Raw genomic sequence first — 166,116 nt, forward strand, 5'->3', positions numbered from 1 at the left:
TCTCGCTAAATTTGCTGTTTTTCATTGTGACAGTTTGAATTTAAAGTTAGTAAATTCGAATTATAAACTGTCCTATTTTTAGGGAAGCCTACATAACCATGAAAAAGAATAACAGTTCCTTTAGAATTATTAGTTTTAATGCTCCAACATTCAATTTCGAAATCTAATCCTATGTTAATAGTTTCATAATTTTGAGTTGGGAAGGTTTTATTTGTTGGTTTTGGATTATTTACCCCAAACAAAAGAGTATTAGTTTTTTCAAAAGCCGTAAGCTCTTTTGGTTTTTTAGTTTTTTGAATAGAGTTGCTATCAAAATGAGTAAACTTATAAGCGTGAAAAAAAGCTATACTATTCATCCCGATGAAAATTAGAATAAGTAAGTAGAGGCTTTTCTTTAATGTTGGTTTTATTTTTTTCAATTAATTAGATTTTTTTAAATGTAGCTAGCGTTATATATAGGTTTAATTTTAGAACAAAATGTTACAATAAAAGAAATAAAACTTGAGTCGGCTAGCAGCTCTAAAAATCTATTTTGCTTTCTTCATTTTTTAAGGTAGCTATATATTCCTATAAGTAAGAGAGTGAATGAGAGGCCCTGTTGAAATCAAAAGACAGAAAGAAAGCCAATAACATTTCATTCTAATTTTACAATTTTCAGAAGTTCAGACGATTTAAATGTTGCAATCAATACTAAAATCTATCACCATAACTTAATATTTTAGTCATAAAGCTTCAACTCATCTTTAGTTGGAGATAAATTATGGAAGCCTATAAGGTATGCACAACTTATAGCGTATTTTATTAAAATTGTATCTCCCTCTTTAAGAGTTCTAATATCACTCTTTTTTTTCAAAGCTAATGTTGCCGTAAATTTTTGAGGAACTGTTTCAAACTTCAAAAATGTAGTAAACTGTTGATAATTAATATTTTTTATAATAGCCTTAGTGGTCTTATTTTCTTCTCTTAGTAACAACTCTTCATACTTTTTATCATATAAATGAGGGACGATAAAGAACGAGCCAAAGAATACGGTACCAACAAATATATATACCAAATCTTTGTCCATCTTCAGTATTTTTCCAGTTATTAAACTTACCAAAACTATAATTAGTATTGGAACTAAACTGGTTCTTCTTGCTTTGTAAAATTCGCAATCAGTATAGGTAGTATACCCACTAGCCAATGCAATCAAAAATGAAACACAGCCTACAAAACCAATTATTATTGTAAGTTTCAGATATTTATTCATTTCTTATTTTTTGTATATAGGTCTCTCAATAATCTTAAGAGATGTAGAGCGAAAGCTGATCATTTTGATCTGAGTACATAGCAAAACCCAAAAGATCTTGCGGACATTATAAATATACACAAACGCTACGATTGTGCTTGCAGGCAGGAGCGCCAGAAACCCGAATTGTTGATAGGTTATATAACAACATGTATTTTTTAAGAAATACCAGTAACTTCAATTTTGACTATTTGCCATTTTCCATCGATTTTGCGTATAAAAAATATTCCGCTCCATCCACAAAGTCTACCACAACCAAATCCACTAATTAATATTCCATAACTTTTAGTTTGGTCAAATTGTATTCTCGAAAATCCAGTTATTCCGGATAAATAAAAATCATACTTTTCATCCCAAACTTTACTCGATGTAGGTAATTCAGAGCGATATTTTAATATTATTTTTTCATTATGTTTTAAATCCGAAATATTAATTTTATATGGTGTATCATTATTAATTGTATCCAATTTTATTGAGTATTCTTTATAAAAGTTAATGAACTTTTTTTTTGTTTGTTCATCTATTCTGTAAGTACTATCCACAATTGCAATAACTAATTTAGTCGTGTCCTTTTCTAATTCGACTCTTCGTTTTTCATATTCAGCAATTAATTTTGTTTCGTCCCATTCTAAATTTGTAGAATCCTTGTTCTTAATGTTTACAGGTGGAGGTGGAGGTGGAGGGAAATTTGGAGGAATTCTTCTGTCGTAATGAACAGAATCGAGCAGAGCTGGGAAGATTTCATAAGCTACAGACTTTTCAAATTCCAAATTTGATAGCTTTTTACTACAACTCGTTAAAAGTAGAATTATTGAAATTACGACAGGTAATTGTTTTGCGGTCATCTGTGTTGTATGGTATGGGCTATGGCAAGTAGGGAAGGTGCATTAGTACTACCGTTTCGGTTTATTATTTAGCGGACTTAGTTAATATTCGCAGACTTTTCGGTTTAGCATAAATGCCTTATGTTTTTTATATCCTGTTGGCAGTAGTTATTTATTAATAAATTGCAAATTGGCCTCTATTGCCAAACATAGAAAATCCGCGAGGATTTTCAGAAATAGGCAAGAACAAGCAATTACTAATAGCCATTGTTAGTACAAGTATTTTATAATTCATAACTCCACTTATTTGTTTTTAAATCGTAATAAACCCAGATATGTCTTAAATACGGAACATTAATTCCTGTTTTCTCGTGTTTTTTTATTTCCCATTTTTTTACGTTACCAATTAATTCAATCGCATCTTTTTCAAATTCCGTAATTGGTTTTCTATTGGCATCTTCAATTTTTGTTGTTATATTAAAGATAGTATCTTTCTTTCTAATTAACTCCCTTTGCCTTGATACCGATTTTAAATTGCCATTTGAATCAATCGATACATTCAATAGAGTTGTTTGATTTTTATATTCCTTTATTTTACCTTTTTCGAGAATAGAATTTATATCAGTTACATTTATACAGTAATTAAATCCACTCTCATATTCAAAAATATAATTCTGAATTTTAAATGAATTACCGTTATCTAACATTTTTTGTTCTCTCAAACTAATTGGTCTATAATCAATAACTTTTGAGTTAGAACACATTCCACTAAAAGTTAGATTTCCTTTGTATTTATAGGCATAGACTAACCAAGTTTGATTTTTAATTGCTCTCCAGTCGCAAGAAGTCCATTGTCCAGTATACTCTTCTTCTGCTGTGACATCAAATTCAAGTGTTTTAGGGGAATCACCTTTTTTATAATGTTTTGAAATCTCAAAGGAAACTTTATAAGTCAAGCTATCATTAGCGTAAACTTTTGAAATAATTTTTCCTTCAAAAACATATTCTGACGAATAAAATTCCAAAATCGGATTAATATCATCACAATCACACGCAAAAGTAAGTGCTGAAATCAGAATAGATAATATTGTCAGAATTCGTTTTTTCATACCCAATTAAAGTTATATTAATTATATGGCAAGTGGGGTAGAAAACAAGCGATTATCTTGGTTTAACCACAAGCCAATTTTTAATTTTGTTTTAATTTTTCTTGTCAAATGCAAAATTCCAAAGATTTTGCGAGCTCATTAATATACACAGACCTTTCAAATATGCCCTAAACTTCGCATTACGTTTAGGCTTTGTTGTAAAACGTTTTTTTATTTCCGAAGGTATTCAGGTACTTTTATAGGGTTATTAAAATCTTTAAATTCTTGTATGAATGAAATTATTTGAGTAATTAAAATCAGTCCAAGTATTATAGTTCCCAAAATTTTTATGACTAACCAAAATAGAGATGAATCGTGAATGCTTTTCTCTATTTGGCTTATTTCATATTTTATATTAAGTGAATTTTTTTTCGGATTATCCTTTAAATAATGAACAGTAAATATTCTATCTAAAGCTTGGTTATCTTTTGGTAAATATTCTGTTAGAGTATATTTGTTTTTGTAGATTTCATTATTTTCCTCAAAATTATATTTAATAATTAAATGTGAATGATTATGAATTTCATAATCATTATTTACGTTTGCAGTTTTATAAATACCTTCTGAATAGATATGTTTTAATTCAGGTAGTCTTAATCTTTCTGCAATCCTATGGTAAGATTCAGAAATTAATAAATGAAAAAAAAAGTATACAAATAGTATTGAACCAATTCTTCTTAATATTTGGATCATTCTAATTCCTGAATCAATATTTTTTGTCATTTCTGTAAATTATTTACAACGGCTCAGTGTATGAAACGTAGCGTGTAAAAAGACACTAACTTTTCGGATTTACACAGAGCCGAATTTTTATATTTTGTTTTTAATTTTCTCTATTTAAACGCCAAATTTTATATTTAGCGTACTTTGTTAATATTCACAGACCTTTCGGTTTAGCACAAACGCCCTGTGTTTTTTATTTATTGTTACTTGCTGTTTTTTATTCCTCCAAGTATTCAATGTATTTTATAAATAAATAATTTTTGTCCTTAATTATTTCTGAGAATCTATCAAATGCTGATTCTGTTGTTTTATACAATTTTGACAAGTCAATAATCAACTCTTTTACTTTATTTTCTCCCAATTTTTCATTTCTAATAAACCCTAAAAATGAAGCACCTATTCCAAAAAGTTCAAAATTGTATTTTTCAAATAAGTGTTTTGATAGAGCGTAATTTTCAAAAGGATTTAAGTCACTTTCAAAGTATCCATTCGGAAATCCGGAAATTCCTTCGTATGGTTTTTTTACAGGAACAATTTTGAGAATTATCTGTTCGTCTAAATATTCAAATGGCGACAGATTAATTTTTTCTAAAATTGAAATTTCGTCTTCATCAATTGTTAAATCTCTTTCACAAACAGATTTGAAGTCAATGTCTTTTGTTTGTTTCAGGAAATTTCCTATCCTAATGAAAAATTCAGATGGTGTTGAAAGGTAGCCTAAATGCTCATTATTCTCAAAACACGCTTTGTCAAGCCCTGATAAATCATATCCTTCTGTTTCATCAATGTCGTTTGAGTGAATTGAATGTCCACTTGTATATTCAGCTTGTCCTAAATCATCAAGAGTTAGGATTATTGTCTTGTCAGAATTATTATGTTTATATTTTTCATAAATTTCAATAAATTCATCGAAGGAATTTAGATTTTCAATTAAAAAACTGTCAAATAAAATTTCATTTGTTGTTAAAGGTTCTATTTTCATTGTGTTTGTTTGGTAATAGCTGGTAATGTTGCAGCTGTGGGCAGTGCAGAATCAAGTAAGCGATTACTTTCGATTAAACACTAATCGCCCAATTTGCTATATATAGTGTTGTGCTTTCGTTATTTCTCCATCAATCTCATCCACTTTTGTATTTCGATTGTTGCGGGGAACTCAGTGTCTATTGGCGATATAGTTTCTCCATTGTGTTTTTCAATATCTGCTATTAACTTATCAAGTTCAAGACGTTTATTTAGGTTCTTTTCGTAAATATCATAACCATAATCACTTTTTAGTTTTTCAAAGTCAGCTTTACGCATTTTAAATAAGTCTTTAAAATCTAAAACGGTTTTTAGTTTTCTAATATGAATGTTAATGTATTCAACAATATTGTCACTATCAGTCAAAATCAAGTCTTCTCCGCAATCACATTTTACAGAACCAACTTGGCCATATCTAGAACCAGTATGTTCGTACATTTCGCTTAAATAGTTCCTGCAAGAAAGACAAAACAAAGGGAATTTCTTAACATCTAATTGTACACCCCATTCATTTCCTCTTACTATTAATTCAAAAGTCATTATTTGATGCTATTATTCGTTTCAATTTTGTTTTATCTAATGAAGCACAACGCCAAAGCTAAGATTAGTGCGAAACCAAGGAAACTGTAAAGTTTCCGTCTAAGCACAAAGCCAAAGCTTTTTGTTTGCGTTTATTTTTTTGTTTTTAAAATGTCAAATCAAACAGATTTGACGACCTTATAAAATTATGCAAACCATTTGATTAAACCCAAACCTCCGCATTAATTTTAGGTTCTGTTACCAGCTTTTTTTATTTCCCACAATTCATCTGTAAACCTCTCAATAAGTGTTAAAGTTTGGCTTTTTTCCTATTGATTAGGTATTCCTAGTGAATCCAAGAATTTTCCATTCGTCATATTAGAAATTAAGTTGTTTACTGCGGAGGTTTGTCCTTTCTCAATATTGCTCAATAGCTTATTTACTAATTCAATAAAGGGGTTGTCATCTTCTTTAATAATTAATTCTATTTTTTCAGAAACCGTCAATTTTTGAACTTCATATTTTTTTGAGTCATTTATCAACGAATCTATTTTCCATTCAGGTTGAGTAGAAAGTTTAGACCTTATTGTTTTCCTGTATTCAAACAAGAAATTATTCGTCTTTACTTTTAATTCACTCATAATTTAGCTTCATTATATCTTTTATATAATATGTTGGAAAAGTTAAGTTTTATTTTAACAAAAATAAGAAGTGTTAGTCGCTAAGTTCTGCCTTAGTTAGAACAACAAGGCTATGAAGAAGGTTTATGATTGTAGAACAGCAACAATCAAGTAGATTAGAAAACCTGCTAAAATAGCAGCAAATTGAAATGAGCCCGATTTGGTTTTGCTTTCAATTATAAATTCTTTTATTTTTTTGAATATCATACTTTAAATATAGTAATTTATTTTGAGTATGGAAACCTAGATGCTTATTTATGAGATCTCTAAATAGGTAAATCCGTTAGGGAATGTATCTGTTTCTGGTACGCCTAAAGTACTCTTGTTTGGCTATTTTATGTCTATCGGTTATTGCGCTGCACGCACTCAACTTTAAATGTAGTACAAGTTGCCTTGTTAATAACAATAGTGTTAAACTTCCTCTTAGCATGTGAAAAATATTTAATTTTGGAAATATTCCATAATAATGGAATTTGTCCTAATGAAAACAGAATCGATACTACATTTAGATTTAGACACATTTTTTGTGTCTTGTGAGCGCTTAACCGACTCCAAACTACTTAAGCGACCCTTACTCGTTGGGGGTATTGGGGACCGTGGAGTAGTGGCTGCCTGTAGTTATGAAACCAGGAAATTTGGTGTGCATTCAGGAATGTCAATGAAATTAGCTAGGCAGTTGTGTCCTGAAGCAACGGTTATTAAAGGAGATTCTAGTACCTACACCAAACACTCCCAATTAGTAACAGAGATTATAAAAGAACGTGTGCCTGTTTTTGAAAAAGCGAGTATTGATGAGTTCTATGCAGATTTAACAGGAATGGATCAGTTTTTTGGCACCTATAAATTTGCTACAGAGTTAAGAAATACGATTATCAAAGAAACCGGATTGCCTATTTCATTTGGGTTATCCTCTAATAAAATAGTATCAAAAGTAGCTACGGGCGAAGCAAAACCCAACAATCAAATGCGGGTAGATACAGGTCTAGAAAAACAATTTTTGGCGCCTTTGTCTATTCAGAAAATACCATCAGTAGGTACAAAAACCTATCAGACACTTCGCAACTTAGGCATTACTAAAGTACATATTGTTCAAGAAATGCCTTTAGAAATGATGGTGAGTGCCTTAGGAAAACATGGGCAAACCATTTGGAGACGTGCCAATGGTATTGATAGGCCTCCGCTAATTCCTTTTCACGAGCGTAAATCTATTTCAACAGAGCGCACCTTTACAAAAGACACCACCAATATGGTACAATTACGGACCACAATTACTGCTATGGCTGAGAATTTGGCGTATCAATTACGTAGGGCAGACAAGTTAACCGCCTGTATTGCGGTGAGAGTACGGTATTCAGATTTTCAGACGTACTCCAAACAAATTAAAATACCCTATACGAGTGCAGATCATATTTTAATTCCTAAAATAGTTGAATTGTTTGAGCGCCTGTATGAGCGTCGCTTATTAATCCGCTTGGTAGGCGTGAAGTTTAGTGATATTGTTACGGGGAATTATCAGATTAATCTTTTTGATGATACCGAAGAGATGCTCAGTTTATACCATGCGATGGATCATATCCGGAAGAAATATGGAGAGAAAAGCATTATGCGCGCTACTTCTATGGGAGCAAAAACCATTGGTAGGTTTCACAACCCATTTAGCGGAGAACCTCCTATCGTATTAGCACACCGAAAACAATAATATGTACCTCAATTGTCATTCATACTATTCCTTACGATTTGGCACCTTTTCAGAAGTAGAACTTTTGAGGATGGGGCAGGCAAATCATATAGCTACGCTAGCTTTAACAGATATTAATAATACCTCTGCCTGTATGAATTTCGTTAGAAAATCTAAGGAATATGGTATTAAACCTATTATTGGAATCGATTTTAGAAATGGTGCAGAGCAGCTATATGTGGGTATCGCTAAAAATAATGAAGGGTTTAGAGAACTCAATGAGTTTATGTCTCTTCACTCCCATAAAAGTATCAAACTACCTGCCATAGCCCCAATATTTGAACATGCATATATTATTTATCCTTTTGAAAATGTGTTACAATTAGAGAAAGTAGATTTTGAAGCGCATGAATACATCGGTATTTCCGTAGAAAATTTAAGGCGATTACCTTTTTCAAAATACAAATCCTATACCGATAAATTAGTCATCCAACAGCCAGTTACTTTCCGCAATAAGCGCGATTTTAATGCACACCGTTTGCTACGTGCTATTGCCAACAACACTTTATTAAGTAAATTACAACAAACAGAAGAGGGGCGTTTGTCTGAGCAAATGCTCCCCAAAGACAAACTCTTAGAAGCCTTTCAAGAGTTTCCGCATTTGGTAGTGAATACCAAGACTTTAATGGCGCAATGCGAGGTAAACTTTGGATTCGGAGAAAGTAGAGTCTCTCAAAACCAACAGGTATTTGGCAGCTCAAAAGAAGAAGATTTTAACCTCTTGCAACAACTCTGTGAAGATGGCTTGCCTAAACGATATCCTACCCGTACCGATGCTGTGAGTAAGCGTCTGGTGGTGGAGTTGGAGACCATTAAGAAAATGGATTTTGTGTCTTACTTTCTAATCAATCATGATATTGTTAAGTATGCCAATTCTAAAGGCTATTTGCATGTGGGGCGGGGTAGTGGTGCCAATAGTATTGTCGCTTATATTATAGGAATTACAGATGTAGACCCTATAGAATTGGATTTGTATTTTGAACGCTTCATCAACCCATACCGAGTTTCTCCACCAGATTTTGATATCGATTTTAGTTGGAAAGATCGGGAAGATGTCACTGCCTATATCTTCCGTCGGTTTAAAAATACCGCTTTATTAGCCACCTATAATACTTTTAAATATAGAGCGGTTGTTCGGGAATTAGGAAAAGTATTCGGCCTTCCAAAAGAAGAAATAGACAAGCTCTGTAAAGGTCATTTTTCTAAGAATGATTTGGATGATATGGCAAAACTGGTCTTAAAATATAGTGCACTGATTAAAGACTTTCCCAATTATTTAAGTGTGCATTCCGCCGGAATTCTAATACTAGACCAGCCTATTCATTATTATTCCGCTACAGATTTGCCCCCCAAAGGATTTCCAACGGTACAGTTTGATATGATTATAGCGGAAGATGCGGGTATTTTTAAGTTTGATATTCTAGGACAACGTGGTTTAGCAAAAATTAAAGAGGCTATGGAGATTATCAAAGAGAATAGGCCTGATGTGCCTGAGATAGATATCACCCAAATAGAAACATTTAAAAACGATGCTAATATCAATAACTTATTAAGCAGAGGAAAAGCTATTGGCGCGTATTATGTAGAATCTCCTGCCATGCGTGGTTTAATGTGTAAGTTAAAAGTCAATGATTATTTAGGCTTGGTGGCTGCCAGTTCTGTTATTCGCCCTGGAGTATCTAGTTCTGGAATGAAAAATGAATACATCCGCAGACATCGGGAGCCAGAGCGCAGAAAAGAGGCCGACGCTATTCTAGCGCAAATTATGCCCGAAACCTATGGCATTATGGTCTATCAAGAAGATGTGTTAAAAGTTGCCAATCAGTTTGCGGGTTTAGATTTAGGAGAAGCAGATGTGTTACGCCGTGGCATGAGTGGTAAGTTTAGATCTAGAGCAGAGTTTACCCGCGTAGAAGAGAAGTTTAGGAGTAATTGTAAGGCAAAAGGCTATCCTGATGCATTAACTACGGAGGTATGGGACCAAATTGCCAGTTTTGCAGGCTATGCATTTGCTAAAGGGCATTCTGCGTCTTATGCTGTTGAGAGTTACCAGAGCATGTATTTAAAATGCTACTATCCTTTAGAATTTATGGTGGCGGTCCTAAATAATGGCGGGGGTTTTTACAGCACAGAACATTATATTCACGAAGCACGGATGTGGGGGGCTCAGATACATGCGCCTTGTATTAATCTAAGTGATCATCATAATACGATTAGGGGAGTCGCTATTTACTTAGGTTTTGGCTATTTAAAAAATCTAGAAAGTTTGGTGGTACAACGGTTTTTAACAGAACGGCAATTGTACGGTGCTTTCAAATCTTTTGATGATTTTATAGACCGTGTGGTAATAGGCATTGAGCAATTAGCGATCCTAATTAGAATAGGAGCTTTTAAATTTACAGGGCTTGCAAAGAATGAACTGCATTGGCAAGGCATCTTTAAAATTAATGCCCTCAAGAAACGCTCTGGGAATCCGTCGTTATTCAAACCAAAACACAAACAGTTTGAGCTTCCTAAATTAGAGCATAGTTGGGTAGAAGAAGCCTATGACCAAATAGAACTCTTGGGTTTTCCGTTGTATAGTTATTTTGATTTGATATCAGAAGAAATTTTAAGCGACGCTAAAGCTAAAGACATGCAGCATCACCAGCATAAAGAACTACTGCTTTACGGCATTCTCGTAAACACTCGTTTTAATACCACTAAGAACAATAAAAATATGCGTCTGAGTACTTTTGTAGATCAAGAAGGCGATTATTTTGATGTGGTACATTTTACCAATGTGGTAGATAAATACCCTATTCATGGTATGGGTGTGTATGCGTGCTATGGAAAAGTAACTGAAGAATTTGGACACTGTAGTATGGCTGCCATTTGGACCAAAAAACTGGCATTTAAACAAGATCCTAGAGCTTCTGACAAACCTACGTTTAAGAGTTTAAAGAAATAGACGCTTCAAAATGAATGGCCAAACATTCATCGTACAAGCACTACTGCCAACGCAATTCTTTTAAGTTAAAATCGCTTTTGATTGAAATAATTTATTGTTTCCACAGCGGGTATCTTTAGGTTATCAATAACGGTACTATAGAAAGTACCACTTAAATTAAAAATTATGAATTCAGATATAAAAGAGATCGAAACTAAAATCAATTCAATAATCCAGAAGAACGAAGATGCTATAATGGGCTATGAAAAAGCAGCCGAAAATGCAAAGGGAATTGGACTCCAAAGCTATTTTAGTAATAAAGCATTGGAACGAAAAAATTTCCTTATCAGTTTAAAATCTGCGGCACCTGCTCTTAATTTAAGAGAGGATATAGATGGTAGCGTTACTGGAGCTTTGCACCGCACTTGGATGGATATTAAAGCGGCATTTTCTAGTGACGATGATGAAGCTATGCTCGAAGAAGCCATTAGGGGAGACAAAGCTGCCATTGAAGAATATAATGAAGTATTATCAGATGTGCATTTACCCGTAGCCATCGCGACGCTTATTAGACAGCAAATAACATGGATTAGAGAAGATTTAGAAAAAATTAAATCTTTAGAAGATGTGATGTAATACAAGTCAGAAACAAAGAAAGCTCCTAAATTAGGAGCTTTTTTATGTTTTTTTTTAGTCCGATTATTATTCCTGAATCCTATTACGAATTACTTCAAGTGTACCAATTAATTTGAATTTTTAAATCTTATTTTCTGCAGTTTCACGGATGATGATTCCAAAACTTCTTTTAGTTCTTGGTTAGATTCAAAATTTACTTGATTCAGAATTTTATACTCAAAATCGACTTCAAAACTGTCATCTTCAAAAATCCAAGGAGACACTTGGAAGGTGTTATCTTCATTCCGGTTGATGCTGTAAGTCTTGTTGTTAATTGACGTGTTGATCTCCAATTTCCGTCCCGTTTCAGGAACCTCTTCTCCACAAATTATGAGTGACAGCCTATCACAAAAAAGTAGGATGCTATACAAATCATCTTCAATTTTTTTATTGATCCCATACAGTTTTCGCAGTGTTTTACTTTTTTCAGCGCTATCTGCCAAGAATTGTTTCATTTCTTGGTTGGAATCATTTCCATACAGAAATTGTAAATGCCGAGCGATTAGTAAAACAATCCACCCAGATTTTTGCTTAGATGCCGCATATAACTTTTTGGCGTGTTTAATAGCGTCTCTCTCGTAACCACCATCCATCATAAAATCTCTAGGCGTCCCTACGTTGGTCAAGTAATTGGTCGCATCAAAATCTACCATATGATCGTCATGATCGGTGATGGCTGTTAGCGTTTCTACCCAATGAGAATACCGCAATTCTTGTTTTAATTGATAGGCAAATTTACCCGCCAATAACGCGTGCGTGTAATGCGAAATAATTTTCCATCCATCGGTATGGTGCCTAACGATCATAAGGGCTAAGTTTAAAGATAATTGTATTTATTCAAATATAAAGTTCCAATTATCCTACCTCTTTTATTGCGCTAATTCGCTAAAAATTTAATGCATTCAATAATCTATAGGTAATTTCAATTAGTCTATTTTTCGGAGTCTAAAAGTTTAATTTTATACGGATTACGCTTTCGATACGCTGAAATAATTTTAGCAGAATGGTATGAGTGTTCTTTGGCATCAATGACATGCAATAAGTCAGAAATTCCTTGTATCAATTCATTTTTGTCTACAAACCCAAAGCCTTGGTACACTCCGTGTAGTACCAAAACGACACCTTGTTCTTGGCTGTTCCGGCCTTTTTCAAATATCACGAAATTTTCATTCTCATTGTTTAGATGATCTAGCGCCTGTGTTACACGGACATTGTATGCTTCAAGAGCTTCCTCTTCCCTACAGATGCCTTTACAACTACTAAAACTCACGGTGCTACATTTTGTTTTTACACTGTGCACACCGGTATAGCTAGGGCACAATTCAAATTTTTCAGTAAGCTGGGCAAGTCGTTCAATAGCTAAAGATCGTTTCAAGAAAATTTCTGTAGGGGTGTGTTGAAATGGTCTTCTCTCTACTTTTAATTGGAGAATTCCCTTCTTATTTCGGATGGGAACAATCAAGTAAGTAATATGTTTTTTCTTCTGAATATAGTTATAATAGGGGTCTAGCTTGGCTATTAAATCTGCTTCTCGCAACAGGGCTAGTAACTCACTTCCCATAGGCTCAAAATCAATAAAATAAGTAGCAGTACATAACAGCAATTCTTTTTCTGTTGTAGCCGTAAAGTGACTTAAAACTCTCTTTTTTATGTCTTTAGCTTTTCCTACATAGATAACTTCTTTATGCTCATTTTGAAATTTATAAATTCCCGGGGTCTTAGGCAATCGATCCAATTGTACCTCGGTGATGTGCTTGGGAATCCGGTATTTTAATTTTGGCTTATTAGGCTGAAGTAGTGCTGTTATTATTTCTTCGTTTTCATCTAAGGCTAATAACCTCTGAAAAAGTGCACTCGTAGCTTCATTAGACTCCGCTAAAGAAGCTGCTGCATCATACGGAATCCCTAAGACACTAGACAGATAAGGCAATTCATAGGATGTCATATTCGGAATCAATTTCTTAGAGAGTCTCACGGTACATATTTGAGGCATCTCAAAAGCATACCCGATATGCCGAAATTGCGTTTTCAAATGATACTGTAAAAATGAAACATTGTGCCCTACTAAAATACAGCCTTGAAGTTCTTTCAGAAGGGTATCGGCAACTTCTGAAAAACTTGGTGCATTTAACAATGTTACATCTGTTAGGCCTGTTGCCTCTTGGAGGTATAAGGGGATACGCTCTTCTGGATTAATCCTAGTAGAAAGTACACACGTCCAATCTCCACCAATAAATTTATGGATTACGATACCTACGGTTCTGAAATAGATAGGTTTGCGGCCATAATTAATCATAGAAATGACCGCATAATTTTTATTAGACATAAGCTAGGGCATTAATTAAAGTCCATCCCAGACGATAAGTCAATGGTATTAGGTTGTGGCGCATCTTTGACGCTATTAAATTGATGCCCAACAGTCTCCTGTGTTACAAGTTCTTCCGGCAGGCCTGTTAAAAAATAGGTTTCCGCATCATCGGTATTTTTTCCATCCTGCGTAGGCGTAGACCTTGCATGAACTGCTGAAATAGATGCGGTATTTCGAGTAATGATCAATCTGTTTTTTGCACGCGTAAGCGCTACATACAACACCCGACGATCTTCTTCTATGGCATCAATATCGTCCAGAGAATAAGCAGATGGAAAAGATTTTGGAGATACATTCAGTACAATACACACATCTGCCTCTAAACCTTTTGCAGAGTGAATGGTAGAAATAATCACATGATCTTTTTGCTCGTCCGTACTTAATTTAGATTCCGTCAATACATTAGCACCATTCATTTTTTCGGCATTATCCAAAAGGCCTTCTCCTATAAATTCCCCTAAACTAGAATAGCTTTCGGCTAATAATTTAAGCACAGGAAAATCAGATTTACGCTTTTCGGTCCAATCTTTCCGGTATTTAAATGCTAAACCTAGAGACATAGCTTCATAGGAGATTTCTACCATTTTACCCACCTTTCCTTTTTCTTGAGTAACGGCCTGGTACAGTTCTGATATTCTTTGGCCGTCAGATCCCGAAATATTCGCAGCTAATAAGGTGGCAATGTCTGTTTTTCCTTCGTCTGCAATGATGGCAGCCATGATTCGTGAAGCTCTAACTTCACCGATACCTTCCCAAAAGGTCAGAAACCGAACCCATGCTATTTCATCATAGGGGTTGTTTACAATCCGTAGTAAGGACACTAAATCTTTGATATGAGCAGCCTGTAGAAATTTCCGACCTCCATAGGTAACATACGGTATTTTTCGCCTAATAAAAACGGCTTGTAAGGATTTAGTGTAATACTGTGACCGTGATAATATTAAGTGGTCTGAAAAGCTACGATCCTCGTCCGTATAGTTTTTCAAGATTTCATCCGCAATCCAATTCGCTTCCTGCCACTCATCATTTACATTAACAATAATTGGTATTTCGCCGCTACCACGCACTGCTGCTAGGCGTTTGTTATAATCAATAGTAGCATGGTCTAACAACCAATTAGAGAGATCTAAAATTTCTTGGGTAGACCTGTAGTTTTTTTCCAATTTATAAACTTCAGAGTTTTTTACCCGATCTTTAAATTGATGCACATTTTTAAAATCGGCTCCTCGAAAAGAATAAATAGATTGCGCGTCATCTCCAACACAGAATAGTTTGCATATTTCTACGAAAGGCGATAGTAGTTCCCACTGTAGCGGATTGGTATCTTGCATTTCATCAACAAGCAGGTATTCCAAGTTTTGAGCTAGTAGCTCCCGAGCCTCAGCATTTGTTTTTAACTGCGTAGCGACTACCAATAGGAGATCATCATAATCTAAATAGCGTTGTTCCATTTTCTTTTGCTGATAGGCGCGCAAAAGGACTTCCACATGGGGTTTCATTGCAGCAATCTCATAATCCGTATCCTTATCGGTCCTACTTTTAAAGAGAAGAATGCGTATAGATTCCGTTAAGTTCTTCTTGGTATTTCTAGCATACGAGTAGATATCTAACAGCTGCTGCGGTTTTATCCGCAATTTCCCATAAGTGTCGGCATGAGTGCCAGACATCATTTTCATAATTCCTAACTGATCGTCTGGATCAATAACTGTAAAGGCAGCAGCACCAAATAAATTGGGATATTTTAGTATTAATTGATTACACCAGGAGTGAAATGTAGCACCGTTAATAGCCTGGCTATTAGATTGTGGTAAACTAGCCTTTACCCGTTCTACTATTTCATTAGCAGCCTTTTTAGTGAAGGTTAGAATTTGTATTTTTGAAGGATCAACGCCAGAGGCAATAAGGTGCGCGGCACGTGCAATAATGGTACGTGTTTTTCCGGTACCTGCTCCGGCAAGTACCAGTAGATGTTGGCCCTCATAGGTAACCGCTTTTAGTTGTCCCTGATTAAGTTCTTCCGTTATATGCATTCCTTTAAGATTAAAATGAATGATTAATTTCCTTATGGATATAATCCATTTAAGTGGATAATTTCCAAAATTAAGGAATTTTTCTTACATAGTGTAATTTTGCAATTAGTATAGCGCATTCGTCATTTATTACTAGTGCTGTTTGGTAAAGCTTTTAGTTCAAAGGACGAATCAATCCAGAAATTACGAGAAATGACAGCGTATCAATTTAGAAAATACCATAAGTATTTGTGTTGTTTATTCTTGTACGACTTTATCGTTTCAAGATTAAGAGTAGCTTAATTCTGGTATGTAAACTATAATTTAAAAAGTTCTCATTATTTCACTGTTCATCGATACTAAAAATAAATTTAAAAGGTTATAGCATATGAACCTTGATAAAACGTAAGACACAACATCTTAATGGAAAAAATCAGTTTCTAGACCAAGACATTCATGCTACATAACCAACTTTTGAAATACGACATCCCGATGAAAAAAATAGCTTTTATTCTATTCTTATCCTTTTTATCCATCAATGTGTTTCCGAATACCAATATCAATACTGTTTCTAGTGGTGTTTTTGATGATTTTGCACTTACTATAACAGCAACGAATGGAGCTGTCTTAAAACTAATTGGGAATGAAGAAACAGATCAGAACTCTTTTCAAAGTGGTGAAGTAGTGCGCTTGGTTACGCGTCCGGCTGTGGGGTATAAGTTTTCTCATTGGACGGGAGATGTATCAGGGAATAGGCTTATTGCAGATGTTGTTATGACGGGAAACAAAACGGTAACTGCTGTTTTTGAAAAAGATTATTAAACAGTAGATTTTAAAGGATGAAGTAGCCTCTTTAAGAGTTTACTTCTCTTAAAAAGAGAAGTCACATTCATACTTAGAACATACGTTAAGAATGAATTATAACGCTTTAATATAAAAATAGAGTATGAATTTTTTTAGAAAATTACTTGGTTTAGGCCCCAAAGAACTTGTGAATGTAAGACCAAGAGCTAATTCTTCTCAAACAAAAAGAAAAGAAAGCATCGTTGACGTATCTGATATTGACCATAGAAAAATATATCCTACCTTACTATCACAAAAAACAAAATCGTTTGATTTGGTAAATGAACTTGTTGCTATGATGCATGATAGGGAAGGCCTTTTTGCTCCGATTGTAATTGGTCATGTTATGGTCGATGAAAAGGAGGTAGAAGATGGTGGACCCGCACTTTATCAAGTGCGGACTTCAAATAAAAATGAAGAGGATTATAAAAAGCTAAGATTGACTGGTGAAATAAATTTAGATGCTCTTGAAATCCCTTTTATTGATTGGAATTATTTAGATAGTAAACTAAATTTTCAGGTGCTATCTTGTACTATATCTCAATTCTCTTCTGAAAAAATACTAAGTAAAAAACACCTGCAAGAAGCTCATAAGAAGTTAGGTGCAGATGAATTACTGGTCTCTATTCCTAGAAAAGGGTTAATCTTTGTGTGTTCAAAAAATATTTCTGATGAAGATTATGGCGATTTTTTAAATATGCATGGCGCGATTGTACTCCAAGAAAATGAAGATTTAGAATTTCTTTGTGAAGATCTATTTGTGGTAAAAAATGGCGAAATAGAAAATATTATAGGCGTACCTCAATTATCAGAAATGCTTAAAGAAAAAAGGTGATTTTTCAGGTATACGTTGAGTACATTAAAGCATTGAAATGGTATCCTTTTAATTCCTGAATTAAATATAGCTTAGTGCTAGAATTCATTTTACAATGACAAGTCATACCACATGAAAATTTATGTGAATTAGCCACAAAATGGGTATTACTTAATCCAAATCCGATTGCTTTAGAGAAACCAAAGTATAAAAGGTAACAAAAAATTACAACCAAGATTACTCTTCCATACTACGGACTTTGAGATATTCTAAGAGATCTGATTGCTATAATTAATATAGATAAAACCTTGCATTAAGAAGCGTCGAGATTACTCGGATATAAAGAAAATTATTTTTTAAAAACTTATTAAATAATTGGAATCTACTATAAGCATCCTTTCCTAATCACTCAGATTTCAATCTGAAATACTAGGAGTTATATGGCTAAAATTCTTCAATAAATATCTCGACTTTTTATTTAAATTGCTCCACAAAAAAATCTCGTAATCATGATATTTACGAGGTTTTTTAATTAAAAATTATTATTTTTAATATAATCTGACTTAACTTTTGCTTGATAACTATTTGCTTCGCTGGTTTTTATACTACTAGGATATAAAGGAGCTAAAAAACCTTCATCACGCCTTCTATCAAAATCATTTTTCCGATAAGGATCAAAAGCTGTACCTGGAGGTAAAGGCCTGTTTTTATTTATATACCAAATATAAAAAGACATCACTTCATTTAATCGACTACCAAAAGGGTCATTTTTACGATCGTAAATATTTATAGTAGCCAAATTTAACTTTTTCTTATTGCTTGGATGTTTTAAATATAAAAACTGCGACCGGTCCCTATCACTATCCGTACTCTCAAATCTATCTAATTTCTCAAAAAACTGAACCTCAGAAAAAAGAACAGTATGAGGTGTTTTATAAAAAAACCGCTTAGGATAAGTAATTGTTCCGTTTAGACGATCTAATACAATTTCTTGAACAGGGTTTAAATAATTAAAGGCTACTTCCCATAATACAAAAACCAATAACGGTAAAGTGAATAGTGTTTCATACAAATCGAAAGTGATTAAATAGATCATCAATGTTAAAAAAAACCATATTAAAAAAAATGCTTTTAAGACTGAAAAATCATTTACGTTTACTACAAAAAACAAATCATTTGCTTCTTGGATTTCTAAATTTTTATTCGGTTTAACAGCTTCAATATTATAGTTAATACTATTTGGATAAAGCCTTATAATTTTCTTTAACAGTATTGGTTTAAATATATTTTGATCTTGTGATGTAATCCAAGCCATTCTGTACCTTATAATTTTCCATTAAAAATAACATTATTATCTACATTAATGTTTTATAACATAAAAAAAATCACCCTCTACTGCTCTATAATTAGATAACTGCTCGCTGCTCTTATTGTCAATTACTCCTACTTTCTAATTGTACGTAAACTAAATTGCTTTGAGACGTAAGCTCATGGGTACGTTAACACTAATTTTATAAATTTTGAACAAAATTCACAGCCAATAAAGCTAAAATACGGGAACATAATCCCTGAAAAACAGTGTATTTGAAGATTACAATCCCTGTGTAGGATTAAGCGAGATTTAGAAGAGCAGATTAGTAAGCGCTCTATTGAGTTATGGAGGTATTTGTAAACCTGAAATTTTAGAAAAATTATTACGTGCCTTAGCATTCCAAATTGGTAGTGAGGTAAGCTATGATGAATTAGCACAAGTGCTGTGTATAGATATGAAAACAGTGTCTAATTATATTAATTTACTGTACCAAGCTTATGTTATTTTCAAATTACCAAGTTTTAATAAAAACTTGAGAAACGAGATAAAAACGAATCAGAAAAAATATTTCTACGATACAGGAGTGAGAAATATGATTATTGGCGATCTAAAACCTTTAGAAGTTCGTCAAGATAAAGGCAACCTTTGGGGAAATTTTTTAATTGCAGAACGATTAAAACATAACGCTTATAAAAGTTCCTTAAGTAAAGGTTATTACTGGAGAACTACAAAGCAACAAGAAATTGATTATGCAGCGGAAGAAGCTACAATAATTACAGGATTTAAATAAGATGAAATCCAAAAAGTAAAGTGAAAATTCCTAAAACAGTTAGGATAAGAAATTCAGGCTAGGAAAGAGGTGTAAGCTTTTAAGATGGAAACACAAACCTAATTTTGAAATTTTGACCCATCATTTTGCATAAAATCCATTCTATATAGTTACGCTTTTTCTAAACAAATAAGCTGTTTAACATAGCACAACTTAGCGCTCTATTAGCATTACTTTTTTCAGCACTTAATTGTTATAAAAAAATAGCTCAGGTTCATGACCTAAGCTATTTTTTATAGACGTATTCCGTTAATGCGATTCAGCAATCTAATTAGTTCTTTCCCTTCTTTGTGGTAACGATTATAGCACCATTTGGGGCACCGTATTTTTCTATAGCCTTTTCATCTTTAAATATTTCTATCTTTTCAATAGCGTCAGGCGATAATTTATCAAGCATTTCTTTCGTAGCAACGTTACCGTTGATAAGAATCACAGGTTCTTCATTTTTAAAATTAATTCCTTCCTTAGATTGGTTTGCTTCCTTGTTTTTATGGGTGGTAACGAGTACAACTCCATTAGGGGCATTGTATTCTTTCAACGCTTTATCGCCTTTTACAACAGCAACGGAAGCAATCATCTCATTATTTATTAAGTCCATACTAAACTCAAACTTTTTGCCGTCTACATAAATATCGGGTTCAGCACCTTCTTTCACCTTTACATGCAGCTGTTTCTTAGGTTGATCATCCTTTTTTTCCATTTTAATTTCTTGTGCTGTTACTAATGAAATTGAACATAATAGGACACAAGCTGTTAGCATTAGTTTTCTCATAATTTTAAGTGTTTGATTAATAAAAAATTGATTTATTTTTCTTTCGTGGTGTAAATAATTACAATATCATTCTCATAAATAACGCGCTCTTCAATTTCAGCCAGGTCCGTATGGTGTACCATCTCTCGAGCGATGTTCAACAAAGCTTCTTTTTCAGAATAGTTTAATTCTTCTGGGGCCGGATGGGTGAAAAACAGCGCGATTAGTACGCTAACAGATGCTGCTACAGTTAGGGCTCCAATAAGTAGCTTGCGCTTTCTGTTTCTTTTAGTTTCAAAAGATGCCCATAAGTGCTCATTAAAATCTTTGGGGGTTTCCGTTTGGTTGTTTTTTACAAAAGTGGTCCATGCCTTCAAAGAAGGTTTTAAATTTTCAGTATTTTCAAACAAAAATTGTTCTTCAGACAGCGTACTTTGTCCTTCCTTATATTTTTTGATTAATCGTTCCGCTTTATTCTCTTCCATAATCATACGTTTTTTCCAATTGTACACTTACCACCTTTCTTGCTCGTGATAACAAAACCCTTACATGTTCAACTTTAAGTTGCATTGCGGAAGCTATTTCGGTAAACTCATAACCATCTAAGTCTCTCATCAGTATCACTTCTCTTTGTTGCTCCGGTAAACTAGCAACAATTTTTTTTATAATTACTGTTAGCTCTTTCCGCTCCAGTTCTTCGCTATCATTTTCTGATGTCAGAATCTCTAATTGAAAGGAAGCATCCTGACTCGTAAAGGTTTTCTTTCTAAGTATATCAATACAATGATTGCGCGCTGTTGAAAACACCAAACCTTGAATGTTAGGGTGGTCGGCGATACGCTTTCGCTTTTCCCAGAGTTTCAACATGATATCCTGGATGGCATCTTCGGCATTTGCGCTACTTCCAAGCATTCGTGAAACCATCGGAAACAAGCGTTCAGATAATGAAAATACAGTATGTCTAAAATCGGTTTTATTCATTATACTTTAATAACGTAAAACTAGAGGTAGCCATAACAGAAAAAAGCTGTTTTTTTAATTTATGCACATAAATGACTGGTAATCAGTGTGCTAATTTGTGTATATGTAGGATGAATTTAATTGGTAAGGGTTTGAGCTTCGCAAAATTCTTACGAAGTCATTCCAATCCTGAGCTTCAATCGTTGTTTGCTTTATATTCTTAAGTTACCTCATATTTCATCGTATTACTTTAATATGAATTAGGTTTTAGTACTCAGCCCGATTATAAGAATCATTAAAGGGTACTTACATACTAGTAAATACCTAGTTTAAGGTATAATCTCAAAATATAGTATTAATTTGTACCGTAAACAGCTAGAACTATGGAACGTGTAGACAAAAAAATAATTCAACTATTATCAAAAGGATATAGAACTCCAGAGATCTCAAACCATTTTATAGAAAAAGGGATAACACCTAGTTCTGTATCTTCTGTGGAAAAAAGAATCAAAGCGATAAAGAAAGTTTACGGAGCCAAAACCCTATTTCATTTGGCGGTGCTGGTAACTAAATCTAAATAAAGATCTTTTGCCAAAACAGTTTTGCAGCTAATTTCAACGATTATTATAAAAATAACACCGCACTGCGGTTTTCCTCAGTATTCGATGATTTCATTTTATGATATTTGATTATAAGTAATGATACTGTATGTGTTGTAAATTGATATTTTTAAATATTGATAGAATTTCCCCTCGAAAATCAATTATTAAAAGCGAAATATGATTACGATGCGAAGTATGCCCGTATTCATAAACGCTTAATGGAAAAAGACCCGTTAACCGATAGCAAACTCAAATTGATTGAAGCCTTAAAAGGATTAAAATCAGCGGTAGATAAAGAGATTCTGCAAAACACTAAGTTGTTAGAAAACGAGAGTTATGTAGAGAAAATGATGATGCTTTTAGTAGTTAGCCAATTTAAAAAAGAACAAAAGATAGACATTAATACTATCGATGTTAGGCGTACTAATAGTAGTATAGCTAAAGAATATAGGAACGAATACAAGGGTTACGTTGCTTAATTGAAGTGAAAAAATTAACTATTGAGAAATCCTTAATAGTTCAATAATAAAGTAATATGAGTGAAATAAAAATATTTCAAGCTAAAGGCAATCAAGTAGAAGTTTCTGTTCAATTTGATAACGAAACGGTATGGTTAAATAGAAACCAAATTGTTACCTTGTTCGATAGAGATGTCAAAACTATTGGTAAACATATAAAAATGTCTTTAAAGAAGGTGAGTTGAGTAAGGATTCAGTTGTCGCAAAATTTGCGACAACTGCTTTAGATGGTAAAACATATCAAACAGAGCATTATAATTTAGATGTAATAATATCCGTAGGTTATAGAGTAAAGTCAAAACAAGGCACACAATTCCGTATTTGGGCGACTCAAACCTTAAAAGACCATTTAGTTCAAGGTTATACTATCTTGTATTCTCTTCATAATATACTTACCATGAATAGGTTAAATTATGCATTATGAGTAAAATTATTAGCTACAAGGACTCGGAAGATTTAAAGCTTGAAGTTACACTACGAAATGATACTATTTGGTTGAGCTTAAATCAAATATCAAATTTGTTCGACAGGGATAAATAATTGATATATAGAAACTTAAGAAATATATTTAAAACTGAAGAGCTTCTTTAAAATTCAGTTGTTGCAAAATATGCGACAACTGCCTCAGATGGCAAAATCTATAATATTTCGTATTATAGTTTTGACCTAGTTCGGTATCTTCTGTGGAAAAAAGAATCAAAGCGATAAAGAAAGTTTACGGTGCCAAAACCTTATTTCATTTGGCGGTGCTCCTTAATAAAAGTAAATAAAACTTAATTCAAAAGAGAGCTTTTTAAAATTAGTATCTATAATTCTGTGTAAACGCAATTATGGATACTGTCAGCGGGTTTAACTTTTTCAAAGTAATTTTGATTTTTTTAATTCAAACGTTTGTTCTTTTTCATTTCGGAGGATTGTAATAGATAATGGGGCTGTGCTTTTATCAAAATCGTTCAATTTAATGCTAAAATTTTCCTCTTCCGTAATGTTCGTATAACTGGTATCATTTATCCGCTCTATTTTTTCATCTTACTTTAAAAATTTAGATAAATTTGAAGTCTCTATAATGCATTGTAATGGCAGAAATGCTGATATAATATAAATTCGAGCGTCCGCTTTCATGGCCAGCTTTTAAAACGTGGTAATTTCATAATCATTGAATTACAAACATAGACCAATACAAGGCGAATATGAATAACGTTTATGCTGTTTACTCTAGTGTCATGAAACTAATTGGGGCTGAAGTATTTGCATATCAATAGGATGGTGTCTGTGTAGGTATCTTTAATCAAGTTCTAATAGCACGTAAATTAGGGTTAATTGAAAAGACTGAGAATAAAACAGAGATTATAGTAAAATAAACAAAGATTGGGTTTAAATAAAAAATCATTGAAAAGAGAAATGATATATTTGTTGGGTAACACACTAATTTTATGACACATAAAAAAATAAAAGAATTTATTAATGAATATAAAGATTATCAAATTCTATTCATTTTCATTTTTACATTATTAGGAGGACTTACTCAGATTTTTGAATTAGCTTTAATTTCTACTTATTATATCAGGTTCTTTTCTATAACACAGGTAATTTCAGATGGTTTACTTTTTGTTTTTCTATTGTCTCTTATAAGTTTAGTTGCATATTTATTTTATCCATTTCTTATAATCATAGATAAAACTGAAATAAACAAAGGAGTAACACACATTCAAAGAATCAGAAATGTTACTATAAGTGGGCTGAGGAAGTTTTTTATTTTGTTTACATTAATATTATTAATTACAGCGGGAATATTAATTTTTAGCCAACCAGCAAAAGCTTTATTAAGTCATTTATGGATTTTAATAATTTCATGTGCAATACTGACTATATATTTTGTCCTATATTTTAGAATAGCTTCATATGTAAATGGAAAACTATCTAAATCAAAAGATTTGTCTCAAAATACGATATTCAAGAAAATAAAAGGAAATCGATTAATAGTTGTGCAATGCTCTTTTTTTATAGTTATTCTTTTTTATATGTATAAAGCTACCTTGACTCAGCCAAAGGCGTTTACAAACAATAAATATATTAAGTGCTTTATTCAGGAGAAATATCCAGATACTAAATATGAAATTCGTTATTTTAATGATAAATACATTTTCATTGTTATAAAAAATATAGATAAAAATGAACTCACTAATGAAGAAACCTTAGTTTTAAAGTTTGATAAATTATTTGATTATAACGCTTGTAATTAATTATATTTTCAATGAATACTTCAAATCAACTTCTAAAACTTTTGCTATTTGATACAATGAAGATATAGTAGCATTTACTAGGGCTTCACACTCAATTTCTCCATTACTTTATAAATTATTTGCAATACTGCGGGAAACCGCAGAACTATGTTGTGATAGTTTGTGATATTTGATTTTATTTAACTGTAGGAATTTTATGTTTAATAAGTATATTTAAACTTTAGTAAAGTTCCCCCTGAATTATAAATTAAGATTTAGAAATAAATGATCCATAACGAGGACTCAAGGGTTAAGATACCTTCTATATTACATTTAATACAATTGGGGTACACTTACCTATCTTTAAAGGAAAGTAATTGGGATGAAAACACCAATATTTTCACCTCAATTTTTAAAGATCAGCTACAAGTTATAAACCCGAAGTTATCCGAAAAGGACATTCAGAAAGTATATGATGATATTTCTATTTCCTTGGAAAATGAAGATTTAGGGCGTGCTTTTTACAATAAATTAATAGATCAATCTGGTATTAAACTAATTGATTTTGAAGATTTTGACAATAATTCGTTTCATGTTATTACAGAATTGCCATATAAAAAAGATGATGAAACTTTTAGGCCAGACATTATTCTTTTAATAAATGGGTTGCCACTTATTTTTATTGAGGTTAAAAAGCCAAACAACAGAAATGGAGTTCAAGACGAACATAATAGAATGCAACGTCGATTTAAAAATAAGAAATTTCGTAAGTTCATCAACTTAACACAGCTCATGGTGTTTTCTAACAACATGAAGTACAGAGAAGAAGATACGCAAATGTTAGAAGGGGCTTTCTATAGTACTACAAATTACAGAAAACCAATATTTAATTATTTTAGAGAAGAAGAAGACTTTGATTTAAATGCCTTGTTACAACCTTTATCAGAAGAGGGTGAGACTTTTGTATTAAAAGACACCAATCTTTTGAGTATTAAAAACTCGAAGGAATATCAATCTAATAAAGATCCAAATAAAGCAACCAATTCTATTTCTACATCCTTATTTCAACGTGACCGTTTAAAATTTATTTTGCGGTATGCTTTTGCTTATGTTGAGGAAGAAAAAGGCTTAGAAAAACACATCATGCGTTATCCACAACTATTTGCCACCAAAGCGATAGAGAATAAGTTGGAAAACGGCATTAAAAAAGGAATTATTTGGCATACACAAGGTTCTGGTAAAACGGCTTTGGCATATTTTAATGTAAAACACCTCACACATTATTTTCAGAAGAAAAATATTATTTCAAAATTTTACTTCATCGTAGACCGTTTAGATTTGTTAGTGCAAGCAGCAAAAGAATTTAATGCGCGTGGTTTAAAAGTACATACCATAGATAGTAGAGATGCTTTTAGTAGAGATATTAAATCGACACAGGTAATTCATAACGATTCAGGGAAAGCAGAAATTACCGTGGTAAATATCCAGAAGTTTAAAGATGATCCTGATGTTATAAAAAACAATGATTACAATTTAAGCATACAACGTGTTTTCTTTTTAGATGAAGTACATCGTAGTTATAATCCTAAAGGTAGTTTTTTAGCTAATTTGGAATTAGCGGATAAACATTCCATTAAAATAGGATTAACAGGAACACCATTATTAGGTTCAGAATATAATTCTAAAACGTTATTTGGTGATTATATTCATAAATACTACTATAATTTATCTATTAAAGATGGATATACCTTACGATTAATTCGTGAAGAAATAGAAACCAATTATAAGCTTGTATTACAAGAAGCACTGGAAAACATAAAAGTATTACAAGGTAATATTGATAAAAAGAAACTCTATTCAGACCATCGTTTTGTAGAACCTATGCTAGACTATATTGTAAAAGATATGGAGCAAGCAAGAATCTCTATGAATGATAATAGCATTGGAGGTATGGTAGTTTGTGATTCATCTGATCAAGCTAAAATGATGTATGACATTTTTCAAGAAACTTATGCAGACAAAACAGCCTCTTTGTTCAATCATGCAGCAGAAGAACCAGCCAGTTATGGTAACAAGAAGAAGGAGGAAAGTAAAGTAAATTCAGCACAGGTTATTTTACATGATATTGGCACCAAACAAGACCGAAGAGATTGGGTGTCCGATTTTAAAGCTGGCAAACTAGATTTGCTATTTGTTTACAATATGCTGTTGACTGGTTTTGATGCCAAGCGATTAAAGAAACTCTACATAGGTAGAAAGATAAAATCGCATAACCTACTGCAAACACTTACTCGTGTAAATAGAACGTATAAAACGCATAAGTATGGTTATGTTGTTGATTTTGCAGACATTCAAAAAGAGTTTGATAAAACCAATCAAGATTATTTTAACGAGTTGCAAAGTGAGCTGGGTGATGAAATGCAACATTATTCTAATCTGTTTAAAAAGCCTGAAGAAATAAAGGAAGAGATTGAAGAAATTAAAGATGTTTTGTTTAAATACGATACAACCAATGCTACTGTTTTTGGTGAACAAATTTCAGAAATAAATGAACGTTCCGAAATTCGTCAAATTGCTAAAGTCTTAAACAATTCAAAAGAATTATATAACCTCATTCGTTTGTCTGGTAATTTTGAATTACTCGAAAAATTAGATTTCAGAAAACTATCGGTGTTAGCACGATTAACTAACGATAGGTTAGCCTTAATAAATACAAGAATTGCCTTAGAAAATAATGTAGATACCGATAACATTTTAAACACCGCTTTAGAAGATGTCATTTTTGCTTTTACCAAAGTGAAAGAAGAGGAAATGGTATTGGCAGACGAACTGAAAAACACCTTAGGTAAAACAAGAGAAATGTTAGCAGGAAACTTCGACCAGAAAGATCCTATCTTTATCTCTTTACGTGAAGAACTAGAACGCTTATTTAAAAAGAAAAATTTAAGCGAGGTTACCAAGGAAGAAATGGAAGCCAACATAAAAGCCTTAAATGCTATTTATGATAAGGCTAAAAAACTAGAACGCGAAAACCAATTACTAAAAGCGAAATACGATTATGATGCTAAATATACACGTATACACAAACGCTTAATTGAAAAAGACCCATTAACCGATAGCGAACGCAAATTGTTTGACGCCTTAAAAGGATTAAAAACAGCAGTAGATAAAGAGATTTTGCAAAACGCTAAGTTATTAGAAAACGAGAGTTATGTGGAAAAAATGATGATGCGTTTAGTTGTTAGCCAATTTAAAAAAGAACAAAAGATTGATATCAATACTACAGATGTAAGACGGATTAATAGTCTTATTGTAAAAGAATATATGAACGAATACAACGGTTATGTTGCTTAATGAAAATAAAAAAAAGCAACTGTCGCAAAATATGCGATAGTTAACAAATGATGTCAATGAATGAAATAATTATATACGAATCTAATACCAACCAAATAGAAGTCAGTATTCAATTTGAAAAGGAAACAGTTTGGCTTACTCAGGCGCAATTGGCAGTTTTGTTTGAAAGGGACAGAACAGTTATTGGTAGACATATTCGTAATATATTTAAAGAGCAAGAACTAGATGAGGATGTGGTATGTGCAAATTTTGCACATACCACTCAACATGGCGCTATAGAAGGAAAGAGTCAGTCAAAAGATGTAAAATATTATAATCTAGATGTGATTATTTCTGTTGGTTACAGAGTGAAATCATTACAGGCTACTAAATTTAGGCAATGGGCTACACAGCGACTTAAAGACTATTTAGTACAAGGCTATGCAATTAACCAAAAACGTTTAGAGCAAAAAGAACAAGAAGTAAAGTTATTAAAAGATGGCATACATATTCTAACTAGAACGGTAAGCAAAGCTATTGAAGAAAAGGCTTCAGATAACATAATATTAGAAACTTTTGCTAAAGGATTAAGCCTGTTAGATGATTATGATCATGAAGAATTAGACGCTAAAGGATTAACTACAACAGAAGCTAATTACCCAAGTTTAGACGATTATCAAGAGATAATTAACCAAATGCTAACGGAGTTTGATTCTGATGTTTTTGGAAAAGAAAAAGATAAAAGTTTTCAGAGTTCTGTGGCGCAAATAGCAAAAGGATTTGGAGCCGATGATTTTTACCCGAGCATAGAAGAAAAAGCAACCATGCTTTTATATTTTGTAGTAAAAAATCACTCGTTTGTTGATGGTAATAAGCGTATTGCAGCAGCTTGTTTTTTAAAGTTTTTACAACAAAATAACATGCTTTTTAATAACCAAAAACAACCCATTATTAATAACGATACCTTAGCCAGTTTAACGCTGTTTATTGCTTCTAGCAAACCAGACGAAATGCAAACCGTAACACGTTTAGTAATTAGTGTCTTAAACCGAAATAAAACCAATTAAAAAAAATGCAGAATTAAATATAATGACGACAAACCAATTTGAAACCCAAACCAAAGCACTAATAGACGACCTTAAAAGCGTCTGTGCCAATTACGGTTTAGGGAATGACGGAAACGAATTTAAAATAATCACCCAAGTATTTCTATATAAGTTCTTAAACGATAAATACGTTTACGAGTTAAAACAGTTAGAAACCGATTTTGCAAAAGCCGATAACTTTGACGAAGCACTCAAAAAGTATTCCGATGATGATTTAGAAATGCTAACCATGCAAATAAGCGAAAACACCGCAACCATTGCACCTAAAAACTTATTATCGCGTTTATTTGAGCAACAAAACAAAGATAATTTTGCTGCTATTTTTGATGAAACTTTAGTAAGCGTAGCCAAAGATAACATAGATATTTTCTCGGTACTCACACAAGGTGGAGAAAAAGTGGTGTTGTTTGAAAACCTAAGTAAATACGTAACCGATAAAAAAGATGACTTCTGTAAAGCCTTAGTAAACAAACTCGTTGGTTTTAGTTTCGAACACATATTCACACAGAAATTCGATTTTTTTGCGACTATTTTCGAATATTTAATTAAAGACTACAATACCAATTCTGGGGGTAAATACGCGGAGTATTTTACACCACACGCTGTAGCCAAAATTATGGCAGCTTGTTTGGTAACTGGCGACGATGTAAACAACGTTACTTGTTACGACCCAAGTGCAGGATCGGGAACCTTGTTAATGAATATTGCACACGCCATTGGCGAAGATAAGTGTACCATTTACTCGCAAGACATCTCGCAAAAATCCTCTGCCTTATTGCGTTTAAATCTTATTTTAAACAATCTGGTGCATTCCATACAAAACATTATACAAGGTAATACCATTTTAAGTCCGTATCACAAACAAGACAACGGACAATTAGAACAGTTCGATTATATAGTTTCCAATCCACCTTTTAAGCTAGATTTTAGCGATTACAGCGCAGATTTAGACAGTAAAGCCAATAAGGAACGCTTTTTTGCAGGCATACCAAATATACCTAAAAGCAAGAAAGATTCTATGGCTATTTACTTGCTGTTTATACAACATATTATGCACAGCTTAACAGTCAAAGGGAAAGCAGCCATTGTAGTACCTACAGGTTTTATAACCGCACAATCTGGTATCGATAAAAAAATTAGACAGAAACTAGTAGAAAGTAAAATGCTAGCAGGTGTGGTAAGTATGCCATCTAATATTTTCGCCACCACAGGAACCAACGTAAGTATTTTGTTTTTAGATAAAACGAATACTAAAGATGTGGTGTTGGTAGATGCTTCTAATTTAGGAACCAAGGTAAAAGAAGGTAAAAACCAAAAAACCGTTTTAAGCGAAGCTGAAGAACAAGAAATTATAAATGTTTTTAATGCGAAAGAAGCCAAAGACGATTTATCTGTTGTGGTGTCTTACGACGATATTAAAGCGAAAAACTACAGCCTAAGTGCAGGACAATATTTTGAAGTTAAAATTGAATACATAGATATTACTGCGGAAGAGTTTACTACTAAAATGAATGACTTTGAAAATAATTTAGGGACGCTTTTCAAAGAGTCTAAAAATTTAGAAAAAGAGATTCAGAAGAACTTGAAAACCTTGCATTATGAATAGAAAGATGGTTTTAATGAAGGATTTGATTCAAGAAATTACAATGGGTCCTTTTGGTTCTGATATTAAAGTCGACAGCTTTATTGATGATGGTGTTCCAGTTTTGAATGGTTCTAATATTAATGGCGTAAAACTTACTGAAGAATCGTTTAGATATGTTTCAAAAGAAAAAGCGAAATTTTTAAAAAAAGCAAATACGAAAAGGGGAGATATTGTAATTACACATCGAGGAACATTAGGACAAATTTCATACATTCCTGAAAATTCAAAGTATGATAATTATATTATATCATAAAGCCAATTTAGAGTTACTTTAAAGAAAGATTTAGTTGATCCAATTTATTTTACTTATTATTTTCATACTATTGAAGGCCAGAAAAGATTATTATCTTTTAAAAGTCACGTTGGTGTTCCCGCTCTAGCGCAAGCAACAACTAATTTTAGGTTATTAGAATTTCCATATAGATCTTTAAAATTACAAAAACAAATAGCCAAAGTCCTTTCCGATTTAGACGCCAAAATAGAAGTCAACAACAAAATAAACCAAGAATTAGAAGCGATGGCAAAAACGCTTTACGATTATTGGTTTGTACAGTTCGATTTTCCTGATGCCAATGGTAAACCTTATAAATCGTCTGGTGGTAAAATGGTTTTTAATGCCGAGTTGAAACGTAAGATTCCAGAGGGTTGGGAGGTTGATTCTTTTTCAGCTTGGATCAAAAATGATAAAAGTGGTGATTGGGGGAAAGAAAAAAAACAAGGTAATTATGTAAATAAGGTTTCTTATATTCGCGGTGCAGATTTAAATGGTTTAAACGGAAAAGGAGAGGTAAAAAGTCCAACACGTTTTATTTTAGAAAAAAACAATCATAAATTATTAGAAATAGGTGATTTCATTATTGAAATTTCGGGAGGAAGTCCTACACAATCAACTGGTAGAATGGCTTTCATTACCAAAGAAACTTTAGAGCGATTTGAAAACCCCTTAATCTGTTCCAACTTTTGTAAAGCAGTAACTCTAAAAGAGGAAAAAGCACTTTATAATTTTGCTTACGAATGGAATAGGTTATATGATGAAGGTGTATTGTTTGGTTGGGAAGGAAAAACTAGCGGTATTAAAAACTTACTGTTCGAGTCGTTCGTTACGAATCATCAAGTTTCCAAACCTGATGGCCAAGTTATTGAGCTATTTTATAATAAGGCAAAGCCAATACATGCTCAAATTCAAACAAATTTAAAACAAAATCAAAAACTCTCAGAACTTAGAGATTGGTTATTACCTATGTTAATGAATGGGCAGGTTACCGTTGGAGAAGTAGAGCAAGAGTTGGGTATGGTTGCGGAGGATATTACTAAATATGGGAAATAACGACTAAGTCATAGAGTATATTAAATAAATCCAAGATCATAATCAATATGAAGATAATTCTACTTTCTCTATTTGTCACATTTTTTTCTTCAACAATGTTTGGTCAATCAGACCAAGTAATCGAACAAATTGAAGACGCTTTTGATGAATACGGATCTCCATTTAAAAAAACGCAACAAGGCATATATTATATTAATCAAGCTCTTTCTAAATCAACTATCTCAGATGCTCAATATGACGCTATTAGTGCTGAAAGTGAAATTTCTAGTGCTAAATCAAAAGCAGGGTATGCAGAAGACGAAGCCTCTGATGCCGAAAGTGCAGCCGAATCAATTGACTGTGAATATGTGGCAGATTATGCTGGTGATGCAGAAGATTATTTTTATAGTGCAAAAAGGGCTTTATCTAATGCATTAAATGAATTATCAAGTGCATCATACGAAGATGATCCCGATTCGTTGATTAATTATATGAATAATGCGAAAAATTATGCTAACGAAGCTTTGTCCAAATTAAATAAAGGGGTTGATGAATTAAATAGAGCAATGCAATCATTAAAGAATTGTGCTGGTGCTACTGTAGAATCTGGTGGAAGATCAATAAGCTATGACGATTTTGAAGAATTCATAATTGACAATGGTTATCGCAAAGATTACTTGAGTAGTTATACTTTAGATTCTGATTGGTTAACAGAAATCACTGCGTATGAATATGACAGTAAAATTTATATAATTGCAAAAATCAAAGTAAAAAATAGTTATACAAGTAAATCATATATTTTTTGTGATATACCATCCAGGAACTGGTCAAATTTCAAGTATGGAGGTTACGGAGAAAATAAAACATATGGCGAGCGTTTTCATGATTATATAATCAAGTTTGTTTGTAATTGTGAAGGAGAATTTAAGATTTGGAGGTACAATTAACATGGTAAGAAATAAAATTAATTAATAATATGAAGAGTTATAATACACGATTTCTTATCATTCTTACTGCAGTAATTGCCGTATTACTTCTTTTCAAAAATGCAATTATTAAGGTTTTATTGACAATTGGTAATATTATAGATTATCAATCACTAGCCTTTATAATAGGTTATAGTATTATTACAATCTTGCTTGTAGGATTATCAATTAAATCGTGTAAAAAAAAATATATTCCACATAAAAATATTACGTTTTTCGTAGGCATAATATTTTTTCTTTATCTCTATTTGAGATTCTTCGAAAAAGATAAAATACAATTTACTCAGATTACACGCTGGTTAAACCATGCAGATATTATCATTTTGGTAAGTATTATTTTTGCAATTAATATTTACCTGATTTATAAAACTATTAGGAATAATAGTCAAGAGCCTTCCTATTTTTTACAAGATAATTTATTTAATGCTGAAGAATTAGCCAATGAAAGAATTCTAACACAGCTCATGTCATCATTGACTAATTTCAAACCAGAGATTGCATTTACTATTGGAATAAATGCTGTTTGGGGTTATGGTAAAAGTAGTTTCTTGAATAAATTTAAAAAGGATTATACTTTAAACAATCCTGACACAATTGTATTTTGGTATAGGGTTTGGAAAAACAAAGGTGAAAATGCTATTATTGAAAACTTTTTTGAAGAATTAAGCAATATATTAAAACCATACTCTGGGGAAATTAATTCTGAGTTTAAGGGTTACGTAGATTCGATATTGCAGCTACCATCAAATGAATTAAGTAAGCTGATAGCAATGGGTAGAGATGCTATAAACGGCAATGAAACTCTTGAGGAATATTTTATCAGAATCAATCAATCTATTCTAAAAACAGATAAACAAATAATCGTTTTATTGGACGACTTGGATAGATTGGAAAAAGATGAAATTCTAACAACTCTTAAACTTATAAGAACATTATCTGATTTTAATAATTTAATATTTATTATTGGTTATGATAGGAAGTATCTTGTAGAAACTATCGAAAAACCAAAAGATAACTATCTTGATAAAGTATTTAATGTAGAAATTAATCTTCTTCCTTTTGATGAAAATTTAATCACACAAATGCTTTACAGAGAAATAGATAAGGCTTTTCCTCAAATAACTAAAGAAATCGATGTTGCTAACTTATCGCAAAGCTTTAAAAATTTATTTGAAAAGAATAGTTTCTTTTTTCCTTTTAATATGGATATTGGAGAAATGTTAGATGAAATTAAGCCGTGTTCAACTTATAAATTATCATATTTAGATTTTTTAGAAACCTTTAGAGACGTTAAACGTTTTGTTAACGAATTCAAATTCAATTTAAGCTTTATCGAAAATGTATCTGATGTAATTCAATCAGAGTATATTTTATTAAAACTATTAAGTTATAAGTATAGGTATATTCAAGACCTAATATTAAATAAACTAAATATAATCCTATCAGGAGGCAAAATAGTTTGGGATAAAAATGAAATAAATACAAATAAAGGCCTAAATCATGATATTTATATTTATGATGAATATTCAAAAAAAATAGTCCAAGATCTATTACGAGATAAGCCTAATCAAGATTTTGAAATTATTAACGCAGTTCTCTGCGAACTTTTCATTTCAAGAAATTTTGAATTTTATGAAGTTAATCAGACCAGTATTTCTAAAATTTATTACACTGATTTATATATTAGAAATAATATTGCTTCAGGTAATATATCTATTACTCAAATTCAAAAGGCCTTTGAAAAATTTAAGTTACATGTGTTAGTAAAAGATATTGGCGATGACCCTTTAAAGAAAGAATTTACTATTCAAAATGAATTGAAATATTTTGTTTTTAAAAATTCTGCAAAATCTATTGAACAATTTCAAGATGTAGTCTTATCATTAAACATGTTCATGTCAGAAGGTATTCATAGAGATGATGAAAAGGTATTAGAGATTCTGCATGATGGTTTAAAACAATTTTATTTAGGAAGGAGAACCGCATTTATTGATTTGATAAAAGAAGTTTTAGAGATTTGTAATATCGGTTATCTTGATAAAATATTATCTGATATAAATATAAATATAAAGAGAAAAGAGCACAAAGAGAAATATACTTCTGGCATATTAGAATATAAAAATAATTTTTTCACCTCTAAGGAATTGGAATATTTAATGTTAGCAAAACTAAATGCACTTATTAAACAAAAATATGATGTGTCAACAATTATAAATGGATATCATTTACTTGTAGATAAAATAACTGCTTCACAAAATGTTATTAGACCATTAGAAGCCAATAAAATTTTACGGGAAGAAATAGAAAAGAATTTCTTTTTATACTATAATACACATCTTTTTAATATGATATCTAATCAGGCTGATCATTCCGAAGGCGAATTTAGAGGATATCAACCTAATGATTTCTTAGTTCAGGTATTCAGCTCGGAAGAGGCTCATAATCACTTAATAAAGAACTTGAATGACAATGTTGCTTTAGAGAAGTATAAAATTGACGGCATTAAAAACCTCCTGTCATTCTTAAAATCTATGAACTTAAAGGAGAAGCAAGAACAAGATCAAGTAAATAGAACAATTAAAATTATAGAGAAATATATAGCAAAGGATTATAAGCCACTATCTAGAGTCGAGTATGATGAAATATGGAATAATAATTTTGATACTAATAAAATCTCTTAATGAAATTAATGCAATACTAAATGACCTTCCATGAAACTATTTTAAATCAACTTAAAAAGTATAGAGAAACACACCCTAACTTTAATTTTATCCCTAGGCAGCGCGGCGGCCCAGGAAAACGTTTTAAAAGCGGGTATTGGTTTCAAGGCAACGATAAATACGCATTTGTGACTCTTGTACATGCCAATGGCCGGGTTAATAAAACGAAGGGTGTAGGTTTGGTTTTTAGACCAAAAGAAGATGGTTTTGATTGTAACACGCAAGTGCGGTATGATGGGAATAGCGTAGCGAACTAGTTAAATGCTACAAAATCCTAGTAGCAGATTTAGGTGGTTTTAGAGAAAAAGATAGAGAACGCTTTGACAAGCCCCTTGGTACATATCTCCAACCTTCAATGAACTATTTACCTTTCAGGACCAGAACTATGATGCTATCATATCTATTTTTAAAGAAGGTGCTGTGAAGATATGTTTGTTTCAAATAAAAAATTTAAAGAATTAATGGAGAATCTAAATGAGAAGTTGAATTTAAAAAATGTAAAATATTGGGCATTAGGATTCAATTCTAATTTCGACAGATTATCATTTTTTAAGAAAGAGGAGTATTGGCAAGCAATAGACTATGCTATAGATGACCCACGACCTGCTGCAAAAAAGGCTAGAAGACTATTTAAGGAGATACAGGTTGGAGATTTTATTCTAATTAAGGGGTATGGAGGATCGCACGATTTAATAGTGCACTTTAAAGCTCAAGTTTTGTCTAAAGATAGTGAAAATGAAAGATTAGAATTACAAAAAGTAAACGGATTATTGTATAAAGGAAAGGCGCCTAGAGGTGCTGGAGCAGGTATTTGGCATGATACAATACTACAAGTTAAAAGAGAAAAAGATATTGAATTATTGTTTGGAGAAAATGTAAAAGATATGAAATCAGCGTTTATAGATTGGATGATAGAAAAATCCAAACCTAACTATTTTAATAATGATAAATTAAAATGGAGTAATTATTTAGACGATTCTTTAAATTACTTCAAGAAAGATATTTTTCAATGCACTGCTACAAATTACAAGGAAATAATAAGCCTAATTGAGCAAACAATGAATGCAAATAAGCCCTTGTTTTATAAAAATGACGGCGCAAAAGATTCAGGTAAATTAGCTGCTATCTTGGGAAAAGAAAACTATACTAAGTTTTTAGAAGGTTATTTCAACGATGAAGATATTTTAATAAACCAAAAGTCTAGCTATCGGAGACCCCTAAACCAAATACTTTTTGGGCCTCCGGGAACAGGAAAAACTTATAGAACTATAAGTAATGCCATTGCTATTGTAAACCCTGATTTTGATTTAAATCAAAAACGTTCTATTATAAAAAAAGAATACAATAGACTTTCTCAAGAAGGATCAATTATTTTTACCACCTTTCATCAATCTATGAGTTATGAAGATTTTGTAGAAGGGATTAAACCAAAAATAGGGAAAGAGGCTAATGTACAGTATGTTATTGAAGATGGTGTTTTTAAATGTATGATAAAAAATGCATTATCAGAATATCTACAGTTAAATTCGAGTGATAGTGAAGATTTTGAAACACTTTATCTTAAATATATTGAAACATTAAAGCCTTTTCAAAAAAGTAGAGAAGGATTATTTAAAACAAAAACAGGAGTAGAATTAATGTTAGCTAATGTTAACGAATCTTCAATTTTAGTAAAATATCTTTGGTCTAATAATAAAAAAGAAAAAGAGGGCCAGCATACGTTTAGTGTAACAAAAGAAAAATTAAAAAGAGTATTACTAGAAGAAGTTGTACCAAGTGAGGTGAGAAGTTTAAAGGCAGAACTTCATCCTTTGGTAGGGCATATTCATTGTGAGTTATTTGCGGTATACAAGAATTTTTATGATTTTGTAATCAGTCAAAATGGTTCTATCGAAACAGTTAAATACAATCCAAAAGATTTGATATTTGATGATGTGATGGAAGAGATTACAACGTTAACTAAGGAAGAAATTAAAAACAAACCTGTAAAAAATAGTGTTTTAATAATTGATGAAATTAATAGAGGCAATGTATCTGGTATTTTTGGAGAACTTATAACATTGCTAGAAAAAGATAAACGTATAGGGGAAGAAGAAGAGATTTTAGTGAAATTACCATATTCTAAAAAAGAGTTTGGAATACCATTAAATCTACATATAATTGGCACAATGAACACAGCAGATAGGTCTGTAGAGTCTTTAGATACTGCCTTACGGCGTAGGTTTGAGTTTAAAGAAATGATGCCAAACTATGATGTTATTAAGAGTGAAGAAGTAGATGGCATAAAGTTAGCAGATATTTTAAAAACAATTAATGAACGTATAGCTTTATTAATAGATAGAGACCATACCATAGGGCATTCATACTTTTTTGGAATAAATACAAAAGAAGAATTGGCCAATGCTTTCAATAACAAAATAGTACCATTGTTACAAGAATATTTTTATGGGGATTATGGTAAAATTGGTTTGGTTTTGGGGGAGGGTTTTGTAGAAGAGCAGAAAAATAAAGAACTCAAGTTTTCAAGTTTTAAATATGAAGGTAAAGAAGATTTTATTGCACCTACGTATCACTTAAAGAAAGTAACTTTTGAAAGCATAATAGAAGCTGTAAAAAACATTTTTAACACTGATAATAATTAATTTGAAAACTCTAAAGGCGATATCTGTTTTTGAACACCAACGCTTAACTATTGGTGAACAAGGCTTTAAACAAGCTCATTTAGATGCGCTTTTAAAATTAAATGAGTATCATAACGGCACTTATTTTCAGCCTATAGTAAAAGGTATAAAATTTAATCAGTTTGTGGGGGTCATTCAAGTAGATGGTTTAACCATCGAGATAAATCCAAAAGCAGATAAAGGTGATGCTGATCTTAAATGGAAAGGCGTATTACTTAAAATGCTTCAAGCATGTGGCAAGTTAAAAGCAAAATCTGCTGGCGCTGCGCATGTACGGAGGCAAAATCTAAATTTATTAGAAGTTTATTTTGAATTATACCTCCTTGAAGTAGAAAGTTTAGTTCGAAAAGGATTAATAAAGCAGTATAGAAAGCAAACAAAAAACACCACTGCTCTAAAAGGAAAACTAGAATTTGCAGGGCATATCGGCATAACTTAGTGCATAAGGAGTGTTTTTATACAACGCATCAAGTTTATGATAGCAATCATTTTTTGCATCAGATATTGAGTAAAGCATTAGCTATTGTGTCTCAGTTTACCAAAGGCTCTAGGCTACATGATCTTTCTAATAGAGTACTATTGAATTTTCCAGAAGTAGATCAGAAAACCATAATAGCAAAAGAACTAAATAAAATTCAACTCAATAGGAAATCGAGTAGTTACACTTATGCTTTAGAATTAGCTAGGTTAATCATTTTAAATTATTCTCCAGATATTGCTAGTGGTAAAGAAAAGATGTTATCCCTTCTGTTTGATATGAATGAGTTATGGGAGCAATTTATCATCAAACAAGTACAACAAGCTTGTGTTGGAACAGAGGTTAGCGTTTCAGGTCAAGAATCTAAATCGTTCTGGGGAAATAATAGTTTAAGGGCAGATATTGTTTTACGAATAGGGGATAGAACACTTATTATTGATACAAAATGGAAACGCCCTGATAAAAGTTCTGCTTCCGTTAGTGATCTGCGTCAAATGTACGCGTATTGCCGTTTTTGGGATGCAGAAAGCGCAATGTTATTGTATCCTGGGGATAATGCAGAAAATAAATTTAAACCCTATTTGACGGATGATTATTATAAAGTTTTGGATATTCATAATACTATAGAGCACCAATGTAAAATGGGATTTATTTCTGTGTTAAAAGATGGAGAGTTAAATGAAACTATTGGTTTGGAGATTCTCAGTTTATTGGAAATCCATTAAAATTAGTATTAACAACACCCAATTCAACACCTATAAAAACAAAGCCATGTAAGCATTACGTTTATGGGATTTTTTATTTCGTTTTTTCAAGTATCGGGATTCACTTCGTGCATCCCTTGATCTCCGCACCTGACAATAAAGCTCAAATTGCTAACGCAATTTATGGGCTTTTTTATTTTGTTTTTTAGAGTAGGGGATTCACTTCGTGCATCCCTTGTTTTCCGCACCTGACAATAAAGCTCAAATTGCTAACGCAATTTATGGGCTTTTTTGTTTTGTTTTTCAAGTATCGGGATTCACTTCGTGCATCCCTGGGTCTCAGCACCTGACAATAAAGCTCAAATTGCTAACGCAATTTATGGGCTTTTTTATTTTGTTTTTCAAGTATCGGGATTCACTTCGTGCATCCCTGGGTCTCAGCACCTGACAATAAAGCTCAAATTGCTAACGCAATTTACGGGCTTTTTTATTTTGTTTTTTAGAGTAGGGGATTCACTTCGTGCATCCCTCGGTCTCCACACCTGACAATAAAGCTCAAATTGCTAACGCAATTTATGGGCTTTTTTATTTTACTCTATTTACAAGAACTACGTTCTTGACATGTCTTAAAATAAAAAAGCCCAATATCTTTCGATATTGAGCTTTGCTTTAAGCGGAGAATGAGGGATTCGAACCCCCGGAGGTGTGACCCTCAACAGTTTTCAAGACTGCCGCATTCGACCACTCTGCCAATTCTCCTGAGTGCCTCATCAGGTATTCCCTGAATGCGGGTGCAAATATATAAACCTTTTTTAAATATCAACCCTGCTTTTGAAAAAAATTTCACATTTTTTTCCTTTTAAATGCGAATGCTGCTTTAGCAGTCTATTTTTTAGCGAATTACGAATGTGTATCATTTTAAAAAAGTAATTTTACAGCAAAGCAGGGTACTACTTACCAGGCATACATTTAAAATTATTGAATGAATTCGAGCATAGATTCTCTACATTGGCGTTACGCTGTTAAGAAATTTGATTCCACCAAGGTTTTAAGCGAAACGAAAATAGACCTTCTAAAAGAAGCTTTTAATCTTACCGCAACCTCTTACGGGTTACAGCCATTAAAGCTAATGGTAGTGCACAATAAAGAACTACAAGAGAATTTAGTAGCGCACTCGTACTACCAACAACAAGTAGCTCAAGCATCACATGTATTAATTCTCTGTATAGAAACCGATATATCTGAAGCCTACATCAGAAATTATTTCAACTTAATTAAAGACATCCGAAATACGAGTGATGAAATTCTGAATCCGTTTCGTGATACCCTCATTACTACATTTTCAAAAATGACTACCGAAGAGAAAAAAGCTTGGGCCACCAAACAAGCGTATTTGGCATTAGGGAATTTATTGACGGTTTGTGCTTTTGAAAACATTGATTCTTGTCCTATGGAAGGTTTTGTTCCGAGTACATATGATGAACTTTTAGGGCTAAAGGATACAAACTTAACTTCGGTCTTAGTACTGCCAGTAGGGTATAGGGCCGCAGACGATTTGTTTGCTACTTTGCCGAAAGTAAGAAAGCCGTTAAAAGATATGATTTTAGAACGATAATTAGTTGTCATTATGGTTTGATAAACGCTGTAAATCCTCTTAATTTGCAGGCGGAATTCTTTTTAACTTTTAATAGAAAAATATATGCCTGGATTTGAATTGTTCGGAGATGCGGAACGTAAAGAAGTCAATGATGTTTTAGATTCAGGAGTACTCATGCGTTATGGTTTTGATGGAGCCCGTAACGATTGGAAGGCTGTTAAATTAGAAAAGTTATTGGCTGAGCGTATGCAAACAAAATACGCGCAATTGGTAAGTAGCGGTACAGCCGCTTTAAGCGTAGCATTGGTCAGTGCGGGTGTTGGTGCTGGAGATGAAGTGATCATGCCTACATTCACCTTTGTAGCTACTTTTGAGGCTATTTTAGCGGTAGGGGCTATTCCTGTTCTGGTAGATGTTGATGAAACCCTTGGCTTAAACGCTAAAGCGGTAGAAAATGCCATTACAGAACGTACCAAAGCCATCATGCCTGTACATATGTGCGGTTCTATGGTAGATTTAAATCCGTTACTTAAGTTATGTGCAAAACATGATTTGGTGCTGGTAGAAGACGCCTGCCAAGCTATTGGTGGTTCTTATGATAACAAACCGCTAGGGAGTATTGGAGATATAGGATGTTTTTCGTTTGATTATGTAAAAACAATTACCTGCGGTGAAGGCGGCGGACTAATTACAAACAACAAAGAATTTTATACCCATGCTGATCATTATTCAGATCACGGGCATGACCACATTGGAAAAGATAGGGGAGCAGAAGGGCATCCATTTTTGGGGTATAACTACAGAATATCAGAACTACATGCGGCCGTAGGCGTGGCGCAAATACAACGTTTGGATGAGTTTTTAGCCACTCAGAAAAAATATTATACAATTTTAGAGGACGCATTAAAAACCATCCCTGAAATTACCTTTCGAAAAATACCAGAAGGTGGGGTTCAGAATTATTCGTTTATAAGTTTCTTTCTTCCTACAGAACAACTAGCAAAAACGGCACATACCTCTTTAGGGCAGCACGGTGTAGATGCTTCTTTTTATTGGTATGATAACAACTGGCATTACCACACAAAATGGGATCATTTAAAAGAACTAAAATCTTTAAATCAGTTTTCTGAAACCATAGAGCGCGCGGTATATACTTCTGAAGCGAAAGATTTTTCTGCTTCTGATCAAGTACTATCACGCACCATTTCTTGCTTAATTAAATTAAGTTGGACAGAAGAGCAGGTGCAGGCAAGAGCAAAAGCGATGATTGCCGCTATTAAAGCAGTATTAGTTTAGTATTTTACGTACTCGATAATTTCTAATCCATAACCTATAATACCTACACGTTTAGACTGTATGGTATTGGTTAGTAGTTTTACTTTAGAAATATTAAGGTCGTGTAATATCTGTGCACCAACGCCAAAATCTTTGGCATCCATCTCAATTTTAGGCGCTTTCATTTCTCCTTTGGCTTGTAGTGCTTTCAAGTCTGATAATCTATTTAAAAGATTTAAAGACTGACTTTCTTGATTGATGAACAAAAAGGCACCTTTACCTTCGGCATTAATCGCATTAAACATATCCTCAAGTTTCTTATCAGGATTGTTGGTGAGCGTACCAAGAATATCATTATTCACTAAAGTAGAATTAATTCTCGTAAGAATTTTTTCGTCTTTCTTCCAAGTGCCTTTGGTTAAAGCAATATGTACTTGATCGTTTGTAGTTTGTTGGTAAGCACGCAATCTAAAATCTCCAAAACGAGTGGTAATAGTGAAGTCTTCTTTTTTCTCTATTAAACTATCGTGTTCCATACGGTAGGCAATTAAAGCCTCGATAGAAACAATCTTTAAATCGTGTTTTTTAGCAACTTCCATTAGTTCTGGTAAGCGCGCCATAGAACCATCTTCGTTCATAATCTCCACGATAACACCAGCGGGTTGTAAGCCTGCCAATCGGGCAAAATCTATAGCTGCTTCGGTATGGCCGGTTCTACGTAAAACGCCACCTTCTTTCGCCACTAAAGGAAAAATATGCCCTGGTCTCGCCAAATCAAAAGGTTTGGTCTCAGGATCTGTTAAGGATAGTACGGTTTTGGCTCTATCTCCGGCAGAAATACCAGTGGTAACTCCTTTACCTCGTAAATCTACAGATACTGTAAAAGCGGTTTCCATATGGTCTGTGTTGTTGGTGACCATCATAGGCAAGCCTAACTCTTTACATCTGCTTTCAGTTAAAGGGGTACAAATAAGTCCACGACCTTGCGAAGCCATAAAATTGATTACTTCAGGAGTAACCAATTCTGCAGCGGCTAAAAAGTCGCCTTCATTTTCTCTATTTTCGTCATCAACAACTATAATAACTTTACCGTTTTTAATATCGATAATTGCGTCTTCTATAGCATCTAGATTCCTCATATTGTCCATATGTTTTATTTTGTACTAGGCATTAATTTTTTAAAACCATTTTTAAAGAAGTCTATAACGACTCCAAAACTTATCAATCCTTTATCTTCTGTAGCCCTTTTTGTTAAAAAGATTCCCAAGGGGAGCATAATTAAGGTAGATGCCCAAGCTCCGATAATAGGACTCATGTTTCCTTCCTTAGCATAGTTTTCAGAAAATACACCAATAAAGTAATAGGTTAGAAACAAGATAATGGCAACAACCATAGGTAACCCTAATCCGCCTTTTCTAATAATAGCCCCTAAAGGTGCCCCTACAAAGAATAACACAATACAGGATAAGGCCAAAGCAAACTTTTTATGCAACGATACAATGTGCATATTGTAGATCTTATAGCGTTTATCCATTTCATCTTTCTTACTGCTTACAGAAGCAATAATATTGGTAGTGGTATTCTTTGCCGCATTCAAAATCTGACTCTTTTGATATGCTGGATATAAATTCACGATAGTAAGCGTGTCAAAAACGGCTTTTTGTAAGCGTAAAGAATCTTTACTTACCGGTACAAAATTAGCCCGATCTACACTGTCTTTTTTTGATAATACAGCAAAGGCTCCTGCGCGGTTGTGAATACTCTTAGAAAAAGTTTCTATAATAGACAGGTTGTTCTTTTTAATAGAATCGGCATCCTTAATTAACCGAACTACATTTTTCATCTTATCTGTAGTTACCGCTCTATCTTCTTCAAGATTAACGTCTAATTTAGAGATATCTTGATTGATGGTATAAACTTCAAAACTCGATTTAGCAAAGGGGAATTTCTTATTTTCAGAAGTTTTCTTTTTTTCGATGTCCTCATAATAATGGCCATCTCTTAAAACCAATTTTAAAATATCAGATCCTTCACTACTGACCAATTCGCCAGTTTTGGCTTTAATAACCGTATTATTAATGCTGTTATTAGATTTTTTATGGATGATAACATTCTCTAGAAAACGATCATTATCGCCATATTTACGATCTACCTTCATATTCATGTTGGTACCTTCTAAATCGCTAAAAGCACCTTCGACAATGGCTGTAGAGGGTTTTACTTGTCCAATATTTTTTCTGAGGTTGTATATTTTCTGTTCGGAAGCAGGGATGACGCTATTGGCAAAATAAAATACCACAATCCCTAAAATGGAAACAAAAATAATTAAAGGTCGCATAGACCGTTGCAAAGAAATACCAGAGGCTTTCATTGCGGCAAATTCATAATTCTCGGCTATGGAACCAAAGGTTAAAATTGAGGCTAGAAGCACCGTCAACGGAAGTACCTTCTCCATAAGATTGGGCATAATATAGAAGAGAAACTTAAGGATAATCATAATATCCAAGCCTCTACCAGCCAAATCGTCTATAAACAGCCAAATCGTTTGAAATATGAAGATGAGCATCAATATTGCAAACGAGCTGAAGAAATTGTATAAGAATCTACTTAATAAATAACGGTCTAATATTCTCAATGCTTAATTCCTTATGATATAATAGCCTTCTTTTTTGTACTTAGCTTCATCAAATGTAAATAAGGTTTTTGATAAAGTTTGATTTGTTTTAAAAGAATTAACAGTGATGGTTGTTTTAGTTCCGTTTTTACCTGTTTCAATCAATTTATAGATGTGTTTTGTTTCTGCATCAATGCCTAAAAGGATAGATTTAATCTCAGAATTAGTATCTATAGGTGTCAATTTTACAAACTGAATTTTTCTACCCTGAATAGTTTGAAGAATGTCCATCTCGTAATTATGTCCTTTTTTGTAAAAAGTCAACATTTTGGAAGGAGTGATGGTATTTTCTTCCGTAGATTTCGCTTCAATAGTTACTTCTTCGTTTTCTGGAACAATAGTATACACTTTACTACCATCAAACAACTGCTGAGAGCCTAAGTAGTTAAATAAATACTTATCGCCCTTCATCGTAACATCACCGCGAGTTTCTTGGTTGATATTTGCTTCTTTATTATTTAAAGCATATTTAAAATCTACGTAAATATTGTCATAACTTTTTACCTTGTTGTACACATCATCCAACAAAGTTTTTGCTTTTGCGGAAGATTGCGCCATAGATAGGGCAGAGGTGAAAAGTGCTACTAAAACAATAATCTTTTTCATAATCAAATTTTATTTTTTTTCGTTGTTAAAAATTACTTCAAGAGCGGCCATGTCTGTGACATATACCTGTCTGGCTTTACTACCTTCAAACGGACCCACAATACCTGCTGCCTCTAATTGATCAATAATTCTACCGGCTCTATTATAACCTAATTTTAGTTTTCTTTGGATTAAAGATGCCGATCCTTGCTGTGCAATTACAATAACTTCTGCAGCTTCACGGAATAAAGCATCTCTATCTGTGATGTTATTATCAAGACTTGTGCCAGAATCTTCTCCAACATATTCTGGAAGCAAATGGGCATCTGGATATGCGCGCTGAGAGCCTATGAATTCTACAATCTTAGCAACTTCAGGTGTATCAACAAAAGCACACTGAATTCGTGTCACATCATTTCCTTGGGTGTATAACATGTCACCACGACCAATAAGTTGGTCTGCACCTTGTGCATCTAAAATAGTACGGGAATCTATCTTAGAGGTTACTCTAAAAGCGATACGTGCCGGGAAGTTGGCTTTGATAATACCGGTAATAACGTTTACAGAAGGACGCTGAGTGGCTATAATTAAGTGAATACCAATAGCACGGGCAAGTTGCGCCAAACGTGCAATTGGAGTTTCTACTTCTTTACCCGCAGTCATAATCAAATCTGCAAACTCATCAATAACTAATACTATATAAGGTAGAAACATATGCCCATCATTAGGGTTAAGTTTTCTAGCTTTAAACTTTACATTATACTCTTTTATATTACGTACCAATGCCATTTTAAGCAATTCATACCGATTGTCCATCTCTATACAAAGCGAGTTTAAGGTGTGTATTACCTTAGTATTGTCGGTTATAATAGCATCTTCAGAATCTGGTAATTTTGCTAAAAAGTGACGTTCTATTTTGTTGAACAGAGTTAATTCTACCTTTTTAGGATCAATCAATACAAATTTTACCTCCGCAGGGTGTTTCTTATAGAGTAATGAGGTTAATACCGCATTTAAACCAACAGACTTACCTTGTCCTGTTGCTCCTGCCATTAAGAGGTGAGGCATTTTAGCCAAATCGACAACGAATGTCTCGTTACTAATGGTTTTACCAAAAGCAATAGGCAATTGCATTTCTGCCTTCTGGAACTTACTAGACGTAATTACGGAGCGCATAGATACAATAGTGGCATTCTTGTTAGGAACCTCAATACCTATAGTTCCTTTCCCTGGAATAGGGGCGATAATACGAATTCCTAAAGCTGCAAGTGATAAAGCAATATCATCCTCTAAGTTTTTAATCTTAGAAATACGCACACCAGCTTCTGGAACAATCTCGTAAAGCGTTACCGTTGGTCCAATAGTAGCCTTAATTTGTGCGATACCTATCTTGTAGTTTTTTAAGGTTTCTACAATCTTATTTTTATTCTCTTCTAATTCTTCTTGGTTGATGGTAATACCACCCGTTACTCCGTGTTGGTCTAATAAATCTATCGTAGGGAACTTATAATTCCCTAATTCTAGCGTAGGATCAAATTCGCCATAATCTTCCACCAATTTACTGGCTAGATTATCGGTTTCTTCTCCTTCTTCTACTATTTTTTCTACCTCCATAGGAAGTTCTTCTTCCACAACATCTTCTTCAACAGGAATGGTAACCTCAAAATCCTTATCTATAATGGTCTTGGTTTCCGTCTTAGTTTCTGTCTTGGTTTCCATTACTGGAATATCTTTTTTGTGGGTGTAGGTATCTACCACTTTTTGCTTTTCTTCTTTTTGAATAAGTGCTTCTATTTCTTCTTCAGAATAGGTTTCTGCCGCATCTTTTTCATTAAACTCTTTAGAAATAGCGCTTTTCTTATTCTTGTAGTATTCAGAAATATGATCTGGAGTTAACTTAAATAAACGCACTAAGATCACTACAAGACCAAAAATCAATAGTAGTACTACGCCTAGTTTTCCGATATAATCTTGCATGAAATCATTCATCTCATAGCCTACTAATCCACCTAATAGCGGTCTTTTCTCAGCAAAGAAGCCTAAGCTTAGGGAGATCCATATGACAAAGACCAATCCCCAGATCCATTTTCTTAGGAGTCCTGTTTTGGTAAGACTTAAAAAGAGTCTTAAGCCACTAATAAAGAAAAGGAAAGTGAATATTAAAGCCGCAATACCGAAACCTTTATAGACAAAAAGGTGACTAATAGCCGCACCAAATTTATTGAGTAGATTTTTTGCTTCTTGATTCCGATTAGAAAATTCGGAAAGTAAACTTTGGTCGTCCTGCCAGGTAAAAAAGAACGATATGAAAGCAAAAAAAAGTGCTACACTAAAAAGCATGATTAAGCTTCCTAATATAATTTTATTTTGTTTTGATAATTTTAAAGACGCCTTTTTTTTAGGAGTCGTTGATTTTGAGCTTTTTGACTTTTTTGCCATTAAATCTTTTATTCTAGAGGGCTAAAATACAAATTTACCTTGTATGGGGAAGCTATAACGGATCTAAAAAATCTTTGGGAGGTATATAATCATTCCAATAATCGTAGATGCAATAGATACAAGCATTACAGCGCCTGCAGCAATATCTTTTATAAAACCAATTTTTTTGTCAAATTCTGGTTGTATGTAGTCCGATATTTTTTCTACAGCAGTATTCATTCCTTCTACGCCAAGAACTAATGCAATAGCGAATATTTGTAATATCCACTCTGTTTTGGTGATCTCAAAATAGAAACCAGCAATGGTCATAACAATAGCAATAAAAACCTGAATTTTTATACTTGCTTCCGTCCGAATTAAAAGAACGGCTCCACGCAAGGCGAAGCCGACACTCTTCATTCTATTTACTAAAAAAGATTCTTTTTTAGGCATTTACTAACGCTTCTAATGCTGCTTTGTAATTAGGCTCGTCTACAGTTTCTGCAACTTGCTCCGTATAAATTACATTGCCTTCTTCATTTAAAACCACTACAGATCTAGAAAGTAATGGCGCTAATGGTCCGTCTGCAAAAGATAAACCATAGTTAGTTCCAAAATTACCATCTTTAAAATCAGATAACATTTCTACATTACTTAAACCTTCTGCACCACAAAAACGTGCTTGTGCAAAGGGTAAATCTTTAGAGATACATAAAACAACCGTATCTTTTAATTCGGATGCTTCTGTGTTAAACTGACGAACAGATTGTGCACAAGTTCCTGTATCTACACTAGGGAAAATATTTAAAACTACTTTTTTTCCTTTGTATTGCGATAAATCAGCAGAAGATAAATCGTTTTTTGTAAGTGTAAAGCTTGGAGCAGAAGTACCTACTGCAGGCAAACTTCCTATGGTATTTAATTTATTTCCTTTTAATGTTACAACAGCCATAATTTTAATTGAATTTAATTCTTCGTGAAATTATAAAATATATCTTTTAAATGTTAAAATAGTTTTTGAAAATTTTAAATAAAAAAAGTCCATTCGGATTAGAAATGGACTTTAAACTTTAAAAAGGGGCTCTTATTTATCTATAGAACCCATTACGCGTTGCATAAAGCCATTTAGGGCTTCTTTTTGAGAAGCGCCACTCTTAACTGCTTTATGAACTTCTATGGCTCCGTACATATTAGAGATTAACTCTCCAATAACATCTAGTTCCTCATCTTTAAGAGAAGGTACTTCTGTTAGTGCTTCAAGTGTTTCTATCGTTTCTAATACGTAGTCTTCATCATTCTCTTGGATGAAGTTTGTGAGGTGCTTAATTACTGGTAACTTCACTGATCAATTCTTTTAATACATCATACTTATTAGTTTGTACTTGATTCTTCAATTTTCCGCCTGTAAAGGCGGCAAAAGTTGGAAGATTATCTACATTGGCTAATTTTCTAGATTCCGGAAATTTCTCAGCATCAGCAAGGACAAAAGTAATATGCTCGTATGTTGTAGCCTCTTTTTTAAATTTAGGCTTCATAATACGACAATTACCACACCAAGTAGCAGAATATTGAACCACTACATTTTCATTTTGGTTAATAATTTCCTGTAAATTATCTTGTTCTAATTCTAAAATCATACGTAATTAATTTAGAAATTAACCCCATCACCATAGGCAATGGGGACTATAAATTTAGTTAATGTGACTTGCTAAATATTCTTTAGTTCCTTTAGCATTTGCTTGCATAGCATCTTTACCTTCTTCCCAGTTTGCAGGACAAACTTCGCCATTTTTCTGTACATGAGAATAGGCATCAATTAAACGTAAAAATTCATTCACGTTTCTACCTACTGGCATATGGTTTACGCCTTCATGAAATACAGTACCTTCCTCATCTATTAAGTACGTAGCTCTGTATGTTACATTATCACCTTCTACAGTAACAACTCCCGTCTCGTCATTGTACTCTTCGTTCGTAATATCTAAGATTCCTAAAGTAGACGCTAAATTTCTATTGCTGTCTGCTAAGATAGGATACGTTACCCCTTCTATCCCTCCATTATCTTTTGCTGTACTTAACCATGCAAAATGAACCTCAGGAGTATCACAGGAAGCACCAATAACTATCGTGTTTCTTTTTTCAAATTCGCCTAATGCAGCTTGAAAAGCATGCAATTCTGTAGGGCAAACAAAAGTAAAATCTTTAGGATACCAGAAAAGAACAACTTTTTTATTATTCCTTTGAGCTTCTTCTAAAACGTTAATCTTAAAAGTATCTCCTAGATCATTCATTGCGTTTACGTTTAAACTTGGAAACTTTTTACCTACTATTGACATATTCTATTAATTTTTTAGTGTTTTTATCTACCGTAAAATTAAGATTAGAAAAGGAGAATAGGACGAATAAATATTTAAAAAATTGATAGGTCCATACTATTTATTGATGATAGAATCCATAACAGATAAATAGTATTAAATCTATAATTTTAGGGAAGATATTTTATGAGTTTGGCAATAGAATGATGCTTACGTAGTGATTATCGTAGCTTGTAATTTTTTAAGGTGAAAAACTATTTTTTAAACGGTTGCAGTTTCTTTTTTCTCTCCTTTAACCAGACGCTTGATTTTAATGTTTAATCCTGCGAATATTAAGGTCATTATAGGGCTTAGCCAATTGAATATGGCGAATACCAGATAATCTACCACAGGAACTCCAAGAACGCTACTGTGGTAAGCACCACAGGTATTCCAAGGAATTAATACAGACGTCACCGTTCCTGAATCTTCCAGAGTTCTACTTAAGTTTTCGGGAGCCAAGCCTTTGTCTTTATAAGCTTTAGCAAACATTTTTCCCGGAACTACTAAGGCTAAATATTGATCAGATGCCGTTACATTTAAGGCAATACAACTAGCTACAGTACTCGCAAATAAGCTAAAGGTAGATTGGGCTAAACTTAATAAAGATCTACTTATTCTAGCAAGCGCACCGATACCATCCATAATACCACCAAAAACCATGGCGCAAATAATTAACCAGATAGTGCCCAACATGCCCGCCATTCCTTTGGAAGCAAATAAATCACTCAAGGCAGCATTTTCGGTAGCAATAGCCGTCTTCACGGTAATTGCGTTTAAAATTCCTTTGTAGGCAGACTCAAAGGTGAGTGAGGCTGCACCCGTGATGTTCATTACTATTTCTGGTTGAAATAGTATCGCAAAAACACCACCCAATAAAGTACCTACTAATAAGGCTAAAAGGGGAGGAGCTTTCTTTAATATTAAGGCAATTACAACCAATGGAACAATAAATAACCATCCCGTAATATTAAAGGTATCATCAATAGAATTTAGAATAGATTGTGTATCAGCAGTACCAGTAGTATCAATATTAAAACCTAAAATTATAAAAACAATTAAGGTTACCGATATGGTTGGAATGGTGGTGTAGAACATATATTTAATATGCGTAAACAATTCTCCTCCTGCCATAGCTGGTGCTAAGTTTGTGGTATCACTCAATGGCGACATCTTATCTCCAAAGTAGGCGCCAGATAAAATAGCGCCTGCCGTCATCCCTAAAGGAATTCCTAAAGTATTACCAATACCAATTAAGGCAATACCTACGGTTGCAGAGGTAGTCCATGAGCTTCCTGTAGCTACCGAGATTACGGAACAAATAATGACACATGCCGCCAAAAATATTGTTGGATTTAATACTTGAAGTCCATAATAAATCATAGACGGAATTATACCACTTACCAACCAGGTTCCCGAAAGGGCACCTACCATTAGTAAAATAAGTAAAGCTCCGGAGGTCGATTTTAAATTTTCTGCAACTTCCGCCATCATTTGCTCGTAGCTTACTTTATTAAAGAAACCTACAATAGCGGCGACAGCGCCACCTAATAATAATATAAATTGGTTAGAACCACTTAATGCATCATCACCAAAAACAAATACGTTGTACGCCAACATGCCTACTAAAATGAATACTGGAATTAAAGCTTCCCAAATGCTCAGCTCTTTATTTTCTACAATGTGTTCATTTTCAGGTCCCGAAGGATTTAAGCTTTGATTTTGCATTAAAAATGTAATTTGTTATTCCGTAATAATACGATTTTGGCGCTATTCCTGCAAGTGTGGTATACGGTATTTTATGCGCTTACATTTTCTGTGCTTAGAATATTTAACTCTTGCATGCACGCTTTCATAATTTTATAGGTGCGGGCTATATCATCATCCAATCCAATAGAAAACCGAATTAAACCTTCGCCAAGTCCCATTTCTTTCTGTTCCTCCATAGGGATTTCAGAAGAGGTAGACGTTCCTGGTGCACTAAAGAGCGTTTTGTAAAAGCCTAGACTAACGGCTAAATACCCCAAATTCTTTTTTTGCATTAATTCCATCAAATTATTGGCGTTGTCTAAACTCCCTACATTTAAGGTAAGTAAACCACCATAGCCAAAATCTTTATTCATTTGTCTCGTCATGGTTTCATGACCAGGATGAGAAGCTAAACCTGGGTAAGAAACAGCCCATCCGTCTGCTTCAAATTTCTCCGCTAAATACTGTGCATTCTCAGCATGCTTTTTCATTCTAATAGGTAAGGTGCGCATGTTTTTTAAAATTGAAGAAGAACGTAAGCTGTCTAACGTGCTTCCTAGTAACATAGCGGCGCCACTGTTCACATCTTTTAAGCTAGCACAAAAATCTACGGTACCACATACGACGCCTGCAACGCAATCACTTGTGCCATTTATAAATTTGGTTAAGCTATGTATGATTACATCGGCACCTAATTTTCCAGGGCTAATAGCTAAAGGAGAAAATGTATTATCTACCACAAGGGGTAAATTATGTTTTTTTGCCAATTTTGATAATGCGGCGATGTCAGCTACTTCTAAAAGCGGATTACTCACTGCCTCGCAGTAAATCATTTTTGTATTCGGGGTGATTGCTTGTGCTACAGCGGCTAGGTTTGTAGTGTCTACAAAAGAGGTATTGATCGCGAATTTTTTAAGGAAGTTTTTCATAAAAGCATACGTACCTCCATAGATAGTTCTACTACTTACAATATGATCACCAGCATCACACATTTGTAAAATTACGGAGGTAATGGCCCCCATACCGCTGGCGTATACATTCGCAGTTTCGGTACCTTCTAAGGTGGCTAATGCTTCTCCTAAATATAGGTTAGAAGGTGTGGAGTGTCTACTATATAGGTAACAACCTTCGGTATTTCCTTCAAACGTATCAAACATGGTTTTGGCAGCCATAAATGTATAGGTAGAGGAGTCTGATATGGAAGGGTTTACTCCTCCAAATTCTCCAAAAAATTGTAAATCCTGTAAGCTATCTGCTGCTTTGTGATCCATGTCTCGTTATGTTTTAAGTTACTTAAAAAGGGTAATCCGCCAATCCAGATATCAACAAACAAATAAAAACTGAATCGGCGGATATATCAACACCTTAATCTTCTTGAAAATTACGTACATTGTTAAAATATATCAATGAATGATGGTATTTATAGATTATAAAACTAACAATAGTGTATATTGTAGTTTTATAGTTTGGTATACTACCGTTGGAGCTATAAATAGTGAAAATATATCAGAATGAAACTAGATGAAATTGATGCAAAACTGTTGAGCTTACTACAGGCCAATAGTAAAAGAACCACTAAAGAGTATGCTAACAGCTTAAACTTATCTGTGACAGCGGTTTATGAAAGAATTAAGCGCTTAGAAAAAAACGGAGCGATTGATAAATATGTAGCTTTAGTCAACAAGAAAAAAGTAAACAAGGAGTTTACGGTGTTGTGTCATGTAAAATTAGCACAGCATACTAAAGATTATGTTACGTTATTTGAAAAGGAGGTTGTAAAATTAAAAGAGGTAGTAGAATGCTATCATATTAGTGGTGACTATGATTATATTTTAAAGGTTCATGTTACGGATATGGAGGAGTATAGAAATTTTATGGTTTCAAAACTTACAGCCATTAGTCACATAGGAAGTACGCAAAGTTCATTTGTGATTACAGAAGTTAAGCATACCACAGCAATTACAATTTAGCACTTTATTATAACAGAAGTTTAGGCCTTTGAAGGCATTTAAACCAGAAAATAGTACTAATTTTGTTATGTTTATAAAAATTAATTCAAAATTATGAGTTTATACGATGTAGCCATTATTGGTTCAGGTCCAGGTGGATATGTTGCAGCTATTCGCTGTGCGCAATTAGGAATGAAAACTGCAATTATTGAAAAATATAGCACTTTGGGAGGAACTTGCTTAAATGTAGGGTGTATTCCTTCTAAGGCATTATTAGATTCTTCTCATCATTATGAAGATGCTATAAAACATTTTGAAGATCATGGAATTGAAATTTCTGGAGACATAAAACTGAATCTTGAAAAAATGATATCTCGTAAACAAAGTGTTGTTGATATGACAACAAAGGGGATTGAGTTTTTGATGGATAAAAATAAAATTGATGTATTTACGGGTACAGGGAGTTTTAAAGATGCTACGCACATTACGGTAGCTAAAGCAGATGGAACAACAGAAACTATAGAAGCAAAAAATACCATTATTGCAACAGGTTCTAAACCATCAACCTTACCTTTTATTAAATTAGATAAAGAGCGTGTAATTACCTCTACAGAAGCGCTGAAACTAAAAGAAGTACCTAAGCACATGATTGTTATCGGCGGTGGTGTTATTGGTTTAGAATTAGGGCAAGTTTATAAAAGACTAGGAGCAGAAGTTACGGTTGTTGAATTTATGGATCGTATTATTCCAGGAATGGATGGTGCGTTATCTAAAGAATTAATGAAAGTACTTAAAAAGCAAAAAATTAAATTCCAACTTTCTCACAAAGTAAAATCTGTAGAACGTAAGGGTGATGAAGTTATCGTGAAAGCGGATAATAAAAAAGGAGAAGAAATTACCTTCACTGGAGATTATTGTTTAGTAGCGGTAGGCCGTCATGCCTATACCGATGGGTTAAACCTTGAAGCTGCAGGTGTAAAACTAGAAGAAAGAGGACGAGTAGCGGTAAATGAGCATTTACAGACAAATGTTTCTAATATTTATGCTATTGGTGATGTTATTAAAGGAGCTATGCTTGCACACAAAGCGGAAGAAGAAGGTACTTTGGTTGCTGAAATTTTAGCAGGACAAAAACCTCATATTGATTATAACTTAATTCCAGGTGTTGTTTACACATGGCCAGAGGTTGCAGCAGTAGGACAGACAGAAGAGCAATTAAAAGAGGCGGGTATTGAATACAAATCTGGTTCTTTTCCTATGCGTGCTTTAGGACGTTCTAGAGCAAGTGGTGATACCGACGGATTTGTGAAGATTCTTGCGGATAAAAAAACAGATGAAGTTTTAGGAGTTCATATGATTGGGGCTCGTGTAGCAGATTTGATAGCAGAAGGCGTAACAGCAATGGAGTTTAGAGCTTCTGCTGAAGATATCGCCAGAATGAGTCATGCGCATCCAACCTATGCGGAAGCTGTGAAAGAAGCAGCTCTTGCAGCCACAGAAGATAGAGCGTTACACGTGTAATCTAAAATATAATTCATATAGGCCTATCGAAATTTATATACTCGTTTTATCAGTGTTTAAATTTAGATAGGCTTTTTTATTTTTAATAAAGTGCTTAATTTTTCTAAACACGTAGGGAGTTCATATAATTGAAAAATAAAGGTAAGGAATATTTAAAATCTCATCGATGCAGATAAATGACAAAACAGGAATAGCAAACTACCAAGCGCATTCTAATAGGTATACTTCCATGACGTATAATCGTGCAGGAAAAAGTGGAGTTTTGCTTCCAGCAATATCCTTAGGTTTATGGCATAATTTTGGTTTTATAGATAATATTCAAAATGGACGCGAAGTTTTAAGAACCGCTTTCGATTTGGGAATTACTCATTTTGATTTGGCTAATAACTATGGACCTCCTTACGGGTCTGCAGAAGAAAACTTTGGAACCATCTTTAAAAAAGATTTTCAATCGTATCGCGATGAGTTGTTTATAGCCTCCAAAGCGGGGTATGATATGTTGCCTGGTCCTTATGGTAATATGGGGTCTCGTAAATATTTGATTGCTAGCTTAGATCAAAGTCTAAAAAGAATGGGATTAGATTATGTAGATATTTTTTATCACCATAGACCTGATCCAGATACGCCACTAGAAGAAACAATGGGTGCGCTAGCAGATATTGTACGCCAAGGGAAAGCTCTATATGTAGGGATTTCTAACTACCAACCAGAAGAAACTAAAGAAGCCGCCAGATTATTAAAAGAAATGAACGTTCCTTTTATACTACACCAAGCACGGTATTCTATTTTTGATAAATGGGTAGAGAATGGTTTGTTAGATACTTTAGATGAAGCAGGAGTTGGTTGCATTGCTTTTTCTCCACTGGCGCAAGGAATGCTTACCAATAAATATGTACATGGAATTCCAGAAGATTCTAGAGCGGCGAAAAATTTTACGTATTTAGAAACGACACAAGTGCAAGAGAATCTTGAAAAAATAAAAGGATTGGCGAAAATAGCGGATGAACGTGGCCAAAAATTATCACAAATGGCGATTGCTTGGTTATTGAAAAGACCAACGGTATCATCGGTTCTTATTGGGGCTAGTTCTTCACAACAATTAAAAGAAAACGTGGCAGCCTTAGATAATTTAGCGTTTTCACCGGAAGAAATAATAAAGATTAATAAGTTTTCCTAAGGTAAGCTACACTTTATTTGAATATTATAAAAAAAGCCATCTATAATTAGATGGCTTTTTTGTGCTATAAATTTTTATGAGTACCATCGCAATACGGTGGATTGCTAGTTTTCTTACAGGTACATAAATATGCTTTTTTATCTTCTTCCACAGAGAAACGCATCGAAGGAGTGGCATTATGTGCTTTGTGAGAACCATCGCAAAATGGTTGATTGCTACTATGACTACAAGTGCACCATCCGTAATTTTTATCTTTTTCTAAGTCTACGGCAATCGGAGCATATTTTTCTTCACTCATTATATTCTAATTTTTTAAGTGAAGATAATAGAAATTGTAAAGTAAAAATATAGTGGAGATCAATCTTTAACCAGTCTAAATAACTTAAGAGTAGCGTTTCTTATTTTGATGAAAAGATCCTTTGTTAATTTAAAAGCAAAAGTAGCCCAAGGTTCCAATAAAGTGGTGCCTTGTTTTAGGGCACTAACTATAGTTGCTTTGATAACAACTTTATGTTTTTCATACTGTAACGCCAAGAAGGTACAGGTAATCATAAATGCAATAGCGCCAGGAATAATAATAGATGGAGCTAAAGAATGATTTAAAAAGTAGTACAAACCAACACCAATAAAACTTCCATAAAGAATAATATAATGTACTACATAGATAGATAGCGTACTCTGTCCCATTTTTAGTAAAGTACTATTGGTCATAAACTTTCTAAACAACATAAAAACAGCAAAGACTAACAATACGTCACCTAGACGAATGAATAAGTAGTTGTTGAAAAAGATATCTGCAAATAATTGAACTTTTGTAGTTTCAGCCAAGTATAAAAATACTGCGGAAGAGCCAAATAACAAACCAGCACCTAAGGTTAGGGCAGTAGTGATGGCTATAGGATATACATATTTTGCATTTTTAAATTTTGCAAATACTAAAGACAAAAATGCACCACAGGTTGCATATCCAAACCAAGGGAAGATCGTGAATACAGATCCGTTAGCTTTGGTAAAGTAATTCGCAAAAGTTTGTGGTAAGTAAGCATGCGCCCATTTACTGTAGTTAGGCTCAAAAATAAAGAGCAGTATGGTAATTGCTAGTAAGGCAATAGGAAATAGCGCTTTTCTTTTTTCTGTTAAAACATAAAGTGCTATAATTCCTAATAAAGATAATCCTATACAGTGTAGTACATCAACTAAATAAAAGGTATTGTAAATTTGCCCCACTAATAATCCCCAAAAGTTTAAGCGCAAAAGATATCCTATGAGCACTAATTGTAGGCCACGCTTTATTCCTTTGGCAACTCTAGGGTTACTAAAACCTGTTTTATCGCCTTTAGTTAAAAGAAAAGTAAATATAAAACCGGATACCGTAAAGAACACAGGGGCCGTGATACCTCTAAAATAAAGCCAAATATTATAGCCTAAATGAGAAGTGTCTCTAAAGGCATGATCTAGTAAACCATCTACAAAATGCCCTTGTAGCATCATTAATATCGCCCATGCACGCATGGCATCAATAAAGTAAAGTCTATCTGGTTTATTTATCATTTCATAAATAATTTACTGTATATACTTGTTAAACAGTAATTTTAGATGTTTAGTGCCGCAAAATTAGATAATTTTTAGACATGTTGGCACTATTTACTTTATTTTCGTTGTAATAACCCTAAAATAAAATGCATGTCGACAATTTTAGCTTTTGCAGGAAGTAACTCCTCTTCATCTATAAATTATAAATTAGTACAATATACTGCTGGACTAGTAGGAGAAAAAGAGGTGCAGGTTGTTAATTTAGCCAATTATCCATTTCCGTTATATAGTGTTGATGAAGAGAAAAATAATGGATTTGTTAATTCTCTTGTAGAATTTAATAGCGAAATTAAATCTGCTGCTGGTTTAATTATTTCGGTAAACGAACACAACAGTAACCCTTCTGCTTATTTTAAAAATCTTTTAGATTGGTTATCTAGAGTTGATAAAACTTTTTTAGCTGAAACTAACATATTCTTAATGAGTACTTCTCCAGGAAAAAGAGGTGGAATGAGTGCCTTAGAAATTACAGCGAACCTATTGCCTCGCTTTGGAGCAACGGTTGTAGCAACTTTTTCGCTTCCTTCATTTCAAGAAAATTTTGACGAAGCAAAAGGTATTGTAGATGCTGATCTTGCGAAACAGCACCAAGAGGCCCTAAACCAATTCTTAGCTAAACTATCTTAAGTATTGCGAAAAAAAGTTACTTATACCTTTGAGGATTTACCTTTTCTTAAGGATTCGATTTTACAATGGGCACAACAATATTATGAAGTGGTCTGGCTAGATAGTAATGCGCACAAACAAAAGTATGATTCTTTTGATGCGCTTATCGCTGTTGATGCATTAACCTCCATAAAAACGGATCATAAAAATGCCTTTGACGATTTAAAAACCTATCAAGAGCAAACCAAAGATTGGATTTTTGGATATTTGACATACGATCTAAAGAATGATGTAGAAAAGCTGGAATCTGCTAACTTTGATGGTGTTGAGTTTCCAGAGTTGTATTTTTTTCAACCCAAGAAAATAATAAAAATTAAGGGTCATTGCCTTGAGTTTGACTATTTGAATATGGTTGATGATGAGATTGAAGAAGATTATCAAACAATCATCAAGAGTCCACCTAATACAGGAGACAAAACACAGAGTTCAGCCAAAGATATTCATATTAAAATGCGAATTTTTAAAAATGAGTATTTTAGTAAAGTGACTAAAATGCTTGATCATATAAAACACGGAGCTATTTATGAAGCAAATTTCTGTCAAGAATTCTATGCGGAAAACTATACGATGGACCCCCTGAAAGTCTATCAGAAATTAAATGAGATCTCTAAAGCACCTTTTGCTACATTTTTAAAATTAGACGATAAGTTTCTTTTGTGTGCTTCTCCTGAGCGCTATTTAAAAAAAATGGGTTCAAAACTAATTTCTCAGCCTATAAAAGGTACAGCCAAAAGAGCCTCCAATAAAGAGGAAGATGACAAACTTAAAGAGCGCCTAGCGCAGGATGAGAAAGAAAGAGCGGAAAACATTATGATCGTAGATTTAGTACGTAATGATTTGTCTAAGAGTGCCATTAAAGGTACAGTAGCTGTAGAGGAGCTCTGCAAAGTGTACACTTTTGATCAAGTGCATCAAATGATATCTACGGTAATTGCCCATGTAGCTGCAGATAAGAGTCCGGTAACTATTATTAAAGACAGTTTTCCTATGGGAAGTATGACGGGGGCTCCTAAAGTATCTGCCATGAAAATTATAGAAACCTTGGAAAGCTTTAAGCGGGGATTGTACAGTGGTGCTGTTGGCTATTTTTCTCCGGAAGGCGATTTTGATTTTAATGTGATCATCCGAAGTATTCTTTATAATAAAAGTAAAAAGTATATTTCTTTTTCTGTAGGAAGCGCCATTACTGCCAAGGCAACGCCAGAAAATGAATACCAAGAGTGTTTACTTAAAGCAAAAGCAATGCGTCAAGTTCTTGAAGATAATTGATGCTAGAGAACCTATAGACTTCATTTTTCTTATGTACTTTTGTAACTGTGCAAGAACCATTTAAATCACATATTCAAGATAATTTTCCAGAACTAAAAAACAAGCATTTTTTAGTAGCTTGTAGTGGCGGTATTGATAGTGCAGTACTGGTTCACTTATGCAAAACTATAGGATTAGAATTTTCTTTAGCCCATTGTAATTTTAAGTTAAGAGGAGCAGAGAGTGATGCAGACGAAGCTTTCGTAGTATCATTAGCCTCAGAGTTAAAAATACCTGTGTACCATACGAGCTTTGATACGAAAGAATATATGAAAGCGCATAAGGTTTCTTTGCAAATTGCAGCAAGAGAATTACGGTATGACTGGTTCGCTGAACTACAAGCGAAACATCAAATAGCAACTTTGGTTACAGCACATCATGCTGATGATAACGTAGAGACATTTTTAATCAACCTTTCTAGAGGAACGGGTATTGATGGTTTGACGGGGATTCCGGAAAGAACAGCGACTATTGCCAGACCGCTTTTACGATTTTCTAGGGAACAAATCTTGGACTATGCACATCGCTTTGATATCTCCTGGAGGGAAGATAAAAGTAATCAAGAGACTAAATATGTACGGAATAAAATAAGACATAAAATTGTTCCACATTTAAAAGAACTACATCCTTCTTTTTTAAATAATTTTTTACAGAGTCAACAGTATTTAGCCGAAACGGCAAATTTGTTAGACCATCATATTCAGGAACTACGGACGGCTCTTTTTAAAGAAGATGGTGCTGGTTTTATGGTGTCTATTGCCGCTCTTAAAAAGCAAAAAGCCTTAAAATCTTTGGTGTATCACTTATTTAAACCTTTTGGTTTTACAGATGCGTCGGCAATTTTAGACTTACTATCGGCTATGAGTGGTAAAGAATTGCACTCGGTTAGCCACCGCCTGCTCAAAGATCGAGATGATCTGTATTTAAAAGCGGTACAACCTAGTTCCAAGGATATTTTTGAAATCGAAGATCCCTGTAATTCGGTTAGGGAACCTTTGTCCATTACAATTGAAGAAGTATCGGCAATAACAACTACAGGTACAGATACGTTATATGTAGATAAAGACCATTTAAAGTTTCCTTTAACTGTAAGAAAATATAAAACGGGCGACTATTTTTATCCTTTCGGAATGAAAGGAGTAAAAAAGTTAAGCAAATACTTTAAAGACGAGAAATACAGTCAATTTCAAAAAGAACAACAATGGTTACTTTGTAGTGAAGATGCTATCGTTTGGGTGATTGGTAAGAGAGCAGATAATCGATTTAAAGTATCAAAAAAGACACATACAATATTAAAATTTAGCCTAGCATAATGATTAAAAATATAGTAGTTTTTCTGACATTTTTCAATGTTTTTTTAGGATTTTCTCAGACAGACGAAGAGCCTGTTTTATGGGAACAAGAATTAAACAAAATCTCTGATACAGAATTTGAATTAATAATAAAAGCTGATATTTTTAAAGATTGGCATGTCTATTCTCAACACACCGCAGAAGGAGGTTCACAACCCAGTGAATTTGTTTTTGAGAAAGCAAATGAAGATTATGAACTTATAGGTGCAACAACAGAAAGTGAAACGACCACCGAGTATAGTGATATTTTTGAAGTTGATGAAACGTATTTCAAGGAGAAGCTTTTTTTTACGCAAAAAATAAAGCTTATAAATCCGGCGACTACCCAAGTTAATGTGCTCTTGTATTATCAAGTATGTAAGGATGTGTGTATTCCCGGAGAGCAAGAATTTATTTTTGCATTAGATGGTGGCCCGGTAAATTTAGAAGAAAAAACAGTTGATGAACGCAGTGTAATACTTAGTGAAGAATTAATTTTAGATCTTAAGAATAAAGAGAAATTAACCGAAGGCACTGTAGATAGTGTCAGTGGTTCTTCTGGTTTATTTATGATTTTCGGTCTTGGTTTTTTAGGAGGATTAATTGCTTTGCTTACGCCTTGCGTATTTCCAATGATACCGCTAACGGTATCATTTTTTACGAAACAATCAGGAACTAAAAGCAAAGGCATTACCAATGCAATACTCTATGGTTTCTTTATAGTATTAATCTATTTTTTACTAAGCTTACCTTTTCATTTATTTGATTCGGTAGACTCACAAATATTAAATACCATAGCTACCAATGTTTGGTTAAATATCGTATTCTTCGCAATCTTTGTGTTTTTTGCCTTTTCATTCTTTGGATATTATGAATTAACCTTACCGAGTTCTTGGGCTAATAAAATGGATAATGCTTCTTCTAAAGCAGGTGGTGTATTGGGTATCTTTTTTATGGCGGTAACCTTAGCTATTGTTTCTTTTTCTTGTACGGGTCCTATATTAGGTGGACTTTTAGGAAGTACAGCTTTGGCAGATGGTGATGTTGCCACAAACTTATCTACCGGTATGTTAGGCTTTGGAACCGCATTAGCCTTGCCTTTTGCGTTGTTTGCCTTATTCCCAGCATGGTTAAATTCGCTACCTAAATCTGGTGGATGGATGACTACCGTGAAAGTAGTTCTCGGTTTTCTAGAGTTAGCTTTAGCATTAAAATTCTTATCAAATGCAGATTTGGTGGGTAATTGGGGATTTTTGAAGCGCGAACTTTTTATCGGAATATGGATTGTACTATTTATTTTGTTAACACTCTATCTATTTGGTATTTTACGATTTCCTCATGATGGTCCTAAACAAAAACTATCAGGCATTCGAAAAACACTTGCTTTTGTAAGTGCTGGTTTTGTACTTTATCTAGGATTAGGACTAACAAAAACCACCAATTTAAAATTATTAAGCGGATTTCCACCACCAGAATTTTACAGCGTTTTTGAACAAGAAAGTGATTGTCCTTTAGGGCTAAATTGCTTTAAAGATTTTGAAGATGGTGTAGCTTATGCGAAAGAGGTACATAAACCAATTTTGTTAGATTTTACAGGTTGGGCTTGTGTAAACTGCCGTAAAATGGAAGAAAATGTATGGAGTGATCCAGAAGTGTTCAAACTTATAAATGATAATTATATCTTGATATCATTATATATTGATGACCGAAAAGCATTACCAGAGTTGGAACAATTTGATTTTAAGTACGAAACCGGACGTGTAAAACATATTGAAACGGTAGGGCAAAAATGGGGGACTTTCCAAACGCTTAATTTTAATGCAGCATCACAGCCTTATTATGTGTTATTGTCTCCAGAATTAGAGGTTTTAAATACTTCTATACAGTATACCGATACCGAAACCTATAAAGTTTGGCTTCAGGAAGGTTTAGATAATTTAAAATAAACTTGACTCATTCTTAAAAAAATGGAACAGCTACTCTTACTTGAAAATCCAAAAGTGGCATTAGTTTTTGAGGGGTATCCAGACCTTATTAGACCTAAGATGCGTGCACTAAGGAATCTCATATTAGAAGCCGCAAATGAGCTGGATGATGTGCAGGAATTGGAAGAAACCCTAAAATGGGGAGAACCAAGTTATATCGCTAAGAAGGGGAGTACCATTCGTATAGACTGGAAGAAGAAAACTCCAGAACACTATGCTATATATTTTAAATGCACGAGTTTATTAGTAACTACATTCAAAGAAGTATTTCCAGATCAATTTACATATGAGGGAAATAGAGCACTGGTTTTTAAAGTAGAGGAAGAGATACCGGTAAAAGAATTAATATCTTGCATCAAAGCAGCGCTACAATACCATACGATAAAACACGTACCGAGTTTGGGGATGTAGTTGAAAAAATAAAATGGGTTAATTAAAATATAATTAACCCATTTTATAAATTAGTATGTAATGATACTTCTATTGCGCTACCGCTAAGAAATTTGTATTTTCCTGTGGACCAACAACCGTTTCAAGAATTTCTAAAAATGATACATGCACAGCTTCTGCGTCTAAAATATGACCTTTCTTTTTAGCATTTTGCGCCAAGATATATCCTTGCTTTGCCGCTTCCATACGTTGGGCAGGTGTTCCATGATGACCATCACTGGTAAAACTACAGTCGCCAATATTGAAAAATAAGCTTAAGAATTCTTCGGTTTTTTTCCAATTATAGGTGCCACCTCTTTTATGTGTTAAATAATATCCTGTAAAGAAATCAGCTTCTAATTCTGTAGTTCTAGTTGCTTCTGGAGCATTATCTGCAGCACCATTTGGATACCAATCACGATTATTAAATTGTATTTGATGTCCCCATTCATGCGCCATAATACCAGACCAAACAACTTTAGAATCTACACCTGCCTCAGCAGCTAAGGCTATCAAGCCATCGCCAATAACAATTAAATCTCCTTGATCTAATTGACCTTCTAGTGCAATAGCAAAACCATCAAAAGATACAAGAGGGGATTCAATTAGGAAAGTACTTTCTGAATTTACAACGTTTATAAAATAGTCGGCATAAATAGCAGCCTCTTCTTCAGGTAAACCATACCAGAAAGTTAAAATGTCAATGACCTTACTTGAATCATTTAAGGTACTATTGTGTTGGCCACGAACGCTAACCTCATTAGGCATATTCCAAAAACCTTCTAATCCTCTAGTGATTTTTGAAACCAAATTGGTGTACTCTCCATTAGCTCCAAAATATTGTTCGCTAGTATCTGTCAGTGAATAGTAAAAGTTCATTTCAGCATAAAGTTCATACCATTCGGCTCCTAAAGCATCGATATTACTAGAAACAGATTCATCTATGACTGTATTAAATAATGTAGGCGCACATGCGCTAGGAGTTACAACTTGTGAAATTGTAAACGGATTGTCGTTAAAAAGCTCAATACCCTCTAAACGTACTGTAGGAGATAATTGTTCTAATGACGAATTACTTTTACTAGTTGCAGAGCTTTTTGCCACATTGAAAGATTCCTCTATAGAAACGTTGGTCTCCTCTTTTTGACAAGAAGCTAAGAGTAACCCAGCGGTTAAACTCAAAATAATTTTGTTTGTTTTAATTTTCATATGTAGTTTGATTTAGTGTTATGATTACAATAATACCAAATATTGTAGACTATTGTTAAAATTTATAAACTTTATCATTTTTTAAATTGAATAGTGTAATTCAAAAATTAGCTAGTTATAATTTGAAATAAAGGGGCTTTTTTCATTGTATGTAAGTACATTAAGTATTAAGGAACTTTGAAATTTGGGGCTACAGTTTTAAATGCATTTTTCTTTGCCGTATACTGTGCTATACAACACCGTTTTTAATCAATTGGTCTAGTATACTTTAGTAGGCGCTCATCTTATATTATTTTTAACGGTTTAATACCCCCGTAAATTTTGAAAAAGCTCAAAAAAATACTTCTATTCATTAGTACCATTCTATTAATTTTTGTGATTGGAATTGTAATTTTTATATTATCCCTAAAGCCAAGCTACAGTGGAGAGAAAGAATTAGACACTATAAAAAAAGAAGTGAGCGTTTATTATGATTCGTATGGTATTCCTCATATTTATGGGGCATCAGAAGAAGATGCTTTTAGAACTTTAGGTTACGTTCATGCGCAAGATCGTTTGTGGCAAATGGAACTTTTACGTAGAATAGGTCCCGGAAGACTGTCTGAAGTATTTGGCAAAGACATGATTACTACCGATAAGTTTCTTATTTCTTTAGGGATTGATGAAGCTTCTGAAAAGACGGTGGCTCATTTAGATATGAATGACGAAAGCATTCGTCTAACCAATGCCTATTTGGAAGGTGTTAATGCATTTATCAAAGACGGACCCACGCCGGTAGAGTTTTATTTAACGGGGATTGATAAAACCCCATTTGTATTAAAAGATGTCTATAATACCATTGGATATATGGCCTTTAGTTTTGCCATGGCGCATAAAACAGATCCGTTACTTACTTCTATAAAAGAAAAGCTAGGACCTCAATATTTAAAAGATTTGGAAATTGAGGTAGACCCGTCATTAACACTGATTTCTAATTATCCAAAGGGCAAGCAAGCTTTAAAAAATACGGTCTCTGAAATTGCATTACAAGCCTTAGAGAAATTACCTGTGCCCATGTTTGAAGGGAGTAATAGTTGGGTGCTTTCTCCGGAGAAAACAAAAAACGGACACGTTATTTTTGCTAACGATCCTCATATTGGTTTTTCACAACCTTCAGTTTGGTTTGAAGCTCATGTGAGCACACCAACCTATGAGAAATATGGCTACCACTTAGCAGGTGTACCCTTTCCCTTGTTGGGGCATGATAGAAACCTAGCTTACGGATTAACCATGTTTGAGAATGACGATATTGATTTTTATTATGAAGAAGTACATCCTTCAGATAAGCGTAAATATAAATACAAGGAGGAGTGGAAGAGTTTTGAAAGTATCACCAAGACAATAAAAGTTAAAGATGCAGATGCTATTCAATTCACCTATGAAAAATCAATTCACGGTCCAATATTAAACGGTATAGCAGATCAAATTGTAGGAGATAAACCCGTTGCCATGTCTTGGACCTATACGAAGACGGACAATAAAACATTAAAAGCGTATAATGGCATTGTGCATGCCAATGGATTACGTGATTTTAAAAAGTCATTAGCCGATATTAATGCGCCTGGATTAAATATTATGTATGGTGATGCTAAAGGAAATGTAGCTTGGTTTGCTACAGCCAAATTGTATCTAATGCCAGATAGTGTAAACACAAAATTTATTTTAGACGGAAGCACAGGATTGCAAGAACCTCTGAGGTATTTAGAGTTTAAGGAGAATCCGCAGGCTATTAATCCACCTTGGAATTACGTGTACTCCGCAAATAACCAGCCAGATTCTATTCTAGGAAAAATTTATCCTGGATATTATTTACCAGAAAATAGGGCAAAAAGGATAACACAGCTTATTGATGCTAAAAATGATTGGAGTAAAGACGATGTAGCAAAAATGATTACAGATGTTACGTCAAGTGTAGATCCTGCGATTGTGAATAATCTTATAGAAGAATTAAATTCTAAAGAGTTATCTAAAAAGCAGCTAGAAGTAATAGAGAAATTAAAGCATTGGAAAGGCGATGCTACTTTGGAGAGTGTTGAGAGTACTATATACCACCGTTGGGTTTATTTCTTCATAAAAAACACCTTTGGTGATGAGTTGAGTGAAGCGCAATTTACTTCATTTTTGGGAACACATTTTTTTAAAAGAACCATTGCCCCGATGGCAGAAATAAAAGAATCTGTTTGGTGGGATGATATCACTACAGCAGAGATGGAAACAAAATCTGTTATTGTAAATAGATCTTTTCAACAAGCTTATGCTGCTTTAGAGCAATCATTGGGAGTAGATATACAAGAATGGACTTGGAATAAAGTGCACACCATAGAACATCCACATCCAATTGGGCAAGTAGAAGCTTTGCGTAAATATTTCAATGTGGGGCCTTATGAAATAAACGGTACTAGAGAGGTAATTAACAATTTATCTTTTGCCTATACAGAAGATGGCTTATATAAAGTATCATCTGGACCATCTACACGTAGGATTATAGATTTTTCAGATGTAGAAAACAGCATAAGTATTTTACCAACAGGACAATCGGGTAATATGCTAAGCAATCATTACCAGGATCAAGCTAAAATGTATGTAAACGGAGAGTTTCGTAAGATGATGATGAATAAAGAAGCGATTAAATCTTCTGCGGAATCTGTGCTACTATTCAAGCCCTTAGAGGATTAATAACAGAGAATAAAAGTATGTCTAATTATTTTCCTATTTTTAAGGAAAATAATCTAAATGCTTACAAAGGTTTACGGTAGTGCTGTTTTTGGTGTAGAGGCTACAACTATTACAGTAGAAGTCAATGTAGATAAAGGAATAGGATATCATCTAGTTGGGTTACCCGATAATGCTATTAAAGAAAGTAATTATAGAATTGCTGCTGCGTTACAGAATAATGGGTATAAAATACCAGGAAAAAAACTCACTATTAATATGGCTCCCGCAGATTTGCGAAAAGAGGGATCTGCGTATGATCTTACCTTAGCTCTAGGGATTTTAACGGCATCGGGACAAATTAAGTCAGAAAATATAGAAAAATATATCATCATGGGAGAAATTTCTCTGGATGGTAGTTTGCAACCTATAAAAGGAGCTTTACCCATTGCTATTAAAGCAAAGGAAGAAGGGTATAAAGGCTTTATTCTTCCCAAAGAAAATGCTAGAGAAGCTGCTATCGTCAATGATCTAGAAGTTTACGGTGTGGAAAATATCAAAGAAGTTATAGAATACTTTGATATAGGTACTCCCTTAGAACAGACTATAATAGATACACGAAAAGAGTTCTATAAATCTTTAGATTTTCCTGAATTTGATTTTTCTGATGTAAAGGGACAAGAAAGTATTAAGCGGTGCATGGAAATTGCCGCTGCAGGCGGACATAATATTATTCTAATAGGTCCACCAGGAGCTGGTAAAACCATGTTAGCAAAACGTTTACCGTCTATTTTACCTCCAATGACCTTGCATGAAGCGCTAGAAACCACAAAAATACATAGTGTTGTCGGTAAAATAAAGAACATGGGATTAATGAATCAGCGTCCCTTTAGAAGTCCTCATCATACTATTTCAGATGTCGCACTTGTGGGAGGAGGAGCATATCCGCAGCCAGGAGAAATATCCTTGTCGCATAATGGGGTCTTATTTTTAGATGAGTTGCCTGAATTTAAACGTGGCGTTTTAGAAGTAATGCGTCAGCCTTTAGAAGATAGAGAAGTGACCATTTCTAGAGCGCGATTTACCGTTACCTATCCGAGTAGTTTTATGTTGGTGGCAAGTATGAATCCTAGTCCCGGAGGTTATTTTAATGATCCAGATGCACCTGTAACCTCTTCCCCAGCAGAAATGCAGCGCTATTTAAGTAAAATATCTGGACCACTTTTAGATCGTATTGATATTCATATAGAAGTAACACCTGTGCCCTTTGATAAATTATCGGAAGAACGAAAAGGAGAGGGGAGTGTAGAAATAAGAAAGCGAGTAACTGCGGCTCGAGAATTGCAAACCCTGCGTTTTGAAGAAATGGAAAACGTGCATTACAATGCACAAATGAATACCAAGCATATCCGGAAATATTGTAAAATGGATGACGCTTCAAAAGAATTGTTGAAAAATGCTATGGAACGCCTTAACCTATCTGCGAGAGCTTATGATAGAATTCTTAAAGTAGCAAGAACCATCGCGGATTTAGATGCTGCAGAAGCGGTTACAGGAACACATATAGCTGAGGCCATACAATACCGTAGTTTAGATAGAGAAGGTTGGTTGGGATAGTAATATGTTTAGAATAGTGAATGATAGCGTAGATTGAAATAGTAAAGTGTCAATTTAAAACTTCACTATAGCTATTCGTAGCGGTAATCAATCTTATACCAATATTTTAATTTATCTTTTACCTATAAAATAAGAAATGACTAAATATTTTATGGTACTCGTATTCTTCCTAGGAATGCAAATCTCTAATGCACAAAATCTTACGGCTCCAGAATTGTTAGATAAAGCAATTGCTTATCATGACCCAGACAAGCTTTGGAGTGTTTTTCAAGGAAAACTATTTATTACCATGAACTACCCAGACGGTAAGGAAAGGCATAGTGAAGTAGAAATTGATTTACCAAAAGAACACTTTGAAATCACTTCCAAAACAGAGGGTACTATCATTAAACAAACCTTAGATAAAGAAGAGTGCACACTTAACTTAAACGGAACTACAAGCATATCAGAGGAAGCTTTGAAGACACATCGGTTGAGCTGTGAGCGTGCCAATTTCGTGAAGAACTATTACCTCTATTTGTATGGTCTTCCAATGAAATTAAAAGATAAAGGAACAAATCTAGATCCTAAAGTACAGACTAAAACATTTAAGGGTAAAGAATATCTAGTTCTAAAAGTTACCTATGACGAAAGTGTAGGTAAGGATGTTTGGTATTTCTATTTTGATCCTACGAGCTATGCTATGGAGCTATATCAATTCTTTCATGATGAGTCTAAAAATGATGGGGAATACATCCTTTTAAGTGACTTGGAAAATGTTGGGACTATTAAAATGCCAAAAGTTAGAGCGTGGTATTACAATAAAGATGATAAATACTTAGGTACGGATATTTTGACGAAAGGCATACCATTGGAATAAAATGTACGTTTAATAATTTTTTCTAACGTAGTGGCGTCCATGGATGATCTTTTGCTATGGCCTATACACTATTTATAGGCTTACATAGTCATTTATTGAACGATTAGGATTGAAGTGATTATTTAATGTCAAAATAGTATATATACAAAAAGCAAGTACATGGGATATAAATGTACTTGCTTTTTGTAGTATTTTTCAATAATCTGTTGAAGGTTTAAAAACAAAATAACTTAGGCGAAATAGAAATTATGAATTACTGTACCGCATACCTTTAAACCATCAACTATAATGTTTTAATGTTTACTTTAAGACCTTCAACAATTCCTTCTATATTTTTTACCGTTTCTTTGAGGTAATATTTTATGACGACATCGGGTATTCTAATCGTGGTGAATCCATTTTTAAAAGAATGCATCGCCTCTTCTAAATCCATTATCGCTTGTTCGTGGGTAATGGTATTGTACTCTGTATCTACTTCGATGTTGAGTTTTACACGCGAAATAGCTAAATCCACAGATTTCTTACCATCCCACCATTCTAACATGGAGGATATTCCAATTTCTTTTAAGCCGTAGTATAGTTTAATAGCTTCCGTAGGAGTTTTTTTGGTATTCACCAATTTATCCATACGTCCTTTATGTTGTTTACAAAGTTCCACTCCGTAAATGTCAAAAGAATTTTTATGGTCTATATAACTAAGTTCTTTATTACATTCTAAACAGTTCATTGATTTAAGTAGGTTAATAGGTATTCGGGATTATTATAACAGTTACTTTTTTCAAATAGTATATAAACAATTCAAGTTTTAGACGTATGACACATTTTTAGACGAACAACACTATCTATTACCATTCAACGATATTTTTATAGGCCGATTTTACTAATTCTGATTTTAAGTCTCTATATTTACTTTCCATCAAATTAAAATTGAAAATAGTACTTCAATGATCCAAAAATTACAAATTCTTATCGCTACGCTTCTTCTTGTAATATCATGTAAAGATGCGCCTAAACCAATAACAGCTGCAGCCACAACATTAGCGCTTCCAGAGTTGAGTTTTAAAGAAGCCAATAGATTAGCTAATCTTCCTTTAGAATGTTTACAAGTAGTATATCCAAATAAACTGAATCAATCACTATCAGATTCAACCCACCTTCAGTCACCTAAAACATTACACCCTGCATTTTATGGTTGTTACGATTGGCACTCTTCTGTACATGGGCACTGGTCTCTAGTCTCTTTACTAAAACAGTTTCCTAGCCTACATCAAGCAAATATTATCCGAGAGAAATTAATTTCTAATATTTCCGAAGCGAATATAGCAGCAGAAATTGCATATTTTAAAATGGAAGGAAATAGTTCTTATGAGCGTACTTATGGCTGGGCGTGGATTTTGAAATTAGCGGAAGAGTTGCATACTTGGAATGACCCTCTGGCACGTGATTTGGAAAAAAACTTACAACCATTAACTCTCCTTATTATAGATTCTTATACTGAATTTCTTCCTAAACTAAATTATCCTATACGTGTAGGAGAACATACTAATACAGCCTTCGGACTTTCCTTAGCCTATGATTATGCGAACACCATGGATAATGAAGTGCTTAAGAAAACCATTAAAGAAACAGCCATTCGCTTTTATGCAGATGATAGTGAATGTCCCTTAAATTGGGAGCCTAGTGGCTTTGATTTTTTATCGCCTTGCTTAGAAGAAGCTAATTTAATGCGTAAAGTGTATGCAGAAGATGAATTTAAGATTTGGTTTGATACTTTTTTACCAGAACTCACGGATCCAGAATTTAAATTAGAACCAGGCTTAGTGTCCGATAGAACTGATGGTAAATTGGTGCATTTAGACGGACTCAATTTTAGTCGCGCTTGGTGCTTGTATGGTATTTCGGAAAGTTTACCAGAGTATGCACATTTAAAAAACATCGCAACAAAACATATAGAACATTCCCTGCCTACTATTGTAGATGGCAATTATAGCGGAACACATTGGCTGGGTAGTTTTGCGCTCTATGCCTTAAACCAGACCAAATAGTTATGTTTAAAAAAATAGGTCCAGGAGTTTTAGTGGCAGCAGCTTTTATTGGACCTGGAACTGTAACGGCTTGCACATTAGCAGGCGCCAGTTTTGGTTATGCATTGCTTTGGGCAATGTTACTCTCGATAATTGCGACGTTTGTTCTTCAAGAAATGGCTGCGCGTTTAGGGATTATAACGCAGCGCGGACTAGCGGATGTTATCAAATCAGAGCTTAAGATACCCTGGATTAGGAATTTGGTACTAGGGATCATTATTTCTGCCATTGTTATTGGCAATGCAGCTTATGAAGGCGGTAATATTGGTGGTGCAACATTAGGATTGGAAGCAATTTTTGGCGAAGCAAACACCAAAATATATGCCTTAATAATAGGCGGAATAGCTTTTATTTTACTCTATTTTGGTAACTATAAAACCCTAGAGAAAGCGCTTGTTTCCTTAGTGATTATCATGAGTTTGTCTTTTTTAGTTACCGCAATCATTACAAAGCCAGATGTTGTGGCTATAGCTAAAGGGCTATTTGTTCCTTCTATTCCTCAAGATAGTATTCTTAGTATTATAGCTTTAGTAGGTACCACAGTAGTACCTTATAACTTGTTTTTGCATGCTTCTTTAGTGAGTGAAAAATGGAAATCTAAAAGTGATCTAAAACTAGCAAGAAGAGATACTATTGTCGCTATTGCTTTGGGCGGTGTGGTATCGATGGGAATTATGATTGCTGCAACTAGTATAGCTAATAGCACTATTTCTAGTGTGATGGATTTAGCCAAAGGTTTAGAACCTTTATTTGGTAGCGCGGCTAAATATTTTATGGGTATTGGCCTTTTTGCGGCGGGGATAACATCGGCAATTACAGCACCTCTAGCTGCGGCTTATGTGGTTAATAGTGTTTTTGGATGGAAAGCAGGATTGCAGGATAAACGATTTAAATTTGTTTGGATGGCAATTATAGTAGTAGGTTTATCCTTTCTGTTGCTAGGGATAAAGCCCATTGAAATAATAAAATTTGCCCAAATAGCAAACGGAATATTGTTACCCGTAATTGCCGTTTTTCTATTATGGGTAGTGAATAGAAAGGATGTATTAGGAGCCCATAGAAATAGTCTATTTCAAAACATACTAGGAATAGCAATCGTTACACTCACCTTAATACTTGGGGTAAAAAGCATCCTAAAAGTTTTTGGATATTAAGAAACTTAGTATGAAGATAGATATTAATAGCGATGTTGGAGAAGGAGTAGGGAATGAGGAAGTATTAGTGCCATTAATTTCTTCGTGTAATATAGCCTGCGGGGGTCATGCTGGCGATGAGAATAGCATTCGTCAGGTTATAAGAATAGCAAAAAGTAATGCTGTTTTAATAGGAGCGCACCCTTCTTATCCTGATAAGGAGAATTTTGGAAGAAAGACTATGATTCTTTCTAAAGAAAGTTTAATTGAGGTCCTTCAAAAGCAATTACAGCTTTTTTTTTCTATAGCGAAAGAAGAGAACGCCACAGTGCATCATATTAAAGCACATGGAGCGCTATATAATGATAGTGCGGTACATATTGATTTAGCCCAAGCGTATCTCGAAGCCATTGCGCCATTTTCCGATTCCATAATAGTATATGTACCCTATAATTCAATCATAGCCCAGGAGGCTTTGAAAAAGGGTATTAAAGTTGCTTATGAAACTTTTTTAGATAGAAATTATAATAGTGATGGGAGTTTAGTTTCAAGACATCAAGATAATGCACTAATTGAAAAGCCCGAAAAAGTATTAGAACACCTACTATTTATCTTAAAGGAGCATAAAATTAAAACATTGAACGGTACCTTAATTAACAGCCTTTCAGATACTTTTTGTATCCATGGAGATACTGTTTCAGCATTGAAAATTTTAATGTATCTTCATAATGAATTACCAAAGTATAACATTCAAATCAACCCGTGAAAAATTTCCCTATATCAATCCGCCCCTTCGGAGTTCATGCCGTATTAATTGAATGGCCTCAAGAGGTTAATGATCGTATTTTAAACGATATTTTATTTTTTAGTGCACATCTAAAGAAAGAATGCTTGCATGAAGGACTTTGGGAACTTATTCCTGCCTACAATTCTCTTACGCTGGTTTTGCGTAATGATATTATCCAGTTTGATACTTTCAAGATACAGTTAGAACACTGGTATTCTGAAAAGAAGGCGATAACATTAGAACAAAAATTTTTATGGCGATTGCCCGTGTGTTATGAAAGCGAATTTGCTTTAGATTTAATTGAGATATCAGAAAAACTACAAAAAACACAGGCAGAAATTATAGCATTACATACGGAAAACCCTTATACGGTTTACGGAATAGGGTTTTTACCAGGGTTTATGTATTTAGGAGGTTTACCTAGCTTATTGGAAATTCCGCGAAGAAATTCCCCAAGACCAAAAGTACTCAAAGGATCTGTTGGTTTAGCAGGGAAACAAACGGGAGTTTATCCGCAAGAATCTCCTGGAGGGTGGAATATTATTGGCAATTGTTCTGTGCCTATTTTTAATCCTAAAAATGAAAATCCATGTTTAGTAAAAGTAGGAGATAAAGTTCAGTTTTATTCCATTTCTATGGCAGAATATGATTTGCATAAAATTGAATCAGAGGTAGGAATTTATCAATTTGAAAAAATTAAAATCGATGCTTAAAGTATTAAAATCTGGCTTTTTTACTACCATTCAAGATACAGGTCGTTTTGGTTTTAGAGACAAAGGTGTTCCTGTGTCTGGTATAATGGATACGGAGACGGTTTACAAACTAAATATGCTTTTAGAAAATGAAAGGGATGCAGCCGTGTTAGAAATAACGATGACAGGTCCTACTTTAGAGTTTGAAGAAGCTACCTATATTGCTTTGGGCGGTGCAGAATTATCCATAACACTAAATAATGAACCGGTTAGTAATTATAAAGTACTTAAAGTTAATGCTGGAGATATCTTATCATATGGTCGCCTAAAAAAAGGCTTTAGAGCCTATTTAGCCATCAAAAAAGGATTCCAGTCTTCACTAGTCTTAGGAAGTAGGTCTTATTATGGGAATATAACCCCAAAAGCATTGCTAAAAGATAAATATGAGGTTCCTTATATACATACAGCTCTTTTTGAGCCTAAAATAACTGGATTGAAAGTAGATTCAATTTTAGATGAAGAAATTCTTCATGTGGCTAAAGGGCCAGAATTTGAACTGTTAGATGATAAGCAATTAGAAATGCTCTTTTCGCAAGAATTTACTATCGCTAATGAAAATAATAGAATGGCATATCAACTTAATGAAACTATTACGGGTCATGCTGTTTCAATGCTTACTTCCGCAACTTTGCCTGGAACCATACAATTTACACCCGCTGGTAAGCTAATCATTTTGATGAAAGATGGCCAAACTACGGGGGGGTATCCAAGAATACTTCAACTTACGGATAAAGGAATTTCTATCTTAGCACAAAAAAAAGCGGGAGATACGCTTTCGTTTAAATTGATGTAATTAAAACATCTTTTTTAATTTTTTAGCAAAATCTAAAGATAACTTATAAGGTGGATAACGTAATGGAATATCTAACCATGTTCCTTTTTTGAGGATAGCCTTTGAATGTGAAAAGGTATCAAAAGAGGTTTTGCCATGATATACGCCAATTCCACTTGCGCCAACACCACCAAAAGGAAGATTTTTATTAGCGATATGAATAACGGTATCATTAATAGCGCCACCACCAAAACTATAGGTGCTCATTATGGTATCTTGAAAGGCTTTGTTTGCGCTAAAAACATAGGTCGCTAAAGGCTTTTCATACTTCGAAATATAATCATCAATATCTTCTAGGGTCTCATAGGTTATTATAGGTAATATAGGGCCAAAGATTTCTCCTTGCATTATTTTACTATCCATTTTTGGCTCATCTACTAAGGTAGGAGCCAAGTAATTATCTTGAGGATTGTTTTCACCACCAAAAATAATTTTTTCTCCTTCTAGAAGTGCTAATAAGTTTCCGAAATGTTTGTTGCTTACCGTCCGTGCAAAATCAGAAGAAGATTCTATAGGACTACCATAAAATTGGTTGATGCTTTTGATGAGTTCTTGTACTAATTTTTCTTTAACAGAGGTATGTGCCAAAATATAATCTGTAGCAATACAAGTTTGGCCTGCATTTAAAAATTTACCCCAAGCAATTCTTCGAGCAGCAACTTCAATATTTGCAGTTTCATCAACTATGGCGGGATTTTTACCACCCAATTCTAGTGTGACAGGAGTAAGGTATTTCGCGGCGCTTTCATAAACTATTTTCCCTACGTGAGAACTTCCTGTAAAGAAAATATAATCCCATTTTTGAGCTAATAAATTTTGGGAAACTTCCACGCCACCTTCTACTACCGTAACATAGTTTTTAGGAAATACTTCGTTGATAATCTTTACTAAAATTTCGGACGTATTAGGAGTAATTTCAGAAGGCTTAATAACCGCTGTATTTCCCGCTGCGACTGCGCCAATTAATGGTGCAAGCGCTAGCTGAAACGGGTAATTCCAAGGCGCAATAATAAGAACAGTTCCGTAGGGCTCCTTGTAGATATAATCAGACGAAGGCCAATTAGCCCAAGAACTACGGACCGATTTAGGAGCAGCCCAAGAATTTAGTTTTTTAATAGCCGTATGCAATTCAGCCAATACAAACTGTGTTTCCGTAAGAATTGTTTCAAATTTTGGTTTTTTAAAATCCAAATAAATAGCGTCACAAATCTCATCTTCATAAGAAGTGATAGCCGCTGCTAATTTTTTCAGGTAGTTCTTCCTAAAAGAAACCGGTTTTGTTTGTTGCGATTTAAAAAATTCTCGTTGATTTTCTAATAATTGTTGCATTTATCAAAATTACGGATTTATAAGGTTGAATTTCTGCAATTTTCTTTACATTTACTACATGTTAGAAATTAAAAACAACATTTACGTCATTATTATTCTTCTTAAAGAATGATATAGTCTTTTGTTGTTTTAAAAAGCCTGTATCTATATAAATGATATAGGCTTTTTTTTATGGAATTAATAGAAATAATTATGCTTTAAAAATAACTTTATTGTATTGAATATGGGAGAAAATACAAATATAAATACTTGATAAACAATAATTTATAGATATAATGATAAAATTGACTTTGAACCAATAAGATTTGTTAAAAAACTAAGGAATTATAATCATTTATCTTTGATTCAGTAGAGAATACTCAAAGGAATAAAAATATACAAGCACATAGTTTAATGGAATTAAATAAATACAGTAAAAACGTAACTCAAGATCCTACACAACCAGCAGCACAAGCAATGTTGTACGGTATTGGTTTTAAAGATGAAGATTTTGAAAAACCAATAATTGGTGTGGCAAGTACCGGTTATGAGGGTAATCCTTGTAATATGCACTTGAATGATTTGGCCAAATTAGTAAAAGCGGGTGTAAATTCAAATGCATCTGTAGGACTAATTTTTAATACGATTGGTGTTAGTGATGGTATTTCTATGGGGACTCCAGGAATGCGTTTTTCACTACCGTCAAGAGATATTATTGCCGATTCTATGGAGACAGTGGTGCAAGGAATGTCTTATGACGGCTTGGTAACTGTGGTAGGTTGTGATAAAAATATGCCTGGTGCTTTGATGGCCATGATTCGTTTGAATCGTCCATCAATTTTAGTATACGGTGGTACGATAGCTTCTGGTTGTCATAATGATAGAAAGTTAGATATCGTTTCTGCTTTTGAAGCATGGGGCGAGAAAGTTGCTGGTACAATGAAAGAAGATGATTTTCAGTGTATCATTAAAAAATCTATTCCTGGTGCTGGTGCTTGTGGTGGTATGTATACCGCTAATACTATGGCTTCTGCTATTGAAGCATTAGGGATGTCTTTACCTTTCAATTCTTCTAACCCAGCAATCAGCAAGGATAAAGAAGCGGAATGTATTGAGGCTGGTAAAAAAATGTTTTACTTGCTAGAGCATGATATTAAACCTTTAGATATCGTAACTCGTAAGTCATTAGAAAATGCTATTCGTTTGGTCACCATCATGGGGGGGTCTACAAATGCTGTACTTCACTTTTTAGCTATTGCAAGAGCTGCAGATATTGATTTTACTCTAAAAGATTTTCAGCATATTAGTGATACTACACCATTTATTGCAGATTTAAAACCTAGTGGTAAATATTTAATGGAAGATGTACACCGTATTGGTGGTATTCCAGCAGTATTAAAGTATTTATTAAAGAATGGTTTATTACACGGAGATTGTTTAACTGTAACAGGAAAAACGCTTGCCGAAAATTTAGCAGATGTTCCAGATTTACAGGAAGGTCAAGATGTTATTCGTCCTTTAGATAATCCAATAAAAGCAACTGGGCATCTACGTATGCTTTATGGAAATTTAGCTGAAAATGGTTCAGTAGCAAAAATAACAGGTAAAGAAGGATTGTTATTTAAAGGAACAGCAAAAGTTTTTAATAGTGAATATGATGCCAATGATGGTATTCGCGATGGTAAAGTTAAAAAAGGAGATGTTGTTGTTATCCGTTATGAAGGTCCTAAAGGTGGTCCTGGTATGCCAGAAATGCTTAAACCAACCGCAGCCATTATGGGTGCAGGTTTAGGTAAGGAAGTAGCTTTAATCACAGATGGTCGTTTTTCAGGTGGTACACATGGGTTCGTTGTAGGGCACATTTCTCCAGAAGCGCAAGATGGTGGTACTATAGCGCTTGTACAGGATGGCGATATTATTACTATCGATGCAGAAACAAATGCCATTAATGTTGAAGTTTCTGATGAAGAACTGGCAAAACGTAAAGAATCATGGGTTGCTCCAGAACTAAAGTTTAAAAAAGGTGTTTTATACAAATACGCACGCTCAGTATCTTCTGCAGCGCAAGGGTGTGTTACGGATGAATTTTAAAAAAGCTATTTATTATTTCCTGTAAGACGGAAATCTAAAAGTACAGCGGATGAATACAAATACAGTTAAAGAGAAATCAAAATCGACAAATATGAAGACTGCTACAAAAATTAGCGGAGCAGAGGCAATTATACATTGTTTGTTAGCTGAGGGTGTTGATTTAATTTATGGTTACCCAGGTGGTGCCATAATGCCTGTTTATGACGAATTATATAAATTTCAAGATAAACTTACACATATATTAACGCGTCACGAGCAAGGAGCTACGCATGCTGCTCAAGGGTATGCTAGAGTCTCTGGTAGAGTTGGTGTTGCTATTGCAACATCTGGTCCAGGAGCAACAAATTTGGTAACAGGATTAGCAGATGCACAGATAGATTCTACACCATTGGTTTGTATTACAGGTCAAGTAGGGAGTCACTTATTAGGATCAGATGCTTTCCAAGAAACTGATATTGTTGGAATTTCTACTCCAGTGACTAAATGGAATTATCAGATAACAAAAGCATCAGAAATTCCAGAGATAATGGCGAAGGCGTTTTATATCGCTAAATCGGGTCGTCCAGGACCTGTCCTGGTAGATATTACGAAAGATGCGCAGTTTGAAACATTCGACTTTAGTTATGAGAAATGTACAGGCGTACGTAGTTATGTGCCTGTTCCTAAGCCGAATATGAATGCAATTACAGAGGCGGCACGGTTAATCAACGAAGCTAAGAAACCAATGATTGTTTTTGGTCAAGGGGTAATTCTTGGTCGGGCAGAAGCAGAATTGAAAGAATTGGTAGAGAAAGCAGGAATCCCTGCTGCTTGGACCATTTTAGGATTGTCTGCAATGGATACTGAACATCCATTAAATGTAGGTATGGTAGGGATGCATGGTAATTACGGACCAAATGTTTTAACCAATGAATGTGATTTATTGGTGGCTATTGGAATGCGTTTTGACGATCGTGTTACAGGAAACTTAGAAACCTATGCTAAACAAGCAAAAGTAATTCACTTTGAAATTGATCCTGCAGAGATAAATAAGAATGTTATTTCTGAAGTTGCAGTGTTAGGAAATTCTAAGGAGACCTTACAATTATTATTGCCAATGATAAAAGCAAATAAACATGAAGCTTGGCATAATGAGTTTAAGAAAAGATACGAGATAGAGTATAACGAAGTCATTAAGAATGATATTAAGCCTACCAAAGAAGGTTTAACAATGGGTGAAGTTATTGAAGAGATCAATATAGCTTCAAAAAATAGCGCTATTATAGTTACAGATGTAGGACAACACCAAATGATTGCGTGTAGGTATGCAAAATTTAACCAAACTAAAAGTAATGTAACTTCAGGAGGGCTAGGAACTATGGGCTTTGCATTACCCGCAGCAATAGGAGCAAAGCAAGGAGCCATGGAACGTGAAGTTGTTGCTATAATTGGGGATGGTGGATATCAAATGACCATACAAGAATTAGGGGTAATATTTCAGCATAAAATACCTGTAAAAATTGTTGTATTAAATAATGATCATTTAGGGATGGTCCGCCAATGGCAAGAATTATTCTTTGAAAAAAGATATGCCTCTACCGTAATGGTGAATCCTGATTTTGTGAAAATAGCAGAAGGATATCATATTGAAGCAAAACGAATTAGCGAAAGAAAAGATTTAAAAGCTACAATTCAAGAAATGATAGCTTCAAAAGAACCTTATTTCTTAGAAGTTAAAGTAGAAAAAGAAGATAATGTATTCCCTATGATACCAACAGGGGCTTCCGTTTCAGATATCAGATTAAAATAAGATGATAGATACGCCATTCAATAATCTACCTAAAATTCATGCTAGAATAGAAGCTAAATCTAAGGAAATAGACTTTAGTATGCCCTCGGATTTACACATAGGGTCCTTACTACAAACCTTAATTGCTTCTAAGCCAAATTCTAGATTTTTAGAATTGGGTACCGGTATAGGATTGTCTCTTTCATGGATGATTGAAGGAATGGATGCTAATTCTATTTTAATTTCCGTAGATAATAATCCTGAATTAATCCAAATTTCAACAGAATTTTTTGGAGAGGATAAAAGGGTAACACTTATCTGCGAAGATGGATCAGTTTGGCTAAAGAACTACAGCGGAGCGAAATTCGATTTGATTTTTGCCGATGCTTGGCCTGGAAAATATAGCGAAATAGAAGAAGCATTAAATCTAGTAACTGTAGGTGGGTTTTATGTAATTGATGATATGTCTAAACAGGAAAATTGGCCAGTAGGTCATGAAAATCATGTGCTCAATTTATTAGCCTATTTAAAGGCTAGAGAAGATTTTAAAATAACAACATTAAATTGGTCTACAGGAGTATTAGTAGCCGTTAGAAGTAATTAATATATAAATATCCCTTTTAAATTTAACTAGGGAATTAGGGTAAAAGGATGGAAAAAAAGTGGTTTACAATATCAATCTATTCTGAAAATAATATTGGATTATTAAACAGAATTTCAGGAATATTCTTGAAGCGACATATTAATATTGAGAGTTTAAATGTTTCTAAATCAGAAATTGAAAACGTCTCTAAATTTACGGTAGTTGTTTTTACAGAAGATGAAGTAGCTCGCAAGATTGTAGGGCAGATTGAAAAACAGATAGAAGTTATAAAAGCATTTTATCACTTAGATGATGATACCATCTATCAAGAGTCCGTGCTTTTTAAAATAGCATCAAGTCTATTATTTGATGAACGTCAAATACAGAATATTATTAAAGATTGTAATGCAACAATCGTTACGGTATCTAGAGATTTCTTTGTTCTGGCTAAAACAGGAAGAAAACATGAGGTAGACGATATGTATACACAATTAAAACCTTTCGGAATTATGCAATTTGTACGTTCAGGAAGAATAGCAGTAACTAAGGCAGAAATGCCTATTTCTGCCTTATTATCACAATTTAAGAAACAACAATAAATCAATTTTAAATAAACGAGTTTATAAAATGGCAAATTATTTCAATACACTATCACTAAGAGAACAATTGACCCAATTAGGGAAATGTAGATTCATGGATACAACTGAATTTTCTGATGGTGTAGAAGCTTTAAAAGGTAAAAAAATTGTAATCGTAGGATGTGGAGCACAAGGTTTAAACCAAGGTTTAAACATGCGTGATTCTGGTTTAGACCTTTCTTATGCACTGCGTGATGCTGCTATAAAAGAGCAAAGACAATCGTACAAAAACGCTAAGGAAAACGGATTTACAGTTGGTACGTATCAAGAATTAATTCCAATTGCAGATTTGGTGATAAATTTAACACCAGATAAGCAACATACGAATGTCGTAGAAACGGTAATGCCTTTAATGAAAAAAGGAGCTACTTTATCATATTCTCACGGTTTTAATATTGTAGAAGAAGGAATGCAAGTTCGTAAAGATTTAACGGTTATTATGGTAGCGCCAAAATCTCCAGGATCTGAAGTTCGCGAAGAATATAAAAGAGGCTTTGGTGTACCAACCTTAATTGCGGTTCACCCAGAGAATGACCCAGAAGGAAAAGGTTTAGCAGAAGCAAAAGCATATGCTGTAGCTACGGGTGGTGATAAAGCAGGTGTTTTAGAATCTTCTTTTGTTGCAGAAGTAAAATCTGATTTAATGGGAGAGCAAACTATTCTTTGTGGTTTGTTACAAACAGGATCAATTCTATGTTTTGATAAAATGATAGAAAAAGGATTGGATGCTGGGTATGCGTCTAAACTTATTCAATACGGATGGGAAACTGTTACAGAAGGTCTTAAATATGGTGGAATTACACATATGATGGATCGTTTATCTAATCCTGCTAAAATTAAAGCTTTTGAACTTTCAGAAGAATTAAAAGAGATTATGCGTCCATTATTCCAAAAACATATGGATGATATTATTCAAGGTGAGTTTTCTAAAACAATGATGGAAGACTGGGCGAATGATGATAAGAACTTATTAACTTGGAGAGCAGCAACGGGAGAAACTGCCTTCGAAAAAACACCAGCAGGAAGCGATAAAATTTCTGAGCAAGAATTTTATGACCATGGGGTTTTAATGGTGGCAATGGTTAGAGCAGGAGTAGAGCTTGCTTTTGAAGCAATGACAGATTCAGGTATTATTGCCGAATCTGCATATTATGAGTCATTACATGAAACGCCATTAATAGCGAACACGATTGCGCGTAAAAAATTATTTGAAATGAATCGTGTAATTTCTGATACTGCAGAATACGGTTGTTATTTATTTGATCATGCTTGTAAGCCTTTATTAAAAGACTTCATGACTAAGATTGATACTGACGTGATTGGTAAAAATTTCGGTGAAGGAAAAGGTAATGGCGTTGACAATGCTAAATTAATTGAAGTAAATAAAGCGTTAAGAGAGCATCCAGTAGAAATTGTTGGAGCTAGATTAAGAGCTTCAATGACAGCAATGAAACCTATCGTATAAATTTTCTATACCTTTAATATCAAACCTGTCAAGTTTTTTTAAACCTGACAGGTTTTTTACATTTACGCTATGAAATATTTTCCAAAAATAGAAGACATATATACAGCCGCTACAACCATAAAACAAGTGGTACCCGATAATACGCCTTTACAAGAAAGTATCCGATACTCTAAAGAATATGATGCAAGTATTCTCTTAAAACGAGAAGACTTACACCGCGTACGATCATATAAAATTAGAGGAGCGTTTAATAAGATTTTCAGTTTAAGTGCTGACGAAAGAAACAAAGGGGTAGTTTGTGCTAGCGCAGGGAATCATGCGCAAGGCGTTGCTTTTGCGTGTAATCATTTAGGAATTAAAGGCACAATTTACATGCCTTCTGTTACACCAAGGCAAAAAGTAGAACAAACAGAAATGTTTGGTGGAGATTGGGTTACTATTGTTTTAAAAGGAGATACTTTTGACGATTCTTCTAAAGCAGCTCTTCAGTTTTGTGAAGAGCACCAAAAAGTTTTTGTTCATCCTTTTGATGATCCTAAGACCATAGAAGGGCAAGGAACGGTAGCCTTAGAAATTATTCATCAAACAGCGGCACCCATAGATTATGTATTTGTTGCTATTGGAGGTGGCGGATTAGCTTCTGGATTGTGTGGCGTATTTCAGCAATTATCCCCGAACACTAAAATTATAGGTGTAGAACCAGAAGGTGCGGCTTCTATGAAAACGTCTATTGAAAATGGCATGAATACAGAATTAGCACATATTGATAAATTTGTAGATGGTGCTGCAGTACAGAAAGTGGGCAATTTAACCTTTGAAATCTGTAAAAAATACTTGAACAAGGTGATAACTGTGCCCGAAGGTAAAGTTTGCCAAACCATATTAGACTTGTACAATCGTGATGCCATTGTCGTAGAGCCCGCAGGTGCATTAACCCTAGCGGCATTAGATTTTTATAAAGAAGAAATAAAAGGTAAGAATGTAGTGTGCATTGTTAGTGGAAGTAATAATGACATTACAAGAACAGCAGAAATAAAAGAACGTGCCTTATTATATAGAAATTTAAAACATTATTTTATCGTACGCTTTCCGCAGCGTCCTGGAGCTTTAAAAGAATTTGTAGTAGATATTTTAGGTCCTACAGATGATATTACACATTTTGAATATTCTAAAAAATCGAGCAAGGAGAACGCCCCTGCTGTGGTGGGGATTGAACTTAAAAACGCAACAGATCTACAGCCTTTGATTGCACGAATGAAAGACAATAATTTCTTTGGAGATTATTTAAATGATAAACCAGATCTATTTCAATACTTGGTATAATCCATTTTTTTAGAACGAATGATAGAAGATTGGATTTTCCATTTCCTTTCGAAAACGTTTGATAACTATCATATTATTTTTTTATGTTAAGATTATGCGATTCTTAGCAATTACAAGGGTAATTATTTGAAGTATTATCGACATATTAAGTAACTTTATACTTAAGCACGTACAAAATGACAAAAATGAAAACTACAATTCCAGAGGAATTTCAGATCAAAGAAATAATAGAGCAAAAGAAATATTTAATAGATGGTGAGTTAAAAACGTGGGACGGAAATAGCACACAAGTATTTTCTACCATATCATCTACGGAAGACTATAAACCAACCTTATTGGGTTCTATTCCCGATATGGGAGAACCAGAAGCTATGGATGCTTTAGGTGCAGCTACAAAGGCATACGGTAGAGGTCAAGGAGTCTGGCCAACCATGCATGTTAAAGATCGTATTGATTGTATGGAAGCTTTCGTTAAGAAAATGGAAACGAAGCGCGAAGAAGTCGTAAAATTATTAATGTGGGAGATTGGAAAGTCATTGCCAGATTCTCAAAAAGAATTTGATAGAACCGTTGAATACATCTATGATACCATTGAGGATTATAAAGAATTAGACCGTAATGCAGCTAAATTCCAAAAACATGATGGGGTTTATGCGCACATTAAGAGAGGACCTTTAGGCGTAGTTCTTTGTCTAGGGCCTTATAACTACCCTTTAAATGAAACTTTTGCCTTGCTGATTCCTGCTATTATCATGGGGAACACGGCTATTTTTAAACCGGCTAAGCATGGTGTTTTATTAATTACCCCTTTACTAGAAGCTTTTCAGTCTTGTTTTCCAAAAGGGGTTATCAATATTCTTTTTGGTAGAGGTAGAGCGGTAGCAGCACCTATTATGCAAACAGGTAAAGTAGATGTTTTAGCACTCATTGGAAATAGTAAATCTGCAAATGCTTTGCAAAATCAACATCCAAAAAGTAATCGTTTACGTTTGGTACTTGGTTTAGAGGCGAAAAATCCGGCGATTGTACTTCCGGATGCCGATTTAGATTTGACTATTGATGAATGTATCGCTGGTACATTATCCTTCAACGGTCAGCGTTGTACAGCATTGAAAGTAGTCTATGTTCATGAAGATATTGCGGAAGAGTTTAACAAACGATTCTCGAAGCGTGTCGATGAGCTAAAATTTGGTAATCCTTGGGATGATGGCGCAAAATTAACTCCGTTACCAGAGCCAGAAAAACCCGCATATATTCAAGGTTTAATTGATGACGCCCTAGTTAAAGGAGCAAAGATTTTAAATAAAAAAGGAGGCGAACATGCAGATAACTATATCTGGCCTGCAGTGCTATATCCGGTTACTAAAGATATGAATGTGTACCAAGAAGAGCAATTCGGACCTGTTATTCCTATTGTTCCTTTTAAAGATATAGAGGAACCTTTAGATGATATGGCAGAGTCTAATTACGGGCAACAAGTAAGCTTGTTTGGTAAAGATGTATATGCGCTTGCCCCGTTAATAGATACGTTAGTAAACTTAGTATGCCGTGTAAATTTAAATAGCTCTTGTCAACGTGGACCAGATGTGTACCCGTTTACAGGAAGAAAAGATTCCGCACAGGCCACTTTAAGTGTTCATGATGCATTACGTTCTTTCTCTATTAGAACCTTCGTTGCTTTTAAAGATAATGATTTGAATACAGAGATTATAGAACAACTATTAGATGCTAAACTTTCTAATTTTGTAAGTACTGATTATATTTTATAATTTGATACTCACACCATATAATTTGAAACCTCTCCCTTATTCTGGAGAGGTTTCTTTTTTACAAGACGTTTGAACTGCTTCTGCACGTTCTATTCCACTATAGGGATAAAATTGTATGGTTTGTTCTTCGTTAGTAAATAATTCTATAGCACGTGTTATATCATCACAAAAAGCTTGTGTAGATTTCCCGAAAAACTTAGCAAAGCCCATATCCCATTCGGCTTTACTCAATACGACCCTTGGATTTTCTGGAGCAATTTCTAGGGCCTTAGTGAATAGAGCTGTATTTTCTGGAGACAATGTCATGCCGTATTTTTGTCCGTCAAATGCAATATACGCGGTATTTAATAGGGCGTAGCTTATAATAATTTCCGGATTATCTTTAGATAAACTAGCAGCCTGATCTAAATATTTTTTTGCGCGCGTTAGTTTGGCTGTTAATACACCTTCTTCCTGAATACCAAAACTGCTCACGATTTCAACAGTGGCTAAATAGTAAGGGGGGAGCCAATTTTCTTTTTCTGCTGTTGCAATTCGTTCAAATAGCTGTGATGCTTCTGTGTTTTTTTGTTCTGACCATAACTGAAAAGCTTTGGTCATCCCTTTTTCATAAGAGGTCTGTGCTGCTAGATTTAAGGTGAGCATAAAGGTGAATACAAATACAATAGTTTTCATACGATTGGTTTTTAAAGATTTTTTAAGTGAATCAAATATCAAGGTATTCTTAGCCTTAAAAGAATTTAGGGTACCGAGTTGTTGTTTTTGGCGATTCAAATGTCGATTTTAAAGATTGTTAAGTTGATTGTCTTTCTTGTTGTCACTGATGGTCCAAAATAAACCAACGAAGAAAAAGCTATCCGTATTGGGCGTTAGCGCTCTACGATCAAATGTTCCGCCACTATTTGCTTGCTCAGCATATTGATATCCATTAATATTCTTGGTGCCTAAAATATTGCTTACCGAGAAGTAAAGTATTTTTTGTGGACTGATCAAATAGGCCCAATTGGCATTTAAAGCAGTATAGTTTTTAGTTTTTTCTGCTAAAAAAGCATCTGTATTAGGGTTGGTGTAGGAGCGGCCAGTAGCAAAATTATAACTCAGCCCTATCTGACTTTTCCAATTTTCTACCCAATGCTTTAATACCAAAGAGGCATTGTGTGTAGCTGCAAAATTGGGGGTTGCAGCAGTTGGATAGTTTTTATAATCCCTTTCGGTATCTAAATAAGAATAGGATACCCAGTATTCCGTATTTTTCACGGTGTTGTTATCCCGCCAAAAAATATCAAGCCCCTTAGCAAAACCACCACCTGTATTAGCATAGGTAGAGGTAGGAAGCGCTACTGGCGTTTCATATTTCACGAGATTATTGTAATCCTTGTAATATACCTCCGCTCTAAATATCTGTTTATTTTTAACATATTGATAATTGGCAATTAAATGCGTTGTGTTTTCAGCTGATAAATCAGCCTCAAATTTCAGATAGTCATTCTTTGGGTTTTGGAAAAATTGACCATAAGCCAAAGAAAATTGTGCATTTGCTCCGGATTTATAGGCTAAGGAAATTCTAGGAGATACATTAAATTCTTCTAATAATTGAGAATACTCCCCTCTAAAACCAATTTTGGTGGCTAAATTCTTAGAAAAGAAAATATCTGTTTCTATAAAACTACTCAAGAGGTTATTGTCAAAACCGTAGTCATTGCTTTCTGTCGTAGCGCTTGTATAGTTTTCTTCAAAGTTTGTGATAAAGTATTCTGCACCAAAGTTTAGTTTGTATCTGCTAGAAAAATATTTATTGAGAACCAATTTAAAATGAGCCGAATGCTCAACATCGGTAACATCAGCATCACTAAATTTTAATTTAGACTCATCATTGGAGAATGATACACCCGTTAGAATACTCCAATCTTTGGCTAAAAAATCTTTATAAGAGGTGTTGATATATAAGTTTCTATTTTCTATTGCAAATCTAATCCCTAAGGGTTCATTGATGTCTACTTGGGTAAGATCAAAATTTAATGCACTAAAAGCACCATATACTTTTAATAAACCATCGTTTTTAAATTTGTATCGATATACTGCTTCTCCTCCTAAAGTTTCTATGGGTTTATGCCAAATATTATTCCCGGGAAATAATTTCTGGTATGGTTCTAAATTCATATATGAAGCATTTATACTCAAAGAATTAGCTTTCCATTTTTGGGTATTGCCAACTCCTAAACCTACCGTCATTAGGGATAATTCTGTTTTTTCTTCCAGGGGTTCGTCTATACTGCTAAGCAAAAGAACACTAGATAGCGCTTGACCATATTCTGCGGAATATCCACCAGTAGAAAATGTAATCCCTTTAAACAAGAAAGGAGACAATCTCCCCCTAGTAGGAATGTTATTGGCAGAAGGGGCGTAGGGGGTAAATACACGCATACCATCTACGAAAATTTGAGTTTCTTCGGCATCGCCACCACGAACAAATAACCGACCATCTTCAGCAACGGTAGAGGTTCCTGGCAGGGTTTGTAAAGCGCCCATGACGTCACCAAGTGCACCTGCAGTAGTTACAATATCTAAGGGCTTTAAGGCGGTAACTTTTGCGTTGTCACCAGCTTTAAAAGATCCTGCATTTACAGTAACCGCATCTAAAGTGTTTACATCATCTCGGAGTTTTACCGTAAAGTTTTTAAAAGTAGCTATTTCAGAAGATTTGGTATACGTTTCATAAGAAATAGAGGAGATAACCAAAGTCTGTATTCCACTTTCTTCTGTTAAAAAAGAAAATATACCACTTTCATTTGTTGCTGTACCATCATACGTTCCTTCCAAATAAACATTAGCGCCCATTACAGGCATACCTTGATAATCAATAACTTTTCCATTAATGGTTTTCTGTGCTATGACATTGAGGTGTAAAAGTAATAGAATTGTAAATACTGTAATTTTCATGATGGTTCTGTCTTTTGGTTGATACTGCAAAGATGAATAGACCACGAAACATAAAAGAAAATGATATTCTGAGTTGTACTATTTACACCCCGAATTGTAGAAAAAGGAAAATATAGAGCGCTATCCCGAGGTGAATAATTAACATAAATATGGTAATTAAACATAGAAATAAGCTGTTTATTGGTTCTACCTTTGTTGGCTTAATTGTTATTCATTACAATTAAAAAATATTGTTGATTAGTAAAATGCAGAAGCGTATGGATGCGATAAAATCAAATAAAAAAGCATTATTAGCCTTAGCTATTGGAGGTTTTGGAATAGGAATGACAGAGTTTGTAATTATGGGAATTTTACCCGATGTTGCCACTGCATTACAAATTACAATTCCGCAAGCAGGTCATTTTATAGCTGCCTATGCTTTAGGTGTAGTAGTAGGGGCTCCGATATTAACAGGCTTGGGAAGTAAATGGTCTGCACATAAAGTTTTATTAGCCTTAATGTTATGGTTTACCGTATTTAACACATTATCTGCTTTCGCAGAAAATTATACAAGCTTATTAGTTTTTAGATTTTTATCAGGATTGCCTCATGGAGCTTTTTTTGGTATAGGCGCCGTAGTCGCAGGGAAATTAGTGCCAAAAGGAAAGTCTGCTCAGGCTATGGCTATTATGTTTTCAGGATTAACGGTTGCTAATGTTTTAGGTGTTCCATTAGGAACATATTTAGGACACCATTTTAGTTGGAATCTTTCTTTTATGCTCGTAGGATGTATTGGAATTTTAGCGATGTTAAGTGTATATTTTTGGATGCCTGCATTTCCTAAATCTTCTACGGAAGGATTACGAAAAGATTTACAAGTCTTTAAAAGAGTAGAACTTTGGGTGCTTATTTTATTGACTACAGTGGGTACAGGAGGTTTTTTCGCATGGTACAGTTATATAGCTCCATTAATCACAGATGTTTCTGGTTATCCAGAAAGTATGGTGGGTTACGCTATGATATTAGCAGGTTTAGGAATGGTCGTTGGAAATTTTGTGGGAGCTAAAATGGCGGAAAAGTTTAGTCCTATGAAAGCTATAATTCTGAGTTTAGGAATGATGTCTTTAGTGCTGCTTATCAATACGGTTGTTGCTCAAAATCCCATAGCGATATTAGTACTTACCTTTGTTATTGGTATTATTTCTTTTACGGTGGCTACCCCGATTCAAATGGCTATTATTAATGCTTCTAAAGGATCTGAAATGTTAGGTTCTTCTATGAATCAGAGTGCTTTTAATATGGGGAATGCTTCAGGAGCTTACCTAGCAGGATTACCAATTGCAATGGGGTACGGAATAACTTCAGCGAGTATTGTGGGGGCTGTTCTAGCCGGAATGGGTGTACTTATTGCAGTGGGGATATTAGTAAACCGCAAAAAACATGCTATTAAAAATAAAATAAAACGCCTAGCATTTAAATAAGTTACCTTTTAATTTCATTTGAAATTAGGTACTCAAGGTAGGTGATGGTATTTAATAAATATTTTCTATCTCCAGTAATAGTAGCCATAGCAATGGCTCCTTGGATCATGGTATATAATTGCTTAGCAAATTGAAGAGGTGTTACAGGAAGTTTAATTTCAGCAGCATTAATTCCGTTTTCTAAAGTCAAAGCTATTTTGCCCTCTATGGTTTTAGCAACTTCTTTAGCTGCAGCGGCCAATAGTTTATTGTTATGCTTAGCATCAACTCCAACATTTAAAACAGGGCAACCTCCCATAGGTAAGGTAAATTCATCATAATGTCTGTAAAAGTCTAATAGGGTAGCTAATTTTTCTAAAGCGGTACCTTCAGAATTGATCTGTACATCAATAGCATCAAGAAGTAATTTGCTATTGTATTCAAATGCGGCTATGGCTAGCGCTTCTTTATTTTCAAAATTGCCATACAACGCACCCTTTGTTAATCCCGTTGCTTCGGTTAGATCGCTCATACTCGTGCCAACATACCCTAATTTATTAAATATGGGCGCTACAGTCTCTACAATGTATATAGTAGTTCTTTCGGCTTTGGTTGTCATATAAAAGCTATTTTATACGAATATAAAAAATTATATACTGTGCGGTATGTTAAATACCAAAAAAAACATCCTTTTATCTGTTAAATAAAAGGATGTTTCTGTAAATCTATTTTAAACAAGTATTAAGCTAGTTCTTCTTGGTTTCTAAAGACCAATTGATCGTTGAAAGAATCAATCAGTACAACACTATCTGTGGTGATCTTTCCAGCCAATATTTCCTTAGAGAGCGTGTTCAACACTTCTTTCTGAATAACACGTTTGATAGGTCGCGCACCATATTGCGGATCATACCCTTTTTGAGCAAGATAGTTAATGGTTTCATCTGTAGCATCAATAGTAATATTTTGCTTAGACAACATTCGCTTCAATCCATTTAATTGTAAACGAACAATCTTTGTGATGTCTTCTTTGCTTAATGGCGTAAACATGATAATATCATCAATACGGTTTAAAAACTCAGGACGAATAGATTTTTTCAATAGCCCCAAAACTTCTACGCGCGCTGCTTCTGTAGCACTGTATGCATCAGGATTTGATTCAAACTTCTCTTGAATAATATGGCTACCCATATTGCTCGTCATAATGATAATCGTATTCTTAAAATCTGCCACACGGCCCTTATTATCCGTAAGTCTACCTTCATCCAGTACTTGTAATAATATATTGAAGGTGTCCGGATGCGCTTTTTCTATCTCATCTAATAATATGACAGAATAAGGTCTACGGCGTACCGCTTCCGTTAATTGTCCTCCTTCATCATAGCCTACATATCCTGGAGGTGCTCCAACCAATCTACTTACTGAATGACGTTCTTGATATTCACTCATATCTATTCGTGTCATCGCACTCTCATCATCAAATAAATAAGTAGCTAATGTTTTTGCCAATTCTGTTTTACCAACGCCTGTTGTTCCTAAAAATAAAAACGAACCAATAGGGCGTTTGGTGTCTTGTAAACCAGCTCTACTACGACGTATAGCATCAGAAACTGCTTCTATAGCTTCTTCTTGTCCCACGACACGTTTGTGTAACACCTCTTCTAATTGTAACAATTTTTCACGCTCACTCTGTAGCATTTTAGTAACAGGTATACCTGTCCACTTAGCTACTACTTGAGCGATATCTTCACTGGTGACCTCTTCTTTAATCATGGTGTCTCCCAGCTGTTGCTCTTCTAAAACATGCTGTAGGCTTTCTAACTTTTCTTGAGCATCTTTTATCTTACCGTAACGTAACTCTGCTACTTTACCATAATCGCCATTACGTTCTGCACGCTCCGCTTCAAGCTTAAAATCTTCAATATCCTGTTTTGTTTTCTGGATATCATCTACAACCGTTTTTTCGCTTTCCCATTTGGCAAAAATCTCATTACGCTCTTCTTTGATATTGGCTAAATCTAGATTTAAAGCTTGTAACTTAGTTTTATCATTTTCACGTTTTATAGCTTCAACTTCAATCTCTAATTGCATGATCTTACGATCTAAAACATCTAATTCTTCTGGTTTAGAATTAATTTCCATCCGTAATTTTGCTGCAGCTTCATCAATCAAATCAATAGCCTTATCAGGTAAAAAACGATTGGTAATGTAGCGCTGTGATAATTCTACAGCAGCAATTACAGCCTCATCTTTGATCCGTACTTTGTGGTGTGCTTCATATTTATCTTTAATACCACGAAGAATAGAAATAGCACTTTCGGTATCTGGCTCATCCACGACAATCTTTTGAAATCTACGTTCTAATGCTTTATCTTTTTCAAAATATTTCTGATATTCATCAAGCGTAGTTGCTCCAATAGCTCTCAATTCTCCTCGGGCTAAGGCTGGTTTAAGAATATTTGCCGCATCCATTGCGCCATCGCCGCCACCAGCACCTACCAGCGTGTGAATTTCATCAATGAATAATACTATGCTCCCATCAGAGGTGGTGACTTCTTTAATAACCGCCTTTAATCGTTCCTCGAATTCACCTTTGTATTTTGCACCAGCAATTAAAGCGCCCATATCTAAAGAATAAATGACTTTATCTTTTAAATTTTCTGGCACATCTCCCTGAACAATTCTACGAGCTAAACCTTCAGCGATGGCCGTTTTACCAACACCAGGTTCACCCACCAACATAGGATTATTTTTTGTTCTACGTGATAAAATTTGAAGTACCCTTCGTATTTCTTCATCACGACCAATTACAGGATCTAATTTTCCTTTATCGGCTAAATCATTTAAATTTTTAGCATACTTGTTTAAGGAGTTATAAGTGTCTTCTGCACCCTGAGATGTCACTTTTCCGCCCTTACGCAGTTCCTGTATGGCAGCTTTGAAGTTTTTCTCACTGACTCCTTGGTCTTTTAAAATTTGACCAATCTTGCTTTTAGAATTAAAAATTGCTAATAGCAAATGTTCAATAGAAACATATTCATCTTCCATGACCTTGGCAATAGAAGAAGCATCATTCAACGTCTTTCCTGTTTCACGAGAAAAGACTAAATCTCCTCCTGTTACTTTAGGTAAGCTTTCTAATTGTTTGTCTACCATTTGAAAAAGTAAATCGGTATTGACGTTCAGTTTCTTTAAGATAAAGGGAGTTACATTTTCATCAACTTGACTAATGGCCTTGAAAATATGTTCGTTTTCAATTTGTTGATGTCCCATTTCTTGTGCGAGTTGCTGAGCGAGTTGCACTGCTTCCTGCGATTTTGTGGTGAAATTATTTATATTCATATATTGTTATTTTATGTTATTGACTACTTTTACAAGATAAAATCAAATTTCTTACCAAGAAATGATAAATGTCATTTTGACGGTAAAAAAGTAATTTGGCAAGACAATACGGCAGTTTGTAAGGTTGTAAACGCCTTACGACTGACTATATAAAATTAAGAATATATGGGATTATTTGATAGTCTATTTGGAAATAATAAAGAGGCAACCCCTAAAGAGGAAAAAGCAGAATTGCCATGGATTGCATTAGCTTCATTAGATCAATTAGAAGAAATAAAGGAGAAATCTAAAACAAAACCGCAAATTATTTTTAAACATTCTACCACTTGTGGAATTAGCCGTATGGTGATGAATACCTTTAAAAACACCTATAATTTAGATAAAAATCAGGCCGATTTATATTATTTGGATTTGTTAAGTAATAGAGAAGTTTCTAATGAAACAGGATATAAATTTCAAGTAGTACATCAATCTCCACAACTAATGGTTATTAAAAATGGCGTAGCCGTTGCAGATGCCTCTCATGGGAATATAAATGATATGGTATTAGAAAAATTTATATAATAAGAAAATTTCATTATTAAAAAAGCCCTCAGTTGTTATGTACAACTGAGGGCTTTTTTAGTGAACTATTATTATATTTAATTAAATTGATGTCTTGTGATAATCCCTTTTAAGTTGGCTTTTAAATCTTCGCCAGCATCATAGACCATTTGCTCATTGGTAGGGAAGGGTACTGCCGCTAAGCTTAACATAGAAATAAGATCATTGTCTAAAGCCAATTTATCTCCACTATAGTTGGCATAATTGTGTTCAAAGAGAAACTGACTAGCTAACGGATACGTATTGATCTGCTGTTTCGTTTTTAAATCTAAAAAATTAACTTGACCAACTACTTGTGCCGATTTAGTTTGAGTAAATTGGTAGAAATCACATTTTACAGTTTTAAATTTATCAATCTTAATTTTATTTCCTAAACTATCCTTTTCTTGATTTCCACTTCGGTCTACAGCATAGGTGTAGCCATCAAGAATTTGCTTCTCTTTACTTATTTGTCTTTCTTTAACTTGCTCTGGTGAAATAGAAATATTCTTAAAAACCACATCCATTTCGTAATCATATTGAATGCTCTTAATGGCATTGGTATGGTATTCTGTCCACAAATTATTTAAACCAAACGTATTAAAGTTTAGTAAATCTTCTTCCAATCTGCTTGGAATAATTTGTTCGGTATCATTAAATAAACGAACCTGAACATAGTCTATTCCTTTTTGATGTGCTTCTTGAATTTTAAGATTTGTGTCTTTATATCCTGGATTTAGCTCTTCCAAATACAGCAAGTCATTATATGCTTTTCTGTAATCATTTTTGGCTGTAGACTGTTCTAAAAGTGCTGATGCATTGGCATACAAATAATCCGATAATTGATTTCTTGTATTAATTATTTTAGCATCATAATCACTAAAAGAAAACCTAGCTTCACGATCTTCTTCGTAGATCATTAAAGGTAATAAAGGCTTAATGCGCTCTTCAATTTGTTTTAAGTTTACGTAGCCATTATAAATTTGTTCATAATTGGCGGCATTATTACTTTTTTGAAGAAACGCAATTTGCTTTAATTCTCTAGCCGTGTTTTTCTTAAAGGCCTCCTCTAATAATAATACGTAAGGTTGATTTCCTTTTTTAGTTTTATTATCCACTAAATTATTCAGAGCCTTATTAATGGCTGCATCATAATTTCCGGAGTTTAAAGCTTCTTGTGTTTTTTTTACACCCCCACAGGATATAAAAAAAAGAATACTGGTTGCGAGTAGAAATTTTTTCATAATATATTATTTATGGGTTTCTTGGAACTATTTCCAATAGCCGTGCCATAATTTAATATGAAAACGAAAACGATTCACTTCTAGTATACAAAAATGCTATTAAGCCTAAATGATTACTGCTTTTTTTTAGGTTGATATACTGGCAATAATTTTGTAGACACTTCTCCAAAACCAATTCGTATGTTATCATTTAGACAATATCCTTTGATGATTACGGTATCATTATCTTCAATAAATTTTCGGGTAGCGCCATCATTTAATTTCACTTCTTGTTTACCACCCCAGCTTAATTCTAACATAGAACCATAAGAATCTGGCGTTGGCCCAGAAATGGTACCACTACCCATCATGTCACCACTATTCACATTACAACCATTAATAGTATGGTGTGCTAACTGCTGGGACATAGTCCAGTACATGTATTTAAAATTAGATTTGGTTACCGTTGTAGGAGTACTGTTTTCTGGTAAAATATCTACTTCTAAGTGAATATCATAGCTCTTGTTTCCTTCTTCTTGGAGTAAGTAGGGTAGTGGCTTTGGTTCTTGTTCTGGGCTTTCTACTTTAAACGGTTGCAATGCATCCATAGTTACAATCCATGGAGAGATGGAGGAGGCAAAGTTTTTAGCTAAAAACGGACCTAAAGGTACATATTCCCATTTTTGAATATCTCTAGCACTCCAGTCATTAAATAACACCATTCCAAAGATATAATCTTCTGCCTCATCTACAGGAATTGGTTCTCCTAAGACATTCGCATCTGTAGTTATAAAAGCCATTTCTAATTCAAAGTCTACCAATTTAGAAGGTCCAAAAACTGGAGTTTCCGCACCTGCAGGCATAGTTTGCCCCATAGGTCTTCTAACAGGAGTACCGCTAGTAACAATAGAAGAACTTCTTCCATGATAACCTACTGGAATATGGAGCCAGTTAGGTAATAGGGCATTATTAGGATCTCTAAACATGGTACCCACATTGGTAGCATGTTCTTTACTAGAGTAGAAATCTGTGTAATCACCAATCTGTACAGGTAACTGCATTTCAATCTCTTCCATAGTGAAAAGAACTACTTTTTTATGTTCTTCATTGTCTCGTAGGGAAGCATTATCCGTGTCAAAAATTTCTGAAATGCGATTTCTTACCAAGCGCCATGTTTTTTGGCCGTCAGAAATGAAATCATTTAACGTGTCTTGCAGAAAAATATCATCTGTTAACGGAATATCTTTAAAATAGCCTAATTGATGCAACGCTCCTAAATCTATAGCATGATTCCCTATTCGAGTACCAATAGTTATGACGTCATCTCTAGTCAAAAAGACACCGAAAGGAATATTTTGAATCGGAAAGTCAGAATTAGCTGGTACCGGAATCCATGTTTTTTTATTAGGATCATTCGTTTTTATAGGCATATCTAAATTGTTAATTGGTGTTTAATAAGTTCTGGAATCAAATATATTATTTTCTTCCAATTAACGACGGTCAATTCGTATTTTTGCAACTCAATTTAACAGTTTATTTTATTATGCAACGCGACAATCAAATTTTTGAACTAATTGCTGAAGAAAAACAGCGCCAAATTAATGGAATAGAACTTATTGCTTCTGAGAACTTTGTAAGTGCTCAAGTAATGGAAGCGGCAGGTTCTGTGTTAACGAATAAATATGCTGAAGGCTATCCAGGCAAACGTTATTACGGCGGTTGTGAGGTTGTTGATGTTGTAGAACAAATTGCGATTGACAGAGCTAAGCAATTATTTGGTGCAGAATATGCAAATGTACAGCCCCATTCGGGCTCACAAGCTAATGCCTCAGTATACCATGCTTGTTTAAAACCTGGAGATACTATTTTAGGATTTGACCTTTCTCATGGTGGGCATTTAACACATGGCTCTCCTGTGAATTTCTCAGGTAGAATATACAACCCTGTATTTTATGGTGTTGATAAAGAAACTGGAGTTTTAAATTATGATAAAATTCAGGAAATAGCAGAAAAAGAAAAACCAAAAATGATTATTGCTGGTGCATCTGCTTATTCTAGAGATATAGATTTTGAACGCTTTAGAGTAATAGCTGATAGTGTTGGTGCACTTTTATTAGCAGATATCTCTCACCCTTCTGGTTTAATTGCCAAAGGTATTTTAAATGACCCGATTCCTCATTGTCATATTGTGACTACTACAACGCATAAAACATTAAGAGGTCCAAGAGGTGGATTAGTATTAATGGGAAAAGATTTTGACAATCCTTTCGGAATTAAATTGAAAAATGGTAGTCTTAGAAAAATGTCTGCTTTATTAGATTTAGCAGTTTTTCCAGGTAATCAAGGCGGACCCTTAGAGCATATTATAGCAGCTAAAGCAATTGCCTTTGGTGAAGCTTTAACTGATGAGTATTTAACATATATCTTACAAGTAAAGAAAAATGCTGATGCGATGGCAAAAGCTTTCGTTAAAAAAGGATACGAAATTATTTCTGGAGGTACGGACAATCATATGATGTTAATTGACCTTAGAAACAAAGATATTACAGGTAAAGATGCTGAAAACACTCTTGTTAAAGCAGATATTACAGCAAATAAAAACATGGTTCCTTTTGATGATAAGTCACCATTTATTACTTCTGGTATTCGTTTTGGAACGGCTGCCATTACAACAAGAGGGTTGAAAGAAGATGATATGTCTACCATTGTTGAATTTGTTGATGAAGTCTTAATGAATGCAGATAATGATGATGTTATTGAGGCAGTTAGAACAAAAGTAAATGCATTAATGAGTAAGCGAGAACTTTTCTATGCGTGCTAATTAAGTAATATACCTACAATCAAAAAGCCATTGAAAATTAATTCAATGGCTTTTCTTTTAGGTTTCAAACTAAAAAACACTAGTCCCCGAAAATCTATTGGTCCAAATACGCTACAGCGCATACTTTTACAATGTGACTTAAGCCCTAGGTATTACTCTAACATGGTTAATTTACCATATATAATTTCTTTTTCTTGAGCGTCATAAATATCACTATCTACTTTGCTATCAAAATATAAGCCCCAATAACTATTGTAGTTTTTGTGGTTTTCTTCTATTGTACTGTTATTAACTAACGCATTTTTAGTGTAAAAATTATTATTTTCTAATAAAGGCACATGAATTTCGTACGGTAATTGGGTTAAACCTTTAGTGAAATAGACATAGCTATTATGCATTTCCACGATAAGTTTATTCAATTCTAAGGCAATGCTATTTTCAAATATTCGATAAACAACTACCGTTGAGTCCTTAAAAATTAAATTCAATTCTTTGATGTCAAACAAATTATTTGATGCTATTCTCAATTTTTGAAATGCTTTCTGAAAAAAAGAATCTTTTTCATTTTTAAGCATTAAGTCATGACCATCTAATTTACCTAAGGCAAGTATAGATAGGCCTTCACTTAAATTAAAATTAAAATTGACGTCCAAGACTAAATCATTCGTTGTTGTAAAACTATCTTCATTTACGATAGAAACAGTACAAAAGAAATCTTTTTCAATTTTCAAAAAAAAGGTATTCAAACCAAGAATTTTATTATCCTCGGATTCGAAAGCTCCAATTTTTTTTCGAGGTTTATTATTTTTAGATGACATTCTTCTCTTTGTAAACAATTACAATCAAAATTAGTATATAATTTAAAGTTTAGACTGCACGAAAACCTTTGACTTTCAAAGGTTTTCGTTTGTTCGTCTGTAATACTTTGATTATAAATGATTTAAGAAGTGGTAATTAAGAATCTTTTCAATTAAATAAATCCTTTTTCTTTAGCCGATGCGATTAACGCATTATCATTTTCATTTTCCACACCAAAGATTTCTTTAATTTGCCGCTTTCTATTTTCAATGGCACTAATAGAGAGGGGTACATAGTCTCCCATATCTTTTGTGCGCGTTCCCACAGATAAATAGTATAGAATTTTAATGTCCGTATCATCTAAATGAATATTGGTTGACATTTTATTCCGAATAGCAATCAATGCTTTTTTAGTATAATAAGGAGGAGAAGTAAGAACAGTTTCTACCATTTCTTTTAGTACTATTTCATTAATTTCAGTTTTCACCATATAGCCTTCTGGATTTACAGTTCTAAGAATGCTATTGATTCTATAATTATCACTAAAAGAAGATAAAAAGACAATTTTAGAAGTAGGGGAAATGTTACGCGCAATTACTCCTAAATCTTGCCCTGTACTTGGCACACCATCTACTACTGGAGATAGTTGAATGTCTAATAAAATTAAATCAAAGAGGTCTGAATTGGCTACAGATTGTTCTATTTTCTGTTTCCCTTCTTCAAAGGTAGTTGCCATTTCCATCGCTACAGTGAAATCTTCAAATTCTGCATCTTCAAGTATATATTTGTATCCAATCATCGTCATTTGATGATCATCTACAGCTAAGATTTTTAGGGTCTTCATTTAATCACTATTTTAAGCTATGCTATTTTATCAATCTCGTTTAGGTACGGAACTCTTATAATTAATTTTGTTCCGTTACCAATAGTACTATCTACACGTAATGTACCGTTTACTTTTTCTAATCTTGAAGAAATATTACGGAATCCAATGCCTTTTTTAGATTTTTTACTATCAAAACCTTTACCATTGTCTTCAATGATTACTGTCAAAAAATTATCTTCTACATCAAAATTAACGAAAATAGTACTAGCTTCGGCATGTTTGATACAGTTTTGAATACTTTCTTGAACAATTCTATATAGATTAATTTTTAAAGTACTATTAAGACTATCCCAGTCTAAATCTGTATTAAATTTATAGGAATATTTAAGTGTCTCTGAGGCTGTTTGAAAGGTTTTTATCAACGATTTAATAGCCTCAATAAAGTTCTGCATTTTTTGAAAGGCAGCTTCATTTAGCTCATGAGAAATACTTCTAATTTCTTCAGATAGCTCCGCTAACTCTGTGATGACTTCTGCTCTCTGAGCTATAGACTTCTCATCTTGCCTCTTATTAAGGCCCAACAATACCAAGCGTATTCCTAGAATTTTGTTTAAAAAACCGTCATGCAATTCCTGAGAAATACGTTCTTGTTCTATTTTTTTTCCTTCATCAAATTTGCTTTGTTGCAACAATAGTAAATTAAATATTTCAAGATTACTCTCTTGCTGTTGTTGCTTAAAACGAAGATTGTTATTCTTAATACGTTGTATGACAATAATCAATATGGCTGCGATGCCAATTAAACCTAAAACAGCTAGTGCACTCCATAGCCGTTTTTCTCGGATCAATAATTCATTTTGTTTCGCTAAAAGTTCATTTCGTTCAATAAATTCATCGGTTTGAAAACGAATCCGCGCAAATTTGTCTCGTAGTTTTCGTTCATCTTCTTTTAGCTTTTTATCAACTACAAAATATTCTTGTGCATAGGTTGATGCATTTTTTTTATCTACTAATGTTAAGAAATTTAGCGTTCTAAGTAAGCTCTCAAAATTTTCTGCTTTTTCAGATAATACCAAAGCTTTTTTAGCCACTTGCACAGCTTTTACTGTATCTTTTATATAGGCCAGATATTGTGCATAATGACCTGTAGAAGTGGCTTCACTAAAAGTATTATCGTATTCTTTAGTGATTTCAATAGCTGCTAAGTACTGTGGTTCTAAATCCTCTGTACTAAATAGTTTCTTTTTAGCATTGGCCAAATTAACCATAGCTTTTGCTAAAAATTCAGGATTTATGGTTCTTAAATTTTTAAAATTGACTACTTTTTCAAAACTATTTTCTGCTTCTCTATACTGGTTTAACAACATATTAGAGACCCCAATATTATTGGTAATAAAAATTTGATTATAGGATTTATCAGTGGGTAAGGAATCTAAATAACTACTGGCTATTTTATAGTACTGAATGGCTTTTTCTATATCACCTAAGGAGTGTGTTATAGATCCTAAACTATTATAACTATTAGACATCCCAAAATAATTCTTAGATTCTTTAAAAATTTCTAAAGCTTTTACGGTCGTTTGCTCAGCACCGGCATAGTCTCCTAATTTTCGTTGAATAGTGCTAATCGAATTATAAAGAAAAGCCATTTTCTTTTGATTATTCCGTTTTGAATATATAGCTAATGCTTCATTGTAATAATAGTAGGTACTATCTATTAATTTAGTGTTATCTAAAAATATACCCAAATCCCAGTAGGCTTCTGCCATGGCCACAGAATCTTTTTCCTTTTGTGCTAATGAAATTGTTTCTTTATTAATTGTTCTAAAAAATACGGAGTCTTTTAACTGAATGGAGTTATAAGATAGGATAGCTAAATGTTTTAACTTGATGGAATCTGTTGGTAGTAAATTAACTTTATCTAAAGCTTCTTGGACTATTTGCTTTCTTTCCTCAATATTGAGATTTGGATCTGAGCTACGGTTAACGAGGATCGATAAAGAATCTTGAACAACTTTAGGACTACTGCTTTCTTGCGAAGAATTATCATTTTCACTGCAAGAAAAAAGAAGCAGCGCTGCAAGTGTGCAAATAGAAATATATAGGTATGTAATCTTGCCTGTTCGCATTAAAATAATTGAATTGACAAGATAAAAAAAAGCTTTAAATAAAAATTTATTTAAAGCTTCTATTATGGTTATAATCGCTACTTAATTACCTTTTGTTACTACTTCTCCACAATCATCACATGCAACTGGTGAATTTACATATAATTGATCTTCATCTTGACTGGCCTCAGAAGTGCAAGAGAACATTCCTAGACTTAAAACTACTACTGCGAATACCGCTACTAACTTTTTCATAATATCTTTGATTTAAATTGGTTACTTAATTTGAAATCAAAAGTATAGCGCAGTAGTACTGTTTATAGAACAGTATCATTTCTTGGTGTATTTCCCTAATATCTGTGAGTATCTATCTTATTTTTGTAAGAATTTACTTAATTAAACGTGGTAATAGTACTTTTGGTTAGTATTTTCTTGACTTCATCTATATTTGATTTGTAAGATTTAGAGAAGGGGAGTGTGGTACTGTTGTTCTTTATGGTGCAGGTTGATTTACCATAATTAATTCTAGAAATGTACGTCGTATTAAGAATATAACTTTGGTGAATTCTCATAAAGCTAGCAGGTAATCTATCTTCAAACGTTTTTAGGGTTTTAAAAGCGCTGATGATAGAACCATCTTTCATAAAAACGTCGGTAGTGTTGTTGTCTGCTTTTAAATACATAATTTCATTGGTACTTATATACCGATAATCTTTATAAGATTTTAAACATAAGGTAGTATTGGTACATTGCGAGCTAAAATCTCTCTTCTGTAATTTTAAAACAGATTTACGAATATCAAATTCATTTAACGGTTGTAGCCAGTAATCAAAGAAGCCATTTTTAATAGCATCATAAGCATATTCTTTACTTTTTGATATACCAATAATCACGGGAAGATGTTTTAGATATTGGTGTAATTCTAACACCATCATAAAACAGGTTTCTGCATTCTGATTTAGGTTGATAAATATAATTTCAGGAGATTCTTTTAAAATGATGTTTAAGCCTTCAGAAGAATGCTCTGCAACACCAGCACAATTAAACTCTTTGAAGTTGGCTAATTGCGTTCTGAGGGTATGGCTAAAGGTACTATCAGAATTTATAATGGCATAGCTGTATTCCATAAGATAATAAATTAGCTTGCAAATTACCATATGTTCATAACAATAGATTGCATGAAAACCTTTGACTTTCAAGGGTTTTCATTCGAAAATGCTTTTAAATAACTCTTTTTAGCTAACTATTCGTAATCTATTCAGGAATGTATTGGTAGGCACCGAGGCTTGGTAAGGTGGTCCTATCTACTTCATTGATATCTAGTGGCGCTTGAGTTGCAAGCATCACATCTCCTTTATCTAAAGCAAAAGAAGTAGCTGTTAATGCGAATATGTTTTTGATAGGATCTACAAAGGCGGCCTCTTCATTTAAAATGATATTTTTATAAAGCGCTTCATTTTGAAAATCATACCATGGATTTCCTGTGAAATTTTCAGCATTGATGGTTACCATAGAATTGGTAAATTGAATTCCTAATGCATCGGTATTCATATCCAAATTGGCGATCAATAATTCTGTGGTACTATTTCCAGTAATGATACAGTTTCCAAATGTAGCCGTTGTTTTTTGGTCGGTATCATTTGTAATTTGTAGTGCAGGGCCTGTTCTGCTACCACTGGTCCAGTAATTGGCTATCGTGCTATGAATGAAACTGATAGCGCTACCGCCTTTAAGGTTTACAGACGAACCACCAGCATTGGCTACGACCAAATTTTCTGCAGATATTGAAGCGCCTTTGACCCATAAATTTACCGATGCGCTATTGTATATCTGAGTATTTTTTAAGCTTAAGTTTTCCGTTACAGTGTTTGTATTTCCATTGACAGCTAAACCAATGCTTGCATTTTTAATGGTCAAATAATTTAATTTATTTGCAACACTATTTTCATCAAACCAAACAGTTCCCCATTGCCCAGAGGTATTTGCATAGGCTGGTTCTAATCGGTCGCCTTCAAAAATAACTTCATTTTCTAAGGCTATCGCATCATAACTTTTTTGTCCCTGAATGATTACATTACTACTATCCTGCATGTAGAGCCCAGAATTCTCATGAAAATATACTCGAGTACCAGCGGCTATGTTTAGTGTTTTATTTTTAGGTACGGTTGCATATCCATAGATTACATAGGCCTTTTCGTTATTAAAATTTAATTGATCGTCGCTAAGTTCAAAACCTGTGACTTCTATTTCTTCACCATTATCCGTAGTGCCTAATTTTAAAGTATTCTGATTTATATCAGATGGAAATAAAAAAATAGCATCTTTAACAAGCGTAACTAAAGGTATCTTTTGTTCATGTATACCTGTATCAAAACGTATCGCATCTAGGTATAAAAACTCTTTTTGATTCGTGGTAGAAATATCAACGGTGGTTTCTATAAAAATATATAAACTATCCTTTGCTAATAGAGGAGTGTTTAGAAACGTAGTTCCTGCTTGTCCGTCTACATTAATCCTATAGAAGCTCTCTATTCCATTTTCTAAGGTGATGGAGGGTATTTGTAGATCTTTGGCGCTAGTGTTATACACTTTTAAGGCATAGGTACTACTGCCTATGTTGGTAAAAACGGTATCTAGAAAAATAGTATCCTTAGAAAATGATAAATTACCAGTACTATCTTCATAGTCAAAATCTTTTCGACAAGAACTCCCTAACCAGACAAAAGCGAAGAGTATAAAAAAACATAAGGGTTTGAGTTGATTCGCTTTCATTGCTGTAATTTACTTAAAAATGGCAATAATATCATCTGAAACTCTAATAGGTCTATTGCTTTGAGAATCTAGCAACACCCATTCTGTTTTAGATTTTAAAAGCAGTTGTTTTGTCTTCTGGTCGTGCATTTCTACCATTCGGATAGAAAGTGCTCCTTTTGATTCTTTTATATAGGTTTTTATGTCAATAATATCATCCAATACAGCGGCTCTTTTGTATTCTATAAAATGACTTTTTACCACCCAAATACTTTGTTCTAAGAGTTCTTTAGGGGCTTTTTCTCGCCAGTGTTCCTTGGCAATATCTTGAATCCATTGTACATAACGCACATTGTTTACGTGGTTTAAGTCATCCAAATCATCTTGGGTAACCTGTATGGTTTTGTGAAAAGATTTCGGCATTATTTTTTAATTATTTTTACTTCAAATAATTTATCCCAATTTTTTCCAGTGACAAAGAATGTACCTCTTTTGGTATGATAAGCCACTCCGTTTAAAACATCTAAATCCGGATGTTTCGTTACTTTATCTTTTAATCCACCAAAATTAATTACTCCAATAATTGCACCACTAACAGCATCAATAATCATCATACTTTCTTTTTGCCATACATTGGCATAAATGAGTCCGTCTACATATTCTAACTCATTTGTTTTATTAAAAATAGATTTGTTGGTGACTGTTTCTATATGATCTTCTTCTACTAGGGTCTCAGGATTAAGTAGCCATATTTTTTCACTACCATCACTCTTGTATAATTTTTTCCCATCGTTTGTTAACCCCCAACCTTCTTTACTTGCTCCATATTGAAAACTATCTATCTTCTCCAGAGTATTGACATCATAGATAAAGCCTAAACCACTTTGCCAGGTAAGCATATAAATTTTATCATTAAGGATGGTAAGTCCTTCTCCAAAATATTGTGCATCCAAGTCTATTTGCTTAAACACTTTGCCAGTTTTAAAATCAATTTTTCTTAAGTATGATTGTCCTTTTCTTCCTGTGCTTTCATAAAGAGTATCTTTATAAAATTCTAAGCCTTGTGTAAACGCTTTTCGATCATGAGGAAATTCATTAATAATCTCATAGGTATAAACTTCAGGGCCTTTTTCTGCTAAAAGTTTAATATTCTTTTCTATTTCACCTGTTGTACCTTCATAGGCTATGGTAGCTTTAATTGTTTTCTCTCCCAGATGTGGCATATCTAAAAGAATACGATTATTTTCGACCTTTAACGGTTTATCGTTAATAGTATATGATATGTTTTCAATTTCAAGTCCTTTTTTATTTTTCACCGCAATTCCAACGGATGCATTTTGCTGAAATTCTGTTTTATTGCCTGTTAATTCTATTTCAAATAAATCCGCAGGAACAGCATTACTGCTTCCGCAAGCATTTAAAAAGATGATTAATAGGAGTGAAGTAATCGAAAAAATAGATTTCATTTCGTAATTTTTAAATTTTTTTAAAGCGATCTGCTAAAAATTAAATATTCAAGAATTTGGCTTTCAATTAGATAGCATAAATTCTATTTGTAGGCAAGGTATTTATTTAAAATTAGAAAGTAAAATGATTGTGAAAAAATTAAAACATTGTATATTTGCAGCGGCAAGTCCTACGCGACCAGCTCCTGCAGAATCCCCCAGGGTGGGAACGCAGCAAGGGTATGTGGTTGTAGCGGTGCGACGTAGGTAGCTTGCCATTTTTTATTTCTTCAATTTATTCCCCTCCTTTTTTTCTCCTTATTATTATTCGTTTCTTTGTATCCATTAAAATTTTTTATGGAACAAAAAGTTGTTTTAATTACTGGTGGTTCATCTGGTATTGGAAAATCTATTGGTATTTTTTTAAAATCTAAAGGTTTTATAGTTTATGGTACTACAAGGAGCAAGGCGAAGTATCCTAACTTTGATGCTTTTAATTTGTTAGAATTAGATGTAAAAAAAGAAGATACTATTGCTCTTGCAATAACAGAATTACTAAAACGCGAAGGAAAGATTGATGTATTGGTAAACAATGCAGGAGTTGGTATTACTGGACCCATAGAGGAAACGCCAGACGTTGAAATTTCAAAAGCATTTGATACCAATTTTCATGGTCCTATTCGTATGATGAAAGCTGTATTGCCACAGATGCGTCTTCAAAAAGCTGGACTTATTATTAACATAACCTCCATTGCTGGATATATGGGATTGCCGTATCGTGGCATTTATTCTGCTTCTAAAGGGGCATTGGAATTAGTAACGGAAGCCATGCGAATGGAAACTAAAGATTTTGGTGTACACATCACAAATTTAGCTCCAGGAGATTTTGCCACAAATATTGCTTCTGGTAGGTATCATTCTCCAGTACTAACTAATTCGGCCTATCAAAAACCGTATGGAGCTACATTAGAAGCTATTAATAATGATGTAGATAGTGGAGGAGACCCTATTCAAGTGGCACACAAAGTTTTTAAGATCATTAAAACTCCCAAACCCAAAGTTCATTATAAGGTGGGCGACTTTATGCAGAAATTCTCTCTTTTATTAAAAAAGATTCTTCCAGATAAAGTGTACGAGAAATTACTCTTAAACCATTATAAATTGTAGCTTTGTAACTCATAGATTTTCAATTAATAATACTAAAAATAGAAGCATGAAATTTTTTATAGATACAGCAAATCTTGCTCAAATTAAAGAAGCTCAAGAATTAGGTGTTTTAGATGGTGTTACCACAAACCCATCTTTAATGGCAAAAGAAGGAATTACAGGTAGAGACAACATTTTAAAACATTATGTAGACATTTGCAATATTGTTGACGGAGATGTTTCTGCAGAGGTAATTTCTACGGATTTCGAAGGAATGATCAAGGAAGGTGAAGAACTTGCTAGTTTACACGAACAAATCGTTGTTAAATTACCAATGATTAAAGATGGTGTTAAGGCTTGTAAGTACTTTAGCGATAAAGGCATCCGAACAAACGTAACCTTAGTTTTCTCTGCTGGGCAGGCTTTATTAGCTGCTAAAGCGGGTGCAACTTACGTTTCTCCGTTCATTGGTCGTTTAGATGATATTTCTACAGATGGTTTAAACCTTATTGCAGAAATTCGTTTGATTTATGATAACTATGGTTTTGAAACTCAAATATTAGCTGCTTCTGTAAGACATACAATGCATGTTATTGATTGTGCTAAATTAGGTGCAGATGTTATGACAGGTGGTTTATCTTCTATTGAAGGTTTATTAAAGCACCCACTTACAGATATAGGTCTTGCTAAATTCTTAGAAGATTACAAAAAAGGAAACTAGTTCATAAATTAGATTCTCTTACTATAAAAAAAGCCGCTAAACATTGTTTAGCGGCTTTCTTGTTTTTATTCGTTGTATTTAATCTCTAGAATTACGCTCATTTACTTGAGTGTAATTAATCACTAATTAGGACCGCATCTTAGTGCTATTAAAGTGCGTACATATCTTTATAAGCATCGACAATTAAACCGTCTTTCACTAATATAGCTTTGTTGAGTCCGTCTATAATAAGTGTGTTTCTTAACGTATTATCGTCTTCCGCTCTATATTGATTATCGTATCTTATGTCTGATGAATCAATCATTTTTCTCCAATTCTCATCCATTTTACTGAGGCTAATTCCTATAAATTTGGTGTCAGGATGTAATACTTTTAACTTCGCCACTTGCTTGGTTATATTTCCAAAGTGTCTTGTATTCCTATCGGTCCAGAAATAAAAGATGACATCATCTTTACCCGAAGCTAGATCCGTTATAGAAACCAACTGACCAGAACTATCTATCACAGTTACAGCGGGTAGCTCATGTGTAGGCTGCATTTTTAATACACTTTCATAAAGTCCGTGTATTTCTGCTATATGGCCATTGTTATTAGAAAGTTTATGGAAATCTTCTAAGAATACTTTGTTGTTTTCTACATTGTCATGAACTTTTAAGAAGTAGGTCATCGCAACATTTCTAAATAGATTGTCTCTTAACTTCTTTTCTTTTACAACACTGTCTATCAGCTTTAGTTTGTGTTGATTAAAGTGAAGTTGATTATTAATCACTCTTCCTCCGTTAGAACAATCTACAGCACAATGGGTGAAGGCTACATTATCAAAATGACGCTTCATATAATCATAATACGGAGTAAAGAATGTTAAGTCCTTATTATCAAAATTTAGTTCATCGCGATAATCATAAAACTCTTCTGAGATGTCTGTTATTAGATTATCTCTATTCTTTTTTAAATGTTTGAAGGGGTATTTTTCTTTATTGATATAAGCGCTATAGTCGATACTGGCTTTTGCCATTTCTATAGATTTGGGCGTTAGCTCAGCTTCTTTTTGTAATTCAGATAGCAATTCTAATTTTGTTTCTCGTAACGAATCAATTTTAATAGAAAATACCTCAGGGTCTAAATTAAAATAAGAATTCACAGCTGTTTCTTCCTCTTCAGAATTTAGAAATACCTCAATCAAGAAATTATTAATCTCTTCTCCCTTTCCAGAAAAAACTAAAGACTCATCAAAGTAAATGGTATTTAAACGGACTAATAGACTATCACCTTTGGATAGATATACATATTGGTATTGAGGCGCATGTCTAAAGTTATATAAACCTTCTTCAAGATTCTTTAACTTAATTGTGAACCTATTATGCATGTCTAGTTGAGCAGAATCAATGACAACATCATCTTTATATAAGATTACTGTTTGACTTGTAGGATTAATAATTTCTCCTGCAAAAATGGTAGGGGAGTCTTTATCATCTGAAAAACAAGCTGTTAAAGTCAGTAATAAGAGACAAAAAGAATATTTATACATATATAATAAGAATTCTTAGGGAAGCGAATTTAATAAAGAGAATAAGTATATGCTGTTAATGCACCGTTAAAATTAATATTTAGCACTATCTCTTCAATATTTCATAGCTCCGATTGCTAGTTTTAAGGGTAAATTTTATCTATTTTTGCACAAATTTTAAACTACTGTATATGTTATCTGTATCCAATTTATCGGTACAATTTGGAAAAAGAGTTCTTTTTGACGATGTGAATGTTTCATTCACGCAAGGGAACTGTTATGGTGTTATTGGTGCTAATGGCGCAGGGAAATCTACATTATTAAGAATTATTGCTGGTCAAATAGACCCAACTTCTGGTCATGTTTCTTTAGAACCTACCAAGCGTATGTCTATTCTAGAGCAGAACCATAATGCTTATGATGCCATCACTGTTTTAGAAACTGTTGTAATGGGTAATAAACCATTAGCGGCTATTAAAACAGAAATGGATGCATTGTATGCGGATTATGATGATAAAAATGCTGATAGAATAGGGGAGCTTCAGGTACAATTTGAAGAAATGAATGGCTGGAACGCAGATAGTGATGCAGCCGCATTATTATCTAACCTAGGTATTAATGAGGAGTTACATTACACCACAATGGGTGATATGGATTCTAAATTAAAAGTTAGGGTATTATTGGCACAAGCACTTTTTGGAAATCCTGATGTGTTGATCATGGATGAGCCTACCAACGACTTGGATTATGAAACCATTAGTTGGTTAGAGCATTTCTTAGCAAATTATGAAAATACGGTAATCGTAGTTTCGCATGACCGTCACTTTCTAGATTCTGTCTGTACGCATATTGCAGATATAGATTTTGGGAAATTAAATCTATACTCTGGTAACTATACGTTCTGGTATGAAAGTAGCCAGTTAGCGGCAAGACAACGTGCACAACAAAATAAAAAGTCTGAAGAGAAAGCTAAAGAATTACAAGAATTTATTATGCGTTTTAGTGCAAACGTTGCGAAAAGTAAACAAGCCACTTCTCGTAAAAAAATGCTTTCTAAATTAAAGATTGATGATATTAAACCTTCAAGTAGGAGGTATCCAGCGATTATTTTTGAAAGAGAACGAGAAGCAGGAGATCAGATTTTAAATGTAGAAAAGCTTTCTGCAACTTCTGATGATGGCGATTTATTATTTAAAGACGTAAATATTAACCTTGCAAAAGGAGATAAAGTAGCCGTATTCTCTAAAGATTCTAGAGCAACTACTGCTTTTTATGAAATTATCAACGGAAATAGAACTGCAACTAGTGGCGAATTTCAATGGGGAATAACTACAAACCAGTCTTACTTACCAGCAGATAACCACTCTTTCTTTGAAAGTGATGATAGTTTGGTTGATTGGTTGAGACAGTATGCCACTACGGAAGAAGAGCGAGAAGAGGTTTATGTTCGTGGATTCTTAGGTAAAATGTTGTTTAGTGGTGAAGAAGCCTTAAAAAAATGTTCCGTATTATCTGGGGGAGAAAAAGTTCGTTGTATGTTAAGTAGAATGATGATGATTCGTGCTAATGTACTTATGTTAGATGAACCTACGAACCACTTGGATCTTGAAAGTATTACCGCATTTAATAATTCTTTAAAGAATTTTAAGGGAACTATCTTATTTACTACTCATGATCATGAGTTTGCACAAACGGTGGCAAATAGAATTATAGAATTGACGCCTAGTGGAGCTATTGATCGTTATTTATCTTTTGATGACTACATGTCTGATAAAAATATCAAAGAACAAAGAGCTAAAATGTATGCTGTAAACGCATAAATGTTGTTCATTAAGTTCGTATAAGAAAAAAGCCTCTGAAATTAAATTTCAGAGGCTTTTTTAATTAAAAGAGGTGGTGTTAAATGTTTTTAGCTAACCAATCACCAACTTCACTAGTTTTATACGCTTTTGCTCCTTCAGATAAATCTTCAGTAACAATACCTTCCGCTAGAGATTTGTTTACAACATCTCTTATGTCTTGCGCTTCTTGGGTTAATCCAAAATCTTCAAACATCATAGCGGCAGATAGCACTGTTGCCAATGGGTTTGCAATATCTTTACCAGCTGCTTGCGGATAAGAACCATGAATAGGTTCGTACAATCTAGCTTTCTCACCCACAGATGCAGATGGCATTAAGCCCATAGAACCTGAGATTACAGAAGCTTCATCTGTAAGAATATCTCCGAATAAGTTTTCAGTAATCATGACATCGTAAGAATTTGGCCATTGCACTAAACGCATGGCAACTGCATCTACAAATTCATAAGACACGGTAACTTCAGGATAATCTTTTTCCATGGCTTGTACCGTTTCTCTCCAAAGTCTTGAAGATTCTAGTACGTTAGCTTTATCTACACAGCATAATTTTTTACCACGAGTCATCGCTAATTCAAATCCTTTTTTAGCCAATCTTGTAATTTCAGCACGTGTATAGGTACAGGTGTCAAAAGCGGTATTTCCATTATCTTTACGTCCTCTTTCTCCAAAATAAATTCCACCAGTAAGCTCCCGTAGAATAATTAAATCTGTACCTTCAATACGCTCTCTTTTTAAAGGAGACTTATCTATTAAAGATGGGAAAGTAAATGTTGGTCTTACATTAGCAAATAAACCTAATTTCTGACGCATTTTAAGTAAACCTTGTTCTGGTCTTACTTTAGCAGATGGGTCGTTATCAAATCTAGGGTGACCAATAGCTCCAAAAAGTACGGCATCTGCAGCTACACAAACATCATGTGTGCTGTCTGGGTAAGGCTCTCCACAATCATCAATGGCAGCAGCACCCGTTAAAGCTGGTGTCCAACTTAAATCATGACCGTATTTTTTTGCAATAGCATCTGATACTTTTACTGCTTGATCTATAACTTCAGGACCAATTCCGTCGCCGGCTAATAAGGCAATATTTAATTTCATAATAGTACTTTGACTTTAAACTTAAGCTATACAACTTAAGCTATAATTAATTTACATTAGTTTAAAATCTGTTGTGGCTATAGTGCTACAGTAATGCAGCTATACTAGCTAACAACTTCGTGATTGCTCACATTAAATAATATTCAACATTTTTTCTGTGGCTTTAATTGCTGATACAGTTTGATCAGAATCTAGTCCACGTGTAATATATTCTTTTCCTTGGTTATCCCAGGTGATAACAGTTTCACATAAAGCATCAGAATTACTGCCAGGAGGTATCCTTACAGCGTAATCTATTAGTTTAGGTAATTCTATCTTCATAGTGCTATACACACGTTTTAGCGCATTCATAAAGGCGTCAAATTGTCCATCGCCTTGCGCATGCTCCTCATACAGTTCACCTTCTATCTCTACGGATACGGCTGCAGAAGGTTGTAATCCTTTTGCATGTGATAATAAGTACGAGGTGATCTTTGCTTTGCTCTGATACCCATCACTATCTAGAACATCCGAAATAATATAAGGTAAATCATCTTTAGTTACGCGTTCTTTTTTATCGCCTAGCTCAATGATCCGTTGCGTAACTTTTTTTAATTCTTCATTGTTTAAGGTAAGTCCAAGTTCTTGCAAATTCTTCTGGATATTTGCTTTCCCTGATGTTTTTCCCAAGGCATATTGGCGTTTACGGCCAAAGCGCTCCGGTAATAAATCATTAAAGTAAAGGTTGTTCTTGCTATCGCCATCTGCATGAATACCTGCTGTTTGTGTAAAAACATTAGCGCCTACTATGGGCTTATTAGCAGGAATACCAAAACCTGTAAATGCAGAAACAAGTTTGCTCACTTTAAATAAAGAAGACTCCTTTACACCAGTCTCCAAGTCTGGCATAAAATCATTTATAACAGCTACAACACTGGCAAGAGGAGCATTTCCTGCTCGTTCTCCCATACCATTAACGGTTAAATGTAAGCCGTGACAACCAGCTCTTAAAGCTTCCATAACATTTGCTACACTTAAGTCATAGTCATTATGCCCATGAAAATCAAAATGTAACTTAGGGTACGTATCCACTATTTCTTTTACAAAATCGAAAGTTTCGTTATGCGTAAGTACACCTAAAGTATCTGGTAACAGAATGCGTTTAATAGGTTGTGTGGCTAAGAAATCTAAAAACTGAAATACATATGCTTTAGAATTGCGCATGCCATTACTCCAATCTTCAAGGTAGACGTTTGTTTCTATTCCTTTACTTTTTGCTAAAGCTATTACTGATGCAATTTCTTTAAAATGCGTATCGGGAGTTTTTTTAAGTTGATGTGTTAGGTGGTTTAAAGAACCTTTGGTTAGTAAGTTTTGAACCTTTGCTCCAGCTTCTACCATCCAATCTATTGAAACTCCTTGATCTACAAATGACAGAACTTCAACTTTCTGAATTAAATCTTTTTCACTAGCCCAACTAGTAATCTGTTTTACGGCAAGTAATTCTCCGTCAGAAACGCGAGCGGACGCCACTTCTATGCGGTCTACTTTTAGTTCTTCTAGGAGTAATTTTGCTAAGGTTAATTTTTCTGAAACTGAAAACGACACTCCCGATGTTTGTTCACCATCGCGGAGTGTGGTATCCATTATTTCAATCTTTCTTTTTTTCATTATCGAGTAAACGCTGCTGCGAATCTTTTTACTTCATTAAAGAAATAGCGGTTCTTATAAAGGAGTGTTTTTTGCAAATTCTACGATATCGCTTTTGACATTCACTAGGTAGTCTATATCATCAAAACCGTTAAGCATATTGTCTTTTTTATAACCATTGATGTCAAAAGATTCTTTCTCACCAGTAGCTAAAAGAGTAACAGTTTGCTCTTGCAAGTTTACTTCTATAACTGTTTTAGGATCTTTTTCAATTTCAGAAAAAAGCTTGTTAGAAAAATCAGCACTTACTTGTACCGGTAATACCCCAATATTTAAACAGTTTCCTTTAAAGATGTCTGCAAAAAAGCTAGAAATTACACAGCGGAAGCCATAATCATATACCGCCCATGCAGCATGTTCTCTTGAAGATCCTGAACCGAAGTTACGACCGCCAACTAATATTTTTCCTGAATAGGTACTATCATTCAGTACAAAATCTGTCTTAGGAGAATTATCATTATTATAACGCCAATCTCTAAAAAGATTATCACCAAACCCTTTACGCTCTGTGGCTTTTAAGAAACGCGCTGGTATTATTTGATCTGTATCTACATTCTCTATTGGTAAAGGAACTGCAGTACTTGTTAGTATTTCAAATTTATCGTATGCCATTTTGTATTATTTTGTTGTTCGTTACTAGTTAATGGTGCCATTATTTTTTATTAAAAAAAAACAATTAAGAACTAGCAACTAATTTTTCCATTAATTCACGTGGATCTGTAACTTTTCCGGTTACTGCAGCGGCTGCGGCAACAAGAGGAGAAGCTAATAAGGTTCTTGATCCTGGACCTTGACGCCCTTCAAAGTTTCTGTTTGATGTACTTACCGCCAATTTACCAGCAGGTACTTTATCATCATTCATAGCCAAACAAGCAGAACAACCAGGTTCTCTTAGCTCAAAACCAGCTTCGTGAATAATAGCTAACAAACCTTCTTCTTTAATCGCTGCTTCTACTTGATGTGAACCAGGTACTAACCAAGCCGTAACATTAGGAGCTTTTTGACGTCCTTTAATAATAGAAGCAAAGGCTCTAAAATCTTCGATACGCCCGTTGGTACAACTTCCAATAAATACAAAATCGATAGGCTTACCAATCATATCGTCCCCTTCATTAAAAGACATATACCCTAGAGATTTTTTGTAGGTACTTACGCCACCTTCAACTTGCTCTGCTTTAGGAATACTTTTAGAAATACCCATCCCCATTCCAGGATTGGTACCATACGTAATCATTGGTTCAATATCAGAAGCATCAAAACTCAATTCTTTATCAAATTCTGCATCAGGATCTGTATGTAAGGTTTCCCAATAGGCCATTGCTTTATCCCAAGCAGCACCTGTAGGTGTAAATTCACGTCCTTTTATATAATCAAATGTTTTTTCATCAGGAGCAATCATACCACCACGAGCACCCATTTCTATACTTAGGTTACACACGGTCATACGGCCTTCCATCGTCATATTTTCAAAAACATCACCTGCATATTCTACAAAGTACCCAGTAGCTCCAGAAGTAGTTAATTTAGAAATAATATATAAAGCAACATCTTTAGGTGTCACTCCAAAATTTAAACTCCCTTTTACATTAATTCGCATTTTCTTAGGTTTTGGCTGCATAATACATTGCGTTGCCAATACCATTTCTACTTCAGAAGTACCTATACCAAAAGCGATAGCACCAAAGGCACCATGGGTAGAAGTATGAGAATCTCCACATACAATAGTGGCTCCTGGCTGCGTAATTCCATACTCGGGTCCTACTACGTGAACAATTCCATTTTTTTTATGTCCAAGTCCCCAATGAGAGATACCATATTCTTTAGCATTCTCTTCTAAAGCTTTTAATTGATTCGCTGAAAGCGGATCTGCTACCGGTAAATGTTGGTTAATTGTTGGTGTGTTATGATCTGCCGTTGCAAATGTACGCTCTGGATGAAGTACACGAATACCTCTATTTTTAAGTCCTAAAAATGCTACAGGACTAGTAACTTCATGCACTAAATGGCGGTCTATAAACAATACATCTGGTCCGTCTTCTACATGTTTTACTACATGCGAATCCCATACTTTGTCAAATAATGTCTTTTTCATTTCTTAAATAAACTTTGAATTTTTTGCTCCTAAAAAGAGCAATTACAAATTTAAAAAAGTATCCCATGTATGCACTTCACTTGTAGTGAGAATTACGATGTTCAACATGTATTTTGCCTAAATAAAATATCTAAGACCATTGAAAAATTAGCCTTATCTAATAGATTAATACCCAATTATTGCCAACAATAATGATTTCGACTTTTTACGATAACATTCAACGAGTATATTTTTTATACTCTAAAGCTTTAGCTACTTTAGCGCTCTCATTTTGTAAGATATAGGAAACATAATTGTAGCTGTTATGGTTGTCCTATTTCTAACATTAAAACGTAAGGTTATGATTATCAAGAATTTGAAGCATTTGTTTTTTTTGCTGCTTCTTTCCATTCAAATAGGATATGCTCATTCAGGTGAACCTATAACTATAGCCTTAAATGAATCTAATATAATTACCCTTATTTTTCCAGCTCCAATATTAAACGTCGTAGAACCTTCCTCTGATTATATGTTCAGTCATGAGCAACAAAGTAATATGGGCGTTTTAAAGGCTAGTAAAACCAAACACTTAAGTAATTTAACCATCACTACTAATGATGGCTATATCTATTCTTTTGTTTTAGACCCTTCTAACGATGTTACTAATTTTGTATATGTATTAACGGTATCTAATGCTGTTGGCAGAATTAATGTCTCTCCTAATACAACAGTAAAACCGGCACCTTCTGTTCAAACAACAGATCCAAAATTAAAAGCTGGCAATACCATTCAAAATACAAGCCCAGCAATTTCAGAACCAGCACCAAGCGTAAAACCTGTACTAACCACCAATAGTACTGGGGCAACACAACCTACTAGTCAGTTAGCTAGCGTTACCACTCCAGCGGTAACCGAAAATACTAGGCCAGAAGATCATAGCACAATACCTGTTGCTATAGAAAACCAACCAGTTCATGATATTGATTTGTATACTTCTGAACCCCAAACGTATTACAGTATTTTTTGTGAAAATATCCATATTGAGAAACCGACGATTAAGAATGTATCTCGGAAAGTGGGGGTGATTGAATTAAAGTTAAATGATATTACCTTAGATAAAAACGAAATGTATTTTAGTTTGCAAATCATAAATGGTTCTGCAAAAGCCTATACTATAAAAGATTTGAAGTTTTTTATAAAAAGTAAGGGAGCTAAAAAAGAATTTAAAATTGAACCCTTATATGTCTATAATTTCAGAAATGATTTAGGCGTAAATTCTGAAGTGAATGCCGTCTACGTTCTAAAGAATATCCGCTTAAGTGAAAAACAGCAATTGTTTATTGTATTAGAAGGTTTAGATCATGAACGTTTTATCTTACTAACTCCACCTAATGATGTTGTTAATCGTTAAGAGGTTCATACCCTGAAAACCCTAATTACCAACTACCACTAGCGCCACCGCCACTAGATCTTCCTCCTCCTCCAGAATACCCAATAGAGGAATTATTGGAGCTCCTAGAGGTATCGCTGTTTACAGATTGACGGTTGTAGCTTCTTCCTGATGAACTGTATTGGTAAGAATTATTGTCTGAATTTGATGCAACGATTGTAATTATAATTATAAAACAGGATTCTGACTAACCTAAAAAACTTTTAAAAATAAATTTACGAAGATGCCTACTAAAATAATTGGTAAACTCTTGTTTCTCTTATTGATTCTTAGTTCATGTGGAATTACAAAGTATGTACAACGGTATGCTGTAGAGGGCTATATTGTTGATGCTAATAACACTCCAATGAATAATGTAGAAATTAAATTTTTGTTGGATGAAAATCAGCACGACATTATGCTATTAAGTGATAAAGATTCTACAATAACTAATGATGAGGGGTATTATTAATTTAGAGAAATAAGTGCCACTGATATTGGTTTTATGGGTGGGGAGAGCACGAAGAGTTTACCTGTGTCTTATACATTTATAGTATCAAAAAAAGAATTTGTAAATGACACGGTGAATCTACGTTCTAGAAGCCCATTAAACAATATTCTTGTGATTGAAACAATAGAATTAGAACGGGAGTAAAATAAGAAATGTGTATCACAATTGAAACCACCGATGGAGATGACCCCATAGAAAAGCTTAAAAAGGAAAATGGTTTACACTATGAAGGAGATACTGAAATTATTGTTTTAGACCCTTATGAATGGGAATTAACTGACTGGCAAATAACTATATACAGATTTAAATAAACACCTATGAGAAAAAGTATTAGTGCATTACTACTTATTTTAAGTATTACAAGTTGTGCACAGCAAAACAAAAAAGAACCTGTAAAAGAAACCACTCCAACCTCTATAGATTTAAAAGCAATTTTAGAAGATGACCCTTATATAGGTCAATTAAAAAAGTACGACTATGAACCGGAATACGTGCTACAAATAACTACGCTATACGCTTATGAAATTAGGGTGAATGATATTCCTGTAGCAAGTAATTTTAGTACAATGGGGGGGACCATTTGGTATCCTATTAATAAGGCAATATTGCAAAGTGGCAAACAAACTTTGTCTATTAGCATATATCCAAGATATACAGATAATAGAAATCAAAAGGATTATTTCGAAGACCCTGATAATTATGATTTCTTGTTAGATGTGACACAATCTGCTTGGGTAAATGGGCTTAAAGAAGAGCCTAAAACTGTTTTGGAATATGAGATGCCCAAGAAAGATGATAATGGAAAAGAGATAGATTTTTCTAAATTAACATCGCGACATGATGAACTAAGTTTTACCGCAAGGGTTCCTTATACACTCACAGGTTGGAACGAAAGTAAAGTGTTTGATAAAAAGGATAGTGTAGCCATTGAGCAAAGGGTGGTGGCTTTCTACCAAAAGTATAGACAACTTATGGTAGATAAAGAAGCATTACAACTACAAAAAATGAAATTAAATCAAGGCTATGAAACTTCTCAGTATTCCTATTTAGATAAAGATAAATTATTTAAAGATAGAGAGGAATATGTGAGAGATTTTCCTGAAGAATTATTTATTATGGCAAAATTAGAAAATTATGAATTGAAATTTTATGGGAATAACAGGGTACTAGGATTAATTTTCACTCAGGACCCCTATAAAGGATATTCGGCGATGGCAAAAAAGTTTTTAGATGAAAACGATAATCCAAGAATATCTTTTTCCTTGTTATTATTACACCAACCTAAAGGCTCGGATAGTCTAGAAATAATAAGGTGAGTTTTTATGCCATTTTTAATACATATTAATTGTGCCTACAGATTTAAATAAACACGTATGAGAAAAAGTATTAGTGCAATGCTACTTATTTTAAGCATAACAAGTTGTGCACAGCAAAACAAAAAAGAAACTGTAAAAGAAACCACTCCAACTCCTATAGATTTAAAAGCAATTTTAGAAGATGACCCTTATATAGGTCAATTAAAAAAATATGATTATGAACCGGAATACGTGCTACAAATAACTACGCTATACGCTTATGAAATTAGGGTGAATGATATTCCTGTAGCAAGTAATTTTAGTACAATGGGGGGGACCATTTGGTATCCTATTAATAAGGCAATATTGCAAAGTGGCAAACAAACCTTGTCTATTAGCATATATCCAAGATATACAGATGATAATACTCAAAAAGACTATTTTGAAGATCCTGATAATTATGATTTTTGGTTAGATATAACACAGACTGCCTGGATAGATGGGAGTAGGGAAGAGCCTAAAACGGTATTAGAATATGAAATGCCAAGGAAAGATGATCGTGGGAAAAAAATAGATTTTTCGAAATTAACATCGCGTCATGATGAACTAACTTTTACAGCAAAGGTTCCTTATACCCTCACTGGTTGGAGCGAAAGTAATGTGTTTGATAAAAAAGATAGTGTAGCCATTGAGAAAAGAGTGGAAGCCTTCTATCAAAAGTATAGACAACTAATGATAGATAAAGAGGCACTACAATTACAAAAAATGAAATTAAAACAAGGCTATGAAACTTCTCAGTATTCCTATTTGGATAAAGATAAATTATTTAAAGATAGAAAGGAATATGTGAGAGATTTTCCTAAAGAAGATTTTTTAATGGCTGATTTAGAAAATTATGAATTAAAATTTTATGGAAATAACAGGGTATTAGGCTTGGTTTTTGCTAACGATCCTGATAAAGGCGAATCTATGATGGCAAAATATTATTTAGATAAAAATGGGGATGGTAGGGTATCATATTATCCAGTTTTACTACATCAACCTAAAGGTTCAGATAGTTTAGAAATAATAAGGTGAGTTTTTATGCCATTTTTAATACATATTAATAGTGTCTACGGATTTAAATAAATACATATGAGAATAATCATTAGTGCAATGCTACTTATTTTAAGCATAACAAGTTGTGCACAAGACAGTACACAAAAGAATATGAAAACATTATCAGATATTAGTAATTTATATCAAGAAATAAATCATTATCCAATAGAACCACATTACGGTATTTATGTAAGTTCTTCCAATACAAATTTTGAAGTGAGAATAAATGATATTCCAGTTTTTCTTGAATATGAATTTATTACCAATGAAATCTCTCCTAAAGGAAGTTACATTCCTATTAACCTCGCTATATCTAAATCAGGTATTCAAAAGATAGAGGTTCGTATGTATCCGTCCTATAATAGAGAAACACAAGAATTAGAACCTAGCTTAAAGAATGCTCAAGTAACAGTTGATGTAGTAAAAAGAGAGTATAATACAGTGAAAGAAACGTATAGTGAGGAAGAAGTCATACTACATCTGGCTGCACCTACGGAAAAAAATGAAGTAAGTAAAAAAACAAAATTTATTTATCCAGAACTTACAGAGTATATTTTTGATGAAACTTTTGAAGCCTTAGTGCCCTATGATATAAAAATATTAGAGAAAGCCCAAAATTTAATAACTACTGATCCAGAGGAAATAAAAAAAATAACAGAGGAATTACTTATTGCATATAATGAAATTTGGCTAATTTACGATCAAAATAAAGTTTCGCAGTACGCTAATTTAATTTATAACAAAGAAAAACGAGCCGCTCAACAATTATTTTTCACAGAAGTCGACAGTAAAAAAAGAGCTAAAGAAGATATTTTAGAAAATGGAAAAATTCTTGAAGAAAATTATGAAATGATGCCATTTGAAGATATCAAACTACGCTTTTATTCAAATGGTAAAATTGTCACACTAGTTTATGATAAATTAGGACAGGTCGGACGAAAAAAATCTGTTTTAAGAGCTAAAGGAGAAGGCAGGAAAAACAGTTATTACTCCCTATTTTACAAGCCTGTAGGAAGCGATAAATTTATTTTATATTAATTTTAGCCAGTGGAACTAATCATATTACCAACTTTAATTTCTTTTGACTTTTCGGACGTCTTATTTTTTCTATTAATTGGAGGAATGATTTTATATGGTGTTTTTAAGAAGAAAAAACCAAGTATTATAAAAACACTTACAATTTCAGAGATAAATACAGTATCAAAAGGATTGTGTAAAATAAAAGGACAAATATTAGCAACTAATCAAATAACTTCACCGATAACAGAGACTCAATGTATTGGCTATAATTATAGTAACCTTTCATACGGATATAAAGCAGTAGGAAGAGCCAATGGAAGGAAAAATTGGAGAACATACTGTACTAAATCTAAAAGCGCGGATTTTTTTATTAAAGATGCAACAGGACAAATCAAAGTAAATGCTAAAAATATTTCTATACAAATAAATGTTAATAGATCCGAAAAAAAACTATCCAGAACGTTAGTTGATGTGGAAAGTTTATTATTGGAAGACGGTACAGAATATATATTGATCGGTACAGTTAATGTAGATAAAAATGGAGATATGGAAATTGTAAAAGAAAAAGAACTTATTATAATGGATGAGGCTTTTTATAGATTTGTGAATGTAAAGATTCCATCTATGAAAAAAAAAATAAGATTATTTATAATATTTTCACTTCTAGTATTATTTATTTTTATCATATACAACTTTGGTTCATTAAAATAGTATAGAATAGTGGCATAGTTTATTATGAATATTAAACCAAGCTTGCTTTACTATTTTTTTTCTTTTGGTTTTGCTCAAAACTCCAAAATTAGTATTGAAATTTCTGATCCTAACTTTAGTTACTCGGAGTATGATGAAGAAAGCTATATGGGTGGGTCTATTAATGTAAGTGAAAAAATAACCAACCAAAGTCAAGATATTTTGTACATCCTTAATGAGAACTTAAATCACATGGCATTTTATTGTACACCCTATAAAATGAAATTAGATAAAATTACTAATAATTGTAATAGCGTAATGCATGGTATTTCTATGGCTACGATTTCGGATAATGGATTTAAACCTAAAGGTAAATTTTCCGTGGATAATTTTCAAGCATTAGCTCCTCAAGCCACGCAGCAACTTAGAATCTATATTGAGGATGTGGATGAAAGTTTTTATGTAGGTAAAGATGATATTACAGCACTTACGATAAGCTTTGAATTCCCTGAAGAAATATTAGATGACTCTGTAAAAGAAAGTCCAATATATGCTAGGCTTCCCAAAGGAAAATTTATAAGTAATACTATAGCTTTTAGTTATAAAAGAAAAATGAAGTATCTAATCAATTTACCAATGGAAATTTTTTTTTTCAATAAAAATTAATAATGTTTACTCACTATTGAAAAAATGGAAGAGGTATTTAAATTCTTAATAATTTTATATTAATGTTTACTTAATTTATTTAACACGCGTAACAGAAGAGCGCTAACCGAGGCCGCGCACATTCGGCACCGCTAAACATAGGACAAATATGCATGCTCCTAATTGTTGCTATTGGTTTCCTGAAATAGTTATATTTACTTTATAGTGTTTATATCACGCCTATCACCTCAATCGGTGCTACTTGAATTAGTTTTATTACTCCTAATAGCAGTTATATATTCTCTTTCAATGCTTTCATAAATAGGCTTCACATTCATTGTAATAAAAATTCGCTCATCTTTAACTATTTGTATTTAGTATCATCATAAGTTGAAGTTATAGTTATATGATCTGTAAGCTCATGTGTATTTTTTTCTGTAGCGTTTGACTTTTTTGAAGCATCAGTATTCGTATCCTTTTCTTTTAAATTAGTGTTAAAAAAAATTGTCTATTATTAAATTTATAATAATCACATTAATTACAAGTATGCTATTTTTGTATCAACTTCAACAAGTTTAAAAAATGTAAATAGTGTATTTGTTATTTTCTTTACTGAGCTGATATTCCAACTTTCAGGCCTTTAATTGGTCCAGTAGATTCTGGATCAAAAGCCCCCCTAATCGTCATATGACCTCCTCCTATATTTTTATAAACAGGGTTCGAATGTACTGTTGTTAAAATTTTGTCATTTTTATTTAGAAAACATTTCTCTGGTTCAAGATAAAAAGAATGATGAGTATGTTTTAATTTATCATGATTAAGATCAGATAAGTCCATGAATTCATTTAACGAGTTTCCTAATTTATAAGGAATTTGTCTAATTAATATTATTTCAAAAGGTGGTGCAACATCACCCGTAAATCTTCTATCTAAAGCTAAATCTAGTACAATTAGTTTTTTTTCCGGCTCCGACTGCCGAAATCTTACTTTAATATCATCATAATTAAAACTACTTTTTGAATGTTTTTTAGACAAAAATAATTCATCCTTATGCTCGCCAAAAATACTTAGTATTTTCTCGTAAGAATCTCCAATAAAAAAAGACTTCCCATTATATTTGAATTCACACACATCAATTTCAAAACGGTGCTCTTGTTTTTCAAATTGCGTCATTAATTCTTTATACCTAGGGTCGTCGTACTTTGGCGTTATAGTTAAATCATCTGAATCATTAACAATATTTTTTTCTTCAGCGTTTGATTTTTTTGATGCATCAGTGCTAACATCTTTTTCTTTTAAATTTGAGTTTAAAAAATTGCATGCTGTTAAACTGATAATAAGTGCGATAGTAATAAGTAATTTTATTTTTTTATTATCAATCTCCATAAGTTTATGAAATTTTAATAGTGTATTATTTAGGTCTTTAGTGAGCTGATATTCCAACTTTCAGGCCTTTAATTGGTCCAGTAGATTCTGGATCAAAAGCTCCCCTAATCGTCATATGACCTCCTCCAATATTTTTATAAACAGGATTAGAATCTAATACTGTAAAAATTGTTTCATTTTCGTTTATAGAACATTTCTCTAGTTCTATAAACGAAAATGAATGTTGAGTATGTTTTAACTTATCATGATTAAGATCAGATAATTCCATGAATTCATTTACCGAGTTTCCTAATTTATAAGGAATTTTTCTAAGTAATATTATTTCAAAAGGTGGGGCAACATCTCCCGTAAATCTTCTATCTAAAGCTAAGTTTAGTGTGGTCAATTTTTTTCCTGGTTCCGACAACAAGAAAGTTAATTTAATATCGTCATATTCAAATCTATAATATGAATATTTTTCAGACAAAAATAATTCATCCTTATGCTCGCCAAAAATACTTAGTATTTTCTCGTAAGAATCACCAATAAAAAAAGACTTCCCATTATATTTGAATTCACACACATCAATTTCAAAACGGTGCTCTTGTTTTTCAAATTGCGTCATTAATTCTTTATACCTAGGGTCGTCGTACTTTGGCGTTATAGTTAAATCATCTGAATCATTAACAATATTTTTTTCTTCAGCGTTTGATTTTTTGATGCATCAGTGCTAACATCTTTTTCTTTTAAATTTGAGTTTAAAAAATTGCATGCTGTTAAACTGATAATAAGTGCGACAGTAATAAGTCATTTTATTTTTTTATTATCAATCTCCATAAGTTTATGAAATTTTAATTGTTATTATTTAGGTCTTTACTGAGCTGATATTCCAACTGTCAGCTTTTGAATTGGTGCAGTAGATTCTGCATCAAAAGCCCCCCTAATCGTCATATGACATCCTCCTATATTTTTATAAACAGGGGTAGAATGTATGGTTGTTAAAATAATTTTAATTGATATTTTCTTACTGGATATAGCACTCATTACAAATGAGCGCTATCGAGGTAAATTTAAAGTTGTCTATAGATATTACATAATCCATGCAGACATTATTTGGTAATAATTTCAAAAGTATCAGATCCCTTAAGCTTATGTAATCGCACCGCTAGGGAGTTTCTATATTTTTCATCCTCATAAATTAGAACATCCCAATTTAAGAATTCAGTATCTGTTCTGTATAATTTAACCAATCTACCTTCTGCTTCTATAGCTAAACTATAATTTTCAATTGGATACATTTTATTTTTAGTGATTTTGTTTGTAGCATTAGTATTGAGCATATTTAAATATTCTTCTTTATTTAAATATGCAGAAAGAGCTGCTTCTAAATATTTAGTTTTTTGTAGTTCATATGTATACTTATAATTTGAACCTTCATTCAAAATGTTTCTCAATTCTTGATAATAAGCTACAACTTCTTTTTTGAGTAATTCTGAATCTATATCTCTTAAATCCTGGCTCTCGCTCCAACCTTTGATTTTATAAGGTAAATCTTTGATAGTAAATTCTATCTCTTGTTCTGTAAAAGAAACAGGATTTGGTATCGTAAAAGTAAATTTTTTATGTATTGTTATATTTTCTATTTCACCATCATATTCTTCATACCTCAAAAGTTCAATTTCTAATTCATCTAGATCTGATTGATGTATCAAACCATCTTCTGCTGCAATTTCTGGATCCTCATGCGGCTGAAATGTATATTTTGCCTTATAGTTGCCGTTTCCTAAAATGTAATTATCTAAATAACTCCATGTAAAATGATTCAATACACGATCGTCATTTGGAGCTATGTTTTCTTCCGCCAAAATATCATTTATTTTCAAACTATGTAGCTTAGAAGTAGTAGATAGCGCATATTTTATTTTTTTATGTTTGCTATTTTTTTCTAACTGAGATAGAAGTAAAGAATCATAGGAAGTCATTTTTACAGGCACTACATTTTTTAAATCCTGCCCGCAAGCACTAAGTATTCCCACTAAAAGAAATATTAAAAAGTATCTGATCATCATTGGAATTGTAAGTCATAGGCAATATACGTAAAAGCTACCAACTACCAACTACCACTAGCGCCACCGCCGCCAGATCTTCCTCCTCCTCCAGCATACGAATTTGAGTTACTGTTGGAGTCTTCTTCGTTTCCTGAATCATAGGTATAACTTCGTCCAGATGAACTATAGTGGTACCCATCATTGCTAGAATTTGGATTGACCGCTCCAATTAAATCCAGTATACTTTCAATCTCTTTTCTGATAAAATAGGTGTCATTATTAGCAAGGGCAAAATTCAGTTTTAAGCCATAATACTTAACATGCCTTAAAGCAAAAACTAAAGGAGTTATAAGTAGCAGTATGGGGATAACAAGCCACTTGTAATCTTCCACTAAAAAGAAAAACCGATTAGGAAAGACATCAAACAATAATGCTAAAAGCGTAAAAACCATAAAAGTGAATATAATAAGGCCTAAGAAAAATAGGCGTCCAGTTTTATAAGCGAAACCAATCACTTTAGAAAAGTTAACTTTATTTGTAAATGCTCCGACTAAGGTCATCACCCAAGCATCAAAAGAAACCTTAATAAAGCATAGACTCAATATCAAGAAAGCCATAAGTGCCGTAGAAAAAACATACTTACCAAAAGTGGTTTTTAAAGAATCTTTACGCACAGCGGAAGATATATCAGTCTCCATAGTGGAAGAGGCCATAGGTTCTGTTGTTGGCGGAACCTCATAATTTTGCCTGCTTGCTGGCTGAGCCGGACTTAATTCATGGATAAGCGAATTTATAGCGGCATCAGCACCCAAAAAGTAATTACCCTTTGTAAATTCAGGAGTTAATATATTTCTTATAATTCGTGATGCGATCACATCCGTGATTATAGGTTCTAGTCCATACCCTACTTCAATACGTACTTTTTTATCTTCTTTAGCTATCACTAAGAGGATACCATTGTCTTTGTTTTTCTGGCCAATTTTATTGACTTCAAACGTTTTATAGGTATAGTCTTCTATAGGTTCATTATTCAGATCTTCTATAGTGAGTATTACAAGTTGATGGGAAGTTTCCTTCTGAAATGATTTTAGTTTAATGGATAACTGTTTCAGCTCTTCTCCTGTGAAAATTTGAGCATTATCAGTCACCATCCTATCTAGTACGGGATAATGATCTTGAGCGACACCAATGGTTGCTAAGAAGAGGAGGAGGGTGGTGAGTAGATTTTTAATGGAGATACGTATTAAGAGGTTAGTAGCTTGTGGTTTTTTAAAAATATCAAAAGAAATAGGTAGCTTATTTTTGTTGTTGCCTTCTTACCACATATGCCAAGTGCCTGTTTTTTTATTTTTAAAAATGTAATAAGGTTGGTATGATTTCTCTTTTTTTGAAGTATTATTAAACCAAATAGCAGATTGTTTATTTTCCTTACGCACTAGGGTAGCAATCTTATAATTATAATAAAATCGAATTTCATAATTCTCTAAAGGCTGTAATTCCATGTGATTTTCAACAATCATCATGTCATCGACAGTTTTTGCTAACAATTCGTTATCAGGATAAATTTGAACAAAAGCTCTATTTAAATGGCGAATTAAATAATCTCTATCTTGTGTATTATTTACAATGCTTTCTTTTTTCAACTGAAATTCTTTTAAAACTTCTTCAAGTACGACTTTTTTATCTAATACTGATAAGTCTGTAGCATATAGATCTAGAATTTCAAGCTTGTAAGGTACTTTTGCTTCAAAAGTTGTGTGAAATATGAAAATAGGCAACTTATGCTCACCCACATTTGGCATTTTCCATTCCCATATAACTTTACTCTTTCCAAATTCATTTTCAATATCCAACATATCATCATAGCGCATTAAACGTAATTGTAAACTTGCACTTTCTTTTATAAAATCTCCAACATCAGGAAGTACTTTTAAAGATAATTTTTGTTCTCCACTCTTCAAAATATTTAAGTTCAAAGGCAATCTTACAGAATACATTGGATATGGATCATAAAACTCTCCACAGGATAAATCATTTATATCAATTTCATAATGACAATTTTGATTATTTATTTGCAAATAATATCCAGGTCGCTTTCTATTCGAGTATTTATAGTCTTTATAATGATTGGTAATTTCTATATCCACTTGGTCATAATCCACTTTATGCTGTCCGTTGGCTGCTAGTGCCAAAAGTAAAATAGAGAATAAACTAAAAATTATTTTTGAACTCATATAGAAAAATTATTGATGAATAGTCAAGGATTAAATAGAGAATTTTAAATTAAATTTTCATGTTAGTTTTTATAGAACCCTTTGGTTAGTTGCTGCTCGTAAATTTTATATAATCTTGAGTGATTAGCTACTGTAAAACCTAAAACATTGCACAAAACCGCTAGCCAAGCTAAAAATAGCTTTAATCCGCCAAGAATATAAGAAGCCATAACGCCGACCACCAAAGATCCGAATAGCCATGTGGCTATGACACATACGAAAATCAGCCATAGAAACTTTTTCTTTACTTCCGTTCGCATAAAAATAGCCAAAAGTCTAGCTGGAACAATAAGTAATAGGAGACCAAAAAATGCTACGGACTTAATAATACTTGTATTTATATTGATTTCTTTTAACCAATCATAATACTCAAAACTGAACTCCATCATACTTTTTTTCTGCTTGAGTAATTTGTAATAATTCTTTGTTTTTAAAGCCAAAAGCTTTCGCTATTAATACATCAGGGAATTCATTTATTCCAATATTATAGAGATTGATGCTATCATTATAAAGTTCTCGACGATCGGCTATATGGTTTTCTAATTCCGAGACTCTTGATTGCAGTGCCGAAAAAGAAGCGTTCGCTTTTAACTCGGGGTAATTTTCAGAAACTACCATAATAGAAGCTAAGCTTTTGTTTAATGCATTAGATGTTTTTATTTTCTCTTCTTTATCACTGGCACTCAAATACTGAGTTCTCAATTCCGTCACCTTAGTTAATAGGTTTTCTTCATAGTGCATATACCCCTTTACAATTCTCACCAATTCTGGAACTTCATCAGCGCGTTGTTTCAATAGCACATCAATATTTGCAAAATTCTTATCGGTATTAGCTCTTAACATAACCAAGCGGTTGTAAAGCGAAACTATTCCTCTGACAAAAAATAGGAGTATAAGTGCTATAATAATGATGAATAAATAAGGCTTCATTTTTTTAAGTTTACAATTGAAATGGTAGTGATTCTTTTAAATTAAATACCTCTAAGAGCGACTTGAAAGAAAAGAGTAATTCGTTTTCATGAACGGTGATTTCACAAGTTAAAATAACGCTGATACAGGCAATCAAAATCAATAGATATTTTACAAATGATTGTTGTAAGGGTCGCAATAAATTCCACTGTTCAACATGTTCATAAGTAGCAACGCCAAATACATCTTTTGAAGGGTCTTTTTCAATGAATACCTCTTGATTTCTATTCGTAGCTTTACCAATAAGCAACACCTTCATATTTTCTTCTAATAAAAACAACTGAAAACGTCTATCACCAGCTGAATAAGAGTATTTAGATTCTGGTAAATCTATCAACTCAAGATCATCTCCTGATACCGTAATGACGCCACTGCCATCATTTATCTGAAATGAATTGCAGACCGTTTCCTTTGAAATAGTGTTATAACTTGTTTTTCCTTTTTTATCTGTGCTTATTGCATCTACTTTATAGAGGTATCCAATGCAAGGCACTTTTTTTATTGCAGATAAAACGGGTTCTATGAGAATCGTTTTTCCTGAAACTTCTACTAAGCCCATAGCCAGAGATCTAATTTTAGAGGTAGGTAAAACACCCTGTAATTCATAAAAAGTATTCTTTGAACTTGGTGTAAGTATTTCTCTAAGGATAACAAAGGCTGTAATTAAGATAATTCCATAAGGCCAAGTAATCATGATAAGAGGCATGGCTACAATAAAAGCTATGAATTCCCAAATAGAATTTTTGCTTCTGATAGCTTTTACAACACCTCCTATAAGCATTAATACCAAAAGAATAGGGAAGTTTACCAAACAAGCAAAGGGTACATAACCCGGGTCTAAAATAGCCGTTAGTACCACCATAAAAGGAGGAATGATAAATAAAGGCCAAAGTACAGGGAGTTTAACTCGGTATAGGCTTTTTAATTCTAGATAATAAAAAAGACCAAAGGCACTGGAAAATATAGTAAGAAATACTATAAAAACGGCGTCCATGTTATCTACTCTGAAGGTTTCTAGCACTTAATTAATAGGATGTTAATTGTTATTAAGTGTTTAAAACTTATAAACCTTTATATTTTAAATCTTCTAAGTTACTTAATAATTGAAAATAAAAGTAAGCTTCCCTTAAATTATCAAGACCAGATAAACACAGTAGGTAAGGGGCACCATTATTTTCATAAATAAACACCAAATAAAATCTATAATCGCTTTCGTTAATGATAAACCCTTGGCCGGTTTTATGCACCATTTCTATTTCATGGAAGATGCTTAAATCTCTTAAAGATTGTTTCAAAGTTTTATGAGTTGTATCTTCCTTTAAATTGATTTTTGTGTTTACAGTAACAGAATTTAACTCCTTAAACACTTTTTTTACAGTACTATCGCGAACAATTAATGCGTTAAGGCTATAGTCTTTAAGTTCAAAAGCAAACTTAATATCTTCAGAAAATTCCATACTAAGTTCTGGTATGAAATCTCTTATAGTTGCAAAAAGTTTTCTTTGATGGCGCGAGATTAAATTTTCAAAATTAGTCCAATCAATTTCTTCGGGCGCATTTTTCGTATTGTGGAAATTTTTTGCCAATCGCAATTTAGCCAAAGAGTTGGAAAATAAATCTTGCTCTGGTAGCATCCTAAATGGATTTTCTTTCTGAACACTATGGAAAACTTCTAAGCGTTTTATAGCTTCTAAATAGGTGATATGTAATACGTGGTGTTCTCCTCTTTCACCATAAATGATACTGTGTTCATCTACATAAAAAATAGTGCTGTCATCCATAGTATTACTAATATCTTGGGCTATTAATTTTATATCATAAGACTGTGACTTTTCCCAGGGAATGTAATAGAAGAAATCCATATCTACAAAAGTCAGGTTATGGGGAACATACCTATCGTTGACTTCTATTCTAGAAAACCCTGGTAGCCTACCGTCAATAATAATGGAGCCAAAAGTCATTCTGTCCAGGCTGCCTTCTAAACTTTCCCTAAATCCATATCGAATGGAGGTAAGTGCGTTAAAATTTTCTAATTTAATGATTTCGGTAACTGTTTTTCTATTTAAAAACTCAATAATTTTTGTACTATCATAAATTTCTTCAAATGATTGCATACTATCATACTCGTATAGATTTTCAGCTTCAATAGTCACAAAATGTGTATCCATTTTCAGTAGGTCGGCACAACCAACGCTGAAGATAAAAAGGAATAAGATAGTTAGCTTGTAGAGTAGTTTCATGTTTGTTTAATTTATAGTATACACGCTATCATTTAAATGTAATTCTTAAGACAAAATTTAGCAAAAGATATTAACGTGCATACTCAAAATTAAACTCTCCCTTTTTGTGTTTGTCTTTAGGAATAGACAGAAGTATTCCTTGAAAGCGAGCTCTTCTTTTATTATCTTCAGTTAAGTATATATAATAAAATGATGATTCTCTACTTAAACGGGGGTCCAAATCTGGTTTTTCAAAAATAGAAGGATGCCATAGGCAAATGACTCTTCCGTCTCCAAAATATTCAACTTTGTAATCAATAATAGGCTGATAATCTTTGTTTGGTATTTGTATTGGTTCATAAAGTTCTTGTACCATTTCTTTTATATATGTTCTATCTCGATATTCAGTAATAGCTACTCGTCTAAACATAGGATATTCCATAGTCATGATACTCGCCGCATCATTTGCTTTGTAAAGTTGTTGCATTTTTTTGTAGTGATTTACTACAGCCAATTCTAATTTTTCTTGATCTAGTTTTCGTAGATCGATAGCATTTGTCCAACCTTCAATTTCATAAGGCACTTGAGCATCAAATGTAAAAGTATACTCATAATAAGGAAGACCAGAACCCACAAACTTATCAGTGTTTTTGTCATTTTTGCTTTCGTGTCTCAGGATTAATTTTTCGTCATCTACAATACTTTTATAGGTGTTTATATCATCTACCCGAATCACTTCTATAGTAATTTCGGTATTATCCAATAAAGTAGTTACGGTTTCACCTTCGCCATATTCTTCCTTGATTAGATCCCCAATAGGATATAACCTATAAGTAATTTTTTGAGGACCTGACTTTAAAATGGAAGAATTTATTCCGATTGCTGTTGCATATTGACTCAAACTGTAATTTTCATCTACAAGTCTATCATTTACTAAAACTTGATAAACACAGTTTAGTTGGTTAATACGCAAATAATACATAGGTTCTTTTGGGTAGTGCTTAACTTCAGAAGCAATTCTATCTATATATTGATCTAAATTAAAATTTTTTGTCATGTCGTTTTTGTTTTGCGCACAGCCCAAAAACGTAATAAAACCTACAGTTAGTAGTACTAATTTGTCTAATAATCTCATCCTTATCATTGAAAAACTAAATATACTGAAAATATATCCTCCACTTTTATTCGTCTGCAACTAATAGCTTTTATTTTTTTCTAATTTTAAGAAACTAATATTGTTGATGTTAGATGTTTTTGTAATCTTTCATAAAGACCTTATTTATATACTATTTCTAATCTATAGCGTTGTTAATACGATACAAAAATTATCTTGTTTAGTACATACGTTTATCTAGAATACTATAGGAAAAGAAACAAAATATACAGCGGCTAGATTATGAAATTTATCTTTTTAATGATTATTTAAAATAACAAAAGCTATCTGGATGAATAGCTTTTGTAGTTGTTTTTTACGCTGTAGGGCACTTGTTACAAACAAGCGCTAGCGGGTAAAAATTGAACTATTCTTATCTGGGTACTATTAGAACGGAGAATACACTACAAAATATCAGTTCTTCCATTGTTATATCTTGAAGAACTTAGATATATGGCTCAGTTTTCAGAGCTATTTAAAGTAAGGTTCATGATCCATATAAAAACTGATCAAGGTTTTTATACGGATGGTTAACTCTTGATTTTTAAAACTACCATCGTCGTCTTTCTCACTAAGGTAAGCGACTAGGTCTTTTTGCTTGATCACTTCCTTTATATTTTCAAAATCTTTTCGTGATTTTAAAATCGCACATACCGCACTTTCAAGATTTTTTACAGCCAACAATCCCACCCTGTCCGCCGAAATTTCCATTAAACGGGAGCTCGCCAATAAAGTTCGTTCTTTTTCAGAGGCTTTACTAGGTATTTTTTCTGCAATTTTTTCACCATAAGACAGTGCATTCTGACCTTTATCTATTACGTTATTTACTTGCTCCATACTATTGAATACCTTTGAAAATCTAGATATATCGGTGAACTTACCTGCAAGGGTCCCTATTGAACCTACTATTGGTAGGGCAATTAACGCTATCTCGGCTAAGTTGGTGCCTTTTTTTCGAGCACCAACCCAAACGTCTTGGGAGGTTATACGAGTATGTTTAAACAATACATGCGCTAATTCTGTGGCAATCACAAAACGTAATTCTTGTTCGTTAAGGTATTGCGCAGAAGATTCAGACAACGTATCGATGCCGATAATCATATAGTTAGGAGTACTTTCTATACCAATAATACTCTCGCTATATTCGCCCCTTCCTAAATAACATTTGGGTACGGAAATGGAAAGCTGTTCGGACAGGGTTGTAATTATTTGGAGTACTTGGGGGTAATTGTGGGTGTTTATAGTTTCTGAAAATTCAATAAGTTTTTCGTGGTCTGGCAAGTCTACCGAAGCTATCATTGAACTTAATTGTGATGTAAAGCCGGATGCTTTTCCAAAACTTGGCGGTACCACCAAATCATACAATGAAGTACTTATAGGCATGCTGGTCTGTGGGGTGTTTTCTTGAATATTAGTATTGAATATTGGTTCGGAAAACAAACGGATTACTTGCTGTTCTATATATGAAACATTTTCGTCATTATTAACGACTTCCCATCTTTTACTAAGAAATGGCTGCAGCTTTAGTAACATTAATTTTTCCTGATAACTAGAAATTCCAATTTTTTCCTTAGCTGTTATTATTCCTTCTATAAAAAGAATATGTTCTGCTTCCACATCCTCACCATTAACAATATCTATTTTGTTATCCGATAAAAGACTTAAGATGTCGGGGTTTAAACCATTTTCGATTACGAATTCGTAATATGGAATCGAGCGCTCGTATTGTTGTGTACTTATTAGGAAATCTATGTGTTGTTTTCGTAGTGACACTGTTTTTTCAAACTTCTTTTTTTCCGAAATGACCGATGCGATTACATCTTCTACCCAAAGGGTAATATGAATTGAATTTTCAATTTTTAATGTCCATAGAAATTCTAAAAATGAATATTGTATTTCATCTGTAATCTTCCAATCTTCAAATAGCTGAAGTAATAGGAGTCCGGTAGAAGGCTCATTCTTGATATATTCAAGAAATGATTTCAGTTTTGTTACATCAAAATCGCCCTTTTTCTCCATTGGGAGAAAAGAGTTCACCAATACTTGTTTTAGTCTAGGTTTTAATGCTCTGGTTTCGGCAGCAGCTTTTAGATACCCTTTTTCTATAAGCGAAATAGCTTCTGTTTTTTTTGGATTTTTTAAAAATAGAAGATCATTAAATTTTTCTATTCGATTAGCATCTACCTGTTTCAATATTTCCTGTAAATCCTCAAACAAACTGTCATTGAACAACTCCGTTTGGCATTCAAATTTTTCCGCTACAATAGTATCTCTACCAATTTTGGCAATGTGAGTCAACTTTTGGTTGCTAATGTCTTCAAATATATCCTTCTGATTACTTATAAAAACACAAGTACGTTTAGATGTAACGAGGAGATAGGTGTCACATTTTTTTGGGATCTCAAAATCTTCACTTTTACAATTTTGAATTTCCAAACAAGCAAGAACAGATTCTTTACTTTGTAAAAATTGGAGGATACTGTTTTTTTGCAATACGCTTAATTTACATAGAAATGGGCTTTGGATCAATGCATCAGTTAAATGAAAACCTTCGTTAAAATTGTAGTTCACATAGGAATAGATAGCTTCTTTTATTGGATTTTTATAGGCCTCTAACGCCATAGGCTCCTCTTTCATTTCATCTTGGTCCGAATCGTATGTTTTATGTTTTGCATTAACGATCAATTTATTCCCCTTGCGTTCTAAATGTATGCTATCGGAGGTAAAAACCCCTTTTTTTTCGCTTATATCGGTTTCTATTCGCAAAACATCATCGAGGTAGCGAATACTGTAGGTGTTGCTTTTTTCTTCTTCTAAAATAGGCAAAAGGAAATTCTTTAAGGCCAGAAGATCAAAATTTGAAGGTAGTGATAGAATGATAGGTATAATTGCGATTTTCTTTTTTGAGAACATAAAATTAAATTTTTGACCAGATGCGGGTTTCTAGGTTAAGGGTTTCTATTAGGTACTTTACAGATTGTAATTCCCAAAGTATATCTTTTTTGGTATTAGCTTTTATGATGTTATTCTTTACTTTATAAATTTCGAAAAAATTATGCTCAAGTGGTATGATCATGTATAATTTTCCATCCTTTAATTTTAAGGATATATCTGCTTTGAGTTCTTTGGTTATTTTTTCAATGGCTTCAATTATGGTTGGCGATAAAGCATAGTACCCTAATTGTTTGCTTGTAGTATATACTTCGTACTTTTTGTTTACAGCACCGTTTTCCGGGGTAATCTTTTCAAGTTGAGTATTTGGTGCTGTTATTTTCTCAAGAATACTTTTACGCCGCGTTCTTAGTAAGATTTCACCTTTAAAATCTTTATGAAAATCGGCGTATAAAAATAAGCCCCTAAAATTTTGTTTTGATTTGGATAAGGCATTACCCCCAATAGTATCTAATATGCCGAATAATACATCTGCGAAGGTCTCACTGATAATCATAAATAGGCCAAGGAGTATACTTATGAACCAACCTCTTTGGGAGAGCACCTCTATATAATGCGTAAGTTCGGTAAGTTCAAAATCTACGTTTTTGTAACGTCCTTTAAGTGCGTCTTCCCCTGAGAGCCTTCCTTCTTCTTGCCAAAAGTCTTTGCTGAAAAAATTAGCGGCTTTTAATTCTGCATTGTTGGTTTTGTATTTTTCCTGATAAGAAATAGTAGGGTAGACAGATTTCGTGAGTCTGGGAAGTATATCGCTCTTAAATTCTTCTTGTAATGCGGGATCGGGTTTGTATTTTCTTCTAGGAAAATGTCTTATAACCAATGCTATAAGAAATAGGTATACCCCGTATTTTAAAATTGTAATGGGAATAATGGAAATAGAGAATAAAAGCAATGTAATACCACTTAAAATAGAGGTTACTACGACTATTAAAATTAACAGTAATGGTAAAATTGCTATTATTGATGTTATACAACCATACTGCTTAGGTTTAAACGTATAAGTCTTATTTTTTAATGATTTCTCTACCCGCTCAAAAAAGTAACGGACACGTAGTTCTTCTTGTGATTCCATACTTTTTTAAAATAGGCTACTTAAATCTAAATTTTTTTTCTTCTCCCTAGCAACCTCTAGGTAATCATCTGCTTTAAACCCGAAAATACCTTTTGTACTATTGCTTAGAAAAATAGCGATAGACCCTTCATAATCAACAACATAAACAGAAATCTGTTTGGCGTGTTCATTTATGGTAAGTTGTAATAGCGCAACGGCATTAATAGACTTAAAATCTTGGTAGTTTTTAAGTGCCATGGCTGCATATCCAACCCACTGGTTCATTTGTTTTCTGGTAGCCATGATTTGAGAGGTGGGCACTGTTTCATTATAGTCCGACCTATTTTTGGAAATGACCGTTAGAAGCTTTATTTCATAAGACATATAGTTATTAACAAGAGTTGTCATATTCGGTAGCGGTTCAAAATGTTTTTTAAATTGAACAGCAATATTCTTTAATCTATAATCCAGCTTATTTTTTTTTACAATTTTAGTATAGGTAAAAATCATGTGGTGATGTTGCTTTAAATGAAATACAACGATAAAAGTCTCAATTTATTGATTTTTCTTTAAGAATAGTTCTTGTACAGAAATATTTTTTTGACAAATTGGATAAGCATTATTTTATAATTAAGATGGTGTTATTGAAAGTACAAAAAGCCATCTGAATAGATAGCTTTTGTAGTTGTTTCCTGGGCTTTATTGGCCAGTAGATATAAATAAGTGACTAGTAAGGGGAAATTGAAAATAACATCAGCGTTCGGAAAAATTTAAATCTTACGCTAAGACATTATTAATGTAAACTCTTTTTTAGTAAACCCCTTTTTAGGAGCATAGAGGTAGAGACCGAAAAATGTTTCATATTCTTCACCGTATTCAATTGCCTTTACCATACCTGCACATTCATTCCTATAAAACAGGTCATCTTTGGTCTTAAATCTCAAAAAGACTACCCCCCCCTGTACATAAAAGACCAATTCATAATCCTTTACAGCTTGAGGCTTAACAGTAGGGTTGTTAAGTAACTGCAACTCTTCGTCCCACATTTCCTGTATTTCTTCCTTACTTTTATAGTAGGCTTGCGCTTGTACGTAAAAAGATTGGTAATATTTTTGCGCAATAAAATCTTTATTGCCTCTTTTATATTCCTTTAAAAAGGTTTTATAATAGTCTAGTATTTTATGCTCTAAAACATCTTGGTCTACAGTACTAAGGTCCGCAGCATCTCCCCAAGAGTTTTCACTAAGGTCATAGGGTACTTTTGCAAAAAACTCAAAAGTATATTCGTAAAAGGGAAGGCCGGTACCGGCAAACACTTCCCCATTGGCATCTGTAGTGGGGCTTTGGTATTCCAATAGTTCCACTTCATCATTTAAGCCCATGGCTCCTTGTTTGTCTAGTTGAATCACCCTAATGCTTACATTAGAGGCATCCCCCAATTGGGTTATGGTTTCCCCGTATTCATACTCTTCTTTGATCAAATCGCCCACGGGGTACATACGTACGGTAACGGTTTGGGTTCCTGATTTTAAGATTGAACCATTTATTCGCAAAGGGCTTGCCAAATTTGAGAGTTCATAGCTTTTATACACTGGCATATCGTTCACCAGTACTTCAATGATACAATTTTCCTTTCCAATCCTTAGATAGTACAAAGGTTCTTCATCAAAGTGCTTTATTTTGGCGGTAATGGCCGCTACTATATTTTCTGAGTTAATCTCTTGTTCGTTTATATCATTACTTGCTAACATAGTTTCTTCTGGGGTTTTATTTACTTGTGATGTTTGTGGTGCTGTCTGTTTACATGACAACAGGGCAATGACGAGCAATAAGGTTATTTTTTTCATAATTAGAGTCCTTTTTTAATATCTTGAAGATTAAATAGATAGTTAATTTTACTTGGAAAATTAAGAGGTTTTAAAATAATTAAATCTGGTTTCCCTCCTTTTAGTTCTATGTCTGATTTTTTTTCTTTTTTTGAGGAGGAACGTTTTTTACCCTTACGATCAATTTTTACATTATAATCATAATTTCCAGCAATACCGGAAAAGTTGAAAAAATCCTGGCTAAAGGGTCCACCTTCATTGTCTAATCCATATTTTCGTTCGAATGAAATACCTCCTTGCAACATGGCTTCCGCTTTGCCATCGACTCCAATCTCTGTTTTTACTGCGGTTTCCTTTAACTCCGCACCCAACCACTCTGGTACATAAGGAGCTATCCAATTGGTCGTAAAAGTAAATTCACTACTCGCTTTTACAAAAGCATAGACAGGTATATTTGTTTTACGACTAAAAGACACAGATTTTTGTTCATTATTACTATTAGTAGTTACTACCTCACCATTTGGCATGGTGTTTTTCATCTCTAAGATTGGAGCGCCATCATCCGGAATATTAAAATCTACCATGAATTGAGCGGAATATTTTCCACTTATTTTTATGGAGTATTCCAGTGATTGTCCTAGTTCTAGGGCATATTGTTGAGCTTTGGTGGACAGGTTTTCTTCCATTGCATTAAGAATTATAATAATATCATTTGGAGTTATCAATTTACGAAAGCCAGATTTATTTAAGGACAAAGTTGCGTCCAACGCACTGGAAGCCATATTTTTGTCTTTATTCCGTTGCATCTGATAGACTCGTTTTGAAAGTGGGATGTTTTTTTTATATTTTTTTAACCTTAAAATTTTCCCCCAAAAACCTACTCCAAATCGTGCTGCGGAGAATAAGGTGCTAACTCCAGTTATATCTAATAAATAGTCTCCTGCATGTCCTTGTACTTCGGCAGTAAGACCAAAAATAGGGTTTGCGCTTAGTTTTAACTCGTAATTATAGCCGCTAGTTCCGTCGGGGAATATTTTATACCCATAACCTATAGAGTGCGTAATTATTGGCATATCTATTTGAAATATGCTATGTTCGGTTTTATTTCCAATTGTATTATAAATATCTTGGGCTTTTTGAATCTTTCTGGCCATACTCACCGTTTTAGCGCTTACCTTTATACCTATTCTTGCGGCTGCAGAGCTACCTCCAGAAAAAATAAGCAGTAAGATATCTACTATAACAAAAATTACGATGATAACTCCAAAGATCACATTACCAATTTGCGGGTAGCGTTCTGTGTATGAAACTATTTCACGGCAATCACCATCTTCTTCGTTATAGTAGGCATGAACACCTACGGCCATACAAGAACCCAAACTTTTAATATAGTCTAAGATAACACTTATGACGAACTCGTTTATAGATTTAAAAACCCCCAAATTTGGAATCATAGTAATGGGTAGCATAAAATAACTGCCTATATCTTCGATTTGCGGTCTATATTTTTCGATCAATTCATCAATACCTTTATGCAACTTGATGTTGTGTATACCCCTAAAATACATATCCTTTTTGTCAAGAATTTGCAACTCTTCTGGTACCGACTCTAATTGAGAAGGGCTTAACATCATTTGAAAGTGTGCGGACCAAGATACATCGGGGGCTATTTTAACACCTATGTTTTTTGAATATCTACAGGTCTCTACCGGAATAGTAATTTCTTCTGCTTTAGGAGGTATAAAATAATCCACTAAGAATTCTAAGTATTTTGAAGACTTTAATCTATGATATTCATCTAGGTATTTATAAGGAAAATAAGGGGTGAAGGATAGTTTGTTTCCTTCATAGCTAATAAGGTGATCTTCTAGAACATCATCTTTATTGATAATTCTTTTAGAATGTGCTTCTTTACCTCTTTCTACTGCAGAGCATTTGGTATTTTCATCATGACCAGTTACTTCAATTACTAAGGGCTTTTTATGGGCACCTACCAGAATGGCTATATTAGGCTGTCTGTAGGGTGTGTTTGTAGGTTCACTATCTTCGTCAAAAATGGTTACAGAATCTTGATCTGCAAAAGAATAGGAAATAGTTTTATACTTACAAGGCTCATAGCGCTGAGTAAAATAAAGTTCTGTACCCACGGTTACAGCCGTCAATGCATTTGGAGCGGTTATAGGTTCTTTAACTTTTCTATTTCCATTAATGGTTAGGAGATTATTTTGACTTTTTCCGTTATAAATCACTCGTTTTCCATTTCGTCCTATATAGGAAATAAGGAGATAAACTTTTCTCTCTTCATTTAATAATATAATATTTTTGGCGTGCCATTGGTACTGATAAACGTCTTTTTTAGCTTCAAAACTGGTTATAACCTCATTGGTAGATTCTAAACATATTTCCGCGACTAAAGTAATTCCTGTAATTGCTTCTCCTGCTATATCAATACCAACAATCGTATTGAAAATTGTTTCATTTATTGCTTGAAATTTTTCCGTTTCAAACCAAGAAGCCTCCGTTATGGTTGGTGAAGCTACCAATGAGATTTCTACTTTACCTAAAACTTTTTTTTCTGGATGCAGTACAGCTTGTATTTCTAGAAATGAAGGAGCGTCATGCGCACCGGCTTGTTCCTTGGATAGGGTTAGTTCCGCTTTTCGCCCCCCAGTATAATCAGACTCATCTACACGAATAGTATTCTCTATTATAACCCATTCTACTTCCTCAAAAAAAGAAGAATCAACTTTATGTTGTACTACTAATTCTAATTGTATGATAGCATTTTCAATTTTATCAAAATCGAGATGAAGTTTGTTGTTTTCTACAACTTGGTCTTGATAACTAGTAATTATTTCAAAATTATTTTGGGCTGTTGATGCTTTCATACCATTGGTTTATGACAATTTTTTATAACAATACCTTTATTTTCCTAACGCTTAATATTAATCACAAAACCTTATTCAGGTTTTTAGGATTATTAGTTATTTACTATTCATTTATATTGTTATTACTAATTTTTATTTAAGCGCTAATCGAACTATAAAATCTCCAAGAATTGTGCAAAAACATATTTTTTTTGAATTGATTTCCCATGCAATTGCCTCGTAGTTATTTTATTAAGCGAAACTTAAATGTCTTTACTTTAGATTTAGAAGGTACTGGGTTCATTTGTTGGGTAATTGCCTGTTCTTCTTCTGTTTCTTCAAAATTACTAGCACTTGGGGTTGCTACTTGTCCGTGGGTTAAAATACTTACACATGGAGAGCCTGCAATGGCACAAGTTGCCTTACTATCTTCTAATAGGGGATACCCTTGATTTTCCATGATTTGGACTTTGTCATAAAAGCCGTCCCAAGCCGTTATAATTGGTTGACAAGGTTTAAAACTACTACCTGTAGGTTGCAACTTACATTGACCAAAAGTATTGGCCGTAAATGGCTGTCCCAATTCCATAGTACTCGCAATTAACTTTTGCGAACCACCAGAATCATTTATAAAATGTTTTTTCTGCGTTTTCACTTGTAAAATATCTGGAAAATCTCCAAAATTACAATTACATTGTGCGCTATGACATACTAAATGTTTATTCGTGCTCATTTAAATGGATTTAAAGGCTTTACATTTTTTAAAATAAAACTTTTATGTATTTCGATATTTTTAATATGGTTAAGTTAATTTTCATTTTTGGACAATTGATCAATGCTCACTTCTATATTTTGTAATATGTTTTGATTTTCGAGAATAACTTGATCAGAACTAATATTGGTAATAACACCATTTGTTGGGTCAAAATCATAACATAATGTGATGGCAGCATTTTGCCGTTTGGTACTTGAATATTTCTCAAAATAAGTATTAGAAACTTTACCGCTAAAAATACGTTGTCTAGTATTATAATAACTTAAATATATTTTTTCTTCAATTTTACCTTCGTAGAAAACTGCAGAAACATTTGCTCTTAATGGCAGTAACAGTTCCTTAGTTGTATTATTATATATGGGATTGAAATATAGTGCCCAAAACCAATCATACATTAAATAATCGATAAGCTTTTTTTGTGTATTGATACCTTTCTCTAAAGTATTTAAATAATTTAAAATGGCGTCGCCTGAATTTTCTTGAAGCGTTTTTTCTTTAAAATATTTAAAGCGATCTATAATTGAACTATACGATGTGCCCGTAATATTTTTTATAGTTCCGAACGGACTTACCATTACTGTAATTGGATATAAGACGCCAGTGCCAAATTTTAAATCAAGCCTAGGTTTTAAAAAGTCGGGAATTTTGTTGTTCACATATAATGCTGTTTTATTTAGTGTAACCTCCCATGTCAAACTTCCTGCCTTTTTTGAACAAGTAATATTCATCTTATATCTAATCTCATCAAGCTGTTTTTTTTGATGAAACTTTATGGTTATTCCATAATCCTTAGTATAAGACAGATCTGAGTTATTATTTTGGTTATAGATGCCTCCGAAAATTAGCTGTTCTATCATTATATAAATATTATAACAGGAGTCATATTAATACGAGCCATTTTGTTCTAAAATAACTTTACATTTTCGCTTCCTTGTATATCAACTCGTTTAGCACTTACGAGTTCGATAGAATCTTTTGAGCTTTCTAAGCGAATTTTGTCCGCATTTTCTAAAATTTCTTTGGCCAATAATGTTTTATTCTCATCTGCTATTTCCATTATGTTTTTTGCACTTAGAGAAAAATCTTCATTTACTTGGGTTATATAATTGGTCCCAGAATTGACTCTAATTTCCTCAGAAGCATTGATATCAATATTTTTAGCACTTAGACTCATCCTTTCTGATGCGGAAATCTCAATATTATTATTGGCAATAATCGTAATATCATTAGTAGCTGTATTAATCTTGAAGACATTACTATTCTTATCCTTAATGGTAATCATCTCACCACCATCGGTATCATTTAGTTCAATGATATGGCCACTGCGGGTCATGATAGCTTTTATATTATTATCGGCATCCGCCATACCACTTTTGGCACTGCTATTATAACCAGCACTCAGTACATAGGGTTTTTCTGGGTTGTTGTTTTCAAAACCTACGAGTACTTCTTCGTCCAGTTCAGGAATAAAGTAAAAGCCTTTACCGTTACCGCCATATGGGGTGTTCATTTTTATCCATGGGGTAGAGGTGCCCATTCTGCGTTGCCAACCAAACTGTACTTTTATACGGCCTAATCCGTCGGGATCATTATTGTCTAGTACAACCCCACGTTGTTCTTCTGCGGAGGGAGTAGCAAATACCGCACTGTAATGTGGGTGTTCTGTACCTTCCGGTACGCCTTCAAAATGATTTTCATAATTACCACTATGATCAAAACGGTGGGCTACTTTGGTAATCATATAAGATCCAAACGCATCTCTACGCGTTTTATCAGAAAAACTAACGCCTTCAATGGTTAAATTATCACCCACACGTAAACCTACAATCTCTGAAGATCCATTAGCAATAATCATATTCGCAGCTTTAGATAAGGTATCTACTTTTGCTACATGGTCTAAACCTTGTTGTCCGCTATATTCATTCTGGTTGTGATTCCAAGAGTAGTTTTCTTTTTTAGCAAATAAACCCTCAGATTCATTTTTTACATGCCCAGCATACATATGTCCGCTTTGTGCACTGTAAGAAGAGGAAACCGATTCTAAGTCGCTATCATTGACCCAATCTTTAGAAGTAAAGCCACTATTTTGGGATTGCAGAGTCGTAGAGAGTCCGAAGGTTTGAATATCCTGACCATACACCCCATTAAATTGTTTGTCTCCCGTACGTCCTACGCAAAAGGTTCTCCCATTGTCATACATCCAAACGCCATAACGTGCACACATACGTTGTAAGAAAGAAAAATCTGATTCGTTATATTGTACTGTATAAGGCAAACGGATGTTAGTTCCACTTCCTATCTCCATTTTAAGAAGGTCAGTGGAATGTCCATTAAAGGTATCACTCACGACTTGGCTAAAAGAAGACCCTTCTTCATAGCTAAAACATTGCACGGAGCGTGAGAGTAAAATACTAGCTCCCTGTCCTGAAAGTACAATAGCTCCAGAGGCACCAATCCCTTTTTGTAAGGCTACCGAAGTAATAATTCCCACATATTCTAATTCGCCATCATTAACGCCTATAGATATTTTTTTACCCGAATAATTAATAGAATTATTCATGAGTGTACCGCCGTACCCTTCGGTAGCATTGGTTTGGAAAACCACACTAAAAGAGCTGTGGGTACCCATGGATTGTTCTATAGAAACCTTATAACCAGATTTAGGAAGAAAACGTTCTCCATCGATAATAAGCACTGGGGTAATCATTTTAGGCATGGCTGTAGAATTTAAAACGTTAAAATAGACACAATCAACGAGCTTAACAAAAAATACACCCGTATTTCGATGAATTACAATATAAATTATAGATTATTAGCTATAAAAAACACGGAAAGGAAGTACATTCGCAGACCTTGATTGGAGGCCTATAAGTACTTCTTTCTTTAAGTGTTCCCAACTTTCTTCATCATATACGGCATCTTCATGCTTGGTAATGTATACATCTGTAGTTGGCGTATATCCAACACCTTCATCTAAAGCAACAACTACACCTTTTTCTATGGTTACTTTGGTAATACTATCTTTAAAAATACCAAAGCAATGTTGAATAATATCCTGTCGTGTAATTATTTTTCCTTTAGAAAGAATATGCTCCCTGTAGGCATATATTTTTTCACTAGCATTCGGTTCATCTTTACCACCAATAGTACCGGTAATAAAGGTTAGCGAATTTGTTAAAAATGCGGTACCCGAATACTGCACTAATTGTACATATGGGTTTATTTTATTGGCCTTGTCACCAGCAGTACTCCAGTAATTTGTAAAGACAAATTGATCTTTATTTTTATTAATGCTATTTTTATTGATGACCAGGTATGGAATTTTATTTTTGGTAAAATCTCTTAATTCTATCTGTTGATCAATCCTAGAAATTATCTGTTTAAGATCTTTTAAATTAGTATTGATAAAATCATCATTCATAGCATTGAACGCAATACTATCTTCTTTAAGCAAATCTATGGTGTAATTTAAAAGTTCTGAAGCATCACGCTCATCAAAACGAGAAACGCCACCAAAACGCAGATATGCCTGCGTACTGGTAGCCGTGTCTTCTTTTTTTCGATCTTGAATAAAATACGTGTTTCCACTATCGCCTTTTATATCTTGCACATCAAAAAAGAAATCTCCATCGACCTCTAGTGGTAAAATGTTAAAATACGGTTTTAAGCGTCTATTGGTTTCATGTCGTTTTTTATTCAACACAGGAAAACAATTGATATGGCAATGTAAATTATCTAGCATTTGACTAGATACAATAGAAGAAAAAGAAATCTTGATCCACAATAATGGTGTTTTAAATTCTTTTAAATCTTTCTCACTTAAAAACGTCTCAAAATCTTCTGGATAGTCTCTTAAATTACTCTTTACATCAATAGCATCTGTAATGGTATAAAAATGATCCTGGTAAAATTCTTTTACATAATTCTCGTAGAACTTAATCTTACTCTGTATAGACTCATTGATATAGGTATTTAAATCTTGCCCAGCGAATTCTAATTCATTGTACCCATTAACCACCTCTAATGGGTTACCATTTAAAGACCATTTAGATAAACCTAATTGGTGCGTTAATACATTTTTTTGAGAAAAATTAAGCAAATCAAAATAACAAAGTAAGTCTTGGATAGATGTTACTTCATCATCTGGTTTTATTCCTAAATAAATACTAGAACCATCTGCAGCGCCCACAAAATTCTCTTTGAGAATAAAAGGGATGTTCCGGTGGTTTTTATGTGAAGCAATTTTTTCTGGATAGGCGATATAGTCTAAACTGCAATTGCTAATTTTAAAATCTCCTGCGGGAGCAAAGAAAAAATCTTCAAAATCGTTTTTACCATTCTCCCTGAAAATTGGCATTCTCTTTCGGTGGTAAAATTCTGAACGTTCATTAATATTAAGAGTACTGTCTATTGGTAATGCATGCATTACGGCATGGGCAGGCCTAGCGGTTACAGAAACTTGGGGCGTTAGTAAATCTACCAAGCGCTCTGTAATTCTTGTTCTACTAGATTTTATGGTATCTGAAATACGTTCAAATTCATGCGCACAAGCATCAAAAAGTATACTGACAATTGGATCCAAGGAATATTCAATTTCCATTTCATCCATTCCCCAGGTATCGGCAGCCCTTCTAATTAACCGTTCTTTTATTTCTTCTTTACTTAATGATTTCATTCAGGAGTATGTGTTTACTTATAAGATAGTGGTGCTAAATAATAATCTCCACTAAAATAATACGGTTCGTTGGTTTTTAATAATGTTCCTGTAATTGTAATATTTAGATATTTTTTCAATCGTACTTTATTAGAATTTTCAGATACACTTTCTTGCAAATTAATGGTCAGATTTGTGTTGCCTAATCGCTTTTCATAGGTTTCTATTTGATTGGTAAGCGATCTTTTAATTTGCTCTTTTAAAACATTAGCATTTACTAACAGGTCAAAATCTGTCTCCCATATTTCACTACCAAAGCCTTCATCAAAAACATATTCTTCAAAATAGGTGGTTATAATGATGCTTATAAATTGTGATATAGATTCTTGTAGCGTTATTCTTCGAAGTTCTTTCTTCTCAAAAAAACGCTTAAAATCAAAAGGAGCTTCGTAGTACTGTTTTGCCATTTAGCCTAGTTTTACTTGGTTACTTCAAAAACAACGACAGTGTCTTTTAAGCTGATTTTTACTGTTTGTGGTGCTGTAATCTCACCAGAGATAATCATACGAGACAAAGGTCTTTTTAATTTATTACGGATGACCGCTTTTAAAGGCCTAACACCATACGTGGATGAAAAACCGTCTAAGGATAAAAAGTCTTTTGTTTCTTTATCAATGTCAAGTGTAATTCCTAATTTATTCGCTAAAACAAGCAATTCCTTTTTAAGATGTAAGTCAAAAATAAGAGGTGCATTTTCTTTCGAAATAGGGGCAAAGGGAATAATCTCTGTGATTCTACCTAAAAATTCTGGCCTAAAATATGGCGCCATTATTTCTAAGATTTCATCAGAAGAGGGTGTGGTTCCATCAGAAATTTTCTCTGCGATAAATTCTGATCCTATATTAGAAGTAAAAAGAATTACGGCATTGGAAAAATCGCCTAATTTACCCAAACGGTCACTAAGTTTACCTTCATCTAAAATTTGAAGGAATACATCAAAAACGGACTGGTGTGCTTTTTCAATCTCATCAAAAAGTACTATAGAATACGGTTTTTGTCTAATCTTATTTACTAACATACCGCCTTCTTCATACCCAACATATCCCGGAGGTGCACCGTATAAAAGTGCCGCTGAATGTTCCTCTTTAAATTCAGACATGTCAAAACGAATGATAGCGCTTTCATCATTAAATAAAAACTCTGCCAATGATTTTGCTAATTCTGTTTTTCCTGTTCCTGTAGGTCCAGAGAAAAAGAAAGAGCCAATTGGTTGGCCTGCTTTAGAAAGCCCCGACCTTGATTCTATAATAGCTTCTGTAATTGTTTTTACCGCATGGTCTTGACCAATAACACGTTTCTTAAGCGTAGCTTCCATCTCCATGAGACGTTCGCGCTCTTGTGTTTGTACTTTTCCAGCAGGTATGCCGGTAATACTAGATACAACAGCTGCCAAATCTTCATCAAAGATTTCAGTTAATTCTTTTGTAGAATGCACTTCAATAGCTTCTAGAATCGTAGTTAAATAAGCTACTTTATCAGCATAGGAAGGAAAAGACAATAAATCTTCTGTATCATATTTCCCGATAATAATAGGCCCTAATTTATTCTTAAGTTCTATGTAGATCCAATCTATTTCCTCTTTGCGCTGTTCTTCGGATAAGGTTTCTGATTTCTTTTCTAAAAAGGCTAATTTATTTTTTAACTCTTCTACATCTGCAGGTAGTGATTGCTGCGATACTTTCGCTGCAGCCATGGTTCTATCTACTAAATCTAGAGCAGAATCTGGAAGGTTTTTTTCTTTTAAATACCGTTTAGAAAATAAAATAGATTCTTTTAACGTATCATCAGAAATTTCTAATTGGTGGTGTTTTTTAAATGTTTCCCCTACATTTTTTAATATTCTAAAAGCAGTTTCTGTATCTGGTTCTTCTAAACTAACCGATTCAAAACGCCTGCTTAAGGCATCATCAGATGCTATATGCTTTCGGAAATGTTCTGGGGAAGTGACTCCAATAAGAACAATTTCTCCTTTATTTAATTCAGATTTTATAACATTTAATATTCCCTGGCTCGTAGCATTATCTTGCAGTAGGGCATGAAAATCATCCATAACCAAAATAGGCATGGTAAAGGATTTTGCCTGTTCAAAGATTTGTTGTAACCTATCTTCTACTTCTCCTTTATAAGAAGCTCCAGATAAGAGTAGGGTAGTGTGTATTTCTAAAAATGTAGCCTCTTGTAAAACATCTACGATTTTCTTTTCAGCAATTAATACTGCTAAATTTTTAATTAAAATAGATTTTCCAACACCCGATTCTCCTTGGATAATCACATTAGGTTTAGACTTTCTACTTAAAATTTCGGTAATACTCTTTAATTCCTTATCTCTATTGATAATATGCGCAAATTCTCCAGCACTAGCCAATTCTACAAGATCTGAAGTATATTTGGTCAACACACTAGTATCTGTTGCTTCAGAGGAAGTTGCAGAAGTACTAATTTTAGGGTTGACTTTCCCTTCCGTACCTTTTTGAGTTTCTAAAAGTTGATTGTGACTAACAGGGAGCGATTTTAATTGATCAAAACTAAAGCCTACACCAGGAGTTATTGCTGCAATGAATAAGATCAATAAATCAACTTCATCCTTACCAAGCTTCCCTTTAATATCTTCAGCTTCTACAAATACTAGTTGTACACCAGAATCTGCTTCTACTTCTGTATTTCTAGAAGATCTTTTTGGGGTTTGTTCAATGTTAACTTCTGCCCATTCTTCAACAAAATAAACATCTACACCTAGATTATGAAGTTTACGCAAAAGCGATAAATCTCTATTTAAAGCTGCCTTAATTAAATGTGCAGCGGTGTAATTTTGATGCTGATTTTCTTCTGCAATTTGTGTTGCAATATAAATAGCCTTTTCAACTTCGTTATTCATACTTATTGGTTTCTGTTTATACGTCTGGCTAATTCTAATGCGGTTTCTAAATTTCGTATTTGATCTTCATAATCATCCAATTGCTTATCTAATTTATCAATTTCAGTTTTAGCATTGGCTACCTGTTTTAAATCTCTTTTTGCGTCTAACAATTTCTTATAAGTAAGAATTAAATTCTCATACATGTTCCTGTTTTCAAGAGAGTCTTTTGGAATATCATTCTTAATTTTTACTAAGTCAGAATTTATAGATTGTTCTAAAAAGATATTTCCTTGTTTTGTTTTATCTAATGAATCTATTAAAACATCTACACGTTTTAGTTCATTGATAAACTGCTTCTGATACATAAATTCATACTGAATTTTCTTGTTTTCTGCACGTAAGACATCATTCTCTTTCCAAGGTAATTTGTAACTAAAAAACACCGCTACAAAAAGGAGCACAATAGTGACCAAAAACATGAGTAAAAAAAGTAGAAAAGCAGATATCCTTTCTTTTTTATTTAAAATTTCCATAGTATAATTTTATTTTATTCCGCTAAAAATGAAGGACCTCCAGATTTACCGAATTTGTCTTCTACAATATTTTCATTTACAAATATGCCCATATCTCTACGTTTACCGATATAATCTACTTGCGTCAGAATAGTGAACAAACGCTCAATTACATTCATAAATGAATTGATGATGAATAAGTTTTGATTAACATCTGTATGCTTGTAATCAATATTGATAATGTTGGTAAATATTTTTTCATAATCACCCCCCTTTAAATCTGTCCATTCTCCAAAATAGTTGAACAATTGTTCTTTATTTTCCGGTGATGATACATCTACTGAGCTCTTGAAAAGTCTTGAAAAACTAACGATAATTTCAATTAATTTCTTAGGATGCATTTCATACTCTTCCCATTTTACATAGGTAATTTGTTGTGATAAATAAGCATACAATTTATCTACTACTGTATGCATAGCGTCTGCAATAGGATTATCACTCTGCTTGGTATTTATTTTTTGTACAATTAGTATAGAACTGCGTTCGGCCATTTTCAAGAAAGCTTCTGCAACATTATAAAAATCGATTAATGCTTCACTAGTTCCTAGGGTAGTAGAGGGCGCTATGTAATCTGTGGCTGCGGCCAAAGCATTATTCTCTCTGATAATTTTAGCGATAGGAAGCTGGTTCCCTGCTAGTCCAGATTTTTCTAAATCATTTGCAGTTACAAAAGTGAAAAAATACCTATTTGTAGTATACGGATAACGAGGAGGCATTTCTTTTGGGTTTTGCTCTCCAAAAGCAACTGTATCTTCTTGATCTACATTTAAAAGAACAAAACCTTCTTCTAATTTGTTATCTGCAAACTGCTCAACAACCACATCTTCTTTAACCGCTGGTGTGAAGTTTGTAATTTCTACACGCGTACCGTTTGGAGTGATAGCACGTAATTTTTTAATCGAAATTTTTAAGCTTTTATGTACATCAATAGTAACAATGTATTCATTATGATCACTTAAATGTGATGCCAATAAACCATAACCATCTTTTCCTATTCTAATACTGGTAAGATCTTTTGCTGTATTTTCTGCGTAGTCTTGGAGGTTTTGAAAATGCTCTTTAGAGATTTTCATACCATCGATCCAATTTGTTTTAAAGTGTTTTATGTCCTCTATCATAATAAATATTATATACGTTGGCACACTACGGTGTCGCCATCATTCAGATTGTTTTGTTCTACGGTTAGTGATGAATTAATATGTTTTGAAGCTCCAAACCATTTAGGTTTGGTTTGAAAATACCAGCCAAATGGATCGCCAGAGTCTTCAAGAAGCTCAATTTTAGTAGTGGTTTTTTTACTGTTGTAATCATTAATGAAAAAGAAAAACAACCTACCAAAATCCATATCTTTAGGTGCTTTTGCTTTAAAACTTGTTAGATGAGTTTCTTTCGTGTTTTTATAAAACATAAAGTTTAAAACAATCATATTGCTTAACTCATAATGCTTAGGAGATTCATATTTATTACCTAAAGGGTAATACCATTTAGAATATAACTTTACAGGTACGCTTATAGCATAATTAAACAGTGCATAAAACGCGGTAGGCACTACAAAAGTGGTTGTAATTAAAAAATAATAACCTAGATACTTTAGATCTTGAAAGTAAGAGGCAACCATTATAATAGGTACAACAAGCACCAAGGCAGTTACAAAGGCAATTAGTAATTCTTTAAACTTATTTTCTATTTCAAATTTGTCGAAAAAATAACGGACAAAGTACACATGTAAAGCTCCCAATAAAAAAGAAAAACTAAGCATGGAAAAGTACCGAAGTAATACGCCTGTTTGTTTTAAGTTATAGACAATACACGTAAATATTCCCATTACGACAATACCTGATATCAAATAGATATAAAACTTCTTGCGTTGTTTTTTAAAACCAGGTGTTTTAGAAGCAAATAAGGTAAGTACAAGTATCGTGATCACCACAATAATCATAAAAGGCATCAATGCTTCAAAGCTTATTAATGTTTTTAAGTAACGTTTTATCATGAAAATTATATTGTAGAAGATATACCAAGTCGACCAGCAAAGATGGCATCACTCAGTGTAAAGTTTTGTTTTTTCTGAGGCAAAGTAAAGTCTATTTCAAAATCACTCTCAAAAGGCATGGTGTGATCTAAAAAATACTGCATTACTAAACTAATTTGTCCTTTAGGTAAATAGTCATGAATTTTTTCGGGGTTTTTAATATTGTTAATATTGAACGTATATTTTGGCAAATAGGAAGCACCGGTGGTTGCCGTCGCTAAATTTACGCCTAATTGCAAGGTATCGTTATGTTCGTGTGTGTTAGGAATGGTGGTGTATGTTTTGGTTATGGTTAAGCTTTCTTCGATTATTGTTTCTAATACTTGCTGTATTAACGTTAAATTTCCTGCAATCTTATGCATAAAGGGAATTGCTTTCAAAATTTTTCCGGCCATGACATGTGGTATGTTAGAATTGATCTCCCATAAGTCTGACAAGAAATAAACTAATTCAGAATTTCCCAGCGATTCAAAAATACGATCTTCTTCTCGTTCTACTTCTACTCTGTGTAGAAAAAATTCTTCCTCTAACGGATTAAAAAACTTTTGGGCTTTTTCTTGCTCTACTTTTCTATTCTTGTAGGCATTGACCATATCATTTACAAACCCAGTACTACCAACAGTTTTATGAAAAAAACGTTCTGGAAAAATATTGTAAAATCCACGACGACTAAGATGAACAACTATATTCTCCTTATAAACATCATCTTCCCTAATACCAGAAACATCGGGGCTATACCTTCTTTTGAAATAATCAGAATAGCTGTAAGAAACATCAGAGAATTCTTTGATTCCCGCCGCAAATGTTTCTGCTTTTATATCAAAATCCAAGCCATCAAAATGTTCTCGAATTTCCTGTAGTATATTGTTTTCCATTAAATTATTTTAATAAGGCTCTAGCAGAAGAAACATATTTATCTTGCCAATACGCATCTTTCAAATTTGCAATTTCTACCCCTCTTGGTGAATTAGATCCTAGAAACATTCCGTTTTGTAAATAGATGCCCACATGAGAGATTACTTTTTCTTTGTGTCTTAGTCTAAAAAAGATAAGATCTCCGTTTTTTAAATTTTTCTGACTTTTAAAAGCTACATCCAAATTGGCATCAAATTGCTGTTGTGAAGTTCTAGGCAATTCTTTTTCGTACACAACGTCATATACATGTTGTACAAATGCAGAACAATCTACACCTCTTTTTGTGGTTCCTCCCCATAAATAAGGAACGCCAAACCAGTCTTTAATTTTACCATATAACTTTTCATTCTCAAGCTCTTCTGTAGGAATATTCAACGCCTTAGCAAACTCCTCTTTTTCCTCATAAGTAAGGTAGGTAGTTGTGGCTACTCTTTCTGGTTCTTTTACAACAAGAGCTTCTTTTTCTTTCAACCTATGTGCTTCTTCTATTTGTTTTTTATAGTACATTTGGTCTACACCTTTGGAAGTGTTTTTACCACAACCTATAAATTGCACAATAAGAATTAAAAACATCAGTTTTAGTTTCATAGTAATAATTGTAATTTTAAGGATAAATATAAGAGTTTAATAATTTCTATTACCAATTTTAATGAAAAGTAATAATATAAAAACCCACTTTGACCGAAACGTATTTCTAACTTTTTTAGTATTACTTGTTGTAGGATTAATACTAATCTCGTTTAAAATTAACAGTAAGGTTGATTGTGGAAACCCTGATTTTAAGATCATAGCAAATTCTTTTACCACAGAAGATTTAATCGAATTTAATAGCATTGATGATTCTGGTGTTGAATGGGAGTGGGATTTTGGTGACAAAACTAACACAAAATTTCAATCTAATGTAGCACATCAATTTACAAAACCGGGAACTTATAAAGTAGCATTACGAGTAAATGGACAATGTGATGTGGTTAAGGAGATTACCATTAATGAGAAGAAAGAATTAATTTCTCCTGAATTAATTCCGAACATAATTTTGCCTACGAATGTTAAAGTAGGTGAGGAGGTTGTATTTTCAAGTGATGCGCCATTCGCAGAATCTTGGCAATGGAGTTTTGGTGAGTCATTGCATATTGATGGAACCAACAAAGAGGAGAAATATACATTTAAATCTCCAGGAGAGAAAACAATTTTATTGGTTGTAAACGGTGATAGAAGACATGAGTCTAGACGACGAATTGTTGTTTTAGATAGTAGAGGAGAACGTCAAGTAATAACACCAAGAAACCGAGTTGATCCTATTGAGACCGCTTTAGATAATATTAATGATTCTTTAGTGCTTCCACCCACCGTAACCGTTCCTGAACCTGTTGTAGAGCCGGAGGTTAAGAAAATTGTAGTTTCTTCTGATGAGATTTTACAAATGTTAGTGGGGTATTCAGAAAGAAGATTAGATGACAGAGCTATGCGTTCTTATTTTTGCTATAGTAGTATTCCTGTCTTTAATAAAAGTGGTAAACGCTATACGGTGAATCAGCTTTTTAATGCTATAAGAGATCAAAAAATTGAAATCAATAGTTTAAACTTGAGAAAGAAGGAAGATACGGGTTGTATTACTAGTATGACTATTGATATGAAGATTAAAAAAGGACTCTTTTCTAAGACTTTTTAACGGATTATATATATAATAAGGTAAGAAGTTCTTATTTAAGACTTTATGATGCAGTTCATCGAGTTTATTTTCTACTTCTTAAAATAGTTTTTATATTTACGATGTCCTTATGTGACGTTATATAAACTAGGCAGTATTTGCCACAAAAACACATTATTATGGCTTTCAAAGCAAGATTAAAAGTAGCAGGAAAAGAGTTCAACATTTTACATTGTTCTTATGATTTGAACCAAGAAGTAGATCCTACAGGAAGACCTTCTTCTGTAACAAGAGGTGGTCGTATTAACTTAACTGTTGAGTCTAACGGAGAAACTGGATTTTTCGAATGGATGACTAATAACTTCGAAAGAAAAGATGGAACTATCGTTTTCGTAAAAAGAGATAACGATGCTACCTTAAAAGAAGTAAACTTTAAAGAAGGTTACTTAATCAAGTACAGAGAGAATTTTGAGTCTTCTGGCCAAAATCCTTTAACTGAAACTTTCACTATTTCTGCAAAAGAATTATCTAGTGGTGGTGGTGAGCATATCAACGAGTGGGTATAATCTCATAAAAATTACATATTTTCTAAAAGGAGGCATACTTAAATGCCTCCTTTTTACGTTTATCTTCTATATAACTATTGTAAATAACTTTTTTTGATTAAATTTAACCAACTTAAAAAATATAAAATATGGCTAGTAATTTTGGAATAGGTGCTAATGATGTTAAAGGCGATGCAAGTGAAGCTCTAAATGAAATTCCACAAAACAGAACTTTAATTGCAGGTAAATTAACTCCGAATACGCCAATAAAGCCAGAGGTAATAGAAGGTTTAAGAACTGTAGAAGATATTTTCGAACATTTTAGACCTGAATTAAAGGTCCCTTTTGAAGATAAAAATGGAGGAACAATAAATGAAACCATAAAATTCAGCAATTTAGGCGATTTCGGTAAAAAAGGAATTACCAATAATAGTGTTTTTTTAAAAGAATTAGAAATTGAAAGTGATCAGTATAAAAAAATCATTAAGCAATTAAAAACCAATAAAATTTTAAAATCTGCATTACAAGATCCAGAAGCAAAAGAAGCGCTAATAGATACTATTGATGCATTGATTAACGAAATAAAAAACACTAAATAATTACGAAAAGCAATTATGGCGAATACTTCACAAAACAACCAAGAGTCGCATTTAAGTGACAAACCTTTTATAGATCAAATTAAAGAAAAAGCAGACGGGTTAGCCAAGTTTGGTGGATTTGATTTATTAGAATCAGCGATTGATGATGTACAGAATTTAAATCCTGACCGTAAGGCCAGAAGAAAAATGTTCTTAACAGAGAACGGAAAAAAATCTGAACGACAAGCTTTACAGAAAATTCTTGAACTTTGGTCAGAAACTTTAAAATCTGGTGACGATATCCTTGATCAAGTACAATCTGCAGATGATAAATCTAAACAATCATTAGAGCTATTAAATAAAAACATAAAACAAGCACTAGAAGAGTCGGAAGAATTAGAATCTTCATACCGCTCTGTAGCGCTTTTCTATAAAAACACAGATTTACCATCTTTAAAAAATGTGTCTATAGTAAATGCAGAATTAGACCAATTAACAGATTTAGATAACACACGTTTCTTTGACCATATTAGAGAAGAATTAGTATCTAAATATGACCGATTGGATTTAAGAGAAAACTATTCCTTAATGGTTTTACCAGGGTATTTAGGTTCTAAATCTGTTGTAGACAAATGGGCAAAATTAGCTCACGATAATAAAGTAACTTTAGTAACGGATTTCGCGCATTTAGATGAGCCGGATGACGTTATGGAAATGTTTGAAAGTGCCAATCTTGCAAGTGGTGACATGTATTTATCAAACACTATTATGACCTGTAATTGGTTAGTAGGTAGAGGTAAGCATGCAGAGGTAGGAGAGGAAGAAGATTTACACGTTGCACCTTCTGGAGCTTTAGCAGGTAAAATATATAGAACTCTAATGTCTCAAGTAACTGCAGGTAAAAAACACGGTGGTTTAAGTGAAGTAGATGGTGTTGCCTTTGATTTAAGAAAAGGTGAAATAGCTAATTTAGAAAACCTTGGCCTTGTTCCTATGGTTAATGAATATGGCAAAGTGATGGCATTTTCTGCAAAGACCTTATTTAATGGCGATAACTTAGGGCTACAAACCTATTCTGTAGTGCGTGTTTTTGATTATGTAACTAAAGTATTAATGGATTTTCTTAACCGTAGAGCTTTTGAAAACTTTAATGCTAAAACTAGAAACGAAATTCATAAACAAATTGTACATTTCTTAGACGGAATTACGGGTCCAGATAAATTGATAGAAAATTTTGAAATCAAAAAATTTGAACAAGATCCAAATCAATTAGACCGTATATTATTAGATGTAAGACTTAAGCCTTATTTCCCTGCTAAAAACTTTTTGATTAAAATGGATGGTCAAAAAGGTGATGAAGGTTCTGAATGGGATACGGATTACGAACAACAATAAAATAATTTACAGTACATATACCAACACCTCTAAGGCTATATAGTTTTTAGGGGTGTTCTTTTTTGAGAAATAAATCGATGTAATTTATCGACTTTTTTTTGATACTAGGATATTAGAACGTACTTTAACCACTGATAATTATATTAATACCATAACCTATGTCTTTTTTAGCAAAATTAATTGTAGATGGTCAAGAATACAACGTGCTTCATTGTGCGTATAATTTTGAACAACCTATGGATCACACTGGCAAACCTTCAGGAAAACCAAGAGGTGGTCAAATAATGATTACTATTGAATCTCAAGGTAAATCTGATTTATTTCATTGGATGATGGAACCGGAACAAACTAAAGATGGTGCAATCTTATTCTATAAGCGCGATGCTTTGTCACGTTTGCAAGAAGTAACCTTTACTAGAGCTTTTTGTGTAAGTTTGGAAGAGGAGTTTGATGCTATCGATGATGTTCCTATGCAAAAAAGAATTGTGATTTCAGCAAGTACCATTACTATAGGTGATATGGTTTTTGAAAATAGTTGGGGGGAGTAGTAAGAGCTAAGAATTATAACCTTATTCATCATTAAATAATATCCTTTTAGGAATGAGCACTATAGTAGATTTAAAGCTTAGGCATGATATAAAACGTAGCATTAGAAAATCTAAAAGTGCTACTAAAATTTCTATGGCTCAAATCAAGGGAGATAATAAGGTTTCTCAAGAATTGATTTCAAAAAAATTCGGGTCGACTTTAAAAAGAAAACTTAAGCAAAGTTATGAGAGTTCTAATCTAAAAAAGGCGTTCAATAACTATATAGATTTAGATGTTTTAGAGTTTGAATTTCCAATATTGATTAATGGAGCTGTAAGTTCGGATGAAGAAAGAGCTGACGCTTCCTATTGGAGTCCGTATCTTTTAGCGGCCACGGCTAGAGAAACTGGATATATTCCATCAAAATTTCATTATATAGATGGAGATCAAGGAATGTGGGCAAGCACAAGGGAGAAAGCGGGAAAGAAAAAAGGAAAATTAGATGCTCCCAATGTTTGGAAAAAGATGAAGAATTCCCGGAATGACAAAAATGAAATTACAGAACAGTTACAAGTTATTTCGCATAGTAGAGGATCTGCTTTCGGAGTAGCTTATATGGAGTCTCTTTCAAATGAAATAAAAAGTTTAGCAGCTAAAGAAGGTTTGAGTTTTGCATACGACGAAAACCATATTATTGAGTATTCTGTTAACCTTGGGCCGCATCAGTCTAACAGTATTACATATCCTAAGAATCTTACCAGAAATATAAATATCAGCCATTACAAAGATTATCTTTCAGGGGATGACGCAAAGGGCAATGTTATAAATATACATTCAAATGCATTAGATGATTCTGGTGATAAAATTCTAGAACACGGAAATGATACTTATACCATAGAATTAGAGGGTGTTTTAAAAATACTAGAAAACTCCCATAAATCTAAAACTGATCAAATTATTAATTATTACAAGTATTTAGATACAAAGAATTACGGTAAATCAAAAATCAAATCTGGTTCAAGTCATTTATTAAAATCATAATTTTTGTAAATGAGTGAGGATACTACCTATTGTTTAGTTTTTTTTCTGATAACATTATTTTTATGTTTTATTATTTTCAAAAAAGATAATAAAACCGGAATAATCAATTTTATCGTGCTTATTTCTTATGTACTAATTATTTTAGCATTTAGACTTTTTAAATCAGCATATGGAAATTCATTAGTATGGCTAGTATTATTCTTGGTGCTAAGTAGTATTCATATTATTGTTTCCATAATTTATTTGATAATGAAAAAGCTTAAAACAAATAATCATTAACTATCCCTATAGACTCATTCTATAAATAAGGTTTAATAATTTATTTAAAAAAAAGAATTTCCTTAACTAGTAATTTTCAACAAAGAAAAAACCTATAAAAATTAATAAGGTTTGTTTTATATTGCTGGTTACCACATCTTCATAAGGGTAGGCAAATGACAATCAGAGAAGCGAAGACAAGATTTTTTTAAGATATTATTTGTATTTGGACTAATATATTTCGGCTATTATTTTCATTTATTTATCTTTAGCTTTTTCATTTCTGAGAAAATAACCAATATTTTTAATCAAAATTGTACTTTTGCATATTAAATCTCGTAATAAGCCGTTAGTTAAAAGCAGTTGTTGATTTACGAAAAACCTCTTATGAAGAAAAATTATTTTTTTTTAATAGTGTATTTAGTTCTTATGGGCAGTGTTACTGCTCAGGATAACGCTAAACCATTAACTGTAGAGGCCAATGAATTTACTACAGTAACCCTTTTCTTTCCAACAGTGATTGAACAGGTTATTCCTCCAGCAAGCAATTATAAGTTCGAATTTGATCAAGGAAATACTATTGGAACCTTAAAAGCTAGAAAGGGAACGCCCAGTAATATGACTGTAATAACCACGGATGGTAGTATTTTTTCAATAGTACTTAATTATTCACAAAAATTAGAAAAGTATACCCATATTATAAATGCGAATCAGGCGGTAGGAGCTATGAATTCAGGAAGTTCTGCGACGCCACCAGAGCCAGAGAATACTACAATTGTTCAAGCAAATCCTAAGCCAAACGCTCCACCCGAAAGTGTCGCACCCGTAGCGTCTAATATAGATCCTCGAGAAACAATTAAAACTCCGCCAACGGATATGAATGTTAGTCCTGACGTTTTTGAAGGATTTTCAAATCAACCAAATACGGATCCTGAGTTATATTCTGATTCTGAAAATGATTTATATAATTTAGATCGAGAGGAGTATTACAGCATTTTTTGTGAAAACAATTATTTACAAAAGAGTATCTTAAAACGTAGTTTCCGTCAAAATAAGAAAATCATTGTTCGTCTTAATAATATTTTAGTAGATCGTGAAGAAATATATTTTATGCTTTCTTTAGAAAACACTTCTAAAAAAGATTACAACGTAAATGGACTCAGCTTTTTTATTAAAGAGAGCCACAGAGACAATAATCCTTCAATATTAGAACCTGTACACACGTTTAATTTACAGAAAATTATTGATCCTGAAAGTAATAATGAAATCGTATATGTTTTCAAAAAATTTCCTTTACAAACCAATCAAATAGTGGAAATTGTTTTAGACGAAATAGATAGTTCTAGAATGGTAATTCTTCCCTTGGATTATAAATATTTAAACTTGTTATCTAAATGAAATATTTTTTATTGCTAATTGTTTTATTAGTATCAAATTTTATTCACGCACAGGCTTTTTCAAATTCTGTAATGGGGGCTGCTGGTAAATTCGGAGATGGCTATGGAGGTGAAATGACCTTTAATACCAACTTAGATGAATACTCTTTTACGCAGATAGCTTTAGATGTTTCTTTATCTAATTATACCTCTGGAGAAGTAACTATTCCTTATTCAAGTTATACGGTTTCCTATTCTTATTTCACGACATTATATGCCACCGCTAGAAGATACAAAGTACTAAGTATTGGAGCTGGTTTATTGGCTGGTTATGAGCTAGTAAATGGTGGTAATGAGGCTTTTTCAAATATTGTTTTCTTAGACGGACAAAGTAAACTGATTTATGGAGGAACAATTGGAGCTGAAATTGATGTTATAATTAGTAATAGATTATCTATCGTAGCTAAAACATCTCAGTTCTATCATATGAATAGCGATTTTGGTCAATTTACAAACTTTTCAGGTTTAGGGCTTCGCTACTACTTTTTTAGGTAATTCTTATTTATGAAGTTAAACTACAGGTATATTTTTACACTTTTTGTATCATTGGCAGTCATCATTGCATGTACAAAAGAAGTAGGACTATATACTGAAGTAGAATTTGAAATTTCTGAAACTCATGTAGCAGATGGTTTTATAAATACACCGCTCGCTACTTCCATTACTGTTACTCCAGAAGAACTAGTGGAAGGGTATTCTTATACCTATTCCTATAAAATTAATACAGGCGAAGGGTATTTTCAAGATATAGCAGGAAATACAATTACGGAAGGAGATAAAATAGGGTTGAGTCCATTATCAGCCTCATTAAATTATATAGCCACGGAAATTGGAGATCACTCGATCACTTTTAATGCAGAAGATACTTTTGGTTTTCAGGAGCAGGTTACTTTATCTTATGTTATTACAAATGTTCCCGTTTCTTGGACGGTCACAGGACCTTCAGGACAAGTACTTTTAGGTAGCTCACAAGATATTACAGTTATTTTAGGGAGTGAAACTACAGCTACCGGAGTTACCTATGAACGGAATTATTCCTTTACTCAAGGTACAGGTACGATAACATCTTCTCCTAGTGGAGCGAATGAAACCCTTAATGAATTAATTAGTATTACACCAGGAACATATACCTTAACTTATGTTTCTACAGAACTAGGACAAACAACTTTAGAGTTTTTATTGAAAGATTCAAACGGACAAGAACTACTTCAAACCGTAAATTTTGAAGTAGTAGATGAACTTTCTACCGAAAAAGAAATTACTTCATTTATAGTAAATGGAGTAGCAGGGACAATTACAGGAACTACTATTGATGTTGTACTTCCTGAAGGAACCGATTTGACTGCTTTAGCACCAGTAATTATACATAATGGGGCAAGTATTTCGCCGGAATCAGAAACAAGTCAAGACTTTACAAATCCAGTAATTTATACAGTTACGGCTCAAGATCAAACAATTCAAGAATATAGCGTTACTTTAACTGTCGAAGGAAATGAAGCCAAAGATATCACTGATTTTGCAATTGATGGTGTTGATGGAATTATTACAGGAACCAATATTTCCCTAACCTTACCCGCAGGAACAGATGTTACCTCATTAAGTTCTACGGTAACTCATACTGGTGCTTCTGTAAACCCTACTTCTGGAGTAGCGCAAGACTTTACAAGCCCTGTGGAGTATACCGTTACCGCAGCAGATGGAACGACTAAAGTGTATACTGTTACGGTGAGTTTAGCCCCAGATCTTAGTAGTGATAATAACATTACATCATTTAGTATTGATGGAGTTGCTGGCGTCATTTCAGGAACGACAATTGCCGTAACACTTCCTGCAGGAACAAATGTAAGCAGTCTAACGCCTGCTATAATTCATACTGGAAATACGGTAAATCCAAATACTGGAATGGCTCAAGATTTTACAAATCCTGTAGAATATACTGTTACGGCTGCAGATAACACGACTAAAGCATACACTGTTACGGCTATTATTTCAGCTGCTGCTAATATAGATCCTGTAGCTATTGACGACAACTTTACAGTAATAGAAAATTCTTCAGACAATACCTTAGATGTTCTTGATAATGATAGTGATGCTGATGGAACCGTTTTAACTATTACAACTATAGAAACAGCTATAAATGGTAGCGCAACAATTGCTCCCGGAGGGCAATCTATACTTTATAACGCGACTAGTGGGAACGATAGATTTGACTATACGATTGAAGATGAAGATGGAGCTACTACTATGGCCACAATTGATATTAATGTAGTGCCAAATCAAAATCCTACGGTAGAAATTGACGATTTAATTTTAATACCTAATGGTAATTTCCCTAAAACGATAAGTTTTGCTGTGGCTAATTCAAATGATACTGATGGAACCATTGAAAATTACGAGTGGAATTTTGATGATACAGGATCTGTGGGTAATGTGGTGAATACCGAAGACCCAGATGTAATAACACATACATTCAATAGTGCCGGTACCTATGATATCGTTTTAACAGTAACTGATGATCTTGATGCTACAGGGTCTGATACTGTCCAAATTATTCTTGAAGAACCACTTGCGCCAGATTTTTCTTTCAGTGCTAATCCTTACGATCCTGTTCCAGAGGGAGGATATCCAAATGGAGAAGTAAATCTTTATTTTAACATAAGCCCTAACAGTAGTATGCCTGAAGGAAATTATACTATGATTATGGAGACAGGAAAGGGGACTTTAGAACTAGGAGGTATAAATTACAGAGAGCGAATTGAAATTCCAATGACGGCAGGCTCCATAATTGGAGGGTATACAGACTTGCTTCTAAGTAATGTTGTAACAATAACTTTTACCGTAACAGAAATTTTTACAGGTATTGAAAAAACACAAACAATAACTTTAACTTATCAATAAATAGGCATAAAACTAACCCAAAACAACCACAATGAAAAACCTATTTAAATACATTTTTGGTGTTCTAGCAATACTGGTAATAATAATAGCCTGTACTAAAGAGGTTGGGCTATACACTGAAGTAGAATTTGAAATTTCAGAAACTCATGTAGCAGATGGCTTTATCAATACACCTCTTGCTACTTCCATTACCGTTACCCCAGAAGAACTTGTAGAAGGATATTCATATTCGTATTTCTATAAAATTAATTCTGGTGAAGGATATTATCAAAATGAATCCGGAGTTACTATTGCTGAGGGAGATAAGATAGGTTTGAGTCCATTAACAGCCTCAATGAATTATATTGCCACAAAAATTGGAGATCACTCGATCACTTTTACCGCAGAAGATACTTTTGGTTTTCAGGAGCAGGTTACTTTATCTTATGTTATTACAAATGTTCCCGTTTCTTGGACGGCAACAGGACCTACAGGACAAGTTTTGTTGGGTAGCTCACAAGATATTAGTATTACTTTAGGGAGTGAAACTACCACTACAGGAGTTACCTATGAACGGAATTATTCTTTTTCACAAGGAACAGGTACAATAACATCTTCTCCTAGTGGAACGAGTGAAATTTTAAATGAATTTGTTAGCATTACGCCAGGAACCTATACCTTAACCTACGTAGCTACAGAACTAGGACAAACAACTTTAGCGTTTTTATTGAAAGATTCAAACGGACAAGAAATACTTCAGACCGTAAGTTTTGAAGTTATAAATAAACTTGATACCACAGCTCCTGTAATAACTTTAATTGGAGGTGATATTTCTTTAGCAGTTGGAGATGCATATACTGACGCAGGGGCGAATGCAAACGATGATGTTGATGGGGATATTACCAGTGAAATTGATATT

At 33.5% G+C, this 166,116-nt stretch carries 144 protein-coding genes, 1 tRNA gene, 1 other RNA gene and 2 pseudogenes; 71 read left to right on the forward strand and 77 right to left on the reverse strand.

Annotated elements, in window-relative coordinates:
• Window positions 1–5: 5 nt before the first annotated feature.
• From BLQ19_RS11180 to BLQ19_RS11215, 8 genes are all read right to left on the reverse strand, one after another.
• Window positions 6–419 (reverse strand): hypothetical protein, encoded by a 414-nt coding sequence (locus tag BLQ19_RS11180; RefSeq protein WP_139150243.1) that lies wholly within the window; start codon window positions 417–419, stop codon window positions 6–8.
• 299 nt (window positions 420–718) lie between these two features.
• Complete coding sequence (locus tag BLQ19_RS11185; protein ID WP_074538396.1) at window positions 719–1,249, reverse strand: hypothetical protein; 531 nt, start codon at window positions 1,247–1,249, stop codon at window positions 719–721.
• 197 nt (window positions 1,250–1,446) lie between these two features.
• Entirely contained in the window at window positions 1,447–2,133 is a 687-nt protein-coding gene (locus BLQ19_RS11190; RefSeq protein ID WP_074538397.1) for a hypothetical protein, read from the reverse strand.
• Between the two features lie 263 nt (window positions 2,134–2,396).
• Window positions 2,397–3,221 carry a hypothetical protein gene (locus BLQ19_RS11195; protein WP_074538398.1) on the reverse strand — a complete coding sequence of 275 codons (825 nt, stop codon included), beginning with the start codon at window positions 3,219–3,221 and terminating at the stop codon, window positions 2,397–2,399.
• Window positions 3,222–3,431: 210 nt separating this feature from the next.
• Entirely contained in the window at window positions 3,432–3,983 is a 552-nt protein-coding gene (locus BLQ19_RS11200; protein ID WP_025616534.1) for a hypothetical protein, read from the reverse strand.
• Window positions 3,984–4,200: 217 nt separating this feature from the next.
• Window positions 4,201–4,965 (reverse strand): hypothetical protein, encoded by a 765-nt coding sequence (locus tag BLQ19_RS11205; protein ID WP_034668078.1) that lies wholly within the window; start codon window positions 4,963–4,965, stop codon window positions 4,201–4,203.
• A 119-nt stretch (window positions 4,966–5,084) separates the two neighbouring features.
• A complete protein-coding gene (locus BLQ19_RS11210) occupies window positions 5,085–5,543 on the reverse strand; it encodes a hypothetical protein (RefSeq protein ID WP_025616532.1) in 459 nt (152 codons plus the stop codon).
• 308 nt (window positions 5,544–5,851) lie between these two features.
• The gene (locus BLQ19_RS11215) at window positions 5,852–6,163 is read right to left on the reverse strand and encodes a hypothetical protein (RefSeq protein ID WP_074538399.1); all 312 of its coding nucleotides are present in this window, start codon (window positions 6,161–6,163) and stop codon (window positions 5,852–5,854) included.
• Window positions 6,164–6,683: 520 nt separating this feature from the next.
• Between BLQ19_RS11215 and dinB the strand changes: the two genes are divergently transcribed.
• The 3 genes from dinB to BLQ19_RS11230 all read left to right on the forward strand — a co-directional run bounded on the left by dinB (window position 6,684) and on the right by BLQ19_RS11230 (window position 11,505).
• A complete protein-coding gene (gene dinB / locus BLQ19_RS11220) occupies window positions 6,684–7,901 on the forward strand; it encodes a DNA polymerase IV (RefSeq protein WP_074538579.1) in 1,218 nt (405 codons plus the stop codon).
• Window position 7,902: 1 nt separating this feature from the next.
• Complete coding sequence (locus BLQ19_RS11225; RefSeq protein WP_074538400.1) at window positions 7,903–10,890, forward strand: DNA polymerase III subunit alpha; 2,988 nt, start codon at window positions 7,903–7,905, stop codon at window positions 10,888–10,890.
• 165 nt (window positions 10,891–11,055) lie between these two features.
• Window positions 11,056–11,505 carry a ferritin-like domain-containing protein gene (locus tag BLQ19_RS11230; protein WP_024480755.1) on the forward strand — a complete coding sequence of 150 codons (450 nt, stop codon included), beginning with the start codon at window positions 11,056–11,058 and terminating at the stop codon, window positions 11,503–11,505.
• Between the two features lie 107 nt (window positions 11,506–11,612).
• Here the strand turns inward: BLQ19_RS11230 and BLQ19_RS11235 are convergent, their stop codons facing one another.
• From BLQ19_RS11235 to BLQ19_RS11245, 3 genes are all read right to left on the reverse strand, one after another.
• Entirely contained in the window at window positions 11,613–12,350 is a 738-nt protein-coding gene (locus tag BLQ19_RS11235) for a DUF3891 family protein (RefSeq protein WP_074538401.1), read from the reverse strand.
• Between the two features lie 125 nt (window positions 12,351–12,475).
• Window positions 12,476–13,870, reverse strand: a complete 1,395-nt coding sequence (locus tag BLQ19_RS11240) for an exonuclease domain-containing protein (protein ID WP_074538402.1) — start codon at window positions 13,868–13,870, stop codon at window positions 12,476–12,478.
• Window positions 13,871–13,881: 11 nt separating this feature from the next.
• On the reverse strand, window positions 13,882–15,942 hold the full coding sequence (locus BLQ19_RS11245; RefSeq protein ID WP_074538403.1) for an ATP-dependent helicase: 2,061 nt from the start codon (window positions 15,940–15,942) through the stop codon (window positions 13,882–13,884).
• A 471-nt stretch (window positions 15,943–16,413) separates the two neighbouring features.
• Here BLQ19_RS11245 and BLQ19_RS11250 point away from each other — a divergent pair, with 471 nt between their 5' ends.
• Window positions 16,414–16,743, forward strand: coding sequence for an InlB B-repeat-containing protein (locus tag BLQ19_RS11250; RefSeq protein WP_074538404.1), 330 nt, complete (start codon window positions 16,414–16,416; stop codon window positions 16,741–16,743).
• Window positions 16,744–16,867: 124 nt separating this feature from the next.
• Window positions 16,868–17,599 (forward strand): hypothetical protein, encoded by a 732-nt coding sequence (locus BLQ19_RS11255; protein ID WP_025615112.1) that lies wholly within the window; start codon window positions 16,868–16,870, stop codon window positions 17,597–17,599.
• Window positions 17,600–18,110: 511 nt separating this feature from the next.
• Here BLQ19_RS11255 and BLQ19_RS11260 read toward each other — a convergent pair.
• Window positions 18,111–18,893: a hypothetical protein gene (locus BLQ19_RS11260; protein WP_074538405.1), complete on the reverse strand. Its 783-nt coding sequence runs from the start codon at window positions 18,891–18,893 to the stop codon at window positions 18,111–18,113.
• Window positions 18,894–19,227: 334 nt separating this feature from the next.
• Between BLQ19_RS11260 and BLQ19_RS11265 the strand changes: the two genes are divergently transcribed.
• Window positions 19,228–19,680 (forward strand): DUF4143 domain-containing protein, encoded by a 453-nt coding sequence (locus tag BLQ19_RS11265; RefSeq protein ID WP_074538406.1) that lies wholly within the window; start codon window positions 19,228–19,230, stop codon window positions 19,678–19,680.
• Window positions 19,681–19,990: 310 nt separating this feature from the next.
• Here BLQ19_RS11265 and BLQ19_RS11270 read toward each other — a convergent pair whose 3' ends face one another.
• From BLQ19_RS11270 to BLQ19_RS11280, 3 genes are read right to left on the reverse strand one after another with little or no spacing between them, the layout of a single operon-like run.
• On the reverse strand, window positions 19,991–20,491 hold the full coding sequence (locus tag BLQ19_RS11270; RefSeq protein ID WP_074538407.1) for a hypothetical protein: 501 nt from the start codon (window positions 20,489–20,491) through the stop codon (window positions 19,991–19,993).
• Between the two features lie 32 nt (window positions 20,492–20,523).
• Window positions 20,524–20,955: a hypothetical protein gene (locus BLQ19_RS11275; RefSeq protein WP_139150245.1), complete on the reverse strand. Its 432-nt coding sequence runs from the start codon at window positions 20,953–20,955 to the stop codon at window positions 20,524–20,526.
• A complete protein-coding gene (locus tag BLQ19_RS11280) occupies window positions 20,942–21,451 on the reverse strand; it encodes a GFO_1088 family ECF-type sigma factor (RefSeq protein WP_074538409.1) in 510 nt (169 codons plus the stop codon). Before BLQ19_RS11280 ends, BLQ19_RS11275 begins: the two co-directional genes overlap by 14 nt.
• Before the next feature lie 362 nt (window positions 21,452–21,813).
• On the opposite strand from BLQ19_RS11280, the gene BLQ19_RS11285 reads away from it, so the two are divergent.
• From BLQ19_RS11285 to BLQ19_RS11350, 15 genes and pseudogenes are all read left to right on the forward strand, one after another.
• On the forward strand, window positions 21,814–22,011 hold the full coding sequence (locus BLQ19_RS11285) for a hypothetical protein (RefSeq protein WP_024480765.1): 198 nt from the start codon (window positions 21,814–21,816) through the stop codon (window positions 22,009–22,011).
• Between the two features lie 155 nt (window positions 22,012–22,166).
• Window positions 22,167–22,511: a hypothetical protein gene (locus BLQ19_RS11290; protein ID WP_074538410.1), complete on the forward strand. Its 345-nt coding sequence runs from the start codon at window positions 22,167–22,169 to the stop codon at window positions 22,509–22,511.
• Window positions 22,512–22,567: 56 nt separating this feature from the next.
• Window positions 22,568–22,735, forward strand: coding sequence for a virulence RhuM family protein (locus BLQ19_RS21595; RefSeq protein WP_254788342.1), 168 nt, complete (start codon window positions 22,568–22,570; stop codon window positions 22,733–22,735).
• Window positions 22,732–22,974, forward strand: coding sequence for a RhuM family protein (rhuM, locus tag BLQ19_RS21600; protein ID WP_074538411.1), 243 nt, complete (start codon window positions 22,732–22,734; stop codon window positions 22,972–22,974). Before BLQ19_RS21595 ends, rhuM begins: the two co-directional genes overlap by 4 nt.
• 1,009 nt (window positions 22,975–23,983) lie before the next feature.
• A complete protein-coding gene (locus tag BLQ19_RS11300) occupies window positions 23,984–24,793 on the forward strand; it encodes a hypothetical protein (RefSeq protein ID WP_074538412.1) in 810 nt (269 codons plus the stop codon).
• Window positions 24,794–25,057: 264 nt separating this feature from the next.
• On the forward strand, window positions 25,058–28,126 hold the full coding sequence (locus tag BLQ19_RS11305; protein ID WP_074538413.1) for a type I restriction endonuclease subunit R: 3,069 nt from the start codon (window positions 25,058–25,060) through the stop codon (window positions 28,124–28,126).
• 56 nt (window positions 28,127–28,182) lie between these two features.
• Window positions 28,183–29,172 (forward strand): virulence RhuM family protein/type II toxin-antitoxin system death-on-curing family toxin, encoded by a 990-nt coding sequence (locus BLQ19_RS11310; RefSeq protein WP_254788345.1) that lies wholly within the window; start codon window positions 28,183–28,185, stop codon window positions 29,170–29,172.
• 22 nt (window positions 29,173–29,194) lie between these two features.
• On the forward strand, window positions 29,195–30,817 hold the full coding sequence (locus BLQ19_RS11315; protein WP_074538415.1) for an HsdM family class I SAM-dependent methyltransferase: 1,623 nt from the start codon (window positions 29,195–29,197) through the stop codon (window positions 30,815–30,817).
• The gene (locus BLQ19_RS11320) at window positions 30,810–31,109 is read left to right on the forward strand and encodes a restriction endonuclease subunit S domain-containing protein (protein WP_074538416.1); all 300 of its coding nucleotides are present in this window, start codon (window positions 30,810–30,812) and stop codon (window positions 31,107–31,109) included. The genes BLQ19_RS11315 and BLQ19_RS11320 overlap by 8 nt, the downstream gene beginning before the upstream one ends.
• Window positions 31,110–31,151: 42 nt before the next feature.
• Window positions 31,152–32,183 (forward strand): restriction endonuclease subunit S, encoded by a 1,032-nt coding sequence (locus tag BLQ19_RS11325; protein WP_074538417.1) that lies wholly within the window; start codon window positions 31,152–31,154, stop codon window positions 32,181–32,183.
• A 47-nt stretch (window positions 32,184–32,230) separates the two neighbouring features.
• On the forward strand, window positions 32,231–33,109 hold the full coding sequence (locus tag BLQ19_RS11330; RefSeq protein WP_139150246.1) for a hypothetical protein: 879 nt from the start codon (window positions 32,231–32,233) through the stop codon (window positions 33,107–33,109).
• A gap of 29 nt (window positions 33,110–33,138) precedes the next feature.
• Window positions 33,139–35,829: a KAP family P-loop NTPase fold protein gene (locus tag BLQ19_RS11335; RefSeq protein WP_074538419.1), complete on the forward strand. Its 2,691-nt coding sequence runs from the start codon at window positions 33,139–33,141 to the stop codon at window positions 35,827–35,829.
• 20 nt (window positions 35,830–35,849) lie between these two features.
• Window positions 35,850–36,125 carry a hypothetical protein gene (locus tag BLQ19_RS11340; protein WP_074538420.1) on the forward strand — a complete coding sequence of 92 codons (276 nt, stop codon included), beginning with the start codon at window positions 35,850–35,852 and terminating at the stop codon, window positions 36,123–36,125.
• A gap of 204 nt (window positions 36,126–36,329) precedes the next feature.
• Window positions 36,330–38,510 carry an McrB family protein gene (locus BLQ19_RS11345; RefSeq protein WP_217637581.1) on the forward strand — a complete coding sequence of 727 codons (2,181 nt, stop codon included), beginning with the start codon at window positions 36,330–36,332 and terminating at the stop codon, window positions 38,508–38,510.
• A gap of 163 nt (window positions 38,511–38,673) precedes the next feature.
• Window positions 38,674–39,752 (forward strand): annotated as a pseudogene (locus BLQ19_RS11350) (McrC family protein).
• A 653-nt stretch (window positions 39,753–40,405) separates the two neighbouring features.
• On the opposite strand, the gene BLQ19_RS11355 reads toward BLQ19_RS11350, so the two are convergent.
• Window positions 40,406–40,490 (reverse strand) — tRNA-Ser (locus tag BLQ19_RS11355).
• 223 nt (window positions 40,491–40,713) lie between these two features.
• Between BLQ19_RS11355 and BLQ19_RS11360 the strand changes: the two genes are divergently transcribed.
• Together BLQ19_RS11360 and BLQ19_RS11365 are read left to right on the forward strand one after the other, a co-directional pair.
• Window positions 40,714–41,346: an NAD(P)H-dependent oxidoreductase gene (locus BLQ19_RS11360; RefSeq protein WP_074538422.1), complete on the forward strand. Its 633-nt coding sequence runs from the start codon at window positions 40,714–40,716 to the stop codon at window positions 41,344–41,346.
• 84 nt (window positions 41,347–41,430) lie between these two features.
• A complete protein-coding gene (locus BLQ19_RS11365) occupies window positions 41,431–42,624 on the forward strand; it encodes a DegT/DnrJ/EryC1/StrS family aminotransferase (protein ID WP_074538423.1) in 1,194 nt (397 codons plus the stop codon).
• On the opposite strand, the gene ribB is transcribed toward BLQ19_RS11365, so the two are convergent.
• The 11 genes from ribB to BLQ19_RS11420 form a co-directional block, all read right to left on the reverse strand.
• The gene (gene ribB, locus BLQ19_RS11370) at window positions 42,621–43,742 is read right to left on the reverse strand and encodes a 3,4-dihydroxy-2-butanone-4-phosphate synthase (RefSeq protein ID WP_369798363.1); all 1,122 of its coding nucleotides are present in this window, start codon (window positions 43,740–43,742) and stop codon (window positions 42,621–42,623) included. The two genes, BLQ19_RS11365 and ribB, sit on opposite strands and share 4 nt — an antisense overlap.
• Before the next feature lie 14 nt (window positions 43,743–43,756).
• Window positions 43,757–45,169, reverse strand: coding sequence for an LptF/LptG family permease (locus BLQ19_RS11375; protein WP_254788350.1), 1,413 nt, complete (start codon window positions 45,167–45,169; stop codon window positions 43,757–43,759).
• A 72-nt stretch (window positions 45,170–45,241) separates the two neighbouring features.
• Window positions 45,242–45,883 carry an outer membrane lipoprotein periplasmic chaperone LolA1 gene (lolA1, locus tag BLQ19_RS11380; protein WP_025615130.1) on the reverse strand — a complete coding sequence of 214 codons (642 nt, stop codon included), beginning with the start codon at window positions 45,881–45,883 and terminating at the stop codon, window positions 45,242–45,244.
• Window positions 45,884–45,892: 9 nt separating this feature from the next.
• Window positions 45,893–48,301, reverse strand: coding sequence for an FtsK/SpoIIIE family DNA translocase (locus BLQ19_RS11385; RefSeq protein WP_074538425.1), 2,409 nt, complete (start codon window positions 48,299–48,301; stop codon window positions 45,893–45,895).
• A gap of 63 nt (window positions 48,302–48,364) precedes the next feature.
• Window positions 48,365–48,733, reverse strand: a complete 369-nt coding sequence (locus tag BLQ19_RS11390) for a diacylglycerol kinase (RefSeq protein WP_074538426.1) — start codon at window positions 48,731–48,733, stop codon at window positions 48,365–48,367.
• Window positions 48,726–49,232, reverse strand: coding sequence for a thiol peroxidase (gene tpx / locus BLQ19_RS11395; RefSeq protein ID WP_024480778.1), 507 nt, complete (start codon window positions 49,230–49,232; stop codon window positions 48,726–48,728). The genes BLQ19_RS11390 and tpx overlap by 8 nt, the downstream gene beginning before the upstream one ends.
• A gap of 132 nt (window positions 49,233–49,364) precedes the next feature.
• Window positions 49,365–49,622 carry a DUF6952 family protein gene (locus BLQ19_RS11400; RefSeq protein ID WP_029446482.1) on the reverse strand — a complete coding sequence of 86 codons (258 nt, stop codon included), beginning with the start codon at window positions 49,620–49,622 and terminating at the stop codon, window positions 49,365–49,367.
• Entirely contained in the window at window positions 49,603–49,917 is a 315-nt protein-coding gene (locus BLQ19_RS11405) for a thioredoxin family protein (protein WP_074538427.1), read from the reverse strand. The genes BLQ19_RS11400 and BLQ19_RS11405 overlap by 20 nt, the downstream gene beginning before the upstream one ends.
• A gap of 54 nt (window positions 49,918–49,971) precedes the next feature.
• The gene (locus BLQ19_RS11410; RefSeq protein ID WP_025615134.1) at window positions 49,972–50,616 is read right to left on the reverse strand and encodes a peroxiredoxin; all 645 of its coding nucleotides are present in this window, start codon (window positions 50,614–50,616) and stop codon (window positions 49,972–49,974) included.
• Between the two features lie 240 nt (window positions 50,617–50,856).
• Window positions 50,857–52,362, reverse strand: a complete 1,506-nt coding sequence (nhaC, locus tag BLQ19_RS11415; protein WP_025615135.1) for a Na+/H+ antiporter NhaC — start codon at window positions 52,360–52,362, stop codon at window positions 50,857–50,859.
• Between the two features lie 71 nt (window positions 52,363–52,433).
• A complete protein-coding gene (locus tag BLQ19_RS11420) occupies window positions 52,434–53,654 on the reverse strand; it encodes a trans-sulfuration enzyme family protein (protein ID WP_074538428.1) in 1,221 nt (406 codons plus the stop codon).
• A gap of 240 nt (window positions 53,655–53,894) precedes the next feature.
• Here BLQ19_RS11420 and BLQ19_RS11425 point away from each other — a divergent pair, with 240 nt between their 5' ends.
• The 3 genes from BLQ19_RS11425 (at window position 53,895) to mgrA (ending at window position 57,030) form a co-directional block, all read left to right on the forward strand.
• Entirely contained in the window at window positions 53,895–54,353 is a 459-nt protein-coding gene (locus BLQ19_RS11425; RefSeq protein ID WP_025615137.1) for an Lrp/AsnC family transcriptional regulator, read from the forward strand.
• A gap of 93 nt (window positions 54,354–54,446) precedes the next feature.
• The gene (gene lpdA / locus BLQ19_RS11430; protein WP_025615138.1) at window positions 54,447–55,853 is read left to right on the forward strand and encodes a dihydrolipoyl dehydrogenase; all 1,407 of its coding nucleotides are present in this window, start codon (window positions 54,447–54,449) and stop codon (window positions 55,851–55,853) included.
• A gap of 166 nt (window positions 55,854–56,019) precedes the next feature.
• A complete protein-coding gene (gene mgrA, locus BLQ19_RS11435) occupies window positions 56,020–57,030 on the forward strand; it encodes an L-glyceraldehyde 3-phosphate reductase (RefSeq protein WP_074538429.1) in 1,011 nt (336 codons plus the stop codon).
• 64 nt (window positions 57,031–57,094) lie between these two features.
• On the opposite strand, the gene BLQ19_RS11440 is transcribed toward mgrA, so the two are convergent.
• Both BLQ19_RS11440 and BLQ19_RS11445 read right to left on the reverse strand, forming a co-directional pair.
• A complete protein-coding gene (locus tag BLQ19_RS11440; RefSeq protein WP_024480787.1) occupies window positions 57,095–57,328 on the reverse strand; it encodes a CDGSH iron-sulfur domain-containing protein in 234 nt (77 codons plus the stop codon).
• A 59-nt stretch (window positions 57,329–57,387) separates the two neighbouring features.
• Window positions 57,388–58,581, reverse strand: coding sequence for a heparan-alpha-glucosaminide N-acetyltransferase domain-containing protein (locus BLQ19_RS11445; RefSeq protein WP_074538430.1), 1,194 nt, complete (start codon window positions 58,579–58,581; stop codon window positions 57,388–57,390).
• Between the two features lie 132 nt (window positions 58,582–58,713).
• Here BLQ19_RS11445 and BLQ19_RS11450 point away from each other — a divergent pair, with 132 nt between their 5' ends.
• From BLQ19_RS11450 to BLQ19_RS11470, 5 genes are read left to right on the forward strand one after another with little or no spacing between them, the layout of a single operon-like run.
• Window positions 58,714–59,250 carry an NADPH-dependent FMN reductase gene (locus tag BLQ19_RS11450; RefSeq protein WP_074538431.1) on the forward strand — a complete coding sequence of 179 codons (537 nt, stop codon included), beginning with the start codon at window positions 58,714–58,716 and terminating at the stop codon, window positions 59,248–59,250.
• 3 nt (window positions 59,251–59,253) lie between these two features.
• Window positions 59,254–60,558 (forward strand): anthranilate synthase component I family protein, encoded by a 1,305-nt coding sequence (locus BLQ19_RS11455; RefSeq protein ID WP_074538432.1) that lies wholly within the window; start codon window positions 59,254–59,256, stop codon window positions 60,556–60,558.
• Between the two features lie 47 nt (window positions 60,559–60,605).
• Window positions 60,606–61,910, forward strand: coding sequence for a tRNA lysidine(34) synthetase TilS (tilS, locus tag BLQ19_RS11460; protein ID WP_074538433.1), 1,305 nt, complete (start codon window positions 60,606–60,608; stop codon window positions 61,908–61,910).
• Window positions 61,910–63,874, forward strand: coding sequence for a protein-disulfide reductase DsbD family protein (locus tag BLQ19_RS11465; RefSeq protein WP_074538434.1), 1,965 nt, complete (start codon window positions 61,910–61,912; stop codon window positions 63,872–63,874). Before tilS ends, BLQ19_RS11465 begins: the two co-directional genes overlap by 1 nt.
• A 21-nt stretch (window positions 63,875–63,895) precedes the next feature.
• Window positions 63,896–64,324, forward strand: a complete 429-nt coding sequence (locus BLQ19_RS11470; protein ID WP_074538435.1) for a DUF1801 domain-containing protein — start codon at window positions 63,896–63,898, stop codon at window positions 64,322–64,324.
• 69 nt (window positions 64,325–64,393) lie between these two features.
• Here the strand turns inward: BLQ19_RS11470 and BLQ19_RS11475 are convergent, their stop codons facing one another.
• Window positions 64,394–65,551: a neutral zinc metallopeptidase gene (locus tag BLQ19_RS11475; protein WP_074538436.1), complete on the reverse strand. Its 1,158-nt coding sequence runs from the start codon at window positions 65,549–65,551 to the stop codon at window positions 64,394–64,396.
• Window positions 65,552–65,872: 321 nt separating this feature from the next.
• Between BLQ19_RS11475 and BLQ19_RS11480 the strand changes: the two genes are divergently transcribed.
• The 3 genes from BLQ19_RS11480 (at window position 65,873) to BLQ19_RS11490 (ending at window position 70,718) form a co-directional block, all read left to right on the forward strand.
• A complete protein-coding gene (locus tag BLQ19_RS11480) occupies window positions 65,873–68,266 on the forward strand; it encodes a penicillin acylase family protein (protein WP_074538437.1) in 2,394 nt (797 codons plus the stop codon).
• A 57-nt stretch (window positions 68,267–68,323) separates the two neighbouring features.
• Entirely contained in the window at window positions 68,324–69,859 is a 1,536-nt protein-coding gene (locus BLQ19_RS11485; protein ID WP_025615148.1) for a YifB family Mg chelatase-like AAA ATPase, read from the forward strand.
• 136 nt (window positions 69,860–69,995) lie between these two features.
• On the forward strand, window positions 69,996–70,718 hold the full coding sequence (locus BLQ19_RS11490) for a DUF6503 family protein (protein ID WP_074538438.1): 723 nt from the start codon (window positions 69,996–69,998) through the stop codon (window positions 70,716–70,718).
• A 283-nt stretch (window positions 70,719–71,001) separates the two neighbouring features.
• On the opposite strand, the gene BLQ19_RS11495 is transcribed toward BLQ19_RS11490, so the two are convergent.
• Window positions 71,002–71,445 carry a hypothetical protein gene (locus BLQ19_RS11495; RefSeq protein ID WP_074538439.1) on the reverse strand — a complete coding sequence of 148 codons (444 nt, stop codon included), beginning with the start codon at window positions 71,443–71,445 and terminating at the stop codon, window positions 71,002–71,004.
• Window positions 71,446–71,662: 217 nt separating this feature from the next.
• On the opposite strand from BLQ19_RS11495, the gene BLQ19_RS11500 reads away from it, so the two are divergent.
• The 5 genes from BLQ19_RS11500 to BLQ19_RS11520 are packed head-to-tail and all read left to right on the forward strand — an operon-like array spanning window position 71,663 to window position 76,267.
• Window positions 71,663–72,763, forward strand: coding sequence for a DUF2891 domain-containing protein (locus BLQ19_RS11500; RefSeq protein WP_074538440.1), 1,101 nt, complete (start codon window positions 71,663–71,665; stop codon window positions 72,761–72,763).
• Window positions 72,764–72,765: 2 nt separating this feature from the next.
• On the forward strand, window positions 72,766–73,956 hold the full coding sequence (locus BLQ19_RS11505) for an Nramp family divalent metal transporter (RefSeq protein WP_074538441.1): 1,191 nt from the start codon (window positions 72,766–72,768) through the stop codon (window positions 73,954–73,956).
• Between the two features lie 10 nt (window positions 73,957–73,966).
• Window positions 73,967–74,701, forward strand: coding sequence for a 5-oxoprolinase subunit PxpA (gene pxpA / locus BLQ19_RS11510; RefSeq protein ID WP_024480802.1), 735 nt, complete (start codon window positions 73,967–73,969; stop codon window positions 74,699–74,701).
• On the forward strand, window positions 74,698–75,435 hold the full coding sequence (gene pxpB, locus BLQ19_RS11515) for a 5-oxoprolinase subunit PxpB (protein WP_074538442.1): 738 nt from the start codon (window positions 74,698–74,700) through the stop codon (window positions 75,433–75,435). The genes pxpA and pxpB overlap by 4 nt, the downstream gene beginning before the upstream one ends.
• A complete protein-coding gene (locus BLQ19_RS11520) occupies window positions 75,428–76,267 on the forward strand; it encodes a 5-oxoprolinase subunit C family protein (RefSeq protein ID WP_025615155.1) in 840 nt (279 codons plus the stop codon). The genes pxpB and BLQ19_RS11520 overlap by 8 nt, the downstream gene beginning before the upstream one ends.
• Here BLQ19_RS11520 and BLQ19_RS11525 read toward each other — a convergent pair whose 3' ends face one another.
• On the reverse strand, window positions 76,268–77,635 hold the full coding sequence (locus BLQ19_RS11525) for an aldehyde dehydrogenase (RefSeq protein ID WP_074538443.1): 1,368 nt from the start codon (window positions 77,633–77,635) through the stop codon (window positions 76,268–76,270). It lies immediately after the preceding gene.
• A gap of 393 nt (window positions 77,636–78,028) precedes the next feature.
• Here BLQ19_RS11525 and ilvD point away from each other — a divergent pair, with 393 nt between their 5' ends.
• The 7 genes from ilvD to BLQ19_RS11560 all read left to right on the forward strand — a co-directional run bounded on the left by ilvD (window position 78,029) and on the right by BLQ19_RS11560 (window position 87,251).
• Complete coding sequence (gene ilvD, locus BLQ19_RS11530; protein ID WP_074538444.1) at window positions 78,029–79,705, forward strand: dihydroxy-acid dehydratase; 1,677 nt, start codon at window positions 78,029–78,031, stop codon at window positions 79,703–79,705.
• A 49-nt stretch (window positions 79,706–79,754) separates the two neighbouring features.
• Window positions 79,755–81,494, forward strand: coding sequence for a biosynthetic-type acetolactate synthase large subunit (gene ilvB / locus BLQ19_RS11535; protein WP_074538445.1), 1,740 nt, complete (start codon window positions 79,755–79,757; stop codon window positions 81,492–81,494).
• 1 nt (window position 81,495) lies between these two features.
• Complete coding sequence (locus BLQ19_RS11540; protein ID WP_074538446.1) at window positions 81,496–82,077, forward strand: O-methyltransferase; 582 nt, start codon at window positions 81,496–81,498, stop codon at window positions 82,075–82,077.
• A gap of 47 nt (window positions 82,078–82,124) precedes the next feature.
• Window positions 82,125–82,655: an acetolactate synthase small subunit gene (ilvN, locus tag BLQ19_RS11545; RefSeq protein WP_024480809.1), complete on the forward strand. Its 531-nt coding sequence runs from the start codon at window positions 82,125–82,127 to the stop codon at window positions 82,653–82,655.
• Window positions 82,656–82,683: 28 nt separating this feature from the next.
• Window positions 82,684–84,159: a ketol-acid reductoisomerase gene (ilvC, locus tag BLQ19_RS11550; RefSeq protein ID WP_074538447.1), complete on the forward strand. Its 1,476-nt coding sequence runs from the start codon at window positions 82,684–82,686 to the stop codon at window positions 84,157–84,159.
• A gap of 69 nt (window positions 84,160–84,228) precedes the next feature.
• Window positions 84,229–85,482 carry a threonine ammonia-lyase IlvA gene (gene ilvA / locus BLQ19_RS11555; protein ID WP_074538448.1) on the forward strand — a complete coding sequence of 418 codons (1,254 nt, stop codon included), beginning with the start codon at window positions 84,229–84,231 and terminating at the stop codon, window positions 85,480–85,482.
• A 185-nt stretch (window positions 85,483–85,667) separates the two neighbouring features.
• Window positions 85,668–87,251, forward strand: a complete 1,584-nt coding sequence (locus tag BLQ19_RS11560) for an NADP-dependent glyceraldehyde-3-phosphate dehydrogenase (protein WP_074538580.1) — start codon at window positions 85,668–85,670, stop codon at window positions 87,249–87,251.
• Window positions 87,252–87,287: 36 nt separating this feature from the next.
• Here BLQ19_RS11560 and BLQ19_RS11565 read toward each other — a convergent pair whose 3' ends face one another.
• Both BLQ19_RS11565 and BLQ19_RS11570 read right to left on the reverse strand, forming a co-directional pair.
• Entirely contained in the window at window positions 87,288–87,926 is a 639-nt protein-coding gene (locus BLQ19_RS11565) for a tetratricopeptide repeat protein (protein ID WP_074538581.1), read from the reverse strand.
• Between the two features lie 108 nt (window positions 87,927–88,034).
• Window positions 88,035–90,191: a TonB-dependent receptor gene (locus BLQ19_RS11570; RefSeq protein WP_074538449.1), complete on the reverse strand. Its 2,157-nt coding sequence runs from the start codon at window positions 90,189–90,191 to the stop codon at window positions 88,035–88,037.
• Window positions 90,192–90,448: 257 nt separating this feature from the next.
• Here BLQ19_RS11570 and BLQ19_RS11575 point away from each other — a divergent pair, with 257 nt between their 5' ends.
• Complete coding sequence (locus BLQ19_RS11575; protein WP_024480815.1) at window positions 90,449–91,651, forward strand: MFS transporter; 1,203 nt, start codon at window positions 90,449–90,451, stop codon at window positions 91,649–91,651.
• A gap of 1 nt (window position 91,652) precedes the next feature.
• Here the strand turns inward: BLQ19_RS11575 and BLQ19_RS11580 are convergent, their stop codons facing one another.
• Together BLQ19_RS11580 and clpB are read right to left on the reverse strand one after the other, a co-directional pair.
• Window positions 91,653–92,249 carry a TetR/AcrR family transcriptional regulator gene (locus BLQ19_RS11580; RefSeq protein ID WP_074538450.1) on the reverse strand — a complete coding sequence of 199 codons (597 nt, stop codon included), beginning with the start codon at window positions 92,247–92,249 and terminating at the stop codon, window positions 91,653–91,655.
• 122 nt (window positions 92,250–92,371) lie between these two features.
• The gene (gene clpB / locus BLQ19_RS11585; protein ID WP_074538451.1) at window positions 92,372–94,969 is read right to left on the reverse strand and encodes an ATP-dependent chaperone ClpB; all 2,598 of its coding nucleotides are present in this window, start codon (window positions 94,967–94,969) and stop codon (window positions 92,372–92,374) included.
• A 165-nt stretch (window positions 94,970–95,134) separates the two neighbouring features.
• On the opposite strand from clpB, the gene ytxJ reads away from it, so the two are divergent.
• A complete protein-coding gene (gene ytxJ / locus BLQ19_RS11590) occupies window positions 95,135–95,533 on the forward strand; it encodes a bacillithiol system redox-active protein YtxJ (RefSeq protein WP_034667042.1) in 399 nt (132 codons plus the stop codon).
• Between the two features lie 77 nt (window positions 95,534–95,610).
• Here ytxJ and BLQ19_RS11595 read toward each other — a convergent pair whose 3' ends face one another.
• Together BLQ19_RS11595 and fahA are read right to left on the reverse strand one after the other, a co-directional pair.
• On the reverse strand, window positions 95,611–96,795 hold the full coding sequence (locus BLQ19_RS11595; RefSeq protein ID WP_074538452.1) for a hypothetical protein: 1,185 nt from the start codon (window positions 96,793–96,795) through the stop codon (window positions 95,611–95,613).
• Window positions 96,796–96,908: 113 nt separating this feature from the next.
• Entirely contained in the window at window positions 96,909–98,204 is a 1,296-nt protein-coding gene (gene fahA / locus BLQ19_RS11600) for a fumarylacetoacetase (protein ID WP_024480820.1), read from the reverse strand.
• Between the two features lie 113 nt (window positions 98,205–98,317).
• Here fahA and glyA point away from each other — a divergent pair, with 113 nt between their 5' ends.
• Window positions 98,318–99,595 (forward strand): serine hydroxymethyltransferase, encoded by a 1,278-nt coding sequence (gene glyA / locus BLQ19_RS11605; protein WP_074538453.1) that lies wholly within the window; start codon window positions 98,318–98,320, stop codon window positions 99,593–99,595.
• Window positions 99,596–99,747: 152 nt separating this feature from the next.
• Here the strand turns inward: glyA and BLQ19_RS11610 are convergent, their stop codons facing one another.
• The 8 genes from BLQ19_RS11610 to BLQ19_RS11640 form a co-directional block, all read right to left on the reverse strand.
• Window positions 99,748–100,413 carry a hypothetical protein gene (locus BLQ19_RS11610; protein WP_074538454.1) on the reverse strand — a complete coding sequence of 222 codons (666 nt, stop codon included), beginning with the start codon at window positions 100,411–100,413 and terminating at the stop codon, window positions 99,748–99,750.
• 152 nt (window positions 100,414–100,565) lie between these two features.
• Window positions 100,566–101,237, reverse strand: a complete 672-nt coding sequence (locus BLQ19_RS11615; RefSeq protein WP_024480823.1) for a response regulator — start codon at window positions 101,235–101,237, stop codon at window positions 100,566–100,568.
• A gap of 17 nt (window positions 101,238–101,254) precedes the next feature.
• Complete coding sequence (locus tag BLQ19_RS11620; protein ID WP_074538455.1) at window positions 101,255–103,348, reverse strand: tetratricopeptide repeat-containing sensor histidine kinase; 2,094 nt, start codon at window positions 103,346–103,348, stop codon at window positions 101,255–101,257.
• A gap of 81 nt (window positions 103,349–103,429) precedes the next feature.
• Window positions 103,430–103,582, reverse strand: a complete 153-nt coding sequence (locus BLQ19_RS21305; RefSeq protein ID WP_155854719.1) for a hypothetical protein — start codon at window positions 103,580–103,582, stop codon at window positions 103,430–103,432.
• Window positions 103,583–103,719: 137 nt separating this feature from the next.
• Window positions 103,720–104,454: a LytR/AlgR family response regulator transcription factor gene (locus BLQ19_RS11625; RefSeq protein WP_034667052.1), complete on the reverse strand. Its 735-nt coding sequence runs from the start codon at window positions 104,452–104,454 to the stop codon at window positions 103,720–103,722.
• Window positions 104,455–104,581: 127 nt separating this feature from the next.
• Window positions 104,582–106,099, reverse strand: coding sequence for a hypothetical protein (locus BLQ19_RS11630; protein ID WP_074538456.1), 1,518 nt, complete (start codon window positions 106,097–106,099; stop codon window positions 104,582–104,584).
• A gap of 9 nt (window positions 106,100–106,108) precedes the next feature.
• Window positions 106,109–106,501: an acyl-CoA thioesterase gene (locus BLQ19_RS11635; RefSeq protein ID WP_024480827.1), complete on the reverse strand. Its 393-nt coding sequence runs from the start codon at window positions 106,499–106,501 to the stop codon at window positions 106,109–106,111.
• Window positions 106,501–107,544, reverse strand: a complete 1,044-nt coding sequence (locus BLQ19_RS11640) for a glutaminyl-peptide cyclotransferase (RefSeq protein WP_074538457.1) — start codon at window positions 107,542–107,544, stop codon at window positions 106,501–106,503. The genes BLQ19_RS11635 and BLQ19_RS11640 overlap by 1 nt, the downstream gene beginning before the upstream one ends.
• A gap of 161 nt (window positions 107,545–107,705) precedes the next feature.
• On the opposite strand from BLQ19_RS11640, the gene ffs reads away from it, so the two are divergent.
• From ffs to fsa, 3 genes are all read left to right on the forward strand, one after another.
• Window positions 107,706–107,804: signal recognition particle sRNA small type (gene ffs / locus BLQ19_RS11645), an RNA gene on the forward strand.
• A gap of 76 nt (window positions 107,805–107,880) precedes the next feature.
• Window positions 107,881–108,690, forward strand: coding sequence for an SDR family oxidoreductase (locus BLQ19_RS11650; protein ID WP_025615172.1), 810 nt, complete (start codon window positions 107,881–107,883; stop codon window positions 108,688–108,690).
• 46 nt (window positions 108,691–108,736) lie between these two features.
• Window positions 108,737–109,390: a fructose-6-phosphate aldolase gene (gene fsa / locus BLQ19_RS11655; protein WP_024480830.1), complete on the forward strand. Its 654-nt coding sequence runs from the start codon at window positions 108,737–108,739 to the stop codon at window positions 109,388–109,390.
• A 148-nt stretch (window positions 109,391–109,538) separates the two neighbouring features.
• On the opposite strand, the gene BLQ19_RS11660 is transcribed toward fsa, so the two are convergent.
• Window positions 109,539–110,918: a hypothetical protein gene (locus tag BLQ19_RS11660; RefSeq protein WP_074538458.1), complete on the reverse strand. Its 1,380-nt coding sequence runs from the start codon at window positions 110,916–110,918 to the stop codon at window positions 109,539–109,541.
• Window positions 110,919–111,088: 170 nt separating this feature from the next.
• Here BLQ19_RS11660 and BLQ19_RS11665 point away from each other — a divergent pair, with 170 nt between their 5' ends.
• Window positions 111,089–112,717 carry an ABC-F family ATP-binding cassette domain-containing protein gene (locus BLQ19_RS11665; RefSeq protein ID WP_024480832.1) on the forward strand — a complete coding sequence of 543 codons (1,629 nt, stop codon included), beginning with the start codon at window positions 111,089–111,091 and terminating at the stop codon, window positions 112,715–112,717.
• Window positions 112,718–112,796: 79 nt separating this feature from the next.
• On the opposite strand, the gene leuB is transcribed toward BLQ19_RS11665, so the two are convergent.
• The 4 genes from leuB to leuC all read right to left on the reverse strand — a co-directional run bounded on the left by leuB (window position 112,797) and on the right by leuC (window position 117,633).
• Window positions 112,797–113,852: a 3-isopropylmalate dehydrogenase gene (gene leuB / locus BLQ19_RS11670; RefSeq protein WP_025615174.1), complete on the reverse strand. Its 1,056-nt coding sequence runs from the start codon at window positions 113,850–113,852 to the stop codon at window positions 112,797–112,799.
• Between the two features lie 132 nt (window positions 113,853–113,984).
• A complete protein-coding gene (locus BLQ19_RS11675; RefSeq protein WP_074538459.1) occupies window positions 113,985–115,502 on the reverse strand; it encodes a hydroxymethylglutaryl-CoA lyase-like TIM-barrel protein in 1,518 nt (505 codons plus the stop codon).
• A 54-nt stretch (window positions 115,503–115,556) separates the two neighbouring features.
• Window positions 115,557–116,153, reverse strand: a complete 597-nt coding sequence (gene leuD, locus BLQ19_RS11680) for a 3-isopropylmalate dehydratase small subunit (protein ID WP_024480835.1) — start codon at window positions 116,151–116,153, stop codon at window positions 115,557–115,559.
• Between the two features lie 64 nt (window positions 116,154–116,217).
• Window positions 116,218–117,633, reverse strand: coding sequence for a 3-isopropylmalate dehydratase large subunit (gene leuC / locus BLQ19_RS11685; protein ID WP_024480836.1), 1,416 nt, complete (start codon window positions 117,631–117,633; stop codon window positions 116,218–116,220).
• A 340-nt stretch (window positions 117,634–117,973) separates the two neighbouring features.
• Here leuC and BLQ19_RS11690 point away from each other — a divergent pair, with 340 nt between their 5' ends.
• The 8 genes from BLQ19_RS11690 to BLQ19_RS11720 all read left to right on the forward strand — a co-directional run bounded on the left by BLQ19_RS11690 (window position 117,974) and on the right by BLQ19_RS11720 (window position 124,321).
• Window positions 117,974–119,023 (forward strand): DUF4138 domain-containing protein, encoded by a 1,050-nt coding sequence (locus BLQ19_RS11690; RefSeq protein ID WP_074538460.1) that lies wholly within the window; start codon window positions 117,974–117,976, stop codon window positions 119,021–119,023.
• Between the two features lie 262 nt (window positions 119,024–119,285).
• Window positions 119,286–119,513 carry a hypothetical protein gene (locus BLQ19_RS11695; protein ID WP_074538461.1) on the forward strand — a complete coding sequence of 76 codons (228 nt, stop codon included), beginning with the start codon at window positions 119,286–119,288 and terminating at the stop codon, window positions 119,511–119,513.
• 191 nt (window positions 119,514–119,704) lie between these two features.
• Complete coding sequence (locus BLQ19_RS21310) at window positions 119,705–119,863, forward strand: hypothetical protein (RefSeq protein ID WP_158399893.1); 159 nt, start codon at window positions 119,705–119,707, stop codon at window positions 119,861–119,863.
• 6 nt (window positions 119,864–119,869) lie between these two features.
• A complete protein-coding gene (locus BLQ19_RS11700) occupies window positions 119,870–120,868 on the forward strand; it encodes a hypothetical protein (RefSeq protein ID WP_074538462.1) in 999 nt (332 codons plus the stop codon).
• Between the two features lie 57 nt (window positions 120,869–120,925).
• Entirely contained in the window at window positions 120,926–121,924 is a 999-nt protein-coding gene (locus BLQ19_RS11705) for a hypothetical protein (RefSeq protein ID WP_074538463.1), read from the forward strand.
• A gap of 57 nt (window positions 121,925–121,981) precedes the next feature.
• On the forward strand, window positions 121,982–122,983 hold the full coding sequence (locus BLQ19_RS11710) for a hypothetical protein (RefSeq protein WP_139150247.1): 1,002 nt from the start codon (window positions 121,982–121,984) through the stop codon (window positions 122,981–122,983).
• 9 nt (window positions 122,984–122,992) lie between these two features.
• Window positions 122,993–123,676 carry a hypothetical protein gene (locus BLQ19_RS11715; RefSeq protein ID WP_139150248.1) on the forward strand — a complete coding sequence of 228 codons (684 nt, stop codon included), beginning with the start codon at window positions 122,993–122,995 and terminating at the stop codon, window positions 123,674–123,676.
• A 24-nt stretch (window positions 123,677–123,700) separates the two neighbouring features.
• Window positions 123,701–124,321, forward strand: coding sequence for a hypothetical protein (locus BLQ19_RS11720; RefSeq protein ID WP_074538466.1), 621 nt, complete (start codon window positions 123,701–123,703; stop codon window positions 124,319–124,321).
• Window positions 124,322–124,909: 588 nt separating this feature from the next.
• Here the strand turns inward: BLQ19_RS11720 and BLQ19_RS11725 are convergent.
• The 26 genes from BLQ19_RS11725 to BLQ19_RS11850 all read right to left on the reverse strand — a co-directional run bounded on the left by BLQ19_RS11725 (window position 124,910) and on the right by BLQ19_RS11850 (window position 155,476).
• On the reverse strand, window positions 124,910–125,686 hold the full coding sequence (locus tag BLQ19_RS11725; protein WP_074538467.1) for a hypothetical protein: 777 nt from the start codon (window positions 125,684–125,686) through the stop codon (window positions 124,910–124,912).
• A gap of 37 nt (window positions 125,687–125,723) precedes the next feature.
• Window positions 125,724–126,290, reverse strand: coding sequence for a hypothetical protein (locus BLQ19_RS11730; RefSeq protein ID WP_074538468.1), 567 nt, complete (start codon window positions 126,288–126,290; stop codon window positions 125,724–125,726).
• Window positions 126,291–126,774: 484 nt separating this feature from the next.
• Window positions 126,775–127,701, reverse strand: coding sequence for a hypothetical protein (locus BLQ19_RS11735; RefSeq protein ID WP_139150249.1), 927 nt, complete (start codon window positions 127,699–127,701; stop codon window positions 126,775–126,777).
• A 74-nt stretch (window positions 127,702–127,775) separates the two neighbouring features.
• Complete coding sequence (locus BLQ19_RS11740; protein ID WP_074538470.1) at window positions 127,776–128,864, reverse strand: TPM domain-containing protein; 1,089 nt, start codon at window positions 128,862–128,864, stop codon at window positions 127,776–127,778.
• A gap of 165 nt (window positions 128,865–129,029) precedes the next feature.
• Window positions 129,030–129,947, reverse strand: a complete 918-nt coding sequence (locus tag BLQ19_RS11745) for a hypothetical protein (RefSeq protein WP_074538471.1) — start codon at window positions 129,945–129,947, stop codon at window positions 129,030–129,032.
• A 62-nt stretch (window positions 129,948–130,009) separates the two neighbouring features.
• Window positions 130,010–130,375, reverse strand: coding sequence for a hypothetical protein (locus tag BLQ19_RS11750; protein ID WP_074538472.1), 366 nt, complete (start codon window positions 130,373–130,375; stop codon window positions 130,010–130,012).
• Window positions 130,356–130,916, reverse strand: coding sequence for a LemA family protein (locus BLQ19_RS11755; protein ID WP_074538473.1), 561 nt, complete (start codon window positions 130,914–130,916; stop codon window positions 130,356–130,358). The genes BLQ19_RS11750 and BLQ19_RS11755 overlap by 20 nt, the downstream gene beginning before the upstream one ends.
• A 10-nt stretch (window positions 130,917–130,926) precedes the next feature.
• Window positions 130,927–131,976 carry a hypothetical protein gene (locus tag BLQ19_RS11760; protein ID WP_139150250.1) on the reverse strand — a complete coding sequence of 350 codons (1,050 nt, stop codon included), beginning with the start codon at window positions 131,974–131,976 and terminating at the stop codon, window positions 130,927–130,929.
• 40 nt (window positions 131,977–132,016) lie between these two features.
• Complete coding sequence (locus BLQ19_RS11765; RefSeq protein ID WP_139150251.1) at window positions 132,017–133,195, reverse strand: hypothetical protein; 1,179 nt, start codon at window positions 133,193–133,195, stop codon at window positions 132,017–132,019.
• A 70-nt stretch (window positions 133,196–133,265) separates the two neighbouring features.
• On the reverse strand, window positions 133,266–134,231 hold the full coding sequence (locus tag BLQ19_RS11770; protein ID WP_139150252.1) for a hypothetical protein: 966 nt from the start codon (window positions 134,229–134,231) through the stop codon (window positions 133,266–133,268).
• 567 nt (window positions 134,232–134,798) lie between these two features.
• Complete coding sequence (locus BLQ19_RS11775; RefSeq protein WP_074538477.1) at window positions 134,799–137,240, reverse strand: M48 family metalloprotease; 2,442 nt, start codon at window positions 137,238–137,240, stop codon at window positions 134,799–134,801.
• A 4-nt stretch (window positions 137,241–137,244) separates the two neighbouring features.
• Window positions 137,245–138,351 carry a DUF3137 domain-containing protein gene (locus tag BLQ19_RS21045; protein ID WP_074538478.1) on the reverse strand — a complete coding sequence of 369 codons (1,107 nt, stop codon included), beginning with the start codon at window positions 138,349–138,351 and terminating at the stop codon, window positions 137,245–137,247.
• Window positions 138,352–138,357: 6 nt separating this feature from the next.
• Window positions 138,358–138,840: a LemA family protein gene (locus BLQ19_RS11785; RefSeq protein WP_074538479.1), complete on the reverse strand. Its 483-nt coding sequence runs from the start codon at window positions 138,838–138,840 to the stop codon at window positions 138,358–138,360.
• A gap of 272 nt (window positions 138,841–139,112) precedes the next feature.
• Window positions 139,113–140,177, reverse strand: a complete 1,065-nt coding sequence (locus BLQ19_RS11790; protein WP_074538480.1) for a hypothetical protein — start codon at window positions 140,175–140,177, stop codon at window positions 139,113–139,115.
• A 2-nt stretch (window positions 140,178–140,179) separates the two neighbouring features.
• On the reverse strand, window positions 140,180–143,044 hold the full coding sequence (locus BLQ19_RS11795) for a hypothetical protein (RefSeq protein ID WP_074538481.1): 2,865 nt from the start codon (window positions 143,042–143,044) through the stop codon (window positions 140,180–140,182).
• 223 nt (window positions 143,045–143,267) lie between these two features.
• Complete coding sequence (locus BLQ19_RS11800; protein ID WP_074538482.1) at window positions 143,268–143,756, reverse strand: DUF4280 domain-containing protein; 489 nt, start codon at window positions 143,754–143,756, stop codon at window positions 143,268–143,270.
• Window positions 143,757–143,830: 74 nt separating this feature from the next.
• Window positions 143,831–144,655 (reverse strand): hypothetical protein, encoded by an 825-nt coding sequence (locus BLQ19_RS11805; protein WP_074538483.1) that lies wholly within the window; start codon window positions 144,653–144,655, stop codon window positions 143,831–143,833.
• A 47-nt stretch (window positions 144,656–144,702) separates the two neighbouring features.
• Window positions 144,703–146,514, reverse strand: a complete 1,812-nt coding sequence (locus BLQ19_RS11810) for a type VI secretion system Vgr family protein (protein WP_074538484.1) — start codon at window positions 146,512–146,514, stop codon at window positions 144,703–144,705.
• Between the two features lie 96 nt (window positions 146,515–146,610).
• On the reverse strand, window positions 146,611–148,473 hold the full coding sequence (locus tag BLQ19_RS11815) for a type VI secretion system baseplate subunit TssF (RefSeq protein ID WP_029449302.1): 1,863 nt from the start codon (window positions 148,471–148,473) through the stop codon (window positions 146,611–146,613).
• A 14-nt stretch (window positions 148,474–148,487) separates the two neighbouring features.
• A complete protein-coding gene (locus tag BLQ19_RS11820; RefSeq protein WP_074538485.1) occupies window positions 148,488–148,919 on the reverse strand; it encodes a GPW/gp25 family protein in 432 nt (143 codons plus the stop codon).
• An 11-nt stretch (window positions 148,920–148,930) separates the two neighbouring features.
• A complete protein-coding gene (locus BLQ19_RS11825) occupies window positions 148,931–151,387 on the reverse strand; it encodes an AAA family ATPase (protein ID WP_074538486.1) in 2,457 nt (818 codons plus the stop codon).
• A gap of 2 nt (window positions 151,388–151,389) precedes the next feature.
• Entirely contained in the window at window positions 151,390–151,902 is a 513-nt protein-coding gene (gene tssO, locus BLQ19_RS11830) for a type VI secretion system TssO (protein ID WP_024480868.1), read from the reverse strand.
• 14 nt (window positions 151,903–151,916) lie between these two features.
• Complete coding sequence (locus BLQ19_RS11835) at window positions 151,917–153,059, reverse strand: hypothetical protein (RefSeq protein WP_024480869.1); 1,143 nt, start codon at window positions 153,057–153,059, stop codon at window positions 151,917–151,919.
• Window positions 153,060–153,067: 8 nt separating this feature from the next.
• Window positions 153,068–153,934 carry a TssN family type VI secretion system protein gene (locus tag BLQ19_RS11840; protein ID WP_074538487.1) on the reverse strand — a complete coding sequence of 289 codons (867 nt, stop codon included), beginning with the start codon at window positions 153,932–153,934 and terminating at the stop codon, window positions 153,068–153,070.
• 5 nt (window positions 153,935–153,939) lie between these two features.
• Entirely contained in the window at window positions 153,940–154,848 is a 909-nt protein-coding gene (locus BLQ19_RS11845) for a hypothetical protein (protein ID WP_074538488.1), read from the reverse strand.
• Between the two features lie 4 nt (window positions 154,849–154,852).
• Window positions 154,853–155,476, reverse strand: coding sequence for a C40 family peptidase (locus BLQ19_RS11850; protein ID WP_052085160.1), 624 nt, complete (start codon window positions 155,474–155,476; stop codon window positions 154,853–154,855).
• 61 nt (window positions 155,477–155,537) lie between these two features.
• On the opposite strand from BLQ19_RS11850, the gene BLQ19_RS11855 reads away from it, so the two are divergent.
• From BLQ19_RS11855 to BLQ19_RS11905, 10 genes and pseudogenes are all read left to right on the forward strand, one after another.
• A complete protein-coding gene (locus tag BLQ19_RS11855; protein WP_029446549.1) occupies window positions 155,538–156,560 on the forward strand; it encodes a PKD domain-containing protein in 1,023 nt (340 codons plus the stop codon).
• 158 nt (window positions 156,561–156,718) lie between these two features.
• Window positions 156,719–157,105 carry a type VI secretion system tube protein TssD gene (gene tssD, locus BLQ19_RS11860; RefSeq protein WP_024480874.1) on the forward strand — a complete coding sequence of 129 codons (387 nt, stop codon included), beginning with the start codon at window positions 156,719–156,721 and terminating at the stop codon, window positions 157,103–157,105.
• A gap of 128 nt (window positions 157,106–157,233) precedes the next feature.
• A complete protein-coding gene (locus BLQ19_RS11865) occupies window positions 157,234–157,683 on the forward strand; it encodes a hypothetical protein (RefSeq protein WP_024480875.1) in 450 nt (149 codons plus the stop codon).
• Window positions 157,684–157,698: 15 nt separating this feature from the next.
• Window positions 157,699–159,057, forward strand: a complete 1,359-nt coding sequence (locus tag BLQ19_RS11870; RefSeq protein WP_024480876.1) for a DUF5458 family protein — start codon at window positions 157,699–157,701, stop codon at window positions 159,055–159,057.
• A 158-nt stretch (window positions 159,058–159,215) separates the two neighbouring features.
• Complete coding sequence (gene tssD / locus BLQ19_RS11875) at window positions 159,216–159,605, forward strand: type VI secretion system tube protein TssD (RefSeq protein WP_024480877.1); 390 nt, start codon at window positions 159,216–159,218, stop codon at window positions 159,603–159,605.
• 52 nt (window positions 159,606–159,657) lie between these two features.
• On the forward strand, window positions 159,658–160,626 hold the full coding sequence (locus tag BLQ19_RS11880) for a hypothetical protein (protein ID WP_074538489.1): 969 nt from the start codon (window positions 159,658–159,660) through the stop codon (window positions 160,624–160,626).
• A gap of 645 nt (window positions 160,627–161,271) precedes the next feature.
• On the forward strand, window positions 161,272–162,282 hold the full coding sequence (locus BLQ19_RS11890) for a DUF4138 domain-containing protein (RefSeq protein WP_074538490.1): 1,011 nt from the start codon (window positions 161,272–161,274) through the stop codon (window positions 162,280–162,282).
• Window positions 162,279–162,815: a conjugal transfer protein TraO gene (locus BLQ19_RS11895; protein ID WP_024480881.1), complete on the forward strand. Its 537-nt coding sequence runs from the start codon at window positions 162,279–162,281 to the stop codon at window positions 162,813–162,815. Before BLQ19_RS11890 ends, BLQ19_RS11895 begins: the two co-directional genes overlap by 4 nt.
• A gap of 9 nt (window positions 162,816–162,824) precedes the next feature.
• Window positions 162,825–165,218: an SGBP N-terminal domain-containing protein gene (locus BLQ19_RS11900; protein WP_074538491.1), complete on the forward strand. Its 2,394-nt coding sequence runs from the start codon at window positions 162,825–162,827 to the stop codon at window positions 165,216–165,218.
• A gap of 31 nt (window positions 165,219–165,249) precedes the next feature.
• Window positions 165,250–166,116 (forward strand): annotated as a pseudogene (locus BLQ19_RS11905) (hypothetical protein); the annotation flags it as partial.

Origin of the sequence: Cellulophaga baltica (assembly GCF_900102165.1) — a bacterium.
Classification (GTDB): Bacteria; Bacteroidota; Bacteroidia; order Flavobacteriales; family Flavobacteriaceae; genus Cellulophaga; species Cellulophaga baltica.

Bases quoted from the DNA above. Each gene is read 5' to 3' on its own strand.
- BLQ19_RS11615 (WP_024480823.1), bottom strand. From the start codon at position 101,237: ATGAAGACCCTAAAAATCTTAGCTGTAGATGATCATCAAATGACGATG.
- BLQ19_RS11775 (WP_074538477.1), bottom strand. From the start codon at position 137,240: ATGTTCTCAAAAAAGAAAATCGCAATTATACCTATCATTCTATCACTA.
- BLQ19_RS11835 (WP_024480869.1), bottom strand. From the start codon at position 153,059: ATGATAGAGGACATAAAACACTTTAAAACAAATTGGATCGATGGTATG.
- BLQ19_RS11185 (WP_074538396.1), bottom strand. From the start codon at position 1,249: ATGAATAAATATCTGAAACTTACAATAATAATTGGTTTTGTAGGCTGT.
- ilvA (WP_074538448.1), top strand. From the start codon at position 84,229: ATGAAATATTTTCCAAAAATAGAAGACATATATACAGCCGCTACAACC.
- BLQ19_RS11270 (WP_074538407.1), bottom strand. From the start codon at position 20,491: ATGAGAAAACTAATGCTAACAGCTTGTGTCCTATTATGTTCAATTTCA.
- tpx (WP_024480778.1), bottom strand. From the start codon at position 49,232: ATGGCTGTTGTAACATTAAAAGGAAATAAATTAAATACCATAGGAAGT.
- BLQ19_RS11820 (WP_074538485.1), bottom strand. From the start codon at position 148,919: ATGGCAAAACAGTACTACGAAGCTCCTTTTGATTTTAAGCGTTTTTTT.
- ribB (WP_369798363.1), bottom strand. From the start codon at position 43,742: ATGAGGAATCTAGATGCTATAGAAGACGCAATTATCGATATTAAAAAC.
- BLQ19_RS11475 (WP_074538436.1), bottom strand. From the start codon at position 65,551: ATGAAAATTAAAACAAACAAAATTATTTTGAGTTTAACCGCTGGGTTA.
- BLQ19_RS11660 (WP_074538458.1), bottom strand. From the start codon at position 110,918: ATGTATAAATATTCTTTTTGTCTCTTATTACTGACTTTAACAGCTTGT.
- BLQ19_RS11445 (WP_074538430.1), bottom strand. From the start codon at position 58,581: ATGATAAATAAACCAGATAGACTTTACTTTATTGATGCCATGCGTGCA.
- BLQ19_RS11855 (WP_029446549.1), top strand. From the start codon at position 155,538: ATGAAAAGTAATAATATAAAAACCCACTTTGACCGAAACGTATTTCTA.
- BLQ19_RS11770 (WP_139150252.1), bottom strand. From the start codon at position 134,231: ATGACAAAAAATTTTAATTTAGATCAATATATAGATAGAATTGCTTCT.
- BLQ19_RS11245 (WP_074538403.1), bottom strand. From the start codon at position 15,942: ATGCATATAACGGAAGAACTTAATCAGGGACAACTAAAAGCGGTTACC.
- BLQ19_RS11335 (WP_074538419.1), top strand. From the start codon at position 33,139: ATGAAGAGTTATAATACACGATTTCTTATCATTCTTACTGCAGTAATT.
- BLQ19_RS11505 (WP_074538441.1), top strand. From the start codon at position 72,766: ATGTTTAAAAAAATAGGTCCAGGAGTTTTAGTGGCAGCAGCTTTTATT.
- BLQ19_RS11900 (WP_074538491.1), top strand. From the start codon at position 162,825: ATGAAGTTAAACTACAGGTATATTTTTACACTTTTTGTATCATTGGCA.
- BLQ19_RS11280 (WP_074538409.1), bottom strand. From the start codon at position 21,451: ATGAATAAAACCGATTTTAGACATACTGTATTTTCATTATCTGAACGC.
- BLQ19_RS11790 (WP_074538480.1), bottom strand. From the start codon at position 140,177: ATGAAAAAAATAACCTTATTGCTCGTCATTGCCCTGTTGTCATGTAAA.
- BLQ19_RS11865 (WP_024480875.1), top strand. From the start codon at position 157,234: ATGGCTAGTAATTTTGGAATAGGTGCTAATGATGTTAAAGGCGATGCA.
- BLQ19_RS11465 (WP_074538434.1), top strand. From the start codon at position 61,910: ATGATTAAAAATATAGTAGTTTTTCTGACATTTTTCAATGTTTTTTTA.
- BLQ19_RS11410 (WP_025615134.1), bottom strand. From the start codon at position 50,616: ATGTCAATAGTAGGTAAAAAGTTTCCAAGTTTAAACGTAAACGCAATG.
- BLQ19_RS11650 (WP_025615172.1), top strand. From the start codon at position 107,881: ATGGAACAAAAAGTTGTTTTAATTACTGGTGGTTCATCTGGTATTGGA.
- BLQ19_RS11890 (WP_074538490.1), top strand. From the start codon at position 161,272: ATGAAGAAAAATTATTTTTTTTTAATAGTGTATTTAGTTCTTATGGGC.
- ilvB (WP_074538445.1), top strand. From the start codon at position 79,755: ATGAATACAAATACAGTTAAAGAGAAATCAAAATCGACAAATATGAAG.
- BLQ19_RS11785 (WP_074538479.1), bottom strand. From the start codon at position 138,840: ATGATTTTTACCTATACTAAAATTGTAAAAAAAAATAAGCTGGATTAT.
- ilvD (WP_074538444.1), top strand. From the start codon at position 78,029: ATGGAATTAAATAAATACAGTAAAAACGTAACTCAAGATCCTACACAA.
- ilvC (WP_074538447.1), top strand. From the start codon at position 82,684: ATGGCAAATTATTTCAATACACTATCACTAAGAGAACAATTGACCCAA.
- BLQ19_RS11630 (WP_074538456.1), bottom strand. From the start codon at position 106,099: ATGAAAGCGAATCAACTCAAACCCTTATGTTTTTTTATACTCTTCGCT.
- BLQ19_RS11330 (WP_139150246.1), top strand. From the start codon at position 32,231: ATGAAGATAATTCTACTTTCTCTATTTGTCACATTTTTTTCTTCAACA.
- glyA (WP_074538453.1), top strand. From the start codon at position 98,318: ATGCAACGCGACAATCAAATTTTTGAACTAATTGCTGAAGAAAAACAG.
- BLQ19_RS21310 (WP_158399893.1), top strand. From the start codon at position 119,705: ATGTGTATCACAATTGAAACCACCGATGGAGATGACCCCATAGAAAAG.
- BLQ19_RS11625 (WP_034667052.1), bottom strand. From the start codon at position 104,454: ATGGAATACAGCTATGCCATTATAAATTCTGATAGTACCTTTAGCCAT.
- pxpA (WP_024480802.1), top strand. From the start codon at position 73,967: ATGAAGATAGATATTAATAGCGATGTTGGAGAAGGAGTAGGGAATGAG.
- lolA1 (WP_025615130.1), bottom strand. From the start codon at position 45,883: ATGAAAAAGATTATTGTTTTAGTAGCACTTTTCACCTCTGCCCTATCT.
- BLQ19_RS11700 (WP_074538462.1), top strand. From the start codon at position 119,870: ATGAGAAAAAGTATTAGTGCATTACTACTTATTTTAAGTATTACAAGT.
- BLQ19_RS11800 (WP_074538482.1), bottom strand. From the start codon at position 143,756: ATGAGCACGAATAAACATTTAGTATGTCATAGCGCACAATGTAATTGT.
- BLQ19_RS11575 (WP_024480815.1), top strand. From the start codon at position 90,449: ATGGATGCGATAAAATCAAATAAAAAAGCATTATTAGCCTTAGCTATT.
- BLQ19_RS11340 (WP_074538420.1), top strand. From the start codon at position 35,850: ATGACCTTCCATGAAACTATTTTAAATCAACTTAAAAAGTATAGAGAA.
- BLQ19_RS11640 (WP_074538457.1), bottom strand. From the start codon at position 107,544: ATGAAATCTATTTTTTCGATTACTTCACTCCTATTAATCATCTTTTTA.
- BLQ19_RS11610 (WP_074538454.1), bottom strand. From the start codon at position 100,413: ATGTCATCTAAAAATAATAAACCTCGAAAAAAAATTGGAGCTTTCGAA.
- BLQ19_RS11235 (WP_074538401.1), bottom strand. From the start codon at position 12,350: ATGATCGTTAGGCACCATACCGATGGATGGAAAATTATTTCGCATTAC.
- BLQ19_RS11275 (WP_139150245.1), bottom strand. From the start codon at position 20,955: ATGGAAGAGAATAAAGCGGAACGATTAATCAAAAAATATAAGGAAGGA.
- BLQ19_RS11560 (WP_074538580.1), top strand. From the start codon at position 85,668: ATGAAAACTACAATTCCAGAGGAATTTCAGATCAAAGAAATAATAGAG.
- BLQ19_RS11870 (WP_024480876.1), top strand. From the start codon at position 157,699: ATGGCGAATACTTCACAAAACAACCAAGAGTCGCATTTAAGTGACAAA.
- BLQ19_RS11755 (WP_074538473.1), bottom strand. From the start codon at position 130,916: ATGAAGCCTTATTTATTCATCATTATTATAGCACTTATACTCCTATTT.
- BLQ19_RS11225 (WP_074538400.1), top strand. From the start codon at position 7,903: ATGTACCTCAATTGTCATTCATACTATTCCTTACGATTTGGCACCTTT.
- dinB (WP_074538579.1), top strand. From the start codon at position 6,684: ATGAAAACAGAATCGATACTACATTTAGATTTAGACACATTTTTTGTG.
- BLQ19_RS11360 (WP_074538422.1), top strand. From the start codon at position 40,714: ATGAATTCGAGCATAGATTCTCTACATTGGCGTTACGCTGTTAAGAAA.
- BLQ19_RS11810 (WP_074538484.1), bottom strand. From the start codon at position 146,514: ATGCCTAAAATGATTACCCCAGTGCTTATTATCGATGGAGAACGTTTT.
- fsa (WP_024480830.1), top strand. From the start codon at position 108,737: ATGAAATTTTTTATAGATACAGCAAATCTTGCTCAAATTAAAGAAGCT.
- BLQ19_RS11675 (WP_074538459.1), bottom strand. From the start codon at position 115,502: ATGAAAAAAAGAAAGATTGAAATAATGGATACCACACTCCGCGATGGT.
- BLQ19_RS11285 (WP_024480765.1), top strand. From the start codon at position 21,814: ATGGAACGTGTAGACAAAAAAATAATTCAACTATTATCAAAAGGATAT.
- BLQ19_RS11500 (WP_074538440.1), top strand. From the start codon at position 71,663: ATGATCCAAAAATTACAAATTCTTATCGCTACGCTTCTTCTTGTAATA.
- tssO (WP_024480868.1), bottom strand. From the start codon at position 151,902: ATGGAAATTTTAAATAAAAAAGAAAGGATATCTGCTTTTCTACTTTTT.
- BLQ19_RS11365 (WP_074538423.1), top strand. From the start codon at position 41,431: ATGCCTGGATTTGAATTGTTCGGAGATGCGGAACGTAAAGAAGTCAAT.
- BLQ19_RS11815 (WP_029449302.1), bottom strand. From the start codon at position 148,473: ATGAAATCATTAAGTAAAGAAGAAATAAAAGAACGGTTAATTAGAAGG.
- BLQ19_RS21045 (WP_074538478.1), bottom strand. From the start codon at position 138,351: ATGGAATCACAAGAAGAACTACGTGTCCGTTACTTTTTTGAGCGGGTA.
- nhaC (WP_025615135.1), bottom strand. From the start codon at position 52,362: ATGCAAAATCAAAGCTTAAATCCTTCGGGACCTGAAAATGAACACATT.
- BLQ19_RS11300 (WP_074538412.1), top strand. From the start codon at position 23,984: ATGACACATAAAAAAATAAAAGAATTTATTAATGAATATAAAGATTAT.
- BLQ19_RS11565 (WP_074538581.1), bottom strand. From the start codon at position 87,926: ATGAAAACTATTGTATTTGTATTCACCTTTATGCTCACCTTAAATCTA.
- BLQ19_RS11880 (WP_074538489.1), top strand. From the start codon at position 159,658: ATGAGCACTATAGTAGATTTAAAGCTTAGGCATGATATAAAACGTAGC.
- BLQ19_RS11305 (WP_074538413.1), top strand. From the start codon at position 25,058: ATGATCCATAACGAGGACTCAAGGGTTAAGATACCTTCTATATTACAT.
- BLQ19_RS11200 (WP_025616534.1), bottom strand. From the start codon at position 3,983: ATGACAAAAAATATTGATTCAGGAATTAGAATGATCCAAATATTAAGA.
- BLQ19_RS11805 (WP_074538483.1), bottom strand. From the start codon at position 144,655: ATGATAGAACAGCTAATTTTCGGAGGCATCTATAACCAAAATAATAAC.
- ytxJ (WP_034667042.1), top strand. From the start codon at position 95,135: ATGGGATTATTTGATAGTCTATTTGGAAATAATAAAGAGGCAACCCCT.
- BLQ19_RS11570 (WP_074538449.1), bottom strand. From the start codon at position 90,191: ATGAAAATTACAGTATTTACAATTCTATTACTTTTACACCTCAATGTC.
- BLQ19_RS11190 (WP_074538397.1), bottom strand. From the start codon at position 2,133: ATGACCGCAAAACAATTACCTGTCGTAATTTCAATAATTCTACTTTTA.
- BLQ19_RS11230 (WP_024480755.1), top strand. From the start codon at position 11,056: ATGAATTCAGATATAAAAGAGATCGAAACTAAAATCAATTCAATAATC.
- BLQ19_RS11425 (WP_025615137.1), top strand. From the start codon at position 53,895: ATGAAACTAGATGAAATTGATGCAAAACTGTTGAGCTTACTACAGGCC.
- BLQ19_RS11635 (WP_024480827.1), bottom strand. From the start codon at position 106,501: ATGCCGAAATCTTTTCACAAAACCATACAGGTTACCCAAGATGATTTG.
- BLQ19_RS11730 (WP_074538468.1), bottom strand. From the start codon at position 126,290: ATGACGCAATTTGAAAAACAAGAGCACCGTTTTGAAATTGATGTGTGT.
- fahA (WP_024480820.1), bottom strand. From the start codon at position 98,204: ATGCCTATAAAAACGAATGATCCTAATAAAAAAACATGGATTCCGGTA.
- BLQ19_RS11725 (WP_074538467.1), bottom strand. From the start codon at position 125,686: ATGGAGATTGATAATAAAAAAATAAAATTACTTATTACTATCGCACTT.
- BLQ19_RS11240 (WP_074538402.1), bottom strand. From the start codon at position 13,870: ATGTCTAATAAAAATTATGCGGTCATTTCTATGATTAATTATGGCCGC.
- BLQ19_RS11595 (WP_074538452.1), bottom strand. From the start codon at position 96,795: ATGAAAAAATTTCTACTCGCAACCAGTATTCTTTTTTTTATATCCTGT.
- BLQ19_RS11740 (WP_074538470.1), bottom strand. From the start codon at position 128,864: ATGGTGACTGATAATGCTCAAATTTTCACAGGAGAAGAGCTGAAACAG.
- BLQ19_RS11580 (WP_074538450.1), bottom strand. From the start codon at position 92,249: ATGACAACCAAAGCCGAAAGAACTACTATATACATTGTAGAGACTGTA.
- BLQ19_RS11385 (WP_074538425.1), bottom strand. From the start codon at position 48,301: ATGGCAAAAAAGTCAAAAAGCTCAAAATCAACGACTCCTAAAAAAAAG.
- BLQ19_RS11315 (WP_074538415.1), top strand. From the start codon at position 29,195: ATGACGACAAACCAATTTGAAACCCAAACCAAAGCACTAATAGACGAC.
- BLQ19_RS11690 (WP_074538460.1), top strand. From the start codon at position 117,974: ATGATTATCAAGAATTTGAAGCATTTGTTTTTTTTGCTGCTTCTTTCC.
- BLQ19_RS11850 (WP_052085160.1), bottom strand. From the start codon at position 155,476: ATGAAACTAAAACTGATGTTTTTAATTCTTATTGTGCAATTTATAGGT.
- BLQ19_RS11695 (WP_074538461.1), top strand. From the start codon at position 119,286: ATGCCTACTAAAATAATTGGTAAACTCTTGTTTCTCTTATTGATTCTT.
- BLQ19_RS11320 (WP_074538416.1), top strand. From the start codon at position 30,810: ATGAATAGAAAGATGGTTTTAATGAAGGATTTGATTCAAGAAATTACA.
- BLQ19_RS11210 (WP_025616532.1), bottom strand. From the start codon at position 5,543: ATGACTTTTGAATTAATAGTAAGAGGAAATGAATGGGGTGTACAATTA.
- BLQ19_RS11420 (WP_074538428.1), bottom strand. From the start codon at position 53,654: ATGGATCACAAAGCAGCAGATAGCTTACAGGATTTACAATTTTTTGGA.
- BLQ19_RS11845 (WP_074538488.1), bottom strand. From the start codon at position 154,848: ATGGAAAACAATATACTACAGGAAATTCGAGAACATTTTGATGGCTTG.
- BLQ19_RS11795 (WP_074538481.1), bottom strand. From the start codon at position 143,044: ATGAAAGCATCAACAGCCCAAAATAATTTTGAAATAATTACTAGTTAT.
- BLQ19_RS11705 (WP_074538463.1), top strand. From the start codon at position 120,926: ATGAGAAAAAGTATTAGTGCAATGCTACTTATTTTAAGCATAACAAGT.
- BLQ19_RS11470 (WP_074538435.1), top strand. From the start codon at position 63,896: ATGGAACAGCTACTCTTACTTGAAAATCCAAAAGTGGCATTAGTTTTT.
- BLQ19_RS11895 (WP_024480881.1), top strand. From the start codon at position 162,279: ATGAAATATTTTTTATTGCTAATTGTTTTATTAGTATCAAATTTTATT.
- tssD (WP_024480877.1), top strand. From the start codon at position 159,216: ATGTCTTTTTTAGCAAAATTAATTGTAGATGGTCAAGAATACAACGTG.
- BLQ19_RS11450 (WP_074538431.1), top strand. From the start codon at position 58,714: ATGTCGACAATTTTAGCTTTTGCAGGAAGTAACTCCTCTTCATCTATA.
- tssD (WP_024480874.1), top strand. From the start codon at position 156,719: ATGGCTTTCAAAGCAAGATTAAAAGTAGCAGGAAAAGAGTTCAACATT.
- BLQ19_RS11490 (WP_074538438.1), top strand. From the start codon at position 69,996: ATGACTAAATATTTTATGGTACTCGTATTCTTCCTAGGAATGCAAATC.
- BLQ19_RS11310 (WP_254788345.1), top strand. From the start codon at position 28,183: ATGAATGAAATAATTATATACGAATCTAATACCAACCAAATAGAAGTC.
- BLQ19_RS11540 (WP_074538446.1), top strand. From the start codon at position 81,496: ATGATAGATACGCCATTCAATAATCTACCTAAAATTCATGCTAGAATA.
- BLQ19_RS11390 (WP_074538426.1), bottom strand. From the start codon at position 48,733: ATGCCTAAAAAAGAATCTTTTTTAGTAAATAGAATGAAGAGTGTCGGC.
- BLQ19_RS11495 (WP_074538439.1), bottom strand. From the start codon at position 71,445: ATGAACTGTTTAGAATGTAATAAAGAACTTAGTTATATAGACCATAAA.
- BLQ19_RS11745 (WP_074538471.1), bottom strand. From the start codon at position 129,947: ATGAGTTCAAAAATAATTTTTAGTTTATTCTCTATTTTACTTTTGGCA.
- BLQ19_RS11825 (WP_074538486.1), bottom strand. From the start codon at position 151,387: ATGAATAACGAAGTTGAAAAGGCTATTTATATTGCAACACAAATTGCA.
- BLQ19_RS11665 (WP_024480832.1), top strand. From the start codon at position 111,089: ATGTTATCTGTATCCAATTTATCGGTACAATTTGGAAAAAGAGTTCTT.
- BLQ19_RS11405 (WP_074538427.1), bottom strand. From the start codon at position 49,917: ATGATTTTAGAATTAGAACAAGATAATTTACAGGAAATTATTAACCAA.
- leuB (WP_025615174.1), bottom strand. From the start codon at position 113,852: ATGAAATTAAATATTGCCTTATTAGCCGGCGACGGAATTGGTCCTGAA.
- BLQ19_RS11485 (WP_025615148.1), top strand. From the start codon at position 68,324: ATGCTTACAAAGGTTTACGGTAGTGCTGTTTTTGGTGTAGAGGCTACA.
- leuC (WP_024480836.1), bottom strand. From the start codon at position 117,633: ATGAAAAAGACATTATTTGACAAAGTATGGGATTCGCATGTAGTAAAA.
- BLQ19_RS11750 (WP_074538472.1), bottom strand. From the start codon at position 130,375: ATGATGGAGTTCAGTTTTGAGTATTATGATTGGTTAAAAGAAATCAAT.
- BLQ19_RS11215 (WP_074538399.1), bottom strand. From the start codon at position 6,163: ATGAGTGAATTAAAAGTAAAGACGAATAATTTCTTGTTTGAATACAGG.
- BLQ19_RS11345 (WP_217637581.1), top strand. From the start codon at position 36,330: ATGGAGAATCTAAATGAGAAGTTGAATTTAAAAAATGTAAAATATTGG.
- BLQ19_RS11620 (WP_074538455.1), bottom strand. From the start codon at position 103,348: ATGCGAACAGGCAAGATTACATACCTATATATTTCTATTTGCACACTT.
- leuD (WP_024480835.1), bottom strand. From the start codon at position 116,153: ATGGCATACGATAAATTTGAAATACTAACAAGTACTGCAGTTCCTTTA.
- BLQ19_RS11720 (WP_074538466.1), top strand. From the start codon at position 123,701: ATGAATATTAAACCAAGCTTGCTTTACTATTTTTTTTCTTTTGGTTTT.
- lpdA (WP_025615138.1), top strand. From the start codon at position 54,447: ATGAGTTTATACGATGTAGCCATTATTGGTTCAGGTCCAGGTGGATAT.
- BLQ19_RS11375 (WP_254788350.1), bottom strand. From the start codon at position 45,169: ATGCTCATCTTCATATTTCAAACGATTTGGCTGTTTATAGACGATTTG.
- BLQ19_RS11440 (WP_024480787.1), bottom strand. From the start codon at position 57,328: ATGAGTGAAGAAAAATATGCTCCGATTGCCGTAGACTTAGAAAAAGAT.
- BLQ19_RS11255 (WP_025615112.1), top strand. From the start codon at position 16,868: ATGAATTTTTTTAGAAAATTACTTGGTTTAGGCCCCAAAGAACTTGTG.
- BLQ19_RS11250 (WP_074538404.1), top strand. From the start codon at position 16,414: ATGAAAAAAATAGCTTTTATTCTATTCTTATCCTTTTTATCCATCAAT.
- BLQ19_RS11260 (WP_074538405.1), bottom strand. From the start codon at position 18,893: ATGGCTTGGATTACATCACAAGATCAAAATATATTTAAACCAATACTG.
- BLQ19_RS21595 (WP_254788342.1), top strand. From the start codon at position 22,568: ATGAGTGAAATAAAAATATTTCAAGCTAAAGGCAATCAAGTAGAAGTT.
- BLQ19_RS11520 (WP_025615155.1), top strand. From the start codon at position 75,428: ATGCTTAAAGTATTAAAATCTGGCTTTTTTACTACCATTCAAGATACA.
- BLQ19_RS11195 (WP_074538398.1), bottom strand. From the start codon at position 3,221: ATGAAAAAACGAATTCTGACAATATTATCTATTCTGATTTCAGCACTT.
- BLQ19_RS21305 (WP_155854719.1), bottom strand. From the start codon at position 103,582: ATGAAAAAGTTAGTAGCGGTATTCGCAGTAGTAGTTTTAAGTCTAGGA.
- BLQ19_RS11205 (WP_034668078.1), bottom strand. From the start codon at position 4,965: ATGAAAATAGAACCTTTAACAACAAATGAAATTTTATTTGACAGTTTT.
- BLQ19_RS11525 (WP_074538443.1), bottom strand. From the start codon at position 77,635: ATGCAACAATTATTAGAAAATCAACGAGAATTTTTTAAATCGCAACAA.
- clpB (WP_074538451.1), bottom strand. From the start codon at position 94,969: ATGAATATAAATAATTTCACCACAAAATCGCAGGAAGCAGTGCAACTC.
- mgrA (WP_074538429.1), top strand. From the start codon at position 56,020: ATGCAGATAAATGACAAAACAGGAATAGCAAACTACCAAGCGCATTCT.
- BLQ19_RS11840 (WP_074538487.1), bottom strand. From the start codon at position 153,934: ATGATAAAACGTTACTTAAAAACATTAATAAGCTTTGAAGCATTGATG.
- BLQ19_RS11710 (WP_139150247.1), top strand. From the start codon at position 121,982: ATGAGAATAATCATTAGTGCAATGCTACTTATTTTAAGCATAACAAGT.
- BLQ19_RS11765 (WP_139150251.1), bottom strand. From the start codon at position 133,195: ATGAAACTACTCTACAAGCTAACTATCTTATTCCTTTTTATCTTCAGC.
- ilvN (WP_024480809.1), top strand. From the start codon at position 82,125: ATGGAAAAAAAGTGGTTTACAATATCAATCTATTCTGAAAATAATATT.